Below are 230,686 nucleotides of genomic sequence, written 5' to 3'. Positions count from 1 at the left end.
TTTCACTGGTGGCATTTTTCATCATTGTGGGCAATGCTTTCAGCAATGCTTTTTCAGCCCAATAGATATCCTTTAATGAATCTTCAAAAAGATCTTCCAATTGTTTCGCTGCATTTTTTTTGGCCGGAGTTTTGGCAGATGCTTTCGCGGAAGTTTTTGCAGTTGTTGTTTTTTTGGCAGGTGATTTTTTGGTTGCCGTCTTAGTTTCCATAATATAATAATTTAGTGTTTGATGGTAGTGAATCTACAACTATAAGACCATTTTTGCCTTAACTAATGAGATGTGGTATCTAAAATTGCAGGTGGAAACAGGTAGGCAGCAAAGGAAGACATTGATAAACTAGACATAATTTTTAATTTCCAACAGGATGATACAGATCATTTGCTGCTTCAGGTAAAACATCCGATTCGGTACAGTAATTAATTTCATAACAAAAATCACTTTCATTATGAGTAAAACCTGTAACCAACTGTAAATTAAAGCCATGAACTGATTTAATACAATCAAAAAACCAGTAACCGTGCATAATTCATGTGCCTTATGAACTCACTTCCGGAAGATTTAATACTTAATTCAAAAATAATTATCCATCTTTGCAGCCTTAAAATCAAACACGCTAGTTTATTTCATGAGCATTACTTTTAAAAAGCGACTTATTATAGCGCTTGTATTACCTACGGCCGCCATATATTATGGGCAGAGTACGAAGGATTCTTTAGACAAATCAAAATCTATTGATGAGGTTATGTTGGTAGGTAGAAACCTATCCCAAACAGCCAAAGAGAGAAAAACTCCTGTTGCGGTTTCCAACATCAAAGCAGCAGAAATTCAGGAGAAATTGGGAAACAGAGAATTTCCTGAAATTATGAAGTCTACCCCATCCGTTTACGTAACCAAAGTAGGTGGAGGATTCGGAGACAGCAGAATCAACATGAGAGGTTTTGACGGAGCTAACATTGCCGTTATTATCAACGGACAGCCTGTGAATGACATGCAGGGAGGTACGGTGTACTGGTCTAACTGGACCGGATTAGCTGATATTGCGAGCAATATCCAGATCCAGAGAGGTTTGGGAGCTTCCAAATTTGTAGTTCCTTCAGTAGGGGGAACAATAAACATTGTCACCAAAGCTACCGATTCTGAGCAGAAAGCAATGATCAAGGGCGAAGTAGGTAATGATAACTACTCCAGAATATCTGCTATGTATTCTTCAGGGTTAAAGAACAAATGGGGAACTACCGTTTTGCTTTCCCGCTGGCAGGGTGATGGGTACATCAACGGAACGCAGGGAGAAGGTTATTCCTGGTTTTTCTCAACCGGATTTAAGCCAAACGAAAAACATGCATTCAACTTTATCGCTACCGGAGCGCCACAGGTACACGACACAAGGAGGTCTTCTGCAACCGGAGCTAATGTAGCAACCCTGCAGCAGTTTGAAACATACGGAAGAAGGTACAACCCACAAACAGGTATGCTGAATGGTTCTCAGTTCAATTTAGCGCCTAACTTCTACCACAAGCCGATCGCATCATTAAACTGGGACTGGAATATGAACGATAATCTGAAATTATCTACAGTTCTTTATGGTTCATGGGGACGTGGCGGCGGAGGTACCGGGCTTAACGGTTCGATCAAAAATGCAGCCGGACAAACCATGAATTTCATGAATTATGGTGCAGGCGGAGACGGTACTATTAACTGGGATATGATTTATCGCTATAACAGAGGCGGCATGGTAACGGATTATAACGGAAATACTTTCCAGAAATCAACCTTCACTGCTCCTGCGGGCTCTCCCACCGACTATAACGGACAGTATGTAGCTACTCTGAACGGAACCAATGGGATCGTAAGAAAACAGAGCATCAATGCTCATGACTGGTATGGTGTAATTGCTGACCTTAATTATAAGAAAAATAACTGGACCTTTAACGGAGGGATTGATCTTAAAACCTACAAAGGAGCACTGTATGATATCATCACTGATATGCTGGGATCTGATGCATTATATGTACCCAATACGGCCAATGCTCCAAAAGGATATTATATTAACCAGACCGTAAAGCCGGAGCCGCTTACAAAGCTTAAAGATGCTCAGAAAGTGTCTATCCATAATGAAGGTTTGGTAAAATGGGCGGGTATCTATGGAATGGTTGAATACAGCTCAGACAAACTGAGTGCATCCGTTCAGGGATCCGTTTCTGAGCAGTATTATAAGAGAGTGGATTATATGCTGTATACTCCGGGAAACCAGGAAACCAAATGGTATCATAAAACAGGATATATCGTAAAAGGAGGTGCCAATTATAATATTGATGATCATCATAATGTATTTTTCAATACAGGGGTTATTTCAAGACAGCCTTTATTCAATGCCTTATTCCCATCCAACCAGAATATTTATAACGATGCAAAAAATGAAAGAATTTTCTCTGTAGAGTTAGGATATGGTTTCAAATCCCGTTATGTGGATGTAAACATCAACGCTTACAGAACGCAGTGGGATGACAGGTTTATTTCAAGAACGTTCAACGCTACTGCGGCGGATGTTGCGAAATTCTCCCAGTTAAGTCTCGGAAATGCTTATTTCTATAATGCGCTGAACGTAGGCCAGGTGCACCAGGGTGTCGAGCTGGAAGCAAAGGCAAGACCTTTCGCCAACCTTAAACTTAGAGGTATGTTATCATTGGGTAACTGGAAATATAAAGGAAACGCCAACTTCAACATTCTGGATGTTCAGAACAACCAGGAAATTGCAGGAGCTACCGGAGTAATCAATATCAAAGACCTGAAAGTGGGCGATGCTGCTCAAACCACAGCAAGCATCGGGGCTGATTATAATATTACTAAAGCATTCAGCATTGATGCCAACTGGGAATATTATGACAAGCTCTATGCACAATTCAATCCTATCAATTTCCTTACCGAAGCAGCAAGAGAAAAAGGAATTGTGAAATTGCCAAGCTATCATTTATTTGATGTAGGTGCATCTTATAAATTCACACTTGATGCAAAAAAATCTTTAACACTGAGAGCGAATGTTTACAATCTGTTCAACAAATATTATATCTCTGAATTAAGTTCTAACATTTTTGCAGGTGATAAAATTGCCAACGGCCCTGATGCAGGAAAAACCTATCAGGATGCCGGTAGAGTTTATCAGGGTGTTGCAGATGGCAATACAGGGTTTCTTGGTTTCGGGAGAACCTGGTCTGTTGCAGCTACTTTAAGATTCTAAGATCACTTTTTAACCATATAGAAGCCCCGCCCAAAATTGGCGGGGCTTCTGATTTTCAGCATGCTATAAGATAATTTATTAAATTTCCTTACTGGAAACCGTAATGGTAATAAGTAATTATATAGTAATATTGTAAAGGATCTAAGTAATCAAAGGAAGTATTTACTTTTGATACAGCAGTAATTTCATTACTTTCCAAGTCATCTAAGTGTGTGAATAAATCGGCTAATATACCAGCCGGTTTATTTTTTTGTATTCTTAACCTGCAGTGCTCTCTGATAAAAAGACTGGTTTGCAATTTTTTCTTCCGCTTCATCAATGGCTGCAAGCAGATTGTTTTTATTATCAGAAATTTCTCCCAAAACCTGTGACATCAGTTCCCAGACGGGTTTCATTTTATCAACCAGCTCATTACCTTGGGAAGTCAGCTTAAAGAGTCTTTTTCTTTCATCCTGTTTATCCTTTTCCCACCGGATGAGTTCCTGCTTTTCAATTTCTTTCAGCAGCGCGATTGTGGAGGGATGGGTGTACCCTATTTCGTTGGCTATTTCTACTACACTGGCTATTTCTTTTTTATAAATGGTAAAAATAACCGGGAACCATTTCAGCTCGAAATCAATTCCAAAAGCTTTATAGATGAGCGCTCCGTCTTTCCTTAGCTGTTCACTGAGGCGGTGCAGCCTGGTGGATATCGCAAGAATTCCTGCTTCGTTAATGACATTCATATTCAGTCAATATTTAAATGATAGAAAACATCGTCTGCGCTCATCAGAGGAAACTTCACAGGAAGATTTCCTTTTTCAACCTTTACAAAATGGTTTCTTTCATAGAAGCGCTGTGCTGCTTTCAGTACTGTTATCGTCCCAAGGTAAAGGTCATCAATTCCGTTTTCCCGACAAAAAGAAATTAAAATATCCAGTAAATTCTGTGCAATATTCAATTCCTTTCCTCTGAATTCTTTTTTTACAAACATTTTTCTGATGGCTCCTGCCCTTTCGTCAAATTTAATCAAAGCAATAGAACCTACCAGTTCTCCGGCCACAAAAGCCCCCCAAAAATTTCCACCACCTTCTCTGTAAAAGCTTTCTATATGCAAAAGATCGGGCTGATCTTCTATCGTAATCGGGATATTAAACTCTTTCTGCTGAATCGTTAAAATCAAATCTATAGCCTGTTCCGAATAAGAATTTCCTATGGGCTGTATCTGCAATTTCATAGTGTTTTATATTTAAAGTACAAAACTACGTAGTTAAATACATAATTGCAAATTGATTTTACCTATCAAATATTTTTGACATGATCAATCATAAAAAAACGTATGCCACTGCTGACATACGTTTTATATGATTATCTGAAGAACAGCTATTTCCATCCTCCGCCTAAAGCCTGATAAAGCTCTACGGCTGCTTTCATTTTGCTGTATCTCGCATTAGAAATATTAAGTTCTGCATTCAGTGAATTGACACTCGCATTCAATACTTCAAGGTAGTTCGCCATACCATAGTTGACCAATTCCTGGGAGTAGTCAACCGATTTTTTATAGGCATCCAGTTCTTTTTGCTTTAATTCAATAAATGAATCCTGAACAGAGAAAACTCTGATCGCATCCGAAACCTCCTTACCGGCAGTAAGAACTGTTTTTCTAAAGTTTAAATACGCCGTTTCCTGATTCGCAAGACTTACATCATAGTTGGTTTTGATCTGTCTTTTGTTCAAAATAGGCTGAGCCAGTCCTGCCACTACATTCGCGAACAATGAATTTACACTGAATAAGTGGTCGATATCCACAGACTGAAGTCCACCACTTCCTGTCAGTTTTAAAGTAGGATAAAACTGTGCTTTAGCTGAATTGGTAAGTTCGAAAGCATTCATCAGGTTATATTCTGCTCTCATGACATCCGGACGGTTGGCCAGAAGCTGAGAAGGATATCCTAATTTCAGATCAATCGGAAGATTCTGTCCTTCCAGTGTAGATCTCTCAATAGAATGGGAAGGCTCACCCATAAGAAGGCTCATGGTGTTTTCTAGCAGCTGGATCTGTGTATCCATATCAATCAGTAAAGATTTGGCATTGAAAACAAGAGCTTCACTCTGCTGTACTGCTACTTCAGTAACGGTTCCGGCAGTTTTCAAAGCTTTTGTAGCTTCTAAGTTTTTCTCCCTTACCGCAATAGTTTCTGAAATAATTCTCTTCTGGGCATCAAAGGTCAGCAGCTGATAATATGCTGAAGCAATAGAAGAGACAAGACTGCTTTTCACGGCTTTATGGGCAGCAACTGTTCCTAAATAAGTGGCTAGCTGTGCTTTTTCCTGTGCTCTTAATTTCCCCCAGATATCTGCTTCCCATCCGATTGTTGCGGTAATGTCAAACTGGTTGACATATCTTCTTTCTCCAATGATCTGCCCAAACTGAGTGTTGATAGACTGCGTCTGAAACGTATAGTTGGGCCCGATAGAAAGCGTCGGCTGGTAAGCAGCTTTACTTTGTTTAAGATAAGCTTCCGCTGAATTGATGCTTTCCAGAGCAATTCGGATGTCCAGATTATTTTCCAGTGCCTTGGAGATATGCTTCTGCAGTATCGGATCGGTAAATATTTCTTTCCAAGAAATATTGGCGATGCTGGCGCTGTCTGATGGAAGCATATCTGTACGGAACAGCTTTTCGTCTACAACGTTTTTCGGTCTTTCGTACTCTTTTCTTGCCATACAGGATGAAATGGCTCCGAGTATGAAAACTGAAAAAGTGATTCCTTTTATGATGTTTAATAAACTCTTCATTATTTTTAATTAGAAGTTAGAGTTGAGAAGGTAGAAGTTAGTTTTTAGAATGATCTCTAACTGCTGACTTCTACTTTCTTAAATCTTAATTTTATTCTGCTAAATTGATTTCTTCTTTTTTGATAGGTTTAATTTTTTCCTGCAGTGTTTCAAAGATCACATACAGTACAGGAATTACAAATAATCCTAAAATAGTTCCGATCAATAATCCGATGGCCGCCCCCGTAGCAATAGATCTGTTACCTACTGCACCAATTCCACTTGCCAGTACCAATGGTAATAAACCGAAGATAAAAGCAAATGATGTCATTAGAATAGGTCTTACTCTGGCCTTAGCAGCATTGATGGCAGACATTACAATGGTTTCGCCGTGATGTCTTCTCTGCACGGCAAATTCCACGATAAGGATCGCATTTTTCGCCAATAGTCCCACCAACATAATCAAAGCAATCTGGAAATAAATATTGTTTTCCAAGCCCATTATTTTCTGTCCGAAGTAAGCCCCCATTACCCCCAAAGGAAGAGAGATTACCACTACCAACGGAAGTATATAACTTTCGTATTGTGCAGAAAGAATAAAGTACACAAAAATTAAACTTAGTGCAAAGATCAGCAGTGTCTGAGATCCTGAATTTAATTCTTCTCTTGTTAACCCGGTAAACTCTACTGCATAGTTTTGGTTCAGGGTTTCATCAGCTACCTGCTGTACAGCAGTAATGGCATCCCCGGAACTGTATCCTTCAGAGTTTGCTCCCGTTACCTTCACCGAGGTAAAGAGGTTATAACGGCTTACAGATTGTGGTCCGTATGCTTTTTTCAATGTTACAAACTGTGAAATCGGAGACATGATACCTGAACCGGTTCTTATATAAAGTTCATTCAGATTTTCAATATTCTTTCTGTTTTCAGGAAGCGCCTGAACCATAACTCTGAACTGCTTTCCGTACTTGGTAAAGTCGGCAGTATAAATACCTCCGATGTATCCCTGCATGGTTGCCAGAATGTCATTTACAGAAACCCCGAGCTGCTTGCTCAGCGGAACATTAATTTCCATCTGATATTGAGGATATTTGGTATTGAATGATGTTTGCGCAAATTGAATTTCCGGTCTCTGCATAAGCTTGCCGATGAATTCATTGGTTTTAGCATCCAGATCGGCATATTCGCCTCCGGACTTATCAAGTAATACCATTTCAAAACCGGCACTGTTACCAAATCCCGGTACACTTGGCGGCTGAAAGAACACTACTTTAGCATCAGGAACGGCTCCTACAATTCCAAACAGTTGTTTGGTAATATCTTCAGAGGTCTGACCGTCTTTTTTTCTTTCTTCAAAAGGTTTTAGCTTCACAAAGGCAAGACCGTTGTTACTTCCGTTTCCTGATAAGAATCCTCTACCCGTAGAGATCGTCACGTTCTGTACTCCCGGAACTTTTAATGCTTTAGCCTGAAGCGTTTTCAAAGCATTGTAAGTTCTTTCCATAGAGGCTCCCGGAGGAAGCTGAACATCGGTAAAGATAATTCCTCTGTCTTCTGTAGGCACAAATCCTTTCTTCATACTGCTGCTCGCCCAAAATAAGATCACTCCGGTTACCGCGAAAATAATCAGGGTTACCCATTTATGTCTTAAAAGGAATACAAAACCTCTTCCGTAACGTTCTGTAGTGGTTTTAAAAGCAATATTGAACTTATAGAAGAATTTCTGCAGAATATTCAGATTCTTGTACTCCGCATGATGCTCTGCGTGAGGTTTTAAGAATAATGAGCATAAAACAGGGCTCAACGTTAATGCATTAATGGCAGAAATGATGATGGCAATGATCAGTGTAATACCAAACTGCTGATAGAATACTCCCGTAGGACCTGTAATAAACGTTACAGGAATAAATACGGCTGCCATTACCAATGTAATAGAGATAATAGCTCCTGTAATCTCATCCATCGCTTCTACTGTAGCTTTTTTAGCATCAGAGATTCCGTGCTCCATCTTGGCATGGACGGCTTCCACGACCACAATGGCGTCATCCACCACAATACCGATCGCGAGTACCAATGCAAATAATGTTAAGAGGTTCAGTGAATATCCGAAGAGATTCAGGAAGAAGAACGCTCCCACAATAGAGACCGGAACCGCAATAGCCGGAATCAGGGTAGATCTGAAGTCCTGAAGGAAGATATATACCACAATAAATACCAGGATAAAGGCTTCGATAAGGGTATGTACTACCTTTTCAATAGAAGCTTCAAGGAATTCATTGGTATCAAAGTTAAAAGTATATTTGATTCCTTTTGGAAAAGTACTCTCTGCTGATTTCAGATAAGTTTTAATATTTTTAATAATCTCCTGTGCATTAGACCCCGGCGTCTGGAAGATCCCCATACTGATGGAAGGGTTGTTTCCGTTTTCCCCGATACCTGTGTAAGACTGGCCTGCCAGTTCTACTTTGGCAACGTCTTTCAGCATCAGGTTTTGTCCGTTTGCAAGAGATTTGATGATGATATTATCGTACTGTTCCTTATCATTGAATTTACCTACGTATTTGATGATATATTCAAAAGAACTTCCGCTGTTTTGTCCGATAGAACCCGCTGCTGCTTCCCTACTTTGCTCATTAATCGCATTGGTAACATCTGTAGGCGTTACACTGTAGGCAGCCATTTTTGCAGGATCCAGCCAGATTCTCATGGAGTAATTTTTACCCCCGAACACGTTGGCATCCCCTACACCATTTACCCTTTTAAGGTTGGGAATAATGTTGATGTTCAGAAAGTTCTGAAGATATACATCATCCAGATCCTTATTTTCAGAATAGAAAGACATATACATCAGGGCACTGGTCTGCTGCTTCTGGGTTACAACCCCGGAACGTGTTACTTCTGATGGCAGCAGAGGTGTTGCTCTGGCCACACGGTTCTGTACGTTTACCGCAGCAATATCCGGATCTATACCCTGTTTAAAGAAAACCTGGATCTGGGCAGAACCGTCGTTTCCGGCACTGGAAGTGATATAATCCATACCTTCCACCCCGTTAATCTGTTCTTCCAAAGGTACTACTACACTTTTCATTACCGTCTCGGCATTGGCTCCCGTATAGTTTGCGGAAACACTCACCGTAGGCGGTGCAATATCCGGATACTGGGTAACCGGTAACGAGATCAGTCCCAGCACACCGAGAATCACAATCAAAATTGAGATTACGGTAGATAAAACCGGTCTGTTAATAAAGTTTTTTATCATTAGAATTTCGGTTTTATTGATTGAACAAGACTATCCATTTTAATTGGTTTCGGCTTCACTGCTGTTCCCGGCTTCAGACCTCCGATGCCGGCTGCAATAACCTTTTCCCCTTTATTAACTCCTGATTTGATAAGAGCTAAATTGTCAATTCTGTCAATGACATTTACAACAACATTTCTGGCAGTATCTCCTTTTTCTACTTTGTAAACGTAAACAATACCCTGCTGCTCGTAAGTAGCACTTTCAGGAACAACCAATACATTGTCATAATTCTGAGGGAATCTGATGGTTCCGCTGTTACCGTTGCTCAATAACTTCTGAGCATTGGAGAATGCCACCCTGAACTGAATGGTTCCTGTTGTGGGATCAATCTGCCCGGTAATGGCTTCAATTTTTCCTTTTTCAGGATAAAGACTTCCGTTGGCTAACTGAAGCTCTACCATGGGTAAGTTTTTGATTTTTTCGGGCATGGAAGCACCCGGAGCTTTTTCAAGGAAATTGAAATACTCCTTTTCATTCATGGCGAAGTAAGCATAGATCTCAGAAGTGTCAGAAATTGTAGTAAGAGGTGTCTGATCAGACGGTCCTACCAGGCTTCCCACTTTTAACGGAAGCCTCCCGATTACCCCTGAAATAGGGGCACGAATGATAGAGTATTCAATATTGGCTTCTACTCCTTTATAATTGGCTTCTGCCTGTCTTTTGGCTGCATTGGCCTGCTGTAACTGAGCCTGAGCCTGAGCCAGCTGCGCCTGAGCAGTCTGCAATTGTACGTTGCTGATGATATTTTTCTGAACCAGCGGCTTTAGTTTGTTTACTTCCACCTGTGCAGCATTTACAGAAGCCTGCGCAGCGGCAACACTGGATGCGGCAGCCCCGATTCCTGCTTTGGAAGCAGCTGCATTTTCGTTCAGGATATTGGTTTCCAGACGGAACAAAGGCTGTCCTTTGGTAACGTATTGTCCTTCATCTACCAGTACCTGGGTAATATATCCCTGTATTTTTGCACGTACATCATTGTTTACTCTACCTTGAATGGTAGCCGGAAACGTCTGATAACCCACTATATTTTTTGACTCCACAGAAACAACCGGATATGGCTTGGCACCATCCTGTTTCGGGGCTTCTTTTTTGCAGGCCGTCAGTGAAAACGCTGCAATGGAAAGTATAACTAGCTTATTATTCATTTTATAGTTTATTAAGAGATTCCTGAATATTTTCTATGTTTTTATTTAAGAGTGCTTTGTAAACTTCTATTCTTTCATTGTAACCATCGTCTTTACTTTTTTTAAAATTGTTTAAATCATCTAATAGTTTTAATTCGTCCTGCATCTTTTGGACAATTTTTTCGAATCGTATTTTCTTGTATTCATCATTGATGAAAAAATAGCGTTTCCGCTCATCCATTTTATTGTGGTCCACAATAAGCTCGGCATTTAACAGGAGAGAAATGCTTGTAGAAACAGAGCTTTTGCTGGCAGAGAGCACATCCACAAACTCATCAAAAGTAATTCCTACTTTCTCATAGTCGAAAAGAAGGTAGGAATAGATTTTAGATGCTAAAGGGGGTAAACTGAACACGGTGCCGTAGAATTTTACGGCATCCTGAAAAATCTTTTCATCAATTTCTATACTTTTATGCATAATATAAAAATTTGAACAAATGTAAAAATTAGTTCAGAACCAAACGAACAAACCTGATAGAGTTTATAAATAAAGGGTGTTTTAAAAATTCAATGAAAGAGGATTTAACTTTTTGCCTAAATTATAATCTTCTCAAATGCTTTTCTCATTCCATCTCTCAACAGCACCTCTCCACAATAGGAGTAGCCTCTGCCTTCAAGAATTTTCAGCATGGCCATATTATCATGGTTGGTGTCTACTTTAATACTCTGAATACCATGAGATTTAGTAAATTCTTCAATGTGATCAAATAGTTTTTTCACCATTCCCTGCCCGGCAAATTTTTCGTCTACAGCTACTCTGTGAACCACTACAAATTCACCATCACTCAGCCATGCGCCTTCTATGGTGCTGTAAGCCGGTTCGTCATTCAGGATAAGCGCTGCATACACCGCAATATCTCCGTCTACGGTCAGAACATGGCCAAATCCTTTGGCGATATCACTTTCTACAGTCCCGAGATTAGGGTATCCGTTTTGCCATTGGGTACTTCCGTCCTGTCTTCTTCTTTCTATGGATTGCTGAATAATTTCCCAAATGATATTTTTGTCTTCAATTTCTGCCTGTCTTAATTTAATCTCTGGATTCATTGCTTTTCATTTTTTGATTAAAAAATTTAAGAATTAAAAGGGATTTGATTGGCAACCAAATACTGTATAATTTGATTTTAAATACTCTTTTAATGCCATAATTTTCTAATCTTAAATCGTTATTAATTAATTAAAAAACCGAAAATTAATTGAGATTAATTTTCGGTTCGAAGTAGTAAAATTTAAAATTATGAAATTGTTTATTGATTTTCACTTTGTTGAAGGTAAGCATCAATAATATCAAATGCTTTTTTTTCATCTTCCAGATCTACCATGAGCTTCAGCGAAGTTGCTGTGGGCGTTGTAGTAAACGTAAGATAGTTATTTTCAACGGTATTTGTAATTTGAGCGTCATCCAATTTAGACTTAACCAACTGAATTTCTGAAGGGTTATCACTTACATAAACTGATACTCTCGTACTTCTTTCCATATTCTAACTGTTTGAGTATCTAAATATACAATGTTTTTTTTAAAATTACAAATCCTGAGTTTTAAATTTTATTAATATTGTTTTCAATTTTATTCAAAGCGAGCTGAATCTCTTCTTTAGTGACATTCAGGTGAGGTCTGAAACGGAGAGACTGATCTCCGCAAGGAAGAATAATGAGTCCATCCTTATACAGCTCGTTCATCAGGGCATTTCTTTGCTCTGCGGACGGAAGGTCAACGGCACACATCAAACCTCTTCCTCTCGCATTTGAAATTTTTTCAGGATATTTTTCTGCCAGAACTTTCAAATTTTCAAGTAAGAAATCTCCTACCACTCTTGCGTTTTCCACAAGATTTTCTTTTTCAATAACTTCCATCACCAGCTGAAAACGAAGCATATCTATAAAGTTGCCTCCGAATGTAGAATTGATTCTTGAACTCTCTCTGAATACATTGTTCGGAATTTCATCAAACTTTTCTTTATTGGCTAAAACACCGCATACCTGTGCTTTTTTCCCGAAAGAAATAATATCCGGTTTTGCTGTAAAGTGCTGGAATGCCCACATTTTTCCTGTAATGGCGATCCCTGTCTGAACTTCATCAAAAATAAGTAAGATTTCGTTGTCATCACAGATTCGTCTCAATCCTAAAAGGAATTCGTCTCTGAAATGATTGTCACCTCCTTCTGCCTGAATAGGTTCTATGATGATGCAGGCCACTTTATTAGGATTCATCAGAATAGCCTCTTCAATCTGAAGCAAAGCAAGGTTTTCGTTTTTAATGGTTTCTTCCAGGTTTTCTTCAGTGATCGGGAACTTCAATTTGGGATTCAAAATTCTCGGCCAGTTGAACATTGGGAAATATTGATACTTTCTGGGATCAGAAGTATTGGTTAAGCTTAAAGTATAACCGCTTCTTCCGTGGAAAGCCTGTTTGAAGTGGATGCAGATTCCTGCTTCCGTATCCAGTCCTTTAGCAAAATTTTTACGGGTTTTCCAGTCAAAGCATGCCTTCATCGCATTTTCTACTCCCAGAGTCCCGCCCTCAATAAAGAAAGCATACTGTAATTCTTCAGGAATCACTACTCTTTCGAATACTTCCAGGAAATGAGCATATTCTTCCGAGTAAACGTCTGCCAAAGTAGGTTTGTTCACAGCCATTCTTCCCAGCCATTCTGATCTTTCAACAAGATAAGGGTGATTGTATCCGATGGATGCTGATGCGAACATGGAGAACATATCCAGGTATTCTCTGTTGGTCAGTTTATCATAAAGCCATGATCCGTGTGATTTTTCAATGTCCATCACAAAATCAAAACCATCTGCAAGAACGTGTCTTCCTACTGTTTCTTTTACTTTATTTGCCTTTATGTCTAATGTTTGTTCCATAATAAATTTGTAGTGTGATTTAATAAGTGAGCGGTTAAATGCTCCTGTGACGAAGCATTTAACCCTTCAGGTTATTAAGTTTTATGTTTTTTGAGTGCTTATGGTAAAGCTTTTATAAATCAAATTTAATTCCTTGTGCTAAAGGAAGTTGTGCGGTGTAATTGATGGTATTGGTTTGCCTTCTCATGTAGTACTTCCAGGCGTCAGATCCTGATTCTCTTCCCCCTCCGGTTTCTTTTTCACCTCCGAAAGCTCCTCCAATTTCTGCTCCTGAAGTCCCTATATTAACGTTGGCAATACCACAATCGGAACCCGCATGAGACAGGAATAATTCAGCCTCTCTTAAGTTCTGGGTCATGATTGCAGAAGATAATCCCTGAGGAACATCATTCTGAATTGCGATCGCTTCTTCTAACGTTTTGTATTTGATCAGATAAAGGATCGGTGCAAAAGTTTCATGCTGAACGATCTCGTAAGAGTTTTTTACTTCAGCGACACAAGGTTTAACATAGCATCCGGATTCGTAATCTTTTCCGGTTAAAACTCCACCTTCAACAACAAATTTTCCACCTTCTTTTTTGCATTTCTTGATAGCTTCTTCGTATTGGTTTACTGCATCGGTATCAATAAGAGGCCCCACATGGTTTTTCTCATCTAACGGATTTCCGATTTTCAACTGACCGTAAGCTTTTACCAGTCTGTTTTTTACTTCATCATATACGCTTTCGTGGATGATCAGTCTTCTTGTTGAAGTACATCTCTGACCTGCCGTTCCTACAGCCCCAAAAACAGCTCCGATGATCGACATGTCAATATCAGCTTCTTTTGTAATAATGATAGCATTGTTTCCGCCTAGTTCAAGGATTGATTTTCCGAATCTTTCTGCAACTTTAGAAGAAACCATTCTTCCCACTCTTGTAGATCCTGTGAAAGATACAAGGGCTACTCTTTTATCATCTACCAGTTTCTGCCCTATTTCGTGGTCTGATACCAATACACTTGAAATTCCTTCAGGAAGATTATTTTCTTTTATCACTTCCATCATGATATTCTGGCATGCAATAGCACAAAGCGGTGTTTTTTCAGAGGGTTTCCAGATGGTAACGTTACCACAGATCCAGGCCAGTGCTGTATTCCATGACCATACTGCTACCGGGAAATTGAATGCAGTAATCACTCCTACTACTCCCAGCGGATGATATTGCTCATACATTCTGTGTCCTGGTCTTTCAGAATGCATGGTGTAACCCTGCAGCTGTCTCGAAAGTCCTACTGCAAAGTCACAGATATCGATCATCTCCTGAACTTCACCCAGTCCTTCCTGTAATGATTTACCCATTTCGTAAGAAACAAGTTTACCAAGGTCATCCTTATATTCTCTTAATTTTAAGCCCAGCTGTCTTACGATCTCTCCTCTTTTGGGAGCCGGAATCAGCCTGAATTCCTGAAATGCTTTCTGAGCAGTTTCAATTACTTTGTCATAATCACTTTCTCCGGAAGTTTTTACTTTGGCGATCAATTTTCCGTCTACAGGAGAAATGCTTTCTATCACCTTTCCTGAAGCGAAATATTTTCCGCCCACTGAAGTCCCTTTGTTCTCTTCTTTGATACCAAGATTTCTAAGTGTTTTTTCAATTCCGAAATCCTTTACTTTTTTTGACATAAAATCTTACTTTTCGTTCTCTCTAAAGATAAAAATATTATGTGAACCTCAAAACTTTAATTTTTAACAGGCTTTTTATTTGGACTAATTATAAACATGCTTATCTTTGCAGGGTAATCATTTTGACAATCACCAATGGAAAATTCACAAGAAAATAACTCGAAGCTTAAAAAGTGGTTCAAGCGTGTGGGATGGGCAGGATTAGCTTTCTTTACCATTAAAGGCTTGATTTGGCTCGTCATATTCTACGTTGGAGCAGATAGTCTCCAGAGTTGTATACAATAAAAAAGCAGAGAAATTTTCTCTGCTTTCTTATTTATGTATTGAAGTGTTTAAAATCCGGGATTTTTTTGCATTTTTTGCAAAGTAAAATTCAAAACAGATAAGGACTTATTGTGAATAAATTTCCTCAAAAGCACCATTATCTCTTACAATCTGATCTCCCGATATTATTCCTTCTTTTTTCTTCCTGACTCCACCAGGCTCTGATGCAGCAGATACTCGATCTGGCCGTTCACACTTCTGAATTCATCATTCGCCCACTTTTCAAGGAGTTTATAAGTAGACTCGTCTATTCTTATCACAAAAGATTTTTTGCCTTTGCTTTCCGAAGAGTTCTGAGCTTTTTCTGATTTCATTTTCTAAATTCTCTTACATTATTTCTGACTATTTCAGTGTGAAAGTCTACACTAAAATGTAACGTTTAATTTTCCACTTCTTAATTGTAAAGTGTTCCTGCATTTAATACTGGCGTTGCTGCTTTTTCACCGCAAAGAACTACCATTAAATTGCTTACCATTGCTGCTTTTCTTTCATCATCAAGCTCAACGATATTGTCTTCTGAAAGCTTTTTAAGCGCAAGGTCTACCATTCCTACAGCTCCTTCCACGATCTTGGTTCTTGCAGCAACAATAGCTGTTGCCTGCTGTCTCTGAAGCATTGCCCCTGCAATTTCTGACGCATAGGCCAGGTGCGAAATTCTGGCTTCCTGAATCACAATTCCCGCTTTTGAAAGACGGTCTGTAAGTTCCTGTTCCAAAATAGAATTGATTTTATCGCCTCCTTCTCTCAATGTAATCGGAGCATGATCGTCTTCCAGATTATCATAAGGAAAGCTCATCGCCAGATGTCTTACCGCTGCTTCACTCTGCATTTTTACAAAGTCTGAATAACGCTCTACATCAAAAGCTGCCTTATAAGTATCTCCTACCTTCCATACAATGACTACTGCAATTTCAATAGGATTACCCATCTTATCATTTACTTTCAAAGTCTGGCCCTGCAAATTCTCTGAACGTAAAGATATTTTCTGTGAAGAGTACAAAGGATTGATGAAGAATAATCCGTTCTCTTTTACACTGCCTACATATTTTCCAAAAAAGTTCAATACTCTTGAATGGTTTGGCTGAATAATCATCAGTCCTTTTAAGAAAAAGCATGAAAGAAGAAAGCACAGCATAGCGATAACCACATAAGCAATGCTCTGATCTACGCCGCTAACAAAGAAATACACTGCTGCAACAAACAAAGCAAGACAGATGACAAGGGTAAGATAGCCCGACATGGGTTTTAATGTTTTTTCCATGATTGAATTTTTAATTTGATATTATTTTGATATCATAAAGATACTAATCAATTTTGAATTATGGATGGTAAATTTTACTTTTTTAACAGAAGAACGGATTTCCCGGTCAGGAGTTTCGGGATTCCGGGTATTTTACCTGACACAAAGTTCGCGAGGTTGTATATTAAGATACATTATATTTTTGTCCGCAAAGCCACTTTATTTAGCGACGAGCAATTCTTTTTTTTGCTGAATAAGAAGACTTTTCAGACGATAGCTCAACCCCAAAATTGAGCGTTTAGAAAAACACCAGCTACATTATACTTTACAAAGCATCAGAAATTATATGGACAAAAAAATCCCGGAAAGTGAATTCCGGGATTTTAATTTATAGTTTCAGAATTTTATTTCTTGGTTAAAGCTTTAAACTTGATATAAGAAACAGCTGATAAAATAATCATTGTTGAGATTCCTATGTATACCCAGGCTGGTACCGGCACCGGATCTCCCGCGGCATATGAGTGAAGTCCGCTTAAGTAATAATTTACTCCGAAATACGTCATCACCATTGAACAGAATGCAAACATGGTTGCTACGTGGAAAGCCCATCTGCTTCTTAATCCCGGTACTAATCTCATGTGCAATACAAATGCATATACCATGATGGAAATGAAAGCCCATGTTTCTTTAGGGTCCCAGCTCCAGTATCTACCCCATGATTCGTTTGCCCAGATTCCTCCTAAGAAGTTTCCTACTGTTAATGCAAACAATCCGATTGTTAATGACATTTCAGAAACGATTACCAATTCCTTCAGTGTCGTATCATGGTGAATTTTATAGGTTTCTTTATTGGAAATAATATAGAATACCAATGAGATTACTGCAATAATCATGGATAGTGCAAAGAATCCGTAACTGGAAGTAATAATAGCAACGTGAACAATTAACCAGTAAGACTTCAATACAGGAACCAGAGGCGTGATCTGTGGATCAAGCGCTGAGCCTCCGTGGGCAAATCCCATCATAATAACCGCCACCATAAATCCGGCTGCCGGAATTAATGCATTAGCATTTCTATACAGGATTAAACCGGCCGTAATACCTACCCACGAGATAAAGATAATTGCTTCATAACCGTTACTCCAGGGAGCATGGCCTGAAATATACCATCTTGCTACAAGTCCTAGGAAGTGGCACAGATATCCAATTAAACCAATGGCAATGATTGCTTTAATTACTTTGTTTAATACTTTATTTGATTTAAATAATTCAACGAATCCTAAAATAAGTAGAAGGCCGCCGATAATTGTGTAGAAGATTAACAATTTGAAGTTAATATCTACTTTATTCATAAAGACTTCAAGATCAACTTTAGATTTCGCAGGAACTACAGCTTTCCCCCATTTTTGCTGATATTCTGAAAGTTTTGCCAGTTCAGCATCTGCTTTGTTCCAGTCTCCTGTTTTCTGTGCTGTAAGAGCCTCCGCGAAGTAAGGTCCCATAACCTGCTGAGACTCCATATCCGGCTCAAATTTCATGTCTAACCATGAATGCCATGTGTGATTAGCGTCATTTTTTACAGGAACAATTCTCATAAACTGGCCGCTGAAGAACTCATTGAAAATCTGAACCCTTTCATTAACAGCAATTACTTCCTTGTCATAGTTCGTTTGTTCAGCCGGTTTTTTACGGAATGCCGTATTGTAGTCGTGCTCCAGAATATACGTAAGATTACCGTTTGCATCCGCAGGGAAAAGGTTCATCAGTGAAGTGTAGCCATCTTCATCTGCCTTGGTTTTGTTTTTCAGTTCGTCTCCTCCCTTAGTTCCTACTTTAATCATTGGAACCATTGTCCAGCTCGGAGTGTCTGTATTGATAGAAAGGAACCATTGGTTGGCAGTAAGAGATTTTCCGTCTGTTCCTTTGAATTCGTCTTTTTTGTATAATTTTCTTAAAACATCTAATGCTTCTGTATTGATAGGAACAATTCTTCCTTCAAAATTCTGCACCAATAAATATCCGAATTTATCCGCATGTTCTTTGCTGATTTTGTTTCTGGCGATAATTTCATCAGGAGAGATAGATCTCATTTTTCCCATTGGAGTTGCCAGTGAGTTTTGCTTTGGAGCAGCACCATCAAGCGGTTGGGCGGATGGAGCCGGCGCATGAGAATGATTATCTCCTTCCACATGAATGTGCTCTCTGCTTCCGTCCGTTGTTCCGTGAGTCTCTATTTTCTGAGCATTTAAGCCTAAGCTTACTAATAAAAGCAATGCTGCAGCGGCACCTTTTGTTTTCTTTTTATTGACATCAGTCAGCATTTTATTCAATTTCCAGAAGTGAGTTCCTTTCCAGAAGAAAATCACAAACATTCCTAAAAATAAAAGTCCGTATCCGATATAAGAAATGAGAGTTCCCCAGTAATCGTGGTTTACCGAAAGAACAGTTCCCATTCTGTCCGGATCAAAGCTTGACTGGAAGAAACGGTATCCTTTATGATTAAGAACGTGGTTCATATAGATTTTATACGGAGTTTCTTTACCTTCATCAATAATTTTTACATGGCTTTCGTAAGCACTTGGCGACGAACTTCCAGGATATGTTTCCATTACGAAGTCATCCAGCTTCAAGGCGAAAGGTGTATTGTATACTTTAGGGCCGAATCCTACCATGATGTTTAAACCATCCATCGTAACCTGCTTATAAGCGTTTGGATTTCCTTTTTCAACAGAAAGATCTACAATCTGTTTTGTTTTTGGCCCCTGAAGCTCAATCTGCAGCATATCCGGAACATTGGCATCTTTCTTTCTGTCACCTTCAATGGCAATCAGTCTTCCTTTTTTAAGACCTTCCGGAACGACAAGCTTAAGTTCGTTGATGGTATATAAACTTCTTAATGCCAAAGGCTGGAATTCATCTTTCACGGTAGTTCCTGTTGCCTGAGTCGCCATTGTCATATAGTTGGCATCTACAGGAGTTTTGATGAATAATTTTCCGCCCTCATTTTTGAATTCAACGGCGCCCTCAATGGCTCTGTTGAATGTTACCAAAGTTCCGTTGATTGATTTTGTTTCCCCTGGTTTGATGTAAATATTCTGTCTTCCGGTATTTCCGGTAGAGACCAGATGAAGATACTCTGCTCCGTTTGGCTCAGCTACAAGGCTGTCTTTTTTTCTTTGAATGTATTCCTTAGCAAACACTTTCACTTCTTTCCCATGGAAGTCATAAGTGGCCTTGAAATCTTTGTGCAGTGGAGACATCAGATAAGGAACATCCTGATAATTCAGAACATCTCCTTTTTCTTCAACCTGAATTTTAAAGAAATTTTTATCGGTTACGATTTCGTTTGAAGTTTCACCTTCTCTAATGTGCATTGTTCCCTCGAAACTGATGTATCTTGTAATAGCACCACCGATAAAAATAAAAACGAAGGCAAGGTGAAAAACAAGAACCGGCCACTTATCTTTTTTCCATAGTCTGTATCTTCCGATATTTCCTATAAAGTTAAGAATAAGCAGGACCATGATCAGTTCGAACCATTTGGCCTCATAAATTAACGCTTTTGCTGTAGGAGTTCCGTAGTCGTTTTCTAAGAACGTTGCATAAGCCATCGCGAATGCGTACACCAGCAACAATACAGCCATTGTCCTGGTTGAGATAAGAATATCTTGGAGCTTCTTCATGATTTATTGTACTTGACATGCAAAAATAAGCATGATAAACCACAAAGAGCTTAAAAAAAGCTGTTTTTTGTCACTTTGGCTTCGGTTTTGCTTATTTTGAAACATTCTTAATAAGCCCGGAAACATTAGGAAAAATTCAATTTCAAATCCAGAAAAAATTTGGATTTATAAAAACTATTCCAGTGATTGAACAGTTCTATTTAGAAACGGGATAAAGTTCTCTATAGCAACGGTTTATAGATAAAAATAAAAACACAGAATTCAATCCGTTTATCCAATCAAAAGTTTTTTCCTGATTTTACTTAAAAATTCATGCGTAATTCCCAAATAAGAAGACACCTGCTGTTGGGTAATTCTCTGTTCCAGTCCCGGATACTTTTCCAGAAATTCAAGATATCGTTTATCTGCTGTTTTACCCGTTAAAGAAAGGATTCTTCTTTGCAGTGCTACCGAAGATTTCTGATTCATTATCCTGAAAAGCTTTTCTATCTGAGGCATTGATTCGTACAGATTTTCTTTGTCTTTTTTAGTAATCATCAGTACTTCACTATCTTCAAGAGCTTCAATATTCAGAATGCTCGGAACATTATTGATAAGACTGTCTAAATCTGTAATCCACCAGCCTTCTACGGCAAAATATAAAGTTTGCTCAAAACCCTTTTCGTTCAGGTAATAGATTTTGAAACAGCCGCTCAGAACGAATCCTTCAAAAAAGCAGTAATCTCCTTCTTTGAGAACAACGTCTTTCTTTGTAAACTTCCTGTACTCAAATGGTTTTATAAACCTTTTGAGATCTTCTTCCGAAAGGCTGATGTATTGACTGATATTTCTGAAAAGTAAATCGGACATTTTTTTATGTAAGCAAAATAAAGGTATCAAAAATTACTGACACCTTTACGAAATTAAATTACAGTTGTATTTAAGCATTGAAACGATGGTATTCCCAATAGTCCATCAAAAAAATGCTTACTTTTTTCTATATGCAAATAGCCTTACTTTACAAATGCATCGGTATTTATAACGGTGGCGTATAGATTCCCAAGAGCAGAGATTCCTGCGAGAAAAGACTTTTGAACCTCTGCTGCCTTTACCACTTCCCCATTCAATTCACGGTTTCTGGTTGCTGTAGCATCTCCGATGACTGTATTTGCAAATCCAAAATCGAAAGCCGCCCTTGTTGTTGCTTCTACACAGACATCGGTCATCATTCCTGTAATCACAAGATTTTTGATTTTCTTTGACTGAAGATAGCGCAAAAGCTCAGTTTCCCGGAAGCTGTTGGGAAAGTGTTTCGTAATTATTTTCTCATTCTCCAGCGGTGAAACCAAACGGTTGATTTTAACTCCATCGGTATCCGGAAGAAAAAAAGAAGCACCTTCACTTGTAGAGATATGCTGAATATGAATGACAGGAAGATTATTTCTCCTGAAATAGTCTAAGATTTTTGCTGCATTTTTTCCAGCCTGCTCAGCCTTATCCAATATCATTTTCCCTCCAGGAAAATAATCATTCTGTACGTCGATAATTAATAATGCCGTGTTTTCCATTTTTTGTTTTTGTTGTGCGTTCATTGTAATCAGTGAAATAAAGATCAGACCTGAGGTCAGAATTGTTTTAAAAGTATTTTTCATAGGTAAGATTTTACAGGACAAAATTACAGAGGGTTTAATTTCTGACCTTTGAACTAGTTCAAAAAACACTTTCAGTACATTATAATATCAATCCATTTTTAAATAGTATTATTTTTTTCATTTATATCGATTTGAATAAAAAATTTTCATTATCTTTTTTCGGGAATTATACACAGTAATCGGGATAAGATCCTTTAACGGTATCAGATTTGGATACACAAAAGAGACACGTTATTTTATTTTTCAACTGCTGAAAATATTTTGTAATCAAATTTTAAATAATCGTTGTAAAAAGCGGGATTTCCAAAACATTTTTTGGAGAAAAAAGATTCTTTTAGTGTTGAAAAAACATTAAATTTGTGACATTGATATTATGGACAAAAAGACACAAAAAAAACAGACTGAAATGCCTGAAAAAGGCAGAATTTTATCTAAGCCACGTATATTTTTCGGGCTTACACTTATCCTTTTCTCGGCTGTTCTTGCGCTCTCTTTCATTTCTTATTTAATGAACTGGAAAGCAGACCAGAGCCAGGCGGGAACCATGCTTGACAAGACTATAAAATCTTCAAATATCTTTGGTAAGGTAGGCGATTGGCTGGGAAATATTTTTATTTTCGAAAGTATTGGTATTGCCTCCTTCATCATTGCATTTTTATTTCTGGTAGTGGGTACGCTTATTCTTAAGAAGAAAATCTTCAAACCCTGGAAAACCATTGGCCACTCTTTGTTTTTTATCTGCTGGCTTCCTATTTTTATGGGAGCACTTACGAAAGGACAGGGTGTTTTAGGAGGTGTTTACGGATATCAGATTATGGATTACCTTAATTCGATTATCGGAGCGGTAGGTCTGTGGACTGTTTTAGCAGCGAGCATTCTTTTATATTTCATTCTTGAGTTTAATCTGCGTCCAAGTTCTATTAAATCAAAACTGAACAGGATCAATGAAAATACCATTGGAAAAGTAAAATCTATGATGCCGGATTCTAATGATGATTTTGAAGCAGACGAAGAACTGAAAGAAGAAGCAGAGGAAGCGGAAGAAGAAAGTCCATCGCGGGTTACTGTAAGTGAAGTTTCTAAAGCCACTCCCCATACTCCGGTAAGCACTATAAAAGAACCAGAACCGGTAAGCGTTCCAAAGGGATTTCCTGAAGTTCCGGTCTCTGCTAACATTGAAACCATTAGCACCCCCAACCATACTTCTTTTGAACCAGAACCCAGAGAAGTTTCCCAACCGGTAAGTTTAAACCTGAATACCAAGCCTGTTGTTCCCGTTTCCAGTCCGGAAGAAGCTTTTGACATCAGGCCATCTGTTCCATCTCCTGCGGTAACTCCTGCACCGGCAGGAACTCAGGAAAACATTAAATTCAATGTAGAAGTAGCACCGGTTATTGATGTTCTCGATGATTCCGAGAAACAGTCACAGGAACTGGTAGAAAAACATGGTTTGTATGATCACAAGCTTGATCTGGCTAAATTTCAAATGCCGCCTGTGGAATTACTGAAAGACTATGGCAGTGAGGAAATTTCGATCAACAAAGAAGAACTAGAAGAAAATAAAAATAAAATTGTTGGACTTCTGAAGAATTTCAACGTAGGAATTGCAGAGATCAAAGCAACCATTGGTCCAACAGTTACATTATATGAAATTGTTCCTGAAGCAGGAATTCGGGTAGCAGCGATTAAGAAACTGCAGGATGATATTGCACTGAACCTTTCCGCATTAGGAATCAGGATTATTGCGCCAATGCCGGGGAAAGGAACTATCGGTATTGAAGTGCCTAGAAAAAATCCTACCATGGTTTCTATGCGTTCTGTAATTGCTTCTCAGAAATTCCAGAATACGGATATGGACCTTCCGGTAGTTTTCGGAAAGACTATTTCTAATGAGATCTTCATGGCTGACCTTTCAAAAATGCCTCACCTGCTAATGGCTGGTGCCACAGGACAGGGTAAATCGGTAGGGATTAATGCAATCCTTACTTCCCTACTCTATAAAAAGCACCCAAGCGAACTGAAGTTTGTAATGGTAGATCCCAAAAAAGTGGAACTTTCATTATACTCAAAAATTGAAAGACACTATTTGGCGAAGCTGCCTGATGCAGAAGAGGCGATCATTACAGATACCAATAAAGTAATTAATACGCTGAACTCTCTGTGTATTGAAATGGATACGAGATATGATCTTCTTAAAAATGCATTCTGCAAAAATTTAAAAGAATACAATAAGAAATTTGCCGAAAGAAAATTGAATCCGGAAAACGGGCACCGTTACTTACCTTATATAGTATTGGTGGTAGACGAGTTCGCAGATTTGATCATGACCGCAGGAAAAGAAGTTGAGCTGCCAATCGCCAGACTAGCCCAGCTAGCAAGAGCAGTAGGAATTCACCTTATAGTTGCTACACAGAGACCATCTGTAAACGTAATTACAGGGATGATCAAGGCCAACTTCCCAGCAAGAGCTGCCTTTAGAGTAATCTCCAGCGTGGATTCCAGAACTATCCTGGATTCTCCGGGAGCAGATCAGCTGATCGGTAAGGGAGATATGCTTTATTTCAACGGAAATGAGATCTTAAGACTTCAGTGTGCGTTTGTAGATACTCCGGAAGTGGAAAGACTGGCAGAGTTTATCGGCGAGCAAAAAGGCTATTCGTCAGCATTCTTACTTCCTGAATATGTTTCTGAAGACTCTACCAGCACTGTAGGCGCTTTCGATCCGAATGAAAAAGATGCTTTATTTGAAGAAGCGGCAAGAATTATTGTTTCTACACAGCAGGGTTCTACATCAATGCTTCAGAGACAGTTGAAACTTGGATATAACAGAGCCGGAAGAATTATGGATCAGCTTGAAGCAAGTGGTATCGTGGGAGGGTTCAACGGAGCTAAAGCAAGAGAGGTGCTGATCAGCGATCTTCATTCTTTGGAACAGTTTTTGGAAGATCTGCGTAGTTAAGGGAAAAATTGCAAGATTTAACCTTCAAAAATTGAAATGTCTAAAGATTATTAAATAAAAAAATGAAAAATATTATTTCAAAAGTTATATTAGGAAGTTTTATTGTAGGTGCAGCAGGTATGGCAAGTGCTCAGAAGATTGATGCCAAAGCTAAAAAGATATTGGATGATATTACAGCCAACTATAATTCTAAAAAGAATTCGTACTTCAAATTTTCTTTTGGAAGCGGCCTGAACGGAAAGGTTACGAAAACTGAACCTGGTATTTACTACGCTGCAGGAGAAAAGTATAAACTAAAGATCATGGATACAGAACAGATCTTTGACGGAAACAAAATCTATAACATCAATGCTGATGATATGGAAGTTACCATTGCCAAACCTAACGGAAGCAGCACGATGTTCTCTCCTATCAACTATCTTACTACCTACAGAAACGATTATAATGTAACGTATAACGGTAAAAAAATGGTAAATGGTGTAAATACAGATTTTATTAAGCTTACTCCTGTAAAGGCAAACGGAATACAGTTTGTGTATCTTTTTGTAGATTCTGCAAAAAAGCAGATGGTAAAACTGGAGCAGCACGGAAACAACAAAGATGTTGCCGTCATCGCTATTAAAGAATATAAAGAAAATCAGGAACTGGATCCTAATATGTTTGTTTTTGACAAGAATAAGTTTAAAAACTACGTCGTTACAGAACTTTAAAAAGCTGAAAGTGAATCTGCAACCCCGCAAATTTACTTTTAAAGTTAAAAAAATAACAAAATATAAAAAGCCACAAGTAAACTTTGTGGCTTTTTGATTAATTTTGGCGCATGTTAAAAATACTAGACCGATATATCATAAAAACCTTCTTTGGACCGTTTTTCTTTATATTCAGCGTATTGTTTTTCATTTTTATTGTAAACATTATCTGGGTTCAGTTAGGGCAGTTTATGGGAAAAGGATTAAGCTATTGGCAGATCCTCAAACTTCTTTTTTATCTTGGGGTAAACGTCATCAGTATGGTTCTCCCGCTTACGATTCTACTGGCGAGCATTATGTCATTCGGGGAATTTGGGGAACGTTATGAACTTGCAGCAATGAAAGCGGCAGGAATTCCTCTGACCAGAGTAATGACTCCCCTGCTGGGAATCTCTACGGCACTTGCCATCATGCTGTTTTTCTTTTCCAACAACATTATTCCGGATTTTCAGAAAAAAGCGAAAAACATGCTTTTCAACATTGCCCAAACGAAGCCGGCCATCAACTTTACTCCGGGTCAGTTTATTGATCAGATTCCGGGTTATATGGTGAAGTTTGATAAGATATACGGAGAAAACGGAGAGAATATCGAAGGTGTTTTTGTCCACAAGAAAGCCAATGCTTATGAAAATCAACAATCTGTGGTGGCAGAAAAAGGCAAATTTGTACCTGCAGTCAATAAGAACTTTTTGAAACTTGTGCTGTATAACGGATATGTCTTCGAAGATGCTTTTGCCGGGAAAGGAGATAATGTAAGAGTGAAGCAGCCCGATCAGGCTATTAAGTTTGATACGCTGGTTTCCCATTTTGATATTAGTGAAATCATCAATAAAGCCATCGAAAAAGAACAGATTACAGATGATTATCGTTTCCAGACTTATAATCAGCTTAACGAAACGGTGAGCAAAACGAAAAAAGATAATAAGCAGTTTTTTGATAACGTAGGATCTGAGGTCCTTAACCAGACCAATTCTGTGGTCAGCTATATGGACAAAGGCAACAAACATAAAGTAGCGCCGAAAACCCAGATAAAACTGGATACTGTAAAAGGTGATAAAAAACTTGAAATTCTTTATAATTCCTACAACAGATTGGATAATTTGAAATCTACTTTAGATTCTAAAAAGAACGAATACAGCTCCAATGTAAAATATTTCAGCAAAGTAGTAATCTACCAGCAGAGAATCATAGCCTATTCGGTGACCTGTATTATTTTCTTCCTGATTGGAGCAAGTTTGGGTTCTATTATCAGAAAAGGAGGAATGGGTCTTCCGGTAATTATCGCTATTGTTATTTTCATCGTTTTCTACGTAATGAATGTAGGGGTAGAAAACCTTTCATGGAGCGGAAAAATGAACCCTTATCTGGCAGCCTGGCTTCCGAACCTTATTCTTCTTCCTTTCGGAGTATGGATGACGTATAAAGCACTCACAGACTCACAATTATTTGATGCTGAGAAATACAAGGCATTATTTAAACCCATCACCAAAAGGTTTGCAAAAAGTAAAGAACATCAGAGATACCAATAATTCCGATGTTACCCTAAAAAACAAAAAGCTCCGAAGATTATCGGAGCTTTTTTGATGGATTCAAGTAAAATATTTTGTTTTATCATATTTTGGATTTAAAAATTTATATTTGCTGGAGTTTAAAACAAAACCATGAAGAAATTACTACTTATTGGCCTGTTCGGTCTTCTGTCTCTGAATGCTTATGCTCAGGATCAGGATGAAAACGGAACCTATAACGGCGAGAAATACGGCTATATTATTGATAAGTCCGGAAAGAAAATTGAAGGTGTTGTACAGTTGCACGGAGGATATTCCAGTCCCTGGCAAAATCAGTTAAAGGTAAAGTTTGCAGCCATTGCAGATATTGATAAGGTAAAGAACAGAATTAAATTCAAGACCTATGACACAGATGATATTAAAGAATATATGCTGTATCAGGGGGATACTCCAAGGATTTTTAAATCTGTAAAATATTCGAATATGAGAGAAGCTTTAAACAGCTCTGAAAGTTCAACAGGACTGGCGGCAGGCTTTAAGGCAATCAATAATCTTTCCAGAACGGAACAGTTTGCAGAGGTAGTAGCAGAAGGGAAAGTAATGGTTTATAAGCTCTATGGCTATCCTACTGCGCTTTCAGCTAATAGTACACAGGCTATTTCTCAGGCGGAGACGGACCGGTTAAGAGAAAACCCGAATTATATTTTTTCTAAAAAAGGAGGAAAAGTAGAGGAACTTACTCCCGCAAAAGCAAAAATTATCCTTGCGGACTGTCCGTACGTAAAAGCGAAAATCACCAAAGGAGAATACGGATCACTGAAAAATGAAGAGAAGAAAAGATCCGGCTTCGGGAAATTTATCCGCGATGAAATCAGCAATGCTACCGTTGATAAGCTTTCCATTATTAATGAAGTGATCTACGATTATAATGAGAATTGTAAATAAAGAAAGAGGCTCCAGCATGGAGCCTCTTTTATTTTTTAAAACTTATAGACAAAAGCATTAATATTCATTCCTGCTCCCACTGAAGCGAAAAGGACAACATCCCCCTTCTGAATCTTATGATGTTCCAGCTCATCCTGTAAAATCATGGTCAGCAAGGAAGGAATAGTAGCCACACTGCTGTTTCCCAGTTTTTGAATCACCATAGGCATTATATTTTCAGGAACCGGAATTCCATACAGCTGATAAAACCGGTTAACGATGGCTTCATCCATTTTTTCATTAGCCTGATGAATAATTATTTTATTCAACTGGCTGATAGAATATCCACTGCTGTCCAGGCATCTCTTCATGGCGTCCGGAACATTTACCAAAGCAAATTCATATATTTTTCTGCCATCCATTTTGATATATCTTGTATCCGGACAGCTTTCGTTGTTGTAAGATTTTCCAAAATACAGATAGTCTTTCTCTTCAAGCGTATAAGAAGCTGACAAATGAGCCTTTATACCGGAATCATCATCATTATTGACCTCCAAAACCGCTGCTCCCGCTCCGTCAGCATAGATCATGCTGTCTCTGTCATGGATATCCACCACCCGAGAAAGTGTTTCTGCACCAATCACCAGACATCTTTTTGCCATCCCGGATTTAATAAATGCATGAGCCTGAATTACGCCTTCAATCCAGCCAGGGCACCCAAACAGAACGTCATAGGCAACACAAAAATTATTTTTAATTCCCAATACATGTTTTACCCTTGCTGCAAGGCTTGGCACCGTATCAGACTGAACTGTCCCGAAACGCACATCTCCAAAATTATGCGCAAATATGATATAGTCTAAGGTTTCAGGATCTATGTCTGCATTTTCTATTGCGGAGCGGGCCGCTATAACGCCCAGATCCGAAGTAACCTGAGTGCTTTGGGCATATCTCCTTTCTTCAATCCCTGTGATCTTTTTTAATTTATCTGTAATAGAAGCATTATTTTCTTTTAGTAATACCCCTTGTTCATTAAGAAAAATATGTTGGTCAAAAAATAGATTGGTTATTGTTTCCGATGGGATGTAGTTACCTACCCCGATAATCTTTGTCATCACTTTAATGTTTAATTTCTTTGTATTATATATAAAAATACAAGAATAGTTTTAATAATATAATGAATGAACGTAAATATCTATCAATATAGTATGGAACAACGATGCATTGCATTATAAAAATGAAAAAATAAGGCCATAAAAAAGAGGTTTCCCAACGGAAACCTCTTCTGTATTTTCAAACCGAAAATTATACTTTCATAATTTCAGCCTCTTTTGTTTTAAGGTGCTCATCACAAAGCTTCACATATTTATCGGTATAAGTCTGAATTTCTTCTTCCACTCCTTTTACAACATCCTCAGAAACTCCTTCCAGCTTTTTAAGTTCTTTTAAACCGTCTTGTCTTGCATTTCTAACCGTTACTTTAGTCTGCTCAGCTTCTACTTTAGCCTGTTTTGCAAGCTCTTTTCTTCTTTCTTCTGTTAAAGGCGGAACATTCAGAATAATGTTTTCTCCGTTGTTAGAAGGTGCAAAACCTAAGTTGGAGTTAATGATTGCTTTTTCAATCGCATTAATGGCTGTTCTGTCCCAAGGTTGAATAGAGATTGTCATTGCATCCGGAACAGAAACATTCGCAACCTGGTTGATAGGAGTCATTGCTCCATAATATTCTACCATTACATCCTGAACCATTGCCGTAGAAGCACGTCCTGCTCTAATTCTTTGAAATGCGTGATCCAGGTGCTTTACAGCTGCATCCATGTCTTGTTTTACAGATTCTAATATAAGATCTAATTCTTCCATTATTATATTAAAGTTTGATAAATTACACATCTATTAATACGTTTAAAATCAGTTAAATAAAAAAACATCATTAATATCAAGTATGTTTTTACTGCTTTTAAACTAATTTTTATTATTCAGTGGTGCAAAAATAATGATTGTTTTCAAATAATAGCTATTTCCAACATGGATTTTGTGTACTTATCTTCTCTTTGGAAAAAGAAACTTGTTTTTTCAGTTAAAATCCAATTTAAAGCAAAAGCTTCCGGTAAAAATACCGATCCTAAATTTTGGTTATTTCTACTTAGTGTGATATCATTTTTAATAGCTTCCTTTACTCTATTCTTTTAAACGAAACATTGACAGATATTTTAAATGGAATGTTTACCAGAATAAACGGAAAGTCTTAGCGAAGACATTTCTTAATTAATTAAAAATCTAAAACTAATTTAAAACCAATCACATCATGACAAATCCATCTTTAGACGCCTATCAACAGGTTTTTGGTATGGCAGGTCTTGCCAACCGTGCAGGAGGCTACAACGGTTTGGGCATCCAGCTGCAGGAACAGCTTCAGTATGATCTATCATTTTATTTTAACAATGTTCCGCCAGTTAAAATAATGGGCCAGACGACACCTTCTACAGCAGACCCTTCTGTTCTTCCGGTATTAGGAAGCTGGGAACTTGTCTGGGGTCCTGCCCTGATCGAAGAAAAAGATAAAAAAGGGATTCCTACCGGTGTTGCAGACAATGCATTATATGTAGTAAAGTCTGAATCAGTTGCATTTCCTGGAGGGCCTACATTGCCTACCTACGTTGTGGCTATTGCAGCCACTAATCCTTCTTCACTGTACGATTGGGAAACAGAAGATTTCTCAGTTGCCGAAGTGGTAAACTGGACAACGTATAATCCTTCCAATTTCGCTCCATCGGCATATAATAATACAGACCCTTATATTTCAAAAGGGACAGCTACTGGTGTAAGCATCCTTTTAGAACTTATCAGCCCCAATAATGCAGCTTCTCCCAATACAACCCTGCAGCAATTTCTTGCAGGGTTACATCCGGAACCGGGAACAGCTATTATATTTTGCGGACACAGCCTGGCGGGAGCATTATCTCCTACCCTGGCTCTTTATCTCAAAGAAAATAAAGATCTGAATGCTTTCGGAGTAACGCTTGTTTACCCTACGGCAGGACCAACACCGGGAGAAGCAAAATTTGCCGATCTTTTCAACAGTAAATTCCCACCGCTGCCCCCGGGATGGCAGCAGCAGACAGGTACTTACCAAAGCTGGAATACGATGCATTGGAATGACCTTGATGTTGTACCTCATGCATGGACGGTATCAGAACTGGCGAAAATAGCCACTATATATGGCCAGGCTACTACAAATATGACAGCCTCCATACTAAAAGCTTTACAAAAAATGGCGATTAGTAATTCTTCCAGTTCAGGAGCCAGCTATACGAGAATACAAAACCAATCGCTACCGGGCCAGCTTCAGCACACAAGCAGCTCTTCGATTACCATCAAAACACCTCCTCAGACTTTACAGGACTACATGCTTCAGTTGTCCGTGCAGCATGTCGGGATGTATAACGGTATTCCTGCAGCAGGCACTAATCCGCCGGTAAACGGTCTTATTTTACCACAGCCATTACCCAAACCCGCTGTGAAGCTCGTACCGGGAGTAACTGCTGTAACTGAATTTGAAATGATCATGAAAATAATCAGTCAGATCATTGGGTGGATTTCTTCCCAGTATGTTTTGGTTGAAAAGGAAAATGCCGCGCAAAATGTGGAAGCAGACCAATAGGCATTAAAATTATTACAGAAAACAGAAACACCTGCAACGTTAATCGTTACAGGTGTTTCTTTATATTTTTTCAACTTCAATTGATTATAAATCAACCAAAGTTCCTACATTTTCTCCGTCTACAATTTTTTCCAGATTTCCATCTTTATTCATATCGAATACAATGATTGGCAATTTATTTTCGTGGCTCAAAGTAAAAGCAGTCATATCCATTACTTTAAGGTTTTTCTCAAATACTTCATCGAAAGATAATGAATTGTATTTTACAGCATCAGCATTTTTTTCAGGGTCGCTGTCATAGATTCCGTCTACTCTTGTGCCTTTTAAGATCACGTCAGCCCCTATTTCGATCGCTCTTAATGTAGCTGCCGTATCGGTAGTAAAGTAAGGGTTTCCTGTACCGGCACCGAAGATCACCACTCTGCCTTTTTCAAGATGTCTTACTGCTCTTCTTTTGATGAAAGGTTCAGCTACTTTATCCATTTCGATAGCAGACTGAAGTCTTGTCTTGATGCCTGCATCTTCCAATGCTCCCTGTAAAGCCATACCATTGATTACAGTGGCCAGCATTCCCATATAATCTCCCTGCACTCTGTCCATTCCTTTTGCAGCTCCTGCTACACCTCGGAAGATATTTCCTCCTCCAATCACGATCGCTACTTCACAGCCTTTTTCAACTACTTTTTTGATCTCAGATGCATATTCCTGCAGTCTTTCATTGTCAATACCGTACTGTCTGTTTCCCATTAAGGCCTCACCGCTTAGTTTCAGAAGGATTCTTTTATATTTCATCTTTTATTTTTAGTAACTTTTTATTAGTGTGGGTTTCCCCTGAATTTGATTTTGCAAATATAATCATTAATGATATTGATAAAAGAAAAATATTTAAATAGAAATAATGTAAGAAATATTTTGAAAAGTACGAAAAAGGATTATTTTTGCATTAATTATAAATTGAGTTGAAGAAAATTATCATTTTTTCATTATTTCTATCAGGAATTGTTTCTTATGCGCAAACAGGAACAAATGTATATCCGTTCTTAAATGTACCTGTATCTGCAAGACAGGCTGCTTTGGGTGGAGATGCAATTTCGGTAAGAGATTATGATGTTTCCTTTGCTATTGCAAACCCTGCCCTGCTAAATAAAGATTCAGACCAACAGCTTTCCGTCAACGCAACGGCTTACCTTGCTGACTCGAAATACGGTACTATTGCTTATGCCAAAGACTTTGAGAACGGCCATATGGCTACTATCAATGCAAGATATATGAGCTACGGGAGCATTCCGAGAACGGATGAAAGCGGTTTCGAAAACGGAGAATTTAAAGCTTCGGATGTGGCCATTGGTGCGGGCTATGCCTACCAGTTTGAGGAAGACTGGACAATTGGTGGAGGACTGAATTTCGTCACCTCAAAAATTGATAATTATACTTCTTCCGCCATTTCAGGAACAGCGGGAATCACCTATCATAATAAAAAGAACAAAGAAGTACTTTCTCTTGTCATGAGGAACTTTGGTTTCCAGCTCAAATCATTTAATGGAACGAGAGAAAATCTTCCTTTCAGAATCGATCTTGGATATACCAAAACAATCAAGAACTTCCCTCTTGCTATTACGATTACAGCTCACGATCTTCAGAAATTCGATATTTCTTCAGAATACAATCTGGATGGGCAGGAAGTGAAAACAGGGAGAAAAATTGCAGACCACTTTTCTTTGGGAGCAGAATTGTTTCCGGAAAAAAACTTCAATATCAGATTGGGCTATAATGTGAAAAGAGGAAATGAACTGGCTGTAGCAGATCAGAGAAACTTCTCCGGTCTTTCTGCAGGATTCGGAGTGAAAGTTTCCAGATTCCGTATAGATTATGCTCATGTAAGATATCACAACTCTTCCAATGTCAATCAAATAGGAATTTCCATGGATCTTTCCAGCCACAGAGGAGAGTAATCCATCTGTCTTAAATTTCTTAATTATTACGAAAATTTCATGCTCCCTCTTGATTTTTAAGAAAAAATCTTGAAATTTGCAGTATGAAAAAACCTGTAATTGCTATTGATGGGTACTCGTCTACCGGAAAAAGTTCTATCTCTAAAATCATTGCTGATCAGCTGGGACTTATTCATATGGACACAGGGGCTCTTTACAGAGGAGTTACCTGGTATGCATTGCAGCACTGCCTTAACACAAATGGTGAGATTGATCTGAATACATTATTCAATTCTTTTAACCACATCAAACTCGAATTCAAAAACAACGGAGGAACCCTTATTCTCTTCCTTAATGACACTGATATCTCTAAAGAAATCCGTACCAATATTGTCTCAGACAACGTAAGTCTTGTCGCCAAACAGAAAGAAGTAAGAGATTTCTTACTGCAGTCACAGCGCACTTTGGCAGAAAAAGGAGGCGTAATTATGGACGGGCGTGACATTGGGACAGTAGTTCTGCCAAATGCAGACTATAAATTCTTTCTTACTGCCAGCATTAACGAAAGGACCAACAGAAGATTTCTGGAGCTGAAAGGACTGGGAATTGAAGCAGATAAGGAGCAGGTAAAACAAAACCTGATAGAAAGAGACAAGATTGACAGTGAACGTGAAATAGCCCCATTGAAGCAGGCTGACGATGCGATTGTAATTGATAATTCCGAATTAACCAAAGAGGAAACCATAGATCTTATTTTATCTCACATTAAAAAGATTTAACAATTTTTAATAAGCATCATGCCTCCTTTGGTATACAAATTGTAAGTTTTATTACTGTAAAAACTAATTTATTATTAATTATTAAAAAACTTAAAATGTCTAGAAAAGGAAATAATACAGCAGGTATATTGGCAGGACTTCTTGCAGGTGCTGCGGCAGGTGTAATCTTAGGAATGTTATACGCACCGGAAGAAGGTAAAGAAACCAGAAAAAAAATTAAAGATAAAGCCAATGATCTTAAAGATCAGGCTAAAAACAAATACGGAGAGGTTTCTGAAAAAGTAAAAGACCAGTATGGCAATATTTCTTCTACTTTCAAGGAAACAGCAAGCAGCGTAGCACATACTGTGAAAGACGGATATGATAAATACAAGGATCAGATTGTTTCTAAAACTGCAGATTTGGCAAAAGATGTAGAAGCGGAACTAAATGATCTGAAAAAATAAGTAATTTATCTTTTTTAAGTAAATTACAGAAAGGAACTTTTGTGCAAAAGTTCCTTTTTTTGTAACTTTAAAAAAAAACAATGATAGAAACTATTAAAGAATACGCCTTCAAAAGAATAGATCTTCTGAAAATTGAAGCGACGGAAAAGTCGTCTCTTTCTGCCGGGCTCATTACTTACTTTGTAGTACTGCTTGTTGCTTTTGCTTTTTTTATTATCCTTTTCAATTTTGGAATTGCTTTCCTTATTGGTAAAGCGCTGGATAATTACTCTTATGGATTCTTAATTGTGGCGGCATTTTATGCCCTGATAATGGCATTTGTCGTTGCATTCAAAAATAAGATTGTCAATACTGTTGCAGATCAGGTAATTAAATTTTTAAATCATTAAACTATGGGCAGAAAATACGAGAGCATAGAAGAATTAAGGAGAAAGAAAAAACTGCTTCAGGGTGAAATAAGTGATCTTGAAAATCTTCTTACCTTCAAAAACACAAAAGAAAGCTTAAGTGCTTTTACCAATGGTTTAAGTGATCAGTACCTTCAGGAAAAGATAGATGAGGACGGTGATGAAAAAGTAGTTCTGAGAAAGGATATTATTGCAAAGCAGCTAACATCAGAGGTAAAAGATCTTCTGATCAGCAAAAATACAGCGGTAGGAATTGCAAGTTCGGCTTTCAAAAGCGGAAATATTACAGACAGTCTGGTAAAGCTGGGCGTTACTGCTATCGTAGGAAACTACGCCAAAAAGAATATGAAAAGCTCCAACTGGAAGAAAAAGCTGATTGGCGCTGCATTAATCTATCTTGCCCCCATAGCACTGAAATATGTGAGAAAAAAGATAGAGGTATATCAAAAGAATAAAAGTGTTTCAAGTCTGGAACAATTGATATAGAAATAAGATATTAGAAATCAGGCGCCGGATGCTATTCAGTAATATTTTACAATAATTCTAACTCCTGATTTCTAATTTTCTATTTTGAAAATAACTGTCCTAAAATAATCCCGGCAGCCATTGATACATTCAGGCTTTCTGTAGACTGGGATTTTCCAAACCTCGGAATACTGATACTTTTTTGCAGAAGCTTCTCGGTTTCCGGTCTCATGCCGTTCCCTTCATTTCCTAAAATAAGATTGATTTTTTCCGGCTTCTCGAAAGTGTAAATGTTTTCCCCTTCCATATCTGTTCCAATATTTACGTTTTCTGTTGCGGAAAGATATTCAACAAGATTGGTGTAGACTACATTTACTCTCGTAAAAGAGCCCATTGTAGCCTGAATCACTTTCGGGTTGTAAACATCTACGGTATCTTCACTGCAAATTATCTGCTCTATTCCGAACCAGTCGGCCAGGCGAATAATCGTTCCCAAATTTCCCGGATCCTGTATTCCATCCAGAACGAGCTGTATATTTTTATCTTTCGTTTTTTCATCCTCGGCAAGAAAACAGACCGCTACAGAATCTTTTGGAGTTTTAAGAAAACTAATTTTTTTTAATTCATTTTCAGAGATATGGGTCACAGGAATGTCAGTACGGTCCAATTTTTGTGGATCGGTTGACAATATTTCTTTAATTTTAATGTTAGAATTAAAAAGTTCACAAATGATTTTATTACCTTCAACCAAAAACAAATTGTATTTTTGTCTGAACTTCTTTTTATCTAAAGATTGTAAAACTTTTATTGTATGAGCTGTAAGCATTATAAGAATTCTCCTCAAAAATATTATAAAATTATCTCATTTGCAACATTTGTTGGTCTCCTTTATGCTTGTAGTACGACAAAAAAAGTTCCGGAAGGAGAATATCTGCTTACCAAGAACACTTTAGGGTTTGAGGATAAGAGACAATTTTTCGATGAGGAACTGAAGGATTATATTCAACAGAAGCCCAATAAAAAGCAATTTCTTTTCATGCCATTAAGTTTACTTCTTTATAATATGGCTGATCCGAAATATGACACGATACTTAATGAGTACATGACCTATCCCAGCGAGATGAGGAATCAGAAGCTGAGAGACTCTCTGTTCATTAAATATAATATGAAAAGCAGCGTAGGAAAAAGCCTTCTTGTTGATCGTCTGCTGCACAGCTGGGGGACAGCGCCGGTAATTCTTGATCAGTCAAGAAGTGAAAAAAGCGCTGAATCTATTAAGAAAAGACTTACCTACAGAGGATATTGGGATGCCGATGTAACCTTTAAGCATTCTCTGGATTCTGCTGCTAAAAAAGCGTCTGTAAGCTATTCTATCAAACATAACGAGCCTACCCGCATTAAGGATTATTTTTACAATATTCCGGATCAGGGGATCAAGGGATATTACAGTTCTTTTCTGAATAAAAGTCTGGTGAGGTCCGGACAGATTCTCGATCAAACCGTTCTTGAAAGAGAGGTAACAAGAATTACCGAGCAGATGAGGGAATTTGGATTTTACAGATTTAATGCTTTGAATGATGAAGTGTATTTCGTGGCAGATTCTCTTAAAAGCAGAAAACAGGTTCCTCTAACACTTGAGATCCATAAAGACTCTCTGGATACCCCTTATAAAATTGCCACTTTTGGAAACATTGATGTGGCCATTGTGGACGAACCCGGTGATTATCCCAAAAATACAAAGAAAGACAGCCTGAGAAGAATAAGGTTCCATACGATGAATGATAAATATAAAATTTCGTCTATATGGAGGGCTATTATTCCTGACAGTAAAAAGGTTTTTGACCAAACGAAACTGGATGTTACCAAGCGAAATCTTCTGGCGATGAACAACTTTAGCATCGTTAAGGCAAGAGACTCTCTGAGACAAGGCGGAATGACTTCACCTAATGACAGTATTGTGGACATTTTGTATGTTTTGAAACCACTTCCCAAATATGAGCTTAAACTAGGAACAGATATTAATTATTCGCAGATTCTGAATTTGGGAATCTCCCCTTCTGTGGATCTGACTACCCGAAATGTTTTCAGAGGGGCAGAAAACCTTTCTACCAGCCTTTCGGGAACATTTGGATCTATCAGAAGTACAAAAGATATTGATAAAAGAGTGGCTGCTTACGAAATATCCGCTCAGGCATCTTTGAATTTCCCGAGATTGCTGCTTCCTATTAATTATTATAAACTGATACCTAAACGATATACGCCTACTTCCTCTATTTTGCTGGGAGCATCCATACAGAATAATATTGGTTTGGGAAGGCTTATTTTTAATACCGGATTAAACTATCAGGCCAGCGTGAATGACCAGGTCTATCACAAACTTACGCTATTCAATACACAGGTCAGTCTGACTAAAAATAAGGATGCTTACTATGATTATTTCGTGAATGACGGAAAGGTGAAAGACGAGGTTTTCGGGAATTATTTTATGTTTAACCCCGAAACAGCACAAACCGGACAGGATTATAGAGACGGAAAGCTGAGTGTAGATGATGTTTCCAAAAGAATCATTGAGAACGATGCGTACCGGGCAAGTCTTAATCAGCAGGGAACGGATCTGTTAACAGCCTTCAGAGGAACTTTGGTGAACAAGGACAGACAAACCCAGGATGTTCTTATTTCTTCTATGATCTACAACTTTGTTTACAGTGAGATTGGTAAAAAAGAATACCCTAATGCATTTTACTTTAACGGAAAAGTTGAACTTGCCGGTAACATTTTAAGTCTATTCAATAAAAAAGATAATGGCGGAGGGGTTGTAAGCGGACCTCAAAAAACCATTTTCGGGTTACCGTATGCCCAGTTTGTGAAGTTTGATATAGATGCCAGAAAATATTTCAAGTTTAACGGAAATCAGACTTTAGTGCTTCGACAGTTCATTGGGGTAGGAATTCCGTATGGAAACTCTGAAGATATGCCGATCATTAAATCTTATTTCAATGGAGGCTCTAATGACATCAGAGCGTGGGTGGCCTATGGAGGCCTAGGTCCCGCAGATTCTCAGGTGGATGAAAGAGTGCGTACCTATATGACAGACAATGTAAAGCTTACCACCAATATTGAATACAGGATTCCGTTCAATAAAACTTATGAAGGAGCCCTGTTTACCGATATCGGAAATACCTGGAGCCTTAGAAACTATAATGACGGATACGGAGACGAATTTAAATTCAATAAATTCCTGAAACAGGTAGGTATCGGAAGCGGATTCGGATTACGACTGAATATTGCCTATGTAACGGCCAGAATTGATCTTGCTTATAAGATTTACGACCCGAATAAACCGGAGGGAGACCGATGGAGAGTTAAATATTTGCAGCCATTCAAACCTACCGTTAATATCGCGTTCGGATATCCTTTCTAATCCGGAGAAACGCCCAGAATAAAATATACTACAGCAATTACCCGGGCGAGGATTTCCCTCGTCTGGTTTCTGTAGAAACTTTCAGGTTTAGAGACATCCTGCGCATCAAATCCCAAGGCATTCATGTCATTATTTCTGGCAAAGAAAAGGGCTCTCAGATTGTGAAATCCCTGCGATACAATGATTACATTTTTCTTCTTATAAACATCTTTGCAGCGAAGAATACTTTTATAGGTATTAAAGCCTTTAGGATCTTCCAAAATAATATCTTCCGGCACCCCTTCCTGATTGATCAGATAATTTTTCATAGCCGCAGGTTCATTATAACCTTTACTCTTCTCCCCGCTTACAATAATTTTCTTGATCTTGCCATGATGGTAAAGAAGAGCCGCAGCATCCATTCTTTTGGTGAAATAAGGATTAGATTTTCCGGATCTCATTTTTGGAGATGTTCCCAGAACCAAGGCTATCTCTCTTGGCGGAATTTTTGAAATTTTGGTGTAAGTCCTTCCGTTGGTAAGCCCGAAAACCCACACATTGCAGAAGCATATCATCAGAATTCCCAATTCCAGTGATATCAGCCCCAGATTAAATATGTTCCGTATAATTCTCAACTAAGATCAAAGTTAAGCTTTATTTTCTTACTTTTCACAATAGACATGCAAGCCAAAATATGTCCCTGCTCTTCCTCTTTTTCGGTAAGATACTCATTCTCCAGGAGTTCTACCTCTCCTTCTTCCAAAGAACATTCGCAGCTTCCACAGATCCCGGATTTACATGAGTAAGGAAGCGGAAATTTTTGAATAAGCAGCTGCTGTAGAATCTTATCTTTATTATCCGGAAGATGCGTTATGTATTTTTTTCCCAGCATGGTAAATTCAACTTCAATATTTTGAATTAAAGGAAATTCTTTTTCAACAGGATAAATATCATCATTAAATTCTTCGAAAAGCTCAAAATGAATATTCTTTTTAGGAATTCCGTGATGATAGCAGGCATTAGCCAGAGTTTTGATCATTTCTCCTTTTCCACAAATCAGGACTTCATCCACAGCATCCCAAATGGTAGATTCCTCATCCGTGTCATCCAGATGCAGGATCTGATTGATAATGAGCGCCAGTTTCTTTTCATCAAGTCTTCCATAAAAAAACTGGTCTGCTGTTTTTTCCTGTGAGAAAAAATAAAATATCTGAAGCCTGTCCCCGCAGGTTCTGGCAAGAGTATCCAGCTGCTCGCGGTAAACCAGCTCATCTGAGCTTTTATTTCCAAAAAATAAAAACAGACGGGTTCTGGGTTCGTTGTGAAGAATATTTTTGAAGTGACTCAAAATGGGTGTAATCCCTATACCAGCAGCAAAGGCAACAATGGTCCTGAATTCGCTGGGTTTAGATACAATGGTAAACCTTCCGGCAGGCTCACTTACCCACAGTTCGTCACCTGTATGATAATTCTGAAATAACTGAGAAGCAGCTCCATCAGGAGAATTTACCTTTATTCCTAAACCTATTTTACCTTCATAAGGTGCTGAAGTCATTGAATAATCATTAATAACCTCTTTTCCATGTGACTGAAACTGTATACTGACGAACTGCCCTGCCTCAAACCTGAAATTTTCTTTTACATTTCCGGGAATTTCAAACTCCAGAGAAAAAGTATTTTTGGTCAGCTCTTCCTTTTTCGCTATTTTTAACCGATGAAACTGTATCAGTTTCCCTTTATAGATTTGTTGTTTCATAACTTCAATTCAAAAATAGATAAAAAATAATTTATGAAGAAGATAATTTTATCCACGTTACTTCTTACTGCGCTGTACAGCTGTAAAAAAGAAGTTCAGAACACTGAAAACGCTACAGCTGCAGATTCTCTTTCTGTATCTCAAACGACAGAAAATGAAGGAAATACAGTTCTTCCCAAAGAGCTATCTCCCGAAAATGTAAGCCAGCATCTGGCAAAAAATAATGATACCTTATATGTTACCAATTTCTTTGCAACCTGGTGTGGTCCTTGTATGAGAGAGATTCCAAGTTTTAAGAGTAAAATGGAGGAATTGAAGGGCAAACCGGTAAAATTCACCTTCGTCAATCTTGATGATAAGGCAGAATGGGCGGGTGCCGTTAAAAATTTTGCTGCTGAAAATAAATTGGGAAGCAGTATTATTTTACTGGACGGACAAAAATTAGATCAAAATTTCTTTCATAACAACTTCAAACAATGGGACGGAGGTTCTATTCCTTTTACTTTTATGAGAAAAGGGGATAAAACCGATGAATACCTGGGAATGATGACAGAAGATGTACTGAATTCAAAAATAAATTCTTTTCTACAATAAGAATAGACTGAACTCTTTCTGAATCATGTCAAAAAGATTTAAAATCCTGTGTTTATTATTTGTGATTGCCATTATTGTAAGCGCTGTCATTAATCTGAACACGGGATTTTTAAGTTTACACTTCCAGGATTTTTTTCAGGACTCTGCTCATAGCCAGATTGCCGAAATCCGTATCAACCGTGTTCTGGTGATGATACTGGCCGGAATTTCAATTCCTACCTCAGGTTTTCTGATGCAGGAATATTTCCAAAACCCGTTAGCAGGCCCTGATATACTGGGAATTACATCGGTTGCGAGTCTCTCGGTTGCTTTTTATATTTTCTTTTCCCATACTATTCTTCTTCCTGAATTTCTGCAGAACAGTTTTCTCAGCTTATCTGCTATTGGAGGCAGTGTATTGTTAATGCTGATACTGCTGTCCATGTCAAACAGATTTCAGGACAAGTCTTATCTTATTATTTTCGGTTTTTTGGTGTCAGCTTTTGCAGGAGCCATCGTATCTCTTCTTCAGTTTTATGCTGAAAATCAAAGTCTGAAGAACTATATTTTATGGTCGTTTGGAGCGAATAATATGGTAACGAGGAACCAGATTTACATCCTGTTTATTTTAGTTTTAGTGGGAATGGCAATCTGTTTCAGAGCGATAAAGCCGCTTATTGGAAACTCTCTGGGCAATTCCTATGCCCAAAGTTTAGGGGTTAATCTGCACCGGTTAAAACTTTTAATCATTGTTGCCTCTTCTATCCTTTCGGCTTCTGTTACTGCATTTTTAGGTCCAATTTTATTTATTGGAATTATTGTTCCTCATTTCTGCAGACTGGTTTATAACCCATCCAAATTATGGCAGCAATGGATTCTTAATATGCTGTTAGGAATGCTGATCATGTTGTTCTTCTCTGTGATGGCAGAAAAAACACAGATACCATTGAACGTGATAAGCTCTGTATTCGGAATTCCTGTGATTCTGATGATGCTTTTGAAACAGAATAAAGTTTAAAATACAATGATTAATAAATGAATTATTAATATAAAGCTCCTGAGATTATAAAGGTCAGGCAGGTTTTGAGAATAGATTCTTAACTTACTTCATTAAATAAAAGAGGAAATATTCGTAATGTGTCATTCCGAAGGAATCCGCAGAGATGTTTTCAGTATGACTTATTAAACAAGACTTATCTTACTATAAATAAAGCAATGAAGATTAGAATAACACAAAAACAATTAATTACTGCACACATCATTTTGTTTGTCGCAAGTTTTGCAATCCTGGAGTATTCAAAAATGTTTCGAATGAATCAGAAATTACATTGGGTTTATTCTTGGGGCCATAATTGGTGGATTTTTTTTGCACTACCTTCTGCTTTTTGGGGTTCTATTATCTTAGGTAGCTACACTTTATGGAAAGTCAAAAAAAATAAATTCTTATATTTATTTTTAAGTTTTCTACCAATTCTGTTATTTATAATCCTTTTCTTATTTTAGTTATGCACCTACAGATCAAACAGGCTCATATCGGCTACAAAACTACTTTAATCTCCAATGCTAATGCAGATTTAAAGCTTGGGGATGTATGCCTGCTGATTGGTAATAATGGGGTTGGAAAAACAACATTAATCAAATCTATTCTGCATCAGATCCCTTTATTGAAAGGAGAAATTACAATTAATGGAAAAAATGTAAAAAGTCTTTCCGTAAAGGAAATTGCGGAAAATATTGCTATTGTCTTTTCAAAATCGGTTATCCCGCAGCATTATACGGTTGAAGATCTTATTTCTCTGGGAAAGTATATCTACTACCCTTTTTATTTTGAGTTAAAAAAAGAAGACCGTGAAGAAGTTGCCCATATTATTGAGAAACTGGATCTGGCTCAATACAGATATACGCTTTTGAAAAACCTGTCAGACGGAAACCTCCAGAAAGCATTTATCGGGCGTGCTATTACTCAAAACTCACCTATCATTATCTTGGATGAACCTACCACCCATCTGGATGAAAAAAACAAAATCATTATCCTTAAAACCTTAAGAAAGCTGGCAAAAGAACAGAACAAACTTATCCTGTTCTCGTCCCACGACTGGCGGCTGGCCAAAGAATTCGCGGATAAAATATGGTATGTAAAGGAAAATCATCTGTATTCAGGAATTGTGGAGGATATTTTGCTGCAGCATGATGAACTTACCAATGCATCCTTATTTCAGATCAGCGAGACCTTTATTGCGCCTTTTATCGCTGCACCGCAGTTTCACAAGGAAATGCTGTATTCTCTGCTTCAAAAAAACTTCCAAAAAGACTTGTCTGACCTTAATTTTGAGTTTCAGAGTCCATTTTGGGTAATTACTAAAGATTCCGCTACTTACCAATGTGAATCTTTTGAAGAAATTATCAATTTAGTTACAAACATTCATTAATACACGTTTTTCTTTGATTAATTCACATACTATGCATGCATAGTATTATGCTAATCATACAATTTAATCCGTTTATTTACAGCCTATTAACAAAATTTAACGTTAATAAATATTATGCATGCATAATATTTATTAAATTTGGGTAAAACCATTGGCGAAAAAATGATGGATAATAATAAGGAAAAAATAGAAAACGTAGATTTAATTTTAAAGCAGACCTGGTTGGCTGTCTCTAAAATGTACACAGAACTAGCGCAGGAACATGATTCCACGGCGGTACAGGCACTCACACTTCTTAAAATTGATCCCAAAGAAGGAACACGAAGTACCAACCTCGGTCCGAAGATGGCTATTGAACCCACTTCATTAACGAGAATTATCAAACTTCTGGAAGATAACGGGTATATCTATAAGGAAAAGACAACCACTGATAAAAGAGAGGTTATCATTAAGCTTACCGATAAAGGATTAAACTCCAGAAATATGTCTAAGGAAGTCGTTGTGAACTTCAACAAAAAGGTCATGGAAAAAATAGCTCCGGAAAAACTGGAAACTTTTAAGGACGTAATGACCGAAATCATGAAAATTGCCAACGAATTATTGAATAACAGAAAGTAAATTATGATGAACCTCCGGGTTTGTATAATCTTATTAAAAATAAAAATTTACATATGAAAAGAAGAATCAAACATGTAACGGTTCTTGGTTCAGGAATTATGGGAAGCGGTATCGCAGCTCACTTCGCCAATATCGGTGTGGAAGTATCACTCTTGGATATTGTTCCTTTTGAACTTACTGAAGCTGAACAGAAAAAAGGTTTGACCAAAGATGACAAGGTAGTAAGAAACAGAATTGCTTCCGAAAACTTTGAAAAACTTAAAAAAGCAAGTCCTGCACTTCTTTATTCTCCAAAGTTTGCAGACAGAATTACAATCGGAAATTTCGATGATGATTTGCCGAAAATAAAAAATACAGACTGGATTATTGAGGTAGTAGTAGAAAGACTTGACATCAAAAAGTCCGTATACGAAAAGATTGAACAGTTCAGAAAACCGGGAACATTGATTTCTTCTAATACATCCGGGATTCCTATTCATCTGCTTACAGAAGGAAGAAGCGAGGATTTCAGAAAATACTTCGCGGGTACACACTTCTTCAACCCGGTAAGGTATCTTCCTCTCTTAGAGATCATCCCTACTAACGATACAGATCCTGAAATTATTGATTTCTATATGAATTACGGAGCTAAATTCTTAGGTAAAACCACAGTTTTGGCCAAAGATACTCCAGCTTTCATCGCCAACAGAATTGGTGTGTTTTCTATGATGGATCTTCTTCACAATGTACAGAAATTAGGTCTTACTGTTTCTGATGTTGATAAATTAACAGGTCCGGTAATCGGCCGTCCAAAATCTGCTACGTTCAGAACCGCTGACGTTGTAGGTCTTGATACTTTGGTAATGGTAGCGAACGGAGTCCGTCAAAGCGGTGCGGAAGCGAATGATTTCAATGACGTATTTGCCCTTCCGGATTATATCCAGAAAATGATGGATAATAAATGGTTAGGTTCAAAAACAGAGCAAGGTTTCTATAAAAAAGTGAAAAACGCAGACGGAAAATCTGAAATTCACGGATTAAATCTTGATACTCTGGAGTATGAGCTTCAAGGAAAATCATCCTTCCCTACTCTGGAATTAACAAAATCTATTGACAAGCCAATTGACCGATTCAAAGTTCTGATTGGCGGTAAAGATAAAGCAGGCGAATTATACAGAAAATCTTTAGGAGCATTATTCGCTTATGTTTCTCACAAAGTTCCTGAAATCTCTGACGAAGTTTATAAAATTGATGATGCTATGAGAGCAGGTTTCGGATGGGAAAACGGTCCGTTTGAAATCTGGGATGCTGTAGGGGTTCAGAAAGGTATTGAACTGGCTAAAGATGCCGGATACGAAGTTTCTGACTGGGTTAAAAATGTAGAAACGTTTTACAAAGTTAACGATGAAGGGCAAAGCATTTACGTTGATAAAAATTCAGGAGAATACAGCAAAATTCCTGGTCAGGATGCTTTCATCATCTTAGACAATATCAGAAAAAACAAGACGCTTTGGAGCAATTCAGGGGCAGCGATTGAAGATTTAGGAGATGGTATCATCAACTTCGAGATCCGTTCCAAAATGAACTCTCTTGGAGGCGAAGTTCTTGACGGATTAAACAGAGCCATTGATCTGGCGGAAAAAGAATATGACGGATTAGTAGTTGGTAACCAAGGTGCTAACTTCTCTGTAGGTGCCAACCTGGCGATGATCCTTATGATGGCTATTGAGCAGGATTGGGATGATCTGAATATGGCGATCGCTTACTTCCAGAAATCTATGATGAGAGTACGTTACTCTTCTATTCCTGTAGTAGTTGCTCCTCACGGAATGACTTTAGGTGGAGGATGTGAAATGACCATGCATGCAGATCGAGTGGTTGCAGCGGCAGAAACTTATATCGGTCTTGTAGAAACCGGTGTTGGGGTAATCCCTGGCGGTGGAGGTACTAAAGAATTAACCTTAAGAACTTCCAGAGAATTCCACAACGATGATGTTAAAAATAACAGACTTCGTGATGCTTTCATGAACATTGCCATGGGTAAAGTAGCTACTTCGGCTTATGAAGCTTACGACATGGGAATCCTTGAAAAAGGGAAAGACATTGTTTCCGTAAGCAAAAACAGACAGATTGCTGAAGCTAAAAAAGTAGCAAAACTATTAGCAGAACAAGGATATACCCAGCCAATTGAGCAAAAAGTAAAAGTTCTTGGTAAAGATGCATTAGGAATGTTCTATGTAGGAACAGACCAGATGCTAACCGGAAAATACATCTCTGAACACGATAAGAAAATTGCAGATAAACTGGCTAATGTAATGGTAGGAGGAAACCTTTCTGAACCAACAGTAGTAACAGAACAGTATCTATTGAACCTTGAAAGAGAAACTTTCCTTCAGCTTTGTGGAGAAAGAAAAACGCTGGAGAGAATTCAGTATATGTTGCAAAATGGAAAACCATTAAGAAACTAACGGGAAGCTCCGTAGGAGCGAACTGTTAATAGCATGAATAATTTAAAAAATTGGAAAGCCTCGTAGAGGCGGCCTGTTAATGTATGGCAAATACCTACACTCAGATTTATATTCAAATTGTTTTCGCTGTAAAAGGAAGACAAAATCTGATTTCAAGAGAAAACAGAGAGGAATTACATCAGTTTATAACGGGTATTGTTTCCAATAGAAACCAAAAATTATTCGCAGTTTTTGCAATGCCAGACCATGTACATATTCTTGTAAGTATGAATCCGACACTTGCGGTTTCAGATTTAGTAAGAGATATTAAAGCGGGTTCTTCAAAATTCATCAACGAAAAAGGATGGGTAAATGGAAAATTCAATTGGCAGGAAGGGTACGGAGCTTTTTCTTATTCTAAAAGCAGTGTTGATTCTGTTGTAAAATATATTTTAAATCAGGAAGAACATCATAAAAAGAAAACTTTTAGAGAAGAATATCTGGATTTTATGTCAAAATTTGAGATAGAATATGATCCAAAATATTTATTTGAATGGATTCATGATTAACAGATCGCTCCTACGGAGCTCCACAAAAAGCAAAAACAAAGATTTATGAACAGTTTACCTCTACGAGGCAAAAATTCTTAAAACAATTTAATTAAACAAAAAAATGAAAACAGCATACATAGTAAAAGGGTTCAGAACTGCCGTTGGAAAAGCTCCAAAAGGAAGTTTAAGATTTACAAGACCTGATGTAATGGCAGCTACTGTTATTGAAAAATTAATGGCAGAGCTACCACAATTAGATAAAAACAGAATTGATGACCTTATTGTAGGAAATGCAATGCCGGAAGCTGAGCAGGGGCTGAACGTTGCACGTCTGATCTCTTTGATGGGATTAAATACCGATAAAGTTCCGGGAGTAACGGTGAACAGATACTGTGCTTCAGGAAGTGAAGCAATTGCTATTGCTTCAGCAAAAATCCAGGCTGGTATGGCAGACTGTATCATTGCGGGTGGTACAGAATCTATGTCCTATATCCCAATGGGAGGTTATAAGCCGGTTCCTGAAACAGATATCGCAAAAACAAACCCGGATTATTACTGGGGAATGGGGTACACTGCGGAAGAAGTTGCTAAACAATATAATATTACCAGAGAAGAACAGGATCAGTTTGCTTTTGAATCCCATATGAAAGCTTTAAAAGCAAACCAGGAAGGAAAATTTGCCAATCAGATTGTTCCGATTCCTGTAGAATATAACTTCCTGGACGAAAATCAGAAACTGCAGACTAAGAAATTTGATTTTTCTGTAGATGAAGGTCCAAGAGCCGATACTTCTTTAGCAGGATTGGCAAAATTAAGACCTGTATTTGCCAATGGAGGAAGCGTAACCGCAGGAAACTCTTCTCAGATGAGTGACGGAGCGGCTTTCGTAATGGTAATGAGTGAAGAAATGGTAAAAGAATTAGGATTGCAGCCTGAAGCTAGATTAGTGGCTTATGCTGCAGCCGGATTGGAGCCTAGAATTATGGGAATGGGACCTATTTATGCTATTCCGAAAGCTTTGAAACAGGCAGGTTTAGAATTGAAAGATATCGAATTGATCGAGCTTAACGAAGCTTTCGCCTCCCAATCAGTTGCCATCAAAAAAGAATTAGGCTTAAATCCTGACATCTTAAACGTAAACGGAGGAGCTATCGCTCTTGGACACCCGCTTGGATGTACAGGAACCAAACTAACAGTACAGCTTCTTGATGAAATGAGAAGACGTGGCAACAAATACGGAATGGTTTCTATGTGTGTAGGAACCGGCCAGGGAGCGGCTTCTATTTTTGAACTACTTTAAATAGAGATTTTAATAAAAAAGACAAAGAGATCATAGACAGATCGAAAATAGACCACAATAATCTATCATCTATTCGTCTGTTATCAGAATGTCTAAAAAAAATTTAAAAAAACAAAATAATATATGGCTACATTAAAAGGCGGGGAATTCCTGATCAAACAGATTCCTGCAAACGAAATTTTCAGTATTGAAGAACTGAATGAAGAACAAAAGATGCTTCGTGATTCTGCGAAGGAATTTATAGATAGAGAAGTAGTTCCTCAAAGAGAACGTTTTGAGAAGAAAGATTATGCATTTACTGAAGAGACCATGCGTAAACTGGGAGAAATGGGAATGCTGGGAATCGCGGTTCCTGAAGAATACGGAGGTCTTGGAATGGGCTTTGTGACTACCATGCTTGCGTGCGACTACCTTTCCGGAACTACAGGTTCACTGGCTACGGCCTATGGGGCGCACACCGGTATCGGTACGCTTCCGATCGTTCTTTACGGAACGGAAGAGCAGAAGAAAAAATACCTTCCGGATTTGGCAACAGGAACAAAATTCGGAGCTTACTGCCTGACAGAGCCGGATGCTGGTTCTGACGCGAATTCAGGAAAGACAAAAGCAAAACTTTCCGAAGACGGAAAGCATTATATCATTAACGGACAGAAAATGTGGATCTCCAATGCAGGATTTGCAGATACATTTACATTATTCGCTAAAATTGATGATGATAAAAATATCACAGGATTTGTTATCAACAGATCTGAACTTGAAAACCCTGAAAGCTTAACTTTCGGAGAGGAAGAGCACAAACTGGGTATCCGTGCTTCTTCTACCCGTCAGGTTTTCTTCAATGATATGAAGATTCCTGTAGAAAATCTTTTAGGAGAAAGAAACAATGGTTTCAAGATCGCTTTAAATGCATTGAACGTAGGCCGTATCAAATTGGCTGCAGCTTGTCTTGATGCACAGAGAAGAATTTTAAACCACTCTATTCAGTACTCTAACGAAAGAAAACAATTTGGGGTTTCTATTGCTACTTTCGGAGCGATCAGAAAGAAAATTGCTGAAATGGCAACCGGAGTTTTCGTAAGTGAAGCAGGTTCTTACAGAGCGGCTAAAAACGTTCAGGATAAAATTGATGAGTTAGTAGCAGGCGGATTAAGCCATCAGGAAGCAGAATTAAAAGGGGTTGAAGAATTCGCTGTAGAATGCTCCATTCTTAAAGTGTTCGTTTCAGACCTGGCTCAGCACACCGCAGACGAAGGAATTCAGGTGTACGGAGGAATGGGATTCTCTGAAGACACTCCTATGGAAGCAGCATGGAGAGATTCAAGAATTTCAAGAATCTATGAAGGTACCAACGAAATCAACAGATTATTAGCCGTTGGAATGTTGATTAAGAGAGCGATGAAAGGTGAACTGGACCTTTTATCTCCTGCAATGGCCATAAGCAAAGAATTGATGGGTATTCCTTCATTTGAAGTTCCTGATTATTCAGAATTCATGAGTGAAGAAAAAGCAATTATTGCCAATCTTAAGAAAGTATTCTTAATGGTTTCCGGAGCGGCTCTTCAGAAATACATGATGGATATAGAGAAACAGCAGCATTTATTACTTAACGCATCTGAAATCCTTAATCAGATCTATATGGCAGAATCTGCAGTACTAAGAGCAGAGAAACACTTCTCTCCTGAATCTGTGGAAGCAGCTATGGCTCAGCTCAACCTTTATAAAGCAGTGGAGAAAATCATTACTGCAGCTAAAGAAGGAATCGTTTCTTTTGCTGAAGGAGATGAGCAGAGAATGATGCTTTCAGGACTGAGAAGATTTACGAAATATACCAACCATCCGAATGTAGTAGCGCTTACTGAAAAAGTTGCCGCTCACTATATTGAAAAAGGAGCTTATTAGTCTTAATAACATAAATTTGATTCAGCGTCTCAGTTTTTGAGACGCTTTTTGTTTTCCGGGATGTTATATTGTGATGACCATTGAATTTACGGACATTCAATGGCTTTATTCAAATAAAATTATTATTTTTATTTAAAATTAAATAACACATGAAAATTATATTATTTCCCCTGCTCCTTATATCAGCTGCATTGACAGCACAAAAAAGAGAAAAGTTACTTCCGTTTCCTAAAGCAGATACGGCAAAAATTCAGAATAAAGACCGGTTTAAAAATTTTGAACTGACTTCAGCACGCCAACAGAAAAGCCTTTATAAAATGCTGGTAAAAACACCTGATGACAGCATTATCTATCTTGCGCTGAAAGAACCTTCAGGAGATCATTCACAATACAAAATTTTAAACGCTGTTACTCCAGACAAAATCCAGGTGGATCCTAAAAAACTAATACCATAAAAATAATCAAAACACCAAACTCAAAACTATTACCATGGGAAAATTCATCATCTCTAAAAGAACAAACGGAGACTTTCAGTTTAATCTCAAAGCAGGAAACGGACAGGTGATCTTAACCAGTCAGGGTTACAGTACCAAGCCTTCCTGCGAAAGCGGAATCGGATCTGTAAAAACCAACGCTCAGGACGATTCGAAATTCGAAAGAAATACAGCCAGTGACGGCAGATGTTATTTTAATCTTAAAGCAGGAAACGGGCAGATTATAGGAACGAGCCAGATGTATGAATCTGACAACGGTATGGAAAATGGTATAGAATCTGTAAAAAACAATGCTCCACACGCTCCTGTGGAGGATGAAAGCGGCTCATAAAATCATCTGAAATAATTTGAATAAAAATGCCTTAGTTTTTAAGGCATTTTCTATTTTTGTATTCTATTTTTCATTAGAAATGACAAAAGAAGAATTACTGAATAAAGCAATCAAAATAGCCGATAAGGCTCATAAAGGACAAACCGATAAATACCATGCTCCATACATTGGCCACGTAATGCGGGTGATGAATTATGGTAAAACGCTGGACGAAAAAATTGTAGGCGTACTGCATGATGTAGTGGAAGATCATCCACAGGAGTTTAGCCTGGATTATTTAAGGGCTGAAGGGTTTCCTGAATATATTATTTTTGCCATCAGCTGTCTTACGAAATTTGATCCGGAAGAAGATTATGATGAATTTATAAAAAGAACAGAAAGATCCCTCCTTTCCGTTGCTGTAAAACTGAATGACCTACGTGACAATATGGACCTCAGAAGAGTAAACAGAGAACTTACTCCCAAAGACATCAAAAGATTCAACAAATACCTGAAAGCCTATCGTTATCTGATAGAGAAATATTAATCCGCACCCGGGAAATCGTAAGTCTTCGTGTGATGGTCTGTACCGTCAATATTGATGTTTAACGCAAGGTAAATAAAATGTAAATTTTTGTTTCCTTTGGCTTCAAATTCACGCTGCCACAGATATCCGCTGACAATACCGAAATAATCGTCAATCTGATAGCCAAAACCGCCATAAACTCTGTTTCTGGCGAAAGCAGGCTTCATCGGAGATACAAAGAACACTTCGTCATAGGCATTGGCGAAGACAGTTCCTTTTTTGATGGTTTTGGAATTTAAAGGAACACTTATGTTCAGACGGTACCGGTAACGCATTCTCTGTGAAGTCTGATCTGTTTTAGGCTCATAAAACCAGCTTTTTTCAGCACGGAAACGGTTTTCAAACTTTACAATTCCTTTCTTAACATCAATAACGTCCTGCAGCCATACCCTGAACTCCTCTCTGCTTAAGCTGTGGTCTTTATAATTCACATATCTTCCAAGCCCCACGAAAGGTTTATGGTTCTTGGTAAGATTATATCCTAAACCTCCTTTTATCTCATAATAATCCGGGTAGGTGTAATCTTCATTACCACGAAGCTGCCCTTCCGCATAAAGGAAAAATTTCGGATGAAACTTATAGGTCAGAGTCACTGCATTGAAGCTGGAGATATGTTCCTGTGCTTTAAAAAAAGAAATTCCAAGTAGTAAACCTAAGCCTATAAGACGTTTCATAAAAAATTTTTGCAAATGTAAATTTTTTAACAATTTGTTAATATTAACTTTTATTCATATCAAATTAACATCTACTTAATATTAATTGTATAAGAAAACCCAATGTGGAACCACCTTTGCGGCATGGCTACCCCAAATGCTTCCGTATATCGGGTATTGGTAATATTGTTAATGAGCACATATACAGAATAGTCTTTTTTAGCGAAACTCAGTTTTTCATCGAGCAGATTATAGCTTCCCAGGTTCACCCTTTCATTATATCGGTAAACAAGCTCATTGGTGAAGTTTTTCAGGAATTTCAGCTCTAATTTAGACACCAGCTGATGCTTCAGATTGTCCAGAATATATCTTGATACAAAACCGTTCTTTTCTTCATATTTGCTGTCGATATAGGTATATCCCACCGTGTATTTAAGCCATTCCGCGGGCCTGTGGCTCCACTCTGCTTCAATCCCTCTGGTTTTAATATCTCCTACATTTTCTGCAAACCAGATCTTATCATTGATATCTTTTTTTACCCAGTCAATCGAATTGCGGGAATTTCTTAAAAACCCGCTTACTTTAGCTGCAATTTTACTATCCTGATACTGATATCCCACCTCTGATGATAATGCGTTTTCCGGGCGCAGATCCGGATTTCCCTGTTCCGTTTTACTGATATAGTACAAATCCGTGAAAGTAGGAATACGGTGCACTTTTGCGATATTTCCGTATACTTTATGATTAGGATTGAAGTTGTATCCTACATCAAGCCCCGGGTAAAAGAAATTTCCCTCTTTAGAATAATTGGCCCATGAAATTCCAGGGCTGATATTCAGTTTTTTATCCAGCAATGAAAAATGATGTTCAAAGAAAACCTGAGACACAAAACGGTTTCTGTCCCCCAGATTGCTACTCGCTAAGAATTCTTTTCTCAGTTCAACACCAATTCCGGTTGTTCCCAATCCCCACTGGTAGCTGGAATTCACTTCTCCACCCACATTATTTCCGATGTGCATATTTCGGTAGAAATCAGGGTTCCATCTGTCGTAGAGATACATATCCTGCCCTCTTCTCCAGTATACATTAGAATTAAGTTTAAGCTTTCCGAAAGTCTGCTGGTGTGCCACACTTACGATAGAAGCCTGCGTTTCCTCATATTGCTTAGTTGCAGCGCTGGAAGCGTAGAAGCCATTAGCCCCGAATTTCTTTTCAGAAAAACCCGCCTGCACTCTTACATCTCCGTTTTTGATGTTCAGTTTTCCCTGATAAAATACATTCCTGATCTCATAATCTGTATTGAACATGTATCCCTCTGAAGAAGCAGAATTCGCCTGAAGAGAGTTGGTGAATTTTTCGTTTCCTATCTGAGCATTGAATCCGAGTCCATAAGTACTGTAATCGCCGCCGTCTGCGCTGATCTTTACTTTTTTACCCGGGACGGTTTTGGTAATGATATTGATAACACCGGCATAAGCATTCTGTCCGAAACGTCTGGCAGCAGGTCCTTTTATAACTTCTATTCTTTCTACGTCATCCAGATCTACAGGAATGTTCATATTGTTGTGCCCCGTCTGGGAATCATTCATCCTGATTCCGTTCAGCAGCAGAAGAACCTGTTCAAAAGAACTTCCACGAAAACTGATATCACTCTGCACCCCGTTAGAACCTCTCCTTCTGATATCCATTCCGGGTACCTGCTGAAGAATTTCATCAATACTTTTAGCCGGAGAATTTACAATATCTTCCCTGGTAATCACACTGATGTTCTGATTGGCACTTTTATAAGGTGTGGAGATAAATTTTCCCTGAAATTCAATGCTTTCAATATCCGTTGTCTTTTCCTGTGCATTTACCCAAAGCAAAGATCCCAGAAAAAAAGCACTTCCTATCTTTTTGATCATAATCGTTTCCGTAGTTTTTTTAACAGAGTCCAAAAGTAAGGGAGTTCACCAAGACAGGCAAATGATAGTTGTCATAAAAAAAGATGCAGCATAAGCTGCATCTGTTTGTGAGGGAGTAATTCTATCTTTTTCTCATTAAATGTGTAACTAGATCTCTGAATAATTTTCTCATTTCTATATTACATATTTACGGGTACAATTTTAAATAATTTTACAACATAAAACAATACTTAATTAAAAAAACACAATGTATTTTTGAAAGCCATGTAAAATCCTGTAAAATAAGCAGTACAACAATAATAAGTCCACAAAAATGATTTACTACCATGTTTTCTTCGGGTTAATATTTCCACTTTTCTGTTCTTATTTTACACTAACAATAATAATTTTTAACAATAATATAACCCTGCAATTTTCACTAAAATTTCGTAATTTTGTGGGTCTTAATTTTATAATGAAAGTATTCTCTATTCAATGTTAATTTTGTGGCATTGTTCAAAAAATTACCGGTAAGAAGATCGGTGGAATACCGGTAAAAGTTCAATTGATGACAGCCCCGGAATAATCCGTGGAAAAACACCATTACTGACAGCCTTACGGCGATACAGTCTTTTTATGAATAAACAAAATATGGCTAACACAACAGAAATAGATATAAAAAAACAGATTTTCGTTAAGAATGCCCATCTTAACAATCTGAAACATATAGACGTCCTGATTCCGAAAAACAAACTGATAGTTATCACAGGAGTTTCGGGAAGCGGTAAGTCATCTTTGGCCTTTGATACCATTTATGCAGAGGGGCAGAGAAGATATGTTGAAAGTTTAAGCTCTTATGCCCGCCAGTTTTTAGGAAAATTAGAAAAGCCTAAAGTAGACGATATTAAAGGACTTGCTCCTTCCATTGCAATTCAGCAGAAAGTCATTTCTTCCAATCCGCGTTCTACGGTGGGAACTTCTACAGAGATCTATGATTATATGAAGCTTCTGTTTGCCAGGATCGGGAAAACTTTTTCACCTGTTTCCGGGGAGGAAGTGAAAAAAGATTCGGTTTCGGATGTGATTGACTTCATTAAGGCCTCTAAAAAAGATACTTCTTTTCTATTGACCGCTCCGTTGGAATATGATGCGGATAATTTTAAAGAAACCCTCAATGTTTTAAAACTGGCAGGTTTCACAAGACTTGAAATCAATGGAAATGTCGCAGGAATTGAAGATCTGGAAAGCTTTGGTTTTACGCCCGAAAAAGGGATGACCATCAATCTTGTTATTGACCGTTTTTCCTACGAAGAAGATGAAAGCTTTTTACAAAGGCTTGCCGACTCTATTCAAATGGCTTTTTATGAAGGACGCGGCTATTGTTCATTAAAGAATACAGATACTCAAAAAGTAAAGGAGTTCTCCAATAAATTTGAACTGGACGGAATGGAGTTCCTTGAATCCAACGTTCATTTTTTCAGCTTTAATAATCCATACGGAGCCTGCCCGGCATGTGAAGGCTACGGAAAAGTGATCGGAATTGACGAAGATCTTGTAGTTCCCAATAAAACACTGTCCGTTTACGAAGATGCCGTTGTATGCTGGAGAGGAGAAACCATGAGCGAATGGAAAAAGGATTTCATCAAAAAAGCCGGAGACTTCCCTATCCACAAGCCTTACCACCAGTTGACCAAAGAACAGAAAAATTTTCTTTGGAAAGGTGACGGAAGAAGTAATTTCCCATGCATTAATAATTTCTTCAAAATGCTTGAGGAAAATCTGTATAAAATCCAGTACAGGGTAATGCTCTCGCGCTACAGAGGAAAAACCCTCTGCCCTACCTGTGAAGGTCTGAGACTTCGTGAAGAAACCAGCTGGGTAAAAGTTGACGGACACAACATTCAGTCGATGATTGAACTTCCTTTGGATGAACTGGCACCTTTAATCAATGGTTTAAAGCTTTCAGAACATGATAAAGAAGTAGCCAAAAGACTTTTGTATGAAATCACTACCCGCCTGGAGTTCTTATTAAAAGTAGGATTAGGATATTTAACATTGAACAGAACATCCAACACGCTTTCAGGGGGAGAAAGCCAGAGAATCAATCTGGCAACCAGTCTGGGAAGTTCTTTGGTAGGTTCCATTTATATATTGGATGAGCCTTCTATCGGACTGCACTCTAAAGACACGGAAAATCTGATCGAAGTATTGAAAAATCTTCGCGACCTTGGGAATACTGTCATTGTGGTAGAGCACGATGAGGATGTAATGAGAGCTGCGGATTATATTATTGATATTGGTCCGGAAGCAGGTTATCTTGGTGGTGAGCTGGTATTTGCCGGAGATTATAAAGACTTGAAAAAAGCCAGCACCCTTACTTCAGAATATCTGACCGGAAGACTTGAAATAGAAGTTCCGAAGAAAAGAAGAAAAGCAAAAGAATGGATTCACATAAAAGGAGCCCGTCAGAATAACCTTAAGAATATAGATGTAGACGTTCCTTTGGAGAGCCTTGTCGTTATTTCGGGAGTTTCGGGAAGCGGAAAATCTACTTTGATGAAAGAAATCCTTACCAATGATATTCAGATACAGCTTGGAATGGGCGGTAAGAAAGGAGACTATGATTCTGTTGAATTTCCGAAAAAACTGGTCAAAAATATTGAACTGATTGACCAGAACCCAATTGGAAAATCATCCCGTTCAAACCCGGTTACTTATTTAAAGGCTTACGATGATATCCGTGATCTTTTTGCCAAGCAGAAAGTAGCCAAAATGATGGGTTATAAGCCCAAACATTTCTCTTTCAATGTGGATGGCGGAAGATGTGATGAATGTAAAGGAGAAGGAGTCATCAATGTTTCCATGCAGTTTATGGCAGACATTGAACTGGAATGTGAAGTTTGCAAAGGAACACGGTTCAAAAATGAGATCCTTGAAGTAAAATTTGACGAAAAAAACATCTCTGATATTCTTCATATGACCGTAGATGAAGCATTGGAGTTCTTTAAAGATAATAATGAAGATAAAATCGTAACAAAACTGAGACCGCTTCAGGAAGTTGGTTTAGGTTACCTTCAGCTGGGACAAAGCTCTTCTACCCTTTCCGGAGGTGAGGCACAACGTGTAAAACTGGCTTCTTTCCTTGTAAAAGGTGTTACCACAGACAAAACGTTATTCATCTTTGACGAACCCTCTACAGGGCTTCACTTCCATGATATTCAGAAATTACTGAAATCCTTACAGGCATTGATTGATCTTGGACATTCGGTGATTGTTATTGAGCATCAGCCCGATATCATTAAATGTGCAGATCATATTATAGACATTGGTCCGGAGGCAGGAAAACACGGTGGAGAAGTGGTATTTACAGGAACACCGGAAGATCTGACCAAAAATAAAAAATCCTATACGGCAAAATATATCAAAGAAAAACTGGACAAATAAATCGAATCGGCTGCGTTAAAACAGCCGATTTTTTATGGAGATTCTCTATCTTTATTCAACCATTACAAAAATTATTTTTATGCCCTGGAATCCTGAATTATACGATCAGTACAAAGATGTACGTTACAAACCCTTTTACGATTTAGCAGCATTAATCAAGCCTGAAAACAATATAAAAGCCATTGATCTAGGCTGTGGTACCGGAGAACAAACTTCTATTCTGGCTGAGAAACTGACAGGCTCCACCTTTCTCGGAATAGATTCATCGGCGGAAATGCTTGAAAAATCTAAGAAGTTTGAAAATGATAATCTTCATTTTAAACTTCAGTCTATTGAAGAAACAGCTCAGTCTCATCAGAAATGGGATCTTGTCTTCAGCAATGCCGCTTTACAGTGGGCTGATGACCACGAAACTTTATTTCCTAAAATCATTGGATTGCTTTCACAGAATGGGCAGTTAGCCCTACAAATGCCTGTGCAGAAAGAAAATATTCTGAATCAGATTTTAACAGAAATGGCGGATGAGGAGCCTTATGCATCCCAGTTAAATCATTTCAACCGTGATTCGCCGGTACTTTCAATGGATGATTATGCACAGATATTATTTGATAACGGAATTCAGGACATTGAAATATTTCAGAAAGTTTATCCCATCATTGCAGATGATCACGAAGCCTTATATGCCTTTATTTCAGGAACAGCATTATTACCGTATTTAGAACGTCTGGAAGGAGAAAAGAAAGAAAATTTCATCTCCGGATTTAAATCACGTATCGCAGAAAGATTTACAAAATATCCGGCCATTTATGCATTTAAGCGCATCCTGATGTACGGACGTAAAAAATAAAGGATTGTATTCTTAAACTAAAAGAAGCTGTCACAAAATTGTAACAGCTTCTCATGTCTACACACTCTAGTTTTTCAGATTATACAGAAAAGGACTTTTTCGAATGTATTCCGAACCCTTTATCTGAGATGCCAGAAACTCCGCCAGATCCGCAGCACCAATGCCTTCACCTTTGCAGTCTGTGAGACTTGTTTCTGTTGGAAAATGTTCCTCTTTAAGATGAATCAGCGGCAGCCTTACCAATGTCCAGTCGAGATTGCTTTCCAGAAGAAGTTCATACTCTTTTTGTTTGTCAGCAGTGGTCACGGGATAATTCTGGTACATCCAGTCTGTTGCCATTTGTACCCGATCATTTTTATGGTCGGATAACGTATTTACACTAAGCCCTGTGGTAACGATATAACGATTGAGATCATAATGATTCATTGCACTGATAATATTTCTCGCAGCATCACTGAAGATAGGCTTCTCGCCTTTGGGCTGGCCTAAAGTACTCATAACAAGATCAGCACCTTTAATCAATTTATAAATCGCTGCTGTATCTCTGGCATCTCCCTGTATTATTTCAATTAAAGGATTTCGAAGGATAAAATTCTCAGGATTTCTCAGTAAAAGTTTAAGATGATATCCTTTCTCAAGAAGGTTTTGTACCAGATATTGTCCGGATTTTCCGGTTCCGCCGATGATGGCAATTGTATTAGCTTTCATAATATTCGATTTAATTATTAAACATCAATAATCACCGCAGATTACCCGCGAATGACCGTTGATACAGCAAATGACGTGTTGCCTTTGCTTTTAAAGATGATATAACAGATGTATTGGGTTCAGAAATTTGAACCTGAGTTGTTCAGAGCTAAAAAATAACTTCTGACTGCAGTAATATGTATTACGAGATTTTGATAAAGTAAAGTTACTGATTTTTATTATTAAAAATTTCAAAAAAATTATAAGTTTGACAATACCTGGTAAAAAATAAAGTTTTTAACTTTGATAACAGACTTGATATCAGTTTATTTCATATAGTACACTTACACCAAAACACCAATAATAATATGGAACCATTTACAGTAAACATTCCTGAACCGGTTATAACCGACCTTAAAAACCGTTTGCAAAATGCCCGCTGGCCCGGGCAGGCCGATGACTCCGGCTGGAACTACGGCACCAGCGAGACTTACCTCAAAGAACTTGTACACTACTGGATCAATGATTATGACTGGAAGCTGCATGAGCAATTATTGAATCAGCATCCTCAATATACAGCCCAAATAGATGGAATACTGATTCATTTTCAGTACATAAGAGGAAAAGGTCAAAACCCCAAACCATTGATTCTTACTCATGGCTGGCCGGACAGCTATTACCGTTTTCATAAAATTATTCCCTTACTTACCGAAGGTGAACAAAGCTTTGATCTGGTTATTCCTTCTATTCCGGGATTTGGCTTTTCTGGCAAAACAGCGGTCAGCAGTGAAAGAGTTGCTGATCTCTGGAAAAAACTCATGACTGAAGTGCTTGGATATGAAAAATTCTGTGCAGCCGGTGGAGATATCGGTATGGGTGTAGTAAAAGCCCTGACATCAAAATACCCTGAAGTCCTGCAAGCTGTTCATCTTACCGATGTAGGATACCCTACCGGTCAGGAAGATTTCACCACAATGAGTAAAGAAGAACAGGAGTTTGCACAGTTTGTCCAGCAATGGTGGTACAGCGAATGTGCTTACGCCATGGTACAGTCTACCAAGCCGCAAACTCTGGCCTATGGTCTCAATGATTCTCCTATCGGGCTGGCTGCCTGGATCATTAGCTTTACCAATGCAGGGGCTGCACCGGAAATGATTGAAACGGCATTTGGCGGGAAAGACGAATTACTCACCAATATTATGATTTACTGGATCACACAAACTATAGGCTCTTCTGCAAGAATGTACAAAGAAGACGCTGCTGCCTTATGGAGCGGCACTCAGGTCCATCAAAAAAGCAATGTTCCTGCCGGAGTACTTGTATTTCCCCGTGAAGCTCAGTTTCCCAAAGAATGGGCAGAACGTTTTGTTAATGTTGTCAGCTTTAAAAAAATGAATGAAGGAGGACACTTTGCTGCCCTGGAATTACCTCATCTATTTGCAGATGAGCTAAGATCATTCTTTTATTCTGTTCATAACAACAATTCATGAAATATAACTCATCTATTCTTTTAGCAGTTTGTCTTTTGATGGTGAGCTGTACCCTACAGAGGAAAAATACAGAAAATGCCAATTATGAAGTAAAGCGGGATACTTTAACCCTCCTGGACCCGGTAAGAAACCGTAGGATTCCAGTTGCTTTTTATTATCCTGAAACACGTAAAAAAATTGCGAATCAGCAAGTCATTATCTTCAATCATGGATATGGTTTTAATAAGGGCGGAGATTATTTTGTTTATTCTTATCTGACCGAAAAGCTGGCTTCAAAAGGTTATTTTACAGTAAGCATACAGCATGAGCTGGCTACAGATCGCCTTTTACCTACTGAAGGAAACTTACAGATCGTGCGAAGACCTTTCTGGCAAAATGGTTCCGATAATATTTTGTTGGTTCTGAATGAACTTACCAAGATAAAACCCGAACTTGATTATAAACACCTGACCCTGATAGGACATTCCAATGGAGGAGACATGGCGGCACTATTCACCAATCAGCATCCTAACCTGGTCTATAAGCTGATTACGATGGATAACCGGAGAATGTTTCTTCCCAGAACTTCAGTGCCTAAAATATATACCTTACGCTCCAACGATTATCCCGCTGATGAAGGAGTACTGCCCAACGAACAGGAACAGAAAAAGAACTATATGACGATACAGCCCACTCTTATTAATCATAATCATATGGATAATAAAGGGACGGATGAGGAGAAAAAGACGTTATCTGATTTTGTTCTAAAATATCTCACAGAAGATAAGCTGCAGTGAAAATTGTTAATCATTCTAAACCATTACTAAAATTTTGTTAACATAGTATGATTTTTTTATAACTTCTTTTATTTTAGCCAAAATTAATAACTTATGAAAAAACTGACCTACACTATTGTAGCAGCATTTTTGTTCTGTTCGGTGGAAGCTCAAATACAAAACGCCGGTTTTGAGAATATGACCGATGGATTACCCAATCACTGGAATGTTAAAAAAACAGATTCATACGAAGGAAAAATAGACTACACCCACTATTTTGGAGGAAAAGCTTCTATGCAGCTGACAGGAAAGACAGATCAATCCAAAGAATTTCAATCTTTTTCTCAAAAAGTTTCTCTGGACATTCAGCAGCTGCAGAAAATAGAGATCAGTGCGTATGTAAAATCTGAGAACACCAACGGAAAAATCAATCTTTGGACTCAGGTTAAGGACGAAAATGGAGAGATGATTGATTTTGGAAATTCCGAATCACAGCAGAGACCTATCGCTGTGAATAAAGACTGGACAAAGTATTCTTTAACTTTCACTGCTGATAAAAATGTAAAAAGCCTTCTTCTTGGAGGTGTACTCTCAGGAAACGGTACTGTTTGGTTTGACCATTTTGAGCTTAATAAGATTCCGTTTTCAAATGAAGAACCTTCAAAAAAAGCGGCAAAATACATTCAGGATTTTAAAAATATTGTAAAAAAGAATTCTATTTTTTCAGATAAGCTGGACTGGCAGAATATTGAAACCAATCTTCATAATCTATCAAAAGGAATGAAAACCATTGATGATACCACCCCTGCGCTGAGCTACATTATACAAAACCTGAGACAGGCTGGTGATAATCATTCATTTATTTCCGGTAAAGAGCGTTCAGAAAAGCAAAAAAGTGGCAATATTTATGAGACAAAGCCTGATTCCAGACTTATTGATCAGAATATCGGCTATATTTCGGTTCCGGCTTTTGGTTCCTTAAACAAGGAAGTTGGAAATGATTTTGCCTTGCAGATCCACAATATGATTAAAAAACTGGATTCTGAAAATACCATTAAAGGCTGGATTGTAGACTTGAGAAGCAATACCGGAGGAAATATGGAACCTATGATCGGAGGTCTCGGAAGCCTTATTGGAGAAGGGACACTGGGTTATTTTGTATACAAAGACCAAAAAACACCATGGATCTATAAAAACAGACAATTTGGTGCGACCAAAATTACGGAACCTTATGATCTTAAAAGCGGAAATTCTAAAATAGCGGTTCTTATAGGCCCTCATACGGCCAGCTCCGGAGAAGCCACTACCATTGCATTTATCGGGAAAAGCAATGTGAAACTTTTTGGACAGCCATCAGCAGGTTACACTTCAGCCAACAGTATTTATCCATTAAGTGACGGTAAAATCTTTGCCGTGGCTTCTTCCTATGAAATGGACCGAAACGGAAAAGTCTATTCCGGAAAAATTGACCCTGACATTACGGTAGCATCTAAAGAGGGTCAGGATATGGATATTGAGACGGCAAAACACTGGATTTTAAGCGAGCAGCAGACTTATCCACAATAAAATGTGGATAACTTGTGAATTTTAACATTAAATTGATATTTCGTATTAAAATTATCACTACATTTACTATGTAATAAACATCGAAGTGGAAACTTTATTTGCTTTTCTTACTACTCTTGAAATTGCAATTAAATTTGAAATAAAAATTTAAGCACAGCATTGTCGGCTGTGCTTTTTATTGTTGTCTAATTAAAAAAATGAGATGTATTATCTACTGAATCTGCCCCTAAAGGGCAGATTCTTTTATGTATACAGTCTGAACATAAAGAGGTAACTGCTATAAATTCATGAACGAATACTCGTCGTACACCGTGCTGATAAGCTCTTCAGAATTGATATTTCTTGAAAATATAGGATAATGAAAACGATCCAGTTTATTCAGAATACGGATAAGATCCATCTTTTCATGGTGATTAAGGTTTCCTGCAACAATATTGGTAGCCTGTCTGATCTTCTCCATTTGTTTTTCGAGGGTCACTAAACCTTTTTCAGAAATACGGATCAATTTGCTTCGTTTATCCAAATCAGAATCTGTTTGTTCTATAAGTCCCTGGCGGAGAAGTCTTGCAATAATAAGCATCCCTACCGGCTTGTCATGAATATTCTTTTTGATGAGCGTCATTTTGGACATTTCACCAAAGGCTTTTAAATTAATTAAATAAATAAAATCTTCCTGCGTAGAAAATTCAGAATCTGATATGGCAGATTTCGAGTAGGTTTTTGCATAGCGGTTAAGATGTACCAATAATGTACTTATGGCGCTTTCGGGTGTTCTTCCGTTTTCTTTTCCTTCCCAGTAGGGTTCTTCAGCGGCAGCTGGCTGCAGAGTGTTTTTTTCGTCACAGATCCATGCTTTAAAGCCCTCGATGGTGCTTGGATAGGAATCAGGGTTGGCATTTGATTCAAACTGCTCAAGGAGCGTTATAAAGTCTTTTATTAAAGGAAAATTCATTGTTGTTAAAATAGTATACAAATATACTATTTTTTATAATAATCTTCTCTTTTTTTTGCCTGTACGGTACAACATTTGTATTTTAAAGTTTAATTATCAACGTTATGGACGAAATAAAAATACAACCTTTAGATCTGATCAATGATAAGTATTTAATAGATGAATATTTTAATTTCAAAGTAAAAAGTGAATTGAATATTGACATTGATCTCAGTAATGAGTACACTACTGCACATAATATCGTTTCAAAAAAATTAATTCTTGTACAGACATTTTCTGATACAACTATAGGAAATCCACAGTTATATCTTTTATTACGGTCTTTAATTCACAATATCAACAGTTACCATCTTACAAAAAATGAAATAATTTCTGTCTTGAAAAAATAAATAAATAAATAAATAAATAAAAGGCTGTCTCCTGCATTTGATAATACAAACAGAGGAGACAGCCTTTTTATATTAGAAAACTGTAAGATTTATACCTGTTCTTTTATATGTTTTGCCACCATTTCTTCAAGGTCATCCAGATTGAAAGGCTTTGAAACATAATCATCCGCCCTGGCTTCGGCAGCTAAAGCAGCAATGTCATTATTTGCAGTCACATAAATTACTGGGATGTGATTAAACTCTTCACTGTTTTTCAGAAGTTTTGTGGCTTCTACACCCCCTATTTTCGGAATCCAGTTATCCATGAGAATAACATCCGGATGATAGTCGGCTACTTTTTCCAGAATGTCATGCGAAGTTTCCGAAATTTTGACTTCGTAGCCATTCTCTTCAAATATGATGGTAATCACTTCCAAAATAGCAGCATCATCATCAAAAATTAAAATTTTCTTTTTGTTCATATTATTAAGGTTACTCTTATTACAATTGATTGATATAATCTGCCAAATTATCCGGTTTGATAATGAGATCATAATTAATTTCTTCTACGGCATGTTTAGGCATATAATTCACCTCTGCCGTTTCTGGATCCTGAATCCACACCTGTCCGTTGTTTTTTTTAATGTAGCACAGCCCTTCTACTCCATCCGCATTGGCTCCTGATAAAAGAATTCCAACCATATTTTTCCCATAAATTTCTGCTGCTGACCTGAAGGTAACATCTATTGAAGGGCGGGAGTAATTCATTTTTTCTGAGCTGTCTAATGACATATTTTTCTTGTTTTCAAACAGCAGATGATAATCAGCCGGAACAATATATATCGCATTGCTTTCGATTCCGGTTTTATCTTCTGCTTCTATCACAGGAATTTTAGTAAACTGCTGCAATAAAGTCCGCAGGATATCTCCTGACTGGGCTTTACGGTGAAGCACAACAACTATCGGGATTTTTAGGACATCATTCAGGTTTTTAATCATTTCAATGATAACCTGTAGACTTCCTGCCGATCCTCCTATAACAATAAGTTCAATGTTCATTTGTGATTTCATAGCACTTCCTATTAATGATGATCAAGCTTTTTCCAGATTTTCTGATCTTCCAGCTGATGATAATTTTTTTCTATGGTGGAAAATCTAAGTGTTTCTTTTGCTCCCAGCGCTAAGAAGCCTAAATTTTCAAGACTGTTGTCGAAAAGCTTAAATACTCTCTCCTGCAGTTCTCGGTCAAAATAGATGAGCACATTTCTGCAGATAATCAGCTGAAAGCTATTGAAAGAGCTGTCTGACACCAGATTATGAGTTGATAATATCAGTTTTTCCTGTAAGCTTTTATCAAATTTTACACTGTCATAATTGGCTGTATAATAATCAGAAAAATCTTTTTTACCTCCTGAAAGCATATAGTTTTCAGAATATAATTTCATCTGATACAACGGAAAAACACCGGCTCTGGCTGTTTCAAGAACCGCGGGATTTAAATCTGTACCATAAATCAGGCATTTATCATACAGGCCAGCTTCTTTCAGCAAAATGGCAATGGAATAAGCTTCTTCTCCCGTTGAACAGCCTGCAATCCAAATCCTGATGAGCGGATAGGTACCTAACTGAGGAAGAACTTTTTCTCTGAGTGCTTTAAAAAAAGAAGGATCCCGGAACATTTCCGTAACATTTACCGTAACTTCTTCTACAAAACGCTTTAAATACTCCGCATCGTTCATAATGGTATACCTAAGTTCCGCAAAGCTGGTAAACCGGTCCAAAAGACATATACGGTTAACTCTTCTCTTAAATGAAGCCCTGCTATAACCGGAAAAGTCATAGCCATACATCTCATAAACATCGTTGATCAGATATTCTATTTCTTTATCTTTTACGATACTAGGTTCCAGCATCTATGAAAGTTTTTCTATTGCCAATATTAACAGGTCTACATCAATTGGTTTCGAAACATAATCATTAGCTCCTACTTCAATACATTTCTGGCGGTCTTCAGGCATTGCCTGTGCGGTAACAGCAATAACCGGAATCTCTTTGATTTCCGGGGTTTTTCTTATGATCCTCACTGCCTCGTAACCATCTATCCCAGGCATCATCATATCCATAAGCACTACGGAAAACTGAGGATCTGCCATTAGCATATCCAAAGCTACCTGAGCCATGGTACAGGTTTCAACGGCATATCCACGAGCCTTAAGGGTTAGCTTCAGTGCGAATATATTGCGTGGATCATCATCCACAATTAAAATTTTCTTATTCATCAGAATTTTATCTGTTTAACTTTCATACAACCAAACGCGAAGCAGCGACAATAGCTGATCAATATCTACAGGTTTTGAGATATAATCCGAAGCTCCTGCCGTAATACACTTTTCGCGCTCTCCAATCATTGACTTTGCGGTAACCGCTATAATAGGCAGTTTCTTAAATGCGGGCATTTTTCTGATCTGCTTTATGGTTTCGTAGCCATCCATTTCCGGCATCATCATATCCATCAGGATTACATCTATATCGGGATTATGGTGAATCTGCTCCAGGGCATGTTTTCCATCCATAGCTACAATAACTTCCACTTTATATTTTTCCAGTGCTTTGGTTAAAGAAAATATATTGCGTACATCATCATCCGTAATGAGCACTTTTTTACCGCTCAACACTTCCGTTAAAGAACCCAGCATTCTCCCTGCAGTATTTTCGGAAGAATTGTTTTTCTCTTCTACCAGATGTAAAAACAGCCCTACTTCATCTAAAATTCTCTGGTACGAATGGGCAGTTTTCACCACAATTGAATCTGCATACTGCTTTATTTTAAGTTCTTCTTCTTTGGATAAATGATGTTCTGTAAAGATGATAATGGGAAGATTTTCCAATCCTTCATGGCTCTTTATGGATTCAATTACGTGGTAATCGTTTGCTTTTGAACTTCCGATGTCCAGAATAACGCAGTCCACAAGATCAGAAGTAAGTGCTTTCACACTATCCTCTACCGTATGCTCTACGGATAAGGAGATATTAAAATTGCTCAGAAAATAAGACAGGGCACTGGCATGTTTGGCATTTTCTTCTACAATCAGGACTTTTTGGGATCCTTTATTTAAGGCTTCTTCGATCTTTCTGAATACATCCGTCATTTTATCCAGCGCTACCGGCTTATTAATAAAGTCTACGGCACCTTTCATGAGGCTTTCTTTTTTAAGATGAAGAACAGACATCATATGAACAGGAATATGCTTGATATAAGGGTCAGATTTCAACTCATCCATCACCTCCCAGCCATCTTTTACAGGAAGCTGAACGTCCAGTAAAATGGCGTGCGGATGATACCTCTGAGCCGCAGAAAGACCATGATCTCCTCTCACCACAACTACCCCTTTGTATTTCTGCAGATGGGCATATTTTAATAAAGCTTTTGCAAAATTGATATCGTCTTCAATAATCAAGATTACCTTATCTCCATCCTGGATGTTTTCTCTGTCGTCCGCTACATCTTCCGGTATTTCAAGGGTATTCAAAGGAATCATTTTTGCGTCTCCCTCATCCAGAATATGCTGAATTTCTTCTACGTCTTCACGGATCACTTCTACAAGGTCGTGGTCGGTTTCAGAATGAGTAACTTCAGGCACAGCATGTACAGGAATCATAAAACTGAATTCACTTCCTTTGTCAACCTCGCTTTTCAAAACGAGTTCACCGCCGAGTAGTTTGGCGATTTCACGGCTGATCGACAGTCCTAAACCTGTTCCTCCAAATTTTCGCTTGGTTGAGCCATCAGCCTGCTGAAATGCTTCGAATATAATTTTTTGCTTATCTTCTGCAATTCCAACTCCTGTATCCTTTACGGAAAAAACGATAAAATCAGGTTTTTCAGAATGCTTTCTGATGTGTAAACCGATGCTTCCTTTTGTTGTAAATTTTAAAGCATTAGACAGCAGGTTTCTCAATACCTGATCAATTCTGAGACGGTCGCTTTCAATTACTTTCTGCACATTGGCTTCGATCTCGATATTAAATGGAAGATGCTTCTCCTGAAATACCGGATTAAAAAGGCTTTTCAGGTCCTTTACCACTTCTTCAATCATGACATCCTGGTACTCAAGTGTCATTTTACCGGATTCTATTTTTGCAAGATCAAGAATTTCATCAATAAGAGTTAATAAACTTGTACCGGAACTATGAATTACCTTTGCCGATTCTACCTGATCTTCATTAAGGTTTTCCTCCGGATTTTCCGTCATTAAACGAGATAAAAGAAGAATTGAATTCAGCGGCGTACGCAATTCATGGGACATATTGGCCAGGAACTCAGATTTGTATTTGGTGCTTAATGCCAGTTCTTCTACCTTTTTCTGAATCTCATTATTCCGTTCCGCAATCAGATGATTTTTCTCCTCCAGCAGTCTTGAACGTTCCTCCAGTTCCGCATTGGCCTGCATCAGCTCTTCCTGCTGCACTTTGAGTTCTTCTTCAGAAGCCTGAAGTTTCTGTGTTTGTGCTTCCAGTTCTGTATTCAGATTTTCAAGCTCAGAATGCTGTACCTGCAGTTCTTCAGACTGTGCCTGGGTTTCTTCCAATAACTGCTGCTCTTTTTCTCTCCCTTTTGCGGCGCTCAGGGCAATTCCTATATTGACGCAGCATTCTTCAAAATAACTTATTCTGTCTTCATCATAATTGGAGGTAGAACCAAGTTCCAATACTCCGATGATATGGCCGTCTGCATACAGAGGCAACAGAATGATACCGTAAATTTTTATTGTACTGCTGGCAAAAGTAACTACAAAGTCATCCTCATGAAGATTATTATATACCTGCGTTTTAGCATTTACAAAAGCCTGCCCCACCATTCCTTCTCCTGGTTCAAAAGCTTTTTTCATATTGGGTTCAAGCCCAAATGCTTTATTCAGTTTTAAAATACCTTCATCATATAAATACAGGGAACCATTAATACAGTTTCCGTATTCAATCAGCTGCATCAGGGATTTATTAGAAACTTCCTGCACTGTCTTATTCCCTACCAGGGATTCGTTCAGTAAAGCAAGACCTTTCTGGCGCCAGTCACTTTTATTAATTTTTTCAAAAGAGGTTTTAAGGGATTCTGTCATATTGTTAAGAGACCCCACAAGATCTCCAAGGTCATCCTGAGCATTATCCACTACTTTCTCACTGTAATCACCATTAGCAACCCTGTTGGCAATTTTTTGAATAGCACTTACACGGCGCGTCATTTCTTCATCTTTCTGCTTAAGCATTCTTTCCAGCTTATCTCTTCGGATAAGGTCTGCACGCATTTTTAAATAGAAGAATGTAGTTACCACTACTGCTGCTATTGCGGAAAAGACTATAAAAAGAACAGTTGTACCGGATGAACGGTTAAGATCTTTATTTTTAATTTCTAGCTGGCTTTCTTCATATTGTACAAAACCATTGACAATTTTACGGCACTGATCCATATAGGCTTTACCCTCAGTAATCTGCTGCTGTGTCATAATAATGCCTTTGCGTCTGTTCTCTACCAAATGCTTCAGATTTCCCATCACCTGATCAACTGCAGTTTTTAAGCCTGCAAGCCTTTGCAGTTGATTCTGATCACTTATTCCTAAAGATTCAGCGCGTACCAGAGCTTTGGAATATTCTCTCACTCCCCGTCTGTAAGGCTCAAGGAAATCTTCTCTTCCGGTGAGCTGATACCCCCTGTTTCCTGTTTCTGCATCCAGTAATGCAACCAGCACATCTTTCACGGCTGTTATAGAACGTCTGCTTTTGGAGAGACTTTCACGGTGAGTCATCTGATTCTGGATACTCCAGTAAGAGGCCAGTGAACTGGCTATTAAAATCAAAAGTGACAGACCTACTCCAAACTGAAGATTTCTTATTATTTTTTTCGGCATTAAAATTAGTTTAGTGGTAATGTAAAATAAAAAGTAGAACCTTCATCTACGATACTGGAAACGCCAACGCTTCCATGATGCTGCTTGATGATTTCGGAACAGATAAACAATCCGATCCCCATTCCCTGAAACTGCAGCGAAGATTCTTCTACACGATAGAATTTTTTGAATACAGCATCCTGTTTAAAATCAGGAATACCAATTCCAAAGTCGGTTACATTCACCCTTACTTCTTCTGCTTCTTTATCTACAAAGGTGGTCACAATAACCTGGTTATTATCGGGGGAATATTTAATAGCATTGGTCAGAAAATTGATCAGCACCTGTTCTATACGGATTTCATCTAAAGGGATTAAAATATCAGGTTTGGTGCCATGACGCTCAATTTTCACTTCACGCTGATCATGGGTCTGTACTATGGTTTCAATAGCATTGCTTATTAAATTTTCCAGATTTACCGGTTTTTTATTAATTTTCAGCTTGCCGTTTTCTATTTTAGAAACATCGAGGAGATCCGTAATAAGCGTGTTCAGTTTTTCAATCTGACCCTGAACTTTTGTAACAAACCCTGCTTCAGAGCTTTCTTTGTCGAGCTTTAATTTTCTTTCCAGTAACTGTACATATGCTTTAATACTTGTTAAAGGAGTCTTAAGCTCATGGCTTGCGATACTTAAAAATTCATCTTTTTCTTTTTCAACTTTCTTCTGATCATCAATGTCTGTAAAAGTCCCCACCCAGTTTTTAATACGGTCTTCATCATATACGGGCGTTACTCTAAGTAAGTGATAGCGGTAATCGCCTGCAGCTACATTTTTAATTCTCACTTCCAGTTCAAGAGCTTTTCCTTTTTTTCTGCATCTCTGAAACTCCTCATTGATATCCGGGTCGTCCGGATGTATCTCCGGAAAATTATGTTCTGAGGTTGAGTACTCATACCATTTACCATTCACAAAATCTACATTTCCGGCTTCATTCAGGGTGAATGCAATCTGCGGAAGCGACTCCAGCATCAAGTGAAAATGGTCAATCTGAGATTTCATCGTCACCTGTGATTCGCGTCTTCCCTTCACCTCCAGTTCAAGATTCTGCTGGGTCTTTTTCATGGCTATATTCTGTTCCTGAAGATTATAGAATGTTTTCACCTTAAGCAAAAGGATTTCAGGATCTACAGGTTTGGTGACATAGTCTTTAGCACCTGAAGCATAGCCTTGCGTAATAAATTTTTTGTCTGTATTGACCGCAGATAAAAATATAATAGGAACTTCTTTTGTTTTACTGTAATCTGCCAGCGTTTCTGCTACTTCAAAGCCATCCATATCAGGCATCTGAACATCCAGAATAATGAGGGCATAGTCGTTTTTGAGGGCTTTGCCCAGAGCCTCTTCGCCGGAATTGGCGGTTTCCACCTGAAAATCCTTGGATTCAAGTAATTTTTGCAGTGAATAGAGATTACTTTGATTGTCATCAACAATTAAAATCATAGAAGTTAAAATCAATAATTAGTTACAGATATTCGAACTTCAAAAATACTCACAATATTTCAAAACATAGCAATTTTTAAAGTATTATGAATAACTAATTCATACCACATTTTATGGTCGAAATAATAATGGCACCGCTCGTCATACGTAAAAAGCCCTTAATTATTTCGAAGAAACTCATGCTATAGATGTTCTGAATCATACTTGGGCATCGGATGCTTAAGTTCCACTTTGAAATCAATGGTCTGACCATGAAGCTATTCCTGCAAATAATTTGTAATTTTAAGACGTGGATATGGCCTCATAGTTCAATGGATAGAATAGAAGTTTCCTAAACTTTAGATCCAGGTTCGATCCCTGGTGAGGCTGCAATTTATGCCCGGATAAACTCCTATGCCAATCGTACTAATTCTCAAAATTGGCTGCTTAAAAACAAAAATCCCCGGAAATCTCCGAGGATAAAAAAACTAATAACCATGAAAACTCAAATTAAATGAGAATCGGGTGCAAAAATAAGACATATAAGACTGTTCTGCAATCGACTTCATCAATGAGCTTTATTTAAACAACTTTTAAAGTAAACTATTCTGCCTTCTATCTTATATACGATAAATCTATACCATTGGTTTTATGAGTTTCTTATAATTTTAATCCAGAGAATTTATTAAAATAAAAAAACCTCCATCAAAGGAGGTTTAAATGTAATTTGAACTATAAAAAAGTGATGTGGTGTTAAATAATTTTTATCTCTAAAAACTTGTATTAACATTAACAATGCGTGTGCCAATAAACATCACTGTTTAATGAAATCGCGTTTTTGTGGTATCTTTTTTTATAAAAAAACCTCCCATAGCATCGGGAGGTTAAAGTGTTTATGCAAAAATGAATTGTTGATAGAATGAAGGTAAAACATTCTGCCTAAGCAAAATATGAGTTTACTCATAAAGCAAAAACCCTCCCGTAAGGGAGGATAAAAAAAACTTCTTGTACTTTTAATTATATATCATTGGTAAATTTAAAGATATAAAAGGCTTCCACATTACGGGAAACCGTAAGGATAACAGAAATAAAAGTTCAGTTCCTGGTCAGTATCTATTAAACTGAATTTCCCGAACGGGGCTACAGAAGCCGAACATTTAAATATGCTCATAAAAAAACCTCCCGAATAATCGGAAGGTTATACTGTAATTTGTCAGAAATATGAAATTTTCTATGTGCCAAATATAAGTAAGTGTCAACACCATCGAATATGATTTCAATCATATCCCATAAAACTTCACGGTTCTGCTGACAATAATAATTTTAAAGCAAATATCAGCTGTATTTTATTCTTAATTTCATGAGATATATTAGATTATTATGCCTTGAAATAGGCGCAATTCCAAAACCATTTTCGTATATTTAAGATATAAGTTTTAAAATAGTAAGTTATGAAAGCAGTACGTTTTTTCGGGCACAAAGATGTCCGTGTAGTAAATGATATGGAAAAACCCACTCCTAATGGAGATGAAGTGTTGTTGAAAATTGGAGGCGCCGGCGTATGCCACTCTGACCTCCACATTATTGATGAGGGAACTGTAGGAGGTTCTGTATTTACATTGGGACATGAAAATGCAGGCTGGATCGAAGAAGTAGGGCCTGATGTTAAAGGATATAAAAAAGGAGATGCGGTTCTGGTGTATGGCCCGTGGGGATGCGGTCATTGTAAACCCTGCCAGCAATCCAAGGAAAACTATTGTGATCATCAGTCCGAAATGGCTTATGGCGGAGGTTTGGGATTAGATGGAGGAATGGCTGAGTACATGCTAGTACCTTCTTCAAGATTATTAGTTCCTATCTACGATCTGGATCCGGTGATTGCCGCTCCGCTTACTGATGCAGCCCTTACCCCCTATTCAGCAATTAAAAGATCGTTGTCTAAATTGACAGCCGATGAATACGTTGTTGTTATTGGAGTCGGAGGACTTGGGCATGTTGCACTTCAGATTCTTAGGGAAATTAGCGGCAGCACAATTATTGCGTGTGATGTAACGGATGAAAAACTTGCTTTTGCCAAAGAACTGGGAGCAGCCTTCACCGTCAACTCAAAAGATGCAGATGCTGCAGAACAGATTCAGAAAATTACCGGTATTAAAAAAGCGAAAGTAGTTATTGATTTTGTAGGAGCTACCTCAACCATCGAGCTTGGCACTAAAATTGTGAGCCTGGACGGAGATCTTACCATTGTTGGATTAGGTGGCGGTCATTATCAGTACAGCATGTCCGGTCTGCCATTTGGGGTGAGCATGACTAATCCTTACTGGGGATCGAGAGTTGAGCTCATGGAAGTGGTAGGATTGGCAAGACAGAAAAAGATTCATATTGAAATTGAAAAATACAGGCTGGACGAGGCCAATGAAGTATACGACCGAATGAGAAACGGAAAAATCAAAGGCAGAGCTGTTTTGATTCCATAGCGGATAAAGTACATAATACACGGCCGGAAGCAGTTTGCTTTCGGCTTTTTTATTTGCCTTTATGTAAAGTGAGAACTAAAAATATTAGCTGCTTTTCGTTCACAATTCAATTTTTATCAAATTAAATTGTACATTTGTTTTTCTATTATGCAAAAATTTCTCAGAGTCTTTTTTGTTTTTTCTTTACTTCTGATATTGATTTCGAATGTCAGCGGCGTAACTACGTGTATCGATCATGCCAGGCATGCCAAAAGTAAGCTACTCTATAAAAAGGGATCAAAAGAAGAGAAAATTCCTACCTTTTCTCAGGACGACGAATGCCAATGTGCACTTCATATGCAGATGACTACTATTCTTCTCCCTGAACCGTTGAATCTGGATTTTGCCATTGATTGTAACAATGATTGCGAAATGCCGCAACCAAAAGCGATTTCATATCGCTGCCTTCTGGATTTTTTCAGCTCCAGAGCTCCCCCATCTACATTTTTCGCGGCCGCTTAATCTAAGCTGCCTACTATTTTCTTTACAGATTTTTTCAGTCTGTATCGTCATTCCGTGGATACCTGTATCTGTACAGTAAGGATATCCTTTTATTAATGGGCTCACTCACAGCCCGTACATTCCTATTCATGATTACCAGTAATTTTAATTATTCGGGAATAATTCATTGTATTTCCCTAAATCCTGTGAAGCTTTTCAGTGTAAGTTTCATCACCGCATCATCATTTCTGTATGCGCAGTCCCGCCCTGAAGATTCTTTATCTACAGCGGTACAAACCGTAGAGGTTATCGGAAGAAAATCAAAAGGTTACAGTTCTGATTATTCTTTTGCGGCCACCAAAATCGCGATGAAAAATAAAGATCTGCCTTTAACGCTCAATACCATTACCAAAGAGCTGATCACAGACCGACAGGCCTTCCAGCTTGGAGAGGTAATGAAAAATGTGAACGGAGTCTCTCCTTCCAGCTATTATAATCAATATAACATCCGGGGAATCAGCCAAAATGAAGAAGGCCAGATCATCAACGGAATGCGGACAAGGCAATATTATTTTCTGCAGCCCATGACTTCCAATATTGAACGGGTGGAAGTTTTTAAAGGACCTGCCAGTATCACCATGTCCAGTGTTGATCCCGGAGGAACCATCAACATGGTTACTAAAAAGCCATTGTCAGGCCCCCGTCACGAAATCAGCCTGTCTGGCGGAAGTTTTGAGACCTATCGTGTTACCACAGATCTCACAGGCTCTTTAAATAAGAGCAAAACTTTGTTATACCGTTTTAACGGAGCATACCAGAACGCTCAGTCATTCAGGGATCATGTTAAAAACAGCGGTATTCTGATTTCTCCTTCCATCACATTTGTTCCTAACGAAAAAACATCGGTAAATGTGGAATTGATTTTCAATGATTTGTACGGAAACCTGGACAGGGGGCAGCCTATTTTCGGTGCGTCCGCAGGAAAAACAGACCTATACAGTACTCCAAGAAGTCTGAACCTGGGAGCTCCGGATGATTTCTTCAAAACAAGGGAACTTATCATAATGGGAACTGTTGCGCATCATTTTAATCAATCCATCAGTTTTAATGCTTCCTATATGAAACAATACTGGAGAGAAAATCTTCAGGAACACAGAACAACCAACTCTTTTGTCCCTGATATGGATAATAAACCGGTTTCAAGTCTTGCCATGATGCAGTTTGTTCAAAGAAAGCAAAACTGGGCAACAGATAACATCAACGCTTATTTTAATTTCAAATTCAAGACGGGTTCTGCTCAGCATCAGGCATTGGTAGGCTACGACAGCCAGATATGGGAAAAACGACAGGGCGGACAGCAGAATGCAGCAAGAGGTTTTCTTTTAAAGAATGGCTCTGTAGCATCTTCTTACAATCCAGCCAAAGCAGCTGATTATCAGACGGTCAATTATAATGGAACGGTAATTCCTAAACCTAATGTCACACCATTTGATTTGAATCCAGGAGCTTCTAATTATCAGGGTACTGATTTTAACATGCTTAATGCAGTTACATCATTACCTTCTGCGCTTACTACCACCCACGCAGCGTATATACAGCATCTTTTAACCTGGAAAAAGTTTAAAATACTATCTGGCATCCGCCAGGAATGGTTTCAGGATATTACCAGCTATAAAGAATCCAATGAGTCATCTTTTAAAAATAATAAACTTCTCTACAGATTGGGTATTACATACAGTCTAACCGAGAATATTAACCTGTATGGAACTTATCTCACCGGATACCAGCCACAATCCAATACGGTGACATTAATGCCCAACACATCAAATCTTACCGGATCTGCAGCACGGTTTAAACCTTTGACCTCTGATCTTAAAGAATTGGGAATCAAAGCGCAGCTTTTTGGCAGAATTTCACTGAATCTTGCGGTGTATGAGATCAACCAGAGAAATATCTTAATCAATGCCAATAATCCTTCTGAACCCGATGAACTTATACAGCGTGGTGCCGACCGAAGCCGTGGATTCGAAGCTGAGTTTTCCGGGCATATTCTTCCTCAATGGCATATCTACGGAGGCTACAGCTATATTGATGCTAAAATACTGGATGACAGTAACCGCGATCTCATAGGCAAAAGAAAAGAAAATACCTCTAAAAATTCGGTTACGATCTGGACGCGCTACAATTTCTCAAACATGGAATTTCTGAAAGACTTTGGAATAGGTGCCGGCGTGCTCTACCAGAGCTCCAAAATTCCCTGGTTCACAAGAAGTTTTGAGCTTCCCGCCTACACAACTATAGATGCTGCCCTGTATTATACACCGGCAAAGACAGTACAGCTTTCTTTTAATCTCAATAATATCACCAATAAAGTCTACTGGATCGGAGCACAGAACTATCTCAGATTATTTCCGGGAACTCCAAGAAATTATTTACTAACTGCTACTTATAAATTTTAAACTATGGCTATTTCAAACTTACAACTGATGGTGAGAAAAACCTGGCAGGATTTGTTTAAAGGAAAACAGAATCTTCTCACCACTATTGCCGTACTCTTATTCTGTCTGCTGAGTATTGGTATAGGATATACAAAGTATACGGACTCCTTTTCCAACATAAAGGAATACCGGAAAGAAGTTCGGGAAAGCTGGGAGCACAGGCCTGATAAGCACCCGCACCGCATGGCTCATTATGGCTATCTGGTTTTCAGAATCGGGCATCCGTTGAATATTTTTGACAACGGTCTGGATGATTATCTTGGAAATGTGATATTTCTGGAAGCCCATAAACAGAATACGGCCAATCTTTCGGAAGCCGGAAGCTCGGGTACTCTTGTCAGATTCGGAGCATTTAGCAGCGCGTTTATTCTGCAGAGCATTGTTCCATTGATTATTCTTTTTTCAGGATTTGGATTAATTGTGCAGGAGCGTGAAAATGCCACTTTAAAGATCGTCAGCGTACAGGGAACTTCCGGAAGAGATATTGTGTGGGGGAAAATTCTGGGACTCTGGTTGTTTTCATTATGTTTCCTGATCCCCGTGGTTCCTATTGTTTTTATGGCTGCTTTCATGTCTGAGACAACCAGTACCGGGGATATTGTATTACGGTTATCTTTCCTGTTACCAGCTTATATGATCTATTATTTTTTTGTCAGCACGTTGACTGTTGTGGTTTCTGCGAACACCAAAACTACTTCAGCAGCTCTGATAAGCCTCATCGGTTTCTGGCTTCTTTTTATCATTGTTTTGCCTAAAGGAATCCAGTTTGCTGCACAGAATCTATATCCCGCACCTTCGCGGATTGCTTTCGAAACATCTCTGGAAAAGGACATTTTAAAAGCCGGAGACAGCCATAATCCCGATGATCCTCATTTTAAAAAGATGAAAGATTCCTTACTGGCTGCCTATCATGTGAAAACAACCAATGAGCTTCCCTTCAACTACGGCGGATTCGTCATGAAGGAAGGGGAGAAAATAAGCTCCCATATTTATATCAGGCATCAGAAAGAATTGCAGAATATTTACCGCAAACAGCAGAATCTGACGGATTTTTCAGGACTGATTAATCCTGCAACTGCCATCAAAAACTTTTCTATGATTGCAACCGGTACAGATTTCTTTTCTTATAACCAGTTTCAAAAGCAGGCAGAAGAGTATCGTTATAAGATGGCCCAGCATTTAAATGATTTACAAATTGAGAAAATCAGCAATATCAAACCGGAAAACGGAGGTCCTCCTGCCGTAATTGACAAAGATAACTGGGAAAAGTTCCCGGATTTTAAGTACCGGTATACTCCTGTTCTGGACAGTTTGAAAGAACAGCCCATACCGGGTGCTGCATTAGTTCTATGGTTGATGCTATGCGTAATTGCAATAGAAATAAGTGGAAGAAAATTAAAACTAATCTAAATGAATCGTTATTTATATACCCAATTTTACCGTACTAAAGCCTATGTCATTGCCCTGTTTTTTTTACTGATGGCCGGGCTTATGGCTATTTATACCGGAAAAAAATTTCTGAACAGAAACGAAGATACCGTCTCCAAAAGCGGAGCATATCAAAAAGAAAGCATAGAAAGAAATACAACATTTCATAAGGATGATCTGGGGCTGGTACTTTATTATATTAAATTCAATCTGGTGAATGAAACCCCCAGACTGGCTGCTTTAAACATCGGAATGCGTGATCTGAATCCCTCTATCCAGGGGGTAACCATAAGAAATCTGGAAGAACAGCGTTACAATTCCGATTTTTACAATCCCGGCAATGCCGCGGTAGGAAATTTTGACTTCAGCTTTGTTATTGTTTTCCTTTTTCCACTGGTGATCGTGGCGTTCTGTTATAATCTGATCTCTGAGGAAGAAGAAAGGGGTACGTGGAAACTTCTTTCTGTTCAGAGCGGCAATTTACAAAAGCTTCTGGATCAGAAGATGTTCATTCGATTTACAGCCGTGACAATTGTTTATCTGGCATTAATTATCACTGCTTCGATCTGGATAAAAATACCTTTCAATTCCTTCTACATTGCTTTTCTAATCAGCGGATGGCTTTATATTCTGTGCTGGTTTGCCCTATGCAGGTGGATTGTTTCTTTCCGTAAATCATCCGCTCAGAATGCATTAATTCTCCTGATCGTATGGGTAGCAATTAATTTTATCATTCCCATGAGCAGTAATATTCTGATACAAAAAATTTATCCGGTTAATGAATCCCTTAAAGCTGTTATGGAACAGAGGGAGGGGTATCACAACAAATGGGATGAAGCTAAGCTTCCTACGATGGAAAAGTTTTACAAAGCCTACCCCCAATACAGAAATTTTACCGTAAAAGAAAATGACGCATTCACCTGGACCTGGTATTATGCCATGCAGCATATGGGAGATCTTGAATCTGCAAAATCATCACAGCAATACACAGAAAAAATGCAAAAAAGGAATCAGGCTGCAGCTTATTTAGGCTACCTCCTCCCGAACCTTCATACTCAGCTGGCAGGAAGCCAATTAGCAAAATCTGACATGAATAATCATTTGCAGTATGCTTCGGCACTCAAGAAATTTCATGAGAAAAAAAGACTGTTCTTTTACCCTCTCATTTTTTCCGGAAAAAATGCAGAATATGTCCCGTGGGAGCAGCAGACCCTACAGGTATTTATGTTTTCTTCTCCTGTACACTGGATACAGATCCTTCTGCCTTACCTCATCTTCATTGCATTATTCGTCATCCTTTCACAATACAAATACAGAACACTATGTTAAAAACCGTCAATCTACATAAAAAATACAATGATTTTACAGCGCTGCATTCTCTTAACCTGGAAGTAAAGAAAGGAGAAATTTTTGCGTTGCTAGGACAAAACGGAGCAGGTAAAAGTACAACGATCAATATTCTTCTGGGACTTATTAAAGCCACCTCCGGAGATGCTTTCATTAATGATATTTCGGTAAAAGAAGAGCCGCAAAAAATAAAAAAGCACCTCGCGTATATCCCTGAAACGGTTCTTTTATATCCTAATCTGACAGGAATAGAAAACCTTGATTTCTTCTCCAAAATCGCCGGATTTGTTTATCAGAAAGATGAATTATCTGCATTACTTAAGCGCACCGGACTGCAGGAAACAGCCCATGAAAAAGCGTTGGGAGGATACTCCAAAGGAATGCGACAGAAAGTGGGGATTGCCATAGCATTAGCCAAAGATGCAAAAGTTCTCCTTCTGGATGAGCCCACCAGCGGACTTGATCCTATAGCTACAGCAGAATTCACAGAAATTGTACGTCAGCTGGGTAAAGAAGGCAGAACGGTTCTAATGGCCACTCATGATATTTTCAATGCCGTAAGTGTTGCCACTGATATTGGCATTATGAAGCAGGGAGAACTTGTGCAGAATCTCCCGTCTAAAGCATTTACAGCACATGAATTACAGGAACTGTACCTGAAAACAATCTGATGAGCCGGTTACTTCCGTAAGTAACTTTTCATATTAAATATCAATTGGTTGATGCCCGGTGACATTTTGTTACCGGGCATTTTTGCTGATATCTATGCCAGAGCATTCTTATATTCGGATAAAGCTCTTTCGCGGGCAAAAGTATGTTCTACGATTGGCTTAGGATAGGCAGAGGTACCCCACTCCGGAAGCCATTTTTTGATATACAGTAAGTCTTTGTCAAATTTTTCCATCTGAGCCGTAGGATTAAAAACCCTGAAATAAGGGGCTGCATCACACCCTGAACCTGCCGCCCACTGCCAGTTTCCATTGTTGGCAGACAGATCATAATCATTCAGTTTTAAGGCAAAATAAGCTTCACCCCAGCGCCAGTCGATCAACAGATGTTTACATAAAAAGCTTGCGGTGATCATTCGAACCCTGTTATGCATAAAACCTGTCTGATTCAGTTCTCTCATTCCGGCATCAACGATGGGATAGCCGGTAGTTCCTTCACACCAGTGTTTAAATTCTTTTTCATTATTGCGCCAGCGGATATTATCATATTGTTTTTTAAAGGATTGATGAACAACCTGTGGAAAATGATATAAAATATGCATAAAAAACTCACGCCATATCAGTTCGGAAAGCCATACCGCATTATGCTTTAGTGCAAAATCCACACATTTCCTGATGCTGATGGTTCCAAAACGCAATGCAATTCCGAGCTGTGTGGTATGCTGTAAGGCCGGAAAATCGCGAAATTGATCATATTGATCAATAATAGCAGCATCCAGAACCGGTTTATTAAAATTAAACTCCGTTTTTTTGAAACCTATTTCCTTCAGTGTAAGGATGTCAGAATATTTTTGTGGAAAGAGATTTTCAAAATGCAATTCAACAGGCTGATAATGCTCAGGAGTTAATGCTTCCCTCCACTTCCTGGCAAAAGGTGTGTAAACGGTATAGGGCGAGCCATCTTTTTTGATGATCTGGTCCTTGTCAAAAATTACCTGATCTTTATATGCTTTAAAGGGAATATTCTTTTTCTTAAAAAAGTAATACGCTTCCTTGTCTCTCTCAATGGCCTGAGGCTCATAATCTCTGTTACTGAAAACCCCTGTAATTTCATATTCTTCAGCTAATTTTCTGAATATTTCTATCGGTTTACCATGATAGGTATTGAGTTTTGAATGGTATTTTTTTAATGCAATGTTGATTTCTGCCAAAGCCTGATGGATATAATCTACCCTCCGGTCTTCTTTATCTTCCAGTTTTCCGAGGATATCTGTGTCAAATATAAATACAGGCATGACAGGAGCATCAGACTGGAGGGCGTGGCTAAGCCCAATATTGTCTTCCAATCTCAGGTCCCGTCTGAACCAGAAGAGCGTAATTTTCTTTTTCATAATGTTTTAATTCAAATTCATTGATCATTCCTGCTTCGAAATGCTTTCATAACTACGGATAAATATACAGATTTTACCCCATAAATAATTTCAGCAATTTGTATTATTTGGCAATATCATTACATTTTGTATCATGATATCAAGTAAAATTTCCCGACCTTTGTCTGGAATTTAGCATGAATAAAAACTCACAGCAATGGAAGAATTTGAAGTACCGGTAATGTATAAGGGTAAAGAGCTGTTTTTCAACGGAAAACTGGCCACCTACTCATACGGATATAAGCTTTATGTGGATGTTGACGGAACTGAAGTTGTGATCGAGCGTGATGATCACGGCGACCTGAGGGCTCTTCTTCCGGATTCTGCATCAGAAAAAAATATAGACAAAGGACTTATTGAAGCAATTATTGAAGTGTTTAAAGAGCTTCGGGTTTTATAATCTTTATTCTGAACAGAAAAAGAGATCTTATCAAAAGGTAATGGAAAAAGAGGGATAAAAAAAGTGCTATTTGAAGTTTTTCCTGTATTTTCCGGGGGTTACACCTTTATATTTTTTGAAAAGTCTGGAAAGATGGCTTTCATCACTGAACTGAAGTTCATAGGCAATCTCACTTAGCCGTGCACTGCTGTACTTTAAATAGGTCTCCACCAGTTTTAACCTATAATCCAAAAGATAATCCTGATAGGAAATTCCGGTTTGCTGTTTGAAATATTCCCCGAAATAGTTCCCTGAAATTCCAAAATGTTCAGAAATAACCTGAATTCCAGTCATTTCACGGTCCTTTATATGCTGCTGAATGTATGCAATGATCTTCATAATGGAAAAGGCTTTTTGATTTTCCTGCAGATCTGAGGTTTCACTCTGAATGATATTCCTGGCAATCAGATTCAGAAGAATAGACATACAGCTGCGGATAATAAGGTAATCTTCTGCTTTATTTTTAAATTCATCCGCGATTTGCAGGATAAGGGTTTCTGCAAAATGTTCATCCTTTTTATTCCTGAAAACACATCCTGCTCTTGCATGATAATTGTGACTTATATATTGCAGTTTATACAGATTCTCACAGCTTTCAATACGGTCTGCTTCCAAACGGATTTTATCAATAAATTCAACCGGACACTGAATGCTGATAAGCTGAGCACCCTCACTTTCAAAGCGATAGACCTCCTGCTGCGGAATAATGAAAAGTTTACCCTGGGAAAATGTAATACTCCTTTCATCATAGATAAGCGTCCCTTTTCCTTTGACAATATAAACGAATGAGAGAAAGCTTTTTGTTTTAAAAATAATCTCCTCATCATTCAGCGCTATTTCCCGTACATCAATTTCTTCAAGCGGCAATCCTTTCATGGCACTCTGTATTTTCCTCCAAAAGTACAATTTTAACAGAATATAAAGCGGGTAGCTTTGCACAAAAAAACATGAACACATATCCGAAACGGTGGCAGGCGCTCAATTTTTTAATTGCCGGAGCGTTTCTTTCACCACTGGACTATTTTATTGTCAATATGGCCCTGCCTTCTATTAAAAAAGCATTCAATGCCAGTGATCATCAGCTTCAAATGGTTGTAGCCATTTATGGGCTTACCTATGCAGCGCTTGTTGTATGCGGCGGAAGACTTGGTGATATTTACGGCCGTAAAAAGGTATTTATATGGGGATTATATACTTTTCTGCTTTCATCCCTTGCCTGTGCTTTTTCCCCGGATATTACATGGCTGATTATTTTCAGATTGTTTCAGGGTGTAGGAGCATCATTGCTTGCTCCACAGGTATTAGCCTCGATCAAAGATCTTTTTAACAGTCATGAACAACCCAAGGCTGTTAGTCTTTTCAGTTCAGTATTTGGTCTTGCTTCCGTAATCGGGCAGTTATCCGGCGGGGTTCTTTTAAGTATGCATTGGGGAAATTTTTCATGGGAAATGGTATTTCTTGTGAATGTACCGATTACAGTGATCTGCATTCTGGGGATTCATTTTACAATGGACAGCAGCAATACAAAGAAACAAACGGGTATAGATTTTACAGGAGCATTACTGTTAATTCTTGCTCTGCTTATGCTTATCTGTCCTCTTATTTTCGGACAAAAATCCGGATGGGCATGGTGGATCTTCGGAATACTTTTGACCGGAATTTTAGTATTCTTTTTATTTTTAGAATATGAGAAGAAACAACTTCAAAATAAGCATCCGGTACTTATAGATCCGGTCCTGCTGCAGCAAAAGCCCTTTGCATTAAGCCTTCTGGTTATTTTCTTTTATAATTTTACGGCAGGATTATTCATTTGTTATCCTTACTATCTTCAGCAATTTCTCCATCAAAACTCAATGCAGACCGGATTAGCCATCGTTCCTTACGGACTCGCATTTTTTCTTGCTCCTTTGACGATTTCAAAACTACATTTTACAACAGCAAAAATGATCTATTTAGGATTAACATTATTAATTGCCGGTTTTCTGGTCAGTGCAGCCGCCTTTTATTTTCATCAGAAACCCTCATTCATCACACATGCTCCCCTTTTTATTGTCGGCTTTGGACATGGTACCATCATGCCCGTAATGATGCGCACGGCTATTTCTTTGGTTTCTAAAGATAAAACCGGACAGGCTTCGGGGCTGGTAAGCATAGGCATTCAGATTGGAAGTGTTTCCGGAGGAGCCATTATTGGTACATTATTTTTTAATCTGATACCTGTTCTGGGATTCGCAAAAGCATTTACCGTGGCTGTAGGAATGATCGGTATTTTTCAGCTGGCGGGACTTTGGGCAGGAAACCGATTACTAAAAATCATGAATTAAAAGACCGGTTAAATCAAAAATACTTTACATTTAAATATGAACAATACAGAAAAGATCATTGGGGAAATTAAAGAATTTCACAGAAATATTGAAAAATGGTTTCAGGGGAAAGCTAAAAATCAGGAAAGTCTTTACAAGGACCTTTTATCCGGATTCTCGCCAGATTTTAAAATGATAAATGGAAATGGAGATACCATTACTCTATCCATGCTTGAAGAATGGCTTCCCACCGTATCCGGAAAATTTCCGGAACGGAATATTCTGGTAGAGAATATAGAAGTTCATCATTCCGAATATCATGGTGTAGCCACTTATATTGAAACTCAGATTACAGGAGAAGTTACCAACAGAAGAACCTCATCAGCTGTCTTTCTGCTGAATGAAGAAAAAGCGCTGTGGCTTCATCTTATTGAGCAGTGGATATAACCAAACAGCCTACACAGTACTGTAATCAGTGCTGTGTAGGTTATTAAAAATTCTACTACTTATTCAGACCATGGAGAATGCAAAATACAATCACAAAAGTTTTTCCTTTCAAAATTGGGGATCATAAAGGCACATACATCTGCTTTTATATTTCCGAAAGTGGTTTCCGTCTTATGTTCAAAACCACTGAAAAATGTAGGAATAATCTTCTTTTTGAAATCATTTCTCGGAAAAGCGCTGATAATTTCTTCCCGATGTTCTGCGCTCAGATTTTCGTATCCTTCTCCCATCACATCCAGCCCAACGCCTGCGTACATTAAGGCGACTTCATTTTCTTTATGTTCTGCAATCCCAATGGTGGTGTGTAAGGCAATAGTATCCCAGACAAGCTGAAGCTTATCCTGAGCTATACCATGACCTTTCAAAAAGTCTCTTGCAGCATTGGCTCCATCTACCTCAAACCTCAGATCAGAACTGCTGTAATGGGAAACTAATCCCAGATCATGAAATACGGAGGCAACATACAGCAGCTCAGAATCATGGGTTTTGTTTTCTCGTTTTGCATGTAATGAGGAGAACAGAAAAACACGCAGCGAATGATTGTAGATAAATTCTGTTCCGTGTTCCAATAAAAGTTCTGTAGCTTCTGCAGCGATTTTACTGTCCGGGATCATAATTCCCGCAACTTCTTTCATACGATTTACTGACATATCTTTATATAATTTTATCCAAAGATATCGGGATTTCAAATGCGTGAGAATATCAATAAATACCGATAACATGTCAAAATTTCAGTCATGATTCTACTTCCATATGAATAAAATTACTACGATAATTTACCGGAGATATCTGGGTGTGCTTTTTAAAATAATGGCTGAACTGTTCCGATGTGCCAAAATTAAGCTGATAAGCAATTTCTTTTACAGAATGAGCACTGAACTGAAGAAGTCGTTTGGCTTCTGCAATGATCTGTCCGTTGATGATTTCTTTTGCACTTTTGTCACAGCACCGCTTGCATAATTCACTTAGCCTTCTTGATGTCATATTCAACATTCCGGAATAGTCATTCACCGCATGAAGGCTGCGGTACTGGCTGCTCAAAAGTTCCATAAATTTTCGGTAAATGATATAATCCTGACTGTCAAAAGTGTCTTCTCTTACAATTTTTACATTAGCCAGCTTTATCATGATAATTTTCAGATACGCAGCCATCACATCCATCTGATTGGTATAGGATTCGGCCTGGTATTCCTTCAGTAAGTTGAGAATCAATCCTGAAAATTCACGTGCTTCAGCCTGATCCGGTATCAGCTTTTGATTTGCAGCAGCGTTATTAAAGAGAACAGCCTTACAATTGCTTGCGCTTGCAGGTACTCTTTCCCAAAAACAGTCTCCAAAAGAAATATGATACCCATGAACAGATGAATCATTTTCAAACCTGCATATCTGGCCTTTGGATAATAAAAAAATTTCCTGATCTGCTATATTAAAAGAATATTCGTCTATTTTCAGGCTTCCTTTACCACTTTCTACCATTACAATGTGATGATAGTTGAGCCTCACAAAATCTCCCGAATATGGAACATCATCTTCCAGCCGTTTTACCGAAAAAGAGTGATCAATGGCGGATTCGGTTACAATTCCTGAGAGCGGTTTCATACAAAGAAATTTTACTAAAGATAATGAGTTTTTTTAGGAACAGTTTTTACCATGCAATATTATCCAATACCCGCAAGCCAAAACATGTCAGAAAAATCGTAAGAGATGTCAGAATTACGTTCTAAGAATCATTACGATTTTCTGAAAACTTTCATCTGCCCGGCCATAATTGCCAGTAAAATTCCAAAACAGGCAAAAAGGCCGTATGAATATCTCAGGTCAAAACTCTCCCCAATATATCCGATAAGGGGCGGCCCCATCAGAAATCCCAAAAACGAGATGCTGGAAACAAATGATAAGGCTATGCTCGGAGCTACCGTACTCACCTTTCCTACGGTACTGTAAACGGAAGGCACACTTAGTGAGCTTCCAAGACCAATAATCATGAAAGCAATAATACAGATCCACAGTTCCGGAAAGAAAACACTTAGAAACAGACCGCTGCTCATCAATATTCCACAACCCTGCAGAACAATCTTTTTCCCATATTTTTCTATGATTTTATTTCCGACAAAACGACCTAAAGTCATCATTAAAATAAAGCTCGTATACCCCAGTATAACAAGATTTTCAGGAGCTTTAACGATTGTTTGAAAATAGACTCCGCTCCAGTCGAACATGGCTCCTTCAATCGCCATACTCAGAAATCCTATGATTCCCAAACCGACCAACGTTGGATTTACGGCCTTGAATATTGACCGGGTTTGAGGTTCTGCCTTGTGAATAATATTGGTAAGTTTTTTTTTACTGTAGAACCAAAGAATTCCTACCACCAGGAAAATAATTATAAAATGATAAAAAGTTCCTACATGAAGATTGATCATCAGAAGCCCTACTACTGCTCCTGTCAGTCCTGCAAAGCACCAGGCCCCGTGATATGAAGAAAGAAGCGTTTTTTTCGTTATGGATTCTATTTCAATAGCCTGGGTATTGATTGCGATATTGCACATGTTACCGGAAACTCCAAAGAAAAACAGAACAACACCCAACGTCCAGTAGGAAGGCGACAAACCAATTAACAAAAGAAAAAAAGGATACAGTAAAAAACATCTTTTAATAATCCCGCTGCTTCCGTAGATACTGATCAGTTTACCGGCTAAAACCATGGTGGATAGCTGTCCTATTGGCATTAACAGCAACAGTGTTCCCAGTTGTCCTTCATTGATGGAAAGAGCCGTTTTAATGATAGGAATCCGGCTCGCCCAGGAAGAAAAAACAAGCCCGTGGGCGAAGAAAAGTAAAAAACAGGCGGTTGGCATTTTGGCATTAAAAGATTCTCTCTCGTTCATCATAGCAGGGGGTAAAAATTCCTTCTGCAAATTTAAACACCCTCACCCCTTACAATGTAGTCCGTTTTTGTCATTTTTATGTTCCATTTTAACCAATCAGCAAGAATCTCTCTGCAATTACTTGAAATCTTATATTTTTTTCTTTAATCTTACTTTAAAACAAAAAATACCCGGCATGTAAACCGGGTAATGTATATCTAATTAAAAGACTGTCTGTAACTTAAGGGAGTTTTATCAGTCTTCTTTTTAAAGAGTTTATTAAATGACTGCGGATGTTCAAAGCCGAGTGCATAAGCAACTTCTGATACAGAAAATGCTGTGGTAGTAAGATATTCCTTTGCTTTTTCAATCAGTTTTTCATGAATATGCTGCTGGGCATTCAAACCTGTAAGGTTACGCAGCATATCACTCAGATAATGAGGTGACAGGTGCAGAGTGGAAGCCAGAAATTCTACCGTAGGAAGCCCCTTATTTAATGTTTCCTGCTGATTAAAATAGTCCTCAAGCACAACATCCATTTTAGTCAGCAGATCATTATTAATTGCTTTTCTTGTAATAAACTGCCTTTTATAAAAGCGGTTGCTGTAATTGAGCAGCACATCAATATAAGAAACTATAACGTCCTGGCTTACCTCATCAATGGCCGTATTAAGCTCATTTCCAATACTGTCCAGTAATCCCGTAATTATTGTTTTTTCCTGATCAGACAAATGCAATGCTTCATTTGTATCATAAGAAAAGAAACCAAAGTTCCTGATTTTCTTTGCGAGATCATAACTTCTGATAAAATCCGGATGCACCAGTAAAGTATATCCGCAATACTCTGCATTCTCATCTGTGGAAAGAACCTGGCCAGGTGCCGTAAACATCATTCCTCCCTCATTGAAATCATAATATCCCTGTCCATAGCCCATTTTCCCAACAGTAGAATATTTATAAGAGATTTTATAAAAATTCATGATAAAACTTCTCTTAAGCATATCCTTTTTAATGCTCATTTTGGTATTATCCACAAGGCTTACTAAGGGATGAAGCGGTTTAGGGAGCTGCAGCATAGTGTGCAGTTCGGAGATGGATGAAATTTTTAAAGGGACGTTATCTTTCTTTTCCATGATATAAAATTATAAATTATTTGGTGGAAAAGACAGCATAAAGGTCACTTATCTATACTGTCTTCCAAAACCTTCTAAATAAACTGTTTCCCAAACTGCTCTCTGAACGCCTCATCACCCAATTCAAGACGTTGCGCATAGATCGCCTTAGCATCTTCTCCAGCGACATATCTCAGCTGCTTTTTGCCGTCTGTAGCAGCCTCGTATACTACTTCTGCAATTTGCTCAGGTGTAGAAGCGGCTTCCATCATTCCTTCCATTTTAGAAAAAAGAGAGTTCGTCATCTCTTCGTAAGCGGGGCTGGATGCTGAATCCAGAGAGCGGCTTACAAAATCGGTTTTGATTCCACCGGGAGAAACGGTCTTAATATCAATTCCCAACGCATTAAGTTCAAATGCTAAGCTTTCACTCCAGCCCTCAAGCGCCCATTTGGTAGCATGATAAGTAGAACCCAAAGGAAATGTAACCAGTCCTCCTATAGACGTTGTAGAAATAAACATTCCTTTTTTCTGTTCTCTGAAATAAGGGATAAAAGCCTGTGTAACACGTATTACTCCTAATAAATTTGTATTAAGCTGTTTTACAATCTGATCATCAGAAAGTGCCTCCAAAGGTCCTATCAATCCATATCCTGCATTATTATACACTACATCAATGTCTCCAAGCTCCAAAGCTTGTTTTACGGTAGATTTTATCTGCTCCGGGCGGGTAACATCCAGCGGAAGTACAGTTACATTCTCCAAAGCGGCAAGATCTGCTGCTGCATCAGGATTTCTCATCGTAGCAATTACTTTCCATCCGTTATTTTGAAATAATTGGGCAGCTGCTTTACCTAATCCTGTAGAAGCACCTGTTATAAAAATTGTCTTCATTTTTCTTGGTTTAAAATTACAGGACAAAGTTCAGCATTAGAACCAATGCAGGAGTTGCCAAAACGGGGTAAGCTGTAGCCAAAACGGATTCTTTAATACATTTGTTTTTTGTAAGTTTGCTACCATCTATTTTTATGGCAGAATACATTCTTGAAAACATCAATATCAGTACACTTTCCGTATATGATCTGCTGAAACATACCGCAGACAGCGCATTTATTGGAATAAGGGATTTTCGTGAGATCTATCCCGCTGCAATTGAAAACAATTCAGGGACCTTTACAAAACACTCTACCCTGCAGGACTATCCAGTGGTTACCATCAGTAAAATAGGCAGCTCATTAATCTGCTCCTGCACCTGCGACAGCTCCCATGGCCAGCTTTGTTCCCATCAGGCAGAGATCATCCACTGTATAATTGAGAATAAAAATTTCCGGCTTTTTTTTGATGATACACTCCGTAAAAAGACAATTCTCCCTAAAGCCAAAGGATACGGCCTTGAAAATGAACCGGATCTGGATCAGTATTTTCAGCTGGATTACACCGATGGCAGCATTGAAATACTTCCCAGAATAAAAGAAATGCTTCCCGTGGAGGATGTAATGCTTACAGGAGATCTTCTTCCCAGGCTTCCGTCTAAACTGGAAGAGCTGGCATCACTGGAAAGTACCAAAAAACAAATACTTGTCATTGGTAAGCACCGTTATTATAATCATATGACCTTCTCCCTGATGAAGGCGGAAATAACGCAGACAGGAAAAATAAAGAATCCCGTTACTCCTGTAGATGCCATGTCCCTGATTTGGAAAGCAGAGAAGCCGGCAGATATCAAATTTTATACTGCCATTACTTCTTTCCAGAATAATTATAATGAAGATTACAATCCTTCTGAACTGGAAGCTCTAAAGCGTATTGTACAGAATCCTCTTGAATTGGAGGTCTACTATCACGACCGGGAAATTGCAGAATCCGTTTCTGCAAAGTCACTTTTTCAGGTTGAATTAAACACTTTAGATGCGGAGATTCAACTATCTGTATTTAAGAAAGATCCGTTTTTTGAAATAACCGGAGAACTGTACTTTAACGATACTTCTGTTCCCTTTAAAAACATCATCCTCAGAAATGAGTATTTTGTCTATAAGCATAACATTTTCAGCTTTGTAGAAGATCCGGACATGCTGAGAATCATCCGGTTTTTTAAAGCTAATAATGAGATCCTGCTGGTTCATTCTTCAAAATATGAGGCATTTATGCAGGGAATTCTCTCTAATTTAGAAGAACGTATTCATATCAATTACAGCTACATACAGCCCGCAACAAAAGTACAGCTTAAAGACAAGAATTATCAGACTGAAAAAGTCATTTATCTCCGTCAGCAGGAAAATTATATAGGAATTACTCCCGTTATGAAATACGGTGATATAGAAGTTCCTGTCTATTCCAGAAAGCAGCTTTTTGATACGGATCAGAATGGAAATCCATTTAAAATAGAAAGAGATGAATCTGCAGAAGCACGCTTTACCTCTGTAGTAATGCAGCAGCATCCTGACTTTGAAGAGCAGATGGACGGCTATCAGTATTTTTATCTTCACAGAGATAAGTTCCTGGATAACAACTGGTTTCTTGATGCATTCGAGACATGGAGAAATGAAGGGATCATCATACTCGGATTTAACGAACTGAAAAACAATAAATTAAACCCTCACCGCGCTAAAATCAATATCCAGATCACCAGTGGGCTGGACTGGTTTAATGCCCAGCTAAAAGTAAGGTTTGGTCCTAAAGAAGCTTCTCTGAAGCAGCTTCACCGTTCGATTCGGAACAAAAGCAAATTTGTTCAGCTGGATGACGGCAGCACAGGTATTCTTCCTGAAGAATGGATCGAAAAGATATCGGCTTACTTCCATGCAGGAGAAATTGATGAAGAGCTCTTAAAAATTCCTAAAATCAATTTTACGGAAGTTGCTTCGCTGTTTGAGAAAGAAGTTCTGAGCCATGAGGTTCAGGAAGAGCTCAGCTTTTATTCCGCAAAGTTTTCCAAAGTAAAAAAGATTCCGGAAACAGCTGTTCCTGATGGACTGAATGCTGAACTCAGAGATTATCAGCATGACGGACTGAACTGGTTAAATTTTCTTGATGAATTCAACTTCGGAGGATGCCTGGCTGATGATATGGGTCTGGGTAAAACCATTCAGATTATTGCTTTTATTCTTTCTCAGAGGGAAAAACGAGGCCATACCACCAATCTGGTTGTAGTTCCCACTTCCCTGCTTTTCAACTGGCAGGAAGAGATCAGCAGATTTGCTCCTTCCATAAAAGTTCTGCTTCATTATGGGGCAGACCGGCCGAAGACAGCAACTCATATGAGCGATTATGAAGTTATTCTTACCACCTACGGAATGCTTCTTTCTGACAGTAAGTTTCTGAAAAATTTTAAATTCAATTATGTATTTCTGGACGAATCACAAGTTATTAAAAACCCAAATTCAGAACGATATAAAGCCGCCCGTCTTCTTCAGTCGCGAAACAGGATTGTACTGACCGGTACACCTGTCGAGAACAGCACTTTCGATCTTTACAGCCAGCTTTCCTTTGCCTGTCCGGGATTGCTGGGAAGTAAACAGTATTTCAAAGATATTTATGCCATTCCGATTGATAAATTTGAATTCAACAAACGCGCCGCAGAGCTTCAGCAAAAGATAAAGCCATTTATCCTCAGAAGAACGAAAAAACAGGTGGCCAAAGAGCTTCCGGAGAAGACAGAAACGGTAATCTACTGTGAAATGAATGCAGAACAGCGTAAAATCTACGATGCGTACGAGAAAGAACTTCGAGAGTTTATTGCAGCCCATGATGACGATGACCTGAACCAAAACAGCATGCACGTTCTGACAGGCCTTACAAGGCTCAGACAGATATGTAATTCCCCTGTTCTTATGAAAGAGGGATATTCCGGTGAAAATGCCGTTAAAATCGAAATTCTGACGGAGCAGATCCTTGGCAAATCAAAAGATCACAAAATTCTTGTTTTCTCTCAGTTCGTAGGAATGCTTGATCTTATAAAAGCAGAACTGGAGCGTCACAGCATTCCGTTTGAATATTTAACGGGCCAAACGAAAGACAGAGGCGAAAAGGTAGCAAATTTTCAAACAAATGAAGATATCCGCCTATTTCTGATCAGCTTAAAGGCTGGAGGGGTCGGTCTTAATCTTACTGAGGCAGATTATATCTATCTGGTAGACCCCTGTTGGAATCCTGCCGCTGAAAATCAGGCTATCGACCGAAGTTATCGTATCGGACAGACCAAAAATGTAATTGCCGTAAGGATGATCTGCACCAATACCGTTGAAGAAAAAATTCTTGCGCTTCAGAAAAAAAAGAAGGAGCTGGCTCAAAATCTTCTTACCACCGACGGAAAAAAACTTCTGGGACTTTCTAAGCAGGATCTCATGGATTTGCTGAAATCCGGCGAATAGATCGCAATCTTTGAAAAATTGTAACGTTTCTACCCAAAAAAAACCGACAGGTAAAATGACCTGTCGATTAAAAAACAAAAATTGATATGGATATGATTTAGATATGATGTGTCTATTTTTTAATAATTTTTTCTGTAGTAACCTTCTGATTTTCAGTCTTAATTTTAATCAGATAAGTTCCCGGAGCAAAACGGTCCACAGAGACTTCCATAGAATTACCTTCCAGCATTTTTTGTCCAGACATATTGTAAATCTCATATTTTTCCAATGGCTCTTTCATCTTGATTGTGAAGGAATTTGATGTAGGATTCGGATATAGCTGAACGTTGGTTGAACTGTTTTTGAAAACTTCTGACGTTGAAAGATTTTCAGGCTGAATTGCAACGGTATAATCTTCCACCTGGCCAATAAACCACCCTGAAGGGCACGGAAGATTCTCCAAAGTCCCCATCCATGAATTGGATTCATACGCTTTTACAAGTCTGAAACGGGTGTTCCCAAGCTTAGCTCCAGCGGGAATGGTAATATTACCTGTGGTAACTCCGGACTGCTGGCCAGGAACCGGATTGGAATTATCCAGATAGCCCAGGTTAAATATCTCATCAGCATCAAACTGATTATTATGGTTTAAATCAATATAAGCATAGGCTGATACAGTCGCCTGGCCATGGGTTCCTCCTGTGACTGTTATCGGATAGGTATTTCCGCGGTTTACATTGAAAACAGTTGCCGTAAAATTTTCAAGAACATCAGAGTTCCCGTCAAGCACGCTGTTTTTAACGGTTCCTGCAAATTCGACAGTGCTTATTTCGCTTACAGTAAGACTCGTAATATTTTCAGTACCACAGTAAGGAGCGGGAAAATTGGCGGAATTTCCAATGATATTGACCGTGTAATCTTCTGCCTGTCCTGCTCTTAAGCCCGTATCGCAGGCTGAACTGATAGAATTAGCTGCAGAAGGATTGGAATAAGCCTGAACATTGGTATTTTTAAGAACCCTCATTCTTGTACTTCCATTCGCTGCATTGGCAGGAATTGTTATCGTATTGCTTATTGTAAAAGCATTGGCTGGGTTGGCGGCTTCCAGCCTTCCGATGGAAAAGCTTTCTCCCGCATCGTCAAAATTTCCATTTTGATTAAAATCTATATAAACAACTACATCACTTGGAAATGTGCTGGAAGGGCCTTTCACCGATATCGGATAAGAGCTTCCCGGTTGCAGATCTGTAGATATTGCCGTAAAATTCTCATAAATTTGCGCATTTCCGGATTGAACGGAAGATGTATTATTAATAGTACTGAAAGTTACGTTACTGATCATGTTGCTGTCTGCTCCATACTGAAAAGCGGGTGTACAATATTGGAGCTGTGCATTGATCAGCGAGGCCAGTACAAGACCTGAAAGAGTAGTTATTTTTTTCATTTCTTCATTAAATTTCTTGAGACAAATTTATATTTATTTAGAATGAATAAAAATAACACAGTGATGACATTTGTCAGTTTAGCAAAAATAGACACTTACGAACTTTTAAATAAGCATCAAATAATTTGATTGAAGAGTAGATAATCAATCTGTTATACGATAAAAGATCCTTCTCAAAATTTTACCTTTAAGAAAGATCTTTTTATTATCATCATTGAAATCTAAGGTATTTTATCTTTTCAGCTTACATTTTCGATAAGAACTGCAGAAGCACCTCCTCCTCCATTACAGATGGCGGCAATTCCAAATCTTCCTTTTTCCTCGCGCAAAACATTCACTAAAGTGGTTATAATTCTGGCACCTGAAGCACCAATCGGATGGCCCAGTGCAACGGCTCCTCCGTACACATTTACCTTGCTGATATCATAGCCCAGAATTTTCTGATTGGATAAGATCACAGAGGAATACGCTTCATTAATTTCGAAAAAGTCTATATCAGTCAGTTTAAGACCAGTTTGTTTTAACAGTTTTTCAATCGCTATGGAAGGTGAAGTCGTAAACCATTCCGGTGACTGGGCTGCATCTGCATAGGCAGCTATTCTGGCCAGAGGCTTAAGATTATGACGTTCCAAAGCTTCAGACGATGCTAATAGTATAGCTGCTGCCCCGTCATTGAGATTACTGGAGTTGCCGGCTGTAAGAGTTCCGTCTGCCTCAAATGCAGGTTTCAGCAGAGAAATTTTCTCCGGGATCAGTTTGTCAATATCTTCGTCTCTGTCAACAATTGTAATTTCTTTTTTCTTTTGGGTCTTTACCTCGATTACTTCACTATTGAATTTACCATTTTTGGCTGCGTCCTGAGCTCTCTGGTAGGAAAACAAAGCGTAATCATCAAGCTCCTGTCTGGTAAGTCCATATTTTTTCACTCCCAATTCGGCTGCGCTTCCCATGTGGAAATCATTATAAACATCCCATAGCCCGTCTTTAATCAATCCATCGGTGAGGTTAGTATCTCCCAGCTTATTTCCCTGGCGGAGCTTTACATAATGAGGAACATTGCTCATGCTTTCCATTCCTCCGGTCATGACAATATCTTCCCACCCAAGCTGAATCTGCTGAGCTCCGATCATTGCTGATTTCATACCGGATGCACAGACTTTGTTGATGGTTGAAGCGTCTTTATCAACCGGAATATCAGCAAAAATCGCAGCCTGTCTTGCCGGTGACTGTCCAAGCCCTGCACTCAGTACATTTCCCATATACACACTGTCTATATGCTCCGGGGAAAGAGCAATGCCTTCATAAGCATTCCGAATGGCAAGAGCACCCAGCTGAGGTGCTGTAAATGCGGAAAGGCTTCCCATGAAACCACCAACAGGAGTGCGCTTAGCTGCTACTATAAATACTTCTTTCATAGTTTTCTGTTTTACAATATACCGATCAGTATATTTTTAATTAAAAAAAATCCCTTCTATTTCTTCGGGGATACAACAAAGATAAACAAAATATACCAATCGGTATATTAAAGTAAAAAAAAATCTTACCGGAGCGGTAAGATTTTTTAATTTATGCCCTGCTTAACTGATCTAATTTTTTCAGGAGCGTAGGAATTCTGTAACTGCCATGCATCTGTTCAACTTTTAGCTGAATTTCATCTACATTCATTCCTTTTGCTGTAACAAAAAGCGGTGTTTTACTTTCTCCACGCAATACCCTTCTGCGCTGGGAATCCGGCGTTGTGAATTCATTTTTGGCAATCCCGACGATAGGATACTTTTCTTCCAATTCAGTATAAAGGTGTCCTCCCAAACCAATTTTCCCGTCATTATCTAAAGTAACATAACCATCAACAACAATGATATCTCCGGGCCTTAAAGTAATTTTCTTCAGCAGGCTTACGATACAGGGTAATTCTCTCTTATAAAAAGCTCCGCTTTCATATTCTGAACTCACGGGAATCTGCTCTATAAAAGTTTCCACTTCATTTTCAGATGACCAGTCCTCAAATGCAATACACACGGTATTAGCATAATCTTCATAATAATAGGTATCAAACGCGTAAATCATATAGTTCTTTTAAAAAACTCACCGAAATGCCACAAAATTCCGGATGGATCATGAACAAAACATTCTTTTCCCCAATCCATCTTTCTTACAGGAGTAAGTCTTACATTTTCGTATTTATCCGTAAGTTCTAAAGACAAAAGTTCTTTCCAGAATTCATCAGTATCTGCAACTTCCATAAATACCATGGTATTGTCAACCCAATCTTTTGTGTAATAATCCTGGAGATAAAAGCCAATTTCTTCACGGGTAAAAAGTGATAATTTAGGTTCGAGAATAACTTCTTCAAATCCCAGATCCCTGTAAAAGTTTCTGCTGATTTCAAAATTCTTTGCGCCGATAAATGGTCTGATGGATTTCAGTTTTGGTTTCATTATCTTCTGTTTTATCAATTTTTGGGGCTTCTGTTAAATTCACTTAATCCTTATCGGGGATTAAAAACCTGTTAAGGATCAGGCCAGCCCCAATAAAACCGTTGATTATTTTCTGTCCACAACAATTCTTTCTTCTCTGTTGGCAATATCCCAGGCTGTAGTAAAGATAAGCTGCGTTCTTTTTTCCAGGAGCTGATAATCAATCTTTTCAGGGTCGTCGCCTGGCTTGTGATAATCTTCATGAATCCCATCAAAGAAAAAAGCTACAGGAATGTTATGCTTGGCAAAATTATAGTGATCCGAACGGTAGTACAATTGTTCAGGGTCATTCAGATCATCATATTTATAATTAAGCTCAAGGTTGTTGGTTCTTTTGTTAGCGGCTTTGTTAATTACTTTAAGCTGGGAGCTTAACATCTCAGAACCAATTACATATACGTATTGCTTTCCTCTGTTGGCTGGATCATCTCGTCCGATCATATCAATATTAAGATCCACAACTGTATTGGCTAATGGGAAAACAGGATGTTCGGAATAGTACTCTGAACCAAACAAACCGTGCTCTTCCCCTGTGACATGGAGAAACAGAATAGATCTTTTAGGTCCTTTTCCTGCTTTTTTAGCCTGCTGGAAAGCTTTGGCAATTTCCATTACAGCTACAGTTCCGCTTCCGTCATCATCTGCTCCGTTGTAGACTACTCCATTCTTTGTTCCTACGTGGTCATAGTGTGCAGAAACTACAACAATTTCATCTGGTTTTTCGCTTCCTTCGATGAAAGCCAATATGTTTTCGGAGTCAGGAAGATTGCCTCCTCCTCTCTGCTTCATAAATTCAGAGGGTACTTTCTGATAATACGATCCTAAGGCTTTAGGTGCGGAAATACCAAGATTTTTATAGTAATTGATCATATACTCACCCGCTTTCTTCTGTCCTTTGCTTCCTGTATCACGTCCTTCCATATCATCTGCCGCAATCACGTACAGATTTTTCTTTAAATCTGCTGCGTTGATCTCTTTATAGGCATTGTTAAATGCTTTACTGTGCTTGGTAGATACAGGATGGGAAGTATTTCCATTGGATATGTTTGCCGTTCCACAACTGGTCATCACAGCCATGGCCAATAACGGGATAAGTATTTTTTTCATAAAGAATAAATTTCTTAAAAATAACAAATTTTATTGAATAGCAGCATCATTACAACCAACAACACAAAGTGAAATCCATAACAAATCTAACAATTTGTTAATTTTAAATTAAATATGATATTGAATTTTTATTATATTTGATTAAAATACAAAATAGGTGGATAAAATTTACGGATTTACTCATTATTCCTTTTTCACGGAAATGTCCGAACTGGCAGCCAGGCACGGAAGCTTTGATCTTTCTCTGGGTCTTCCGGATTTTGATATTGATGAACGTCTTACTGTATTTTTAAAGGAAGCTGCTGACAACGGCACCCATCACTACGAACCGCTTGCCGGTAATCCCCTGCTGATTGAAAGCATCATACGTTTCAATGCCAAACGGGCAAACAGCATTTCTGTTACCCATAAAGAAATTACAGTGGTTCCCTGTGCAACCTTTGCTTTATATACTTCCCTGAAATCAATTCTTAATCAGAGTGATGAAGTAATTATCATCCAGCCTTCTTATTATACTTATGCTCCTGCAGTCGTAATGAATGGCGGGATTCCGGTTTATTATGATCTAGAAGCAGATTTTGCCATCAACTGGGAAGTTTTCAAAAGCTGCATAAGTGAAAAAACCAAAGCTGTTATTATCAATTCTCCTCAGAATCCGACGGGAAAAATATGGAAAAAGGAAGACTGGCATCAACTTTATGAACTGATTAAAGACCGAGATATTTATCTGATTTCCGAAGAAATATATGACACGTACTGCTATGATGAGGCAGAACATTACAGTTCTTTTATTCATCCTGAACTCAGGGAAAAGACTTTCTGTATTTTTTCTTTTGGAAAAATGTTTCATACTTCCGGATGGAAAGTGAGCTATATGCTTGCTTCTGAAACTTTAACAGCAAAATTCCAGTGTCATCAGCAGTATATTTCTTACAGCGCAAACGCTCCGGCACAGTATGCAATCGCTAAGTATCTTGATTTATTTGATCCGGTAATTAACAAAAGGCTCATGCAGCAAAAGAGGGATATTTTTAATGAGTTGATTAAAGAAACGCCTTTACAGGTAGAACAGAAATCGGAAGGGAGTGTTTTTCAGATTGTTAATTTCAGGAATATTTCTAAAACAATGACAGATGTGGAATTTTCAAAATGGCTTACGATTGAGAAAAAAGTTTCATGCCTTCCTCTTTCTGCCTTTTATCATTCAAAAAACAATTCTGATTATATAAGGTTTAGTTTTGCGAAGAAAGATGAGCTGATTATTCAGGCTCTGGAGCATTTGAAAAGGAATCTTTGATGTTTCTGCTGTTGTTTTTCCCCACAGACCGCACAGATTTTCACAGATGATTATGGATATTTTATTTGTGCAGGTTTTATTTTTAAGGATAATCAATAAAAAAGCACCGCCAGGGCGATGCTTTTCTAGTATTTTTTGATTGATTTTAAAGAGCGAGTACTCTTACATCAATTCTTCTGTTTTTTGCTTTGCATTCGTCAGTATCATTTGCTTCACATACAGGATGCTGCGAACCGTATCCTTCGGCTTCTATTCTGTCTGACGCAATACCCAGCTCAAGCAATTTCAATTTTGCTGTCTGTGCTCTCAAATTGGACAATTTAAGATTACTGTCTTCGTTACCGCTGTTATCTGTATAGCCGCCAAGCTTTATTTTGAGATCAGGATAGGCATTTAATATCTCAGCCAGCGTATTCAGCTGAAGAGCAGATTCTGCTTTAAGATCACTTGAACCTGTTTCAAAATATAGATTTTCAATGGTATACCATTTATTCGGATCCAAAGCAGATTTATCTTTTTGCTTAACTGCATTATAAAGTTGGTAAAGCTGACTTCCGTCTCCAATGGCAATTGTTTTTCCTCCGTTCAGTTTTATTTTCTGAATATTTCCTGTTTCATATACAAAATCTCCGTTTTCATTAAGGTGGCCTTTTATTTCTCCCGGAACGGCAATAATTGTTTTTGTATCTCCACTCACACCTGTTACAGCACCTGAAATCCCAGTAAGACTTTCAATTTTTGCCTGTCTGTTCGCTTCTATTTTATCTTTGTGTAAAACGGCCAAAGTAGGTGCAATCACTAAGGAAACGATGGACATCAACTTGATCAGAATATTCATGGACGGCCCTGATGTATCTTTAAAAGGGTCTCCCACGGTATCTCCGGTTACAGATGCTTTATGAGGTTCTGAACCTTTGTAATACGTTTGTCCATTGATATCCACGCCTTTCTCAAATGATTTTTTTGCGTTGTCCCAGGCTCCTCCTGCATTATTCTGGAACATTCCCATCAAAACCCCACAAACGGTGGCTCCCGCCAAGAATCCTCCCAATACTTCCGGTCCAAAGATAAATCCTATTAACAAAGGTGAAATGATTGCAATAGCACCAGGCAGCATCATTTTTCTGATGGAGGCATCGGTTGAAATAGCAACGCATTTTTCATATTCCGGCTGTGCTTTTCCTTCCAGAATTCCCGGAATTTCACGAAACTGTCTTCTTACTTCTTCCACCATAGCCATAGCCGCCTGTCCTACTGCTGTAATGGCCAGCGATGAAAAGATAAACGGAATCATTCCGCCAACAAACAGCCCTGCAAGAACATCTGCTCTGTAGATATCAATACCGTCAATTCCTGCAATTCCTACAAATGCAGCAAATAAAGCCAGCGCCGTTAAAGCTGCTGAGGCAATGGCAAATCCTTTACCTGTGGCTGCTGTTGTATTTCCCACAGCATCCAGGATATCTGTTTTTTCACGTACTTCTTTAGGAAGTTCACTCATCTCGGCAATACCTCCGGCATTGTCTGCAATAGGACCAAAAGCATCAATGGCAAGCTGCATTGCTGTAGTAGCCATCATTCCTGCGGCAGCAATAGCCACTCCATATAGTCCGGCACATAAGTAAGAACCATAGATCCCTCCTGCAAGGACAAGAATCGGGAGTAAAGTAGATTCCATTCCTACGGAAAGTCCGCCGATAATATTGGTTGCATGGCCGGTAGAAGACTGTCTTACAATACTGGAAACAGGTCTTTTGCCCATTGCAGTGTAATATTCCGTAATTATACTCATTAAAGTTCCTACTACCAGACCTACCATGATGGCTCCGAACACTCCCATCTTGGTAAATTCATGGCCTCTGAGAACCATTTTTTCTGGTAATATGTACGTTACAAGAAAGTAAGATGCGATGGCCGTAATGACGATGCTTCCCCAGTTTCCAAGGTTTAACGCGTTCTGAACACTGGAAGTGGACGAACCTTCATTATCATTAATTTTCACAAATAACGTTCCGATCATCGAAAAAATAATTCCTGTTCCTGCGATCAGCATTGGTAAAAGAATTGGGGCAAAACCTCCGAAAGCATCATCAGAAACAGTCTCTCTACCCAATACCATAGTGGCCAGAACCGTTGCTACATAAGATCCGAAAAGGTCCGCTCCCATTCCCGCAACGTCTCCTACATTATCTCCTACGTTATCTGCAATGGTAGCAGGGTTTCTCGGATCATCCTCGGGAATTCCGGCTTCTACTTTACCTACAAGGTCGGCCCCTACGTCTGCAGCTTTTGTATAAATACCGCCGCCTACTCTCGCGAAAAGCGCAATGGATTCAGCGCCAAGAGAAAATCCGGTAAGAATTTCAATGGTTTTTTCCATTTCATGGGAGTCTACTGTAGCTTCCGGTGCAAAAATCTGCTTAATGATCAGAAATAAAGCTCCTAAACCAAGAACAGCCAGCCCCGCAACCCCCATTCCCATTACAGAACCTCCTGTAAAAGAGACTTTAAGAGCCTTGGAGAGTGAAGTTCTGGCGGCTTCAGCAGTTCTCACATTTGCTTTGGTAGCGATTTTCATCCCGATGAATCCTGCTGACGCAGAGAAAACAGCTCCTATAACAAAGGCAATTCCGATACTCCAGTGTGAGTTGGCGTTTGTAGATCCCATTACGGCCAATAAAATAGCAACCACAACAACGAAGTACGTTAAGATTTTGTATTCAGCCTTTAGAAAGGCCATTGCACCGTCTGCAATATGGCCGCTGATGATTTTCATTTTTTCATTTCCGGCATTCTGTTTATTGACCCAGTTGCTCTGAAGAAATGTATAAAGCAAAGCTACGACACCAAAAACTGGCACTAAAACAAATAGATCCATAGTTTATTATTTTATATTAATAATTGAGATTAGCCTTATAAATATAATGAAATTATAAACACTTAATAAAATTCATTAATAATAATCTATTATTTTGTAAATTTGTTTATCACCATGATTTGAATTAATTATTTATGAAAAGGATATTATACACTATTTTTTTATGTGCAGTTATAAGCAGCTGCCAACATAATATTCCCAAAGAAAAAGCTGAAATACTTTATTTTGGGGGGCCTATTCTCACAATGGAAGATTCTTCTCCCCAGGTTGAAGCTGTTGCAGTTAAAGAAGGCAAAATACTTTTTACCGGAACAAGAACCGAGGCCGAACGTTTTTCCGGGCCAGCTACTAAAATGATCCATCTAAAGGGAAAAACGCTTCTTCCAGGATTTATAGATGTTCATGGGCATCTTACTTCAAGAGCAGGAACTATGGATGCAGTTGATCTGTCTCCGGAACCGTATGGCACTGTAAATTCGATCCAGGATTTGCAGATGAGGATTAGAAGCTATATTAAAGACCATACAACTACAGATGAGCAGCCAATTATCGGAAATGGTTATGATGATGCGATTATGACAGAACACCGTCATCCAACAAAAGCAGAACTGGATGCAATAAGTAAAACCAATCCCATTATTGTTATCCATGCTTCCGGACATGCCAGCGTAGCAAACAGTGCAATGTTACAACTTGTTGGAATAACAGAAACCTCAAAAGACCCTGAAGGAGGACACATCGGAAGGGATAAAAAGACAGGAAAACTGAACGGAAAACTGGAAGAGAATGCAAGCTTTACTGCATTATTAACCTTAACCGAGAAAATGAGTAAAGGTCAAGATACCGAGGCTCATGCGATGGAAAATCTGATGAAAGCCCAGGATGAATGGCTCAGCTATGGGCAGACCACTATCTGTGATGGGAGAACTATGGGAGAAAGCGTTGCTCTGCTGGAAAAAGCAGCCTCCCGGCACCTTTTTAAAGCTGATATTGTGTACTTTCCTGATTACGAATATTTCAAAAAGAATTTCAGCAGTTTCAAGCCAAAGTATATGAAGTATGAAAATCGTTTGAAACTGGCAGGGTTCAAATTTTCGGATGATGGTTCACCGCAAGGAAAAACGGCATGGCTTACCCAGCCTTATTTTGTTCCTCCAGAAGGTCAGTCCAAAGATTACAGGGGATTTCCCATCTTCACGGATGAAACGCTATATAACGATCTGAAAATACTTTTTCAACATCATATAACCGCGCAGCTTCATGTAAACGGGGATGCTGCAATTGATCAGGCTATACGGGTTATTAAAAGATTAAAAGATGAGAATATTTACAGTCCGGAACTGCGGGCAACATTAATTCATGTACAGAACAGCCGCCCCGATCATATTCAAAAGATAAAAGAATTAGGGGTAATTCCTTCTTATTTTTCCACTCATGCTTATTTATGGGGAGACTGGCATTATTCAAGTGTTTTCGGTCCTGAGAGAGCAGCTTTTATAAGCCCGGCCAATTCAGCATTAAAAGCAGGAATTACATTTACTATTCATCATGATGCCCCGGTTACACCACCAGATCTGATTACTGCGGTATATGCAGCGGTGAACAGAAAAACGCGTTCAGGAATGATTTTAGGACCCCATGAAAGAATTTCTCCGATGGAAGCTTTAAAAGCAATTACTATTAACGGTGCGTATCAATTGCAGGAAGAAAACAGAAAAGGTTCTATTAAAGCAGGTAAAATAGCGGATTTTGTTATTCTGGACCAGAATCCTTTAACGATAAGCCCTGAAAAGTTAAGAGATATTAAGGTTCTTGAAACCATAAAAGAAGGAAATTCCGTATACAAAAGAAACTGAGTCGGTTGATACAGAATAAAACAGTCATAAAAAAAGCAGATGAAATTCATCTGCTTTTTTTATGCTTTGGAAGGAAAGTCTTATCCTCCGAATTTATCTGCATAGTCTGTTTGAGAAGCTTTGATCACTTTTCTTGCGTGCTCAGCTCCGTACACTTCCTGGATTCTGCATTTTGCAGGCTCATCCGGCAGGTTTTTATACGTAAGGAAGTAGTGCATTAACCTTCTTACTTCAGCTTCCGGTAATTCAGCAATATCTCTGAAGTGTCCGAAAGCATGGTCATTGATCATTACCGCGACAATTTTATCGTCAGCTTCACCACCATCAATCATTTTGAATCCTCCGATTGGAATAGCCTCCATCAATAGACCTCCGGCGTGGATGTTGTGAGAACTTAAAACACAAATATCAAGAGGATCATGATCTCCCATCGTAACATCAGTGGCTCCTGATTCTACGGCAAGTCTCATCACTTCTTTATCACAGTATGTTCTTGGAACAAAACCATATAAAGCAGGGATAATGTTAGAAAATTTCTGCGGTCTGTCTACCTTTAAATATCCTGTTTCTTTATCTACTTCATATTTAATAGTATCTGAAGGAACAATTTCCACAAATACGTTTACAACATTTGGCGCATCTTCTCCTGCAGAAATTCCGTGCCATGGATGTGCTTTAAAATTTGGAATCATTATTTATCTGTTATTTTTTAAGTTATTATTAAAATTTCTTTTCTTAGATCTTCTATAGTTTCAGCGATATAATCGTTGCTTTCCATATAATTCATGATGAAAACTGTTTTGAATTCATCCAGCTGAACCTCTCCTTTCAGTCCGTCATAGGTTGTATGCAGTAAATCTATAATGGCGTTTTTTGACTCTACTATATTCTTCCATGAATTTTTTGTGATGTATAACTGCTGTGATGAGTTATATTCAAATTCTTCATTAATGGCTTTCTCTGTAAGGAAGATAAACTCATGAACGGCAAGACCTCTGTCAAATCTCTGAATAAGGTTTGAAGGTTTTATTCTGTCCAGAAACAAGGTCATTCTTTCGTAGGAATGCGCCTTATTCTCTGAATTTGATTTCACGCTAAGTAGTTTGATTTCCTGGTTTTTAAGGGTAATGTACGAGTGTACAAATTGTCTTAGCAAAACCAAAAAAGGAATTGCAATAATCAATGCAAATGCATAGGGTAAATATCCTGAAAGACTCGTCATAATTTTAGACTGCAAAATTACTAATTATTTTCCGTCTTCTAAAGAGTTTTTAAAGATATCCACTCTAGAACTTTGTATATAGACCAGTGCCAGTATAATGATAAGATAATAGCCGAGCATCATTCTGTTTACCAGAGAAGGAAAAACAAGAAACCTCAGCATTACCGTTATATATATAATAGCGAAAAATAAGACCTGTGCCTGATTCTTTTTGCTGTGAAGAGAAAATTTGTTCGCCACAATAATCACAATAAAAATCAGCAAAAGCGGAAAAAAAGAAGTATTAAATTCCAGCATTATTTTACTTTTAATAAATTGAATATACTCTGAAAACGAAAACGGATCCGGATTTGAAACAGGATAAATCTGAACTTTTGTAAACTGATTCATAAAAAGCGTAGACCAGGCGACCTGATTAAAAGCCTGTATCAAAGCGAAGGAAAGAAACAGATATCCATATGATAATAATAAAGGAGCTGTTTTCACCTCAAGCTTATTTCTGTAAAGATAAACAAGACCATACAGGAATGTATAGAAAATGAAATATTCAGGTCTTGTAAGAATACACAGCATGGCAAAGATCCCTGCAAGAAAGAAATTTTTTCTGATTAAAAATACATAAAAACTCAAAAGCAGCAGCAAACATGATAAAGTATCTGCAGAAACATGCCTTGTGGATTCCGGAAGAGGCTTAAACATCGAAATTAAAATAACGATAATAAAGGCTAAACTATAATTTTTCAGGATTTTAATTAAAAAGCCGAAAATTAAGATCAGGATAAGGACATAAGAAATAATAGAAATTAAAGAAGTAGAGGCAGATGCGCTGAAACCCAGTTTAAAGAACGACCAGTTGATAAAGTTATAAAAAGGTTTTACCACAAAAAGCTGTAATTCTTCCTCGTAAGCTTTGGGATTTTGTGAGATAATTTTATAATACGTACTCTCCCCCTTCGCTACTTCTTCCACCATGGGATCCACAGGACCTAAACCGGCAAAGTCGGGATTCTTTTCCCGCAGTTCATCATATACCTTCTTATGAATTTCTTCAATCTTCATATCGGGATACTCTGTTTTATAAATAAGCCCCATATATGCTTCCATATCAGTGTTGTAATAATGGTGGGTATACAGGTAGTATGACATGAAGCATACGTAGATTGAAAATATAAAGACAAGAATATTTCCCCTTTTTTTCATACATGGTATTATAAGAATGCAAATGTAAAAAAACTATCTTTTTAAATCCGTATTCTAATAAAAAGCTTTTATAAGAAAGCCAGAACTTCTGTTAAAGTTCAAATAATGCCGGCCTCTGGGTCACTTCATGGTAGCAGACACTATTTTCATCAAAAAAATGATAGACAAGACTTTTTCTTGTTCTGGTTTTGTCTGTATGGGGCTCTCCTCCATGAAGAATATTGGCATGCCAGATTAGTAAATCTCCTTTTTTAGCTTTAAAGATTTCTTTTTTCAGGCCGAGCTCTTTTACTTTATCCTCAAGAAAAGCTTCATATGCTCTGTAACTTTTCTTACCGATCTTCAGGGCTGTACCTTCGTTATCGTAATCAGAATTCAGGAAATACGGGAGTTTATGGCTTTTAGGAATGTAATGCAGCGCTCCATTGGTTTCATCCACATCTTCAAGTGCGATCCAGACTCCCAGTAATCCACCTAATGGATACGTGGTCATATGAATACTGTCCGAGTGCGTTTTTTGCTGGCTTCCGTTAATGAAATTGATACTTTGAAATAGCTTAGATTTTCCGTCCAGTAAAACAGATAAAAAGTCCAGCAATTCTTTATCGCTTCCTATGTTTTTAATGATTTCTGAATGATGGATGGCGAACATAAGCTTTCCCCCATAAATAAATTTCAGTGTCCCGTCCTTCATCAGCTTATCAATTTCGGTGTTGATTTGATCTGCAGCTTCCGTTGTGATGAAGTTTCTGAGAATCATATATCCACGGTCATCATACTGAAGAGCACTTTCTTTATTTTCTTGTGTCAGTTTCTTAAAAAAAGGAGTTTCTGTAAGTTTTGCATAATTTACTTTTCTATCGCTGGCAGGAAGGTGGGCAAAATCTTTACTTGAAATACTTGAAAAATAGCTCTTATTGATTCCGTATTTTTTATACAATGGAATATTATGCTTCAGTTTACTCTTTTTAAACAGGTTATAAAGCATGTATGATAGTTTGTACTGACGAATCTGTTGTAACATAGCTGTTTTACTAAGGATGTTATAAAGGTAAGGATTATTACTTAATTAGAACCAATCTAAACAATGCTTTTCATCATAAAAAAAATTTTCCTCTGATGATAAGGCTTCCTAATTTTTTTAAAAGATTCTTTTTTGAATTTTCAATAATTCCGTAAGGTCTCAGTTCCGGGCGGAATCCTCTGAAAAACTCTTCAATATTGGGCAACTCTCCTCCTTCAAAATCAAAAATATGAGTATTGATATTTTCCTTAAGTAGATGATCAATCAACACAGAAGCACCTGATAATTTCACATAATCCTTATCATTAAAATTGCCCAAAAGTGCCACCATATTGCAGTCTGTATAGGTAGCTATAACGTTGATAATTCTATTTTGGTAATAAAAAGCAGTGAATTTCAGATAATTCACTAGATAAAAACTTTCAAAAATCCTCATGAATTCACCCAGATCATTATCTTTACTAAGCCCTATGGTATTGGCCTCGATAAAAGCTTTTCCTTTATCAAAGGAGATAGTTTTAATCTGTGATTGTTTCAAAACTTCTTCACTCAGTCTTAATTTTCTCTTCCTTTTGGGAGAATATCTGGCATAAACTTTTTCGTAAGTATCAGGATAAAGTATAAAGTTCTTTTTGATCCTGATCTTTGTCCGGAGCTGGTTTGCATCATTAAACGGATATGCTCTGATCAAATAATTTGTCTCCAGATATTCTAAAAAAGCCTCATTGAGATCAATATTATCTTTTCGGGAAAAAACACCGAGCTGCTGACAAAGTTTTGGATTATGAACGATTTTCAGTCCATATTTCCTGACAAAAGGTACGGGCATTACAGCCTCATAATCTTTATAAACAAGAAGTTCCCAGGGCATTGTTGACGTAGTATCTAAGAAATCTTTTGTAGCAGAATATTTTCTTTGTTCGGAATTTTTTAAACACTGAGCATATTTTACAAAATCAATTTCATGGTATTTTAATCTTCTAATCATAATAATCCAGAGTCCGAGAAGCTGAAGTAGGAATCCTGCGTAACAATAATATGGTCCAAAAGCTGAATATTTAGAGTATTTCCGGCCTCTTTTATTTTTTGTGTAATACTGACATCTTCACGGCTCGGCTTTAGACTTCCGGAAGGATGGTTGTGGGCAATAATGATACCTGTTGCAAAATGATCCAGTGCGGTTTTGTACAAAACCCTTACATCTACAATAGACTGGCTTATTCCTCCGTGCGTCAATTGTGACACATGGATTACCTTATTGTTATTATTCAGTAAAATAGCCCAGAATTCTTCTGTTCTTAAATCTGATAGCTGATTTCTTAGAACCATATACGCATCATTACTGTTACCGATGATTGCTTTTTCCGGAATTTGCTGTACTGCCCTCCTTCTACCTATTTCTAAAGCTGAGATAATTGAAATCGCTTTTGTTTCTCCGATGCCTTTGAATTTCATCAAATCTTTGGCGGAAAGGAGGCTCAACTGGTTCCAGCTGTTATTAACCGAAGCTAAAATTTTTCTTGCCAGCTCCAGAGCATCTTCCTCTCTGCTTCCACTGCCCATAATAATCGCCAGCAGCTCAGAATCAGAAAGAGAGCTTTTGCCTTTCTGCAAAAACTTTTCTCTGGGTCTGTCATCTTCTGCAAGTAGTTTTATGGCCATGGGAAAAAATTTGAGATGAATTATCAGTTAATAGAAAGCATAGAGAATTACAGGTTTGGTAGACTTATCAAGGTATTTTGCTGATGCTTTCAGAGCATTTTCAGAAAGCATCGGACATCCTAAGCTCAGACACGCCGGAACCTTGGATTCTACATCCGGAATACAGCCGTAAGAATGCAGAACGATGGCTCTCTGCATAGCGTTACTGTTAGTAGGATCAACGCCTTTTAAACGATATGCTTTTCCGAATTTTCCTATATAGCTTTCTCCGATAGCATATTTTCCAAGAGAAGACTGGTAGGATCCTTCAATATTACTGAATTTCAAAGCATCCGATTTCGGAATTACAGAACCTGAACCATGAGACACTACAGCCTGCTGTACGATGACATTCTTTTCCAGATTATAGATGAAATAACGGTATTTCCCGGAAGGTATCTTAAAGTTGATAAAAACAGCCAGTTCCTGATTGTATTCTTTTCCTTTAATATAGTTTTTGATTTCCGAGACTTTAGCCTGAGGCAGATTTAATGAGTTCAACTGCTGGGATTCAGCTTTTGAACAGGAAATTAAAATTAAAAAAAGAAAAATAAAGTGTTTCATCATCTGGTGCTGTATACTTTTATTCTATGATCATTCCATCTTTCATTACTAACTTGCGGTCTGTAATTTCTGCAAGATTTGGATTGTGCGTTACAATGACGAAGGTTTGGTTGTATTTGTCTCTAAGATCGAAAAACAGTCTGTGAAGATCATCCGCGTTCCTGGAATCCAGGTTACCTGTAGGTTCATCTGCAAAAATAATTTTGGGAGAGTTGATTAAAGCTCTTGCTACAGCTACCCTTTGGGCTTCCCCACCGGAAAGCTGATTGGGTTTATGATTCAGTCTTTGTTCTATTTTTAAATCTTCAAATAAGGCATACGCCTTTTCAATAGCCTCTCTTTCGTTGGCTCCGGCTATTTTTGTAGGCAGCAATACATTTTCCAGTGCCGTAAACTCCGGCAGCAGCTGATGGAACTGAAATACAAAACCAATATTCTGATTTCTGAATTTTGAAAGCTGCTTATCATTCATATTAATAAATGATTCTCCTGCTATTTCAATCTCAGTATCATATTTGTTTGACTGGGTAGGATGGTCCAAAGTTCCTAAAATCTGAAGCAATGTAGACTTACCTGCTCCTGATTCTCCTACGATAGAAACCACTTCACCCATTTTGATATGAATATCAACTCCTTTCAGTACTTCTAAATTCCCATACGATTTATGGATATTTCTTGCTTTAATCATGATTCAAAAATAGTGATTTGCATGCAAATAAAAAACCGCTTTTTCAAGCGGTTTATATTTTATTTTAGTTTTACTCCCATTAGATGATTCTAACCTATTTACATCAATCTTTTTTGTTAATTTTTTTAATTATTTCGTGCTTATTTTTTGTGTAAAAATTTATAAAGGCTAAGTGTTTTCTTTTCAGAAGTTCGTATTCCTCAATCTATATGTTTCTTAAAAATCCTATAAGTGAGGCAGAAACCTGCATTTTAATTTACAGAAAGCAAAAAACCTCCCAAGCGGGAGGTTTCAGTATTTTTAATCCAGAAAATTACAGTAACAATGTTAACGGATTTTCCAAATAGGTTCTTAATGTCTGTAAGAATTGAGCCCCTGTAGCACCGTCTACTACTCTGTGGTCACAAGCCAATGAAAGTTTCATGGTGTTTCCAACTACGATCTGACCATCTTTTACGATTGGCTTCTCAATAATTGCTCCTACTGAAAGGATTGCAGAGTTAGGTTGGTTGATGATACTTGTAAATGTTTCAATTCCGAACATTCCCAGGTTAGAAATAGAGAATGTAGACCCTTCCATTTCGTTAGCTTTAAGGCCTTTACTCTTAGCTCTTGAAGCCATATCTTTAACGGATGCAGAAATCTGAGTATACGTCATCTGATCTGTATTCTTCAATACAGGAACTACCAAACCGTCCGGAATAGCTACTGCTACACCAATATTGATATTTCCTCTGTGGATGATCTTATCGCCTGCCCAGCTTGAATTGACCTGTGGGTGCTTTCTTAAAGCAATGGCAGTAGCTTTGATGATCATATCATTGAAAGAAATTTTTGTATCAGGTAGAGAATTGATTTCTTTTCTTGCTTCAATAGCTTTATCCATATTGATCTCAACCATCAGATAATAGTGAGGTGCAGAGAATTTACTTTCGGAAAGACGTTTTGCAATGATATTTCTTACTTGTGAGTTTGGAGTCTCCGTATCTTCACCCTGTACAAAGCTGACTGCAGCAGGAGCAGCACTTGCCGCAGGCGCTGAAGCAGCCGGTTTTGCAGCTGGCTGATAATTTTCAATATCTTTTTTAACGATTCTTCCGTTTTCACCAGAACCCTGAACGCTGTTAATATCAACGCCTTTATCCTGAGCCATTTTTTTAGCCAGTGGAGAAATCGCTACTCTGTCAGAAGATGAAGAGCTGGCAGCCGGAGCGGCTTTTTCTTCTGATTGAGCTTCTGTTTTTTGTTCAGCTGGTTTTTCAGCAGGCTGAGCCGCCGCTTTTGGAGCACCTACAGCCGAAACATCTGTTCCTGCAGGGCCTATGATTGCCAGTACTGAATCTACCGGAGCAGCACCACCTTCTTCTACACCCTGCTTCAATAGTACTCCATTGAATTCAGATTCGAAATCCTGTACTGCTTTATCTGTTTCGATCTCAGCAAGAAGATCACCTTCTTTTACTGTATCGCCTACATTTTTGTGCCATTTAGCCACTTTACCTTCTGTCATTGTATCAGAAAGTCTTGGCATTGTAATCACTTCCACTCCTGCCGGAACTTCTGCAGCAGCAGGGGCAGCAGTTTCTGCTTTAGGCTGATCTTCTGATTTTTTTTCTTCAGTTGCAGCAGGAGCAGCAGCTCCGCCTGTCAAACCTGAAATATCTTCTCCTTCATTTCCGATAATAGCTAAAACAGAGTCTACAGCAGCAGCACCTCCTTCTTCTACACCTACGTATAAAAGGGTACCTTCTATTTCAGATTCGAAATCCTGAACCGCTTTATCCGTTTCAATTTCGGCTAAAATATCTCCTTCTTTTACTTTATCTCCTACTTTTTTATGCCATTTTGCCACCTTGCCTTCCGTCATAGTGTCGGACAGGCGGGGCATCGTAATTACTTCTGCCATAATCTATATTGATTTGAGACTCGAGATTTGAGATTTGAGATTTCAGAAATTTCAAACTTCAAATTTCAAATTAATTTTTATTTTTTAGTTTTCTAATTTGTCTAGGAATGGATAATCTTCCTGAGCATACACATACTCATATACTTTTTCAGCATCCGGATATGGAGAGTTTTCCATAAATTCGATACACTCTTCAACGAAGTCTCTTGACTTATTGTCTATGGTTTCCAATTCTGCTTCTGTAGCCCATCCGTTTTCTAAAATTCTGTGTTTTACAAGCTCAATTGGGTCATCATTTTTATGAATAGCAACTTCTTCTTTAGATCTGTAAGGTTCAGCATCAGACATAGAGTGTCCTCTGTAACGGTAAGTTCTTGCTTCAATGAATGTAGGTCCATCCCCTCTTCTAGCTCTTTCAACAGCTTCATAAGCAGCTTCAGCCACTTTTTCAGGATCCATGGCATCTACGGCAAGACAAGGCATTTCGTATCCTAATCCTAATTTGTAGATATCTTCGTGGTTGGCTGTTCTTTTTACAGAAGTTCCCATTGCATATTGGTTGTTTTCTACAACAAATACTACAGGAAGTTTCCAGTTCATTGCCATGTTGAAAGTCTCATGTAAAGAACCCTGTCTTGCAGCTCCGTCTCCAAAGAAACAGATATTCACTGCTTTTCTGTCGAAATATTTATCTGCGAAAGCAATACCAGCTCCCAAAGGAATTTGTCCTCCAACGATACCGTGTCCTCCGTAAAAACGGTGTTCTTTACTGAAAATGTGCATAGATCCACCCATACCTCCGGATGTACCTGTAGCTTTACCACAAAGTTCGGCCATGATTCTCTTAGGATCTACTCCCATCGCCATTGGATGGATGTGGCATCTGTAAGCAGTAATCATGCTATCCTTTGTAAGGTCCATTGCATGCGTAAACCCGGCAGGGATAGCTTCCTGACCGTTATACAAATGTAAAAAACCTCTGATCTTTTGTTTTAGGTAAAGAGAACGGCATTTGTCTTCAAACCTTCTCCACATTGTCATATCTTCATACCACTTCAGGTATACCTCTTTAGAAAATTCTTTCATGTGTTAGCTCTTGCTTTTTTATGATGAAATAGTTGAGCAAAATTATGAAAAAAACTTTGTTTTTATTCTATACATACATAACTTTTCGTTTTTTCTGTAAAATCTATTTGCGGGCTGAACGGATTATTCTTAATTTTCGAGCCTATCCGGGGCTTATAAAACGGCATGTCCACTGTTTTTTTTCTATTTCGAAACAAGGAAAACATTCCTGTTGATCTGGCTTTTATTAAACAATTGAAAGAACTGAAATATTAAAAATTCATCCCATTTTATCCCTCACTTCTTTTATCTTTAATTATTGTTAACATAGCTTTTGGGTATTTTATCCGTTTGTTGCAGGAGACAATTTTCTTTGTTGTAAAAATTTCGATCTCACTCTGTCAAAAAAAAATGACAATAAACGAAATCGTATCTGCTGTATAAAAATGTACTTACAGACAGGAATTTAACCCTTTTCCGGGCTCATCGTACTGCTGTCTCACGTCTTGTTTTTTGAGGTTATAATAGTATATTTGGTTTTTAAACTAAAATATGGAAGAAAAGCAGTCTTCATTACTACACAACATTTCAAAAGTCATTTCTGATTTTTTTAATCCATTGGTGTCCCTGATCCTATTTTTTGTATATATGAGCATCAGACAATACAACTTTAAAGATTCTATCCTTTATTTTCTTCCTATATTACTAATGATCATTGTTCCGGTTATCATATGGCTGGTATGGAATGTAAAAACCGGAAGATATACCAATATGGATGTTTCCAACCGCGTTCAAAGGAAGACATTATATATATTTATTGCAGCCTGTGTGATCTCTTACCTTCTTTTTAACTACATAAGAAACGGATATATAGATCTTGTGATGCTGTTTATTCTGGTGCTTCTTTTTGCTCTCCAGATCAGCAATCTATCCATCAAAAGCTCTATGCATACGGCATTCAATGTATTTGTAGCGGCCTTATTTTTTTCGCTGAACTGGAAAATGGGTATAGTATGGCTGGGAATTGCCGCTTTGGTGGGAATCACCCGTATTATTTTGAAAAGACACACCGTAAAAGAAGTATTTATGGGGGCTGGAATAGCTTTTCTGGTATCTTTTATCTATCTTTATTGCAATATTCAATTTCAACATTAGAATACTCTATGAAAATACATCATCTTACTGCCGCAGAAGAAAACTTTATGAAGCTGTTTTGGAAAATGGAATCTTTTTATCTGAAGGACGTTATGGAGCAGCATCCGGAACCGAAACCACACCAGAATACGGTTTCCACCTATTTGAAAATATTGGTTGAAAAAGGCTATTTATCCACGATAAAGGAAGGAAGAATCTTCAAATACACTGTACTTGTTCCTTTGGATGAGTATAAAAAATTCCTATTGAAAGAACTTTCGGATCACTTTTTTAATAATTCCGGGAAGGAGATTCTGGAGCTTTTATTAAGTGAAAAATTAATCTCCCAGGAAGATATGAAAGGACATTTTGATCTTAAAATTGAAATAAAACCAACAAAGGTGGAAGAACCTAAATTTGAGATTGCCGAAGAAATCCTCAGTCCGAAAAAAGAAAAGAAAACTAAAGGAAAAGAGAAAGAGAAAGAGAAAGATAAGGATAAAAAGAAGAAGAAAAAAAAGGATTAGCCTAAACCCAAAAACACCAAATCATGAAAACAAAATTCCGGGAAACGCTGAACAGGGCCAATGAAGTCATTTTCCGATATCCTATGATCTTGGTAATGGCTTTATCAGCTTCTGCAGGTGCCATATGTATTGCTGAAACAGAACGCAGTGAAATCACCGCTTATATCAAATTTACCATTTGCTGCTGCCTCGGAATTTCATTGATGTTCGCCCTGAAAATGCTCTCACAAAGAATCGGGAAAGAACTGCTTCTGCATATATCCGGAATTGTCTTTCTTTCAGGATTTTATCTTATCCTGCCTGATAAAAAGAGTGGTTTTACAGAAATCTATATCTATACCATTGCTGTTACGGCACTACTCTCCCACTTATTGGTATCTTTTGCCCCTTTTCTTGAAAAAGACAGAGAACTGAGATTCTGGCAGTATAATAAGAATCTTTTTATCAATACCTTTCTGACTGCCGTATTTACAGGAGTTTTAACGGGGGGAGTTGAGTTGGCCATCTTAGCGGTTGATCAGCTTTTTGATTTAAGCTTCCATAGCAGAGTTTACAGGGACACCTTCTTTGTTCTCGCTATTTTGGGAAGCAGTTTTATTTTTCTTTTATTTAATGATAAGGGACTCAATAATCTTGAACAAGATGGCAAATATCCTGTTATTTTAAAGTTTTTCACTCAGTTTGTCTTAATCCCTTTACTGCTTATTTATGCAGCTATTCTTTACCTATATTCATTTAAAATCCTGATCCACTGGGAGCTTCCAAGAGGCTGGGTTTCTTATCTGGTGTTAGCGTACAGTACGGTTGGTATTTTAGCTCTGCTTCTTGTCTATCCTTTGAAAGAAGAAAATGCCAGATCATGGGTAAAAATATTTTCAAAAGCATTCTACTATACAATTGTTCCTTTAATCGTATTGCTTTTCACCGCTGTTTTTACCAGAATTCTGGAATATGGCTATACAGAGCCCAGATACTTTGTGCTTCTGCTTGCCCTTTGGCTGCTGAGTATTGTTGTATATAGTATTTTCAGCAGAAAATCTACTATAAAGTTCATTCCCATCAGTTTATTCCTGTTTGGCGCTTTTGCTCTTATTTTTCCTTATCTGAACGCTTTTAGCGTGGCAAACAGAAGCCAGAAAAAGCAATTAATGAGTATTTTAAAACAGAATCAGCTCATCAGTGCAGGTACAATTAATTTCAGCAAGAAAGTTAATGATACCATCAGAAATGAAATTGCTGATAAATTTGTGTTTCTGGCAGAAAGAAAACAGGTTGATTTTCTATCTAAGTTATTAAACGAAAAAGACAGGACTGAGCTGGCTAATCAAATATCCGCGGGAGAATTTTATACTGTAAGATATGACATACAGAACAAATTTTCCGATGTGAATGTCACTGTAAAAAACAGACCATACGAAACAAACAGACTGGTTCTTGTTCGTGAAAAACAGGCAGTAGAGCTTGTGAATTATCAATACTTAATTTCTTTTTACCGCTATAGCAGAGATCCGCAGACACTGAATGAAGATGAATTTGAGCTTAAAGACCAACTGACGGATAAGTCCTCGTTAAAATTAATATTAAATTCTGAACAGGAAGTAGATTTCGGACCGCAGATCATCCGACTTTTTGAAGAAAATAAAAACAAAACAGGAAATGTAAAAATTCCTGAAATAGCTATGGAATCCGATTTAGGCAAATACCATGTTAAACTTATCTTCAATGAAATTACCCGGGAAAAATATTCTGAACAAGATGCCGCCAGCATTTATTACGAAAATGTTTATATTCTTATCAGACTAAAATAAAAAGTAAAGAGGCTGTCCTTTGGACAGCCTCTTTACAGGAAAATAAATTCCATAAAAAAAGCGGCTTAAGAGCCGCTTCATATTTTTACCAACGGTTTCCTCCGCCGTTACCTCCACGGTTGTTTCCACCGTATCCACCACCGTTTCCACGGTTGTTTCCGTAACCGCCACCTCTGTTGTTGTCAAAGCTTCTTCTTGGCTTTTCTTCTCTTGGCTTAGCTTCAGATACGTTTAAAGTTTTTCCGTTAAATTCTTTTTGGTTAAGAGCGTCGATAGCTTGCTTTCCTTCTTCATCACCCATCTCTACAAAACCGAAACCTCTGGAACGTCCAGTCTCTCTGTCTGTAACGATTTTAGCTGATGATACGTCACCAAATTCTGCGAATAGATCGTGCAACTCATACTCTTTAGTTGCGTAATTGATGTTTGAAACAAAAATGTTCATTTTGAATAAATTAAAAAATTAATAAAAATTTGGTATATAAAAGAAAAACAACATAAATTAATGAACAAATATTGATTCCAAATATAAACGTATGCAAGATACAATTAAAAATTTCAAATCAAAGCTTTTTTTAAATATTTCTCACATTATGTTGAATCCCAAAAAAGAAACAAGCAGCGAAAATGATTTAAAACACTAATTATCAACATTTTAAACCGAAAAACATTTTATCATAAAATGAGTTAAGAACTAACAATAAAAGTTAAGCTAACTGCTCATTATCAAACTAATAAGAGGTAAGCTATATCATTACATTTCACATTTCGCAATTTTTAACCCGGCCTTTATTCCCTGGAAAGCAAACCATTCAAATATTGCTGATGGACGGTGTTGCTGCAAAAATGATAGCAGCCTGTTCCCAAATAAAACGATTGAGAAAATGAATGATTCTTTTCAGATCAATAAATACGTTTCTTTTGAATACATCAGCTATTAACACTAAATTTGTACTGCAAATTATTAAAAAACATGAACTACCATACAAGAAAATGGGTAAAACCCGAAGACCTAAATCCCAACCACTCTCTTTTCGGAGGAAGACTATTGCAGTGGATAGATGAAGAAGCGGCGCTGTATGCCATCATTCAGCTGGAAAACACAAAAGTAGTAACCAAATTTATTTCTGAAATCAATTTCGTAAGTTCTGCAAAACAGGGAGATATTATAGAAATAGGAATTGAAGCTTCTCATTTCGGTTCTTCTTCTATTACGTTAAGATGTGATGTAAGAAACAAAATGACCCATCAAACGATTATTACCGTAGAAAAAATTGTCATGGTAAACCTTGATGCAGACGGTAATCCTGCCCCTCACGGCAAAACACAGATTGAATTCGTAAAAGACAGGTTAAACAACAGCCTATGAAAATTTTCATCAAAAATATGGTCTGCAACCGATGCATTTCTGCGGTGGAAAATATCTTCCGTAATGCGGATGTAAAAATAAATGCAGTCTTATTAGGCGAAATCGAAACAGATGATGAAATTTCACCTGAAAAAATGCAGACCATAGAAAAAGAACTGCTCACTACCGGCTTTGAAAGGATAATGGATTCTGCCCATCAGACGGTAGAAAAAATAAAAAATCTGATCATCGTAAAAATAGGCAGCCTTGATATTGCCGAAGACTTTCTGCTTTCGGAATTCCTGAGCTCGAAACTCCATAAAGACTACAGCGCGCTCTCAAAAACATTTTCACAAAACGAAAACGTTACATTGGAACAATTCTTCATCCTCCAGAAAATTGAAAAGGTAAAAGAACTCCTTTTATATAATGAATTCAACCTTACTGAAATTGCCGGAAAACTGGGCTATAAAAGCGTACAGCATCTTTCTTCCCAATTCAGAAACACAACAGGATTCACCCCAACTGAATTCAAAAAACTGAAAGAGCACAACCGCAAAGCACTCGATAATCTATAAGTTTGAGTGTTTGAGTGTTTGAGAGCGAAGGAGTTACATATTTCTACTTCACTTACAAAACACTCAAACGCTCAAACCCTGCAACTCTCCCACTCTAACACTCTCCAACCCTAAAACTCACACTAGCCTAATTTTATAACTATTATCCTTAAATTTATAACAACCTTATTTTTCCATTTTGGAAATTTGTAGTATAAATTTAAAATCATGGAACGACAGTATAAAATACTCGGAATGACCTGTTCCGGCTGCCAGAAAAAGATATCCAACCAACTGAACAGTATGGAAGGGGTAAATGCCGATGTAAATCTGGAAAACAATACAGCAACCATCACTTCTGATCATGAAATACAGCTTTCAGATTTAAATAAGGCTTTGGCCGCAGTAGGAAATTACAGACTTGAAGATCCCAACACTCCTGAGACTGCCTTTGTAAAACCTCAGGACCGCGTATCTCCGTCTTCAGTATACTATTGCCCCATGGAATGCGAGGGAGACAAAGTATATTTCAAACAGGGGGAAAGATGTCCTGTCTGCAAAATGTATCTGGTTCCTGTTGAAGAAAAACTAGCCAAAGATCCTAATCACAAACCCGCCTATTCAGCAAACAATCTTCCGGAAAACTTTAAAGATAGCGTTGGAAAGTATTATTGCCCAATGTTTTGCGAGGGTGATAAAGTGTATGATGAAAAAGGAGAATGTCCGGTTTGTCATATGGATTTAGAACCAATTACTGAAGAACTTGCACAAAAAGCTACTTCACAGCACCAACACTCTCATTCCCATGATCACAGCCGTCATGATCACCACCACGGTCATAATCATGAAGCTCCTAAAGTGACTGATGAAATGGCAGGCAGATATTACTGCCCTATGTATTGCGAAGGTGACAAAACCTATGATTCCAATGTAGGATGCCCTGTCTGCGGGATGGATCTTGTAAAATATCCCGAAAAGAAAACCGCAAAATACACTTGCCCGATGCATCCGGAAATTATTCGTGATGAACCGGGAGACTGTCCGATCTGCGGAATGGATCTTGTCAGAATGCCAGATAGCGGAGATGATGAGGAAGATGAAACCTACAACATATTGAGAAGAAAGTTCATTACTTCATTAGCCTTTACTATTCCGGTTTTCATTCTTTCAATGGGTGGAATGTTCATCAATTTCCCTTTCTCACATCAGGTTCAGGGATTTATTGAGCTTGCTTTAACACTTCCAGTCCTATTTTATTCCGGGTGGTTTCTGTTAAAAAGAGGATGGGTTTCTTTCAAAACCTGGAATCTGAATATGTTCAGCCTTATTGCTTTGGGTGTAGCCGCAGCATTTATATTCAGTATTGTAGCTTTGATTTTCCCGGATATTATTCCGCATGAAATTCGTGGTCACAATCATGAAATTCCACTATATTTTGAAGCGGTCTGTGTGATTTTAACCCTTGTTATTTTAGGCCAGCTGATGGAAGCTGCAGCTCATAAAAAAACAGGAAATGCCATCAAAGAACTTATGAATCTTTCTCCGGATGAAGCCAACCTTATGGTAAACGGTGAAGAAAAGAAAGTACTGCTTTCTCAGGTAAAAATAGGAGATTTGTTAAAAGTAAAACCAGGTGAAAAAATTCCGGTAGACGGAAAAATAATAGAAGGAAATTCAATTGTAGATGAAAGCATGATAACGGGAGAGCCCGTTCCCGTTGAAAAAGGCGTGGATGATAAAGTATCTTCCGGGACCATCAACGGCAATCAGGTGTTCATTATGAAGGCTGAAAAAGTAGGCGATGAAACACTTCTTTCACAAATTATTAAGATGGTGAACGAGGCCAGCAGAAGCAAAGCACCTATCCAGAAGCTTACCGACAAGGTTTCAAAAGTATTCGTGCCTGTAGTAATCCTTATTGCTGTTCTCACTTTTATGCTGTGGCAGTTTTTCGGACCGGAAGGAAAAAGAAGTTTATTTGCTTTTGTAAATGCTGTGGCAGTTCTGATTGTAGCATGTCCCTGTGCGCTCGGCCTGGCAACTCCCATGTCTTTAATGGTCGGAATCGGGAAAGGCGCCAAAAACGGAATCCTGATTAAAAACGCAGAAGCCCTGGAGCAAATGAATAAAGTAAATGTTCTGATTACGGATAAAACCGGAACTTTAACGGAAGGAAAACCCTCTGTGGAATATATCGAAACAATAAACGCAGAGCAAAATCAGATTTTAAAACTCGCTTTTTCTTTAAATCAAAACTCCGAACACCCACTTTCCAACGCCGTTATAAAAAGAGCAAAAGAAGAGAATATAGCTGCCGAAAAAGTAGATCAGTTTGAAAATATCTCAGGAAAAGGAGTGAAAGGAAATATCAATGGAAAAACAGCTTATCTTGGCAACGAAAGTCTTCTGACCTCACATCACATTACAATTCCTGAAAATGTAAAGAAGAAAGCAGTAGAAATACAGTCAAAAGCGCACACTATTTCGTACATCGCACAGGATCAGCAGGTGCTGGGATTCATAAGTTTTACCGATAGAATTAAAGAAAGCTCTAAAAAAGCAGTAAAACAGTTAATGAGCGAGGGAATAGATGTCATCATGATGACGGGTGATAATGAGCATACTGCAAAGGCTGTTGCTGATGAATTAGGCATCACACATTTCAAAGCCAACTGTCTTCCCGAAGATAAGCTAAATGAAGTAAAAAGACTACAGCAACAAGGTAAAATCGTAGCGATGACCGGCGACGGCATCAATGACTCTCCTGCCCTTGCCCAGTCTGATGTGGGCATTGCTATGGGAACCGGAACAGATGTTGCCATTGAAAGTGCAGAAATAACGTTACTGAAAGGCGATATTCTGGGGGTTGCCAAAGCAAAGCTTCTCAGCGAAAAACTGCTCAGAAACATTAAAGAAAACCTTTTTTTCGCATTTGTCTATAATGTTCTGGGAGTTCCCGTTGCGGCAGGATTATTGTATCCCTTTTTTGGAATTCTATTATCACCCATGATTGCAGCTGCCGCCATGAGCTTCAGCTCCCTTTCTGTGATTCTGAATTCGTTGAGACTAAATTCCGTAGATCTGGATATAAAATAATTATCATGAAAAAAGAAAATCTTTACATAGGCTGCTCAGGATTTTATAATAACGACTGGAAAGGGTCTTTATATCCCGAAGATGCCAAGAGTAAAGATTTTCTTTCTTTATATTCCAAAACATTCAATGCGGTAGAAATCAATTCAACTTTTTACAGGAAGCCAACTCCCAAAACACTTTTGAAATGGCACGGGGAAACTCCTGATGATTTCAGATTTTTTATTAAGATTCCAAAATCCATCACGCATCAGAGCCGCCTCGAAGATTGCAAAGAGGAGGTAGAGTTATTCTGCAGTCATATCCAAAGCCATCTGAAAGACAAATTATCCGGTTTTCTTTACCAGCTCCCTCCTTCTTTTAAAAATACTCCGGAAAATATTGATCGGATTACTCATAATATTGACCGGCGTTTTCTGAATGTCATCGAATTCAGAAACAGATCCTGGTGGCAGAAAGAGCTGTTTGATCTTTTACAAAAGCAGAATATCGTCTTCTCCGGTGTAAGTTTTCCCGGTGATCTTCCAGAGGATTTTATCATCAATCATCCCGAAGTTTTTTATTACAGACTCCACGGAAAACCTGTCCTCTACAAATCAGAATACAGCAAAGAGGTTATCCAAAATCTTGCTGAGAAAATCAAAAAACTCCCACAAACCTCTTTTATATTTTTCAATAATACCTGGGGAACTGCTGCCATTAATAATTCTTTGTACTTAAAAAGTATGGTAGAATAATCTTCAGCTTTTGTTAAAATAAAAATAATTCCCCGCCAAATGAAGAATATTGAAATTTCAAAAAATATAGAGAAAAACTATCGTTTTGACAGTTATAAATGTTAAAACACAAACAAAACTAAATCATAAATTTACAATTCAACCGTTAATGGAAATAACCTTTATTATAAAGTTCTTAAAATAACCTTAAAAACAAAAAATGCTGCACAGCATGGCATATAATTTGTTAATTTTCACCTGTTATTTTTAACGATTTTTAACAATTTAAAATTCCATTATCTTTATGAGAAAAATTTTTGCGGGAAAGTCAAAAAATATGACTTTTCTCGGGATGTTTGCATTGGTGAGTGCATCTTCGGTTTTATTGAACAGCTGTAATTTCAAGAGTGAAGTGAGTGACCCCGTCGTCAATTCGCAAGAACATCCTTCCGCAGAAATAGTCCCCCATGATATGGACGATGAAAACGTAGACCCGGATAAAAGAGTGATCTACCTTACTTTCGATGACGGTCCCAACCAGGGAACCGAAAATCTTTTAAAAATTCTGGACAAAAGAAACGTTTGTGCAACGGCCTTTTTAGTTGGAAAGCATGCTTATGGAAGCAAAAGACAGAAAGATGACCTTCTGCTTTTGAAGCAAAATCCTCTTATTGAATTGGCCAACCACAGTTTTACTCATGCCCATAATAAATACACCGATTTTTATAAAAATGCAGACGCTGTGGTTCACGATTTTGATATTGCCAAAGACAGCCTGAAGCTTTTTGACAAAATCGCCAGAACTCCGGGAAGAAATATCTGGAGACTCAATAATATTAATGTAACGGATATTAAAAGCTCTACCGCAGCGGCAGACGGTCTTAAAAAAGCCGGCTACAAAGTGATTGGCTGGGATCTTGAATGGAGGCCATCCCAAAAAATGACTCTGAAAGGAAGCCATGAGGCGATGATCAAGAAAGTAGACAGTATTTTCCTGAATGATCTTGAAAAAACCTCAAGACACCTCGTGTTCCTTACTCATGATCAATATCTGAGAGATGCAGATTCTATCAACGAGCTTGATCTTTTTATTGAAAAGCTGCAGAAGAGCAATAAATTTGTCTTCAGAAAAATCTCCCAATATCCTAAGATCAATGAAGTACTGAATTAATGTGCTCTGAGGAGTACTGAGTAAAAATGTATTCATAACTGGCAACTGTCAGGGAAATTTCGGAAATTTGCATCTATGAGCATAAAAGAAAACTATAAAATTATAAAAGACCAGCTGCCATCTCATGTTCAGCTGGTTGCTGTTTCAAAAACACATCCCGTTTCGGCAGTTCAGGAAGTGTATGATCTCGGACAGAAAATTTTTGGAGAAAATAAGGTGCAGGAACTGATGGAAAAAGCCCCTCTTCTTCCTCAGGATATCCAGTGGCATCTTATTGGGCATTTACAAACCAATAAAGTAAAATACATTGCTCCTTTTATCAATACCATTCAAAGTGTGGATTCTGAAAAATTGTTGGCAGAAATTAACAAAGAAGCAGGAAAAAACGACAGAACGATAAAAGTTCTTCTGCAGGTGAAAATTGCCGCTGAAGAAACAAAGTTCGGTCTTGAAATCTCTGAAGCCAGAGATCTTTTTCAGCAATATATTGAAGGTAAATTTCCTCATGTAGAAATTACCGGATTAATGGGAATGGCCACTTTCACGGATGATGAGCAACAGGTTAGAAATGAATTTTTAATTCTTAAGAGGCTTTTTGATGAATTAAATCAATTAAAAACAATACATACCTTATCAATGGGAATGAGTGATGATTTTCCTCTAGCCATTGAGTGCGGTGCAAATTCTGTACGCGTGGGTTCGGCCATTTTTGGCAGAAGAGACTATTCAAAATAGATATTTAGGTATAGTTTTTGCTAATAATTGAAACAAAAAATTTAAATTTGCAACTATGCAAAAAATCCTTATAGTAGAAGACGAAAAAGCAATCTCGGGAGTACTTCACAGTATTCTTTCGGATGAACTCACCGATTATGAATTTGTTATTGCCGAAGACGGCCTTGAAGGTTATAAACAGGTAGAAAAAGAAGATTTCGCATTGGTGATTTCCGATATCAAGATGCCTAAAGTTTCAGGAACCGAACTTTTGAAGCAGAGTCTCGCACTAAAACCAGAAACTACTTTTATTATGATATCAGGCCACGCAGACATTGATTCTGCGGTTTCCTGTCTGAAAGAAGGTGCATACGATTTTATTTCCAAGCCCATTGATATCAACAGATTGATCACAAGCGTGAAAAACGCACTGGCTAAGGAAACCCTGAAGAAAGAAAACAAAAATCTTCAGACCGAAAATAAAACTTTAAAGAAAAAAGTAAGCAAAAAATACCAGATGATTGGTGATTCTCCTGCGCTTCAAAAGATTCAGGATATGATCGAAAAGGTAGCAGCTTCAGATGCCAGAGTTCTTATTACAGGTCCTAACGGTGCCGGAAAAGAACTGGTAGCACATGCGATCCATAATCAAAGCGAACGTGCAAGAGGACCTATGATTGAGGTAAACTGTGCCGCCATTCCATCTGAACTTATTGAATCTGAACTTTTCGGGCACGTAAAAGGATCTTTTACCGGTGCTATTAAAGATAAGCAGGGAAAATTTGAGCAGGCTAACGGTGGTACTATCTTCCTTGATGAGATTGGAGATATGAGCCTTATTGCTCAGGCTAAAGTATTGAGAGCACTTCAGGAAAGCAAAGTTTCTCCTGTAGGCAGCGATAAAGAAATTAAGGTAGACGTAAGAGTGATTGCCGCTACCAACAAAAATATGCAGAAAGAAATTGAAGAAGGCAAATTCAGAGAAGACCTTTATCACAGACTTTCTGTAATTGAAATCTATGTTCCGCCATTGGATGAAAGAAAAGAAGACATCAAATTATTGGTGGAGCATTTTTCTGGTATGATTGCCGATGAGCATGGTACAGCGGTGAAAAAGTTTGACGATAAAGCTATTGATGCTTTAAAATCGCTTTCATGGACTGGAAATATCAGAGAATTAAGAAATGTTGTTGAGAGATTGATTATTCTTGGTGGAAACACTGTTTCTGAAGGTGACGTTGCAAGTTTTGTAAGGAAATAATAAGCTATTATTTACGATATTATAAAAATTTGCAGTGTTACCACTGCAAATTTTTTTTTGCCCTGTTTGAATAATAAACTATATGAATCTTAAAATATTATGAACTTTTTAAACAAAAACTATACGAAAGAATGCCTGACTTTGGCTCTGCCTGTGATGCTGACCCAGGTGGGGCAGGTTTCGGTCAACTTATTCGATAATATTATTGTCGGAAAACTATTGGGTGCTGATGCGTTGGCATCCGTTTCATTGGGAAATGCGGTGTTTTTTTCCATATTTGTATTAGCGCTGGGGTTTTCATTTGCGATCCCGCCATTGGTTTCAGAAGCGCACTCCAGAGAGGATCACGCTACAATCAATTCGGTATTCAGCCATGGCTTTATCATCAATATGTCTGTAGGGATTATTCTGATGGTCATTCTCCTTTTGGGGATGCCGCTACTCTATCACTCCGGCCAGCCAGCTAAAATCATTCCTGATACAGTAAGTTTTCTGAGCATAATGGTGGTCAGTATGATTCCGTTTATGGCATTTCAGACGCTTCGTGAGGTTTCTGAAGGGTTATCATATACAATTGGAGTTACCAAAGCAACTATTATTGCCAATATCATCAATATTGTCTTAAACTATGTCTTTATCAAAGGGCTTTGGGGAATACCTCCGATGGGGGTTAAGGGATCTGCTCTGGCTACCCTGATTTCCAGAATCTTTATGGTTGTTTTCCTTTATTTTGTCTTGTTAAAAGAAAAAAGAACGAGACGTTACATTAAAGATTTTTCTTTAAAAATACAGGTTTTTTCAAAGAAAATGTTTGATAAAATGGTAAAACTGGGACTTCCAACAGCTTTGCAGATGTTTTTTGAAGTAACAGCTTTTGCAGGAGCCGCATTTATCTGCGGACTGATCTCGGCTCATGATATTGCCTCTCACCAGATCGCTTTAAGTATGGCTTCCTTCACCTTTAACTTATGTGTCGGGTTCAGTGTTGCCTCTACGGTAATGATCGGAAGAAAATTGGGCGAGCAGAATTTTGTTGAGCTCAGAAAAGTGGGAATCAACAATCTTAAGATTGCCTTTATCTTCATGTGCATCTGCGGATTGGTATTTATCCTGGGAAGAAATATTTTGCCTACTTTCTTCACAAAGAAAGAAGAAGTTGAAGTGATTGCACTTGCTGCCAAATTAATGATTATTGCAGCTCTATTCCAGCTTTCTGACGGAATTCAGGTGACAGCTTTAGGAATGCTGAGAGGGTTACAGGATGTGAAAATCCCGTCTATTTATACCTTTATCGCTTACTGGGTGATCACTATTCCTTTGGGCTATTTCTTCTGTGTTACTTTAGAAATGGGAGCATTCGGAATGTGGATTGCACTCGGATTGGGATTAACGGTCTCAGCCGTTTTCCTGGTAAAACGATTCCTGAATATGTCTGCGAAAAGAATTAAGCAGAATCCATAAAAACAAAATAGCTGTATCACATTTGATGCAGCTATTTTTTATTTAATGATACTTTTACATTTACGTTTTTACTTAATCTATTCTCTTTCCTAAAATTTTCAGGCTTCTTTCCACGCCATCCAGAATCGCCACATTAGGAAGACTTCCCCAATCTTCAAATCCGAAGTGCCTGAACAGTTTCAGACTGGGTTCATTATGAAGGAAGATAAGCGCTACCAGATTTTTGACTCCAAATTTCCCGGCATTATCAATACAATACTGAAGAATGGTTTTCCCATACCCTTTTCCTCTGCAGGTTTCATCCAGGTAAATACTTACTTCTACCGTACCGTTATAGGCTGCCCTTTCATGGAATGAACTGAAACTTACCCAGCCAATAATCTGATTCTGATCATTTTCAACTACCCAAAGAGGCCTTGTTTGAGGGTTATGTTCTTCAAACCATTGCAGCTTGCTTTCCACAGAAACTTCCTCCATGTCCGCAGTCACCATTCTTGAGGCAATCGTTGAGTTGTAGATGGCAACGATTTTATTTAAATCTTCTAATTCAGCATTTCTGAACTTTAGTGTTTCCATGAATATAGGATTCAATTTATCTTAGTGCAAAAATACTAAATTTTAAAATTACCCCTATCTATTTCAGCTATTTTATACAAATTTTCATATTATAACAGAACAGCCCCTTAAAATGAAACCAATATTTATATTTGTTTTGATATTTCCTAAATAAATCACAAAGAAGCAAGGGAATTTAAACTTTGAATATTTTTAAAGTGCAAGGATTTTGGCTTCGGTAAAATTTCACACTACCACTGTTATTGCGAACCGAAGGTGAAGCAATCTCAATCGAAAAGTAAGGTTTGGAAAACGCAAAGGCGCAAGTATTAGTAGAGGGAATACTTTTAAGTCGCAAAGATTTTATCTCCGATAAAATTTCAAAACTCTGTTTGTCATTCCGAGCAAAGTTAGGAATCTAAACTTTAACTGCAAGAAAAAATAATAACGCACAACTTTCCAAAAATATCCCATTTGGCGAAGTCGAAATGTTCTTGCGCCTTAAAGATTTTAAACATAGATCAAAAACTTTGTGACTTTGCGATTTTCCAACAAAATTATTTCAAATCCTTCAAAATTCTATTCAAGCTTCTCACCGCAATTCCGAGATAGGCAGCCATGTCTTCTTTCGAGATCCGGATATTCTGCTTTGACTGCATTTGCAATAATTGTTTTAAGGTATGTTCTACCGTATATAACTGTTGATAGGAAGCCCTGCTGGAAGTATTGATCACCCTTTCTGCAAATGATTCTAAAAGAAGATGATTCAATACAAGATCATTTTTGATCAAAGCTTTAAAAGCAGGGATCTTAATTGCGTACACCTTAACTTCCGTAAGCGCTTCAATACTGCACAGACAGTTTATATTCTTAATCAGTTCCACTTCCCCTATTACTTCCCCACTTCCCAAAAATTCTACGATATATTCCTTCCCATTTTCTTCCACGAAAAAGCATTTAACAATCCCATCTTTAATCAGCATGACATGAGGTAGCTGATGATCCTGTACCAAGATTTTATCTCCTGCAGAAAAAGATTTTAATGCAATATCATCACCGATATTCTGCTTTCCATAAAGCTCATCAAGATAGTTTAAAAATGTATGATTCGTCCTTAACATATGTAACCGGGACAAATGTCCTTTGCCTGTTTATTTTTTATACTGAATTTTACGGACAGAAAATTACAAAACAAAAATGAATAATCATATTACAACCATTGCTTTTGACGCAGATGATACACTTTGGATCAATGAACCTTACTTTCAGGAAGCTGAAAAAGAATTCTGCATACTGCTGGAGGATTATCTTCCGCAGCACTCCGTATCACAGGAATTGTTTAAAACGGAAATGCAGAATCTGCATTTGTATGGTTATGGCGTAAAAGGATTTATGCTTTGTATGGTTGAAACCATATCCAGGATATCCAACAACACAGCACCTATAGCATTGGTTAACAAAGCGCTTCAGCTGGGTCAGGAACTTCTTCAGAAACCAATTGAACTTCTGGATGGCGTTACAGAAACTCTTGACAGCTTAAAGGGAAAATACAGGCTGGTCGTTGCTACAAAAGGTGATCTGCTGGATCAGGAACGTAAGCTTAAAAATTCCGGATTACAGGACTATTTCCACCATATTGAAATCATGAGTGATAAAAAAGAATATGATTACAAAAAGCTTTTGAAACACCTGGACTGCCTGCCTGAGAATTTTCTGATGCTGGGAAATTCTATCAAGTCGGATATTTTACCGGTATTGGAAATTGGAGGATCTGCCGCTCATATTCCTTATCATGTGACCTGGAGCCATGAACAGCATGATGTTAATCTTGAACATCCAAATTTTATGGAGCTTAAAAGAATTAATGAAATCCTGAAGCATCTTTAATTTTTAAAACCATTAAATTTTATGAAGCAGATAAGATCATTAAGATGAGCTTCAATTAAGTTTTAATACAACTTCCTTATTATATTTTAATCAAAAAAAGAGACTGTTTGTGATAAACAGTCTCTTTTGTCATTTATTTCTTCAGGCACTTTTCAAGGAACTGATCCTGTTCCCATAAAAGGTGGAAGATATTTTCTTTGGCCTGATATCCGTGGGCTTCTTTTGGAAGAAGAACCATTTTTACCGGAGCCCCAAGGTTTTTCAATGCCTGGAAGTATCTTTCCGTCTGCAGGGTAAATGTTCCAGGGTTGTTATCTGCATCCCCATGAACCAGAAGAAGCGGAGTCTTCATTTTGTCTGCATTCATGAACGGAGACATCTTATTGTAGATCTCCGGAATATCCCAATAGTTTCTCTGCTCGCTCTGGAACCCAAATGGCGTTAAAGTTCTGTTATAGGCTCCGCTTCTTGCAATTCCGCAGGCAAAAAGATCAGAGTGGGTCAGAAGGTTGGCAGTCATAAAAGCCCCATAAGAATGTCCTCCTACAGCCACTTTTTTTCTGTCAATATATCCCAGATGATCTACTGCATCAATTGCAGCCGCCGCATTGGACACCAATTGTGGGATAAACGTATCATTAGGCTCTGTTTTTCCTTCACCGATAATCGGGAAAGCCGCATCATCAAGAACAGCATATCCTTTCGTTGTCCAGTATACAAAAGATCCGTAGTACGGGAATGTAAAGTCGTTAGGGTTTTGGGTATTCTGCCCTGCTGTATTTTTGTCTTTATATTCTGTAGGGTAAGCCCAGATCAGCAACGGAAGCTTTTCTTTTTTCGCTTTTCTGTCGTAATTAGCCGGAAGGTAAAGCGTTCCGGTTAAAGTAACACCGTCATTTCTCTTATAGGTAATGACTTCTTTGTAAACGTCTTTGATGCTTTCAAAAGGGTTTGCAAAGTTAGTTACCGCTTCTGCTTTATTAGATTTGATGTTCTTTTTGAAGTAATTAGGATATAGGCTCGGTGACTGTTGAGTCGTAAGGATTTCTCCTTTTGAAGCATTAAGAATATCAATAATTTCTTCTTTACCATTCTTTACATTAGAGGTGTACAGTCTTTTCTTTTTCAGTGACTTCACATCCATTTCATCAATGAACGGATGCTGACCGTCTTTGGTAAACCCGTCTCCGATCAGATAGGCTTTTCCACCCTTCATATCAATTACGTATCTTCCATACTGGTTTTTTGTGGTATTGAAATTTCCCGGATCACTGTAGACATCCTGATAATTTCTGTCATCGAAAACCTTAGATTCCCCGTTATTGGTATCTATCAGGTAAGATTTTGTATTTCTTGTGTCATACCAGCCTTCGGAGACAATCGCATAATGATCATTCGTCCAAACTACATCATCATATCTCTGCTTTGTTTTGAAGAAAGACTTCGGAGCCGCTGTAAATGGAGCATCCCACGTAAATACCTCGTCTCTGTATTCCGCTGCTTTAGACTGATCTCCTCCGTCCAAAGCTTCAGCAAAAGTAAGCGTAGCTGGAGCATCACTTCTCCAGGCCATGTCTCTTTTTCCGGTTCTGACAGAAGAGAAACCTTTTGGCATAATTTCATTCAGAGGAACTTCATTTACTGTTTTTACAGCATTTCCTTTCATATCATACACCACTGTCTGCGATGGGAATCTGTTAAGTGGAACAATATAGGAAAACGGCTTTTTGATTGTGGTAGCCATCAGATAATTTCCATCCGGAGAAAAACTTAGGCCTGCATACATATCCTGATCTTTCAGTTTTTTAAGATTTCCCGTAAGGTCAACATTGTAAATTTCCGAAGCGGTAAGCGTTTCAAAGTTTTTTTCATCCTGAGGATTTTTCAAAAGATCCTGATAGGTTCTGTTCTGTGAAACTTTACCGTCTGCTGTTGAAACAATAGGGCCTGTAGGAAGGTCTTTGCTTGCATCTATGAGAGCCGGCCTGTTTTGTGGAATTACTCTGATCAGGAAGCTTTGAGAGTCATTATACCATACATAAGGCATTCCTAAATTAGCATTAAGATTATCAGCTGTTATTTTTTTGGCCGAAGCCGTTTCCAGATCTACCACCCAAAGCTCTACCCCTTTAGCGGTAGTATTGGTAAAAGCCAGTTTTTTTTCATCCGGAGAAAAAGAAACATACGTAATTTTCGGGTTGGAAGGAAGATTTTTTACCTGAAGCTCATTTTTATCATTGATCTTTCTGATCTTAAGATTATTTGAGTAGGTTGTGCTGCTTGAGATGTTAGTAACAGGATTAATTCTCAGCCCTCCAAGTTTCATTTCCTGCTGGCTGAGATCTTCCAGTGTTTTATATGTTGGACGATAAGTAAAGACCACCCAATCTTTTTTACTGTTCATCAGAACACTTGGCGGTCTTTGATAATCTGCCAGTTTCAGGATTTCAGCTGATGGCTTTTGGTACGTGATATTCTCCTGTGCATCATAAAAATTGAGAAATGCCAGAAGGCAGATGGTCAGTTTTATCTTCATATAAATTCATTTTTTACGAATATAGTAAATTTTAGAAGATTGATAAAATGAAATAAATAAGACTCTTTTTAGTGTCATATTTATTTTTTTGTTACATTTACTTCACAAAATAAAACAATATGAAAAACTTACGAAAATTATCAAAGAACAGTCTGAAAACTATTATCGGAGGAAATGCTCCATTATGTGATTCCGGATACATGGCCTGCAGAGTGGGGAAAACGCCGAGTGGCGCTCCAATCTGGGAGTGTTTACCATCTTGCAGACCTTAATAACAGAAAAGGCACTTCAAATATGAAGTGCCTTTTTATTTTGTTGGTTTTATGATAACATTACCACTCCGAAGCTCTTTTTCTTCTTTCTATCATGTGATCTACGGAAATTTTTCCGGCTCCTATTACCATCAATAAAAGATAAACGGAAAGATAAACAAGCGCCATTTCTCTCTTTTCAAAAGGATCTGCACCATGTACTACAAAACCTGCAATGATCATTGTAAAGATTAGAAATCCAAGAGAAACTCTTGTAAAGAGGCCTAGTATAAGGAGTATTGAACATACAAATTCAGCAAAAACCGTAAGAATCAGTGATATCTGAGGCCCAAGTCCCATAAAATCAAAAAACTCGATTTTACCGCCTGCCAACAGCATCTGAAGTTTTGGAAAACCATGAGAAAGCATGGCAAAACCTACAAACACTCTCACCACTAACAAAATAATATCTTTAGGTATTGAGCTCGAATTTGAATTATTATAGTTCATGTACTAAAAATTTATACTAAGGTAATAAAAATCTTTTAATACAACGGGATTCCGGCCGTTTTAGTTTAACGATAACCGAAATTCTTAAGATCTCTGTCGTTCTTTCTCCAGTCTTTTTTCACTTTTACAAACAGGTTCAGATGAATTTTTTTGGTAAAGAATTTCTCAAGATCCAACCTTGCTTCCGTTCCTACTTTTTTAATGGCTTCTCCTTTATGCCCGATAATAATTCCTTTTTGGGTTTCTCTTTCTACATAAATAATAGAATCGATGAAAATGATGCCTTCCTTTTCTTTAAACTGTTCTGTTACAACTTCCACTGAATAGGGAATTTCTTTATCGTAATTCAGAAGAATTTTCTCACGAATTGCCTCGTTCACGAAAAATCTTTCAGGCTTGTCTGTATATTGATCTTTATCGTAATAAGGAGGGTTCTCAGGAAGCAGCGATTTTATTTTCGGTAAAATTACATCGGTATTAAAGGCATTTAATGCAGAAATGGGCAGAATTTCAGCTTTTGGAATTCTGGCATGCCAATCTTCCACCAGTTTTTCAAGACCTGCCTGATCCGTCTGGTCTACTTTGTTTAATAAAAGCAGTACCGGTACGGGAATTTTATTCAGTTTATCAATTAAAAATTCTGAAGGTTCTGCTTTATCGGTAACATCTACAATAAACAGGAATACATCTGCATCCTGTAAAGAGTCCTTTACAAAATCCATCATTTTTTCCTGCAGTCCGTATTTCGGATCCAATACTCCGGGAGTATCAGAAAATACAATCTGAAGGTCATCTTCATTATAAATTCCAAAAATTCTGTGACGGGTTGTCTGTGCTTTCTGCGTTACAATCGCCAGTTTCTCCCCCATCAATTGGTTGAGCAAGGTCGATTTTCCCGCATTGGGCTTTCCAACTATATTAACAAATCCAGCTTTGTGCATAAAAATAATATTACGAACTGCAAAGTTAATAAAACAAAATTGGTCTTTACAGTTAATCTCAATAATTAAAGGAAAAAAGAGAGTTATATTCCCAATAAGGTATGGAAAAAGGAGTTATAAAGAGTTGACTGTTGGTCTGCCAGCCCGCCAAAAATTCTTTGAATTTTCGCCACCCCTCCAATGGTGGGGAATTTTTACCTTTTCTTTTGTAATTTTGATTATAAATAAGTTGAATTCTGAAAAATTATAATCATCCTTATTGTAATATTTCTTATAAAAATTACCTTCTAATTTTGTATTGCATTACTGAAAACTGATATTTTTGACTATTAGAATTCATCTTTATGACTATAGACCAGATTCTTGACCAAGTTTTCCTTCTTCCGGAAGATTCAAAAAACAGTTTAAAAGAGCACATCACTGAAGTTTCGTACCCAAAAGGTTTTTGCCTTATGGAAGCTGATAAAGTGATTCCTTATCTTTATTTTATAAGAAGAGGAATTGCACGTGCCTACTCCTCAACTGCTGATAATGATATTACATTCTGGTTCGGGAGTGAAGGACAATGCATTCTTTCTATGAAAAGCTATGTAGAGGACAAACCCGGCTATGAAAGTATCGAATTGCTGGAAGACTGTGATCTTTACAGAATGGAAACGGAAAGTTTAAGAAAACTTTTCAATGAAGACATTCATATTGCTAACTGGGGGAGAAAACTGGCCGAAGCAGAGATGATAAAATCTGAGGAACTGATTATTTCCCGACAGTTCAAAACTTCACTGGAGCGCTACAAGGATATTATTACCTATCAGCCTGACTTACTGAAAAGGGTTCAGTTAGGATATATTGCGTCTTATCTGGGGATTACGCAGGTGAGTTTAAGCAGAATTCGGGCGGAGATAAAATGAATTTAAAATTCAAAGATTGAAGGATTTAAAAATTCTTATGTTTTGGCTAAAGCCGGAGGAATACGTATTTATATTGAGAGCGAGCGGACTAAAGTCCGCCCCTATTGATAGAACGATATTATTTTTTTACTTCTTCCAGCTCCCATCTTCCTTTCTTCCTCTCTTCAATCTCTCCACATTTTTATTTTTTAACAATTGTAAAATTTTTTCTCCCTTCAAATTCTGAAATTTGCAGTAGAAAAATTTAAGAAATGAATTGGTTAATATTAGTTATCGCGGGATTATTTGAAGTTGCCTTCGCGTCATGTTTGGGAAAGGCAAAGGAAACATCAGGGACGGAGATGTACCTGTGGTATGCCGGTTTTCTGATAACGATGACGATCAGTATGCTTTTGCTGATCAAAGCTACTCAGACACTGCCTATCGGAACTGCTTATGCAGTATGGACGGGAATTGGTGCTGTAGGAACGGCCTTAATGGGAATTATTTTTTTTAAGGATCCTGTGAGCTTTTGGAGAGTTTTCTTTATTGTAACGCTTATTGGTTCTGTGGTAGGATTAAAAGCTGTATCTTCTTCACACTAGAAAGTGCATAAACTTCTATCTATATTTAAAAATGGGAACCGTCTTCGCAGTGAAGGCGGTTTTTTTAATCATTTTTTTGATCATGATTAAATTGAATCAGGAAAAAGAAATTCTTTTATATCTTTACCGTAAACTTTTAACTCATGAAAAAAATACTATTCCTTTTAGCTGGTAGTTTACTGACTGCCCAGCAAACCTCTGAATTACTTTCCAATACGTGGTATATTTCCAAAATAGTAACAAGCAGCGGGCAGACAACGAATACTCCATTCATTGATAACGGAGTCCCTGGAACTACATTCAATTCAGCGGGAGGAACAAGCTATGTTATTAATTCCAAATATTATAATACTTCCATGATGGGTTTCGGGGTTATGCCCGGAAGCAACAATCTTATCAAAACATCAAGCTCCTGCACTCTTTTATTTTATAACGGAGGAAATGCAGCGCCTGTTCGTGCTTATGATCAGAAAAACTGTGATATTTATGGTTTAGGACCTTATGCATCCATATATAGCTACCAGATTACAACCAACGGCAACGTTAAAACTTTGATAATGACAGATCCTTCAGGAAATAAGATCTACTATAACAATACTAACCAATTGAGTACTAAGGAAGTCAGCACAGCAACGAAGACGTTTAAAACATATCCTAATCCGGTAAAAGAGGTTTTAAATATTGAAAATATTGAGAAAAATCTTTCGCTTAAAATATACGATCTTTCAGGCAAACTGGTATTTGAAACAATCACTAACAGCAGTAAAATATCAATTGATACAAGTAGCTTACCAAAGGGACAATATGTTGTAATGATGGAGAATTATAAGTCTAATTCTTTTATCAAAGAGTAAAAAAGAACATTTCATTCATATAAAAACCCGCTTCAATGGTTGAAGCGGGTTTTATTTTATTTTTTATAAACTACAGGTAAGATTTCGTTATGTCTTAATCCGTATTTCTTTATTTCTTCTTCAGAGAATTTCTGTGAATAGAAGTTCTGTTCTATTTCGAAGCCTGCTTTTTTTAGGCGGTCAAAATAGTCCATTCCGTACCAGCGAACATGATCATACTGTCCGAAGTGTTTCTGGCGTTCTTTTGGATCTTTAATCGTAAAATCTTCATAGGTTTTTTCCAATGAGTTTTTCATCGGAACCTGAAGAATTCCCCATCCGCCGGGTTTCATTACCCTGTAAAGCTCGCTCATTGCTTTTGCATCATCTTCAATATGTTCCAGAACATGGTTACAGAAAACGATATCAAAACTGTCATTTTCGAAAGGTAAATTAAGGATATCAGCCTTCACGTCCACAATGGGAGAATACAGGTCTGCTGAAATATAATTCAGATTGCTCATCCTTTTAAATTTCCTTAAAAATTCCTGTTCGGGAGCAATATGCAGAACTTTATAATTTTTAATGAAAAAATCAGTTTCGTTCTGAAGATACAGCCACATCTGACGGTGTCTCTCCAAACTTAAAGTTCCCGGAGACAATGCATTTTCTCTTTGTTTTCCATATCCGTAGGGAAGGAATTTTCTGTAAGACCTGCCGTCAATGGGATCATAAAACTGATCTCCTTTGAAAAACTGATAAATAAGCGGTCTTGCCCAGATGCTCATTTTAATAAGCATTGGACGTGGAATTTTATTCAGTAAAAGCTTCGTTACCTTTTTCATTAAAAATCCAGTTGGAACTGCTTTTCTTCGTCACTTACAATGCCCAGAGCTTCGTATACATATTCAAATGTTGAGAGCAATACCGGTTTACCGTTGATCACCGCTACATCATGCTCGAAGTGGGCAGATGGCATATTATCTAAAGTGGTGACCGTCCAGCCATCATTATGGAACTTCACTTTTTCAGTTCCCATATTAACCATCGGTTCAATAGCGATTGCCAGACCGTCTTTAATAACTTTTCCGCTTCCCTGTCTTCCATAGTTCGGAACCTGTGGATCTTCGTGCATTTTTCTACCCAATCCGTGTCCTACAAGCTCTCGTACCACTCCGTACCCTTCTTTTTCACAATGTGCCTGGATGGCATGGGAGATGTCTCCTATTCTTTTTCCTCTTACACACTGCTCAATTCCTTTATATAGAGATTCTTTGGTAACCTGCAGTAATTTTTTAACCTCAGGCTTTACTTCTCCGATTTCAAAAGTGTAGGCATGGTCTCCTACAAAACCATTCAGAATGGCTCCGCAGTCAACTGACAGTACATCACCTTCTTTGATGATGTCATTGTTTGGAAAACCGTGAACCACCTGCTCGTTAGGAGAAATACAAAGTGAGTTCGGAAACCCTCCGTATCCTAAGAATGCAGGTTCTGCACCATGATCTTTGATAAAATCATGTGCCAGTTTATCTAAATATAAAGTGGTTATTCCCGGTTTAATTTCTTTTGCCAGCATTCCCAATGTTTTAGAAACCAGTCGGGCACTCTCCTTCATCAGACGCAATTCGTCTATTGTTTTTAATTGAATCATTGTATATAGATGTTAGATATTAGATGTTAGAAGCTAGATTACAGCATGATGTGTATTTCTAAATTATAACGATCTACAGACTCTTTCTGATAAAAACAGAAGCTTTAATGTGATATAAGACCACTACGTTCTACTATCTGGCTTCTCATTCTATATTTTACCAGAAAAGTCCTTTTTTCTTTTCTTTTTTAAGTTTTGAATAAGCAAGAACTTCTTTTCCTTCTACACGGAATTCTATTCTTTCCTGAATAATGTTGTAGATCTCACCCCATCCCGGGAAACCGCCTAAATTTCTGTCATCAATAAACCAGTCTGCATCTAATTTTCTGGATTGGGTTTCAGGATCAAAAACTTCTCCTTCAAAACTTGAATTCACGGCATAAAATTCTATCCCGTTTTTCTGGCAGAATTCTACAGCTTCATCTAATGCTCTTCCGTGTCTGTATGTCCAGAGAATAAGTCTGAAACCTTCAGCCTGAAGTCTTTTCAACGTTTCGAACGCAAAGGTTTTTGGTTTTCCAATTGCCGGGTATGCGTCATCTACAATAGTTCCGTCAAAGTCAACAGCAATCTTTTTATTATTTAACATTTTGTTCTTTTTTTAGCTTTGCAAAGATAAGAAATAAAAAAGAGTGCCGAAAAGAAAGGCACTCATTAGTTTTATATTTTAAAAAATCTATAGATTCTCATTAACTTTTTACCCAGCTAAACTGGAACTGAAGATCTGGTGTAGCAACCCTGTCTGTGATTTTCTGAAGTCTTGCAGGAAGCTTCATCAGGTATTCCTGAGCTTTTTCTGCTTTTTCTGTAAGCCCCTTTACATGCTCTATTTTCCATTCATCCAAAAGGTCTTTCATAATGTTAATATAATCCTGACCAGTGTACACCATACATCTTTGTGCAGCATCTGAGAAATGTCCCCAAAGCTCTCCCGCTTTTTGTCCGGACTGTCTCATTAAGTGGGCAGGCATTACAATTTTCTTACGCATCATATCTTCGAATGCCAGAATCATTTCTGAAGGGTCTACTTCAAGGATTTTTGCTACGAAATGCTTGTATGCTTTAGCGTGTCTTGCTTCGTCTGCCGCAATTACCCCGCACATTTTAGCCAGTTTTCCGTTTCCGGACTGTTTTGCTAAGGTTCCTACTCTTCTGTGAGAGATATTGGTAGCTGTTTCCTGGAAGCTTGTATAAATGAAGTTTCTGTACGGATCCATACTTGTCCCCAAGTCAAAACCGTCATTGATAAGATATTGGGTTGTGATTTCCACTTCTCTCATGTTGACTCTTCCGCACAGATAAAGATATTTGTTTAATAAATCTCCGTGTCTGTTTTCTTCAGCAGTCCATGCTCTTACCCAGTTGGCCCATCCTACTTTTTCTTCCTGATTAATTCCGTCCACTCCCATTAACCAAGATTCATAGGAAGGAAGTGCTTCTTCTGTAATACAGTCTCCGATCAGGGTTACAAAAAGATCGTAAGGCATTTCGCGGGCAAAAGTCTGAATTTCTTCTAAATCATGTTTGAATTCATCACTTGAAGGATCTGGTAAATAATCGGAAGGCTGCCATATTTTTTCAATTGGCGTTAAAAATTTATCAAGAAAAGAACTTACTTCCTTTTCCAATAATCCCATTACTTCTTTCCTTACAAGCTTTTGATACATTTTACTATTCAGTTTTAATTTACAAAGATATGATTTATTTATTATTTGGCGCATAATAATGTATGCAACTCATATATTATCTGACATAAGTCATAAAAAAAATGCCACTATAAAAGTATAACGGCATTTTTTGGACAATAGTATTGAATTTTAATTAACCAGAACATCTCCTGTCATTGCATCCGGTATTTCAACGCCCATTACTTTAAGGATTGTAGGGGCAACATCTCCCAGTTTTCCTGGTTTTACATTCCAGGTATGGTCTTTATCCATCACAATAAAAGGAACCAGGTTGGTGGAGTGCTGTGTATTCGGTGTTCCGTCAGGATTCTTCATTACATCTGAATTTCCGTGGTCGGCAAGAATGAAGACCGCATATCCGTTTTCATAGGCAGCGGTTGCCACTTTTTCAATGCACTGATCTACTACCTCGGCAGCTTTTACGGCGGCTTCAAAAACGCCTGTATGCCCTACCATATCTGTATTGGCAAAATTTAAGCAGACAAAATCAGCGGTGCCCTGCTCCAGTTCCGGTACGATTGCACTGGTAATATCATATGCAGACATTTCCGGCTTCAGATCATAGGTAGGAACATCTTTGGGACTTGGACACAATAATCTCCTTTCACCGTTAAACTCTTCTTCTCTTCCTCCTGAGAAAAAGAAGGTAACGTGCGGATATTTCTCAGTTTCTGCTATTCTGATCTGGGTTTTTCCATTTTTTTCGAGGATTTCACCCATTGTTTCCGTTAAAACGTTTTCATCAAAAACAACCTGTACATTCTGGAAGGTCTTATCATAGTTTGTGAGCGTGATGTAATAAAGGTTCAGTTTTTTCATTCCAAAGTCAGGAAAATCCTTCTGAGTAAGAACTTCTGTAATTTCTCTTCCTCTGTCTGTACGGAAGTTAAAGCAGATTACCACATCATTATCAATAATCTTTGCTACCGGTACTACATTTCCTGTAGCAGTAGTATTCATTAAAATGATTGGTTTCAGGAATTCATCGGTAACATTATTATCATAATACCTTTTAATGGTAGCCAGAACATCTGTTGTCTGTTCTCCTATTCCTTCTACCAGGGCACCATAGGCCAGCTTTACACGCTCCCATCTTTTATCTCTGTCCATTGCATAATATCTTCCTACTACTGTTGCAAGCTTTCCGGTAGTGGCTTCCATATGCTTCTGAAGTTCATCAATAAATCCTAATCCCGAATGCGGATCACAGTCTCTGCCATCAGTAAATGCATGAACAAAAACGTTATCATTCAGACCAAATTCTTTTGCAGCTGTCAGTAGTCCTTTTAAGTGATTAATATGGGAGTGTACACCTCCATCGGAAACCAATCCGATAAAATGTACTTTTTTATTTTCTTTTTTGGCATAATCAAAAGCGTCCTGAATTACTTTTTCCTGACCCAGTGTTCCGTTTTCAACGGCCATGTTCAGTTTTACCAGGTTTTGGTATACTACTCTTCCGGCTCCAAGGTTCATGTGTCCTACTTCAGAATTCCCCATTTGCCCGGCTGGTAATCCTACAGCCAGTCCACTTGCTTCAAGCGTGGTATGTGGAAATTTTTGGTAGCAGCTGTCTATGAATGGTGTATTTGCTTTATCTATTGCTGAAACGTCAGGGTTTGTTCCCAATCCCCATCCGTCAAGAATGGCCAGTATTGCTTTTTTTGACATTTTGTAAAACTTTTGTTATACAAATTTACCTAATTTCCTATGAATAGAAGAATTTGCGGCTTCGAATTTTATTGATTGCTGATTATGCCAATCAATTCCTTTTAAAATTATAATATAAAAATGAGTTCTATTTGTAGGCATCACATCTTGTGAAGAGTCTGAACTTTGACAGAGCTAACAAAAAGAATTATTAAATTGCTCATATCAGACCAAATTATTCTTTAAAAAAGTCCTCAAAACTCATGTTATTTTCTTGTACATATTGTTTGATGTACTGATCCAAAAAACCACTTTCTTTAAGAAACACAATCGGATTCTGAATATTTAAAATATTCTGAACAGCTTTATGCTTGTCCGGTTGTTTTTTGAAATAGGCCTCAGAAATTTTATAACCCATCCAATAGCCAAGATCATTAGGACGATCATCTTTTTTACTGGTTCCGTAAAGCCAATCTATAGGATCATTCTTTTTTAGAGCAGTTACAAATTCTTTGCATAATTTATCAGAATTTACCTCTCCATATGTATAAAACGGACTATTATTGGTTTCTCCTGATACCAATTCGCTGATAAAATCAGCACTTCCTTCGCTTAATGTATATTTTAACAGGTTATCAGTTCCTTTGATATCCTGTTGGAAGTGAATCAGCTCATGAGAAACAAGTCCTACCATACCCTCCAGATTCTGAAGAGTTTCTGTTCCGATCATAATTCCGTTTTTAGAAAACGTCCCTCCTGTATTGAATCTTCCATAGACAAAATATATAGGCGGGAATTTGGCTTGCGGATACCAATACTTCAATGCACTGTAAACAGCTCTGATTCTTCTTTCTTTTTGGCTAATTCCTGCCAAAACATTCCTGCTCTTAAGATAATCTTCTTTTCTCTTTCTCACCGTCGCATATAAAGAATCGGCATTAATGATCCTATATTCCATAAAACCTTTTACTCCCTGGGATCCATTTTTAATATAATCTGTAAAGGGATTTTGTTTAGAATTGTTCATGGTATCAAATGCTTTCCAGAAACGGTCTGTATCTTTAGTTTCAAATACAGCGTTTAATGGATCAGTGGAAAATCCTGTCTGAGCTTTGGCAACACCAAAAGCTAAAGGAAGAAATGCAAAAACGTATCCGGTTTTCATATTAGTTTTTTAAATATATGCTATCTAACGGTCAAAAATATAAAAACTTATGTCCGAGTTTTCATGAATTTGTCATGTCTATGCAATTAATCCGTAAATCTTTTTAATTTTGCCGTATGGATTTAAGAGATCAACTGAAGAATCTTTTTCCTGATCATGAAGAGCAGGATTTTGAGATGCCTGAAGAGCAATTCAAGCAGAAGGAGCCATTGGTATGCAAATTTGAGAAGAAAGGAAGAAACGGTAAGCCAGTAACCATTGTTGAAGGCTGGGAAGGCAGTGAGGAGGATTTAAAAAAAATCTCAAAGAAAATAAAAACCACCTTAGGTATAGGCGGCTCTGAAAAGGATGGAACGATTATCATCCAGGGTGATAACCGTGATAAAATAATGAATATCCTTAAAGAAATGGGATATAAAACCAAGCGTGTTGGCGGATAGATCTAGAAATAGATCTGGGTTTCCGGCAATAAGGTTTTTATATATTCAATGGTAGACTTTTCTATAGGATTTCCTGTAAGAATCAATGTTTTCAGATTTTTAAGCTGTTTGATTTCTACAGGAATATCTTTGATGTTATTATGAGCCAGATTCATACTGACGATATTTTTCAGCCCCTTTACTTTGGGCGAAACTGCTGTAATATGGTTTCCGCTTACATTCAAAAATTCAAGTTTTTTTGATTTGAAAAGATTGTCCGGAAGTCTGATTATTGCATTCTGCTGTAACTCAAGATATTTTATATTTTCAGGAAAAGACAAATTTCCGAGGTCATTAATCTGATTATCCGAAAGGTTAAGAAATTTCAGATTTTTAAGCTGATCCAGCCTGTCTGCAATAAAGCTGATCTGATTTCCCTGAAGGTTAATTTCTTCCAGTGCAGGAATTTCCATAAGGGCTTCTGGAAAAGTATTCAGGTTATTGGCATCAAAATGTACCACTTTTAGGTTCTGAAGTTTTGCAACATTGGGATTAATATTGGTAAGGCTATTCAGATTCATGGAAAAAGTGGTCAGTTTCTTCAGATTGCCTACCTCATCCGGAATGTATTTGATACTGTTTTCGTTGACATTTAAAATTTCCAGTTCTTTTAAAGCAAAAAGTTCCGGATCCATTTTCTCCAACTTATTGGCCATGATATTCAAAAAGAATAACGAATGCAGTTTTACAATCTGTGGAGGGAGATTAAAAAGACCTTTCTCCCGGAAACTTATGCTATACACTGTTTTTTCGCTCTTTAAAGCATCTTCAATGTTGGTAAAGGTGGGATACTTTACCGGATCAATCTGGGCTTTGATCTGAGAAAGTGTAAGAATTGAAATCAACAAAAAAAGCTTTTTCATAAAAATAAAAGGTCTGCCGGCAGCCGAAACCACCGACAGACAAGAATTATAAATAATTTATTTCTTTAAAAGTTTTACGGTTTTCTGGAAACCTCCTTCCGCTTCTATATTTAATACTAAAACACGGGATCCTTCTAACTGCGGTGTGAAATCCAGATCCAGTACTTTATTTGTACCGTTGAATTTCTTTGTATAAACAATTTTCCCGTCCATGCTGTAAGCGGTTACAGAAATATCTTTCAATCCTTTTGGTGAATTGATTTTTACGATTCCTGATGTTGGGTTAGGCGCTACTGTTACTGTATTTTCTGCGGCATTGTTTTCTATAGTTCCTAAGGTTCCTTCAATTCCTAAGTTATTTTTAAGGGCAATAACGATTGTTGCGGATTTCCCTTTATAATCAATAGTATTTCCTGTTGCATCAACGTCAGTAGAGATTGTTGAATCCGGGTGCTGAATAGAGAAGAAACCGAATTTATGATCCGGAGTGAATGTCAACCCTGTAGGTTCCGCTCCAGCTGGCATCGAAGCAAATAGTCTTACCTTAGGATTGGCCTGTGTATGATCCGGAGCAATGACCCAGATATAGTTTTTACCTCCATCCTGAAGTACCCAAAGGTTTCCAAGTTCATCAAAAGTAAGGTTATCGTTTCCATCTCCCCACGCTTCAGATTTGATTCCCTGAGCTGTATTGAAAGAGTATACAGTAGAACCTCCACCTACGAAGGTCTCTACCTGAGAAGCCGTAGTTCCGTTATCCTGAAGACGGTATACTCTGTCCAATCCTTTGGCTGTAAAATAGATTTTTCCATCCAGCGGACTGATGTCAACATCTTCTACTCCGTTGAATTTTGTTCCTCCTACTGACTGTGCATTTGTATTGGTATTGTTCTGGTCTGCTTTTGTTTTGTTCGGAACCTGCACCCATGTGGCTGTAGTTCCTACCGGATCTCCAGCAGCAGTTAATCCTTGATCTAATTTCAGGACATAAAGATTTCCGGAAGAAAGATCATTCGGAGTATCTAATACATATTTGTATACCATATGCGTTCCTCCGTCTTCTCCGTAATAAGCGATAGTTCCGGCACTGTTAACAACTACGTTCTCATGGTTCATGATTCCCATCTGCCAAAGTTTTCCTTTGGAACCGTCGGGATTTTTAGAAATAACCGAAGCTGTTGCGGGATCAATTTCTACCAGCCAGCCGTAATCTTTGTATCCGTCTGCATTCACATCATTGGAAGTTACAGATTCTTCTGCTGTCACAATGGTTCCCCACGGGGTAACTCCTCCTGAACAGTTTCTGATCGTCTGAACTAAACTTGGATCTGAAAAACTTACTGCTCTGGATTTTGTTAACTGCCAAAGCTTTGAAGTTGCGTTATAATTGATTTCCGCCATGGTAACTCCTCCAGGATTGGTTTCATGGTTTACGGAAAGATACCCGTTTGTACTGCTTCCTGCCTTTGCAACATATCCGGTAAAGTCATTCTGACCACCTACCAATCCTCCACCTTCTGTATAGCTGTCCCCCTCTTTTAGGATAAGCTGGTATTTATGCTCGGCCGGGATAATCAGTTTATTGGTCTGTGCGGTAGGAACAATAGAAGTAAAGCAGCTGATGTGCGTTCCGTTACATGTTACCGGTGTAGTGGTATTGGCGGTTGTTTTCAGATAAGCATCTATTCTGAGATCTGAACTGGTAGTACTTCTGTTATGCAATTCAATAGAAAATCTATTGACTCCGTTTACAAATTTTGATTTTGGGATGGAAAAAACATTGTATACATTCTCTGCAGCCCCATCAATAGTTGTGCTAGAAAAAGTATTGAATGTAACAGTACCGGCAGGCATATTATCCCTTACCACTTCCTCTCCGTTAAGATAAACAATGATACCATCATCCCTCATTACTCCAAGTTCCATAGTATCGGAAAGTGTTGAAAGGTCTACGGTGAAATCTTTAGCGAAATAAGCTGTAGTTAATCCGGAATTAATAGTTGTTGTTACAGGATCTCCGTATCCCAGAGGTCCGTTTCCTACTGCCCATGTTGAAATATCATAAGTTTTGGCATTCCAGCCGGCCGGCTGTGCCTGATTGTTATCTTTGTAGCTCCATGATGCGCTCTTATCGAATATAAGAGTCTGCGCCTGAATGCCAGAACTGGCCAGTATAGCCAAAGCTCCCACTGTTAGTAGTTTTTTCTTCATTTTTATTTGATTTATTAGACCTTGCAAAACTATTTTATTAGAGCTTTTCCTCTGTTAATAGGACTTTAAATCTAAATGATCTAATATTAACTTATCTGAAACCTAATGTTAAGGGGATTAATTTTGTGTTAAGCAGTGAGGATACTATATGCAGGATTTCGGGTTTGGTGCGTACGTAATCGGGAATGAAGTGTAAATTTTTATTGATTGATCACAAGAACGACTTATTCAACAGGACAAATCTGCCAGAGAAAAGAAATTTTTACTCAAAAACAAGAATATTTTAGAAGATAATTTATTTTAAAAGCAAACTTTATTCTTATCTCTTAAAACTTTATATTTGTTATTATGATTGACACAGCTATGCAAAATAAAAAAATACATCAGGGCAGAAATATTAAACGTTTCCGCGAAATACTGGGTATCAAGCAGGAAGCCTTAGCTTTTGAATTAGGTGACGACTGGAATCAGAAGAAAGTCTCTCTTTTGGAACAAAAAGAAATTGTAGAGTCTGATGTTTTGGCCCAGGTAGCCCAGATTCTGAAGGTTCCGGCAGAAGCAATTGAGAATTTTGATGAGGAACAGGCAGTGAATATTATCTCTAATACATTCACAAGCAACGATACATCGACTTTGAATGCTATCAATGTACAGCCTACTTTCAATCCTCTTGATAAAATGGTTGAACTTTACGAGCGTATGCTGAAACAACAGCAGGAAATGATTGATAAGCTGGAAAAACTGATTCAAAACAAATAAACAGACAGACGGATCCTATCTGTAAAACTTCAGGCTAAATTCTGAAACCTGCGTACATCATATTTACCCAAGTTTCAAAATTTAGCTTATTTCATTTTACTATATTATTCCCGCACCCCGTTTATTTCGCTTTACTCACATCCGTAAGAGCATTCAGAAAGGCGATGATCTGTTTCTTTTCTGTTTCTGTAAGGTTGAGTTTATCCGGAGCCAGGGTTTGGTTTTTCATTTTTAATCCTAACCCTTCTCCTCCACCTTCGTTATAGAAATCCAGCACTTCATCCAAGGTATTGAAAGCTCCGTTATGGAAATAAGGTTTGGTAAGGGCAATATTTCTCACCGTTACCGTTTTGAAAGAGTAATCATAAATCCATGATTTTTCTTTTTTCACCGGGCTGTTTCCTCTCCCCAGATCCTGATCTAGCTCTACTGGAAGCTGTGTGATGGGTTTCCTGGTAATTCCGAGTACTTCAGATTCGTTTTCATTAAAGAAAGGAGGCACCAACCCCGAAAAATGTGGGGCAAAATGGCAGGTAGCGCAATTGGCTTTTCCCATAAAGAGATTGAATCCTTTTTTTACATCGTCAGGCACATCCTTTTCATTTCTCATAAAACTGTCAAAATCGCTGTCAAATGAGTACAGGGATGCTACATAGGAGCTCAATGCCTTTGAAAAATTTTCTTTGCTGATTTCCCCGTCCTTGAAGGCTTTTCGGAATGCTTTTTTATAGTCAGATTTTGCTTTTAGTTTCTGAATAATGCTTTCGTAGCTTGTGTTGAATTCCTGTTCGTTGTAGATGACATGTTCTGCCTGCTGCTCAAGGTAGAAGGCACGAAGATCATAGAAAAACCTCTTGGCAAAAACTGCATTATATAAAGAGGGAGAATTTCTCAGTACTGTTTTTCCTTCCACATTGCTTGGTGACTGGGTTTTCAGATCTGTAAAAGCATTTTGCGGAAGGTGGCACGTAGCACAGCTCATTTTCCCGTTACCACTTAAGTTCTGATCGTAGAAAATGGATTTCCCAAGATTCCTGAGGTCCGGATTATCTTCTGAGGATTTCAATAAGGTATAAAAATAGGGATCCAGGAAATCGCTGCTGAAAAAGTTTGTATTATTAATATTCCATCCTGAAAATTCTTTAAGGTCATCCGGTCTGCCATCCCATTTTCCCCATTCTTCATACAAAGGCTGTAGGTATTTTTTATAAAACTCGATCCTGTCAAAGGTTTCAAAATCGGTATTTTTAGCAAGATAACCGATAGCTTCTGTTAACATCTGATTAGCTTTGTCAGTATGATAATTTTTAAAATAAGGATCATCATTGATGTATTTCTGCATTCCTGCAAGAGCGTGGCTTGCCTCTTCGGAAATATTCAGGGAACCCGGGGTATCAAAGCCCGAAACTCCCAGTGAGTAAATCCTGATCAGCTCGATCCTTAAAGGCAGTGTTTTGTTATTGCCTTTGCTTAATCCATTTTTTAAAGCGCTTAAGTAAAATCCGGAATAGCTGTTATACAAAAAGGTGGTAATGGTTTTTATCTTCTCTTTCTCATCTTCTGCTTCATCTGAAAATATAAGCTCATCCAGTACCTGTAATCCTTCCGGTGGAAGTGTATAGGATGATGTTCCAGCAGCTTCAATATGAAAAAGAGGGGCCGCGTTAAGGTGGGTTTTTGTAAATTCAGGATAATGGTAAGCAATATAGAATTCTATTTCTTTAAATGAATTTCTTGTACTGCTCAGGGATTTTTGCAGTTCTTCCAGAGAAATACGGTTTTCAGAGAACTTATCAACATCTGATTTCAGCTGTTCAAGCTTTATTTTAAAGTCGGACAACCCTTTATTGACAAATGTACTGTCGCTTTCTTTTCCTTTATAAACGGGATTAAAAGACATTACTGCAAGCCCTATCAGAACGGCAATTACAAGCAGCGGATACGTTCTCATGAATTTTTAGCGGCAAAAGTACTGATCTGATGTTATCTCAGTTTTAATAGCAGATTAAATAATGTTTATATTTCTGATACAATATTTTTCACTAATTTTAAACCCCGAAATCAAATTCATTATTCTAAAGAAAAACGGTTCTTCGAAATACCGGAAAATAATGGCGCAAGATTATTGGGAGAGGATTTTTTAAAATTAAATTCAACACATCAAAAAACTAAAATAGGATTATGAAAACAAAACTATGGTTTGCTGTTGCTGCAGGTTTACTTTCTGTGACAGCATTTTCCCAGAAGAAAAAGCAGCAGGAAAAACAAGCCGGCAAGCAGGGAATGATGACTTCCAACAATTCTACCAAAGAAGAACTGATTTCTATCCTTAAAAAAGATGATCACTTCTACGAAATCACTTCACAGAGGAAGGATCCTAAAAACATTGAGAAGACCGTTGTTACTGTATATGAAGTAATGAACGGACAGAAAAGGATTGTAGAAGAATATAATGACATCTACGAGGTTATGGCATCTCCTTATAAAGAGGCCATTATGATTAACTAAAAACAAAAAATATACCTATATTATGCTAAACAAACTTGCTGCCTCAGAACTTGTTCTGAATGAAGACGGAAGTGTATACCACCTGAATCTTCTTCCTGAAGATATTGCTGATAAAATTATCCTTGTAGGAGATCCTGACAGGGTAGCTAAAGTTTCAAAATACTTTGATACCGTAGAAATCAAAAAAAATAAAAGAGAATTCTATACGCATACAGGTACCCTTCGTGGAGAAAGAATTACGGTAATGTCTACCGGTATCGGAACTGAAAACATCGATATCGTTATGAACGAGCTGGATGCATTGGTGAATATTGATCTTCAGAATAAGGAATTCAAAACTGAGCACAAGGCCCTTGAGCTATTCCGTATGGGAACCTGTGGAAGTGTAAACCCGGATGTACAGGTAGACAATATGCTGGTTACCCAGAATGTAGTCGGTTTAGACGGATTGATGCATTTCTATCAGGACTACCAGTTTGAAAATGAATTTTCTAAAAGTTTCTTGGAGAAATTCCCTTACGAAAAAATCAAGCCTATGCTTTATTTCTCAGACTGGGCAGAAGAAATGGGCAACTATTACAAAGATGCCAAGTATCACGGTAATACGGCAACATTCCCGGGCTTCTATGCACCACAGGGCAGACAGCTCCGCTTAAAGGCAGTGGACGACCAATTCTTAGAAACCCTGAATGATCTGGGAATCACCAATTTTGAAATGGAAACGTCCGCAATCTATGCCCTATCCAAACTATTAGGACATAAAGCGATCACCGTAAATAACGTGATTGCCAACAGAAGACGCGGAGAGTTTTCCGCAGACCACCATGCTTCTGAGAAAAACCTTATTGAATGGGTACTGGAAAGAATTATTAAGTAATTAGTTAGTTATTTACAAAATTAAACCTCCGATAGTTTCCGGAGGTTTTTTTTATTAGGTTTTGGCTAAAGCCGATGGATTTTTAATCTATTCATTAACGGGCTAAAGCCCGCTCCTATTGAATTAATTTGATTGTATTTATCGAAAATAGTGATCTTTTCACAATAATTAAAACTACTCACTTAGCTTGTCATTCCGTAGAATCTAAATACTGATTTTTAAAAGCTTCATAGAGAATTCTACGAAATGATAAAGGCGGTAAAGGAAATCCTGTAAGTAAAATGAATCTAATACGATAAATAATTACAGATGAAACGTTCTCGGGTCCGGATACTGAAATACATAATCCAACTCTGAAATTAATTTTGAAGACAACACCTTCTTCCCTTTCACCTCAAACTCTTCATCGTCAATGATATCCTTCTGAGCATTAATCACCTGGCTCTTTGCCGGATGAAGCGGAGCCGTTACATTGTATAACCTGGATTCAGTTTTTCTTTCAATCATTTCTGAGATGATCCTGCTTATATCAGCATAATGAATATGATTCACTGCATGGTCCAGATTGCTTACATTATATTTTTTCAGAAGTCTGTCATCTCCCATCAAACCGCCAAGCCTCAGAATGTTAAGCTGTGGATATTTACTTCTCAGCATCCGCTCTCCCGATACTTTTTCCAGAGGAACATCTTCTTCTGTAAATTCTTTGGCAAGATCCGGATAAACGCCTGTGGAACTCATAAGAAACATTTGTCCTTTAAAATCTCCGATAAAGGCTGATAAATTCTGAATTCTGTTATATAAAGAACTTACACAACAGCTTTTTTCAGAAACAGGAATGGTAATAATAAGTGCATCGGCATCCTGAATGTCTTTCCACTGAGAAACAGGTTCAGACAGCTGATAGTCCGGAAAAGTAGCTGTTATGGCATTAATTCCTCTTTTATTCAGCTCATGTGCTTTACTCTCCGTGGTAGTGGTAGCCGATAGGGTATATCTTTCGGATAAGAAAGGCGCCATTCTCTCCCCCAGCCAGCCATAGCCTATAATTCCAATTTTCTTCATATTTCGAAAGTGATTTTCTTTTAATGATACAAAAATACTCTATTTGCCGGCGTATTTCAATTTAACATCAATAAAAGAAAATAAAAAAGAACCTCCGTCCGGAAGTTCTTCACACCCTATCAGCCATCATAAAAAACCGATTACTTAAAATTCATTGATCATCACATAAAAATGTCCGGAGTAAAGGCTGCTCGCATTTCCAGAAATGTTGGTAAGATTGATGGTGATGCTTGATGCAGAGGTAAGCCTTGGATTTGAGATAGAAAATGAAGAATTTCCTGCAAAATCTCCTGCCGGAGAAACCACCACAACAGCTTTTGTAGAACCCGGCTGATAACCATTCGGAACCGGGATGTCAACGGTTGTGGATTTTCCCGAAGGTAAATTATTGATGGATATTCCAGGCCATGTTTCGAAACTGATCTGATTTTTCTGCACACTGCCTTTTTCACCCAATTTAAACTGCCCGCTTACATCCAGCTTCGCAGCGATCGTTGGAGTACTTGTTCCAATGCCTACATTTGCGTTATTATCTCCCAAAACAATGGCATTAGCCTGTGAAGTGACCGCTCCGTAGCCTATTGCTGTTGAGTATTGCCCCAATGCATTAGCGCCGGAACCTAATGCTGTTGAATTCTGACTGTTGGTTACTGCATTATATCCTAAAGCGGTTTCGCTGTTTGTATTCGTTTTTGCGTTATATCCCAATGCAATGGACTGAAATCCGTCTGCTGAGGAATTGTTTCCCACCGCCACAGATTCATTACTACCGGTCTGAGCATGGAACCCTATTGCGGTAGATCTGAATCCGGCTGCGGCAGTTTTGTTCCCTAATGCCAATGCTTCATTTCCGGAGACCGTTGTTGCACTACCGATAGCAATTCCCATGAATGCTGAGTTGGCACTTCCAATGGCAATCCCGTTTTGTCCCGCATTAGATCCTGTTCCAAAGCTTACGGAGTTATCAACACCCAGTCTTCCGGCAGTTAAGGAATTAACCTTAAAGATCAGGTCATCGTACGTTTTTGTTCCTAAAGCAAGCGTTGTACTGGCTCCGCCATAATTTCCAACATTGGTACCTGTAAGATTCCAGTTGGCTCCATCCTCTATTTTTGTGGGAGTTCCTCCATTGGCTAAAATTTTATTCCATTTTGATTCAAACCAATAATAAAAACCTATTTCTACCAATGAAGAAGATCCATTGTTCCATACGATAAGTCCGTCAGCTGGTGAAGGTACTGTAATGTTATCCGTTGTAGAGGTCAAAGCAACGCTTGGAAGAAGAACCCCTTTATGAGCGGCATTGACGTGCAGCATTGCTGAAGGTGAAGGGCTAGGAGTTCCTATCCCTACTTGAGCATATAAACACCTACTGAAGAAAAACAGAAGTAAAAAGTATCGAAATTTATCTTTTTTTTGCATTGCGTTCATTTTTTGAAGCTGCAAATATACAAATTTTTAACAAACCACCCATTTCTTTGAAAAAATCATAATTAAATACACCTTGCAGTGATTAAAATAAAACCTAATCACAAAACATTGAAAAATGTTTAACTATCAATATGTTATTAACTTAAGCATGGACTGATGTTTGGGGCGATCTCCTATTTTTTGCTTAATTTTTCGTATTGCCTGATTAACAGTAAACATCACTATATTTTGAATAAAAAACAACTATTCTTCTTCGGTGAAACAGTTTTTTACAGCAAGAATTTTGAATTTAAATATTTCATTTTTTATGATATAACTAAAAATATTTTCCTTAATTATCCAACTCTCACTGATCATTAGCAGGCTTGATTTTGAAAATTATAACAAAATATTATGAAAAGTTTAACAGGCCAACCTGATTTTAGGAATAGTTATTGTTTAAGTACAGTTACCAAATTAAAATTTATAGTATTATGAACAATTCAGAGTATAACAAAGCGGAAAATGCAGTTAATAATGTAGAAAATTCTTTACAGAATGCAACGGATAAAACCAAATGGAAAATCAATGAACTCGCAGATAAAGCCAAAGATTATATCAACGAGAAAAGGAATAATGATGAGGAGGCCAGCCAGGAAGACTGGTTAGACAGGGTAAAAGCTAATGTATCCGATGCCTGGGAAGATATTAAAGATAAGGCAGATGAAGCATGGGAAAAAACCAAAGATGCGGCAGAAGATGTAAAAGCAGAATGGAATAAGAAAACCAATTAGTATTTCAGTCATATAAATATTTTCAGTAAAATGGAGTCTTAAATTGATAAGGCTCCATTTTTTATTATGCCATAAGCACAATTATTGTTACATTTGTAGTATAATAAACATTAAAAAATTATGTCATACGGTTTACTTAAAGGCAAAAAGGGAATTATTTTTGGAGCCCTTAATGAACAATCTATCGCATGGAAAGTTGCTGAAAGATGCCATGAGGAAGGTGCTGAATTCATTTTATCTAATGCTCCTATTGCTTTGAGAATGGGAGAGCTTAATGGGTTAGCAGAAAAAACGGGATCTGAAGTAATAGGTGCTGATGCTACTTCTATAGAAGATCTTGAAAAACTTTTTGATGCCGCTGTTGCAAAATTTGGAAAAATCGACTTTATCCTTCACTCTATCGGGATGTCTATCAACGTAAGAAAAGGAAAACATTATACGGAAATGAATTATGACTGGTTGGAGAAAGGCTGGGATATTTCCGCTGTTTCTTTCCATAAAGTAATGCGTGTAGCCTGGGAAAAAGACTGTATGAATGAGTGGGGAAGCATTCTGGCCCTTACTTATATTGCTGCTCAGAGAACATTCCCGGATTATAATGATATGTCTGACAATAAAGCGTATCTTGAAAGTATCGCAAGAACTTTCGGGAACTATTGGGGAGAAAGAAAAGTACGTGTAAATACAGTTTCTCAGTCGCCTACCATGACTACCGCAGGTAGCGGTGTGAAAGGCTTCGGAGGATTCCTAGGATATGCGGAAGATATGTCTCCACTAGGGAATGCTACTGCTCTTGAATGTGCTGACTACTGTGTAACACTATTCTCTGATCTTACCAAAAAAGTAACGATGCAGAATCTTTTCCATGATGGAGGTTTCAGCAGTTCAGGCGTTACTCAGAGAGTAATCAGTAAATATGATGCTGAATAATTAGCACAAAACTTATTTTTTCAATACAATAAAGGAGCAATCCTATTCAATACAAGCAATGCATATCTGTGCATTGCTTTTTTTATGAAAATAAATCAATACTTTTCAATCATTACAAATACTTATTTCAATAGTTAATAAAACAAACGTTAAATACTTACAAATAATTCAAATATCCATAAATTAGTACTACCAAACGATCTGTTTTATGGAAAAAAAATTAAAATCTTGTGCAGCGATAGTACTTATTGCTGCATCCTCATTTTTCAATGCCTCCAATGCTCAGACTTGCCCAAGCTGGGGTCCGTATCTTGAAGGTTTTGATATGGCCAACTCCGGTGAACTCTGGTATTCTGAAGTAATGGCAGACAATACCTGCAAAAAGGTAAATACCTACTACTCTACCCTGAACTTTTCTTTGGGTCCCCGGGGCGGATATGCGGGAATTCAGTACAAACAGAATGAAATCTACAACAACATTTTTTCAATGTGGGATCTGCAGGATACCAATGTACCGCAGTGTACTACAGAATACACTGCTCCCAATACTTTTGTGGATGGTTTCGGAGGAGAAGGAACGGGCCTTCACACGGATAATCCCATGCCATGGACACCCGGCATCTGGTATGCTACTGTGGTACGAAGATGGGCTACCGGTGACGGAAAAACCAGAATAGGATTTTTTATGTTTGATTACGGTACCGGAAAATGGAAACATTATGTCACGATTGTCACCCCTGAAAATGATGCCAAATTCACAGGAACCAAATTGGGAGGTTTTGTAGAAAACTGGAATTCGGCAGCCAGCAAAGCAACCCGCTGCGGATATTTCAGAAATTTCTGGAGCATGAATGCACAGGGGAACTGGTCTAAACCTTCACGATATACCGCTTCTGCCGGAACAGGATCATGGGGCGCAGAAACGGCTTTCAACAATACAGCAATAAAAGTGACTTCCTGTGGAACAGCTCCGGCACCTGCTGGCAGTTCGGTAACTTTTAACGGAATCACTCAGGATGGTATAAAACCTGCGACAGCTACTCCTATTACCGTTACCACGGTTACTCCATCTTATAACTCCTCTGCTAATTCGGTCAATGTAAGCTGGGCAAGCTCAGAAACCACAAGCCCACAGTTTTCTTATAAGGTTTCATTATATACGGAAGCCAGCTGGGCAAATTCTTATACTCCCGTAGCAGTGGTTGCAGGTATCCGCCCAGATCAGCGAAGTGTTCAGGTACCGCTTCCTTCGAATTCTCAGCCCGGGAAATACTATGTGAGCGTGGTTTTGGAAGACATTTTTAAACAAACGTCAAATTTCGGGTATAATAACCTTACGATCAACTCCATTATAACATCACCTACCATTGATCCGAATGCTTATTACCGAATAAAATGCGTAGGAAGCAGTCTATACATCAGCCCCGCCAATTACAGTACTTCTGCCAATACCAAAATGGTTCAATATCCTTTTAGCAGTAATGTTGCCCAACAATGGAAACTGGAAAAAACAGGAAATAATTACATCATTACGAACCGTGCTTCTGGTCTGGCAATTGATGTTCCTGCATCCAATATAAGCAATGGTACTACGCTGGTACAGTATCCTAAACATGGTGGAAATAATCAACAGTGGGTACTGAGACCTTATACTTCAAGTGCTTTTGTCATTGGAACCGCATTATCGAATATGAAAGCTATGGATAATCCTGGCAATTCACAAACTTCAGGTACGAATATCAATATATGGGATCAGGATATAAACGGAACAGCTGGTGCCAATCATCAATGGGTGCTTGAGCAGGTAACATCATCCAAAATATCAGCGAAACAGGAAGCAACTTCTACAGCCTATCCCAATCCTGTAAAACAGGGGGAAAACTTAACCATAAGTCTTCCTGAAAACGGAAGCCTTTATGAATTAACCATCATCAACGCTGAAGGATTAACGATAAAATCTCAACAGTCCGAAACAGGTAAAGCAATACTCTCAACTTCAGGAATGAGAACAGGAATCTATTTTTATAATGCTCAAAACAGCAAGGGAACGGTTTCCGGGAAGTTTTCTATACAATAAATAACTTTTAATAACGATGCTTTCAATGCGAATCGGCGGCCTCTTCGAGGCCGCCGATTCTGTCAAAAATAATATTAATATGATATTATAAAATTACGGTCTGTATAGAGTGTGCCGGAGCATTCAGTTTGGCCGCCATTCCTTCAATCCAAAGGTTGGTTTCAATATCATTGTCTGAATCGTTCATGATAACGGTTACCAGCTGGCCATTTTCATTCATAAATGCTGAGGAGGTAAGGGCTGCTCTGTTGGAAGAACTTCCGATTCTCTGCGCATTCGGTTTAATATATTTTGAAACATGTCCTATATAGTAATATTCATAGGTGTAGAATACCTCTCCTGTCTTTGTATCTGCTATAATGGGTGCAAAGCAGAAGTTTCCTTTGTGATTAGGCCCTCCGGTTTCATCAAGCAGGATATTCCAGTCTGTCCATAGGGCATTTCCCTTGTTAAAGTCATTCAGCATATTTTTGCTGTAGAGTTCACCAAGGCTTACGTCATAGATTTTGTCCATATTAAACTGTTCTTTACATCCTTCGGTGAACGCAAGAAATTTATCCGGAAAAGCTCTGTGAGTTTCTGCTAAATTATCAAACAGCTGGGTTTTGTTGTTCCATGTTTCATACCAGTGGTATCCGATACCGCTGGCGTATTTTGAGGTTTCCGGATCGCTTAATGTAGTGGTTGCTCTCTGATAGATCAGATCTCTGTTATGATCCCAGATCATTACTTTTTTATCTTTATATCCGTTTTTCCAGAGGGTTGGCCCAAGATTCTTTTTGAGGAATTCTCCCTCTTCTTCAGCAGTGTAGATGCATGATTCCCAGCTTTGGGTAGCCATTGGCTCATTCTGAACGGTTAATCCCCAGATATTGATACCTCTTTTTTCATATTCTTTAATGAATTTGATATAATAATCTGCCCAGGTTTGGTAATACTGATTTTCCAGTCTGCCTCCCTTGTATAAGCTTTGATTTGATTTCATCCATGCCGGCGGACTCCAGGGTGAGAAATAGAATGTAAAATTATTTCCAATCGCTTTCTGGGCTTCTTTAATCATTGGAATCTTATACTTCTCGTCGTGCGCAACATTGAATGTCTTCAGGGAAGTATCGTTATCTTCTACATACGTATAAGAATCGCTGGAAAAGTCACAGGAATTCATATTGGTACGGACAACGGTATATCCCAATCCGTTTTTTCCGAAATAGGCATCCAGAATTTCCTTCTGCTTGTTCTTTGGCATTTTATAAAAGGTTTCTGCCGAGGCATCTGTAATAGCACCTCCGATACCAATTAACTTTTGATATTTAAAATTCGGAGCTACAAAAATACAGGCATCTGTTTCTTTAGGCTGCCCGAACTGTTGAAAAGTAACGGCTCCTTTATCCACCATTTTCTCATTCGCTTTCGAATTGGTAAGGACTACTTTAGCTGTTTTTCCTGCATTTTTTTTCCAATAATTCTGAGCATTGACGTTGATGGCAATACCTACTACAAAACAACTTACAATTAGTTTTCTCATGATTTTTTTTCTGTTTTTTGGACCTGTTGTCCCCTTTTCATTATTTATTTTTATAGACTCTTACATAATCTATGTAATATTTCTGTGGAAAAACTGTATCATCAATACCTTCTTTTCCGCCCCAAAAACCTCCTATGGCAAGATTTAAAAGAATAAAGTAAGGTCTGTCAAAAGGCCATGCTTCATTATTTTTTTCTTTATTCAGATAGGTGAAAAATTTTTGGTTATCTATATAAACGTCTATCTTTTCCGGCGTCCAGTCAGCTTTGTAGACATGGAATTTTTCGCTTGCATCTTTTACAAACAGGGTATCCGTTTTCTGGGTACCCTGAATATGATTGTATTTTTTGGTATGAACAGAAGCATGGATATATCCCTGGTTGAACCCAACATGTTCCATAATATCCAGTTCGCCATCATCCGGCCATTTCTTCATATTTTCGCTCATCATCCATATGGCAGGCCAGGTTCCGCGGCCCTTGGGAAGTTTTGCCCTTACTTCAATGGTTCCGTACTGAAAAGAAAATTTTCCTTTGGTTAACAGTCTGGCAGAGGTATATTTACTTCCTTCCCAGTTTTCTTTTCTGGCTTCAATGATGAGATTCCCTTTTTCCATTCTGGCATTTTCAAGCCTGTTTTTGGTATAAAACTGAGCTTCTTCATTTCCAAAGCCGCTTCCTCCAGTATCATAATTCCATTTGAGTGAATCCGGAAGTCCTTTTCCATTAAATTCATCGTTCCAAATCAAAGTTCTGCCAGAATCCGGTTTGTTTGAGGCACAGTTAAGTACAGAAAATAAGAAAATTCCTGCTGCACTTATCGTGATGATATTCCTGAATTTGATTTTCATGTCTATTAAAGTTTTGGCTAAAGCCCATTGCTATTGAATTTATTTTGTCCAGTTAATTCTTTTGGTCTGAACATTTTGGGAATTGGTTCCGACCATAATGTCGAATTCTCCGCTTTCCCAGTCAAAATTCAAATCCTCATCAAAGAATTTCAGATCTTCCGGAGTAAGCTTAAAGTCTACTTTTTTACTTTCTCCTTTTTTAATGAATATTTTCTGGAAACCTTTCAGTTCTTTTACAGGTCGTACAACTTTTCCAAAAAGGTCTCTGATGTAAAGCTGTACCACTTCTTCCCCATCATATTTTCCGGTATTCGAAACAGTAATACTAACATTAAGGGTTTGATTTCCAGTAAGGCTTGCCGCGCTTAAAACCATATCAGAATATTTAAAATCTGTATAGCTTAAGCCATAACCAAACGGATATTTCGGATCATTATCAAGATCTATATAGGCTGAAACATAATTTCTGTCTGAATTATTTTTTGCGGGTCTTCCTGTATTATAATGATTGTAGTAGACAGGAATCTGACCTTCTGTTCTCGGAAAGCTCATTGGAAGTTTACCTCCCGGATTTACGGTACCGAAAAGAACGTCTGCAATAGAATTTCCGGCTTCTGTTCCCAGCCACCATGTGTACATTATTGCAGGAATATGGTCCGAAGCCCAGTTGAAAATTAAAGGTCTTCCGGCATTGATCATCAGAATGATAGGCTTACCCGTCTTGGCAACTTCTTTCAGTAGATCTTCCTGAACGCCTGTAAATCCGATATTACTTCTGCTTTTTGCTTCTCCGCTCATCGCATGGCCTTCTCCCAGTGTCATGATAACAACATCCGCTTTTTTTGCGGTTTCTACAGCTTCGGCAAACTGGCTTTTATCCTGATCATCTACATTGCAGCCTTTGGCATATAATAAAGTGGAGTTTTTATCCAGCTGATTTTTGATTCCGTCAAATTGTGAAACGATTCTTTGATTGTCGTCTTTGAACGCAATAGACCAGAAACCGTGATTAGCCACTGTTTCTTTACCGAAAGGCCCGATCAGAGCAACGGTTTTCACCGTTTTTGAAAGAGGAAGAATATTTCCCTGATTTTTAAGAAGAACAATACTTTTTGAACCGAAAGCTCTTCCGAATTTTCTGTTTTCCTGATTATCGGTCTGTTCTTTCTGCCTTTTCTCATTGCTGAACCTGTAAGGATCATCAAAAAGCCCCATTTCGAATTTCCTGGTTAAAATTCTTCCTGCCGCATCATCAATCAGTTTAGGGTTTACTTTTCCTTCTTTAACCAGCTTTGGAAGTTCCGCCATATAGACACGGCTTTCCATGTCCATATCACTTCCCCCCTGTACGGCCCTTTCTGCGGCTTCATTGGCATCTTTGGCATAACCATGAGGAATCATTTCCCCGATACTGCCCCAGTCTGAAACCACAAAGCCTTTGTAATTCCATTTTCCTTTTAATAGTTTCCTTTGAATATATTGGTTCGCAGTTGCGGGAACGCCGTTAATGTCATTAAAAGAATTCATAAAAGTAGCTACTCCAGCTTCTGCTGCAGCTTTGAATGGGGGAAGATAGGTTTCATTCAGCTGTCTTAGACTCATATCCACGGAATTGTAATCTCTTCCGCCCACTGCTGCTCCATATGCCGCAAAGTGTTTGGCACAGGCCATTACTGCATCAAGACTTCCTAAACCTCTTCCCTGAAATCCTTTGATTCTTGCCAGTCCGATTTTTGTTCCCAGATAAGTATCTTCTCCGGAACCTTCCATTACTCTTCCCCATCTCGGATCTCTGGCAATATCCACCATTGGAGCGAACGTCCAGTGAATGCCGTACGCGGCGGCTTCCGTAGCAGCTATTCTTTCAGATTTTTCAATCATTTCAAGATCCCAGCTTGCTGCCTGTCCCAGATTCACGGGAAATGTGGTACGATACCCGTGGATTACATCCTGTCCAAACAATAGAGGAATTTTCAGTCTTGACTGCATGGCCAGCTTCTGAAAAGCTCTTGTTTCTTCGGAGCCAGCCACATTCAGCATAGAACCAACTTTTCCTTTTTTAATTTCGTCTAAAACTGCCGCTGAATTAGAGTGCTGCGGTCCTGTGGCGTATTCAAATCCGCTATATTGAACCATTTGCCCTACTTTCTCTTCCAGAGTCATTTTAGACAGCAATTCGGCAACTTTCTGATCAATTGTCTTTTGTCCGTAAGCATTCAGTCCAAATGCGGAAAATGCAAGTAAGAAATAAACTCTTTTCATAGTATCAAATTAAAAAATATAAGTTGCCGTAGAACGTCCCGAAATTGTTACAGCAGCGGTTTTGCCGGCAAATTTAATATTAAAATTTTCATCTTCTTTATTGTTGTTCTGAACAATTAGAACTATTTTCCCAAACTGAGTCTTAAACGCCGCCGTAGAAAGCTTATCTGTTTGTGTGGAGGCAATACGCTGTGACCCTGCAGGAATAAATTTTGAAGCGTGTGCAATAATATAGTAGCCCACATTTCTGGTAAAGTTTTCCCTATCGGAAACAGTAATGGCACCTTTACACTCTGTACATCCACCAGCTGTATGCGGACCAAATTCCGGGTCATTGGCAAGGTTCCATTCTAAAGCGATCCTGCTCCAGTTTCTCATGGAACCGATAATGATATTTTTCGTATGCCAGTTCAGGTCTTCTGCGAAAGTACCTTTTGAGCCGGTCCATTGTTCAGTAAAGTATAAATTCTTGTCCGGAAAAGCATCATGTACAGTACTTAATGCAGAGATATCACCTTCATACAAATGAAAAGCAGATCCGTCTATATATTTGTTGGCATCTGAATCTTTTAAGATGTCGATGGCATATTCAGGTTTGTTGCAGTTGTGATCGTATACAACAATTTTAGTCTTTATTCCGTTGGCTTTAAAAACCGGACCAAGGTGATTTTTAATAAAATCTCCCTGCTGCCCGGACGGCATATACAGACTCGGATTGTTTCCCGGATGCAGAGGTTCATTTTGAGGAGTTACCGCATCAATGGTAATTCCTTCGTTCTTCATTCCCTGAATATATTTCACGAAATATTGGGCGTACGTTCCGTAAAATTCAGGTTTCAGACTTCCTCCTTTAGATTTTCCGTTATCTTTCATCCAAACCGGAGCGGACCATGGCGCTGCGATGATTTTAATTTTTGGATTGATTGCTAAAATCTCTTTCAGCATTGCTATTAACGCTTTATCTTTTGCGAGACTGAATTTTGAAAGGGAAGCATCAGTCTGGCCTTCAGGAAGATCATCATAAGAGAAAACTTCGCCATCAAGATCGGAAGCCCCTATGCTTACTCTTAAATAACTGATAGAGATTGAATTTTTATCATTACCGAAAAGTTCGTTAAGCAGTGCTTTTCTTTTGGAAGGCGACAGCCGGTTGATGACCTCAACACTTCCTCCTGTTAATGTATATCCAAAGCCATCAATATATTGAAACTTTTGAGCATCATCAATTTCAATATTCTGAAAGCTGTTGGCATTATTTACAAATTTAACGGAAGTCTGCTGCTGCAGCTTTACACTTTCATCGCCTTTTGTAAGCCAGTACTGTACTTCGTTTCCTTTATGTGAAGCAACTGATGTGCATGATAAAGGAAAAAGTGCCACACCACTAAGTAGTGCGGCACCTCTAAAGAAACTATATAAGTTGTGAAACTTCATATTTTAGTATCCAGGATTTTGCTTTAAAACAGTATTTGTTAATTCATTGAATGGAATCGGCAGAATTTCATTCTTACCTGTTTTGAATCCTCTTGCTCCCAATTTTGCTGGAGCATCACCCCATCTTACAAGATCAAACCATCGGTGTCCTTCTCCTGCAAGCTCCCTTCTTCTTTCATCTTTAATGGCCTGTAAAGAAACAGGAACGGATGCTAATCCTACCCTTGCTCTTACTGCATCTAATAAAGCCTGGGCTCTTGCTCCTGCTCCTCCTAAGGCTTCTGCTTCCATCAAATAAGTATCTGCTAATCTTATGGCAATATAATTCTGACGGAAATTAAGCTCTGTTGGCCCTGGAAGATTAGATTTATCAGCATTTCTAGGCAGGTATTTATTTAAGAAATATCCGGTGTCTTTATACCCGGGCGAATAAGTAATCTTTCCCTCATCTTTAAATTTTTTACCATTAAATATAGTAGCATCCAAACGGGGATCTCCCTGCATAAAATTAAATAAATCATCTGTAACCGGGTTAAATCCCCAACTTGCATAAAGATCAGGTGCATCATTATTAGGCACGTTGGCAACACGTCCATAAGATTTAATCCCTAACATTACATTAACGGAATTTCCTTCGTCTTTTCCTGAACCCCAAAACGGCCAGTCTGCATTACTTACGTTGGTATGCATTACCTCAAGCACTGCTTCTGTTGTAAATTTGTTATCAACTTTCCATAAGTCTGCAAAATTGCTGACTAATTTGTATCCATACTGGCTTGTTTGTCCTGGCGTGCCATTCACCATTTCGAACTGGGCAGCTGCTTCAGTATTCTTTTTATCATACAGATAGATTTTACCCAAAATAGCGTGGGCTGTCCCCTGCGTTATTCTTCCTTTTTCACTTGCTCCGGAAGGAACCATCATAAGATCCGGTAAAGCTGAAACGATATCAGCTTCTATCTGCGCATATACCTTTGCAGGATCTTCCTGAGGAATATTATAAAAATCATCGGTAGCCAATACAGGTTTCAAGATCATAGGAATATTTCTGAACATTCTTAATAGTTCAAAATAATATAATGATCTCAAGACTTTAGCTTCTGCGATAAATCTTTTTCTTGTCTGATCATTCATATTGGCACTAGGAATTCTATCCAATAAAAGATTAGCCTTAGCAATTCCCTGATAATAATCTTTCCAATAACTTGCAGGCATAATAATAGGGTTAATTGAATAATTGGAAAACCCCTGAATTCCTGCACCGTCTGAAGAGTTTCCCCCTCCTGAGTAGAAATCATCAGAAGCTCCGTTGAAGAAGGTTACCATATTTTCAAATCCTCCGGAATATTTTCTCAGCATATCATAGGTCGCTACAAGACCACTAAATGCCTGTTCTTCATTTTTAAAATAGTTGCCTGAATCAAAGGTACCCGTATTTTTTACATCTTCAAGGTTTCCTTTATCACAGGATACTGCTCCAAAACTTATACCTGTTAACAATAAAACAGATATACTTTTATAAATTAATCTTCTATTTTTCATTTTTTTGTCGTTAAAATTGAACATTAGCTCCGAAAAGGAAGGTTCTCGCCTGTGGATAGAAAGCTCTGTCTATACCATAGGTATCAGTACCCGCAATTTCAGGATCATAGCCTGTATATTTTGTAAAAGTCACCAGATTTTCTGCCGTCACATAAAATCTTATTTTTGAAGCTCCAATGGTTTTTGCAGCATCTTTAGATAATGTATATCCTACCTGAACTAATTTTAAGCGTAGATAGTCTCCCTTTTGAAGATAGTAGTCTGACATTCTTGTATAGTTCTGGTTATCATCGTTTCTGGTAACTCTTGCAATGGTATTGGATGTTCCTTCTCCTGTCCAGCGATCTAAAATTGCGGTCTGGTAGTTAGCCTCCTGAATATCAAGCCTTCTCAGCCCCTGGAAAATTTTATTTCCGGCCTGTCCTTGAGCAAAAATCATCAGATCCAGATTTTTATAATTCATATTGATAGTTAAACCGAATGTATATTTCGGTACAGAATTACCTAGATTTACGAAATCCTTCTCATCAATCACACCATCTCCGTTTGCATCAAGTCTTTTAAAATCGCCAGGTTTTGCATTAGGCTGAATTAAGGCTCCATTAGCATTTTTGTAGGCATCAATTTCAGCCTGGTTTTGAAATACTCCAAGATTTTTATATCCATAGAAAGAACCATATGATTCTCCAACCTGTAGTCTGGAAACAGTTCCTAAGGTTTGGAAACTGGCAAAGTTTACATAAGGTCTGTTATCTTCAAGTCTTGTAATTTCATTTTTCAAATAGGCAAAATTACCATTTGCAGAAAATCCGAAGTCTCCCCAGTTCTTTTTATATCCTAAGCTTACCTCAACCCCATCATTGTTCATATCGCCAATATTTCTAAATGGGTTATTGATTAAACCTAAATAGCCTGGAAGCTCAACTCTTCTTAAGATATCCGTACTCTTTTTTCTGTAGACATCAACACTAAGATCAAAATTTCTGAAAATCTTAATGTCTGTTGCAATATTAAGCTGTGAAGTTCTTTCCCATTTTAAGTTAGGGTTTTCAAGGGTACTTGGTGCATAACCAACCCGGATTATATTATCTCCAAATGTATAGTTGCTTCCGGCAACCAGGAAGTTAGCAAACTGGAAATCATCTATCGCATCATTACCCAGTACTCCGTATCCTCCTCTCAATTTAAAACTGGTAATTACTTTATTTTCCGGCCAAAAATTTTCGTTAGAAACATTCCACCCTAGTGACATTGCCGGGAAATTCCCCCAGTGGTTATTACCTCCGAATTTTGAAGACCCATCTCTACGGATAGTCCCTGTGAAAAGGTATTTATTATCATAATCATAAACTACTCTTGCAAAATAAGAAGCTTTGTGGGTCTGTTTTCCGTCCCAGGCATTACCTGTTTTATTTTCCTGAGCAATATCAAAATTGAAAGACGCATCTTCCCAATTATTGACAGGAAGATTTGTAAATCTTATATTTTGTCCTGAAGAGATATTATACTCATAATAGCCCTGTCCTAATAGAACATTTAAACTATGTAATCCAAACTTATTTTGATAGGTTAATGTATTTTCAGTACTCCATTCAAACTTTTTATCGGTCTGTCTGAATAAATTATTGATATCATTTTTATTAGCAGTACTCAAATAATTGGTGGGCGTAAATACCTGCTCGCCCCAATAGGAAAGTTTTCCATTTGCACTTGACTTAAAAGTGATGTGCTTATTCAGTTTGAGCTCAGCAAATACATTGGCAATAATATCATCAGACCACTTATATCCTCCTAGTTTAGTTTGTCTGAAAGCCAGCGGATTGCTCATTTCCTTACTAACATATTGAGAAATTCCATATGGATTTCCATTAGGATCTCTTACATAGTTTGGATTATTAACATAGTCACTGAAATTGGGTTCGTTATTAATTCCATTAGTTACAATAACAGGTGTTAGTGGATCCAGATTTATTGCAGAACTTAAAGGTCCTCCAAATTCTCCATTATCTGTAACACCCTGAGATCTTGTATGGGTATATGCGAATGTTTGCCCTATTGTCAAAAAGTCAAATACTTTATGTGTTGAATTTAATCTGGCATTGACTCTCTTATAGTTTGAAATATCCCTTAAAACAATACCTTGCTGATCGTAATAGCCAAAGGATGAATAAAAGGTAGATTTGTCGTTTCCTCCATTAATACTGAATTCATGAGATTGACGCTGTGCGCTGTTGAAGATCTGTTTTTGCCAGTCTGTTCCTGTTCCATATGAAGAGGGATCTCCTAGCACCGGTTTCAAACCGTCATTGAGGTATGCCTCATTCATAATAGTTGCGTATTGTGAACCATTTAGCAGATCCAGCTTTTTAGAAACTGTTCCAACGCCGAAAAAACCATTATAAGACAGTCCCAGTTTTCCTTTGGTACCTTTCTTAGTCGTGATTAAAATAACTCCTTTTGCTGCAGAGACACCATAAATAGCCGCAGAAGCACCATCTTTCAAGACTTCAATGTTTTCAACATCAGATTGGTTTAACCACCCTATATTATCCACTACAATTCCATCTACTACCCATAAAGGATCATTACTTCCGGCCCCAAAACTGGTAATACCACGAACACGAACTGTAGCGGCAGTTCCTGGCTGACCAGAATTTGATACGACCGAAATTCCGGCTGCCCTTCCTTGAAGTATCTGTTCCGGTCTGCCCGCCGTAGGAGCATTCTCTATGTCGCTGGCTTTAATACTTGCAATAGCTCCTGTCACATTACTCTTTTTCTGAGTACCGTAACCGATGACTACCACTTCATCTATTTTGTTTTCTTTAGCAATGGTGTCCTTCGCCTTGGTGGTCTGGGCACTGAAGTTGGCCGTAAAATAGAGGACGGCAACCACTCCTACGCTTCTTGTTATTCTTACATTCATATACAGTTATTGTTTAATTCTCAAATTGAGACAATAAAAATATATTTTTTTTTAATTAATTAACATTCTATTCATAAATATTTTAATTTTTCTTTTATTTTTCAGGGTTAGAAGCCCTATCTTAGCATCAATATTTCATAAATTATCATAAAAAATCAATAAAGTTATCTCCCAAAATGATCGTCAAGCCTTCAAAAATTTCTCTTCCTTTAAAACTTACCTTCCTTATTTTTTCAATGGTTTTGAACTGTATGGGACTTGTGATTCTACAGTTATCAGAAGAGAAAATCACCTATGGAGAACTGGGACTGCTGGAGTCTTTTAAAGATTTACCTATTGCGTTCATTTCACTTTTTGCGGTAAGCTTTATTAACAAAACCGGGCCTAAAAAAGCTTTGATTTTAGCACTTGCCATAGTGGGATTCTGCTCCTGTCTTCTTCCTTTTGTGAAGGTTTTCTGGTTTTATAAACTATGGTTTGCTATCATAGGAGCCTGTTTTGCTATTGGCAAAATCTGTGTTTTTGGAATTATCAGGAACAATATTTCGGATGAAAAATCTCTGGCGAAAACCATGAATAATGTGGAAGCTTCTTTTATGATTGGAATTTTTGTAGTAAATACCGGTTTTGGATGGGTTATTTCCAGCCAGTATTCAGAATTCTGGAAATTTGGCTTCTTACTGATTGCCTTGCTATCGGCATTTACCATTTTTCTCCTTTCAAAGATAGAAATACTGGAATCAAAACCTATGGAAAATACAGGTATTCTCTCGGAACTGTCAGGATTTACCACACCTGCTGTAGCTTTATTTTTAGCGGTGGTGTTTTTTATCGTTTTTGTTGAGCAGGGGTTTAATTCGTGGCTTCCTTCTTTTTATAAAAACCATCTGAAAGTCAATTCTTTTTTTGCGCTTCAGGCGACTTCTTTCCTTTCCGTTTTTTCTTATGCAGGAAGAACTGCTACAGCTAATATTATCAAAAGGTTTGCATTATCAAGATACTATATCACGTGTATGGGCTTGATTATTACCCTGCTTACTATAATAGTTGCCATACAATATTTGGACTCTGAAGATTCAAGAATGCTTCTCTTCTTATTCCCGGTAATTGGTCTTTTCCTTTCACCACTCTACCCGGTAATCAACTCAAGAATGATTGCTCAGGTGGATAAAGATAAAATCAATCTATTCACCTCCCTGATTGTGATTTTTTCTTCTCTGGGCAGCTCTGTAAGTTCAATTATTATGGCCGTTTTATTCGAAAAACAATTGTTAAACTACTACCCTTTATACATATTATCATCTGTAATTCTGCTATTTGTGATTAGTTTAATATATTTTACTGTCACAAATAGAAAATAGTTTTATTTTTACTCCCATGAAAATCAAAGACACAAAAAGTAAAGAAACGCTTCGGGAACTTATCGATACTAAAGATTTCGTAGCACATATTTCTGTAGACTGCACTATATTCGGCTTTCATAATAATATTCTGAAAGTTCTGCTTTTGAAATATCATGATCTGGATCTGTGGTCACTTCCGGGTGGTTTTGTTTTTAATGATGAAGACCTAAGAGAGGCTGCTGAAAGGGTTTTATATGAACGGACCCATCTTAAAGGATTATTTTTGAAACAGTTTCATACGTTTGGAAGAATAGACCGCACAGAAAATAATGTCCACCAGATTCTGCTTAAAAATAAGGGAATAACTGTACCTGAAGACCACTGGATCTTTCAGCGTTTTGTGACGGTGGGCTATTGCAGTCTTATTGATTTTTCCCTGGCCAATACTTTTCCTGATGCTTTCAATGAAAGCTGCGAATGGTTTGAAGTCAACAATCTACCCAAGATGGCATTTGACCATGACCGAATTATCGAAACCGGTCTGGAATATCTGAGAATGAATATCAATACCGAAGTTGCAGCCAGTAATCTGCTTCCGGAAAAATTTACCATGAAAGATCTTCAGGCACTTTATGAAACTATTTTGGGACAGAAATTCAGAAGAAATAACTTTCAGCGAAAAATTTTAAGTTTAAATATTCTGGACAGAATGGAAAAACTCTATGACGGTTCCGCTAATAAAGCGCCTTATCTGTATAAATTTAAAACTGAAGTACATAATTCGACCAATCAGTATCCCATCTCAAATGATGAGGAGTCTTAAAATTATAAATTTAACCAAAATCACATACAAAATAGCATTATTACTCTGAAAATCAGTATTAAAACAAGTTTTTAAAAAAATTTCCCAGACATCACGAAAAATGTTATTTTTAACAAAATCAAAAAATCATGTCATATTATCCTCTTACAAGCATCCCTGATTATTACGGAATTGATGCTTTACTTACCGAAGAACACAAACTCATCCGCCAATCTGTAAGAGACTGGGTAGAAAGCTTTGTAATGCCGCAGATAGATCAGGCCGCCCAGAATCATACGGATTTACCGAATCTTATGAGAGAATTGGGGAAAATCGGCGCACTGGGGCCTTACATCCCGGCTGAGTACGGAGGATCAGGATTAGACCAGATTTCTTATGGTCTGATTATGCAGGAATTGGAAAGAGGAGATTCCGCAGTGCGTTCTGCTGCTTCGGTACAAAGCTCTTTGGTCATGTTCCCTATTAATGAATTTGGTTCTGAAGAGCAGAAAAAGAAATATCTTCCTAAGCTTGCTGCCGGAGAAATGATCGGATCTTTTGGGTTGACGGAGCCTAACCACGGTTCTGATCCAGGTTCTATGGAAACTTATTTTAAAGATATGGGAGATCATTATCTTTTGAATGGTGCTAAAATGTGGATCACGAACTCTCCTCTGTGCGATATTGCAGTGGTATGGGCAAAAAATGAGGAAGGAAAGGTTCAGGGATTAATTGTTGAAAGAGGCATGGAAGGTTTTACGACCCCTGAGACTCACAATAAATGGAGCTTAAGAGCTTCCAAAACCGGAGAACTGGTATTCAATAATGTAAAAGTTCCAAAAGAAAACCTTCTTCCTGGTGTAACCGGACTGAAAGGGCCTTTATCCTGCCTTAACTCTGCAAGATATGGAATTTCATGGGGAGTAATAGGCGCTGCCATTGACTGCTACTGCACTGCTGTTCAGTATTCTAAAGAGAGAAATCAGTTTGGAAAACCAATTGGCTCTTATCAGCTTCAGCAGAAAAAACTGGCTGAATTTTTAACGGAGATTACGAAAGCTCAGTTATTATGTCTTCAGTTAGGAAACCTTAAGAATGACCATAAAGCAACTCCTGCACAGATTTCAATGGCGAAGCGTAATAATGTAAAGATGGCGATTGACATTGCAAGAGAATCAAGACAGATTCTTGGCGGTATGGGAATCATGGGTGAATTCCCAATGATGAGACACGCTGCGAATCTGGAATCTGTAATTACTTATGAAGGAACCCACGATGTACATTTGTTAATCACCGGTTTAGATATTACAGGAATTAACGCGTTCTAAAGAAAGACAAACTTATAAAGAAAGAGTCTGGCCAATGGTCAGACTCTTTTATTTTACTCACTTTCCGGAGAATTGATATTCAATGAATAATTATTAATGCGTTAATGTTTTTGAGTTTTTATTAAAGTTAATACCTTAATGAGCACAAAAAATCATCAATATGAAAAAAATTACGACTTTTTTACTGGGTCTTACCGCCCCTTTTTATTTTGCACAACAGGCTGGCGATGTGGTAAGCGCTGAGCAGAAGCTGGATCTTACCCCACAGGGAGTGATCAGTTTTATTGCCAATAATCTTGGTGATCAGAACGCGCCGGAATTTTCGAACTATCTCAACGGTTTTAATGTGGGCTTAAAGGGTTACAAAATCACCTATTACACCAAAAATGAGAACAACGTTCTTGTAAAGGCCACAGGGTTGCTAATGTATCCTAATGTGCCATTCAAGCTTTCTACAGTGGTATCTGACCACGGAACAACAGACAGCAGGAACAATGTCCCGTCTAACTTCAAAGGAACGTTAACCGCCGGATTTGTTGTTGAATTATCATACGTACTGAACGGTTATATTTTAATGGCGCCTGACTACGTTGGGATGGGAACAGGAGACGGCACCCACCCTTATGTAGATTATGCCACAGAAGCCGGGGCTACTATTGATTTTATTACGGCAGCGAATAAAGTATTGGCACAGTTGAACATCAAACGATACGACGAGTATTTCCTGGCCGGATATTCTCAGGGAGCTCATGCAGCCATGTCTACTTTAAAAAGATTAAGCATTTCTAATCCCAATAATATTAAATTCAAATATGCCTACATGGGAGACGGGCCGTATGATTTCTCCGGAGTTACTTTAAATAAAGGCGTTCTGGAAAAAGATATTTATCCGTTCACCTCATTCCTTGCAAATGTTCTTCATACCTGCAACAATACGGGATATAAAACTTATAATAACAACATTTCCGAAGTGATCTCTGCTGAGTATCTTGATAAATACAATTATCATGTTGTGCAGGATAATGGCGGGCTGTTATGGGGTCCTGTAATATGGAGAAAGCTCTTTACTACCAGCTTTGTTAATGATGTCACCAATAATCCCAATAACAAGCTCAGATTATGTATGAAACCTAAAGATGTGTATGACTGGTACAACAAAACCCCGATGACATTGGGGCATTCTACTGTAGATTTAGCGATTCCGCCTGAAAACACTTCAAAAACCATTGAGGTGCAGCGTGGATATTACCCATGGTGGGATCTGAATAAATATAAGCTGGACTCTTTTTACTGGGGGCCATTGGGACATGTGGGAGGAATTCTGCCATTCACGCTGGCTTCCAATGCAAAATTCAATACTTTGAGAAGCGGCGGGCTCCTTAATGAATGGGCCATTGCAGGATCTATTTTCGGTAAGCAGTCAACCGTGAAAACTACTGAAAAGCCAGCCCTTCTAACTTCACAGATTAAACCGGATTTAGGAAACATGCAGCTGCTTGATATTACAGATTTCAATACAGAAAAGGTACAGAGCAGAACAGCCGGAGATAAAAATTTATCTGCTTTAAAAGACGGAGTTTATTTATTGAAAGTTTTGGAAAATAATGAAAACAAAATAATTCCTTACATCAAAAATACGCCTCAGGAAGTTGCTGAAAACGAAATCGTACAATCTGTGAATGCATCCGTTTTACGATTAAAAGTAGACCAGGAAGAACTTACAGCCGTTCATATTTTCGACGAAAATAAAACGCTGATCAAAAGTATTTCTCCGAAACAATATGATGAAGCCGGAGGTATCAACGTACAGGATCTGGAAAATAAAAACTATACGTTTGAAATCGTTACGCCATACTATAATCTTCAGTTCAATAAGGCAGTCGGCGGAACTCCATCAGCAGAAAGCAATACGGATATCTATGCTCAAAAACAGCAGATTGTAGCCAGATCTGCCAGTGATATTAAAAACATCAGCATTTACAATATTTCGGGTGCTCTGATCATTCAGCAGGAAGTCAACAAGCCCCAGTTTGAATCCAGAAACCTGGAATCGGGGATCTACGTGGTACAGGCGACTCTTTCTAACGGAAAAATGATTAATAAAAAAGTAAAACTCTAGCAACAATCCTCTTCAATAATCTCATTTCAAGTTAATTTTTGGCACTTCAGCAATGAAGTGCCTTTTTATATATTATTAAAATATTGGAGACAGGCAAAAATTTCTTAGAATTTAAATCCAACGCTGAAATAGATCCTTGAAAAATCCAGCTGGCTGTTTCTGGAAATATTGAGGTTGATGGGCCCGATAAGAGATTCATATCCAAGATTTACTCCGTAACCAAACATATCAAAACTGCTATTAAAAGGAGAAAGCTCTTCACTTACTTTTCCATAGCTGAATGAAGGCGTAAGATAGAGTTTTTTCATAATTCTGTACTGAAATGCTACCGCGGCCTTCGCTACTGAAGTCATCGGAAGCTCTTTCTGGCGCAGCCCATTAAATTCAGGGCTTAGCAGATCATAATTATACTCACTGCCTCCCAGGTTATATTTCTGATTCAGGAACAGATACGGAACCTGATCATCCCTTTTTGAACCAAAGCTTGCTCCCAGAAATACATTGGCTTTTACCGTTAACCTTCTCGTGATTGGATGGTAAAAATTCTCATTTAAAGTAAAAGAGATCAGATTTTCAGGCTCATAATAATAAGGATCTTTTGGATTTAGAATAAGGTTCAAAAGAGGCTGTACTGTTGCCAGATCGTAAAGCTGATATCGGTCACCATAATACAACCTTGTACTCACCTGAAGATGATTCCCTCTGGTTGTAAAGTATCTTTTATTAAGATTATTCTGCTCAAACTTCAGAAAAGTATTGAAATTGCTGTGGTTATATAATTTTTTGCTGTAATTATCTACTTTTGACTGGTCTACTTTATCCAGTAAGCTGTACATTCTTTCTGTGCTGAATTCTGTTCCTACAGACAGATAAGCATTGGGATTGACATTATAATTCAGGGCAATCTTTCCGGTAATATTCCGGTACATATGATTGGGGAAACGGTCGCTGCCATCTTCATTTACATCATACAGCCTGAAATTCAAATCATTACTTTTAAGATTCACCATTTTGGCCTCCAGATCCAGCCATAAACGTTCTCCGCTGTCTAAAAACTGCTGGTAAGCCAGTTTAGCCTTGAAACGTTCGGAAATATCTACTGTTGCTAGAAATCTTGATCTGTTCAGAAGGATATTCCTGTAAGTATAATTCACAATAATTCCCACGGACTGTTCTGTATCATAGTGCAGAGCCAGCTTAAAAGCGCCTTTTTTTGCTCTTTTCACAAAGACATTCATTACAAGCCCCTCATTTACATTCGTATAGGTGTAATACACCTTGACGTACTGGCGCATCCCGAACACACGGTCTATTGCTTCATTTACCGTTTTTGCATCGTAATACTTTCCTTCTGTTAGGCCCATCTGCTTTTTCAGGACTTCGATCTCTGCCGAATCTGTAATAGGGGTTCCGTCTTCTTCATTAAAAGTGAATTTTGTTGTTGGCAGTTTCACTTCTTCAATCATCGTATGCTCATACTTAATTCCCAATTTTCTTTGCGCTTCCGCAAGGGCTACAAATTCAGGAAGATGTTTTCTGGCTTCTACCTCTCCTATTTTGATAATCCTTCTGAATTTAGCAAAATCTTTCGTTGTAATCTCCCCCAGCGGATCTACAAAATCTACGAGAATGTTGGATAAATCTTTTTGATGTTTAAAATCTTCCACCGAACGGATGGCATGGGTCTGATAGATCATCTTCATCGGGTTTTCAATCTCTTTTTTGGTAAAAAGTCTGAAACCGGTATACCCTCCAATCACAAAATCTGCTCCCATCTCACGAACTTCATTAGCCGGATAATTACGGTCTAACCCACCGTCTACTAAAAGTTTTCCGTCAATATAAACAGGCGCAAAAGCTGCAGGAATTGCCAGCGTAGAGCGGATAGCCAAAGGTAAAGAGCCCTCTTTCTGCATTACCAGTCCTCCGTTTTCAATATCGGATGAAGTAAGCTGAACAGGAATTCTCAGTTTACTGAAATCATTGATATGTTTTGCATTGAAAGTAAGGGTATTAAGCACTTCTCCCATGTACTGTCCTTCAATATAGGAGCTGGGAAGTGTCGGAATACCTTTTACTACCGGAAATTCCAGAATATATTTATCATATTCATCTTTTTCACTGATATTGACTTTATTATAAGGGATTTTATTGCTTAGAATCCTGTTCCAGTCCATTTTATAGACGGTACGCTTCAGCTGGTCAGCATTATATCCCATGGCATACAATCCTCCCAGGATTCCGCCCATACTGGTGCCAGTGATATAGTCCACTTTAATTCCCAAAGAATCGATCATTTTCAGAATTCCAATGTGAGCAAATCCTTTTGCACCTCCACCACTGAGCGCAAGACCAAATTTAGTGTCTTTCGTTACGTTCTGAAGGGCAATATTCAGGGAATCATTCTTTTGCTGAGATTTGACAATAAGAGAAATAGCAATTGCTAAAAATATCAGAATTTTTTTCATTGGTGATTCTTGTGTATCCTGTTGAAAACTTTACAAGTTGATTAAAGGGTAAAGATACACAAAAAAGTAACCTGCTTAAACGGCTATTTTCGCGAAATAAGCAATTGAATTCCACGTATTATTAAAGATCAATAACCTGTTGATTTTTAGATAAAAAAAACTTATCCGTTCAACATTAATCTCTTTAATACGTTTTTATGGTTTCTACAAAATTAACATCCGGATTCAGGATTTCCAGGATCAGGCTTTTGACAGATTTCATGGCATCATCAATATTTCCTTTGTCAAACTGCAACGAAACCATTCCCTTTTTAGCATCGGCAAAACTCCAGATTCCTGTTTCTATAGGGAATCCCCAAAACTCAGGCAGATGCTGTACTACATAATGATAAATACAGAGCTGAAGTGCCTGCTTTCTGTCGCTGTTATGAAAATATTCATCTACATTATCCTGATCAATCTTTACGTTCAGGTTTTTAATCCTGGCTGTTTTATAGTCAATAATTCGAAGTGTTCCGTTCAGCTTATCAATCCGGTCAATGAATCCGAAAAAAGAAACTTTATCATTTCCATCAAGAGGAAAATCTATGTTTTCAAACTTTCTTTCAATATCAATAATCTCGAGTTTGTTCCCCTGCCTAATGAGTTCAAGATCATGATTCAGTACATTTTCAATTACTTTTTTGGCAATAGCCCTGTGGATGTAATTCATCCCCTTTTCATAGAATTCCGGCTGGTGTTTCAGCTTTTCAATAGCCGTATTGATATATTGATCTATTGCTTTAACTGAATTCTTTAAATCACTTTCTTTTAAAACTTTACCCTTTAAAACCTCATACACTTCTTGAAGTGAATAATGCACTAAATTTCCGTAATTTTTTATCGAAAGCTCTTCCTCAATTTCATCTGTTTCCGAAGTATTTAAAATCTTGGAAAGATAAAAATCAATCGGATTATAGAGGTAGCTCGTAAGATGGGAAGCAGATACTTTTTCCTTCCATTTCTGAAGACGTTCCTGTACAATCTGTGTCTTGGCAATTTCGATAGGTTGAGTCATAATGGGTTCGGAAGAGTTCTCGATAATCAGATGTTCTATCTCATGAGAACTTTCCATTTCGATCTGTGTAATAAATCTGCTTTTTTCTCCGGTATTTACTCCGGAACTTAACGCATTGTACAGCAAATGCACATTTTGGGCATCCTGAATCAACCTATAAAAGTGATAGGCATAAATGCTGTCATTTTCAAGGAAAGTATGAAGATCAAAGAATCTCCGGATATCGAAAGGAATATAGGTGTTTTGGGAGTTCCCAAGAGGGAGTTTGCCCTCGTTTACGGAAAGCAGAATAACGTTCTCAAAATTCAGGAGACGCGTTTCCAATAACCCCATAATCTGTAACCCTCTCAACGGCTCTCCCTGGAAGTCGATACTTTCAGAATTGATATGCTGGTTAATCAGGATTTCCAGCGTTTCCATTTTGATCTCGATATTGTAGGGGGTCAGCTGGTTTTTAATGATTCTGAATGCATTTTCAAAGTGAGAAACATTCTCGTACTGAATATCGTCTATTTCAAGCCATTTTACCTGCTGGCAGAACTCAATCAGCATATCCAGATACAGATTGGTGCCGGCAGCTTTCTGAAGAAGTCCGATGTAAGACAGCCCGCCCAGCAATTCGTGGAGAAGTTTCTTAGAGATATAAACAATATTCCTTTCTTCTACTTTGGCTTTAAACTCATTGATAATCTGTTCATCTTCAGCAGATTTCGGAAGTTCTTCCAAAATAGGAAAAACGTCTCGGTAATAATAGGAAGATTTGTTTTTTTCCAGCTGTTTCTGCAGATAAAAAAGGCGTTTGACCGCATTGGAGAACGATAGGTTTTTCAATGGGAATCCCATTGTAATATTCAAATTATCAACACCATGCATTACATCAAGACTGGCCGGAAGGAGATTTTCATCCAGCAATACCACTGCCGTATTGGAATAGGTTTTATTATTGATTTCTTTGAAGATCTCAGGCAGTACTTTGGTTTGGGTAACATTCCCGGAGACTTCGTAGACTTTTATTTTTTTAGGCTGGTTAAAATCGTCCTCTATCCATTGGAAAGCCCTGTTATCATCAAATTCTTTCCATGTTTTGTGATTTCTAAGGAATTTCCCGGCTTCCTGTCTTTCGTCATCGAAATAATAACGGTCTGCCTGAAAGAAACACTGCGCTTTATTCCATTGCAAAAGGCTTCTTACGAGCTTTTCTTCCACCGGAGTAAAAGCATTGAAGCCGCAGAAAATAAATTCTTCTTTGGTATTTTTAGCGAAATCAACGATTCTGGCTTTAGCAGCTTCATGAATCATTCCCGAGGTTGCCCAGTTTTTTTCCCGCAGCCTGTCTTTTAAAACAGGGAGAAAAACATTCATATTCTGCCAGAAATTAAGGAACTTCTTTCTGGGGACATCATCATCCTCACCAAGGTCCTGAGCCCATTCTTTGATCCTTTCCTCATCAAACATATACTGGAGAACGGCCTCATCACTGTCGGAGAACTTGAGAATATCATCCCAGTCCTTCTGCAGGGTGGGAAACCATTTCAGAAAGTCTGAAAAATCATCTCTGGGAATAAGATTCAGGCTTCTGTAGACATCAAATGAAAAAAGCCACAGCGGAATTCCCTGAATAGGCTGCCGATCAGCAATTGTATTGATGAGTTCTTCTACCGTAAAAAAGTTGGGGAGAAAGCCGGAATAATTATTTTCTTCCAGAATCTGTCTGATAAACACAATGGGACGCTTTCCGGGCAGAATGATATTAAACGCAGAAAGATCCGTGTTTTGTGCCAGCAGCTCGTGGATGATCTTATTGAGGAATTTCAATGGGCCTGATAGCTTTTTAGATTGTCTAGTTGTTCAGAAATCGTATTATTATATTCGGTTTGCTTTTCTTTATCAATTCCATGGCGGGTTTCTCTGTCATACGCCATCTGGAAGTTTTTATAATCTTCGGAAATCCCGTCATAAATTGACTGAAAATACCTGTTATAATCTCCTGAAGTCCTGATTTTCTCTGCAACCGCTTTCCTGAATTTTCTTACAAACAATTCTGCAATATCAAAATGCTTCTGCTCATGCAGCAGGATATCATCATCCGTTTTTTTGACATCTTTCCAGGATTTATCTTCGTGAAAAAGGGTTTTGATGGTAATGGTAACCGGTGCTTTAGGATCGGAGGATTTCATTGAATGAAATTCCCAGCCGCAATGAGTATACGCAGCTATATCAGGATTCTTTTTCCTGTTAACGGGACTTTTAAAATTTTCCCAGGTCAGCTTTTTGTCTTCTTCCCAGAAAATCTTCTGTCCGGATGCAGCCTGGGCTGTCAATAAGCACAATACGAATATCAATCTCATTATTCCACTACAATTGTTTTGGTAATCCAGTTATTGCCTCCGTTCCAGAATTTAAAAGTATAGGTTCCTTTTCGTTGCGGACTAAAGTTTATTTGACTTGCCCCCACATAATTTCCCTGTGCACAAGGTCCGTTTGTGATATATTTATAGGAGGTAACGGTTCTTTCCAGATTATTGTTGTAAACATAATCATATCCATAAAATCCTTCACAGTGAGACGGATAGGTGGAATACGTCTTTATACTCTGTATCGCAAAAACGTCCATGGTATCATTTACGATTTTCACGCTGTCTATTTTGATTTTATCAATAGATTCTATGGTGTGGTAATCATCATCATTACACGAAACCAGAAGCACGCCCAAAACGAATACTGAAAACCCAATATTTAAAAGTTTTTTCATAACCTTTACTTTTCTGATTATTAACAAATATTAGCAAAAATTATTCCTTATTCACATAAAATCAGGAATTAAAATTACCTTTTGATACATAAACTACTTTTTTAGTATCAAAAAATTCTTCATCAAAATAGTGTTTAAGATTAAAAATTTCACATTTAAGTCCTGCAAGCTCTTCAGCAAGATCACCGCCTTTCAAATATAAAATTCCGTTATGTTTAGCGTTAAACTGTTCTTTTTCAAATTTACCTTTCAGCCACCTTAAAAATTCCGGCATCTGGGTTACTGCCCTGCTGACTATAAAATGGAATTTTTCCTTCAGCTTTTCCGCTCTTCCGTGGATCGCCGTTACGTTGGTTAATCCTACTCCATCTGCTACAGCCTGTACCACACTGATTTTCTTTCCGATAGAATCAATTAAAGTAAATTCTACTTCAGGAAAAAGGATCGCCAGAGGGATCCCCGGAAAACCGCCTCCGGTTCCGATATCCAAAACTTTGGTTCCTGGTGCAAATTCCATCACTTTTGCAATTCCCAAAGAGTGCAGAATGTGCTTTTCATACAGCGATTCCATATCTTTTCTGGAAATTACGTTGATCTTTTCATTCCATTCATTGTACAGATTTTCCAGTTTGGAGAACTGCTCTTTCTGTTTTTCAGTAAGATCCGGGAAATATTTTAATAGTAACGATGCAGACATGTGAATTATTATAAACCGCAAAAATAAGTTTTATTTCTCTTGTATTCAAATCTACTTTTCCCCATCCCTTGTAAAGCCGGCTTTTCTTTACAAACCATTACTTCGCAATTCCCGGAATTACAGGCAGACTAAGATTCCCTGACTGATTTACGGACTGTACCGCAAAAATATAATTGTCTTTTGAAAGCGGAATCTTTATGGAAAGTTCTCTTGTAAATATTTTTTTCTGCCACACCGGGCTATCCGTTTCTCTTGCCAGCACATAATATCCTGACGGAATTCCCGATTTCGGTTTTTCCCAATGCAGGGTTGTTGAATTCGTCAGTTGTTTCACTTCCATTTCCACTTTCTCAGGTTTGGATGCTGATTTGGAAAGATTTGCCAGTACAGCTACATTGGCAGCAACATTCTTTTTCAGATATTTAAAATCTATGAATTCAGGAAGATCGCCGTACTGCTTATTGTTTTCAATTCTGATATCCTGATGCTGATGATCGTAATTTTCATAATACTCGGTTAATCTGACCGAAGGAAATCCGTTGTTCACAAAGCTGGTATGGTCTCCTCCGCGCAAAAACCTGTCATTTCTGTAAATCAGCTTAATCTCCAATCCTTTTACGTACTGCTCTGTAATTTCTTTGATATACCGCGCCAGCTGTCTGGATTCACTGTCATTTTCAAAACCAAGATTCCTGATCGTCATTGCTTTTTTGTCCAGATCTTTATAAGGCAAACCTTCGCTGAACACTCTGAGAACACGGGTATTGACCTCTCCGGTTTCTCCTGCTTTGGGATTACCTATCATATCATTGTTCAGAACCGCTTCCAGCTGCAAATTCTCTGTTTTAATTTTTTCCGCCAGCTGCTTAGATCCCAATAACGACTGCTCTTCTCCTGAAAAGGCTACAAAGATGATGGATGCCGGAAAAGAGGACTGACTCAATATTCTTGCAGATTCTATAACTGCGCTTACTCCACTGCCGTCATCATTGGCTCCCGGTGCTGCGGAAGTTCGGTTCATTACATCAGTTACCCTTGAATCAAGATGACCGCCAATCAGGAATACTCTTTTATCATTAGGATCTGTTCCTTTCAAAAAAGCAACCGCATTCGCGAGGCTAGCAGCTGTATCAATTCGTTTTCCATCAGGCTGAATGACTTCCTGCTGGAGGTATACTTCCATTCTGCCACCGGAGTTTTTGGCATAATCGCTGAATTTTTTAATCACCCAGTTTCTTGCTGCACCTATTCCCTGCTTGGGATCATCTGTTGAGCTTAAAGTATGCCGGGTTCCAAAGCTCACCATCTTTCCGATGTAAGATTTTAGCGAGTCTTCATTCACCTGACGCACATATTTTTTCACTTCATCATCTTTTGATGGTTTCTGAGCAAAAGCAGTACAGGAAATCAGCAATAAAAATACGGAATACTTCATAGGATCATTCTTAGATTGTTTAAAGATACAAAACACTTTATTTCATCCGACATCTTTTATTGTCTGTGAATCTGTATAGTGTCTGCTATTTTCTGCTGTTCCATTTTATGGATGAATCTTACCATCAAATTTCAACCAAAACCTGACAAAAATCTTCTCTGCAATTCCACTTTTCTTATCCCTGCAAGGCGTTTTTATTATATATTTGTTAAAATTCAAAAAATACAATGGATAAACTTTCAGATAGAGTAAAAAGATTAGGATACTCACAGACATTTGTCATGTCAAACAAAGCCAGAGAAATGAAAGCGAACGGAATAGATGTGATCAGTTTAACTCTTGGCGAGCCGGATTTCGATGTTCCGGACAATATCAAACAGGCAGCTTTCGATGCCATTAATCAAAATTACAGCCACTACTCTCCTGTTCCGGGATTTCTGGAACTGCGTGAAGCGATTGTTTATAAATTAAAAAGAGATAATAATCTGGAATACAAACCTACTCAGATTTGTGTTTCCAATGGTGCCAAACAAGCTATTTTAAATGTTCTGGCTGCTATTATCAATGATGGTGACGAAGTTCTTCTTCCTGCCCCTTACTGGGTAAGCTATGATGAGATGGTTAAAATGATGGGTGGAACCTCGGTAATACTTCCTACTTCTTATGTTACTGATTTTAAAGTCACTGCAGAGCAGCTTGAAGAAGCCATTACAGAGAAGACCAAAGCTATACTTTTCAGCTCGCCGTGTAATCCTTCCGGAGGGTATTATACGTATGACGAATTAAAATCCATTGCAAAAGTAATTGCAAAGTACCCTCAGGTGACGATCATTTCTGACGAGATCTACGAATACATCAATTACGAAACAAAAACAACCTCTATCGCTCAATTCCCGGAAGTATATGAACAGACAGCGATCATCAACGGAATGTCTAAAGCATTTGCTATGACGGGTTGGAGAATCGGGTATTCCGCATGTCCGGAATGGCTGGCAAAAGCCTGCGAGAAAGTACAGGGACAAATGACCAGCGGAGCCAATACAGTTGCCCAGAGAGCTTCTATTACTGCCTTAAAAACAGATCCTTCCGAATACAGATATATGATTGATGCTTTCAAAAAAAGAAGAGATCTGGTCTATGAGCTCATCAAAGAAATTCCAGGATTTAAGGTAGTACTTCCAAAAGCCGCCTTCTATTTCTTCCCTGATATTTCGCATTACATCGGAAAAACGCTGAACGGTACAGAAATTAAAAACTCTGATGATTTTGCCATGTTCCTGTTGGAAAACGCCCATGTAGGATGTGTAGGCGGATTCTCTTTCGGAAGTCCGGAATGTATCAGGTTTTCTTATGCAGCTTCTGAAGAAGATTTAAGAGAGGCGATGAAACGAATTAAAGATTTGTTAGACAAATTCAATTAGCATTAACATCTACTAATCAAAAATACAACACAACAGCAATGAATCTGTTAAAAAAACTAACCATCGCTACAAGTATTGCCGCTGCCAGTTTCGCAGGATATGCTTTTGGTCAGGATTTCCAGTGGAAAGAAGGTACTTCCAACGGATACAAGTACAAATATGTAACCAATGATCCAACTTCCGCAAGGTATTATACCCTGAAAAACGGATTAACGGTCATTCTGAGTCCTACGAATAAAGACCCGAGAATACAAACGTACATTGCCACCAAAGCAGGAAGCAAAACCGATCCTGCAGACCACACCGGTCTTGCCCATTATCTGGAGCATATGCTTTTCAAAGGAACCAATCAGTTCGGATCTAAAGACTGGGCGAAAGAAAAACCGCTTTTAGATCAAATTGATGCTCTTTACGAAAAGTACAACCAAACAAAGGACGAGGCCAAAAGAAAAGAGATTTACAAAGAAATTGACCGAGTTTCCGGAGAGGCTGCCAAGTACGCCATTGCAAATGAGTACGATAAAATGATGGCTGGTATGGGAGCTGACGGCACCAATGCCTTCACTTCTTTTGAACAGACGGTATATACGGAAGATGTGCCGGCCAACGTTCTTGACAAATTCCTTGCTGTACAGGCTGAAAGATTCAGAGAGCCGGTTTTAAGACTATTCCACACTGAGCTTGAAGCTGTGTATGAAGAAAAAAACAGATCACTTGATGATGACGGTGATAAGGTTTTCGACACCATGTTTGCTAATCTTTTCCCTAACAACAATTACGGAAAGCAAACAACCATCGGGACTATTGAGCACCTGAAAAATCCTTCTCTGCATGCAATCAGAGAATATTATAACAGTTATTATGTTCCCAACAATATGGGAATCATTATGTCCGGAGATTTTAATCCTGATGAAGTTATTGCTAAGATTGACAAGGCTTTCTCCTACATGAAACCTAAAGCAATTCCTGAATATAAAGTGGGACAGGAAAAACCTATCACCGCTCCTATCGTAAAAGAAGTGGTAGGACCCAACCCTGAAAATGTAATGCTTGGTTTCAGGTTTCCGGGAGCCTCTACAAAAGATGCAAGAATGCTGAACCTTGTAGGAAATATGCTTACGAACGGACAGGCCGGTCTTATTGATCTTGATCTTGTAAAAAAACAAAAGTTACTGGGTGCTTATGCCGGATCTTATGCTTTAAAAGATTATTCCGTTTTACTATTACAGGGAAAACCAACGGAAGGACAGTCTCTGGATGAAGTAAAAAATCTTCTTCTTCAGGAAATTGATAAATTGAGAAAAGGTGAGTTTTCTGACGATCTGATTCAGTCTATCGTTAACAATGAAAAGAAAGGGATCATTCAGAAAGACGAAAAATATTCAACCAGAGCAAGCATCCTGATGGATGAATTCACTTCGGACATTGACCACAAAACATCGCTGGAATATGTGGACGAAATTTCAAAGCTGACGAAAAAAGATATTATGGATTTCGTTTCCAAATATCTTCAAAACAATAACTACGTTGCTGTTTACAAAAGAAAAGGTGAAGATAAAAGCATTGTAAAAGTTGACAAACCAACCATTACACCGGTTTCCGTTAACAGAGAAGATCAGTCCCCTTTCCTTAAGAAGATTGATACAATGCCCGAAAACCCTATCGCTCCGGTATGGCTGAATTATGATAAAGACATTGCCAAAAATAAGCTGGCTGATGTAGATGTACTTTCTGTAAAAAATACAGACAATGCGCTTTTCAGAATGTATTATCACTTTGATTCAGGAAAATGGAATAACAAGATTCTTCCTTTGGCTGCAGAGTACCTTCAGTATTTAGGAACGAAAGACAAATCTTCTGAGGTAATCAGTAAAGAGTTTTACAAACTGGCTTCGAGCTTCAATGTAGGAGCCGGAAATGAGGAAACCTATGTATCTCTTGAAGGACTCAATGAAAATTTCGATAAAACAATTGCTTTATTTGAAGATCTGATTAAAAACTGCCAGGCAGATCAGACAGCTCTTGATGCTTACAAAACAAGACTGAAGAAAGCCAGAGCGAACGCTAAGCAAAACAAAGGAACCATCATGGCAGGATTGAGAAGCTATGCTCAATATGGTGTACAGAATCCTTTCAACAATGTATTGAGCGATGCTGAACTTGATGCTTTAAAAGCAGAAGATCTGATTAATGTTCTTCATGATTTGTTTAATTTCAAGCATAAAGTACTGTATTACGGACCGAAATCTGGAAACGAAGTGGTAGCCTCTTTACAACCGGTTCATAAACTTCCTGCAACCCTGAAAGAGCTTCCGAAGTCTAAAACTTTTGCCCAGATCCCGACTGATAAAAACAAAGTACTGTTTGCTCATTATGACATGGTACAGGCCGAAGTGTTCTGGGTAAGAAACTCTGACCCATATAATCCTTCCACTACGCCAACGGTAAGTTTATTCAACAATTACTTCGGAGGAGGAATGGGTTCTATTGTCTTCCAGACCATCAGAGAATCAAAAGCCCTGGCCTATTCTACTTATTCTTATTTTGCGCTTCCGAGCAAGAAAACAGACAAGGATATGGTAATGGCTTATGTAGGAACGCAGGCTGACAAATTCAATGAGTCTACGACTGCTATGAATGAGCTTTTGACAACCCTTCCAAAATCTGAGCAGTTATTCGAAACAGCGAAAAGCGGATTGAAAAAATCAATCGCTTCTGAAAGAATTACTCAGGACGGAATCATTTTCTCTTATCTGAAATCCCAAAGACTTGGAAACAACTTTGATATGAGAAAGAATGTCTACGAACAGGCTCCAAAACTGTCTTTCACGGATATCAATTCCTTCCACGATAAGGAAATGAAGAATAAAAACTACACATACTGTATTGTAGCCTCTCAAGATAAAGTAAATGAAGCCGATATGCAGAAATTAGGAGAAGTAAAAAAACTTAATTTAACTGAGATATTTGGTTATTAAAATAAACAAAAAGCCCTGTTATCAGGGCTTTTTTATTTAACAGCATGGCAAAAACAATTATAGATTTTATTTATCGGTTTTAGTTTGTTCGATAGATAGAACTTTTATATATTTGCATAAGAAATTTAAATATAAAAACAGAAAAATTATGTCTTTAGTAGGAAAAAAATTCCCAAACTTAACAATTGACGCAATGTCTGAGATGGGTGACGATCTAAGAATCAACATCCTTGATGAAGCAGTAAACAACCAGCAAAAAGTTCTTTTATTCTGGTACCCTAAAGATTTCACTTTTGTATGCCCTACTGAGCTTCACGCTTTCCAGGAGGCTTTAGGTGAATTCGAAAAAAGAAACACTAAAGTGATTGGTGCATCTTGTGATACTAATGAAGTACACTTTGCATGGCTGAACACTCCAAAAGATAACGGAGGAATTGAAGGAGTAACTTACCCACTTCTGGCTGATACTCACAGACAATTGGCTAACACTTTGGGAATTGTTGATCAGGATTTCGAATATGATGAAGATGGAAATGAAGTTTTCACAGGTTCTAACGTAACTTACAGAGCAACTTACCTTATCGACGAAACAGGAAAAATCTTCCACGAAGCGGTAAACGATATGCCTCTGGGAAGAAACGTAAAAGAATTCTTAAGATTAATTGACGCTTACACGCACGTACAAAAACACGGTGAAGTATGCCCTGCCAACTGGGAAGAAGGAAAAGACGCTATGAAAGCTGACAGAACTTCTACAGCAGAATACTTAGCGAAGAACTAATATAATGTGTTAATTTGAAAATGAGATAATTTGAAGATTAATCTCAGGATGGTTAAAAATTATCTCATTTTCTTCTTGATAAAGCATTGATACATTGTCAAATTAACAAATTTTCAAATTACAATCATGTACACAGAATTAACCGAAGATATCTTACAAAATATAGTTAACGACAACGAAAAAGTAGTTGTTCAGTATGGCGCAACATGGTGCGGAAACTGCAGAATCATGAAGCCGAAATTCAAAAAATTAGCTTCTGAGAACGAATCCATTCCGTTTTTATATGTAGACGCGGAAAAGCTTCCTGAAAGCAGAAAATTAGCAAAAGTGGACAACTTACCAACTTTCGCCATCTTCAAAAACGGAGAATTAGTGAATCAGGTGCAGTCTAACCAGGCAGAAAGTTTAATTAACCTTTTTAATGAATTAGCATAATGAAATTACCCGTAATCAGACAGTTTTATCAGAATCAGACTCCTGAAAATCTTGAAAAAACATTGGAAGTACTGGAGAGTTTCTGCGAATTCAGAGGAACAAGTGAAGAAGATCTGAATGTTGCAGGAGAATTAATCACCAACATCTGCGGAGCTCTTGAGGTTCACGCCAACGTGGAAAGCGGAATGAGTGAAAAAGACGCTTTAAATTCTTTTGCTCAAAAGGTTTTAGGATCAATTGACAAATAATATCTTTCCGATTATACAATCAGAAGAGTATAAAAAAACACAAAATACAATACCTGAGGTTTTCCTCATTACTATACTTTTTTCTATTCTTTAAGAATCTTTTATTTCAGCTGTAAATGTACTTCAAAAGACCTTAACCGGTTAAATGAGGCTGGAAGCTGCATTAAAAATTTTAAGGAATGACCAATTAAAATCCCGGTGAGAATATCATCAGGATTTTTTGGGTTTACGGTTTATATTACAACACGTATAACACAAATATTTTTCACAAATAACACAAATAAATCCCCACAATCATCTGTGTCAATCCGTGAAATCCGTGGGCAAAAAAAATAATCAAAATTTATTCTGGGTTTCGGCTAAAGCCATCAAGACATCCACAATGATAAAACGGGCTAAAGCCCGTTCCTATTGAATTATTCAACTGCGTTTATTCTTGAAAACACATTGGTAATCTGTATGTTTAATTTTAAAACCACAAACGACACAAATATTCTTCACAAATAGTACAAATAAATACACGCAATCATCTGTGTCAATCCGTGAAATCCGTGGGCAAAAAAAATAATCAAAATTTATTCTGGGTTTCGGCTAAAGCCATCAAGACATCCATTATGATAAAACGGGCTAAAGCCCGTTCCTATCGATATGATTAAATTATGTTTATTCGTGAAACCATTGATGACCTTTGTGTTTAAATTTATTTTTAAATAATAAAAAAATCCCGATGAAAATCACCGGGACTCTATTTTAAAAGCTAAAACAACTTATTAATTAGCTTCTTCTGTTCATCAATATACTCAGAATATACCAGAATAAAAGCATAATTGAAGCAAAAAGCTGCAATGCCGCTCCTACATACTGATTGGTTCCATAGGAATCTTTCAATTTACTGGTCTGATACAGGATGGTGGCCGAAGCCAGAATCACCATTCCTACTGAGAACCACAATCCAAGGTTAAAACCAAAGATCATCCCTCCTACAATCAGTCCGATCGAAATAAATCCACCAATCACAATGATATTTCTTAAAAAAGAAAAATCTCTTTTGGAAGTAAATGCCACCGCAGAAATACCTGCAAACATAGCAACCGTTAAAGTAGCAGCCTGGAAGATTACATTCGTACCGCCTGTCATATTGGTTGCAATAAAAAGAAGAGGCATGAAAATAATGGCTTCCAGCAAGATGTAAAATCCTAATCCCAGATATTGGGTAGATTTACTTTGTGAAAGTGACCATTTGGAAGCTAAAACGGAAGCCAGCCAGAATACCCCGATAATCAGCAGCCAGATATATCTCTGTCCGAACATCATTGCGATAAATTCTACCGGAACCGTTTTTAATAGTATCGTTTCCACTCCAATAAACGCAAGAATAGACAAAGCCACATGCAAATACGTCTTCTTGTAAAAATTTGCCTTCTCCACTTCTGAAGAATGGGCAACTAAAACATCTGTCATCATAGTTAATATTTTTTTAGTTAATCGAAAATCAATTTCCTTTTATTTTGCAGGCAATACTCCCAGAATTTTCCCATCATCCTCAAATACAGCTGTGATAGCTTCCCTGGAAGAAGGCTCTCCTGCATATTTATATTTAATACTTGGATGATTGGTACCGTCCATTGTTTTATAATAGCCTGCTTTTAAAATTTCAAGCTTTTTATTAGGATCAATACCCTCTTTGACCTTTTTAAGAACATCATCTGTAACAATCTCCTTCACTTTTTCAGATAGCAGTCCATTAATGGTAACGCGGTCTGAAGCTTGTAAAGCATCCACAAATTTAAGGAAGTTATCATTATACAAACTGACTTTCTCCTTACTTATGGTGGCTGGCTGCTCTTTCTTCTGGGCATTTTCTACCTTCACACCTGCTACCTTCTGTGCAAACACTAACTGTCCACCCACAACCGCAAGTCCCAGCAATAATTTTTTCATAGTATTCATTTTTTATTTGGTGAAATAAGTGATGGAAGATACGAAAATCAGACCAGTTCCAAAAATTTCATCGTATCCACGTTATCCGCATACGTATCAAGCCCCGGGTTCTGCGCCTCTCCAAACGGAACTGCCTCCATTCCCAAATCTTCTTTTGCTACCACACACTGGATATTCTCTTCATTTTCTGCAATAAATGCTTTCACATCATCCAAAGATTCATACCTGCTGAAATTGATTACTGAAAGCGGACTGAACAGTTTGTCATCCTCTTTCAGCATCACAAAATTATTATCCCAGAACTTATCCTGATTCAAAAGATAAATTGCTCTGTTATAATCATAATTGTTGGCATATTTGTTATGATTGATGATATCCTGAAAGCCCAGGAAGCTCTCAAACAACCTGTCGATCACAAAATCCTCCGGAATAAATATCCTCGTTACATTTCGGCAGCCCAGTCCAAAATACTGGAAAATATCATGGCCCAGCAATTCCAGTTCTTCTTGCGTTTCATCACCTTTCAGTACTGCAACAGACGTTCTGTTTTTACGGATAATGCTTAGATGATTTTTGAAATAATATTCCAGATATCTGGCCGTATTATTACTTCCTGTAGCAATAACAGCATCGAAATTCTCTAATTTTTCTACAAATTCAAAAACAATATTCCCGTCGGAAAATTCATTCCATTTCTTTAATAAAAACGGAATCATATACTTATCCTTTGAAGATAATTTAATGACAGGGATATGATTGCTCAAGATAACAGAAAGCACGTCATGAAACCCAACCAGAGGAATATTTCCCGCCAGAATAAGTCCAACTCTCTTTGAAATTTTAGAGATGGAATACTTTCCCAGCCAGTTTCTGATATGTTCCTCAGTCAAAAGATCTGCCCATTGCTGCAAAGCAAATTTCTGATTATCAATGGTAAACCACGGATTCTCTATTTCTGATCTTTTTAACAATAATTCAATATCAGCATCATCTTCATTCTGATCTTCCGGTTTCTTCGCTAAAAACGCTTTTATATAATCACTTAATTTAATAAGTCCTAAAACTTGATTTTCGGTATTCATAATTACTTTAAAATTGGGTAAAATTTTGTAATTTTGTGCAAATTTAAAAAAAATTAGCGATGGCTATTAAAATAACTGATGAATGCATTAACTGTGGGGCCTGCGAACCGGAATGCCCAAACAATGCAATATATGAAGGAGCTGTAGATTGGAAAGCTTCTGACGGTACGGCTCTTCAAGGCACCATTACAATGCCGTCGGGACTTACCGTAGATGCCGATTCACCACAGGAACCTGTAAGTGATGACGTCTACTTCATTGTAACAGATAAATGTACAGAATGTAAAGGATTCCATGAAGAACCTCAGTGCGCAGCCGTATGCCCTGTAGACTGCTGTGTTCCTGATGAAGATCACGTAGAATCTGAAGAAGCTCTTCTTAATAAAAAAGCATTCTTACACGGCGAATAAAAAAATTCCGTCTCATTATCCGTGAGGCGGCTTTTTTTACCCAAAATTTCATTAAACCCAAAAAAGCAGACGGAAATGGTATTCCTGAAGCATCCAAAAAATAAAAATATGAACAAAAAGCACAACTTCAGCGCAGGACCATGTATTTTACCACAGGAGGTATTTGAAAAATCAGCTCAGGCAATCCTGGATTTTAACGGTATCGGATTGTCTCTTCTTGAAATCTCTCACAGAAGTAAGGATTTCGTTGCGGTAATGGACGAAGCGCGTGCCATTGTAAAAAGATTGATGAATCTTGGTGATGATTATGAAGTCCTTTATTTAGGAGGAGGTGCCAGCCTGCAGTTTGCAATGGTTCCTTACAACCTGATGAAAGTAGGTGGAAAAGCAGCTTACCTGGATACAGGAACATGGGCAGCCGGAGCCATCAAAGAAGCCAAAAAAGTAGGAACAGTAGATGTAGTAGGTTCTTCAAAAGAAGAAAACTATTCTTTTATTCCTAAAGATTATACGGTGGGTGCAGAATATGATTATTTCCACTGTACGTCCAACAATACCATCTACGGAACTCAAATGAAATCTTTCCCTGAAGTAGATACCATGATGGTATGTGATATGAGCTCTGATATATTCTCAAGACAGCTGGATTTCTCTAAGTTTGATCTGATCTATGCCGGTGCTCAGAAAAATATGGGACCTGCAGGAGTTACCTTAGTGGTAATCAAAAAAGAAATTCTTGGAAAAACAGGAAGAGAAAATATGTTCTCTATTCTGGATTATTCTCAGCACATTTCTAAAGAATCTATGTACAATACTCCACCCGTATTCCCGGTATACGCCTCTTTACTTACCCTTCAGTATCTTGAAAGAAACGGAGGAATTGCTGCCGCAGAACAGAGAAACGAAGCAAAAGCAAAACTTTTATATGATGAAATTGACAGCAATCCTTTATTCGAAACTTTCTGCGTAAAAGAGGACCGTTCACTGATGAATGTATCCTTTAAAATCACAGATGAAAGCAAAAAAGAAGAGTTTGACAATGCCTGGAAAGCAGCAGGAATCAGCGGATTAAACGGCCACAGAAGCTTAGGCGGATACAGAGCCAGCTTGTACAATGCCTTACCTATTGAAAGCGTACAGGTTTTGGTGGATGTAATGAAGTCAATAAAATAGCTTATATTAGGCGACCGAAAAAATAAAAAGATATCAGACAAAAGATGTCGGATAAAAGAACTCAAAATCTGGCTTCCGACCTCTTCCATCTACCATCTGTAATAAAATAACTCATGAAAGTTTTAGCAAACGACGGAATCTCGAAAGCGGGAGAACACACTTTAAAAGAAGCCGGAATTGACATTCTGGACAATAGAGTGGCTCAGGATCACGTTATTAATTTTATTAACGATAATCATGTGGATGTTCTTCTGGTAAGAAGTGCAACGAAAGTGAAACAGGACCTGATTGATGCCTGCCCCGGCCTCAAAATCATCGGAAGAGGAGGCATCGGGATGGACAATATTGATGTAGAATATGCCAGAAGCAAAGGTATTAAAGTGATCAATACCCCTACAGCATCATCAAAATCTGTGGCAGAATTGGTTTTCGGACACTTTATTTCACTGGCAAGATTCCTTCATGAATCAAACAGACTGATGCCTCTGGAAGGAGAAACCCACTTCAACGCAATGAAAAAGTCTTTCAGTAATGCGTATGAACTTTCAGGAAAAACATTAGGAGTAATCGGCTTTGGAAGCATTGGCCAGGAAGTTATAAAAATAGGAATTGCTTTAGGAATGAAAATCACCGTTCTGACAAGAAGCCCTAAAACAGAAATTCTTACCCTGAATTTCTTCAACGGGCAGTCTCTGAACTTTGAAATTACTTCCACCAATGATATGGACGCATTCCTAAGAGATGCAGATTTCATCAGCATCAATACGCCGAAAACGAATGAGTATATTATAGACACCCCCCAGTTTGAAAAAATGAAAGACGGAGTCTATATTGTAAATACTGCAAGAGGAGGCGTCATTAATGAAGTGACGCTTATCGATTTTATTGAGTCAGGAAAAGTAGCAGGAGCAGCATTGGACGTTTTTGAAAATGAACCCAATCCTGAATTGCCCTTACTGATGAATCCCGCATTATCACTTTCCCCTCACGTAGGCGGCAATACAGTGGATGCGCAGGAAAAGATCGGTATCGAACTTGCAGAACAAATTATTAAGCTACAAAAAGAAACTATAAGATAAATATGCCTGTTTTTAAACCTTTCCGTGGAATAAGACCTCATAGAGACTTCGAGAGTACTTTCCCTACCCATCCTCTGGATAATTTCACCCAGGAGGAGATTGCAGAGAAAGCTCAAGTTGAAAATACTTACATCAATATGATTAAACCTTATGTTGTAAGTAAATCTAAAGATATTGACCGGAACCTCCGAAAGATCCGTTCCACATTTGAAGAACTTCTGGAAGAAAAGAAATTGGTCCAGGACAATTCATCCTATTATCTTTATGAGCAGATCTATCCCAACAAACAGGTGTTCAGGGGACTTCTGGGATTGGCAAGTATTGAAGATTTCTGGAACGGTAAAATCAAAAGACATGAAAGTACCATTCCTCAGAAAAAGGAAAAGCTGGCTCATTACCTTGAAAAAGTAAACCTGCAGGCAGAACCTGTACTGCTTACCTATCCTGCTAACTCAAAAATTGAGCTGCTGATGAATCATGAGGAAAAAAATGTTCCCATCTTCAATCATGTAGACTCAATTGGAATCAGACATAAAATCTGGAGAATAGACAACCGTCTGAAGCTGCAGCAGTTTAAAGAAGTAATAGATCAGATTGATTCATTCTACATTGCAGACGGACACCACAGAATTGGCTCTACAGCTATCAATGCCAAATACCATAAAGAGAAAAACAAGAAACATAACGGTACAGAGCTTTATAATTTTGTATACAGCTTTATCGTGTCCAACCAGTCAATTAAGATTCATGATTACAACAGAATCTTACATGACCTGAATGGTATTTCACCGGAGGATTTTCTTAAGCAGCTTGAACAGTATTTCCTTATTCACGAAAAAGGAGAGACTTCATACTACCCTTCTCAGAAATTCCATATTTCAATGTATATGGACGGGAAGTTCTACTCGCTCCACGTGAAGCATGACCTTCGTTCCAAAGAAATGTCTCTGGATAATCTAGACCATCACCTTTTGGACAAATACGTTTTCAAAAACATCCTTAAAATTGAAGATCCGGACAGTTCTGAGCTTATTTCTTACGTAAAAGGAACTTCCGACATTAACGGAATCAATCTTTTAAAAGAAAAAGTAGACGGCGGTGAAGGTAAAGTCGGTTTCGGAATCTATCCTGTAAGTTTTAATGACATGATTAAAATTTCAGACCTGAAATTAAGTATGCCTCCAAAATGTACATTCATAGAGCCAAAATTGATTACAGCCCTGTTAATGTATGATATGAAACCTTAATAAATTCCTATTTTTTCCCTACTTTTATCAACGGAAAAGATAAGTAAATAAAAAATGAAAAAAATATTCATTATACTTCCACTCTTTTTGAGTGGATTTTTATTTTCTCAAAAAAAACCACAAAAAAGTCCGGTAAAAAAAGGAACCATTGCGAAACTCAATTATCATGATGAGTTCCGAAAAATTTCAGATGAAATTATGACCAACGGTACTGCCTATAATAATCTCGGAGAGCTTACCAAAGGCATAGGACCACGTTTCAGCGCAACTCCCGGATATGCAAAAGCGGTAGAATGGGCAGAAAAAAAGTTCAGGGAAATCGGTATTAATATGATCTGGAGGCAGGAAGCTAAAGCACCGGTCTGGATCAGGGGAAAAGAATCTTTACAGATCAGAACCGGAAACGGCGACTGGAAAAATATAAGAATGCTTTCTTTTGGAAACTCCGAGGGAACAGGTGGAAAGGATCTTGTAGGTGAAATCGTTTTAATCAATTCCACATCAGAGCTTAATGCCATGTCAATAGGTCAGCTAAAAGACAAAATAGTCTTTGTAAATGTTCCTATGGATCCAAAAATCATTAATACCAGTGACGCTTATCTGCAGGCCGCAAAATCAAAACTTATTTCAGCTTCCGTAATTGCCAAAACAGGTGCAAAAGCATTAATTATAAGGTCACTGACCACAGCTGGTGACGATACCCCTCATGCCAAAATGATTTACTATGAGCCAGACGATAAAGTTAAAATTCCGGCTTTATCAATTGGCGTAAGATCGGCAGACGAATTGGAGAAAATAGTAAAAAAGCAAAAAGTTACCGCCAAAATCAATATGACCGCCGAATCAAAAGGCGACACCACGAATCCTAATATCATTGCTGAAATTGGGGGCAAAAAAGATTCTAAAGTAATCGTTTTAGGAGCCCAGCTTGATTCCTGGGACATTGGTGAAGGTGCAACAGACGACGGAACCGGAGTTGTACAGTGCATTGAAGTTTTAAGAACCCTGAAAGCCCTGGGATATGAAAACAACCATACCATCCGTGTAGTCCTTTATGCCAACAGTGAAAACGGAGGACAGGGCCGTGAGATGTATGCAGCGTATGTAAAAAAGAAAGATGAAAAACACATATTTGCTCTTGGAACAGATGCCGGAGGTTATTCGCCCAGAGGATTTTCCCTGGATATGTCCCCTCAAAGAAGAAGACTGGTGTATCCGTGGAAGGAGTATTTTCTTCCGTATGGAGTGTATGATTTTGACCAGACAGAAGCCATTCAGGATATTTCCCCTTTAAAAAAGCTGGATATTCCTTTAGCAGAACTTGTAGTAGACACACAAAGATATTTTGACTATCATCACTCGGAGCAGGATACCTTTGATAAAATTAATAAAAGAGAGCTTCTTTTAGGAGCTGTAGCCATCACACAGTTGATTTTTATGGTTGATAAAAACTGGTAATCATGAAAAAGATCACAGGAACTTTACTGCTGCTTTTTGGAATAGCCGCCTTTGGCCAGTCTAAAGAAGATTCCATTCAGTTCAAAAAAATTTCCACAGAAATTCTGAACAATGGAAAAGGATATACAGAGCTTAGAGAGCTCACAAAAAATATAGGCAACCGTTTAAGCGGCTCAGAAGCCTATGAAAAGTCCGTAAAATGGGCAGAACAGAAACTTCGTGATGCAGGAGCTGATAAAGTATGGCTTCAGGACGTCATGATTCCCGTATGGGTAAGAGGAAAAGAATCCCTCCACATTCAGACCTCCGGCGGAAAATGGAAAAGTATCAAAATGCTTTCCCTTGGAAACTCTGAAGGAACAGGAGGAAAAGATGTATCAGGAGAAATCATCATGGTAAAATCACTGGAAGAATATGATCAGCTTCCTGCTGAAAAAGTGAAAGATAAAATTGTGTTTTTCAACTATCCTTTTAGTCAGGGAAATGTACAAACATTCATCTCTTATCGTGATGCAACTCCCTACAGACGAACTGCAGCTTCATTAACCGCTAAAAAAGGGGGGAAATTCGCCATCATCAGATCACTGTCTTCCGCATTCGATGATATTCCTCACACAGGAAACATGCGTTATGATGAGAATATTCCGAAGATACCCGCCGTAACGATAGGCAACACTTCTGCAGATGAACTCGAAATCTTATTAAAGAGTCAAAAAGTAGCAGCCAAACTGAATTCCAACTGCGGCATGAGAGGAGAAAAGCGCTCCCATTCTGTTATCGGAGAAATCACCGGTAAGAAAGACCAGAACGTTATTGTTGTAGGCGGACATCTGGATTCCTGGGATGTAGGCGAAGGTGCTCATGATGACGGAGCGGGTATTGTTCAAAGCATTGAAGTAATAAGAACTTTTAAAAAATTAGGCCTGCAAAACAATCATACCATCCGCGCAGTGTGTTTTGCCAACGAAGAAAACGGAACAAAGGGCGGAAAAGAATACGGTAAAATTGCTAAGGAAAACAACGAAAAACATCTTTTTGCCATAGAATCTGATGCCGGAGGTTTTTCACCACGGGGAATTTCCCTTGAAATGAATGAACCTCAAAGAAACCAGATTAAAAGCTGGGGAAATCTGTTTCTGCCTTATGGTGTATATAACTTCGAAGGCAAATATTCCGGATCTGACATTACTCCGCTTCATGAAATGGGAGTTCCCACAGCAGAATTGGTCCCGGATCCTCAGAGATACTTCGATATTCACCATACCGAAGAAGACACTTTTGAAAAAGTAAACCGGAGAGAGCTGTTACTCGGCTCCACGGTGATGACACAGCTTATTTATATGATCGATAAAAATTGGTAACAATGAAAAAGATAGTAGGAACCTCATTATTGCTTTTTGGAATGGCCGCTTTCGGCCAGTCTAAAGAAGATTCCATTCAGTTCAAAAAAATCTCCACGGAAATTCTGAACAATGGAAAAGGATATACAGAGCTTAGAGAGCTCACAAAAAATATAGGCCACCGTTTAAGCGGATCAGAAGCCTATGAAAAGTCCGTAAAATGGGCAGAACAGAAACTTCGTGATGCAGGAGCCGATAAAGTATGGCTTCAGGAAGTGATGATTCCTGTATGGGTAAGAGGAAAAGAATCCCTTCAGATCAAAACCTCCAACGGAAAATGGAAAAATCTTAAAATGCTTTCTCTGGGAAATTCCGAAGGAACGGGAGGAAAAGATGTGTCGGGAGAAATCATCATGGTACAGTCAATGGAAGAGTATGATAAACTGCCTGCTGAAAAGGTGAAAGATAAAATTGTATTTTTCAATTACCCGTTCAGCCAGTCATTCATAGAAACTTTCAAAGCATATGGTGACGCTGCAAAATACAGAACAACAGCCGCTTCATTAACCGCTAAGAAAGGAGGCAAATTTGCCATCGTAAGATCCCTTTCTTCTGCTTTTGATGATGTACCTCATACCGGAGCGATGCGTTATGAAGACAAAGTTTCCAAAATTCCTGCGGTAGCCATCGGAAGCACAACCGCAGATGAGCTGGAAGCTTTATTAAAAAATCAGAAAGTTACCGCTAAACTTAATTCCAACTGCGGAATGAAAGGAGAAAAGCGCTCCCACTCTGTGATCGGAGAAATTACAGGCAAAAAAGACCAAAGCGTTATTGTGGTAGGCGGACACCTGGATTCCTGGGATGTAGGTGAAGGTGCTCATGATGACGGAGCCGGAATAGTACAAAGTATTGAAGTCTTAAGAACCTTTAAAAAATTAGGAATTCCAAACAACCACAGCATCAGAGTCGTTTGCTTCGCCAATGAAGAAAACGGAGTAAAAGGCGGAATTCAATATGGTAAAACCGTAAAAGAGAACAACGAAAAACATCTTTTTGCCATAGAATCCGATGCCGGAGGTTTTGCTCCACGAGGTATTGCGCTGGATATGGATGATGCAAAAAGAAATCAGATCAAAAGCTGGTCAAATCTATTCCTACCCTACGGAGTTTACAACTTTGAAGAAAGATTTTCAGGAACAGATCTTTACCCACTCCATGATATGGGAATTCCTGCCGCTGAACTGATGCCGGATTCTCAACGTTATTTCGATATCCACCATACAGAAGAAGATACTTTTGAAAAGGTGAACCGAAGAGAGCTCTTACTGGGCGCTACAGCCTTAACACAGATTATCTATATGATTGATAAAAACTGGTAAAATATTGAAACCGTCTTTAGAGGCGGTTTTTCTTATTTTTAGCTTTATCCTAAACAATGTATTCTTTTAAAAATTAGATTGAGATATGAAAAAAATTAACTATTTCTCTCTCTATTCTACTTTCAGCATATAGAAAATAAAATCGATATTTTTCTATGTTTAAGGAATTAACATAACAAAACACGCTACAGTACGCAATTTCATAATTTTCTAAAACTAAGTGTTAACCGAAAACGCAGAACTTTGGCATGAAATTGGCATGTAAGATAACGAGAAAAAAAATTATAAAAAGACACTAAGGATGAGAAAAAAGGTTTTCTGTGGATTTTCAGTTTTTCCACCGATCCAAGTTCATATTTAGCATATGAATCCTTTTTTTTCTACGATGCCGTACAAGATACGGGTTCGTGATTAATTAACCCCCGTTAGTTTTTCACAGCAATTTTGCACCCCGTATCTGACTGGTATCATCAATAACCAGAATCTTGATAGATTCAAAAAAAACAAAAATTTCCCGGACTTTTAGCCCGGAATAGCGATATAGATAAATGGCAAAGTCATCGTGAACCTTAGCCCTGTAAAGGAATGTTTATTCTTTTTACCGTGATGAGTACGCCTTTATTTTTTTAATTTAATGTATAACCCTTAAAATGTGAGTAATGATGAGATCCTTTTTTGAAATGATTTTTAAGAGAAATGAAGATGCTGCAAAATTGAATATCTGGAGCCTGTTATTGGTTCTGAGCTTTGCTGCGTTTTCTGTGTTGGTATACGCTTCAAAACCAAGCTTTAACAGCTTAATTATATACCTAACGGCATTTGCCGCTTACTTAGGCTTCGGCCTTGTATTCATCAGTTCCCTTGCCGGGAAAAGTATGAAGAAGAGATAACAGAAAACATAACTTTCAATTTACTTTTACTGAAAAACCGCCCTGTTTGGGGCGGTTTTTTTGTTTAGAATAATAATACAAACAGAATTATTCTAATCTTGAAAGTTTATATTTTATTTCATTTATAAACTCATTTGTTAAATTATTTACTCTTTTTAAATTAAAAATAAATTCTTCTAATTGTTTATCCAATCCTCTCTTTGAAGCATTAAGATTTGATTGTAAATTAGGAAGCGATTTAACAGAATTATGAAGATTTGACATTCCTTTAATCGCTGATGGTATATTCTCCTGTAGATATTCAGTAGCCTCCAGTGTTGATTCTAAATTTTCTTTATACTGATCTTTATCTAAATATTCCATACTATTAATATACTTCAATCCGATATCCATAGCATCTTTAAAATTGTTATAAAAAACAACATTTTCAAGCTTTATTCTTTCTGAATAATCATTCATTATTTTTGATATCCTTTTAAATAATTCAATAATTAAATTTTTATTAGGATTAGGATATTGAGCAATTCTTTGTATTTCATCAGCTTTCTTTCCCATCTCTTCAGCAATATTATTTGTGCTTTCATTTATTTTCGTTAAAGCTTCTGTAGAATTAGCTAATAATCTTTCAAATTCAAGTAAATAATCAAACAAACCAAAATCATCTTCTAAAACTAAATCACTATTTATATCATTATCTATGACCACAAAATCATCAATAATTTTTGAGTTATTTATTAAATTATCAATTCTTTTAGGTAAATGCAATCTTAAATTTGTCTTTAATTCATCTGAATCATTGAAAGAACCGTAAAAAACATTCTTTTTTTTAAGGATATTTTTAAACTTTTTGATCTTCAACAATTCTTCAGGATCTATATCTGCTAGGCTAAGAGGGGATTTATCTTTGAAATAGAATAGTACTTGAATATTTTCTTTATTTTCAAATCTCTCTAGTGCATTTAAAAATTCCTCTTCAGTCCCAGAGTTCGCGACATTTGTTTTAGTTCCAAACTTTTGCCACATCAGACCTATAAAAATATCATAATCATCTCCAATATCTTTGTTAATAATATCTTGTGTATAAGATTCTGTAATACCTGGTGCAGAATGAGTTTCCCACTTTAATAATTCAATGATTAAATTATTTCTATTCCCGTAAATAACATTAAGCTCTTTAATAACATTTTCTACTTCAAGCCTTTCCTCTTCCAAATCACTTGGCGATCCTAAGAAAACACAATACTTGGTAACATTTTTTGCCATATTTTTTAACGAAATTAAAAACATCTAAATCAAATTCCTTACGGGAAACCGTATTTCTATAACATTTCCCCAAAAAAAGCCACCCCATCCGGAGCAGCCTTCGCGACAACAACTCGTGCTATCGTCACATCGTAAAAATTTATTCTTTAAACAGATCCTTCATCATTTCATCAAGGATCTTTTTCGTTTCTTCTTCAATCATTTTTCCGGATTTTTCAACAAGTTCTTCTCTGAAAGGTTCACAGCAGGCTTTTATTCCGAATCCTTCATCTGTTTTTACCAATTCAGGATGCAGACCATGTTCTTTACAAACTTCCGATTCTATTTCTTTCTTTATCAGGTCGTAATTCAGATCAAACATATTTTCTGTTTTGTTTCTTATAAGTGCAGGATAAAGATAGACGTAATAAATCCTTGCCGAAATCCGTATTTCTACGGTATTTCAGGAAACAAAAAATTAAAGTTTACGGCTTACCCCTTTAAAATTTATCAAGAACTTTCTTCGGTAATACTTTTACCAGTTCTTTTTTATATTCCTTTTCCAGAATAACAAATTTCCATGTCTTTTTATCTTTTGAAACCGCACAGGCTTTCATGCTGGCGTTGATCAGATATGAACCTTCGCTGGGCAGATATTTCACATTATTGGACCCGTATTTGGCCGTTAAAGCGCTGTTCATTTTCTTTTTCATCTCATCGTTTAATGAGCTGACATTGCATTTCAGCTTCAAAAAATAGTGGGTAATAGAAAAATACTCACCGGTGATGAGTTCGGGTTTTTCAATATCTCCAAACTTTAAATCCTGGATTTCAATTTTCATGAAAGGATTATTATAGGTCATATTCAAAATCTGTGTCATCTGCTCTTTTGAAACGATGGTGAAGAATTTTGGATAGATACAGCCTACCGCCTGATCAATCTGTTTGGATTTAATACTGTTTACAAAATAAGTAAGTGATTTTTTTACCGCTGCATCGTCAGGATTTGCCTTGGTCTGTGAAAAAGTCATACAGGACAAAAGAACAAACAGAAATAGAAGTGATCTGGTTTTCATTATTGAATGGTGTTACGAATTTAAATTGCTTTTGACCGGAAAATCATAAATTTCCGGATATCAGATGGGTCGTAACCTTCTACAAATCGTTACAGAAGTATTTACGTTGAATAAAAAAGCCGCCCCTTTCGGGGCGGCTTCATATCTTAAAAGATTCAATTATTTTACTTTTACAAGCTCAACATCGAAAACCAACCATGAGTTTGGCGGGATTACTCCTCCTGCTCCTCTTTCTCCGTAAGCCATTGCCGGCGGGATCAATAAGGTAGCAGTTTCACCTTCTTTCAGTAACAGGATTCCTTCATCCCATCCTTTGATTACTCTTCCCATTCCGATTGGAATTTCGATTGGCTCGTTTCTTTTGAATGAAGAATCGAATTCAGTTCCGTCTACCAATTTACCTGCATAGTGTACAGATACATTGTCACCCGCTTTTGGAGCTTTACCATCAGCTGTTTTTGTGATTTTATAGTAAAGACCTGATTCAGTTTTTTGCATACCCGCTTTTAGGTTTTCAACTAATTTTTCCTGGTTTGCTTTGAACTCTTCTTCTTTTTTCTTTTTCTCAGCTTCTTCTTTAGCGATAAAAGCTTTATTATTTTCAGCGATTTTAGATTTTCCTTCGTTGAAAGTTTTAGCGGCATCGTAGTGCTTGTACTCATCACCTTTGCTGAAAACAGAAACTTTTTCTAAAACGATGTCTGTTTTAGGCTTATCCTGAGCTCCTTTTTCAACATTTGCAATGGCATCAATCACATCCTCACCTTTTACCACTTTTCCGAAGATCGTGTGTCTTCCGTCTAGCCAAGGCGTAGCCACTTCAGTGATGAAGAACTGTGAACCATTAGTATTAGGTCCAGAGTTTGCCATAGAAAGGATTCCTTTACCTGTGTGTTTAAGGTCGTTTCTTTCGTCCTCGAATTTATATCCCGGATCACCTGCTCCTGTTCCTTTAGGATCACCTCCCTGGATCATGAAATCTTTAATTACTCTGTGGAAAATAGTTCCGTCATAGTAAGGAACTCCCTTAGCCTTAGCTTTGTTGTCGATTTTCCCTTCTGCAAGACCGATAAAGTTGGCTACAGTTACTGGTGCTTTCTTGTCTTCAAATTTTACAATTAAATTACCTTTTGTAGTTTGAAGATTGGCATAAAGTCCGTCATTAAGACCTTCGTAAGTTTCTTTGTCTACGTTCATTTTTTTATAAATTGGGGTACAACTCATCAGCGAAATACTTGCCGCTGCCAGAATTATATTCTTGTTAAACAATTTCATGTATTATAATGCTTTTAATTTTATGATTAAGGGAATGTCGTTGTCTATTTTCTTTTCGTCTCCGTAAGTTCCGTAGGCCAGAGAAGACGGCACCAGAAGCGTTACTTCCTCTCCATCATGTATAAAACGCAAAGCGTTCTCCACTGCTCTCAGTTCATCAAAGTGCCCGAATCTGGCATCTCTCCTTTCAAAAGGCTGGTCATAGATTTTAGTTTGGTCAAAATCGTAAAGATCATAAGAATAAGAAATCAAAGATTCGTCTTTTCTTCTTTCTCTCTGATCATAACCTTCCACCGTTACCCAATAATTAAGCTGCGTAGGATAATACTTCACAGACTGGCCGCTGATCCAATCCTGAATCTGGCCTCTTTCTATGGTATTAAGATTTTTCATCCTGTTTTTAGAAACATCCAGATCTTTTTGGCTTAAAACACCCCCTACAGGTGGATGTGCCGTCTGTGCATTTCTGTTGCAGCTTAACATGCTTATGGCTGATATGAAGAGTATTTTTTTCATAAACTTCTGCGAAAATACACATTTCGCGAATTAATTACAAAACTTATCCGGTATTTAGGAGAACAATTTAACAGGAATAAAAATCCCGCCTCCACTTCAGCAAAATAATTGAAATAATTAAGCTAAGTTTCAGTTTTTAAGAAAATTCAAAAGCCGGGAAAACCCGGCTTTCATATTGTTATTTACATATTGTTATACTGTTACAAGAACATGATCTACAATCACTCTCCATCCGAAAGGATCTTCAGAAAGATTGTTCTGAAGGTCTACCAGATCTTTCTTAAGAAGTGCAGCATAGCTTTCTTCATCTGATAATCTTGGAAGCTCCAGTTTTTCACCCTGATATCCTAAAGCCTGGAACTGAGTGGTTACTACTGCTGTACCTACTCCCCAAACTTCTTTAAGGGAACCATTTTTCAAAGCTTCAATAACCGTTTTCACAGCAATTGGTTCTACTTTTACTTCAATTCCTCTTTTCTTAGCTAACTGGATAAAGCTGTCTCTTGTTACTCCATCAAGGATCTTCTCAGACGTTGGAGGGGTATAAATCGTATCATTGATTCTTACAAATACGTTCATTGTCCCGCTCTCTTCGAAATATTCGTGGGTAGCATCATCTGTCCAGATAATTTGCTCGTAACCTTCTTCAATGGCTAACTGCGTAGGATAAAATGAAGCAGCATAGTTACCCGCTGCTTTAGCAGAACCTACCCCTCCATTTGCTGCTCTTGAATAATGATCAGAGATTTTTACAGATACCGGCTCAGAATAATAGCTCTGCGCTGGTGTTGCAACAATGGCAAACATATATTTATTAGAAACTCTTGCTTTCAAAGCTTCTTCTGTAGCAAAGATCAATGGTCTGATGTAAAGTGACATTCCTTCCCCCTGTGGAATCCACTCTCTATCCATATCTACCAATGCTTTTAAACCATCTAGAAACATTTCTTCTGTTACCTCAGGCATAGCAAGACGCTTAGCCGATTTATTGATACGTTCAAAATTCTTTTCAGGCCTGAAAAGGAAAACCTGCCCGTCTTTGTCTTTATAGGCTTTCATACCTTCAAAACAAGCTTGTCCATAGTTAACCCCCATCATGGCTGGTGTAAATGGTATCGGACCGTAAGGAACTAATTTTACATCTCCCCATTTTCCGTCTTCGTACTCACATATAATCATATGATCAATGAAAGTACCACCAAATGAAAAATTATTAGGGTCAAATGTAGAAATTCTGGAGTTTTCAGTTTTTTGAATTATCATTTTTTAAAATTTTTACGATGTTCTACAAATTTAACATAATTTTCTAAATATAAAAATTTTAGAGTAAATTTGACAAAAAAATAGCTTGAAAAGAGAAATAAAGACCACAAACGACGGTAGTAAAACATTGTTTATCAATGATTTAAATGAAAACTATCATTCTCATCACGGAGCACTTCAGGAAGCAGAACACGTGTTTATCAAAAATGGATTAAATTTAATCAATGATTGCGAAATTAATATTTTAGAACTCGGTTTTGGAACAGGTTTGAATGTTTTGGTGACAATTAATGAATATTTAAAAACTGACAAAAATCATGTCATTAATTATTTTTCGCTGGAAAAATATCCCATAAATGAATCGGAAGTTAAGGATTTGGCATATTTTGAGCTTTTTGACAACCCGGCGTTTAAAAATATTTATCAGAAAATTCATCTGGCAGATTGGGAAAAGTCAGTAGAAATCATTAGCGGATTCAACTTAAAAAAGATAGAATGTGATTTTTTTGACCTGAAAGACATTGATATACCCAAAATCAATCTTGTTTACTTCGACTGTTTTGGGGCGAGAGTGCAGCCTGACCTTTGGGAAAAACCATTATTCGAAATGGTTTCTGACAAAATGGCCATTAACGGATTATTAACTACCTACTCTTCTAAAGGCAGTGTTCGAAGAATACTGCAGGAACTGAATTTCCAGGTAGAAAAAAAACAGGGGCCTCCGGGAAAAAGAGAGATGATTAATGCCTTTAAATTGTAGAATGAAAGCTTGAGCCTGGAAGATGGATGCGTACAACCTACTGTTTAATTAATTGATTTTTTATTTTAAATAGCAGAAAATATATAGTATTAAACTTCTGGTATAGTGCTTCGGACGTCCAGCTTTTTCTCAACAAAATTCCTTACATTAGCTTTACAAAATATTATACATTATATATATGATAGATAAGATCAACATTAGAGTGTATGCATGTGCGGTAAAAGATAAACAAGTTCTGACCTTATTTGAGGAATATGCCGGCGAACCTTTAATGAAATTTCCGGGTGGCGGACTGGAATACGGTGAAGGAGTTCTGGAGTGTCTGCATCGTGAGTTTGATGAAGAACTTAATGTGAAGATCAATGTTCTGGAACATTTCTATACGCAGGAAAATTTTCTGGTTTCGCGTTTCAGAGAAAACGAGCAGCTTCTTACCATCTATTATATAGTTGACATCGTAAACGAGGAAGATTTCCTGATTCTGGATCCGTGTATTGAAAAAACGGAATGGATTGATATAGACCGTCCAGACAACCCTTTCCCTCTTCCGGTAGATAAAATTGTCTTTGATAAATTAAAAGAAAAATTCCTGTAAGCGTACTTACAGGAATTTATATTATTTTTTAATTTTAAAATCATTCGCTCCCGGGTAAGGCTGCAGATAGCCTGAATTCCAGTTAGACTGAAGCAGAGATTCTATAAACTCGTCTGTTCTGTTGTTGTGCGGATCATAGCGGTCTTTCAGATCAATATCAGCCATTTTTCCTTTTACATTCCACCAGAATGCACTCCATCCTCCTCTCAGTTCTTTGATTATTTCAAATACATTTTTTCCGGTAGCTCTGTTCATAAGCTTTGCAAACACCTGCCCTTCTGTAGTAGTAAGATCTCTCAGCTGCTTTTCATACTGATCAGCAAGTATATTCTGCCTTTCCCTTACAAATTTTCTTTTCGCCTTACTGTCCATATCATTCATATCTAACTGAATATCTCTGTACTGCTTCAGTGCAGTCACAAATAGCGGATATACCCTGTAAAGCTTTTTATTAAGGAAATAATAGTAGTTCTTATCCAGCTGATTATTAAATCTTGGTTTATTCACCAACACCAGCTCATCCAATACCACTACAGGTTCGCCGTTGATCTCGTAAACTTTGATCTTCTGCTGTTCATCGTAATAGTATTTATTGCCAAATTCATCCACTTTCAAAGATTCAGGCGGATACTGATTGAGCGGTTTCGCCACTATACCATCCTTTTGGCCAAAAACACTGACTCCAAAAAAGAATATAAAAAGACAGATAATCTTACTAAAATTCATTATTTTTACACTTATAAGAACAAAAATTGAACGCAAAAATCATTCCTTTTTATGAAATTTGAAAAGAAATCTTTGAAATTTTTAGAAAATTATTTAAATACCTCGTCACCAACCGGTTATGAGCACCAGGGACAGGAAGTCTGGATGAATTATATCAGACCTTATGTTGATAAAATAGAAGTAGATCATTATGGTACCTGTTATGGGATTATCAATCCGGAAGCCGAGTTTAAAGTGGTGATTGAAGCCCATGCTGATGAAATTTCGTGGTATGTTAACTATATTACAGATGACGGACTCATCTATGTGATCAGAAACGGAGGATCAGATCAAACAATTGCCCCTTCAAAAGTGGTTCATATCCACGGAGAAAATGGGATTGTGAAAGGAGTATTCGGGTGGCCGGCTATTCATACCAGAACCAATCAAAATGAGCCTACTCCAAAAATTGAAAATATTTTCATCGACTGTGGTGCAACTTCTAAAAAGGAAGTTGAAGAAATGGGAATTTTTGTAGGATGTATGATCACTTATCCGGATGAATTCTTTGAAATGAACGACAGGTATTTTGTCTGCAGAGCGCTGGATAACAGAATCGGTGGCTTTATGATCGCTGAAGTAGCAAGACTTTTAAAAGAGAATAAAAAATCCATCCCTTTCGGACTTTATATTACCAACTCTGTACAGGAAGAAGTAGGTTTATACGGGGCAGATATGATTGCTGATACCATAAAACCCAATATCGCCATTGTAACGGATGTTACCCATGATACCACTACCCCAATGATCGAAAAGAAAAAGGAAGGTGATCAGAAATGTGGCGCCGGACCGGTAGTATTCTTCGCCCCAAGCGTTCATCATACCATAAGAGAGCTGATTATTGACACGGCAAAGTCTAAAAAAATTCCTTTCCAAAGAGCTGCGGCAAGCAGAGCAACAGGAACTGATACAGACGCGTTCGCCCATTCTAACGGCGGAGTACCAAGTGCGTTAATTTCTTTACCTTTGCGTTATATGCATACCACGGTAGAAATGGTTGCTAAAGAAGATGTAGGGAATGTCATTAAACTGATCTATGAAACCATTCTTAAGATCAAACCGGAAATGAAACTGAAATATCATTAATTGAGATTTCAGATATGAGACAGCAGATATCAGACTCTAATGAATACATGTACTTCTGCTCTTTAAGATCTAAAATCTGAGATCTAGCATCTTATAGCTAAATAAAAAGTATAAAAAGTAAAAATGAAAACGAAGCTTATTGCTCCATCCCTTTTATCTGCAGACTTTGGGAATCTGCAAAGAGACATTGAAATGCTGAATAATTCCCAGGCCGACTGGTTCCACGTTGATGTAATGGACGGCAGATTTGTTCCTAACATTTCATTTGGCTTTCCGGTGATGAAAACAGTTCAGCAGCATGCCAAAAAATTTGTTGATGTTCACCTGATGATTGTAGAACCCGAAAAGTATGTTGATGAATTCATCAATCATGGTGCTGATCTTATTTCCGTTCATTATGAAGCCTGTACTCATCTTCACAGAACCATTCACCATATTCAGAGTAAAGGAGCAAAAGCGGGTGTTGTTTTAAACCCATCCACTCCGGTATTACTGCTTGAAGACATTATTGCAGATGTCGATCTTGTATTGCTGATGAGTGTGAATCCAGGATTTGGAGGTCAGAAATTCATTGAAAACACTTACAAAAAGATTGCTGAAACTAAAGATCTGATTTTAAGCAACAATTCTACGGCGCTTATCGAAATAGATGGCGGTGTAAATCTGGACAACGCTTCCAAGCTTTTTGAAGCCGGTGCGGATGTTCTTGTTGCCGGAAACGCTGTTTTCTCAACAGAAAATCCTGAGAGAACGATTGAGCTTTTAAAGATTTAAGCGAAATCATCTTTATCATACACAAAAGGCAGCCAGTGGCTGCCTTTTCTCGTGTTTGAAATTAAAGTCTTCGTGGTTATAAATCTTTTCTCAACATTCGGCATGTTAAGATCTGTTTTGTCTTGCTAACAACACAAAGATCTGAATAAAACGACTGCTGTACATCCGTAGAAATACTGAATCTTACGATTCCGTATTTCTACCTAATCTATTTAGATATCCCTGTTCCATACACAGGCGCAGACTACAAAAATGATTGAAACAACGGAAAAAACCGTTCTTATAGTAGTAAGAAAATTCCATCTGTTTTCAAAGTTATCACGCATCTGTCTGATGGCTTCCACTGTAGAATTGGAAATATCAAACTTATCCAAAGCATCGTTCATAGGAACATTCCCGCCAACAGTCACTCCGAAGACCCCTATCAGATAGGCCAGCGCCGCCAGCAGAAGAAAAGTAAAAACCGGCGGGTGTCCCCGAAACAGAAAAGCAGATAGGGGAAGAAAGACCGCTGTTCCCATGAAACTGATAAAAAATACAGGATTGAGAATTTCCCTGTTGATGCTCTGCATAGCTTTAAGATATTCTGTATCAGAAAGTTTTCCCAATCCAAGCACAACGGAACATGAATAAGCATAGAAAAGTCCTCCTATCAGAGCAGTGAGGACAGCAGTAATGATCAGTACAAGTGTTGTCATTTTCATATAATTTATTTTGGTTATCAGGTGGTGGTAAGGATTAGTAAGGATTCCACTTTCTAATCATATTCTGGGCAGTAAGAATCATTTCCAGATCCCAGTTTTCTGTTTTAAAGTAATGAAAGTCCACATCTTTTATAACGGCAGCATCAACATGGTCAAAAAGAAGCTGGGTCAGTCTTGACTGTTCTTCGAACAAAACCCTGTCTTCCAAAGGTTTTTCGGTGAGCTTTATTTCTTTCTTCTTCCAGTTCTTCTTTTGTTCCCCTTTCCAATCTGACGCTTCAATAATTTTTTTAACCCGATTAAAATCAGTCAGGAAATCATTTTTTTCTTCGTCAGTTTTCAATGTATGTCCCAATCTTTCAATAATGACATACTCAAGATGCTGACATTGTGATACTACCGAAGGCAAAACAGAAAACAGCTCTTTGGGAATACTGTCATCATGGGTATCTCTCCTCACCGGCCTTTTCCCATAAACACTCTCCTGCCAACTCCCTCCGGAAAGATGAATTTCTTTGACTTTATCTAATGGGTACCAATCCATTATTTCCTGAATCTCTATCCCAAAGTTGCAGGCCTGACAGTAAATATTATGAAGATCAAGAATGAGGAAGCCATCCGTATCTTCAATCAGCTTATCAAGAAAAGCCCCCTGCTCCTTTACATCATCTATGCCAAACGAAAAGGCAAGATTCTCAATACCCACAGGAATATTGACAGCATCCTGGAGTCTGTACAGCCTGTCTTTTCCTATTTCTAAGGTTTTTGCATGTAATGATACAGGCAGCGGTACACCCTGATGAAAATTTTCCGTATTCATGAAACCAAAATGTTCCGTAATGTGATTGTACCGCCGCAAAGCAACCTCTTCCTTAAGTTTTTTCAGCCAATCTTCCTGTCTCTCTGTCCATCTTGCATCAAACAGCGAATAATAAACCCCATGACCTATCAAACGCTCATTATCAGCATAAAAATTCAGGAGATCACAAAGCCATACAGGTTCATGGTTATGATAAAGCGTATCAAAAGACCATTCTAACACGTCTACAGAATTACTTTGCAGTAACGGCAAAAGAGCAGAAACAAAATCTGCTTCTGCCATCATTGATATTCCTAACAGCGGTTTATTCATGATTATCCCATTCCACATGCCGGACAGCCATAACCGCGGGGAATAACGCTGTCTCTTTTCACAATAACTGCAGGCTTTTCTGGTTTTTGCTTTTCCGGTGTTTTGGCCACCGTCTCTTTTTTAACCTTCTTTACCGGCTTCTTCATTTTACTGGCGGGCTTCGTAGTTTGTGCAGAAACCCCTACTGCCAATAAACTCGTCATTAATACTACTGGAATTTTCATAATCTCTATTTTTCAGATAAAATTTGCAATAAGCGTTCCATTTATAAAAATACAATAATAGGCAACGTTTTACTATCATTCATCAATAAATAGTAAAAAGATTTGATCGTATAATGGTTTCTTTATTTATATTTAATGTGAAAACAATTTTATATGAAAAACAGTCTGATTAAAGCTGTTTTCCTTGGACTAACACTATCTGCAAACAGTATTGGTGCACAGGTACAAACAGCTGACAACAGCAAAAAAATGGAATGGTTTAAAAATGCCAAGCTTGGTATCTTTATTCACTGGGGGATCTACTCTGTTAATGGGATTTCTGAATCCTGGTCATTTTTCAATAATTATATCAACCACGAGAATTATCTGAAACAGCTGAATGGTTTTTCGGCTTCAGAATATCAACCCGAGCAATGGGTAAATCTCATCAAGGAGTCCGGAGCAAAATATGCTGTTATTACCACCAAACATCATGATGGGATTTCTTTATGGAATTCCAAAGCAGAAAATGCAATAACAGTTCCTCAGCAGTCTTTGGCCAAAAAAGATGTTTTGAGTCCTTTTGTTGCTGCGTTAAAAAAATCGGGCCTAAAAACGGGACTTTACTTTTCCTTACCGGATTGGAGCCATCCGTATTATGACATCAACACCCGTACAAAAAAACGTTACGAAATCAAAAAGGATCCAAAACGCTGGCAGCATTTTATCAGTTACTATCAGAATCAGCTCACCGAATTATCTTCTCAATATTCACCGGATCTTCTTTGGTTCGATGGAGACTGGGAACATACTTCTGAAGAATGGAAAGCCTCTCAGACACTTAATTTGCTAAGGAAATACAATTCTGATATCATTATCAATTCAAGGCTCAACAATCATGGAGACTATGATACTCCTGAACAGGGAGTTCCTGTGCTTCCACCGCAAAATCCATACTGGGAACTTTGTTATACAATGAATGATTCCTGGGGATATCAGCCCTTTGACAAAGCCTACAAAACACCCAATATGATTGTCAGAACTCTGGCAGATGTAATCAGCATGGGTGGAAATCTGCTGCTTGATATAGGTCCGAAACCGGACGGCACGATTCCCGGAGAACAAATTGAAATTCTGAAAAACTTAGGCAGATGGACTTCCAAAAATCAAAAGGCCATTTATGAAACAACCCGCGGTGTTCCTTTTGAAAATTATAAGGGGAAATCTTCGTTTTCTTCTTCTAAGAAGTCTTTATTCCTTTATCTTGAAGAAGCTAAAAGTTTTACAAAGATTTATGGATTGGCCACAAAACCTCTTTCCGCAAAAATCATAGGTGATCCTTCAGCTGTTATTACAATGAACCATAATTCCGGAAAAACACTTACCTTGAATTTGTCCAATGTGAAATTTGATCAGGACGTTACCGTTGTGGAAATTACCTTTGAAACTCCGCCTGTATTTTTGAAGGATTTTAAAACAGAAGAATGTTCTCTTTCAGAAATATTAGATGAAAAAAATGCTCAGAAAGCCGTCTACAATATTGGCAGCATGCTTTACAATGGTAACAATCTACTGAATGCATCAGGACTGACCAGTGATGGACTTGATATGAAAATCTCCACAACACCCAAAACCAACCCCGAAACTTTACAATGGATAAGCAAACATGCAGAAGCGCTTTTTGAAACCGAAAAAGGACTGCCAGACGGCCATTACTCCGGGATAAGTACAGTATCAAAAGATAAGCAAACGCTTTATCTATTTGTGGAAGGAATGCCTACAGGTCCGGTTGCCCTAAAAGGTATAAAAAACGGAATTGCCAGAATCAGAGTCGTAGGCGAAGGTACAATGCTTTCCCATACAATTTACAATAAACTTTACTGGAGCGACCGTCCGGGAATTATTTATATTGATATCCCCAAAGAAAAGCTTGATAAGCAAATGACCGTTATTGCTGTACTGCTTACTAAACCTCTGGAACTTTACAGAGAAAATGTAGGAGCTATTGAAAATAACCTTTAACAGACAAGTTTATAAAAAACAAAATCCGGAGAAAATTCTCCGGATTTTTTATTTTGTAAGATGATCTTCTTAGAAAATCTCTCTTCCTGAAAAATGGAACTGAGCTTCGATTAATGCATTCTCGTTAGAATCTGAACCGTGAACTGCATTTTCTCCGATGCTTCTTGCAAACATTTTTCTGATTGTACCTTCTGCAGCTTCTGCAGGGTTAGTAGAACCAATTAATGTTCTGAAATCTTCAACTGCATTGTCTTTTTCTAAAACTGCAGCAACGATTGGACCAGAGCTCATGAAATCTACTAATTCTCCGTAAAATGGTCTTTCAGCGTGAACTTCATAGAATTTTTTTGCATCAGCTACTGTAAGCTGAGTTAATTTTAAAGCTTTGATTTTGAAACCTCCTTCAGCAATCTTACCCAATATAGCACCGATATGTCCGTCCGCAACAGCATCAGGCTTAATCATAGTGAATGTAATGTTAGACATAAATGTATATTTTTTTAATGGCGCAAAATTACAAAAAATATCTTTGATTTTTATTTTAATTTTTTTTTAACATAAAAATAACTTTTATTAAGAAATTATACACCAATCTTTGGCACAGTAATTGTTTATTCTATTGCGATTCTCATGTTTAATTTGAGTTTTCATGGTTATTAGTTTTTACCCAGCTTCGGCTGGGTTTTTTATTTTCAAAAAAATACACCCATTTTTATCAATTTAATAATTTTAAAGGCTTATTTTAAGCTCATTTAGTTATTTTGGTTATTTTTTTTCAATTTACGCAATCGCTATATTTGTTAAAACACCGCTTTTGGGCAGGCATAAAATATGACAAAAGTGGAGTTATATGTCAAAACAGCCACATCAGAAAGTAGAGTTATTTAAAAACAGTTTTTTTTTCATTAAAATTCAAAAAAATTGTGACAAAAAAAAATAACATTTTCCGGCAATTTAAAATCTAATCCGTAAAAAAGAAAAGCAGGGACTATGATCTGATTCAAAGAGTAACACATTCACAGACTTTATAACAAAAAAAGAGACTCTCCTACCAAGTCTCTTTCTATATCAAATTAATTTGTAGAAATGATTATGTTTTATTTTTGGGAAGCTTCTTCTGCCTCATCCATCAGTTTAATGTATGTGGCATAACGCGAATGCTGAATTTCGCCTGTTTCCAGAGCATCAAGAACAGCACATTTCGGCTCGTTCACATGAAGGCAGTTGTGGAATTTACATTCTTCTCTTTTCTTAAAAATCTCGGGAAAGTAATGCTGCACTTCTTCTTTTTCAATATCGATCATGGCAAACTCACGAACGCCGGGGGTATCAATAACATTCCCGCCAAAATCCCAAAAGTGCATCTGTGCGAACGTTGTGGTGTGCTTTCCTTTAAGATGGGTATCTGAAATTTCAGATGTTTTTAAGTTTAATCCTGGCTGTAAAGCATTTACTAAAGTAGATTTTCCACAACCGGAATGGCCGAAAAACACTGAAGTTTTATCTTTAAGAATCTCCTGTAGCTGATCAAGATTCAGCTTTGAATAAGAAGAAATTTCTAAAGTATCATACCCTATTTCCTGATACAGGAACTCTACGTCTTTTACAATTTCAATTTCTTCTTCGTGAAGAACGTCCATTTTATTAAAAAGGATAAGGGGGGTAATATTATAAGCTTCACAGCATGCCAGAAATCTGTCTAGAAATCCCAATGAAGTTTCTGGATGTTTCAGCGTAAAAATAAAACAGGCAAGATCAATATTGGAAGCAATAATATGAGCTTCTTTTGAAAGGTTGACTGATTTTCTGATCAGGTAATTGGTACGCGGCTCAATTTTCGTGATCCATGCAATTTCATCCTGTTCGAGCTGAAACTCGACAAAATCTCCTACAGCAAGCGGGTTGGTAAGTCTTGTTTTTATTAATTTGAATTTCCCCCTGATTCTGGCCTCGAAAATTTTATTTGTTTCCAATTCCAAAACCTGGTACCAACTGCCTGTAGATTTAATGATTTTTCCTTTCATAGATAATGCTGGTGCAAATATACGCAATTAGGGCTTAGCATTCAGGAAATAGGTTCAAAAACACATGGTTCAATGCTCCTAAATACTGACAGCTAAGCCCTAAATACTATTTCCGGCTGAAAACTGAGTAAAAAGCTGTGATGCTTTTTATCTTGTATCTCAGCTTATCTTTCTATCATGATATTATTCTGAACTTCAATAGATTCTTCGTGAATCGCTTTGAAAACTTTTTCAATGAATTCCTGAGACATTCCGGTTTCTTTGGCTTTTTGATTAGCGTATTCCGTGATCACTTTCCAACGCTCAGGCTGGAAGATCGCAATATCATTCTCTTTTTTAAGTTTACCGATCTTCTCAGAAATCTTCATTCTTTGAGAAAGAAGTTCAATTAACTGGAAGTCAAGATCTGAAATTAAAGTTCTGTGTCTTCCCATTTCACCTTCAAAACCTGCAAGATTAGAGCTTCTTACTTTCAGGTTACCGATAAGATCTGCAAGAACTTCCGGCGTAATCTGCTGAGAAGCATCACTCCACGCCTCATCAGGATTGCAGTGAGATTCGATGATAGCTCCCTGGTATCCTACGTTAAGTGCTTCCTGTGTGATATCAGCAAGACCTGTTCTGTTTCCGCAGATGTGAGAAGGGTCGATCAGCATTGGAATATTGGGAAACTGGCTTTTGAAATCAAGGGCAATCTGCCAGTTCGGGTTATTTCTGTATTTTGTTTTCTGGTACGTTGAAAATCCTCTGTGAATGGCTCCAAGGTTTTTAATATCCTGGCCTAAAAGTCTTTCCAAAGCTCCGATCCATAATGCAAGATCCGGATTAACAGGATTTTTCACGAATACAGGCTTGTCTGTTCCTCTTAAAGCCATAGCGATTTCCTGCACTGTAAATGGATTTACTGTAGAACGGGCTCCGATCCAAAGAACGTCCACATCTGCTTCTAAAGCTGCAAATACGTGGTGAGCATTGGCAACTTCTGTAGCTGTTTTAAAGCCGTATTCTTCTTTTACTTTTTTTAGCCAGTTCAAACCGATCACTCCTACTCCTTCAAAACCGTTGGGCTTGGTACGTGGTTTCCAGATTCCGGCACGGAAAACAGATACATTGGCATTGGATTCTTTAATCCTTTTAGCAGTTTCAAGCATCTGAGCTTCACTTTCTGCACTACATGGTCCTGCGATCATTAACGGCTGTGTAAGCTCATTGATCCACTCATTTTTTAAATCATTTAAATTCATTATTCTAAATTTATTGTTTTTTTATTATATTTTTTTTCGTTGACAGCAATAGCCCTTTGGATTATAAAATTTAATTTATAATTCTTTTCAAAAAATGCCGTTCAAAATTGTTTAAAGGAATCAGGAAAATAATAGGGCTCTACTTCTCCTGTATTTTTTGGAAAGAAATTCAGTTAACAGTACCAATAAAATCGGTAATACGTTCTGAAATTTCTATAATAAGAAGCAGAAAAACTAAAATAACCGCTAAAGAAGTAATTAGCGGGTGCAAAAAAAGACTGATATGTGTTAGTCAATTTTTCCATTGTATTCTGGAAATGTCTTTATTTTAGCGTTTCTTGTTACAATTTGTTCTTGTTGAAAACCTATTTTCAACTGAAATATTTGACAAATATATAAAAATTATGTCAAATCAAACTTCATTAAATCATCAAGATCTTTCAAAAGTGGATTTTTTTCTATAAATTTTTCAAACATTTTTCTCTTGGTCACCACTTCAATCTTCAGATTTTCAACGTCTCTGACGTATTCTATCTCAATGATATAATTTTGAATTTTTCTTTTAAAATGATTAAAAAATTCTCCACTTATTTTATCAAATTCTACTTTCGCAGAATCTGAAGGGAACAACACTCTGATTTTATGTTCTTCAGCTTTTTCCAGCTTAAAGGTTTTCACTGCATTAAATACGAAGTTGTCTTTTACCTGAAGCTGTTTAAGCATAATTTTCCATTCCATCTGCAGATCTGTATCTGTAAAATGGTTTTGGGGTAGATTTTCGGTTTTTACAGCTGTATTTTCTGCTTCTTCTACTTTATCTTCTTTATTCAGGAAAGAATTAATGCTGAAGCCGGAGGAAATTCCAGGTCTTGATAACGGCTTGGAAGTCTTGGTTACAGGAGCTGCCTGCACATTTTCTAAAGCAGCAGGCGGTTGCTCTGTTTTAGTTTCTTTCTGCTCCGGGGCTTTTTCCGGCATTTTGACTTCCTGTTTCTCACTGAGAAACGGGGCCAGAATCAGGAACTTTTTTTTTTAGTATCGCCTAGATTAGCGGTCAGTGAAGCCAGCTGCATTAGTGCAATTTCAACCGTAAGTCTTGGGTTTTTAGAGTTTTTATAATTAATATCTGCATGGTTGCAGATCTCAATAGCATCTATCAGCTGCTGGGCGGCCCACTTCTGTCCCTGTTCTACAAACTTAGTTTTTGTTTTTTCTCCTACTTCAATGAGTTCCATTGTAGAAGCATTTTGTGCCATCATCAGATCTCTGAAATGATTTCCCAATCCTGCAATGAAAATATGAGGATCAAAACCTTTTTTTACAATTTCATTGAATGCAGAAAGAACGTCTGGAATTTTATTTTCCTTAGCGAGATCCACGATCTTCAGGTACTGGTCGTAATCCAGAATATTGAGTACTTCGGCGGCTTTTGCCAGCGTAATGTTCTTCTGGGAAAAAGTAGACAGCCTGTCGAAAATAGAAAGAGCATCTCTTAATGCACCATCTGCCTTTTGGGCAATCAGATACAATGCATCATCTTCATATTGGATGCTTTCTTTCTCGGCTATGTTTCTTAGATGGTTCTGGATGTCTTCTATGACAATTCTCTTGAAGTCATAGATCTGGCATCGGGATAAAATTGTGGGAATAATTTTATGTTTCTCCGTGGTTGCCAAGATAAAGATCGCATGGGCAGGCGGTTCTTCCAGCGTTTTAAGGAATGCATTGAAAGCGGCAGAAGACAGCATATGAACCTCATCTATGATATATACTTTGTATTTACCCACCTGAGGTGCAAATCTTACCTGGTCTATGAGTTCTCTGATATCATCTACAGAGTTATTGGATGCAGCATCCAGCTCATAGATATTATAAGCAAAACCGTCTTCTGAAACCGAGCCATCTTTCTCATTGATTTTTCTTGCCAGGATCCTTGCGCAGGTAGTTTTACCCACACCACGAGGACCGCAAAAAAGTAATGCCTGAGCTAACTGACTTTCTTCAATTGCATGTTCTAAAGTATCCGTAATATGGGATTGTCCTACAACTGTATCAAACTCTTGAGGACGATATTTTCTTGCAGATACTATAAAATTTTCCATTGGTCAAAAATAAGAAATATAGTTTTAATTTGAAAATTAAAAGTTTTCAAATATGAACAAAAACACATTTCTGTTTCAATCGGAAAACTTTTAACCTTTACTTTTTCTTGCTGTATGCAAAGTCAATCAACTCAACTATAGCGCCTTCAATCTCTTTTCTGCCTTCTTCTGTTTTCAGGTCAATACCGCAGAACTTGTTTGCGTTATATCCTGTATAAAGGTTAAGATAGTAAGCTCCGGAAACAATCAAAGCCATAATTGCTCTGTGTCTTGTAGCGACTCCTTCACCAAAATAAGGATCTGAGATATTTCCAAATAAAACTTCTCCTACTTCTTCACGCTGTTCAACTAATTTCTTAAGAATGGGCTTACTTTCTGAAAGCTCCCAAAGGATAATTTTCTGAAGTTCTTTATTTTTCTTCAGGTTTTCGAACTGGTTCAGCACAACCATTTTGGTAAGCTCGTGTCCACCGTCAGAGAAATCCATATCAACATCCTGGTTGACCTGGCTCCAGTAATCCTGTGATTTGATATACTCATCAATCAGCTTGTCAGTACTTCCGAAGTACTCATAGATCAATTTTTTATCAAATCCGGCTACTGCGGCAATTTTACTTACTTTTAGTCCGGAGTATCCTTTTACTCTTAAAATTTTACCAACTGCAGCAAGCAGTTTTTGCTTTGTTTTTTCTTTGTCCCTAATGGGGCCCTGCACTACTTTTCTAGGCATAATTATTATTTTTTCGCAATATGCAATTTTTTATTAATATCATCAAACGCGTTAAGCGTTTTGTCGAGATGTTCTTTTTCATGTCTTGCTGTAACACTCATCCTGATACGCGCATCTTTTCTTGGTACAGCCGGATAAAGAATCGGGTTGGTATAAATTCCTTTTTCTATTAGTAGTTTTCCGGCCTCTCCTGTTACATAGGGATCTCCTATTTTTACAGGAATGATTGCAGAACAGGTTACTCCTGTGTCTAAACCTAAATCGTCAAGTCCCTTTTTGAAATAATTGATGTTATTCCATAGTTTTTCTCTCCAGATAGGTTCTTCGTCAATTAAATCAATGGCTTTAACAATTCCGGCGGATGATGGTGGAGCTGTTGCTGAGAAAATCTGCTGACGGGAATGGAATCTCATAAAGGCTGCCAATTTTTTGTCGGCAATGACATATCCTCCAAGATTTCCAAACGTTTTACTGAATGTTCCTGTGATAAGGTCTACTTTATCCAATAATCCAGCCTGTTCCAAAGTACCTCTTCCTGTTTCTCCGAGGATTCCAACGCCATGCACGTCGTCTACCATGAGAAAGGCATTATACTTTTTCACAAGATTATAGATCTCATTAATACGGGAGGTATCACCATCCTGGGAATACACTCCATCCACAATAACGAGTTTCGTACGGTACAGATTTTCAGATACCTTCAAAATGTGTTCCAAAGATTCCAAATTATTATGCGGAAATGTTTTTTTGTTGGTAAAAGCACATCCCTCATGTACACTGGCGTGTACTGCCATGTCTAAAATGGCAAGATCTTCTTTCTGCATTAAGCACTGTAAACTAGCACTATTAGCAGTATAACCGGTAGTAAACACTACGGCTTCATCTTCTGTTCTTTTAAAAAAACTGGAAATTCTTTTTTCTAAGGCATTGTGATAATCAAAGTAGCCGCCAATAAGGGGGGTAGCTCCGGTTCCTGTTCCATACTTCTCTATTCCTTCGATCGCTGCCTGCTTTACTTTCGGGTGTTGTGTAAACCCTAAATAATCGCTGGATACAAAACTGACAAATTCTCTGTTTTGGTCTGCAATATTTACATTGAGTACCGCGTTTGTTCCTGAAGTATTCTTCAGTCTGTAGTTCATGTGTCCGTTAGACTTTACAAAGTCTAAGTATTCATAAAAAATTTCAGCTCTTTGAGCCATATCATTGTCTGGTATATTCTCAAAGTCTTTAATAGTTGCTGTTGTGAAATTGATGCTCATCCTTAATCTTGTTTGTTGTGTGGTTTAAAAGAAACAAATATATAACTATTTAGAAGGCTTCAGCGCCTCTCATAAGATTAAATATTATTAAAGACACAATATTTTATTCTTACTCGCTGGAAACCAAAGTATTTAAATATACATCTGTCTTTTTTAACGTTTTCCTGTTTTGAATTAATTAGTTTTTTATCACCTAAATTTAATAAAAAAATCAAACAATAAAGAAATATTAGTATATAAATAATAAAAAAAAGTGATTATTTTTCACAAACAACTCATTTATAAAAGATTATTTTTCTCTTATTTTAACAATTTAATTCACTAAACAGCTTTATCAATACAGCACGTTTTCTGTTCAAATCCCTATTCTGAGATAAAATAAAACGCAAATCTGCTGCTGCAACAATATTAAACAAAAAAAGTAGTCAATTTAGACTTTTGTGGAATTTCTGAAATTTCCGGGAGTAAAGCCGGTCATTTTTTTGAAAAATTTTGAAAAATTGGAAGGATCATAGGTAAAGATTCTGGCAATTTCCGCAACGGATTTATCGGAATTTGTAAGCATTTGTTTCATCTGATCTATAATTTTTTCATCATAAAATGAACATGGATGCTGCCCGGTTTCTTTTTTAACGGTATCAGTAAGGTGCTTATGGGAAATAGCAAGTTCGCCTGCAATTTCATTAAGTTCCAGAAATTCCGGAACCGCTCCGGAAACGACATCGTGGATATGCTTATCTAAAAAAGTAAAATACTGGCGGGTAATTTCTTCGCTTCTTTTCATCGTGTAGGATTTCTTGCTAATCTGTCTTCAGGATATAAATTTACTCATTCAAAGACAAAATAACAAGGTGAACTTTTCGGATATTTTATGCTGACCGGCTAATAAAAGCTGTCTTTGAAAGCCTGTGTAGAGTTTTTAACCTTTAATTTTTCCAGAATATTCTGACGGTGCCTGCTCACCGTATTGATGCTTATGGAAAGAAGGTCTGCTATTTCTTTACTTGCATAGCCCTCCCCTACAAATTTCAAAACTTCAAGTTCTCTCGGGCTGAGAATATTTTTGTAATCAAGTTTATCTTTTACTACAATTTCTCCTTTTATGGTATTGACAATCATAAAATCTGGTGTAACAGATGAAGAAACAGCAATATTATAAAGACAAAGAGCAAACCTCAGCCTGCCGTTATAAGGGGAATATATGTAAAACATGCGGTGTTTCACCCAACGGTATTCATCATTTTTATCTTTCATCCTTATTTTTGAAACAACACTGTAGGCAGTACGTTGTTCCCCTTCCATAGCTTCCAGCAATTTAAAAAACCGAAGCTCATGGATATATTTCTTAAGGCGGTCATCAGGGTGAATCTTTTTCAGCATTTCTTCTTCCCAGATGGTGTCTAATTCGGTAGGATTTTCACCTTTACTGAGTCCCAGCTCTCCTGCAGCTTCCGATTTGTAGATATAGCTTTTGTTGGCCTGCATATCACTTAATACAGCAATTGCGCCTTCCATCTGGGAATACGTAAGCGCTCTCTGTTTATAGATTTCTATGTCTAACAGGCATTTTTTGGACGCTTTATCCAGTAATTTATCGCTAAGCTGTTCGCGGACTTCCATAATGGTTATTTATCAGTATTGATGCGATTGGGGTTTAGTTTTACTTTTGCTAAAATAATAATTTACCTGTAGAACTTATTCAAAATAGAATGAAGAAATTGTTTTTAGGCCTTTGTAGCGTATTCCTGGTTCAAAAATTTTCTGCCCAGACCCTTGAGAAAATGACATGGTTTAATGAGCCCGAAAAATGGGAAATCAAAAATAACAGTCTGAGTATGTTTGTGACCCCTCAGAGTGACTACTGGAGAGTATCCCATTACGGATTTACTGTGGATGATGCGCCTTTTTATTATACTACTTATGGTGGTGAATTTGAGGCTAAAGTGAAAATCACAGGAAATTACAAGGCAAGATTTGACCAGATGGGGCTTATGCTCAGAACAGACAAAGAGCATTATATTAAAGCCGGAGTGGAATTTGTAGACGGAAAATATAACCTCAGTACCGTGGTTACCCACAACAAAAGTGACTGGAGTGTTATCACGTTAGACAAAACACCTCCTGCAGTATGGATAAAAGCAGTGAGAAGACTGGACGCCGTGGAAATATTTTATTCGTTTGATGACAGGAATTATATCATGATGAGAAACGCACCTCTTCAGGACAACACTCCCGTAATGGTTGGCTTAATGGCTGCCTGCCCGGACGGACAGGGCTTCAATGCTGTTTTTGAAAATTTCAAGGTGAAACACCTTCCGGATGAACGAAGACTCAAGTGGCTTGAAAATAATAAATAATGATTGAATTACACTTCAATATACAGTCAATTTTATTCGCCTCCCAGCATTTCCGGGAGGTTTTTTGTTATAGAAACCGGAAGATCTCAAAAGCTTTTAAAAGTTTTATGTAAGGTAATATTGGCCGCGTGATTATCAACAAAGAGAACGGACAGAATAACTTTTTTACCGAGCCAGGTTTCCCCTACCTGATAAGTCCAGACGTTGTCTTTAAAAAAATTGAAACCATCCCCCATTTCAGCTTTCACTTCATGGCGTGTTTTTCCAATAAGATAGTTAAAATTATCTTTATTCATTGTATTGTGTTTTGATAGCTCCAATCAAAATGAATGCCAACCTACAAAACATTTAAAAATCAACACCTTAAACTTTAATTTATGTAAAATCCGGAATATTTTTTTCTGACGGTATAAAAATGATAAAACATCAAAAGATCCCTTAAAGAGACCCTTTGCCTGGAAATAAAACTGTTTGTGTTTTTAGAATCATTATGAGACTATAAACGTCTTTTATTGTTCTGAAAATATTTCTGCAAAAATATGAATATCCATAAGCCCTGACAAAGATCACATGTAGAATTAACCTCAGTTTTTTGTCAAACTTTTACTACAAAAATGAATAAGTAAAAAGTAAATCGAGAAATTGCAACCGATAAAAAACTTGCATATTTTAAGGTTTTTATCATTTATAAAAATTTTAAAAAAAAGAAAAATTCGGTACAGTATTAAGATTGAAACAATATATTTTTAAAATAAATTTATCACCTATTAATGAAATAGTGAAAGATTTCAAAATAAATCTTCTGCTTCCTGGTCTGCAAACCATTGTAAAACTTACAGAAAACAGATTATGGAATGTTTATTTATCGCCATAATTTCACTATTTTTACACGATCAAAAAATATAAAACACAATAGACCAGAAAACTTCAATGATAAAAATTTATTTTCAATCGTTCCCGATCATTAAAAAAACTTCGACTTGTACAAATACTAATATTAACCGCCTATTGCATTAGCAGAAGGTATAGATCAGTTTTGCACATATATGAGAGTTTGGGCATTTATTTTTGCTTGCATATACTTCAACGTTTCCGGCCAGCGGCACATTCCCAGGTGGCGCAACGCTATAGACAGTAGTGTTTCACCTATTGAGCATCCTTTTTATCAGACTATACTGTTCAGAGTGTCTGCGGTTATCATTATTCTGCTTCTTATCATCGTTATTTTTCAGCTGGCGACCAATTTTTTAAGAATCAGGAATAAAACATTAAAGCAAATTGTCCATAATAAAAATTCCGAGCTAAAGGAAACCTATATTCATCTGGAACTGATAAAAAGTAATCTTCGAAAAGAAACGGAATATCAGAAAAAACTGGTAGAAACCATAAGCCATGATATTACCACTCCCATCAGATTTATTGCAATGCTTTCTCAAAAAATCCATGAGTCTGATGATGTAGAGCTTCAGAAGAAATATTTTGACAGTATTTATAAATCGTCGGAACAGCTTTATCAGTTTACGCTCAACCTAAAAGAATACACGGAACTTTATAAGGCGGAGAATATATTTGAAGAAAAAGAATATCCTATTAACAGAATACTGGAAATCAAGCACAGGTTATTCTGTGAAATTGCAAAGGAAAAAGGAACAGTGATCACCAATATGACTGGATATAAGGTATCTTCTAAAGTTAATGAAAGTATCTTAACTGCTATCATCCACAATATCCTTGATAATGCCGTGAAAAATACATTCCAGGGAAATATCACGCTAAACATTACAGAAAACCCGCAAAAATCTACCATCACCATTACTGACACAGGAACAGGAATGTCCGGAGACCAGATTGCCACTTATATGAAGCTGTACAGAAATCCAAAGCTTGAAACTCCCAGCTTTAAGGGAAAAGGGCTCGGCCTGCATATGGTTATCCATCTGGTAAAAAAGATCAATGCCGAAATAGATTTCAGGCAAAATGTCCCTCAGGGTACTGTGGTAGAAATAACTCTCAATAAAAACTAATTTGTATGAATGAAAGAATTTTAATTGCTGATGATCACTATGTAGTAAGGGCAGGAACCTCTCTGGTTCTTGAAACCGCTTATCCTGAGCTGAAAATAGATTTTGCTGAAAATTATGATCAGGTAAAGAAAAAGATTGGTTTTTCTCGCTATGATCTTCTCATATTAGATATTGACATGCCCGGAACCCAATATAAAAAGATGATTCCTGAACTGAAAGATATACAGAGTGACCTTAAAATTCTTGTATTTTCCGGTTACGACAAAGATGTTGCCATCCAGTACATCAGAGAAGGCGCAGAAGGTTATCTGAACAAGCAAAGCAGTGAGGAAGAAATTAAAAACGCCGTAAAAACTGTTATTGAAAAAGGATACTTCTATCCTGCAGAACTTATCGGTCTTATTATTCAGAACAAAAGAGACAACCCTGTAGAAAAGCTATCTTCCCGTGAGTACGAAATTTTCAAGCTTCTCGCTGATGGAAACGGGAACCTGGAAATTGCCAACAGGCTGAATATCCAAATGTCTACAGTAAGCACCTATAAAAAAAGGATTTTCCAGAAACTCAATGTGGGAAATATTGCCGAGCTGATTAAAGTGTACGAAATGATGCATTAAAAAAGGGGCCGGAATCATACGCTTCCCGCCCCCAAAAAAACACGAATCTCATAAGGTTTTAAACAGCAAACCTGTTGAGCCGGTAAATTTTTATAATTCATCTTATTTTCAGAATCGTCAGATGTCTTGTTAATACAGCCTTTGTACAGAAAGGAATAATTCTCTTGTATTGTCTGATGTATTGGAATCTGTAGTGGTAGCATCACTGCTTCCTGTTGTGGATTTGTTATCTACACGGAATGCGTAGTACACTCTGTACCATCTTGGCTCAGGTTCCTGGATGGTAATATCAAATGTTACGGTCTCATTATGGGTCTGGGTAAGATAAACACCATCATCAAACTGTCTGTAGGCTCCCGGTGATAATTTAATATTTCCGTTATCAGAATCACCGGTATGGGTAGACATTTCCGAAACCCATATTTTCACATCTGAAGTTCCTGCATTATAAAGCCTCGGATTAAAAGTAGTAGACGATCCTGTACCCGCTGAACTGCTGTTGAACTGCGCATCAAGTCTCAGGAAGCCTCCTAATACAGGAAGATCGGTCAGATAGGTACTGGCCAGTATATTAGCTCCGGAAGTACCTGCAGGAATGCTTCCATGATAATAGACCAGGTCCCCGATCGTAATATCATCATCTGCACCGCCAAATGCAAACTTCCACGTAGTTCCGTTGAACATGTAGTAGCCAGCCTTATCTACCTTTGCCGTTTTTACAGAAGGCGCAGTTACAGCCTGCGTTACATACACCAGCGCTCCGGTTTGTGCGGCTGAGTAGACATCATCTTTTGCTTTGAGCTGATCTCCTGTCACTCTGGGAGCCATAACTCCATCCGGCGCCGTAGCCACATCTGGTTTTCCTTCTACATGTAATGTTACTTTAGGTGAATCTGTATTAATACCTACCTGGGAATATGCAGCCATTGAAAAACACATCATAATGCTGGCAAGAGTCAATTTTATTTTCTTCATTTTAGTATATTTGTTTAAAATTATTTGACTTATTCAAAAATTGAATGAATCATTTGGGGTTAACTGACATTTCATCTGTCAACTTTTATTGAGCTAGCTGATGCAAAGTTATCCTCACTGACAAATCAAATTCATGAATAATCAATGAAAAACCGGAAACGGCTCATCAAAACACAAATAACTGTCAATCAGCATTTTAATCCAGTCATTTTTTACTATTTGACTGTTGTAGGTGTATATTGTAATGATTTAAAATTATCTTTTACCACAAATGACTAGTGAAAAAGACATAAAAATTGAAGAGTATAAAAGACAGCTGGTGTATTATTATAATATTCTGATGTCTGTTATTCTTGCCCTGTTTGGTTTGATATTTACTTTTATCATTCCGGATAAAATTATGGCCTGGTATCTCTTCGGAGGGCTTTTTCTGATGGTGTATACGTATATGATTGTACGCAAAACGTATTCGGTGAATGTATTAGTTCATTCTTATATTGTTATTGCAACAATTTATAACTTTTACATTATGCTTGCTTTCTGGAACAATTCTATAGCAAGCTTTGTCTGGCTTATCCCTATTCCTCTGGCTGCCTATGTGTTCTTTCAGAGAAAATATGTTTTTATCTACAGCATTTTTGTACTGATAAATATTATTGCCGGATATCTTATTTCCAAGACGTTCAGTTTTAAATTTCCTGTGCACAGACCCGAAGATGTGAGAATTACTGATACAATTCTGATGATTTCCAACGTTGCGGTAATATCTCTTCTGCTTTATTTTAAGGATAAGATAAAAAGAGTTGAAATTTACCATGAAATTGAAGAAAAAAACCGGAATACCATAGCACAATCAGTTTCTGCAGCAGAAAAAGCACCATTTGCAGATGAGCTGTTTGAGAAAATAGAGCTTGTAATGAGGGAAAAGCAGCTGTATAAAGATGTTAACTTTAACATTTCCAAGCTTTCTGCAGTAATGGATATCAACAGCAGCTATATTTCAAAATCAATCCGTGCAAAAGGATATCCCAACTTCAATAATTATCTGAATATGCACAGAATAGACTGTGTAAAAACACTTCTCAGTGAAAATGATATAGAAAAAGTAACCCTCATGTACATTTATACAGAAGCAGGCTTCTCTAACCAGTCTACCTTCAACAGGGTCTTTAAGCAAATGGAAAACATTACCCCTTCTGAGTACATCAACACCCTGCAGCTGCACTGATTTGTTTCACCAATACTTTTCATTGAAATAATAATTTTTACATTCGGAAAATAATCAGGAAATTTACAGAACTAAATTTTCTGTTCAACCTCTGCACTGTAACTGCAAAAATCATGAATTCATCTGAGAAAGCCATTCAGGGAAGTTCACGTTTCCGATTTATAAAACTTTGTATTTTCTTTTCGGGACTTTCTGTTTTTGCACAGCTCTATCTTTTCCAGCCCATGCTGCCGATGGCTGCAGAACAGTTTGGAGTATCTGTAGGGGATACTTCCCTGCTGGTATCATCTTCCACCATAGGAATGGCATTGGGATTATTGTTTTTTGCATTTAAAGCTGACAGTTATTCAAGAAAAAGCCTGATGGTTTTTTCATTGATTTCTTCTGCAGTGCTTACCATTATTTCTACCTGGATCCCCAGTTTAACACTTTTAATTGCCATAGGTGTAATAAAGGGCTTCGTTGTTTCCGGAGTATCTGCAGTTGCCCTTGCCTATCTTACCGAGGAAGTGGATGCTTTGGCAGTACCGGCAGCCATCAGTATGTATCTTAGCGGAAATACAATTGGAGGGATGAGTGGAAGAATAATGGCCACACTCTTTGCAGGTGAATTCGGGTGGCGTAATGCTGTTCTTCTGATTGGAGTAGAAAGTCTCATTCTGGGCGCTATATTCTGGAAACTTTTCCCGGAATCCAGATTTTTCAATCCGCAGAAAACAGACTACCATCTTAAGGTCAAGCAAATGAAGTTTTTTCTTACCAATCCTTACATGCTTCGTTTATACTGTACTGCAGCTTTACTGATGGGCGTTTTTGTAAGTGTTTATAATTACCTGACATTCAGACTAGAGGCACAACCTTTTTCTTTAAGCCATTTTGTTATTGCTTTTATTTTCTTAATGTATATTTTCGGAGTATTCGGTACCATGATAGTAGGCCGTCTTTCAAAAAGATTTCCCATGAACAATATTCTTAAAGCATCCATTTTGTCTATGAATATTGGAGCTGCATTACTGCTGTCTGAAAACATATATATCCTTATTTTCGGACTTGGACTTTTCACACTGTCGTTTTTCGCCGCTCATACGATGGCAAGCCAGATGACTGCGTTATATGCGAAACGTGGAAAATCTTCAGCCACCTCTATTTATTGGTTGTTTTATTATTTCGGATCAAGTATTCTTGGTAGCGGTACCGGATATCTTCTTCATGCCTATTCCTGGAATGTTTTCATAGCGGTCCTTATCAGTACGGTTGTCATAGCCCTTCTTCTTACATCTTTTAATGCCATTCCCAAAGCAAGAATAAAAAATTAGTACCACACACATACCACATATTTTTTTCAATATTGTATGAAAAACCGCCTCTACATGTGCTATTTTAACATATTATTAATTTTTTACAGTAAAAATTTAACCCATTATTGAATAAAACAGGACGTCACAATACAATGCCGGGCATACTATTTGATATTTATAAAGAACCATATCATCAACTAAAACTCAAAATATTATGAACGTAGCAGATCTAAAAATCAAAAACTTAGTCGAGTACAAAAACCAGATTTACACCATTACCGAGATCTTTCACAATGTCGAGCAGGATTATTTTGTCAAAATTGAAAATGATATTCAAAGTATTTCCGTTCCGGCAGAATCCATTAAACCAATTAAAATAACGGAAGAATGGCTTGAGAAACTGGGGTTTTCAAGAACATACAGCTCGGAGCAGAGCATCCGGTACGAAAGACCGGAATCTTTTATAAAATACGACATAGACCTCAGCTCCAGAAAGATTTTGGAAGGTCTGAAAATATACGGGAACGCCATAAAATGCAGGTATATCCATGAGTTTCAGAACATTTTCTCAAGCTTGTTCGGAAAAGAAACTGCATTGCATTATGGGTATTTGAAAACAGAATCGTAGTTAAATAGTTCTTAGTTGAAGAAGACCACAATTTACTCTGTAAATTGTGGTCTTCTTGCTTATAAACATCTCCTGAAGCTGAGCGATCCAATATTTACGTAAATTTGTTTCTCCAAGCTATACGCACCAATTTTTATGACGGATACAGATACAATACTTTCACAACTTATAGAACACTTTAGAGAAATCGTTTCATTAGAAGATCAGGACATTCCCTGTATCACCTCAAAATTAGAAATCATTTCCCTAAAAAAGAAAGAGTACCTGCTTCGTGAAGGACAGGTTTCCAGGCACATGCGCTTCATTGCAAAAGGCAGCCTGTATGCTTATCATATTGATGAAAAAGGGAAGGAAAATACCACTCAGCTGGGTATTGAAAACTGGTGGGTGAATGATCTTTACAGCTACCTGTGCGGGCTTCCATCACGAATGTTCATACAGGCTAATGAAGATACCACGATCATACAGATCAGTAAAAGCAATCTGGATTTATTATACACAGAAGTTCCCGCTATCTCTGAATTCTGGCGCCTGAAAATGCAGTCTGCCTATGTTACTTTACAGGAAAGAACCTTTGAACATTCACGCGTGGATGCCTACACCAAATACCGTACATTTGTCACTGCTTACCGTACTATAGAACAGCGTTTTCCTCAGTATATGATTGCTTCCTACCTCGGCATCACGGTAGAATATTTAAGCTATCTGAGAAAAAAACACCTGTCTGATGTTTCTTAAGATTTCTTAAGTTTATTCCCCTCCAGCCCGGATAATTTTGCTCACAGAAATTTAATGAGTGAAATATGAAGGCAAAAATTATCGCCATAACAGCCCTAGCATCCGCTTCTATGGATGTGAGTGCACAGAAACTTTCCTACAGACCCGATCTCGTGTTAGGACACCGCTCCTACACTTACATCCACAATATCAATTATCAGCTAAATGACAGGCTGAAACTGAATAATCTCACACTATTTGACACAGAATATACCCAGGACAAAGAAAATATATTCTTTATCAGAAATACCCTTGCCTACAGCTTTTCCGAAAGATTA

Annotated in this window: 202 protein-coding genes and 1 tRNA gene (2 of these 203 running past the window's edge); 95 read left to right on the top strand and 108 right to left on the bottom strand. The window is 37.8% G+C overall.

The window, feature by feature from the left end; all coding sequences use genetic code 11:
- A protein-coding gene (locus BLW74_RS08125; protein WP_089691463.1) for a YciE/YciF ferroxidase family protein crosses the window boundary here: on the bottom strand, nt 1-211 show its 5' portion. 374 nt of this gene lie to the left of the window's left edge; the window shows 211 of its 585 coding nt (coding positions 1-211); the start codon lies at nt 209-211; its stop codon lies beyond the left edge, outside the window.
- Nucleotides 212-629: 418 nt separating this feature from the next.
- On the opposite strand from BLW74_RS08125, the gene BLW74_RS08120 reads away from it, so the two are divergent.
- On the top strand, nt 630-3,239 hold the full coding sequence (locus BLW74_RS08120) for a TonB-dependent receptor (RefSeq protein WP_089691460.1): 2,610 nt from the start codon (nt 630-632) through the stop codon (nt 3,237-3,239).
- Nucleotides 3,240-3,481: 242 nt separating this feature from the next.
- Here BLW74_RS08120 and BLW74_RS08115 read toward each other — a convergent pair whose 3' ends face one another.
- From BLW74_RS08115 to BLW74_RS08035, 15 genes are all read right to left on the bottom strand, one after another.
- The gene (locus tag BLW74_RS08115; protein WP_089691457.1) at nt 3,482-3,964 is read right to left on the bottom strand and encodes a MarR family winged helix-turn-helix transcriptional regulator; all 483 of its coding nucleotides are present in this window, start codon (nt 3,962-3,964) and stop codon (nt 3,482-3,484) included.
- Between the two features lie 2 nt (nt 3,965-3,966).
- Nucleotides 3,967-4,455: a GNAT family N-acetyltransferase gene (locus BLW74_RS08110; protein WP_089691456.1), complete on the bottom strand. Its 489-nt coding sequence runs from the start codon at nt 4,453-4,455 to the stop codon at nt 3,967-3,969.
- 146 nt (nt 4,456-4,601) lie between these two features.
- Nucleotides 4,602-6,017 (bottom strand): efflux transporter outer membrane subunit, encoded by a 1,416-nt coding sequence (locus tag BLW74_RS08105; protein WP_089691453.1) that lies wholly within the window; start codon nt 6,015-6,017, stop codon nt 4,602-4,604.
- A 91-nt stretch (nt 6,018-6,108) separates the two neighbouring features.
- Complete coding sequence (locus BLW74_RS08100; protein WP_089691450.1) at nt 6,109-9,255, bottom strand: efflux RND transporter permease subunit; 3,147 nt, start codon at nt 9,253-9,255, stop codon at nt 6,109-6,111.
- A complete protein-coding gene (locus BLW74_RS08095; protein WP_089691447.1) occupies nt 9,255-10,442 on the bottom strand; it encodes an efflux RND transporter periplasmic adaptor subunit in 1,188 nt (395 codons plus the stop codon). The genes BLW74_RS08100 and BLW74_RS08095 overlap by 1 nt, the downstream gene beginning before the upstream one ends.
- 1 nt (nt 10,443) lies before the next feature.
- Entirely contained in the window at nt 10,444-10,899 is a 456-nt protein-coding gene (locus tag BLW74_RS08090; RefSeq protein WP_089691444.1) for a transcriptional regulator, read from the bottom strand.
- 116 nt (nt 10,900-11,015) lie between these two features.
- The gene (locus tag BLW74_RS08085; protein ID WP_089691441.1) at nt 11,016-11,528 is read right to left on the bottom strand and encodes a GNAT family N-acetyltransferase; all 513 of its coding nucleotides are present in this window, start codon (nt 11,526-11,528) and stop codon (nt 11,016-11,018) included.
- A gap of 200 nt (nt 11,529-11,728) precedes the next feature.
- Entirely contained in the window at nt 11,729-11,959 is a 231-nt protein-coding gene (locus tag BLW74_RS08080; protein ID WP_089691438.1) for a DUF2007 domain-containing protein, read from the bottom strand.
- Nucleotides 11,960-12,020: 61 nt separating this feature from the next.
- Nucleotides 12,021-13,346 carry an L-lysine 6-transaminase gene (lat, locus tag BLW74_RS08075; protein WP_089691435.1) on the bottom strand — a complete coding sequence of 442 codons (1,326 nt, stop codon included), beginning with the start codon at nt 13,344-13,346 and terminating at the stop codon, nt 12,021-12,023.
- 112 nt (nt 13,347-13,458) lie between these two features.
- Complete coding sequence (amaB, locus tag BLW74_RS08070) at nt 13,459-15,009, bottom strand: L-piperidine-6-carboxylate dehydrogenase (RefSeq protein ID WP_089691432.1); 1,551 nt, start codon at nt 15,007-15,009, stop codon at nt 13,459-13,461.
- Nucleotides 15,010-15,458: 449 nt separating this feature from the next.
- Nucleotides 15,459-15,647 carry a type II toxin-antitoxin system antitoxin gene (locus BLW74_RS08060; RefSeq protein WP_089691429.1) on the bottom strand — a complete coding sequence of 63 codons (189 nt, stop codon included), beginning with the start codon at nt 15,645-15,647 and terminating at the stop codon, nt 15,459-15,461.
- An 80-nt stretch (nt 15,648-15,727) separates the two neighbouring features.
- Nucleotides 15,728-16,594 (bottom strand): SPFH domain-containing protein, encoded by an 867-nt coding sequence (locus BLW74_RS08055; protein WP_089691426.1) that lies wholly within the window; start codon nt 16,592-16,594, stop codon nt 15,728-15,730.
- A gap of 383 nt (nt 16,595-16,977) precedes the next feature.
- Nucleotides 16,978-20,256: a cytochrome c biogenesis protein CcsA gene (gene ccsA / locus BLW74_RS08045; RefSeq protein WP_089691419.1), complete on the bottom strand. Its 3,279-nt coding sequence runs from the start codon at nt 20,254-20,256 to the stop codon at nt 16,978-16,980.
- A gap of 270 nt (nt 20,257-20,526) precedes the next feature.
- Nucleotides 20,527-21,105: a Crp/Fnr family transcriptional regulator gene (locus BLW74_RS08040; RefSeq protein WP_089691416.1), complete on the bottom strand. Its 579-nt coding sequence runs from the start codon at nt 21,103-21,105 to the stop codon at nt 20,527-20,529.
- 143 nt (nt 21,106-21,248) lie between these two features.
- On the bottom strand, nt 21,249-21,887 hold the full coding sequence (locus BLW74_RS08035; RefSeq protein ID WP_089691413.1) for a cysteine hydrolase family protein: 639 nt from the start codon (nt 21,885-21,887) through the stop codon (nt 21,249-21,251).
- A 373-nt stretch (nt 21,888-22,260) separates the two neighbouring features.
- Here BLW74_RS08035 and BLW74_RS08030 point away from each other — a divergent pair, with 373 nt between their 5' ends.
- The 4 genes from BLW74_RS08030 (at nt 22,261) to BLW74_RS08015 (ending at nt 28,048) form a co-directional block, all read left to right on the top strand.
- Nucleotides 22,261-24,846, top strand: coding sequence for an FtsK/SpoIIIE family DNA translocase (locus tag BLW74_RS08030; RefSeq protein WP_089691409.1), 2,586 nt, complete (start codon nt 22,261-22,263; stop codon nt 24,844-24,846).
- Nucleotides 24,847-24,908: 62 nt separating this feature from the next.
- Nucleotides 24,909-25,556, top strand: coding sequence for an outer membrane lipoprotein periplasmic chaperone LolA1 (locus BLW74_RS08025; RefSeq protein WP_089691407.1), 648 nt, complete (start codon nt 24,909-24,911; stop codon nt 25,554-25,556).
- 110 nt (nt 25,557-25,666) lie between these two features.
- A complete protein-coding gene (locus tag BLW74_RS08020) occupies nt 25,667-27,124 on the top strand; it encodes an LptF/LptG family permease (protein WP_089691404.1) in 1,458 nt (485 codons plus the stop codon).
- 132 nt (nt 27,125-27,256) lie between these two features.
- Entirely contained in the window at nt 27,257-28,048 is a 792-nt protein-coding gene (locus BLW74_RS08015) for a hypothetical protein (protein ID WP_089691400.1), read from the top strand.
- 35 nt (nt 28,049-28,083) lie between these two features.
- Here BLW74_RS08015 and BLW74_RS08010 read toward each other — a convergent pair whose 3' ends face one another.
- Both BLW74_RS08010 and frr read right to left on the bottom strand, forming a co-directional pair.
- Nucleotides 28,084-29,145 (bottom strand): 3-oxoacyl-ACP synthase III family protein, encoded by a 1,062-nt coding sequence (locus tag BLW74_RS08010; RefSeq protein ID WP_089691397.1) that lies wholly within the window; start codon nt 29,143-29,145, stop codon nt 28,084-28,086.
- Between the two features lie 187 nt (nt 29,146-29,332).
- Nucleotides 29,333-29,887 (bottom strand): ribosome recycling factor, encoded by a 555-nt coding sequence (frr, locus tag BLW74_RS08005; RefSeq protein ID WP_089691394.1) that lies wholly within the window; start codon nt 29,885-29,887, stop codon nt 29,333-29,335.
- A 445-nt stretch (nt 29,888-30,332) separates the two neighbouring features.
- On the opposite strand from frr, the gene BLW74_RS08000 reads away from it, so the two are divergent.
- Nucleotides 30,333-31,688 carry a lipase family protein gene (locus BLW74_RS08000; RefSeq protein ID WP_089691391.1) on the top strand — a complete coding sequence of 452 codons (1,356 nt, stop codon included), beginning with the start codon at nt 30,333-30,335 and terminating at the stop codon, nt 31,686-31,688.
- A gap of 84 nt (nt 31,689-31,772) precedes the next feature.
- Here the strand turns inward: BLW74_RS08000 and pyrH are convergent, their stop codons facing one another.
- Entirely contained in the window at nt 31,773-32,480 is a 708-nt protein-coding gene (gene pyrH / locus BLW74_RS07995) for a UMP kinase (RefSeq protein ID WP_089691388.1), read from the bottom strand.
- A gap of 167 nt (nt 32,481-32,647) precedes the next feature.
- Between pyrH and porQ the strand changes: the two genes are divergently transcribed.
- The 5 genes from porQ to BLW74_RS07970 all read left to right on the top strand — a co-directional run bounded on the left by porQ (nt 32,648) and on the right by BLW74_RS07970 (nt 35,737).
- Complete coding sequence (porQ, locus tag BLW74_RS07990) at nt 32,648-33,640, top strand: type IX secretion system protein PorQ (protein ID WP_089691385.1); 993 nt, start codon at nt 32,648-32,650, stop codon at nt 33,638-33,640.
- Between the two features lie 83 nt (nt 33,641-33,723).
- Nucleotides 33,724-34,398, top strand: a complete 675-nt coding sequence (cmk, locus tag BLW74_RS07985) for a (d)CMP kinase (protein WP_089691382.1) — start codon at nt 33,724-33,726, stop codon at nt 34,396-34,398.
- A 95-nt stretch (nt 34,399-34,493) separates the two neighbouring features.
- A complete protein-coding gene (locus BLW74_RS07980; protein WP_047375131.1) occupies nt 34,494-34,844 on the top strand; it encodes a YtxH domain-containing protein in 351 nt (116 codons plus the stop codon).
- Between the two features lie 80 nt (nt 34,845-34,924).
- Entirely contained in the window at nt 34,925-35,233 is a 309-nt protein-coding gene (locus BLW74_RS07975; RefSeq protein WP_089691379.1) for a phage holin family protein, read from the top strand.
- A 3-nt stretch (nt 35,234-35,236) separates the two neighbouring features.
- Nucleotides 35,237-35,737, top strand: a complete 501-nt coding sequence (locus BLW74_RS07970) for a phosphoribosyl-ATP pyrophosphatase (RefSeq protein ID WP_089691377.1) — start codon at nt 35,237-35,239, stop codon at nt 35,735-35,737.
- Between the two features lie 79 nt (nt 35,738-35,816).
- Here BLW74_RS07970 and BLW74_RS07965 read toward each other — a convergent pair whose 3' ends face one another.
- The gene (locus BLW74_RS07965) at nt 35,817-36,542 is read right to left on the bottom strand and encodes a TrmH family RNA methyltransferase (RefSeq protein ID WP_089691374.1); all 726 of its coding nucleotides are present in this window, start codon (nt 36,540-36,542) and stop codon (nt 35,817-35,819) included.
- Here BLW74_RS07965 and tamL point away from each other — a divergent pair.
- Nucleotides 36,528-39,137, top strand: a complete 2,610-nt coding sequence (gene tamL, locus BLW74_RS07960; RefSeq protein ID WP_089691371.1) for a translocation and assembly module lipoprotein TamL — start codon at nt 36,528-36,530, stop codon at nt 39,135-39,137. The two genes, BLW74_RS07965 and tamL, sit on opposite strands and share 15 nt — an antisense overlap.
- On the opposite strand, the gene BLW74_RS07955 is transcribed toward tamL, so the two are convergent.
- On the bottom strand, nt 39,134-39,691 hold the full coding sequence (locus BLW74_RS07955) for a SanA/YdcF family protein (RefSeq protein ID WP_376749778.1): 558 nt from the start codon (nt 39,689-39,691) through the stop codon (nt 39,134-39,136). The genes tamL and BLW74_RS07955 overlap by 4 nt on opposite strands.
- A gap of 56 nt (nt 39,692-39,747) precedes the next feature.
- Nucleotides 39,748-40,872: a ferredoxin--NADP reductase gene (locus BLW74_RS07950; RefSeq protein ID WP_089691365.1), complete on the bottom strand. Its 1,125-nt coding sequence runs from the start codon at nt 40,870-40,872 to the stop codon at nt 39,748-39,750.
- Between the two features lie 33 nt (nt 40,873-40,905).
- Here BLW74_RS07950 and BLW74_RS07945 point away from each other — a divergent pair, with 33 nt between their 5' ends.
- The 11 genes from BLW74_RS07945 (at nt 40,906) to BLW74_RS07890 (ending at nt 52,019) form a co-directional block, all read left to right on the top strand.
- Complete coding sequence (locus BLW74_RS07945; protein ID WP_089691362.1) at nt 40,906-41,466, top strand: TlpA family protein disulfide reductase; 561 nt, start codon at nt 40,906-40,908, stop codon at nt 41,464-41,466.
- A gap of 25 nt (nt 41,467-41,491) precedes the next feature.
- Nucleotides 41,492-42,463, top strand: coding sequence for a FecCD family ABC transporter permease (locus BLW74_RS07940; protein WP_185116344.1), 972 nt, complete (start codon nt 41,492-41,494; stop codon nt 42,461-42,463).
- 487 nt (nt 42,464-42,950) lie between these two features.
- Complete coding sequence (locus BLW74_RS07930; protein ID WP_089691353.1) at nt 42,951-43,874, top strand: ABC transporter ATP-binding protein; 924 nt, start codon at nt 42,951-42,953, stop codon at nt 43,872-43,874.
- 165 nt (nt 43,875-44,039) lie between these two features.
- Nucleotides 44,040-44,492, top strand: coding sequence for a MarR family winged helix-turn-helix transcriptional regulator (locus BLW74_RS07925; protein WP_089692581.1), 453 nt, complete (start codon nt 44,040-44,042; stop codon nt 44,490-44,492).
- 53 nt (nt 44,493-44,545) lie between these two features.
- Nucleotides 44,546-46,939 (top strand): 3-hydroxyacyl-CoA dehydrogenase/enoyl-CoA hydratase family protein, encoded by a 2,394-nt coding sequence (locus BLW74_RS07920; RefSeq protein WP_089691350.1) that lies wholly within the window; start codon nt 44,546-44,548, stop codon nt 46,937-46,939.
- Between the two features lie 83 nt (nt 46,940-47,022).
- On the top strand, nt 47,023-47,487 hold the full coding sequence (tnpA, locus tag BLW74_RS07915; RefSeq protein ID WP_089691347.1) for an IS200/IS605 family transposase: 465 nt from the start codon (nt 47,023-47,025) through the stop codon (nt 47,485-47,487).
- Between the two features lie 103 nt (nt 47,488-47,590).
- Nucleotides 47,591-48,769 (top strand): acetyl-CoA C-acyltransferase, encoded by a 1,179-nt coding sequence (locus BLW74_RS07910; protein WP_089691344.1) that lies wholly within the window; start codon nt 47,591-47,593, stop codon nt 48,767-48,769.
- A gap of 123 nt (nt 48,770-48,892) precedes the next feature.
- On the top strand, nt 48,893-50,668 hold the full coding sequence (locus tag BLW74_RS07905; protein WP_089691341.1) for an acyl-CoA dehydrogenase family protein: 1,776 nt from the start codon (nt 48,893-48,895) through the stop codon (nt 50,666-50,668).
- A gap of 149 nt (nt 50,669-50,817) precedes the next feature.
- Nucleotides 50,818-51,123, top strand: coding sequence for a hypothetical protein (locus BLW74_RS07900; RefSeq protein WP_089691337.1), 306 nt, complete (start codon nt 50,818-50,820; stop codon nt 51,121-51,123).
- Nucleotides 51,124-51,157: 34 nt separating this feature from the next.
- A complete protein-coding gene (locus tag BLW74_RS07895) occupies nt 51,158-51,493 on the top strand; it encodes a YegP family protein (protein WP_089691334.1) in 336 nt (111 codons plus the stop codon).
- A gap of 79 nt (nt 51,494-51,572) precedes the next feature.
- Nucleotides 51,573-52,019, top strand: coding sequence for a phosphohydrolase (locus BLW74_RS07890; RefSeq protein ID WP_089691331.1), 447 nt, complete (start codon nt 51,573-51,575; stop codon nt 52,017-52,019).
- On the opposite strand, the gene BLW74_RS07885 is transcribed toward BLW74_RS07890, so the two are convergent.
- Nucleotides 52,016-52,732: a DUF2490 domain-containing protein gene (locus tag BLW74_RS07885; protein WP_089691329.1), complete on the bottom strand. Its 717-nt coding sequence runs from the start codon at nt 52,730-52,732 to the stop codon at nt 52,016-52,018. The genes BLW74_RS07890 and BLW74_RS07885 overlap by 4 nt on opposite strands.
- A gap of 71 nt (nt 52,733-52,803) precedes the next feature.
- Entirely contained in the window at nt 52,804-54,615 is a 1,812-nt protein-coding gene (locus BLW74_RS07880) for a TonB-dependent receptor plug domain-containing protein (RefSeq protein ID WP_089692580.1), read from the bottom strand.
- Nucleotides 54,616-55,245: 630 nt separating this feature from the next.
- On the opposite strand from BLW74_RS07880, the gene uvrA reads away from it, so the two are divergent.
- Together uvrA and BLW74_RS07870 are read left to right on the top strand one after the other, a co-directional pair.
- Nucleotides 55,246-58,038 carry an excinuclease ABC subunit UvrA gene (gene uvrA / locus BLW74_RS07875; protein ID WP_089691325.1) on the top strand — a complete coding sequence of 931 codons (2,793 nt, stop codon included), beginning with the start codon at nt 55,246-55,248 and terminating at the stop codon, nt 58,036-58,038.
- A 79-nt stretch (nt 58,039-58,117) separates the two neighbouring features.
- A complete protein-coding gene (locus BLW74_RS07870) occupies nt 58,118-58,885 on the top strand; it encodes a methyltransferase domain-containing protein (protein WP_089692579.1) in 768 nt (255 codons plus the stop codon).
- A 66-nt stretch (nt 58,886-58,951) separates the two neighbouring features.
- On the opposite strand, the gene BLW74_RS07865 is transcribed toward BLW74_RS07870, so the two are convergent.
- Nucleotides 58,952-59,593 (bottom strand): NAD(P)-dependent oxidoreductase, encoded by a 642-nt coding sequence (locus tag BLW74_RS07865; RefSeq protein WP_089691323.1) that lies wholly within the window; start codon nt 59,591-59,593, stop codon nt 58,952-58,954.
- Nucleotides 59,594-59,940: 347 nt separating this feature from the next.
- Here BLW74_RS07865 and BLW74_RS07860 point away from each other — a divergent pair, with 347 nt between their 5' ends.
- From BLW74_RS07860 to BLW74_RS07850, 3 genes are all read left to right on the top strand, one after another.
- Nucleotides 59,941-61,062, top strand: coding sequence for an epoxide hydrolase family protein (locus BLW74_RS07860; protein ID WP_089691319.1), 1,122 nt, complete (start codon nt 59,941-59,943; stop codon nt 61,060-61,062).
- Entirely contained in the window at nt 61,059-61,838 is a 780-nt protein-coding gene (locus tag BLW74_RS07855) for an alpha/beta hydrolase (RefSeq protein ID WP_089691316.1), read from the top strand. The genes BLW74_RS07860 and BLW74_RS07855 overlap by 4 nt, the downstream gene beginning before the upstream one ends.
- A gap of 93 nt (nt 61,839-61,931) precedes the next feature.
- On the top strand, nt 61,932-63,383 hold the full coding sequence (locus BLW74_RS07850) for a S41 family peptidase (RefSeq protein WP_089691312.1): 1,452 nt from the start codon (nt 61,932-61,934) through the stop codon (nt 63,381-63,383).
- A 277-nt stretch (nt 63,384-63,660) separates the two neighbouring features.
- On the opposite strand, the gene BLW74_RS07845 is transcribed toward BLW74_RS07850, so the two are convergent.
- Nucleotides 63,661-64,335: a MarR family winged helix-turn-helix transcriptional regulator gene (locus BLW74_RS07845; RefSeq protein ID WP_089691309.1), complete on the bottom strand. Its 675-nt coding sequence runs from the start codon at nt 64,333-64,335 to the stop codon at nt 63,661-63,663.
- Nucleotides 64,336-64,439: 104 nt separating this feature from the next.
- Here BLW74_RS07845 and BLW74_RS07840 point away from each other — a divergent pair, with 104 nt between their 5' ends.
- Complete coding sequence (locus BLW74_RS07840) at nt 64,440-64,724, top strand: hypothetical protein (protein WP_089691306.1); 285 nt, start codon at nt 64,440-64,442, stop codon at nt 64,722-64,724.
- 89 nt (nt 64,725-64,813) lie between these two features.
- On the opposite strand, the gene BLW74_RS07835 is transcribed toward BLW74_RS07840, so the two are convergent.
- Genes BLW74_RS07835 through BLW74_RS07810 form a run of 6 tightly spaced genes read right to left on the bottom strand, consistent with a single transcriptional unit; the run spans nt 64,814 to nt 72,087 of the window.
- On the bottom strand, nt 64,814-65,185 hold the full coding sequence (locus tag BLW74_RS07835) for a response regulator (protein ID WP_089691304.1): 372 nt from the start codon (nt 65,183-65,185) through the stop codon (nt 64,814-64,816).
- 19 nt (nt 65,186-65,204) lie between these two features.
- Entirely contained in the window at nt 65,205-65,774 is a 570-nt protein-coding gene (locus BLW74_RS07830) for a chemotaxis protein CheB (RefSeq protein WP_089691301.1), read from the bottom strand.
- Nucleotides 65,775-65,785: 11 nt separating this feature from the next.
- A complete protein-coding gene (locus BLW74_RS07825) occupies nt 65,786-66,616 on the bottom strand; it encodes a CheR family methyltransferase (protein WP_089691298.1) in 831 nt (276 codons plus the stop codon).
- Nucleotides 66,617-66,982, bottom strand: a complete 366-nt coding sequence (locus BLW74_RS07820) for a response regulator (protein ID WP_185116343.1) — start codon at nt 66,980-66,982, stop codon at nt 66,617-66,619.
- Between the two features lie 15 nt (nt 66,983-66,997).
- Nucleotides 66,998-70,606: a response regulator gene (locus BLW74_RS07815; RefSeq protein ID WP_089691292.1), complete on the bottom strand. Its 3,609-nt coding sequence runs from the start codon at nt 70,604-70,606 to the stop codon at nt 66,998-67,000.
- Nucleotides 70,607-70,611: 5 nt separating this feature from the next.
- A complete protein-coding gene (locus BLW74_RS07810) occupies nt 70,612-72,087 on the bottom strand; it encodes a hybrid sensor histidine kinase/response regulator (protein ID WP_089691289.1) in 1,476 nt (491 codons plus the stop codon).
- A gap of 297 nt (nt 72,088-72,384) precedes the next feature.
- Here BLW74_RS07810 and BLW74_RS07805 point away from each other — a divergent pair.
- From BLW74_RS07805 to BLW74_RS07775, 7 genes are all read left to right on the top strand, one after another.
- Nucleotides 72,385-72,456: transfer RNA gene (locus BLW74_RS07805), tRNA-Arg, on the top strand.
- Nucleotides 72,457-73,517: 1,061 nt separating this feature from the next.
- On the top strand, nt 73,518-74,543 hold the full coding sequence (locus tag BLW74_RS07800) for an NAD(P)-dependent alcohol dehydrogenase (RefSeq protein ID WP_089691286.1): 1,026 nt from the start codon (nt 73,518-73,520) through the stop codon (nt 74,541-74,543).
- Nucleotides 74,544-74,690: 147 nt separating this feature from the next.
- Nucleotides 74,691-75,044, top strand: coding sequence for a hypothetical protein (locus BLW74_RS07795; protein WP_089691283.1), 354 nt, complete (start codon nt 74,691-74,693; stop codon nt 75,042-75,044).
- Between the two features lie 185 nt (nt 75,045-75,229).
- A complete protein-coding gene (locus BLW74_RS07790; RefSeq protein WP_228424822.1) occupies nt 75,230-77,482 on the top strand; it encodes a TonB-dependent siderophore receptor in 2,253 nt (750 codons plus the stop codon).
- 3 nt (nt 77,483-77,485) lie between these two features.
- Complete coding sequence (locus tag BLW74_RS07785) at nt 77,486-78,931, top strand: ABC transporter permease (RefSeq protein WP_089691276.1); 1,446 nt, start codon at nt 77,486-77,488, stop codon at nt 78,929-78,931.
- On the top strand, nt 78,932-80,278 hold the full coding sequence (locus BLW74_RS07780) for a DUF3526 domain-containing protein (RefSeq protein WP_089691273.1): 1,347 nt from the start codon (nt 78,932-78,934) through the stop codon (nt 80,276-80,278). It begins immediately after the preceding gene.
- Nucleotides 80,272-80,967, top strand: coding sequence for an ABC transporter ATP-binding protein (locus tag BLW74_RS07775; RefSeq protein ID WP_089691271.1), 696 nt, complete (start codon nt 80,272-80,274; stop codon nt 80,965-80,967). The genes BLW74_RS07780 and BLW74_RS07775 overlap by 7 nt, the downstream gene beginning before the upstream one ends.
- 92 nt (nt 80,968-81,059) lie before the next feature.
- Here the strand turns inward: BLW74_RS07775 and BLW74_RS07770 are convergent, their stop codons facing one another.
- Nucleotides 81,060-82,355: a cryptochrome/photolyase family protein gene (locus BLW74_RS07770; protein ID WP_089691268.1), complete on the bottom strand. Its 1,296-nt coding sequence runs from the start codon at nt 82,353-82,355 to the stop codon at nt 81,060-81,062.
- 196 nt (nt 82,356-82,551) lie between these two features.
- On the opposite strand from BLW74_RS07770, the gene BLW74_RS07765 reads away from it, so the two are divergent.
- On the top strand, nt 82,552-82,794 hold the full coding sequence (locus tag BLW74_RS07765; RefSeq protein ID WP_089691266.1) for a hypothetical protein: 243 nt from the start codon (nt 82,552-82,554) through the stop codon (nt 82,792-82,794).
- A gap of 66 nt (nt 82,795-82,860) precedes the next feature.
- Here the strand turns inward: BLW74_RS07765 and BLW74_RS07760 are convergent, their stop codons facing one another.
- Nucleotides 82,861-83,709: an AraC family transcriptional regulator gene (locus BLW74_RS07760; protein ID WP_089691262.1), complete on the bottom strand. Its 849-nt coding sequence runs from the start codon at nt 83,707-83,709 to the stop codon at nt 82,861-82,863.
- 71 nt (nt 83,710-83,780) lie between these two features.
- On the opposite strand from BLW74_RS07760, the gene BLW74_RS07755 reads away from it, so the two are divergent.
- Both BLW74_RS07755 and BLW74_RS07750 read left to right on the top strand, forming a co-directional pair.
- A complete protein-coding gene (locus tag BLW74_RS07755) occupies nt 83,781-85,157 on the top strand; it encodes an MFS transporter (protein ID WP_089691259.1) in 1,377 nt (458 codons plus the stop codon).
- 36 nt (nt 85,158-85,193) lie between these two features.
- Nucleotides 85,194-85,583: a hypothetical protein gene (locus BLW74_RS07750; protein ID WP_089691255.1), complete on the top strand. Its 390-nt coding sequence runs from the start codon at nt 85,194-85,196 to the stop codon at nt 85,581-85,583.
- A 59-nt stretch (nt 85,584-85,642) separates the two neighbouring features.
- Here the strand turns inward: BLW74_RS07750 and BLW74_RS07745 are convergent, their stop codons facing one another.
- The 5 genes from BLW74_RS07745 to BLW74_RS07725 all read right to left on the bottom strand — a co-directional run bounded on the left by BLW74_RS07745 (nt 85,643) and on the right by BLW74_RS07725 (nt 90,515).
- Nucleotides 85,643-86,293 (bottom strand): HD domain-containing protein, encoded by a 651-nt coding sequence (locus BLW74_RS07745; protein WP_089691253.1) that lies wholly within the window; start codon nt 86,291-86,293, stop codon nt 85,643-85,645.
- Between the two features lie 85 nt (nt 86,294-86,378).
- A complete protein-coding gene (locus tag BLW74_RS07740) occupies nt 86,379-87,242 on the bottom strand; it encodes a helix-turn-helix domain-containing protein (protein ID WP_089691250.1) in 864 nt (287 codons plus the stop codon).
- Nucleotides 87,243-87,373: 131 nt separating this feature from the next.
- Nucleotides 87,374-88,531 carry an MFS transporter gene (locus tag BLW74_RS07735; RefSeq protein WP_089691246.1) on the bottom strand — a complete coding sequence of 386 codons (1,158 nt, stop codon included), beginning with the start codon at nt 88,529-88,531 and terminating at the stop codon, nt 87,374-87,376.
- Between the two features lie 197 nt (nt 88,532-88,728).
- Nucleotides 88,729-89,643: a helix-turn-helix domain-containing protein gene (locus BLW74_RS07730; RefSeq protein ID WP_089691244.1), complete on the bottom strand. Its 915-nt coding sequence runs from the start codon at nt 89,641-89,643 to the stop codon at nt 88,729-88,731.
- A gap of 74 nt (nt 89,644-89,717) precedes the next feature.
- On the bottom strand, nt 89,718-90,515 hold the full coding sequence (locus BLW74_RS07725; protein ID WP_089691241.1) for an SDR family oxidoreductase: 798 nt from the start codon (nt 90,513-90,515) through the stop codon (nt 89,718-89,720).
- A gap of 134 nt (nt 90,516-90,649) precedes the next feature.
- Here BLW74_RS07725 and BLW74_RS07720 point away from each other — a divergent pair, with 134 nt between their 5' ends.
- Nucleotides 90,650-93,991 carry a DEAD/DEAH box helicase gene (locus BLW74_RS07720; protein WP_089691238.1) on the top strand — a complete coding sequence of 1,114 codons (3,342 nt, stop codon included), beginning with the start codon at nt 90,650-90,652 and terminating at the stop codon, nt 93,989-93,991.
- A gap of 112 nt (nt 93,992-94,103) precedes the next feature.
- Here BLW74_RS07720 and BLW74_RS07715 read toward each other — a convergent pair whose 3' ends face one another.
- The 5 genes from BLW74_RS07715 to BLW74_RS07695 form a co-directional block, all read right to left on the bottom strand.
- Nucleotides 94,104-95,414 carry a T9SS type A sorting domain-containing protein gene (locus tag BLW74_RS07715; RefSeq protein ID WP_089691235.1) on the bottom strand — a complete coding sequence of 437 codons (1,311 nt, stop codon included), beginning with the start codon at nt 95,412-95,414 and terminating at the stop codon, nt 94,104-94,106.
- A gap of 239 nt (nt 95,415-95,653) precedes the next feature.
- The gene (locus BLW74_RS07710) at nt 95,654-96,829 is read right to left on the bottom strand and encodes an acetyl-CoA C-acyltransferase (protein WP_089691232.1); all 1,176 of its coding nucleotides are present in this window, start codon (nt 96,827-96,829) and stop codon (nt 95,654-95,656) included.
- Nucleotides 96,830-96,980: 151 nt separating this feature from the next.
- Nucleotides 96,981-97,481: an endonuclease V gene (locus BLW74_RS07705; RefSeq protein ID WP_089691229.1), complete on the bottom strand. Its 501-nt coding sequence runs from the start codon at nt 97,479-97,481 to the stop codon at nt 96,981-96,983.
- Nucleotides 97,478-97,852 carry a VOC family protein gene (locus BLW74_RS07700; protein ID WP_089691226.1) on the bottom strand — a complete coding sequence of 125 codons (375 nt, stop codon included), beginning with the start codon at nt 97,850-97,852 and terminating at the stop codon, nt 97,478-97,480. The genes BLW74_RS07705 and BLW74_RS07700 overlap by 4 nt, the downstream gene beginning before the upstream one ends.
- Before the next feature lie 105 nt (nt 97,853-97,957).
- The gene (locus BLW74_RS07695) at nt 97,958-98,998 is read right to left on the bottom strand and encodes a M28 family metallopeptidase (protein WP_089691222.1); all 1,041 of its coding nucleotides are present in this window, start codon (nt 98,996-98,998) and stop codon (nt 97,958-97,960) included.
- Between the two features lie 157 nt (nt 98,999-99,155).
- Between BLW74_RS07695 and BLW74_RS07690 the strand changes: the two genes are divergently transcribed.
- Nucleotides 99,156-100,295: an aminotransferase class I/II-fold pyridoxal phosphate-dependent enzyme gene (locus tag BLW74_RS07690; RefSeq protein ID WP_089691220.1), complete on the top strand. Its 1,140-nt coding sequence runs from the start codon at nt 99,156-99,158 to the stop codon at nt 100,293-100,295.
- Nucleotides 100,296-100,440: 145 nt separating this feature from the next.
- On the opposite strand, the gene BLW74_RS07685 is transcribed toward BLW74_RS07690, so the two are convergent.
- Entirely contained in the window at nt 100,441-103,173 is a 2,733-nt protein-coding gene (locus BLW74_RS07685) for a sodium-translocating pyrophosphatase (RefSeq protein WP_089691219.1), read from the bottom strand.
- 134 nt (nt 103,174-103,307) lie between these two features.
- Between BLW74_RS07685 and BLW74_RS07680 the strand changes: the two genes are divergently transcribed.
- The gene (locus tag BLW74_RS07680; protein ID WP_089691217.1) at nt 103,308-105,029 is read left to right on the top strand and encodes an amidohydrolase; all 1,722 of its coding nucleotides are present in this window, start codon (nt 103,308-103,310) and stop codon (nt 105,027-105,029) included.
- An 80-nt stretch (nt 105,030-105,109) separates the two neighbouring features.
- Here BLW74_RS07680 and BLW74_RS07675 read toward each other — a convergent pair whose 3' ends face one another.
- The 10 genes from BLW74_RS07675 to pdhA all read right to left on the bottom strand — a co-directional run bounded on the left by BLW74_RS07675 (nt 105,110) and on the right by pdhA (nt 114,420).
- On the bottom strand, nt 105,110-105,721 hold the full coding sequence (locus BLW74_RS07675; RefSeq protein WP_089691215.1) for an inorganic pyrophosphatase: 612 nt from the start codon (nt 105,719-105,721) through the stop codon (nt 105,110-105,112).
- A 17-nt stretch (nt 105,722-105,738) separates the two neighbouring features.
- Entirely contained in the window at nt 105,739-106,251 is a 513-nt protein-coding gene (locus BLW74_RS07670; RefSeq protein WP_089691212.1) for a DUF7935 family protein, read from the bottom strand.
- A gap of 24 nt (nt 106,252-106,275) precedes the next feature.
- The gene (locus tag BLW74_RS07665) at nt 106,276-107,451 is read right to left on the bottom strand and encodes a hypothetical protein (RefSeq protein WP_089691210.1); all 1,176 of its coding nucleotides are present in this window, start codon (nt 107,449-107,451) and stop codon (nt 106,276-106,278) included.
- Between the two features lie 91 nt (nt 107,452-107,542).
- Entirely contained in the window at nt 107,543-108,475 is a 933-nt protein-coding gene (locus tag BLW74_RS07660) for a phytanoyl-CoA dioxygenase family protein (protein ID WP_089691208.1), read from the bottom strand.
- 73 nt (nt 108,476-108,548) lie between these two features.
- Entirely contained in the window at nt 108,549-109,463 is a 915-nt protein-coding gene (locus BLW74_RS07655) for a hypothetical protein (RefSeq protein ID WP_089691207.1), read from the bottom strand.
- Nucleotides 109,460-110,137 (bottom strand): RadC family protein, encoded by a 678-nt coding sequence (gene radC / locus BLW74_RS07650; RefSeq protein ID WP_089691205.1) that lies wholly within the window; start codon nt 110,135-110,137, stop codon nt 109,460-109,462. Before radC ends, BLW74_RS07655 begins: the two co-directional genes overlap by 4 nt.
- A gap of 27 nt (nt 110,138-110,164) precedes the next feature.
- A complete protein-coding gene (locus BLW74_RS07645; protein ID WP_228424820.1) occupies nt 110,165-110,677 on the bottom strand; it encodes a murein L,D-transpeptidase catalytic domain-containing protein in 513 nt (170 codons plus the stop codon).
- 82 nt (nt 110,678-110,759) lie between these two features.
- Complete coding sequence (locus BLW74_RS07640; RefSeq protein ID WP_089691200.1) at nt 110,760-111,428, bottom strand: ABC transporter ATP-binding protein; 669 nt, start codon at nt 111,426-111,428, stop codon at nt 110,760-110,762.
- A 313-nt stretch (nt 111,429-111,741) separates the two neighbouring features.
- Nucleotides 111,742-113,334: a 2-oxo acid dehydrogenase subunit E2 gene (locus BLW74_RS07635; protein WP_089691198.1), complete on the bottom strand. Its 1,593-nt coding sequence runs from the start codon at nt 113,332-113,334 to the stop codon at nt 111,742-111,744.
- An 84-nt stretch (nt 113,335-113,418) separates the two neighbouring features.
- Nucleotides 113,419-114,420 carry a pyruvate dehydrogenase (acetyl-transferring) E1 component subunit alpha gene (gene pdhA, locus BLW74_RS07630; RefSeq protein ID WP_089691196.1) on the bottom strand — a complete coding sequence of 334 codons (1,002 nt, stop codon included), beginning with the start codon at nt 114,418-114,420 and terminating at the stop codon, nt 113,419-113,421.
- A gap of 531 nt (nt 114,421-114,951) precedes the next feature.
- Here pdhA and BLW74_RS07625 point away from each other — a divergent pair.
- From BLW74_RS07625 to BLW74_RS07615, 3 genes are read left to right on the top strand one after another with little or no spacing between them, the layout of a single operon-like run.
- Nucleotides 114,952-115,554, top strand: a complete 603-nt coding sequence (locus BLW74_RS07625; protein WP_089691194.1) for a phosphatase PAP2 family protein — start codon at nt 114,952-114,954, stop codon at nt 115,552-115,554.
- A gap of 8 nt (nt 115,555-115,562) precedes the next feature.
- Nucleotides 115,563-116,060 carry a BlaI/MecI/CopY family transcriptional regulator gene (locus BLW74_RS07620; protein WP_089691192.1) on the top strand — a complete coding sequence of 166 codons (498 nt, stop codon included), beginning with the start codon at nt 115,563-115,565 and terminating at the stop codon, nt 116,058-116,060.
- A 23-nt stretch (nt 116,061-116,083) separates the two neighbouring features.
- Complete coding sequence (locus BLW74_RS07615) at nt 116,084-117,868, top strand: DUF4153 domain-containing protein (RefSeq protein WP_089691190.1); 1,785 nt, start codon at nt 116,084-116,086, stop codon at nt 117,866-117,868.
- A gap of 85 nt (nt 117,869-117,953) precedes the next feature.
- Here the strand turns inward: BLW74_RS07615 and BLW74_RS07610 are convergent, their stop codons facing one another.
- Entirely contained in the window at nt 117,954-118,313 is a 360-nt protein-coding gene (locus BLW74_RS07610; RefSeq protein ID WP_089691188.1) for an RNA recognition motif domain-containing protein, read from the bottom strand.
- A gap of 528 nt (nt 118,314-118,841) precedes the next feature.
- Between BLW74_RS07610 and BLW74_RS07605 the strand changes: the two genes are divergently transcribed.
- The 8 genes from BLW74_RS07605 to BLW74_RS07570 all read left to right on the top strand — a co-directional run bounded on the left by BLW74_RS07605 (nt 118,842) and on the right by BLW74_RS07570 (nt 128,189).
- On the top strand, nt 118,842-119,237 hold the full coding sequence (locus BLW74_RS07605) for an acyl-CoA thioesterase (RefSeq protein ID WP_089691186.1): 396 nt from the start codon (nt 118,842-118,844) through the stop codon (nt 119,235-119,237).
- The gene (locus BLW74_RS07600) at nt 119,234-119,794 is read left to right on the top strand and encodes a helix-turn-helix domain-containing protein (RefSeq protein WP_089691184.1); all 561 of its coding nucleotides are present in this window, start codon (nt 119,234-119,236) and stop codon (nt 119,792-119,794) included. Before BLW74_RS07605 ends, BLW74_RS07600 begins: the two co-directional genes overlap by 4 nt.
- A gap of 207 nt (nt 119,795-120,001) precedes the next feature.
- Complete coding sequence (locus BLW74_RS07595; RefSeq protein WP_089691182.1) at nt 120,002-122,869, top strand: heavy metal translocating P-type ATPase; 2,868 nt, start codon at nt 120,002-120,004, stop codon at nt 122,867-122,869.
- A 5-nt stretch (nt 122,870-122,874) separates the two neighbouring features.
- Nucleotides 122,875-123,603 carry a DUF72 domain-containing protein gene (locus BLW74_RS07590; RefSeq protein WP_089691180.1) on the top strand — a complete coding sequence of 243 codons (729 nt, stop codon included), beginning with the start codon at nt 122,875-122,877 and terminating at the stop codon, nt 123,601-123,603.
- 283 nt (nt 123,604-123,886) lie between these two features.
- Nucleotides 123,887-124,753: a polysaccharide deacetylase family protein gene (locus BLW74_RS07585; RefSeq protein ID WP_089691177.1), complete on the top strand. Its 867-nt coding sequence runs from the start codon at nt 123,887-123,889 to the stop codon at nt 124,751-124,753.
- 75 nt (nt 124,754-124,828) lie between these two features.
- A complete protein-coding gene (locus tag BLW74_RS07580) occupies nt 124,829-125,488 on the top strand; it encodes a YggS family pyridoxal phosphate-dependent enzyme (protein ID WP_089691175.1) in 660 nt (219 codons plus the stop codon).
- Between the two features lie 55 nt (nt 125,489-125,543).
- Nucleotides 125,544-126,728 (top strand): sigma-54-dependent transcriptional regulator, encoded by a 1,185-nt coding sequence (locus BLW74_RS07575; RefSeq protein WP_089691173.1) that lies wholly within the window; start codon nt 125,544-125,546, stop codon nt 126,726-126,728.
- A 99-nt stretch (nt 126,729-126,827) separates the two neighbouring features.
- Complete coding sequence (locus BLW74_RS07570; protein WP_089691171.1) at nt 126,828-128,189, top strand: MATE family efflux transporter; 1,362 nt, start codon at nt 126,828-126,830, stop codon at nt 128,187-128,189.
- 72 nt (nt 128,190-128,261) lie between these two features.
- Here the strand turns inward: BLW74_RS07570 and BLW74_RS07565 are convergent, their stop codons facing one another.
- Both BLW74_RS07565 and BLW74_RS07560 read right to left on the bottom strand, forming a co-directional pair.
- Complete coding sequence (locus BLW74_RS07565) at nt 128,262-128,765, bottom strand: GNAT family N-acetyltransferase (protein WP_089691168.1); 504 nt, start codon at nt 128,763-128,765, stop codon at nt 128,262-128,264.
- 536 nt (nt 128,766-129,301) lie between these two features.
- The gene (locus BLW74_RS07560; RefSeq protein ID WP_089691166.1) at nt 129,302-129,865 is read right to left on the bottom strand and encodes a Crp/Fnr family transcriptional regulator; all 564 of its coding nucleotides are present in this window, start codon (nt 129,863-129,865) and stop codon (nt 129,302-129,304) included.
- Between the two features lie 76 nt (nt 129,866-129,941).
- Between BLW74_RS07560 and BLW74_RS07555 the strand changes: the two genes are divergently transcribed.
- Nucleotides 129,942-130,631, top strand: coding sequence for an HAD family hydrolase (locus BLW74_RS07555; RefSeq protein WP_089691165.1), 690 nt, complete (start codon nt 129,942-129,944; stop codon nt 130,629-130,631).
- Nucleotides 130,632-130,764: 133 nt separating this feature from the next.
- Here BLW74_RS07555 and BLW74_RS07550 read toward each other — a convergent pair whose 3' ends face one another.
- Complete coding sequence (locus BLW74_RS07550; protein ID WP_089691163.1) at nt 130,765-133,167, bottom strand: S9 family peptidase; 2,403 nt, start codon at nt 133,165-133,167, stop codon at nt 130,765-130,767.
- A gap of 119 nt (nt 133,168-133,286) precedes the next feature.
- Between BLW74_RS07550 and BLW74_RS22385 the strand changes: the two genes are divergently transcribed.
- Nucleotides 133,287-133,439, top strand: a complete 153-nt coding sequence (locus BLW74_RS22385; protein ID WP_167358397.1) for a bacteriocin-like protein — start codon at nt 133,287-133,289, stop codon at nt 133,437-133,439.
- A gap of 60 nt (nt 133,440-133,499) precedes the next feature.
- On the opposite strand, the gene BLW74_RS07545 is transcribed toward BLW74_RS22385, so the two are convergent.
- Both BLW74_RS07545 and era read right to left on the bottom strand, forming a co-directional pair.
- Nucleotides 133,500-133,928 carry a DoxX family protein gene (locus BLW74_RS07545; protein ID WP_089691161.1) on the bottom strand — a complete coding sequence of 143 codons (429 nt, stop codon included), beginning with the start codon at nt 133,926-133,928 and terminating at the stop codon, nt 133,500-133,502.
- Nucleotides 133,929-133,993: 65 nt separating this feature from the next.
- Entirely contained in the window at nt 133,994-134,869 is an 876-nt protein-coding gene (era, locus tag BLW74_RS07540; RefSeq protein WP_089691159.1) for a GTPase Era, read from the bottom strand.
- Between the two features lie 344 nt (nt 134,870-135,213).
- On the opposite strand from era, the gene BLW74_RS07535 reads away from it, so the two are divergent.
- The 3 genes from BLW74_RS07535 (at nt 135,214) to BLW74_RS07525 (ending at nt 137,215) form a co-directional block, all read left to right on the top strand.
- Nucleotides 135,214-135,777, top strand: coding sequence for a Crp/Fnr family transcriptional regulator (locus BLW74_RS07535; RefSeq protein WP_089691157.1), 564 nt, complete (start codon nt 135,214-135,216; stop codon nt 135,775-135,777).
- Nucleotides 135,778-136,028: 251 nt separating this feature from the next.
- Entirely contained in the window at nt 136,029-136,361 is a 333-nt protein-coding gene (locus tag BLW74_RS07530; RefSeq protein ID WP_089691156.1) for a DMT family transporter, read from the top strand.
- Nucleotides 136,362-136,504: 143 nt separating this feature from the next.
- Nucleotides 136,505-137,215: a T9SS type A sorting domain-containing protein gene (locus BLW74_RS07525; RefSeq protein ID WP_089691154.1), complete on the top strand. Its 711-nt coding sequence runs from the start codon at nt 136,505-136,507 to the stop codon at nt 137,213-137,215.
- Between the two features lie 56 nt (nt 137,216-137,271).
- Here the strand turns inward: BLW74_RS07525 and BLW74_RS07520 are convergent, their stop codons facing one another.
- The 6 genes from BLW74_RS07520 to BLW74_RS07495 all read right to left on the bottom strand — a co-directional run bounded on the left by BLW74_RS07520 (nt 137,272) and on the right by BLW74_RS07495 (nt 143,351).
- Entirely contained in the window at nt 137,272-138,039 is a 768-nt protein-coding gene (locus BLW74_RS07520; RefSeq protein ID WP_089691152.1) for a class I SAM-dependent methyltransferase, read from the bottom strand.
- A complete protein-coding gene (gene map / locus BLW74_RS07515) occupies nt 138,039-138,848 on the bottom strand; it encodes a type I methionyl aminopeptidase (RefSeq protein ID WP_089691149.1) in 810 nt (269 codons plus the stop codon). Before map ends, BLW74_RS07520 begins: the two co-directional genes overlap by 1 nt.
- A 157-nt stretch (nt 138,849-139,005) precedes the next feature.
- Nucleotides 139,006-139,437, bottom strand: a complete 432-nt coding sequence (locus BLW74_RS07510; protein ID WP_089691147.1) for a BT0820 family HAD-type phosphatase — start codon at nt 139,435-139,437, stop codon at nt 139,006-139,008.
- A gap of 100 nt (nt 139,438-139,537) precedes the next feature.
- Entirely contained in the window at nt 139,538-140,515 is a 978-nt protein-coding gene (locus BLW74_RS07505) for an acyl-ACP desaturase (RefSeq protein ID WP_089691145.1), read from the bottom strand.
- A gap of 150 nt (nt 140,516-140,665) precedes the next feature.
- Nucleotides 140,666-142,207, bottom strand: coding sequence for a 2,3-bisphosphoglycerate-independent phosphoglycerate mutase (gene gpmI / locus BLW74_RS07500; protein ID WP_089691143.1), 1,542 nt, complete (start codon nt 142,205-142,207; stop codon nt 140,666-140,668).
- Nucleotides 142,208-142,421: 214 nt separating this feature from the next.
- Nucleotides 142,422-143,351 (bottom strand): DUF2268 domain-containing putative Zn-dependent protease, encoded by a 930-nt coding sequence (locus BLW74_RS07495; protein ID WP_089691141.1) that lies wholly within the window; start codon nt 143,349-143,351, stop codon nt 142,422-142,424.
- A gap of 116 nt (nt 143,352-143,467) precedes the next feature.
- On the opposite strand from BLW74_RS07495, the gene BLW74_RS07490 reads away from it, so the two are divergent.
- Complete coding sequence (locus BLW74_RS07490) at nt 143,468-143,791, top strand: translation initiation factor (protein ID WP_034696743.1); 324 nt, start codon at nt 143,468-143,470, stop codon at nt 143,789-143,791.
- A gap of 2 nt (nt 143,792-143,793) precedes the next feature.
- On the opposite strand, the gene BLW74_RS07485 is transcribed toward BLW74_RS07490, so the two are convergent.
- Nucleotides 143,794-144,693, bottom strand: coding sequence for a leucine-rich repeat domain-containing protein (locus BLW74_RS07485; RefSeq protein WP_089692578.1), 900 nt, complete (start codon nt 144,691-144,693; stop codon nt 143,794-143,796).
- Between the two features lie 57 nt (nt 144,694-144,750).
- Nucleotides 144,751-146,904, bottom strand: a complete 2,154-nt coding sequence (locus BLW74_RS07480; RefSeq protein ID WP_089691139.1) for an alkaline phosphatase PhoX — start codon at nt 146,902-146,904, stop codon at nt 144,751-144,753.
- 348 nt (nt 146,905-147,252) lie between these two features.
- On the opposite strand from BLW74_RS07480, the gene BLW74_RS07475 reads away from it, so the two are divergent.
- Nucleotides 147,253-147,663: a helix-turn-helix domain-containing protein gene (locus BLW74_RS07475; RefSeq protein WP_089691137.1), complete on the top strand. Its 411-nt coding sequence runs from the start codon at nt 147,253-147,255 to the stop codon at nt 147,661-147,663.
- 121 nt (nt 147,664-147,784) lie between these two features.
- Here the strand turns inward: BLW74_RS07475 and BLW74_RS07470 are convergent, their stop codons facing one another.
- Nucleotides 147,785-149,614 (bottom strand): cytochrome-c peroxidase, encoded by a 1,830-nt coding sequence (locus BLW74_RS07470; protein ID WP_089691135.1) that lies wholly within the window; start codon nt 149,612-149,614, stop codon nt 147,785-147,787.
- 230 nt (nt 149,615-149,844) lie between these two features.
- Here BLW74_RS07470 and BLW74_RS07465 point away from each other — a divergent pair, with 230 nt between their 5' ends.
- Complete coding sequence (locus BLW74_RS07465; protein ID WP_089691134.1) at nt 149,845-150,171, top strand: hypothetical protein; 327 nt, start codon at nt 149,845-149,847, stop codon at nt 150,169-150,171.
- Nucleotides 150,172-150,193: 22 nt separating this feature from the next.
- Nucleotides 150,194-151,048 (top strand): nucleoside phosphorylase, encoded by an 855-nt coding sequence (locus BLW74_RS07460; protein ID WP_089691132.1) that lies wholly within the window; start codon nt 150,194-150,196, stop codon nt 151,046-151,048.
- A 303-nt stretch (nt 151,049-151,351) separates the two neighbouring features.
- On the opposite strand, the gene BLW74_RS07455 is transcribed toward BLW74_RS07460, so the two are convergent.
- Nucleotides 151,352-152,113: a Rossmann-fold NAD(P)-binding domain-containing protein gene (locus BLW74_RS07455; RefSeq protein ID WP_089691130.1), complete on the bottom strand. Its 762-nt coding sequence runs from the start codon at nt 152,111-152,113 to the stop codon at nt 151,352-151,354.
- 144 nt (nt 152,114-152,257) lie between these two features.
- Nucleotides 152,258-153,535 carry a hypothetical protein gene (locus BLW74_RS07450; RefSeq protein ID WP_167358396.1) on the bottom strand — a complete coding sequence of 426 codons (1,278 nt, stop codon included), beginning with the start codon at nt 153,533-153,535 and terminating at the stop codon, nt 152,258-152,260.
- Between the two features lie 482 nt (nt 153,536-154,017).
- Between BLW74_RS07450 and BLW74_RS07445 the strand changes: the two genes are divergently transcribed.
- The 3 genes from BLW74_RS07445 (at nt 154,018) to BLW74_RS07435 (ending at nt 157,324) form a co-directional block, all read left to right on the top strand.
- Complete coding sequence (locus tag BLW74_RS07445) at nt 154,018-154,317, top strand: DUF883 domain-containing protein (RefSeq protein WP_089691126.1); 300 nt, start codon at nt 154,018-154,020, stop codon at nt 154,315-154,317.
- A 120-nt stretch (nt 154,318-154,437) separates the two neighbouring features.
- Nucleotides 154,438-155,247 carry an enoyl-ACP reductase FabI gene (locus BLW74_RS07440; protein WP_062670284.1) on the top strand — a complete coding sequence of 270 codons (810 nt, stop codon included), beginning with the start codon at nt 154,438-154,440 and terminating at the stop codon, nt 155,245-155,247.
- A 208-nt stretch (nt 155,248-155,455) separates the two neighbouring features.
- Complete coding sequence (locus BLW74_RS07435; RefSeq protein ID WP_089691124.1) at nt 155,456-157,324, top strand: DUF3472 domain-containing protein; 1,869 nt, start codon at nt 155,456-155,458, stop codon at nt 157,322-157,324.
- Nucleotides 157,325-157,409: 85 nt separating this feature from the next.
- Here BLW74_RS07435 and BLW74_RS07430 read toward each other — a convergent pair whose 3' ends face one another.
- The 6 genes from BLW74_RS07430 to BLW74_RS07405 are packed head-to-tail and all read right to left on the bottom strand — an operon-like array spanning nt 157,410 to nt 167,863.
- Nucleotides 157,410-158,849, bottom strand: a complete 1,440-nt coding sequence (locus BLW74_RS07430; RefSeq protein ID WP_089691122.1) for a glycoside hydrolase family 30 protein — start codon at nt 158,847-158,849, stop codon at nt 157,410-157,412.
- A gap of 40 nt (nt 158,850-158,889) precedes the next feature.
- Nucleotides 158,890-159,699, bottom strand: coding sequence for a glycoside hydrolase family 16 protein (locus tag BLW74_RS07425; protein ID WP_089691121.1), 810 nt, complete (start codon nt 159,697-159,699; stop codon nt 158,890-158,892).
- Nucleotides 159,700-159,738: 39 nt separating this feature from the next.
- Nucleotides 159,739-161,961, bottom strand: a complete 2,223-nt coding sequence (bglX, locus tag BLW74_RS07420; protein WP_089691119.1) for a beta-glucosidase BglX — start codon at nt 161,959-161,961, stop codon at nt 159,739-159,741.
- 9 nt (nt 161,962-161,970) lie between these two features.
- Nucleotides 161,971-163,395 carry a glycoside hydrolase family 30 protein gene (locus BLW74_RS07415; RefSeq protein WP_089691118.1) on the bottom strand — a complete coding sequence of 475 codons (1,425 nt, stop codon included), beginning with the start codon at nt 163,393-163,395 and terminating at the stop codon, nt 161,971-161,973.
- Nucleotides 163,396-163,398: 3 nt separating this feature from the next.
- The gene (locus BLW74_RS07410; protein WP_089692577.1) at nt 163,399-164,937 is read right to left on the bottom strand and encodes a RagB/SusD family nutrient uptake outer membrane protein; all 1,539 of its coding nucleotides are present in this window, start codon (nt 164,935-164,937) and stop codon (nt 163,399-163,401) included.
- Nucleotides 164,938-164,947: 10 nt separating this feature from the next.
- Nucleotides 164,948-167,863: a SusC/RagA family TonB-linked outer membrane protein gene (locus BLW74_RS07405; RefSeq protein ID WP_089691116.1), complete on the bottom strand. Its 2,916-nt coding sequence runs from the start codon at nt 167,861-167,863 to the stop codon at nt 164,948-164,950.
- A gap of 176 nt (nt 167,864-168,039) precedes the next feature.
- Here BLW74_RS07405 and BLW74_RS07400 point away from each other — a divergent pair, with 176 nt between their 5' ends.
- From BLW74_RS07400 to BLW74_RS07385, 4 genes are all read left to right on the top strand, one after another.
- A complete protein-coding gene (locus tag BLW74_RS07400) occupies nt 168,040-169,224 on the top strand; it encodes an MFS transporter (RefSeq protein WP_089691114.1) in 1,185 nt (394 codons plus the stop codon).
- A gap of 16 nt (nt 169,225-169,240) precedes the next feature.
- Nucleotides 169,241-170,029 (top strand): NUDIX hydrolase, encoded by a 789-nt coding sequence (locus tag BLW74_RS07395; RefSeq protein WP_089691111.1) that lies wholly within the window; start codon nt 169,241-169,243, stop codon nt 170,027-170,029.
- A 128-nt stretch (nt 170,030-170,157) separates the two neighbouring features.
- A complete protein-coding gene (locus tag BLW74_RS07390; protein WP_089691109.1) occupies nt 170,158-171,336 on the top strand; it encodes an acyl-CoA dehydrogenase family protein in 1,179 nt (392 codons plus the stop codon).
- A gap of 160 nt (nt 171,337-171,496) precedes the next feature.
- Nucleotides 171,497-173,455 (top strand): T9SS type A sorting domain-containing protein, encoded by a 1,959-nt coding sequence (locus tag BLW74_RS07385; RefSeq protein WP_089691107.1) that lies wholly within the window; start codon nt 171,497-171,499, stop codon nt 173,453-173,455.
- 104 nt (nt 173,456-173,559) lie between these two features.
- Here the strand turns inward: BLW74_RS07385 and BLW74_RS07380 are convergent, their stop codons facing one another.
- The 6 genes from BLW74_RS07380 to BLW74_RS07355 form a co-directional block, all read right to left on the bottom strand.
- Nucleotides 173,560-175,923: a patatin-like phospholipase family protein gene (locus BLW74_RS07380; protein WP_089691105.1), complete on the bottom strand. Its 2,364-nt coding sequence runs from the start codon at nt 175,921-175,923 to the stop codon at nt 173,560-173,562.
- A gap of 184 nt (nt 175,924-176,107) precedes the next feature.
- Nucleotides 176,108-178,795 carry a PD-(D/E)XK nuclease family protein gene (locus tag BLW74_RS07375; protein ID WP_089691103.1) on the bottom strand — a complete coding sequence of 896 codons (2,688 nt, stop codon included), beginning with the start codon at nt 178,793-178,795 and terminating at the stop codon, nt 176,108-176,110.
- A complete protein-coding gene (locus BLW74_RS07370; RefSeq protein ID WP_089691101.1) occupies nt 178,792-179,328 on the bottom strand; it encodes a DUF922 domain-containing protein in 537 nt (178 codons plus the stop codon). Before BLW74_RS07370 ends, BLW74_RS07375 begins: the two co-directional genes overlap by 4 nt.
- The gene (locus BLW74_RS07365; protein WP_089691099.1) at nt 179,328-179,732 is read right to left on the bottom strand and encodes a hypothetical protein; all 405 of its coding nucleotides are present in this window, start codon (nt 179,730-179,732) and stop codon (nt 179,328-179,330) included. The genes BLW74_RS07370 and BLW74_RS07365 overlap by 1 nt, the downstream gene beginning before the upstream one ends.
- A gap of 61 nt (nt 179,733-179,793) precedes the next feature.
- On the bottom strand, nt 179,794-180,429 hold the full coding sequence (gene rsmG / locus BLW74_RS07360) for a 16S rRNA (guanine(527)-N(7))-methyltransferase RsmG (protein WP_089691097.1): 636 nt from the start codon (nt 180,427-180,429) through the stop codon (nt 179,794-179,796).
- 97 nt (nt 180,430-180,526) lie between these two features.
- Nucleotides 180,527-181,864, bottom strand: coding sequence for a M20/M25/M40 family metallo-hydrolase (locus BLW74_RS07355; protein ID WP_089691096.1), 1,338 nt, complete (start codon nt 181,862-181,864; stop codon nt 180,527-180,529).
- 227 nt (nt 181,865-182,091) lie between these two features.
- On the opposite strand from BLW74_RS07355, the gene BLW74_RS07350 reads away from it, so the two are divergent.
- The 5 genes from BLW74_RS07350 to BLW74_RS07330 all read left to right on the top strand — a co-directional run bounded on the left by BLW74_RS07350 (nt 182,092) and on the right by BLW74_RS07330 (nt 187,727).
- Nucleotides 182,092-183,285, top strand: coding sequence for a pyridoxal phosphate-dependent aminotransferase (locus BLW74_RS07350; protein ID WP_089691094.1), 1,194 nt, complete (start codon nt 182,092-182,094; stop codon nt 183,283-183,285).
- A gap of 38 nt (nt 183,286-183,323) precedes the next feature.
- Nucleotides 183,324-186,263 carry a M16 family metallopeptidase gene (locus BLW74_RS07345; protein WP_089691092.1) on the top strand — a complete coding sequence of 980 codons (2,940 nt, stop codon included), beginning with the start codon at nt 183,324-183,326 and terminating at the stop codon, nt 186,261-186,263.
- 148 nt (nt 186,264-186,411) lie between these two features.
- Complete coding sequence (locus tag BLW74_RS07340) at nt 186,412-187,044, top strand: peroxiredoxin (protein WP_034698496.1); 633 nt, start codon at nt 186,412-186,414, stop codon at nt 187,042-187,044.
- Nucleotides 187,045-187,170: 126 nt separating this feature from the next.
- The gene (locus BLW74_RS07335) at nt 187,171-187,479 is read left to right on the top strand and encodes a thioredoxin family protein (protein WP_089691090.1); all 309 of its coding nucleotides are present in this window, start codon (nt 187,171-187,173) and stop codon (nt 187,477-187,479) included.
- Complete coding sequence (locus BLW74_RS07330; protein ID WP_089691088.1) at nt 187,479-187,727, top strand: DUF6952 family protein; 249 nt, start codon at nt 187,479-187,481, stop codon at nt 187,725-187,727. The genes BLW74_RS07335 and BLW74_RS07330 overlap by 1 nt, the downstream gene beginning before the upstream one ends.
- Before the next feature lie 774 nt (nt 187,728-188,501).
- On the opposite strand, the gene BLW74_RS07325 is transcribed toward BLW74_RS07330, so the two are convergent.
- From BLW74_RS07325 to BLW74_RS07315, 3 genes are read right to left on the bottom strand one after another with little or no spacing between them, the layout of a single operon-like run.
- The gene (locus tag BLW74_RS07325) at nt 188,502-189,191 is read right to left on the bottom strand and encodes a Bax inhibitor-1/YccA family protein (RefSeq protein WP_089691086.1); all 690 of its coding nucleotides are present in this window, start codon (nt 189,189-189,191) and stop codon (nt 188,502-188,504) included.
- Nucleotides 189,192-189,230: 39 nt separating this feature from the next.
- Nucleotides 189,231-189,668, bottom strand: coding sequence for a peptidylprolyl isomerase (locus tag BLW74_RS07320; RefSeq protein WP_228424818.1), 438 nt, complete (start codon nt 189,666-189,668; stop codon nt 189,231-189,233).
- A gap of 47 nt (nt 189,669-189,715) precedes the next feature.
- On the bottom strand, nt 189,716-190,750 hold the full coding sequence (locus tag BLW74_RS07315) for an acyl-CoA reductase (protein ID WP_089691083.1): 1,035 nt from the start codon (nt 190,748-190,750) through the stop codon (nt 189,716-189,718).
- A gap of 59 nt (nt 190,751-190,809) precedes the next feature.
- Here BLW74_RS07315 and BLW74_RS07310 point away from each other — a divergent pair, with 59 nt between their 5' ends.
- The 8 genes from BLW74_RS07310 to BLW74_RS07275 all read left to right on the top strand — a co-directional run bounded on the left by BLW74_RS07310 (nt 190,810) and on the right by BLW74_RS07275 (nt 199,729).
- Nucleotides 190,810-191,160 carry a 4Fe-4S binding protein gene (locus BLW74_RS07310; RefSeq protein WP_089691080.1) on the top strand — a complete coding sequence of 117 codons (351 nt, stop codon included), beginning with the start codon at nt 190,810-190,812 and terminating at the stop codon, nt 191,158-191,160.
- Between the two features lie 108 nt (nt 191,161-191,268).
- Nucleotides 191,269-192,333: a 3-phosphoserine/phosphohydroxythreonine transaminase gene (gene serC, locus BLW74_RS07305; protein WP_089692576.1), complete on the top strand. Its 1,065-nt coding sequence runs from the start codon at nt 191,269-191,271 to the stop codon at nt 192,331-192,333.
- Between the two features lie 113 nt (nt 192,334-192,446).
- Nucleotides 192,447-193,412 (top strand): D-2-hydroxyacid dehydrogenase, encoded by a 966-nt coding sequence (locus BLW74_RS07300; RefSeq protein ID WP_089691079.1) that lies wholly within the window; start codon nt 192,447-192,449, stop codon nt 193,410-193,412.
- Nucleotides 193,413-193,414: 2 nt separating this feature from the next.
- Complete coding sequence (locus tag BLW74_RS07295) at nt 193,415-194,659, top strand: DUF1015 domain-containing protein (RefSeq protein WP_089691074.1); 1,245 nt, start codon at nt 193,415-193,417, stop codon at nt 194,657-194,659.
- 54 nt (nt 194,660-194,713) lie between these two features.
- Entirely contained in the window at nt 194,714-196,117 is a 1,404-nt protein-coding gene (locus tag BLW74_RS07290; RefSeq protein ID WP_089691072.1) for a M28 family peptidase, read from the top strand.
- 2 nt (nt 196,118-196,119) lie between these two features.
- On the top strand, nt 196,120-197,478 hold the full coding sequence (locus BLW74_RS07285) for a M28 family peptidase (RefSeq protein WP_089691071.1): 1,359 nt from the start codon (nt 196,120-196,122) through the stop codon (nt 197,476-197,478).
- 2 nt (nt 197,479-197,480) lie between these two features.
- On the top strand, nt 197,481-198,839 hold the full coding sequence (locus BLW74_RS07280) for a M28 family peptidase (RefSeq protein WP_089691069.1): 1,359 nt from the start codon (nt 197,481-197,483) through the stop codon (nt 198,837-198,839).
- Between the two features lie 659 nt (nt 198,840-199,498).
- Nucleotides 199,499-199,729 (top strand): hypothetical protein, encoded by a 231-nt coding sequence (locus BLW74_RS07275; protein WP_126650411.1) that lies wholly within the window; start codon nt 199,499-199,501, stop codon nt 199,727-199,729.
- Between the two features lie 87 nt (nt 199,730-199,816).
- On the opposite strand, the gene BLW74_RS07270 is transcribed toward BLW74_RS07275, so the two are convergent.
- The 6 genes from BLW74_RS07270 to BLW74_RS07245 all read right to left on the bottom strand — a co-directional run bounded on the left by BLW74_RS07270 (nt 199,817) and on the right by BLW74_RS07245 (nt 205,101).
- Entirely contained in the window at nt 199,817-200,992 is a 1,176-nt protein-coding gene (locus tag BLW74_RS07270; RefSeq protein ID WP_089691065.1) for a DUF4062 domain-containing protein, read from the bottom strand.
- Nucleotides 200,993-201,131: 139 nt separating this feature from the next.
- A complete protein-coding gene (locus BLW74_RS07265; RefSeq protein ID WP_089691062.1) occupies nt 201,132-201,353 on the bottom strand; it encodes a hypothetical protein in 222 nt (73 codons plus the stop codon).
- 118 nt (nt 201,354-201,471) lie between these two features.
- Nucleotides 201,472-202,047 (bottom strand): hypothetical protein, encoded by a 576-nt coding sequence (locus BLW74_RS07260; protein ID WP_089691061.1) that lies wholly within the window; start codon nt 202,045-202,047, stop codon nt 201,472-201,474.
- 159 nt (nt 202,048-202,206) lie between these two features.
- Nucleotides 202,207-203,244, bottom strand: coding sequence for a peptidylprolyl isomerase (locus BLW74_RS07255; RefSeq protein ID WP_227413269.1), 1,038 nt, complete (start codon nt 203,242-203,244; stop codon nt 202,207-202,209).
- Nucleotides 203,245-203,325: 81 nt separating this feature from the next.
- A complete protein-coding gene (locus BLW74_RS07250; RefSeq protein WP_089691059.1) occupies nt 203,326-203,838 on the bottom strand; it encodes an FKBP-type peptidyl-prolyl cis-trans isomerase in 513 nt (170 codons plus the stop codon).
- Nucleotides 203,839-204,030: 192 nt separating this feature from the next.
- On the bottom strand, nt 204,031-205,101 hold the full coding sequence (locus BLW74_RS07245; protein ID WP_089691057.1) for a branched-chain amino acid aminotransferase: 1,071 nt from the start codon (nt 205,099-205,101) through the stop codon (nt 204,031-204,033).
- A gap of 85 nt (nt 205,102-205,186) precedes the next feature.
- Here BLW74_RS07245 and mnmD point away from each other — a divergent pair, with 85 nt between their 5' ends.
- Both mnmD and BLW74_RS07235 read left to right on the top strand, forming a co-directional pair.
- A complete protein-coding gene (gene mnmD, locus BLW74_RS07240; RefSeq protein WP_089691055.1) occupies nt 205,187-205,861 on the top strand; it encodes a tRNA (5-methylaminomethyl-2-thiouridine)(34)-methyltransferase MnmC2 in 675 nt (224 codons plus the stop codon).
- A gap of 178 nt (nt 205,862-206,039) precedes the next feature.
- Nucleotides 206,040-206,456 (top strand): NUDIX domain-containing protein, encoded by a 417-nt coding sequence (locus tag BLW74_RS07235; RefSeq protein WP_089691053.1) that lies wholly within the window; start codon nt 206,040-206,042, stop codon nt 206,454-206,456.
- A gap of 21 nt (nt 206,457-206,477) precedes the next feature.
- Here the strand turns inward: BLW74_RS07235 and BLW74_RS07230 are convergent, their stop codons facing one another.
- Complete coding sequence (locus BLW74_RS07230) at nt 206,478-207,182, bottom strand: DUF4294 domain-containing protein (protein WP_089691051.1); 705 nt, start codon at nt 207,180-207,182, stop codon at nt 206,478-206,480.
- A 51-nt stretch (nt 207,183-207,233) separates the two neighbouring features.
- Here BLW74_RS07230 and chrP point away from each other — a divergent pair, with 51 nt between their 5' ends.
- Both chrP and rpe read left to right on the top strand, forming a co-directional pair.
- Complete coding sequence (gene chrP / locus BLW74_RS07225) at nt 207,234-208,307, top strand: chryseobasin maturation metalloprotease ChrP (RefSeq protein WP_089691049.1); 1,074 nt, start codon at nt 207,234-207,236, stop codon at nt 208,305-208,307.
- A 123-nt stretch (nt 208,308-208,430) separates the two neighbouring features.
- A complete protein-coding gene (rpe, locus tag BLW74_RS07220; protein ID WP_089691047.1) occupies nt 208,431-209,081 on the top strand; it encodes a ribulose-phosphate 3-epimerase in 651 nt (216 codons plus the stop codon).
- Nucleotides 209,082-209,293: 212 nt separating this feature from the next.
- Here the strand turns inward: rpe and chrI are convergent, their stop codons facing one another.
- From chrI to chrA, 3 genes are read right to left on the bottom strand one after another with little or no spacing between them, the layout of a single operon-like run.
- On the bottom strand, nt 209,294-209,785 hold the full coding sequence (gene chrI, locus BLW74_RS07215; protein ID WP_089691045.1) for a chryseobasin maturation helper ChrI: 492 nt from the start codon (nt 209,783-209,785) through the stop codon (nt 209,294-209,296).
- Nucleotides 209,786-209,819: 34 nt separating this feature from the next.
- The gene (gene chrH, locus BLW74_RS07210; protein ID WP_167358395.1) at nt 209,820-210,917 is read right to left on the bottom strand and encodes an MNIO family chryseobactin maturase; all 1,098 of its coding nucleotides are present in this window, start codon (nt 210,915-210,917) and stop codon (nt 209,820-209,822) included.
- A gap of 2 nt (nt 210,918-210,919) precedes the next feature.
- Entirely contained in the window at nt 210,920-211,141 is a 222-nt protein-coding gene (gene chrA / locus BLW74_RS07205; protein ID WP_089691041.1) for an MNIO class RiPP chryseobasin precursor ChrA, read from the bottom strand.
- A gap of 153 nt (nt 211,142-211,294) precedes the next feature.
- Between chrA and BLW74_RS07200 the strand changes: the two genes are divergently transcribed.
- Nucleotides 211,295-213,142: an alpha-L-fucosidase gene (locus BLW74_RS07200; RefSeq protein ID WP_089691039.1), complete on the top strand. Its 1,848-nt coding sequence runs from the start codon at nt 211,295-211,297 to the stop codon at nt 213,140-213,142.
- A 69-nt stretch (nt 213,143-213,211) separates the two neighbouring features.
- Here the strand turns inward: BLW74_RS07200 and BLW74_RS07195 are convergent, their stop codons facing one another.
- The 9 genes from BLW74_RS07195 to BLW74_RS07155 all read right to left on the bottom strand — a co-directional run bounded on the left by BLW74_RS07195 (nt 213,212) and on the right by BLW74_RS07155 (nt 222,124).
- Nucleotides 213,212-213,628 (bottom strand): nucleoside-diphosphate kinase, encoded by a 417-nt coding sequence (locus BLW74_RS07195; RefSeq protein WP_089691037.1) that lies wholly within the window; start codon nt 213,626-213,628, stop codon nt 213,212-213,214.
- A gap of 611 nt (nt 213,629-214,239) precedes the next feature.
- A complete protein-coding gene (gene rsgA / locus BLW74_RS07190; protein ID WP_089691035.1) occupies nt 214,240-215,166 on the bottom strand; it encodes a ribosome small subunit-dependent GTPase A in 927 nt (308 codons plus the stop codon).
- Nucleotides 215,167-215,330: 164 nt separating this feature from the next.
- Nucleotides 215,331-216,410 (bottom strand): chorismate mutase, encoded by a 1,080-nt coding sequence (locus BLW74_RS07185; protein WP_089691033.1) that lies wholly within the window; start codon nt 216,408-216,410, stop codon nt 215,331-215,333.
- Nucleotides 216,411-216,812: 402 nt separating this feature from the next.
- On the bottom strand, nt 216,813-217,388 hold the full coding sequence (locus BLW74_RS22665) for a hypothetical protein (protein ID WP_227413239.1): 576 nt from the start codon (nt 217,386-217,388) through the stop codon (nt 216,813-216,815).
- A gap of 38 nt (nt 217,389-217,426) precedes the next feature.
- Entirely contained in the window at nt 217,427-218,512 is a 1,086-nt protein-coding gene (gene dnaX, locus BLW74_RS07175; protein ID WP_089691031.1) for a DNA polymerase III subunit gamma/tau, read from the bottom strand.
- Between the two features lie 97 nt (nt 218,513-218,609).
- The gene (locus tag BLW74_RS07170) at nt 218,610-219,242 is read right to left on the bottom strand and encodes a TetR/AcrR family transcriptional regulator (protein WP_047375406.1); all 633 of its coding nucleotides are present in this window, start codon (nt 219,240-219,242) and stop codon (nt 218,610-218,612) included.
- Nucleotides 219,243-219,247: 5 nt separating this feature from the next.
- Entirely contained in the window at nt 219,248-220,504 is a 1,257-nt protein-coding gene (locus BLW74_RS07165) for an aminotransferase class I/II-fold pyridoxal phosphate-dependent enzyme (RefSeq protein WP_089691029.1), read from the bottom strand.
- 430 nt (nt 220,505-220,934) lie between these two features.
- On the bottom strand, nt 220,935-221,288 hold the full coding sequence (locus BLW74_RS07160; RefSeq protein ID WP_089691027.1) for a helix-turn-helix domain-containing protein: 354 nt from the start codon (nt 221,286-221,288) through the stop codon (nt 220,935-220,937).
- Nucleotides 221,289-221,386: 98 nt separating this feature from the next.
- Entirely contained in the window at nt 221,387-222,124 is a 738-nt protein-coding gene (locus tag BLW74_RS07155) for a response regulator transcription factor (RefSeq protein ID WP_089691025.1), read from the bottom strand.
- Between the two features lie 89 nt (nt 222,125-222,213).
- On the opposite strand from BLW74_RS07155, the gene BLW74_RS07150 reads away from it, so the two are divergent.
- On the top strand, nt 222,214-222,861 hold the full coding sequence (locus BLW74_RS07150; RefSeq protein ID WP_089691023.1) for a DUF1349 domain-containing protein: 648 nt from the start codon (nt 222,214-222,216) through the stop codon (nt 222,859-222,861).
- Between the two features lie 86 nt (nt 222,862-222,947).
- Here the strand turns inward: BLW74_RS07150 and BLW74_RS07145 are convergent, their stop codons facing one another.
- A complete protein-coding gene (locus BLW74_RS07145) occupies nt 222,948-223,157 on the bottom strand; it encodes a hypothetical protein (protein WP_089691021.1) in 210 nt (69 codons plus the stop codon).
- A gap of 750 nt (nt 223,158-223,907) precedes the next feature.
- Between BLW74_RS07145 and BLW74_RS07140 the strand changes: the two genes are divergently transcribed.
- Together BLW74_RS07140 and BLW74_RS07135 are read left to right on the top strand one after the other, a co-directional pair.
- A complete protein-coding gene (locus tag BLW74_RS07140; RefSeq protein ID WP_089691019.1) occupies nt 223,908-224,885 on the top strand; it encodes a sensor histidine kinase in 978 nt (325 codons plus the stop codon).
- A gap of 5 nt (nt 224,886-224,890) precedes the next feature.
- Nucleotides 224,891-225,502 (top strand): response regulator, encoded by a 612-nt coding sequence (locus tag BLW74_RS07135; protein ID WP_089691018.1) that lies wholly within the window; start codon nt 224,891-224,893, stop codon nt 225,500-225,502.
- A gap of 129 nt (nt 225,503-225,631) precedes the next feature.
- Here BLW74_RS07135 and BLW74_RS07130 read toward each other — a convergent pair whose 3' ends face one another.
- On the bottom strand, nt 225,632-226,477 hold the full coding sequence (locus BLW74_RS07130; RefSeq protein WP_089691016.1) for a hypothetical protein: 846 nt from the start codon (nt 226,475-226,477) through the stop codon (nt 225,632-225,634).
- Between the two features lie 271 nt (nt 226,478-226,748).
- On the opposite strand from BLW74_RS07130, the gene BLW74_RS07125 reads away from it, so the two are divergent.
- From BLW74_RS07125 to BLW74_RS22660, 5 genes are all read left to right on the top strand, one after another.
- Nucleotides 226,749-227,705, top strand: coding sequence for a helix-turn-helix domain-containing protein (locus BLW74_RS07125; protein WP_089691014.1), 957 nt, complete (start codon nt 226,749-226,751; stop codon nt 227,703-227,705).
- A gap of 113 nt (nt 227,706-227,818) precedes the next feature.
- Nucleotides 227,819-229,021 carry an MFS transporter gene (locus BLW74_RS07120; protein WP_089691011.1) on the top strand — a complete coding sequence of 401 codons (1,203 nt, stop codon included), beginning with the start codon at nt 227,819-227,821 and terminating at the stop codon, nt 229,019-229,021.
- A 196-nt stretch (nt 229,022-229,217) separates the two neighbouring features.
- Nucleotides 229,218-229,631, top strand: a complete 414-nt coding sequence (locus BLW74_RS07115) for a hypothetical protein (protein ID WP_089691009.1) — start codon at nt 229,218-229,220, stop codon at nt 229,629-229,631.
- A 135-nt stretch (nt 229,632-229,766) separates the two neighbouring features.
- Nucleotides 229,767-230,369 carry a Crp/Fnr family transcriptional regulator gene (locus tag BLW74_RS07110; protein WP_089691007.1) on the top strand — a complete coding sequence of 201 codons (603 nt, stop codon included), beginning with the start codon at nt 229,767-229,769 and terminating at the stop codon, nt 230,367-230,369.
- A 65-nt stretch (nt 230,370-230,434) separates the two neighbouring features.
- Nucleotides 230,435-230,686, top strand: partial view of a hypothetical protein gene (locus BLW74_RS22660; protein ID WP_228424816.1) — the 5' portion only. The gene runs 66 nt beyond the window's last position; 252 of the gene's 318 nt are visible here — the first part of the coding sequence; its start codon is at nt 230,435-230,437; the stop codon falls past the right edge of the window.

It is taken from the genome of Chryseobacterium culicis (assembly GCF_900108365.1).
Taxonomy (GTDB): domain Bacteria; phylum Bacteroidota; class Bacteroidia; order Flavobacteriales; family Weeksellaceae; genus Chryseobacterium; species Chryseobacterium culicis.
The sequence above is the reverse complement of the archived record's forward strand: the minus strand, read 5'-3'. Positions and strand labels throughout refer to the sequence as shown.

Bases quoted from the DNA above. Each gene is read 5' to 3' on its own strand.
- BLW74_RS08120 (WP_089691460.1), top strand. From the start codon at position 630: ATGAGCATTACTTTTAAAAAGCGACTTATTATAGCGCTTGTATTACCT.
- BLW74_RS08115 (WP_089691457.1), bottom strand. From the start codon at position 3,964: ATGAATGTCATTAACGAAGCAGGAATTCTTGCGATATCCACCAGGCTG.
- BLW74_RS08110 (WP_089691456.1), bottom strand. From the start codon at position 4,455: ATGAAATTGCAGATACAGCCCATAGGAAATTCTTATTCGGAACAGGCT.
- BLW74_RS08105 (WP_089691453.1), bottom strand. From the start codon at position 6,017: ATGAAGAGTTTATTAAACATCATAAAAGGAATCACTTTTTCAGTTTTC.
- BLW74_RS08100 (WP_089691450.1), bottom strand. From the start codon at position 9,255: ATGATAAAAAACTTTATTAACAGACCGGTTTTATCTACCGTAATCTCA.
- BLW74_RS08095 (WP_089691447.1), bottom strand. From the start codon at position 10,442: ATGAATAATAAGCTAGTTATACTTTCCATTGCAGCGTTTTCACTGACG.
- BLW74_RS08090 (WP_089691444.1), bottom strand. From the start codon at position 10,899: ATGCATAAAAGTATAGAAATTGATGAAAAGATTTTTCAGGATGCCGTA.
- BLW74_RS08085 (WP_089691441.1), bottom strand. From the start codon at position 11,528: ATGAATCCAGAGATTAAATTAAGACAGGCAGAAATTGAAGACAAAAAT.
- BLW74_RS08080 (WP_089691438.1), bottom strand. From the start codon at position 11,959: ATGGAAAGAAGTACGAGAGTATCAGTTTATGTAAGTGATAACCCTTCA.
- lat (WP_089691435.1), bottom strand. From the start codon at position 13,346: ATGGAACAAACATTAGACATAAAGGCAAATAAAGTAAAAGAAACAGTA.
- amaB (WP_089691432.1), bottom strand. From the start codon at position 15,009: ATGTCAAAAAAAGTAAAGGATTTCGGAATTGAAAAAACACTTAGAAAT.
- BLW74_RS08060 (WP_089691429.1), bottom strand. From the start codon at position 15,647: ATGAAATCAGAAAAAGCTCAGAACTCTTCGGAAAGCAAAGGCAAAAAA.
- BLW74_RS08055 (WP_089691426.1), bottom strand. From the start codon at position 16,594: ATGGAAAAAACATTAAAACCCATGTCGGGCTATCTTACCCTTGTCATC.
- ccsA (WP_089691419.1), bottom strand. From the start codon at position 20,256: ATGAAGAAGCTCCAAGATATTCTTATCTCAACCAGGACAATGGCTGTA.
- BLW74_RS08040 (WP_089691416.1), bottom strand. From the start codon at position 21,105: ATGTCCGATTTACTTTTCAGAAATATCAGTCAATACATCAGCCTTTCG.
- BLW74_RS08035 (WP_089691413.1), bottom strand. From the start codon at position 21,887: ATGAAAAATACTTTTAAAACAATTCTGACCTCAGGTCTGATCTTTATT.
- BLW74_RS08030 (WP_089691409.1), top strand. From the start codon at position 22,261: ATGGACAAAAAGACACAAAAAAAACAGACTGAAATGCCTGAAAAAGGC.
- BLW74_RS08025 (WP_089691407.1), top strand. From the start codon at position 24,909: ATGAAAAATATTATTTCAAAAGTTATATTAGGAAGTTTTATTGTAGGT.
- BLW74_RS08020 (WP_089691404.1), top strand. From the start codon at position 25,667: ATGTTAAAAATACTAGACCGATATATCATAAAAACCTTCTTTGGACCG.
- BLW74_RS08015 (WP_089691400.1), top strand. From the start codon at position 27,257: ATGAAGAAATTACTACTTATTGGCCTGTTCGGTCTTCTGTCTCTGAAT.
- frr (WP_089691394.1), bottom strand. From the start codon at position 29,887: ATGGAAGAATTAGATCTTATATTAGAATCTGTAAAACAAGACATGGAT.
- BLW74_RS08000 (WP_089691391.1), top strand. From the start codon at position 30,333: ATGACAAATCCATCTTTAGACGCCTATCAACAGGTTTTTGGTATGGCA.
- pyrH (WP_089691388.1), bottom strand. From the start codon at position 32,480: ATGAAATATAAAAGAATCCTTCTGAAACTAAGCGGTGAGGCCTTAATG.
- cmk (WP_089691382.1), top strand. From the start codon at position 33,724: ATGAAAAAACCTGTAATTGCTATTGATGGGTACTCGTCTACCGGAAAA.
- BLW74_RS07980 (WP_047375131.1), top strand. From the start codon at position 34,494: ATGTCTAGAAAAGGAAATAATACAGCAGGTATATTGGCAGGACTTCTT.
- BLW74_RS07975 (WP_089691379.1), top strand. From the start codon at position 34,925: ATGATAGAAACTATTAAAGAATACGCCTTCAAAAGAATAGATCTTCTG.
- BLW74_RS07970 (WP_089691377.1), top strand. From the start codon at position 35,237: ATGGGCAGAAAATACGAGAGCATAGAAGAATTAAGGAGAAAGAAAAAA.
- tamL (WP_089691371.1), top strand. From the start codon at position 36,528: ATGAGCTGTAAGCATTATAAGAATTCTCCTCAAAAATATTATAAAATT.
- BLW74_RS07965 (WP_089691374.1), bottom strand. From the start codon at position 36,542: ATGCTTACAGCTCATACAATAAAAGTTTTACAATCTTTAGATAAAAAG.
- BLW74_RS07955 (WP_376749778.1), bottom strand. From the start codon at position 39,691: ATGATATGCTTCTGCAATGTGTGGGTTTTCGGGCTTACCAACGGAAGG.
- BLW74_RS07950 (WP_089691365.1), bottom strand. From the start codon at position 40,872: ATGAAACAACAAATCTATAAAGGGAAACTGATACAGTTTCATCGGTTA.
- BLW74_RS07945 (WP_089691362.1), top strand. From the start codon at position 40,906: ATGAAGAAGATAATTTTATCCACGTTACTTCTTACTGCGCTGTACAGC.
- BLW74_RS07940 (WP_185116344.1), top strand. From the start codon at position 41,492: ATGTCAAAAAGATTTAAAATCCTGTGTTTATTATTTGTGATTGCCATT.
- BLW74_RS07930 (WP_089691353.1), top strand. From the start codon at position 42,951: ATGCACCTACAGATCAAACAGGCTCATATCGGCTACAAAACTACTTTA.
- BLW74_RS07925 (WP_089692581.1), top strand. From the start codon at position 44,040: ATGGATAATAATAAGGAAAAAATAGAAAACGTAGATTTAATTTTAAAG.
- BLW74_RS07920 (WP_089691350.1), top strand. From the start codon at position 44,546: ATGAAAAGAAGAATCAAACATGTAACGGTTCTTGGTTCAGGAATTATG.
- tnpA (WP_089691347.1), top strand. From the start codon at position 47,023: ATGGCAAATACCTACACTCAGATTTATATTCAAATTGTTTTCGCTGTA.
- BLW74_RS07910 (WP_089691344.1), top strand. From the start codon at position 47,591: ATGAAAACAGCATACATAGTAAAAGGGTTCAGAACTGCCGTTGGAAAA.
- BLW74_RS07905 (WP_089691341.1), top strand. From the start codon at position 48,893: ATGGCTACATTAAAAGGCGGGGAATTCCTGATCAAACAGATTCCTGCA.
- BLW74_RS07900 (WP_089691337.1), top strand. From the start codon at position 50,818: ATGAAAATTATATTATTTCCCCTGCTCCTTATATCAGCTGCATTGACA.
- BLW74_RS07895 (WP_089691334.1), top strand. From the start codon at position 51,158: ATGGGAAAATTCATCATCTCTAAAAGAACAAACGGAGACTTTCAGTTT.
- BLW74_RS07890 (WP_089691331.1), top strand. From the start codon at position 51,573: ATGACAAAAGAAGAATTACTGAATAAAGCAATCAAAATAGCCGATAAG.
- BLW74_RS07885 (WP_089691329.1), bottom strand. From the start codon at position 52,732: ATGAAACGTCTTATAGGCTTAGGTTTACTACTTGGAATTTCTTTTTTT.
- BLW74_RS07880 (WP_089692580.1), bottom strand. From the start codon at position 54,615: ATGATCAAAAAGATAGGAAGTGCTTTTTTTCTGGGATCTTTGCTTTGG.
- uvrA (WP_089691325.1), top strand. From the start codon at position 55,246: ATGGCTAACACAACAGAAATAGATATAAAAAAACAGATTTTCGTTAAG.
- BLW74_RS07870 (WP_089692579.1), top strand. From the start codon at position 58,118: ATGCCCTGGAATCCTGAATTATACGATCAGTACAAAGATGTACGTTAC.
- BLW74_RS07865 (WP_089691323.1), bottom strand. From the start codon at position 59,593: ATGAAAGCTAATACAATTGCCATCATCGGCGGAACCGGAAAATCCGGA.
- BLW74_RS07860 (WP_089691319.1), top strand. From the start codon at position 59,941: ATGGAACCATTTACAGTAAACATTCCTGAACCGGTTATAACCGACCTT.
- BLW74_RS07855 (WP_089691316.1), top strand. From the start codon at position 61,059: ATGAAATATAACTCATCTATTCTTTTAGCAGTTTGTCTTTTGATGGTG.
- BLW74_RS07850 (WP_089691312.1), top strand. From the start codon at position 61,932: ATGAAAAAACTGACCTACACTATTGTAGCAGCATTTTTGTTCTGTTCG.
- BLW74_RS07845 (WP_089691309.1), bottom strand. From the start codon at position 64,335: ATGAATTTTCCTTTAATAAAAGACTTTATAACGCTCCTTGAGCAGTTT.
- BLW74_RS07840 (WP_089691306.1), top strand. From the start codon at position 64,440: ATGGACGAAATAAAAATACAACCTTTAGATCTGATCAATGATAAGTAT.
- BLW74_RS07835 (WP_089691304.1), bottom strand. From the start codon at position 65,185: ATGAACAAAAAGAAAATTTTAATTTTTGATGATGATGCTGCTATTTTG.
- BLW74_RS07830 (WP_089691301.1), bottom strand. From the start codon at position 65,774: ATGAAATCACAAATGAACATTGAACTTATTGTTATAGGAGGATCGGCA.
- BLW74_RS07825 (WP_089691298.1), bottom strand. From the start codon at position 66,616: ATGCTGGAACCTAGTATCGTAAAAGATAAAGAAATAGAATATCTGATC.
- BLW74_RS07820 (WP_185116343.1), bottom strand. From the start codon at position 66,982: ATGAATAAGAAAATTTTAATTGTGGATGATGATCCACGCAATATATTC.
- BLW74_RS07815 (WP_089691292.1), bottom strand. From the start codon at position 70,606: ATGCCGAAAAAAATAATAAGAAATCTTCAGTTTGGAGTAGGTCTGTCA.
- BLW74_RS07810 (WP_089691289.1), bottom strand. From the start codon at position 72,087: ATGATTTTAATTGTTGATGACAATCAAAGTAATCTCTATTCACTGCAA.
- BLW74_RS07800 (WP_089691286.1), top strand. From the start codon at position 73,518: ATGAAAGCAGTACGTTTTTTCGGGCACAAAGATGTCCGTGTAGTAAAT.
- BLW74_RS07795 (WP_089691283.1), top strand. From the start codon at position 74,691: ATGCAAAAATTTCTCAGAGTCTTTTTTGTTTTTTCTTTACTTCTGATA.
- BLW74_RS07785 (WP_089691276.1), top strand. From the start codon at position 77,486: ATGGCTATTTCAAACTTACAACTGATGGTGAGAAAAACCTGGCAGGAT.
- BLW74_RS07780 (WP_089691273.1), top strand. From the start codon at position 78,932: ATGAATCGTTATTTATATACCCAATTTTACCGTACTAAAGCCTATGTC.
- BLW74_RS07775 (WP_089691271.1), top strand. From the start codon at position 80,272: ATGTTAAAAACCGTCAATCTACATAAAAAATACAATGATTTTACAGCG.
- BLW74_RS07770 (WP_089691268.1), bottom strand. From the start codon at position 82,355: ATGAAAAAGAAAATTACGCTCTTCTGGTTCAGACGGGACCTGAGATTG.
- BLW74_RS07765 (WP_089691266.1), top strand. From the start codon at position 82,552: ATGGAAGAATTTGAAGTACCGGTAATGTATAAGGGTAAAGAGCTGTTT.
- BLW74_RS07760 (WP_089691262.1), bottom strand. From the start codon at position 83,709: ATGAAAGGATTGCCGCTTGAAGAAATTGATGTACGGGAAATAGCGCTG.
- BLW74_RS07755 (WP_089691259.1), top strand. From the start codon at position 83,781: ATGAACACATATCCGAAACGGTGGCAGGCGCTCAATTTTTTAATTGCC.
- BLW74_RS07750 (WP_089691255.1), top strand. From the start codon at position 85,194: ATGAACAATACAGAAAAGATCATTGGGGAAATTAAAGAATTTCACAGA.
- BLW74_RS07745 (WP_089691253.1), bottom strand. From the start codon at position 86,293: ATGTCAGTAAATCGTATGAAAGAAGTTGCGGGAATTATGATCCCGGAC.
- BLW74_RS07740 (WP_089691250.1), bottom strand. From the start codon at position 87,242: ATGAAACCGCTCTCAGGAATTGTAACCGAATCCGCCATTGATCACTCT.
- BLW74_RS07735 (WP_089691246.1), bottom strand. From the start codon at position 88,531: ATGAACGAGAGAGAATCTTTTAATGCCAAAATGCCAACCGCCTGTTTT.
- BLW74_RS07730 (WP_089691244.1), bottom strand. From the start codon at position 89,643: ATGGAAAAGAAAGATAACGTCCCTTTAAAAATTTCATCCATCTCCGAA.
- BLW74_RS07725 (WP_089691241.1), bottom strand. From the start codon at position 90,515: ATGAAGACAATTTTTATAACAGGTGCTTCTACAGGATTAGGTAAAGCA.
- BLW74_RS07720 (WP_089691238.1), top strand. From the start codon at position 90,650: ATGGCAGAATACATTCTTGAAAACATCAATATCAGTACACTTTCCGTA.
- BLW74_RS07715 (WP_089691235.1), bottom strand. From the start codon at position 95,414: ATGAAAAAAATAACTACTCTTTCAGGTCTTGTACTGGCCTCGCTGATC.
- BLW74_RS07710 (WP_089691232.1), bottom strand. From the start codon at position 96,829: ATGAAAGAAGTATTTATAGTAGCAGCTAAGCGCACTCCTGTTGGTGGT.
- BLW74_RS07705 (WP_089691229.1), bottom strand. From the start codon at position 97,481: ATGATTTACGCGTTTGATACCTATTATTATGAAGATTATGCTAATACC.
- BLW74_RS07700 (WP_089691226.1), bottom strand. From the start codon at position 97,852: ATGAAACCAAAACTGAAATCCATCAGACCATTTATCGGCGCAAAGAAT.
- BLW74_RS07695 (WP_089691222.1), bottom strand. From the start codon at position 98,998: ATGAAAAAAATACTTATCCCGTTATTGGCCATGGCTGTGATGACCAGT.
- BLW74_RS07685 (WP_089691219.1), bottom strand. From the start codon at position 103,173: ATGGATCTATTTGTTTTAGTGCCAGTTTTTGGTGTCGTAGCTTTGCTT.
- BLW74_RS07680 (WP_089691217.1), top strand. From the start codon at position 103,308: ATGAAAAGGATATTATACACTATTTTTTTATGTGCAGTTATAAGCAGC.
- BLW74_RS07675 (WP_089691215.1), bottom strand. From the start codon at position 105,721: ATGATTCCAAATTTTAAAGCACATCCATGGCACGGAATTTCTGCAGGA.
- BLW74_RS07670 (WP_089691212.1), bottom strand. From the start codon at position 106,251: ATGACGAGTCTTTCAGGATATTTACCCTATGCATTTGCATTGATTATT.
- BLW74_RS07665 (WP_089691210.1), bottom strand. From the start codon at position 107,451: ATGAAAAAAAGGGGAAATATTCTTGTCTTTATATTTTCAATCTACGTA.
- BLW74_RS07660 (WP_089691208.1), bottom strand. From the start codon at position 108,475: ATGTTACAACAGATTCGTCAGTACAAACTATCATACATGCTTTATAAC.
- BLW74_RS07655 (WP_089691207.1), bottom strand. From the start codon at position 109,463: ATGATTAGAAGATTAAAATACCATGAAATTGATTTTGTAAAATATGCT.
- radC (WP_089691205.1), bottom strand. From the start codon at position 110,137: ATGGCCATAAAACTACTTGCAGAAGATGACAGACCCAGAGAAAAGTTT.
- BLW74_RS07640 (WP_089691200.1), bottom strand. From the start codon at position 111,428: ATGATTAAAGCAAGAAATATCCATAAATCGTATGGGAATTTAGAAGTA.
- BLW74_RS07635 (WP_089691198.1), bottom strand. From the start codon at position 113,334: ATGGCAGAAGTAATTACGATGCCCCGCCTGTCCGACACTATGACGGAA.
- pdhA (WP_089691196.1), bottom strand. From the start codon at position 114,420: ATGAAAGAATTTTCTAAAGAGGTATACCTGAAGTGGTATGAAGATATG.
- BLW74_RS07625 (WP_089691194.1), top strand. From the start codon at position 114,952: ATGGAAGAAAAGCAGTCTTCATTACTACACAACATTTCAAAAGTCATT.
- BLW74_RS07620 (WP_089691192.1), top strand. From the start codon at position 115,563: ATGAAAATACATCATCTTACTGCCGCAGAAGAAAACTTTATGAAGCTG.
- BLW74_RS07615 (WP_089691190.1), top strand. From the start codon at position 116,084: ATGAAAACAAAATTCCGGGAAACGCTGAACAGGGCCAATGAAGTCATT.
- BLW74_RS07610 (WP_089691188.1), bottom strand. From the start codon at position 118,313: ATGAACATTTTTGTTTCAAACATCAATTACGCAACTAAAGAGTATGAG.
- BLW74_RS07605 (WP_089691186.1), top strand. From the start codon at position 118,842: ATGAACTACCATACAAGAAAATGGGTAAAACCCGAAGACCTAAATCCC.
- BLW74_RS07600 (WP_089691184.1), top strand. From the start codon at position 119,234: ATGAAAATTTTCATCAAAAATATGGTCTGCAACCGATGCATTTCTGCG.
- BLW74_RS07595 (WP_089691182.1), top strand. From the start codon at position 120,002: ATGGAACGACAGTATAAAATACTCGGAATGACCTGTTCCGGCTGCCAG.
- BLW74_RS07590 (WP_089691180.1), top strand. From the start codon at position 122,875: ATGAAAAAAGAAAATCTTTACATAGGCTGCTCAGGATTTTATAATAAC.
- BLW74_RS07585 (WP_089691177.1), top strand. From the start codon at position 123,887: ATGAGAAAAATTTTTGCGGGAAAGTCAAAAAATATGACTTTTCTCGGG.
- BLW74_RS07580 (WP_089691175.1), top strand. From the start codon at position 124,829: ATGAGCATAAAAGAAAACTATAAAATTATAAAAGACCAGCTGCCATCT.
- BLW74_RS07575 (WP_089691173.1), top strand. From the start codon at position 125,544: ATGCAAAAAATCCTTATAGTAGAAGACGAAAAAGCAATCTCGGGAGTA.
- BLW74_RS07570 (WP_089691171.1), top strand. From the start codon at position 126,828: ATGAACTTTTTAAACAAAAACTATACGAAAGAATGCCTGACTTTGGCT.
- BLW74_RS07565 (WP_089691168.1), bottom strand. From the start codon at position 128,765: ATGGAAACACTAAAGTTCAGAAATGCTGAATTAGAAGATTTAAATAAA.
- BLW74_RS07560 (WP_089691166.1), bottom strand. From the start codon at position 129,865: ATGTTAAGGACGAATCATACATTTTTAAACTATCTTGATGAGCTTTAT.
- BLW74_RS07555 (WP_089691165.1), top strand. From the start codon at position 129,942: ATGAATAATCATATTACAACCATTGCTTTTGACGCAGATGATACACTT.
- BLW74_RS07550 (WP_089691163.1), bottom strand. From the start codon at position 133,167: ATGAAGATAAAACTGACCATCTGCCTTCTGGCATTTCTCAATTTTTAT.
- BLW74_RS22385 (WP_167358397.1), top strand. From the start codon at position 133,287: ATGAAAAACTTACGAAAATTATCAAAGAACAGTCTGAAAACTATTATC.
- BLW74_RS07545 (WP_089691161.1), bottom strand. From the start codon at position 133,928: ATGAACTATAATAATTCAAATTCGAGCTCAATACCTAAAGATATTATT.
- era (WP_089691159.1), bottom strand. From the start codon at position 134,869: ATGCACAAAGCTGGATTTGTTAATATAGTTGGAAAGCCCAATGCGGGA.
- BLW74_RS07535 (WP_089691157.1), top strand. From the start codon at position 135,214: ATGACTATAGACCAGATTCTTGACCAAGTTTTCCTTCTTCCGGAAGAT.
- BLW74_RS07530 (WP_089691156.1), top strand. From the start codon at position 136,029: ATGAATTGGTTAATATTAGTTATCGCGGGATTATTTGAAGTTGCCTTC.
- BLW74_RS07525 (WP_089691154.1), top strand. From the start codon at position 136,505: ATGAAAAAAATACTATTCCTTTTAGCTGGTAGTTTACTGACTGCCCAG.
- BLW74_RS07520 (WP_089691152.1), bottom strand. From the start codon at position 138,039: ATGAAAAAGGTAACGAAGCTTTTACTGAATAAAATTCCACGTCCAATG.
- map (WP_089691149.1), bottom strand. From the start codon at position 138,848: ATGATTCAATTAAAAACAATAGACGAATTGCGTCTGATGAAGGAGAGT.
- BLW74_RS07510 (WP_089691147.1), bottom strand. From the start codon at position 139,437: ATGTTAAATAATAAAAAGATTGCTGTTGACTTTGACGGAACTATTGTA.
- BLW74_RS07505 (WP_089691145.1), bottom strand. From the start codon at position 140,515: ATGTATCAAAAGCTTGTAAGGAAAGAAGTAATGGGATTATTGGAAAAG.
- gpmI (WP_089691143.1), bottom strand. From the start codon at position 142,207: ATGTCAAAAAAAGCAATACTGGCCATTCTTGACGGATGGGGATTGGGA.
- BLW74_RS07495 (WP_089691141.1), bottom strand. From the start codon at position 143,351: ATGAAAACCGGATACGTTTTTGCATTTCTTCCTTTAGCTTTTGGTGTT.
- BLW74_RS07490 (WP_034696743.1), top strand. From the start codon at position 143,468: ATGGATTTAAGAGATCAACTGAAGAATCTTTTTCCTGATCATGAAGAG.
- BLW74_RS07485 (WP_089692578.1), bottom strand. From the start codon at position 144,693: ATGAAAAAGCTTTTTTTGTTGATTTCAATTCTTACACTTTCTCAGATC.
- BLW74_RS07480 (WP_089691139.1), bottom strand. From the start codon at position 146,904: ATGAAGAAAAAACTACTAACAGTGGGAGCTTTGGCTATACTGGCCAGT.
- BLW74_RS07475 (WP_089691137.1), top strand. From the start codon at position 147,253: ATGATTGACACAGCTATGCAAAATAAAAAAATACATCAGGGCAGAAAT.
- BLW74_RS07470 (WP_089691135.1), bottom strand. From the start codon at position 149,614: ATGAGAACGTATCCGCTGCTTGTAATTGCCGTTCTGATAGGGCTTGCA.
- BLW74_RS07465 (WP_089691134.1), top strand. From the start codon at position 149,845: ATGAAAACAAAACTATGGTTTGCTGTTGCTGCAGGTTTACTTTCTGTG.
- BLW74_RS07460 (WP_089691132.1), top strand. From the start codon at position 150,194: ATGCTAAACAAACTTGCTGCCTCAGAACTTGTTCTGAATGAAGACGGA.
- BLW74_RS07455 (WP_089691130.1), bottom strand. From the start codon at position 152,113: ATGAAGAAAATTGGAATTATAGGCTATGGCTGGCTGGGGGAGAGAATG.
- BLW74_RS07450 (WP_167358396.1), bottom strand. From the start codon at position 153,535: ATGCAAAAAAAAGATAAATTTCGATACTTTTTACTTCTGTTTTTCTTC.
- BLW74_RS07445 (WP_089691126.1), top strand. From the start codon at position 154,018: ATGAACAATTCAGAGTATAACAAAGCGGAAAATGCAGTTAATAATGTA.
- BLW74_RS07440 (WP_062670284.1), top strand. From the start codon at position 154,438: ATGTCATACGGTTTACTTAAAGGCAAAAAGGGAATTATTTTTGGAGCC.
- BLW74_RS07435 (WP_089691124.1), top strand. From the start codon at position 155,456: ATGGAAAAAAAATTAAAATCTTGTGCAGCGATAGTACTTATTGCTGCA.
- BLW74_RS07430 (WP_089691122.1), bottom strand. From the start codon at position 158,849: ATGAGAAAACTAATTGTAAGTTGTTTTGTAGTAGGTATTGCCATCAAC.
- BLW74_RS07425 (WP_089691121.1), bottom strand. From the start codon at position 159,699: ATGAAAATCAAATTCAGGAATATCATCACGATAAGTGCAGCAGGAATT.
- bglX (WP_089691119.1), bottom strand. From the start codon at position 161,961: ATGAAAAGAGTTTATTTCTTACTTGCATTTTCCGCATTTGGACTGAAT.
- BLW74_RS07415 (WP_089691118.1), bottom strand. From the start codon at position 163,395: ATGAAGTTTCACAACTTATATAGTTTCTTTAGAGGTGCCGCACTACTT.
- BLW74_RS07410 (WP_089692577.1), bottom strand. From the start codon at position 164,937: ATGAAAAATAGAAGATTAATTTATAAAAGTATATCTGTTTTATTGTTA.
- BLW74_RS07405 (WP_089691116.1), bottom strand. From the start codon at position 167,863: ATGAATGTAAGAATAACAAGAAGCGTAGGAGTGGTTGCCGTCCTCTAT.
- BLW74_RS07400 (WP_089691114.1), top strand. From the start codon at position 168,040: ATGATCGTCAAGCCTTCAAAAATTTCTCTTCCTTTAAAACTTACCTTC.
- BLW74_RS07395 (WP_089691111.1), top strand. From the start codon at position 169,241: ATGAAAATCAAAGACACAAAAAGTAAAGAAACGCTTCGGGAACTTATC.
- BLW74_RS07390 (WP_089691109.1), top strand. From the start codon at position 170,158: ATGTCATATTATCCTCTTACAAGCATCCCTGATTATTACGGAATTGAT.
- BLW74_RS07385 (WP_089691107.1), top strand. From the start codon at position 171,497: ATGAAAAAAATTACGACTTTTTTACTGGGTCTTACCGCCCCTTTTTAT.
- BLW74_RS07380 (WP_089691105.1), bottom strand. From the start codon at position 175,923: ATGAAAAAAATTCTGATATTTTTAGCAATTGCTATTTCTCTTATTGTC.
- BLW74_RS07370 (WP_089691101.1), bottom strand. From the start codon at position 179,328: ATGAGATTGATATTCGTATTGTGCTTATTGACAGCCCAGGCTGCATCC.
- BLW74_RS07365 (WP_089691099.1), bottom strand. From the start codon at position 179,732: ATGAAAAAACTTTTAAATATTGGGTTTTCAGTATTCGTTTTGGGCGTG.
- rsmG (WP_089691097.1), bottom strand. From the start codon at position 180,429: ATGTCTGCATCGTTACTATTAAAATATTTCCCGGATCTTACTGAAAAA.
- BLW74_RS07355 (WP_089691096.1), bottom strand. From the start codon at position 181,864: ATGAAGTATTCCGTATTTTTATTGCTGATTTCCTGTACTGCTTTTGCT.
- BLW74_RS07350 (WP_089691094.1), top strand. From the start codon at position 182,092: ATGGATAAACTTTCAGATAGAGTAAAAAGATTAGGATACTCACAGACA.
- BLW74_RS07345 (WP_089691092.1), top strand. From the start codon at position 183,324: ATGAATCTGTTAAAAAAACTAACCATCGCTACAAGTATTGCCGCTGCC.
- BLW74_RS07340 (WP_034698496.1), top strand. From the start codon at position 186,412: ATGTCTTTAGTAGGAAAAAAATTCCCAAACTTAACAATTGACGCAATG.
- BLW74_RS07335 (WP_089691090.1), top strand. From the start codon at position 187,171: ATGTACACAGAATTAACCGAAGATATCTTACAAAATATAGTTAACGAC.
- BLW74_RS07330 (WP_089691088.1), top strand. From the start codon at position 187,479: ATGAAATTACCCGTAATCAGACAGTTTTATCAGAATCAGACTCCTGAA.
- BLW74_RS07325 (WP_089691086.1), bottom strand. From the start codon at position 189,191: ATGATGACAGATGTTTTAGTTGCCCATTCTTCAGAAGTGGAGAAGGCA.
- BLW74_RS07320 (WP_228424818.1), bottom strand. From the start codon at position 189,668: ATGAAAAAATTATTGCTGGGACTTGCGGTTGTGGGTGGACAGTTAGTG.
- BLW74_RS07315 (WP_089691083.1), bottom strand. From the start codon at position 190,750: ATGAATACCGAAAATCAAGTTTTAGGACTTATTAAATTAAGTGATTAT.
- BLW74_RS07310 (WP_089691080.1), top strand. From the start codon at position 190,810: ATGGCTATTAAAATAACTGATGAATGCATTAACTGTGGGGCCTGCGAA.
- serC (WP_089692576.1), top strand. From the start codon at position 191,269: ATGAACAAAAAGCACAACTTCAGCGCAGGACCATGTATTTTACCACAG.
- BLW74_RS07300 (WP_089691079.1), top strand. From the start codon at position 192,447: ATGAAAGTTTTAGCAAACGACGGAATCTCGAAAGCGGGAGAACACACT.
- BLW74_RS07295 (WP_089691074.1), top strand. From the start codon at position 193,415: ATGCCTGTTTTTAAACCTTTCCGTGGAATAAGACCTCATAGAGACTTC.
- BLW74_RS07290 (WP_089691072.1), top strand. From the start codon at position 194,714: ATGAAAAAAATATTCATTATACTTCCACTCTTTTTGAGTGGATTTTTA.
- BLW74_RS07285 (WP_089691071.1), top strand. From the start codon at position 196,120: ATGAAAAAGATCACAGGAACTTTACTGCTGCTTTTTGGAATAGCCGCC.
- BLW74_RS07280 (WP_089691069.1), top strand. From the start codon at position 197,481: ATGAAAAAGATAGTAGGAACCTCATTATTGCTTTTTGGAATGGCCGCT.
- BLW74_RS07275 (WP_126650411.1), top strand. From the start codon at position 199,499: ATGATGAGATCCTTTTTTGAAATGATTTTTAAGAGAAATGAAGATGCT.
- BLW74_RS07270 (WP_089691065.1), bottom strand. From the start codon at position 200,992: ATGGCAAAAAATGTTACCAAGTATTGTGTTTTCTTAGGATCGCCAAGT.
- BLW74_RS07265 (WP_089691062.1), bottom strand. From the start codon at position 201,353: ATGTTTGATCTGAATTACGACCTGATAAAGAAAGAAATAGAATCGGAA.
- BLW74_RS07260 (WP_089691061.1), bottom strand. From the start codon at position 202,047: ATGAAAACCAGATCACTTCTATTTCTGTTTGTTCTTTTGTCCTGTATG.
- BLW74_RS07255 (WP_227413269.1), bottom strand. From the start codon at position 203,244: ATGAACGTAGACAAAGAAACTTACGAAGGTCTTAATGACGGACTTTAT.
- BLW74_RS07250 (WP_089691059.1), bottom strand. From the start codon at position 203,838: ATGAAAAAAATACTCTTCATATCAGCCATAAGCATGTTAAGCTGCAAC.
- BLW74_RS07245 (WP_089691057.1), bottom strand. From the start codon at position 205,101: ATGATAATTCAAAAAACTGAAAACTCCAGAATTTCTACATTTGACCCT.
- BLW74_RS07235 (WP_089691053.1), top strand. From the start codon at position 206,040: ATGATAGATAAGATCAACATTAGAGTGTATGCATGTGCGGTAAAAGAT.
- BLW74_RS07230 (WP_089691051.1), bottom strand. From the start codon at position 207,182: ATGAATTTTAGTAAGATTATCTGTCTTTTTATATTCTTTTTTGGAGTC.
- chrP (WP_089691049.1), top strand. From the start codon at position 207,234: ATGAAATTTGAAAAGAAATCTTTGAAATTTTTAGAAAATTATTTAAAT.
- rpe (WP_089691047.1), top strand. From the start codon at position 208,431: ATGAAAACGAAGCTTATTGCTCCATCCCTTTTATCTGCAGACTTTGGG.
- chrI (WP_089691045.1), bottom strand. From the start codon at position 209,785: ATGAAAATGACAACACTTGTACTGATCATTACTGCTGTCCTCACTGCT.
- chrH (WP_167358395.1), bottom strand. From the start codon at position 210,917: ATGAATAAACCGCTGTTAGGAATATCAATGATGGCAGAAGCAGATTTT.
- chrA (WP_089691041.1), bottom strand. From the start codon at position 211,141: ATGAAAATTCCAGTAGTATTAATGACGAGTTTATTGGCAGTAGGGGTT.
- BLW74_RS07200 (WP_089691039.1), top strand. From the start codon at position 211,295: ATGAAAAACAGTCTGATTAAAGCTGTTTTCCTTGGACTAACACTATCT.
- BLW74_RS07195 (WP_089691037.1), bottom strand. From the start codon at position 213,628: ATGTCTAACATTACATTCACTATGATTAAGCCTGATGCTGTTGCGGAC.
- rsgA (WP_089691035.1), bottom strand. From the start codon at position 215,166: ATGAAAGGAAAAATCATTAAATCTACAGGCAGTTGGTACCAGGTTTTG.
- BLW74_RS07185 (WP_089691033.1), bottom strand. From the start codon at position 216,410: ATGAATTTAAATGATTTAAAAAATGAGTGGATCAATGAGCTTACACAG.
- BLW74_RS22665 (WP_227413239.1), bottom strand. From the start codon at position 217,388: ATGCCGGAAAAAGCCCCGGAGCAGAAAGAAACTAAAACAGAGCAACCG.
- dnaX (WP_089691031.1), bottom strand. From the start codon at position 218,512: ATGGAAAATTTTATAGTATCTGCAAGAAAATATCGTCCTCAAGAGTTT.
- BLW74_RS07170 (WP_047375406.1), bottom strand. From the start codon at position 219,242: ATGCCTAGAAAAGTAGTGCAGGGCCCCATTAGGGACAAAGAAAAAACA.
- BLW74_RS07165 (WP_089691029.1), bottom strand. From the start codon at position 220,504: ATGAGCATCAATTTCACAACAGCAACTATTAAAGACTTTGAGAATATA.
- BLW74_RS07160 (WP_089691027.1), bottom strand. From the start codon at position 221,288: ATGAAAAGAAGCGAAGAAATTACCCGCCAGTATTTTACTTTTTTAGAT.
- BLW74_RS07155 (WP_089691025.1), bottom strand. From the start codon at position 222,124: ATGGAAGTCCGCGAACAGCTTAGCGATAAATTACTGGATAAAGCGTCC.
- BLW74_RS07150 (WP_089691023.1), top strand. From the start codon at position 222,214: ATGAAGAAATTGTTTTTAGGCCTTTGTAGCGTATTCCTGGTTCAAAAA.
- BLW74_RS07145 (WP_089691021.1), bottom strand. From the start codon at position 223,157: ATGAATAAAGATAATTTTAACTATCTTATTGGAAAAACACGCCATGAA.
- BLW74_RS07140 (WP_089691019.1), top strand. From the start codon at position 223,908: ATGAGAGTTTGGGCATTTATTTTTGCTTGCATATACTTCAACGTTTCC.
- BLW74_RS07135 (WP_089691018.1), top strand. From the start codon at position 224,891: ATGAATGAAAGAATTTTAATTGCTGATGATCACTATGTAGTAAGGGCA.
- BLW74_RS07130 (WP_089691016.1), bottom strand. From the start codon at position 226,477: ATGAAGAAAATAAAATTGACTCTTGCCAGCATTATGATGTGTTTTTCA.
- BLW74_RS07125 (WP_089691014.1), top strand. From the start codon at position 226,749: ATGACTAGTGAAAAAGACATAAAAATTGAAGAGTATAAAAGACAGCTG.
- BLW74_RS07120 (WP_089691011.1), top strand. From the start codon at position 227,819: ATGAATTCATCTGAGAAAGCCATTCAGGGAAGTTCACGTTTCCGATTT.
- BLW74_RS07115 (WP_089691009.1), top strand. From the start codon at position 229,218: ATGAACGTAGCAGATCTAAAAATCAAAAACTTAGTCGAGTACAAAAAC.
- BLW74_RS07110 (WP_089691007.1), top strand. From the start codon at position 229,767: ATGACGGATACAGATACAATACTTTCACAACTTATAGAACACTTTAGA.